212 protein-coding genes, 2 other RNA genes and 2 pseudogenes (2 of these 216 running past the window's edge) are annotated in these 225,691 nt (G+C 64.5%); 83 read left to right on the top strand and 133 right to left on the bottom strand.

All coding sequences use genetic code 11. The annotated features are described in order from the left end of the window. The 5 genes from JN280_RS19390 to JN280_RS19370 all read right to left on the bottom strand — a co-directional run. Positions 1 to 89: the beginning of a universal stress protein gene (locus tag JN280_RS19390; protein WP_202314383.1), read on the bottom strand. The gene continues 739 nt to the left of window position 1, outside the view; 89 of the gene's 828 nt are visible here — the first part of the coding sequence; its start codon is at positions 87 to 89; its stop codon lies off the left edge, out of view. Between the two features lie 65 nt (positions 90 to 154). Continuing rightward, complete coding sequence (locus tag JN280_RS19385; RefSeq protein ID WP_202314381.1) at positions 155 to 826, bottom strand: phosphoribosyltransferase; 672 nt, start codon at positions 824 to 826, stop codon at positions 155 to 157. Positions 827 to 830: 4 nt separating this feature from the next. After that, the gene (locus tag JN280_RS19380) at positions 831 to 1,256 is read right to left on the bottom strand and encodes a DUF2267 domain-containing protein (RefSeq protein WP_202314379.1); all 426 of its coding nucleotides are present in this window, start codon (positions 1,254 to 1,256) and stop codon (positions 831 to 833) included. Positions 1,257 to 1,365: 109 nt separating this feature from the next. Then, entirely contained in the window at positions 1,366 to 1,881 is a 516-nt protein-coding gene (locus JN280_RS19375; RefSeq protein ID WP_202314378.1) for an Hsp20/alpha crystallin family protein, read from the bottom strand. Positions 1,882 to 2,134: 253 nt separating this feature from the next. Then, positions 2,135 to 2,578, bottom strand: coding sequence for a DUF3775 domain-containing protein (locus JN280_RS19370; RefSeq protein ID WP_202314377.1), 444 nt, complete (start codon positions 2,576 to 2,578; stop codon positions 2,135 to 2,137). A gap of 443 nt (positions 2,579 to 3,021) precedes the next feature. Between JN280_RS19370 and JN280_RS19365 the strand changes: the two genes are divergently transcribed. After that, positions 3,022 to 4,038 carry a hypothetical protein gene (locus JN280_RS19365; RefSeq protein WP_202314376.1) on the top strand — a complete coding sequence of 339 codons (1,017 nt, stop codon included), beginning with the start codon at positions 3,022 to 3,024 and terminating at the stop codon, positions 4,036 to 4,038. Here JN280_RS19365 and JN280_RS19360 read toward each other — a convergent pair. Continuing rightward, positions 4,007 to 4,984, bottom strand: a complete 978-nt coding sequence (locus JN280_RS19360; protein WP_202314375.1) for a ribose-phosphate diphosphokinase — start codon at positions 4,982 to 4,984, stop codon at positions 4,007 to 4,009. The genes JN280_RS19365 and JN280_RS19360 overlap by 32 nt on opposite strands. Before the next feature lie 91 nt (positions 4,985 to 5,075). Beyond that, entirely contained in the window at positions 5,076 to 6,698 is a 1,623-nt protein-coding gene (gene groL, locus JN280_RS19355) for a chaperonin GroEL (protein ID WP_202314374.1), read from the bottom strand. Positions 6,699 to 7,210: 512 nt separating this feature from the next. On the opposite strand from groL, the gene JN280_RS19350 reads away from it, so the two are divergent. Together JN280_RS19350 and JN280_RS19345 are read left to right on the top strand one after the other, a co-directional pair. Then, positions 7,211 to 7,570, top strand: coding sequence for an SPW repeat domain-containing protein (locus tag JN280_RS19350; RefSeq protein WP_446720666.1), 360 nt, complete (start codon positions 7,211 to 7,213; stop codon positions 7,568 to 7,570). 104 nt (positions 7,571 to 7,674) lie between these two features. Beyond that, positions 7,675 to 7,923 (top strand): hypothetical protein, encoded by a 249-nt coding sequence (locus JN280_RS19345; protein ID WP_202314372.1) that lies wholly within the window; start codon positions 7,675 to 7,677, stop codon positions 7,921 to 7,923. A 373-nt stretch (positions 7,924 to 8,296) separates the two neighbouring features. On the opposite strand, the gene JN280_RS19340 is transcribed toward JN280_RS19345, so the two are convergent. Further along, positions 8,297 to 8,683: a phasin family protein gene (locus JN280_RS19340; protein ID WP_202314370.1), complete on the bottom strand. Its 387-nt coding sequence runs from the start codon at positions 8,681 to 8,683 to the stop codon at positions 8,297 to 8,299. Positions 8,684 to 8,905: 222 nt separating this feature from the next. Here JN280_RS19340 and JN280_RS40315 point away from each other — a divergent pair, with 222 nt between their 5' ends. The 4 genes from JN280_RS40315 to JN280_RS19320 all read left to right on the top strand — a co-directional run bounded on the left by JN280_RS40315 (position 8,906) and on the right by JN280_RS19320 (position 14,409). Continuing rightward, a complete protein-coding gene (locus JN280_RS40315) occupies positions 8,906 to 10,531 on the top strand; it encodes a GNAT family N-acetyltransferase (protein WP_446720832.1) in 1,626 nt (541 codons plus the stop codon). A 217-nt stretch (positions 10,532 to 10,748) separates the two neighbouring features. Further along, a complete protein-coding gene (locus JN280_RS19325) occupies positions 10,749 to 12,704 on the top strand; it encodes a cation-translocating P-type ATPase (protein WP_342216196.1) in 1,956 nt (651 codons plus the stop codon). Then, positions 12,701 to 13,402, top strand: coding sequence for a cation transporting ATPase C-terminal domain-containing protein (locus JN280_RS40120; RefSeq protein WP_342216195.1), 702 nt, complete (start codon positions 12,701 to 12,703; stop codon positions 13,400 to 13,402). Before JN280_RS19325 ends, JN280_RS40120 begins: the two co-directional genes overlap by 4 nt. Next, positions 13,399 to 14,409, top strand: coding sequence for a sodium:calcium antiporter (locus tag JN280_RS19320; protein WP_202314368.1), 1,011 nt, complete (start codon positions 13,399 to 13,401; stop codon positions 14,407 to 14,409). Before JN280_RS40120 ends, JN280_RS19320 begins: the two co-directional genes overlap by 4 nt. A gap of 57 nt (positions 14,410 to 14,466) precedes the next feature. On the opposite strand, the gene JN280_RS19315 is transcribed toward JN280_RS19320, so the two are convergent. The 3 genes from JN280_RS19315 to JN280_RS19305 form a co-directional block, all read right to left on the bottom strand. Next, complete coding sequence (locus JN280_RS19315; RefSeq protein WP_244743437.1) at positions 14,467 to 15,300, bottom strand: universal stress protein; 834 nt, start codon at positions 15,298 to 15,300, stop codon at positions 14,467 to 14,469. Positions 15,301 to 15,549: 249 nt separating this feature from the next. Beyond that, entirely contained in the window at positions 15,550 to 16,854 is a 1,305-nt protein-coding gene (locus tag JN280_RS19310) for an adenylate/guanylate cyclase domain-containing protein (RefSeq protein WP_244743435.1), read from the bottom strand. Beyond that, positions 16,851 to 17,201 (bottom strand): ArsR/SmtB family transcription factor, encoded by a 351-nt coding sequence (locus tag JN280_RS19305; protein WP_244743433.1) that lies wholly within the window; start codon positions 17,199 to 17,201, stop codon positions 16,851 to 16,853. The genes JN280_RS19310 and JN280_RS19305 overlap by 4 nt, the downstream gene beginning before the upstream one ends. A 99-nt stretch (positions 17,202 to 17,300) precedes the next feature. Between JN280_RS19305 and JN280_RS19300 the strand changes: the two genes are divergently transcribed. The 4 genes from JN280_RS19300 (at position 17,301) to JN280_RS19285 (ending at position 23,186) form a co-directional block, all read left to right on the top strand. After that, entirely contained in the window at positions 17,301 to 18,593 is a 1,293-nt protein-coding gene (locus JN280_RS19300) for an NAD(P)/FAD-dependent oxidoreductase (protein ID WP_202314364.1), read from the top strand. A gap of 30 nt (positions 18,594 to 18,623) precedes the next feature. Further along, positions 18,624 to 18,827, top strand: a complete 204-nt coding sequence (locus JN280_RS19295) for a YgaP family membrane protein (protein ID WP_202314362.1) — start codon at positions 18,624 to 18,626, stop codon at positions 18,825 to 18,827. Positions 18,828 to 18,906: 79 nt separating this feature from the next. Further along, the gene (locus JN280_RS19290; RefSeq protein WP_202314360.1) at positions 18,907 to 19,914 is read left to right on the top strand and encodes an efflux RND transporter periplasmic adaptor subunit; all 1,008 of its coding nucleotides are present in this window, start codon (positions 18,907 to 18,909) and stop codon (positions 19,912 to 19,914) included. Further along, entirely contained in the window at positions 19,911 to 23,186 is a 3,276-nt protein-coding gene (locus JN280_RS19285) for an efflux RND transporter permease subunit (protein ID WP_202314358.1), read from the top strand. Before JN280_RS19290 ends, JN280_RS19285 begins: the two co-directional genes overlap by 4 nt. Before the next feature lie 11 nt (positions 23,187 to 23,197). Here JN280_RS19285 and JN280_RS19280 read toward each other — a convergent pair whose 3' ends face one another. Then, a complete protein-coding gene (locus JN280_RS19280) occupies positions 23,198 to 23,521 on the bottom strand; it encodes a c-type cytochrome (protein ID WP_202314357.1) in 324 nt (107 codons plus the stop codon). A gap of 161 nt (positions 23,522 to 23,682) precedes the next feature. After that, on the bottom strand, positions 23,683 to 24,516 hold the full coding sequence (locus tag JN280_RS19275) for a universal stress protein (protein ID WP_202314356.1): 834 nt from the start codon (positions 24,514 to 24,516) through the stop codon (positions 23,683 to 23,685). A gap of 225 nt (positions 24,517 to 24,741) precedes the next feature. Here JN280_RS19275 and JN280_RS19270 point away from each other — a divergent pair, with 225 nt between their 5' ends. Then, entirely contained in the window at positions 24,742 to 25,197 is a 456-nt protein-coding gene (locus JN280_RS19270) for a pyridoxamine 5'-phosphate oxidase family protein (protein ID WP_202314891.1), read from the top strand. A gap of 90 nt (positions 25,198 to 25,287) precedes the next feature. Continuing rightward, complete coding sequence (locus JN280_RS19265) at positions 25,288 to 25,695, top strand: c-type cytochrome (RefSeq protein WP_342215843.1); 408 nt, start codon at positions 25,288 to 25,290, stop codon at positions 25,693 to 25,695. A gap of 107 nt (positions 25,696 to 25,802) precedes the next feature. Here JN280_RS19265 and JN280_RS19260 read toward each other — a convergent pair whose 3' ends face one another. After that, positions 25,803 to 26,597 (bottom strand): thymidylate synthase, encoded by a 795-nt coding sequence (locus JN280_RS19260; protein WP_202314355.1) that lies wholly within the window; start codon positions 26,595 to 26,597, stop codon positions 25,803 to 25,805. 149 nt (positions 26,598 to 26,746) lie between these two features. Here JN280_RS19260 and ssrA point away from each other — a divergent pair. Both ssrA and JN280_RS19250 read left to right on the top strand, forming a co-directional pair. Beyond that, positions 26,747 to 27,110, top strand: a transfer-messenger RNA (tmRNA) gene (ssrA, locus tag JN280_RS19255). Positions 27,111 to 27,336: 226 nt separating this feature from the next. Next, on the top strand, positions 27,337 to 27,945 hold the full coding sequence (locus JN280_RS19250) for an AAA family ATPase (RefSeq protein WP_202314354.1): 609 nt from the start codon (positions 27,337 to 27,339) through the stop codon (positions 27,943 to 27,945). A 175-nt stretch (positions 27,946 to 28,120) separates the two neighbouring features. Here JN280_RS19250 and JN280_RS19245 read toward each other — a convergent pair whose 3' ends face one another. Next, on the bottom strand, positions 28,121 to 29,326 hold the full coding sequence (locus tag JN280_RS19245; protein ID WP_202314353.1) for a multidrug effflux MFS transporter: 1,206 nt from the start codon (positions 29,324 to 29,326) through the stop codon (positions 28,121 to 28,123). Between the two features lie 173 nt (positions 29,327 to 29,499). Between JN280_RS19245 and JN280_RS19240 the strand changes: the two genes are divergently transcribed. Next, the gene (locus JN280_RS19240; RefSeq protein ID WP_202314352.1) at positions 29,500 to 30,183 is read left to right on the top strand and encodes a TetR/AcrR family transcriptional regulator; all 684 of its coding nucleotides are present in this window, start codon (positions 29,500 to 29,502) and stop codon (positions 30,181 to 30,183) included. Positions 30,184 to 30,228: 45 nt separating this feature from the next. Here JN280_RS19240 and JN280_RS19235 read toward each other — a convergent pair whose 3' ends face one another. The 11 genes from JN280_RS19235 to JN280_RS19190 all read right to left on the bottom strand — a co-directional run bounded on the left by JN280_RS19235 (position 30,229) and on the right by JN280_RS19190 (position 42,003). After that, positions 30,229 to 30,576, bottom strand: coding sequence for a hypothetical protein (locus JN280_RS19235; protein ID WP_202314351.1), 348 nt, complete (start codon positions 30,574 to 30,576; stop codon positions 30,229 to 30,231). Positions 30,577 to 30,607: 31 nt separating this feature from the next. Further along, complete coding sequence (locus tag JN280_RS19230; RefSeq protein ID WP_202314350.1) at positions 30,608 to 31,162, bottom strand: HdeD family acid-resistance protein; 555 nt, start codon at positions 31,160 to 31,162, stop codon at positions 30,608 to 30,610. A 56-nt stretch (positions 31,163 to 31,218) separates the two neighbouring features. Then, positions 31,219 to 34,362 (bottom strand): efflux RND transporter permease subunit, encoded by a 3,144-nt coding sequence (locus JN280_RS19225; protein WP_202314348.1) that lies wholly within the window; start codon positions 34,360 to 34,362, stop codon positions 31,219 to 31,221. Next, positions 34,359 to 35,516: an efflux RND transporter periplasmic adaptor subunit gene (locus JN280_RS19220; protein ID WP_244743431.1), complete on the bottom strand. Its 1,158-nt coding sequence runs from the start codon at positions 35,514 to 35,516 to the stop codon at positions 34,359 to 34,361. Before JN280_RS19220 ends, JN280_RS19225 begins: the two co-directional genes overlap by 4 nt. Positions 35,517 to 35,565: 49 nt before the next feature. Then, the gene (locus tag JN280_RS19215; RefSeq protein WP_202314346.1) at positions 35,566 to 36,162 is read right to left on the bottom strand and encodes an HdeD family acid-resistance protein; all 597 of its coding nucleotides are present in this window, start codon (positions 36,160 to 36,162) and stop codon (positions 35,566 to 35,568) included. Positions 36,163 to 36,201: 39 nt separating this feature from the next. Next, complete coding sequence (gene arcA / locus JN280_RS19210; RefSeq protein WP_202314344.1) at positions 36,202 to 37,449, bottom strand: arginine deiminase; 1,248 nt, start codon at positions 37,447 to 37,449, stop codon at positions 36,202 to 36,204. 97 nt (positions 37,450 to 37,546) lie between these two features. Continuing rightward, positions 37,547 to 39,031, bottom strand: a complete 1,485-nt coding sequence (locus JN280_RS19205) for a basic amino acid/polyamine antiporter (protein ID WP_202314342.1) — start codon at positions 39,029 to 39,031, stop codon at positions 37,547 to 37,549. After that, entirely contained in the window at positions 39,021 to 39,263 is a 243-nt protein-coding gene (locus JN280_RS19200) for a hypothetical protein (protein ID WP_202314340.1), read from the bottom strand. Before JN280_RS19200 ends, JN280_RS19205 begins: the two co-directional genes overlap by 11 nt. Before the next feature lie 351 nt (positions 39,264 to 39,614). Further along, positions 39,615 to 40,781, bottom strand: a complete 1,167-nt coding sequence (locus tag JN280_RS19195) for a helix-turn-helix domain-containing protein (protein ID WP_244743427.1) — start codon at positions 40,779 to 40,781, stop codon at positions 39,615 to 39,617. A gap of 491 nt (positions 40,782 to 41,272) precedes the next feature. After that, positions 41,273 to 41,653, bottom strand: a complete 381-nt coding sequence (locus JN280_RS40310; RefSeq protein WP_446720831.1) for a Kazal-type serine protease inhibitor domain-containing protein — start codon at positions 41,651 to 41,653, stop codon at positions 41,273 to 41,275. Between the two features lie 26 nt (positions 41,654 to 41,679). Then, positions 41,680 to 42,003, bottom strand: coding sequence for a hypothetical protein (locus JN280_RS19190; RefSeq protein ID WP_202314338.1), 324 nt, complete (start codon positions 42,001 to 42,003; stop codon positions 41,680 to 41,682). 507 nt (positions 42,004 to 42,510) lie between these two features. Between JN280_RS19190 and JN280_RS19185 the strand changes: the two genes are divergently transcribed. From JN280_RS19185 to JN280_RS19175, 3 genes are read left to right on the top strand one after another with little or no spacing between them, the layout of a single operon-like run. Beyond that, positions 42,511 to 43,062, top strand: coding sequence for an SspB family protein (locus JN280_RS19185; RefSeq protein ID WP_202314337.1), 552 nt, complete (start codon positions 42,511 to 42,513; stop codon positions 43,060 to 43,062). Between the two features lie 9 nt (positions 43,063 to 43,071). Next, complete coding sequence (locus JN280_RS19180) at positions 43,072 to 43,269, top strand: DUF4169 family protein (RefSeq protein ID WP_202314336.1); 198 nt, start codon at positions 43,072 to 43,074, stop codon at positions 43,267 to 43,269. A gap of 10 nt (positions 43,270 to 43,279) precedes the next feature. Next, a complete protein-coding gene (locus JN280_RS19175; RefSeq protein WP_202314335.1) occupies positions 43,280 to 43,498 on the top strand; it encodes a ribbon-helix-helix domain-containing protein in 219 nt (72 codons plus the stop codon). 523 nt (positions 43,499 to 44,021) lie between these two features. Here the strand turns inward: JN280_RS19175 and JN280_RS19170 are convergent. The 4 genes from JN280_RS19170 to JN280_RS19155 form a co-directional block, all read right to left on the bottom strand. After that, positions 44,022 to 47,921, bottom strand: coding sequence for an AsmA family protein (locus tag JN280_RS19170; RefSeq protein ID WP_202314334.1), 3,900 nt, complete (start codon positions 47,919 to 47,921; stop codon positions 44,022 to 44,024). Positions 47,922 to 48,420: 499 nt separating this feature from the next. Next, positions 48,421 to 48,942 carry a hypothetical protein gene (locus tag JN280_RS19165; protein ID WP_202314333.1) on the bottom strand — a complete coding sequence of 174 codons (522 nt, stop codon included), beginning with the start codon at positions 48,940 to 48,942 and terminating at the stop codon, positions 48,421 to 48,423. A gap of 516 nt (positions 48,943 to 49,458) precedes the next feature. Beyond that, positions 49,459 to 50,442, bottom strand: a complete 984-nt coding sequence (locus JN280_RS19160) for a methyltransferase (protein WP_202314332.1) — start codon at positions 50,440 to 50,442, stop codon at positions 49,459 to 49,461. Between the two features lie 313 nt (positions 50,443 to 50,755). Further along, a complete protein-coding gene (locus JN280_RS19155) occupies positions 50,756 to 52,171 on the bottom strand; it encodes an FAD-binding oxidoreductase (RefSeq protein ID WP_202314331.1) in 1,416 nt (471 codons plus the stop codon). Positions 52,172 to 52,464: 293 nt separating this feature from the next. Between JN280_RS19155 and JN280_RS19150 the strand changes: the two genes are divergently transcribed. Together JN280_RS19150 and JN280_RS19145 are read left to right on the top strand one after the other, a co-directional pair. Then, positions 52,465 to 52,950, top strand: coding sequence for a thioesterase family protein (locus JN280_RS19150; protein ID WP_202314329.1), 486 nt, complete (start codon positions 52,465 to 52,467; stop codon positions 52,948 to 52,950). Between the two features lie 228 nt (positions 52,951 to 53,178). After that, positions 53,179 to 53,379 (top strand): hypothetical protein, encoded by a 201-nt coding sequence (locus JN280_RS19145; protein ID WP_202314328.1) that lies wholly within the window; start codon positions 53,179 to 53,181, stop codon positions 53,377 to 53,379. Positions 53,380 to 53,401: 22 nt separating this feature from the next. Here JN280_RS19145 and JN280_RS19140 read toward each other — a convergent pair whose 3' ends face one another. Next, positions 53,402 to 53,884, bottom strand: a complete 483-nt coding sequence (locus tag JN280_RS19140) for an Lrp/AsnC family transcriptional regulator (protein ID WP_202314327.1) — start codon at positions 53,882 to 53,884, stop codon at positions 53,402 to 53,404. Between the two features lie 172 nt (positions 53,885 to 54,056). Between JN280_RS19140 and JN280_RS19135 the strand changes: the two genes are divergently transcribed. Next, complete coding sequence (locus JN280_RS19135) at positions 54,057 to 54,938, top strand: EamA family transporter (protein ID WP_202314326.1); 882 nt, start codon at positions 54,057 to 54,059, stop codon at positions 54,936 to 54,938. Positions 54,939 to 54,991: 53 nt separating this feature from the next. On the opposite strand, the gene JN280_RS19130 is transcribed toward JN280_RS19135, so the two are convergent. The 3 genes from JN280_RS19130 to JN280_RS19120 all read right to left on the bottom strand — a co-directional run bounded on the left by JN280_RS19130 (position 54,992) and on the right by JN280_RS19120 (position 56,744). Beyond that, the gene (locus tag JN280_RS19130) at positions 54,992 to 55,504 is read right to left on the bottom strand and encodes a hypothetical protein (protein WP_202314325.1); all 513 of its coding nucleotides are present in this window, start codon (positions 55,502 to 55,504) and stop codon (positions 54,992 to 54,994) included. Then, positions 55,505 to 56,377: a dienelactone hydrolase family protein gene (locus JN280_RS19125; RefSeq protein ID WP_244743425.1), complete on the bottom strand. Its 873-nt coding sequence runs from the start codon at positions 56,375 to 56,377 to the stop codon at positions 55,505 to 55,507. It abuts the gene before it with no gap. Between the two features lie 229 nt (positions 56,378 to 56,606). Next, on the bottom strand, positions 56,607 to 56,744 hold the full coding sequence (locus JN280_RS19120) for a hypothetical protein (protein ID WP_202314324.1): 138 nt from the start codon (positions 56,742 to 56,744) through the stop codon (positions 56,607 to 56,609). Between the two features lie 184 nt (positions 56,745 to 56,928). Here JN280_RS19120 and JN280_RS19115 point away from each other — a divergent pair, with 184 nt between their 5' ends. Further along, positions 56,929 to 57,276: a YciI family protein gene (locus JN280_RS19115; protein WP_202314323.1), complete on the top strand. Its 348-nt coding sequence runs from the start codon at positions 56,929 to 56,931 to the stop codon at positions 57,274 to 57,276. A gap of 28 nt (positions 57,277 to 57,304) precedes the next feature. Next, positions 57,305 to 58,543, top strand: a complete 1,239-nt coding sequence (locus JN280_RS19110) for an RNA polymerase sigma factor (protein ID WP_202314880.1) — start codon at positions 57,305 to 57,307, stop codon at positions 58,541 to 58,543. 47 nt (positions 58,544 to 58,590) lie between these two features. On the opposite strand, the gene JN280_RS19105 is transcribed toward JN280_RS19110, so the two are convergent. The 8 genes from JN280_RS19105 to JN280_RS19070 all read right to left on the bottom strand — a co-directional run bounded on the left by JN280_RS19105 (position 58,591) and on the right by JN280_RS19070 (position 65,338). Continuing rightward, positions 58,591 to 59,136, bottom strand: coding sequence for a flavin reductase family protein (locus JN280_RS19105; RefSeq protein WP_202314321.1), 546 nt, complete (start codon positions 59,134 to 59,136; stop codon positions 58,591 to 58,593). A gap of 2 nt (positions 59,137 to 59,138) precedes the next feature. Next, a complete protein-coding gene (locus JN280_RS19100) occupies positions 59,139 to 60,746 on the bottom strand; it encodes a 4-hydroxyphenylacetate 3-hydroxylase N-terminal domain-containing protein (RefSeq protein WP_244743423.1) in 1,608 nt (535 codons plus the stop codon). 96 nt (positions 60,747 to 60,842) lie between these two features. Beyond that, on the bottom strand, positions 60,843 to 61,181 hold the full coding sequence (locus JN280_RS19095) for an antibiotic biosynthesis monooxygenase family protein (RefSeq protein WP_202314319.1): 339 nt from the start codon (positions 61,179 to 61,181) through the stop codon (positions 60,843 to 60,845). Positions 61,182 to 61,278: 97 nt separating this feature from the next. Continuing rightward, positions 61,279 to 61,686: a RidA family protein gene (locus tag JN280_RS19090; protein ID WP_202314317.1), complete on the bottom strand. Its 408-nt coding sequence runs from the start codon at positions 61,684 to 61,686 to the stop codon at positions 61,279 to 61,281. Positions 61,687 to 61,728: 42 nt separating this feature from the next. Then, positions 61,729 to 63,171 carry an FAD-dependent oxidoreductase gene (locus JN280_RS19085; protein ID WP_202314315.1) on the bottom strand — a complete coding sequence of 481 codons (1,443 nt, stop codon included), beginning with the start codon at positions 63,169 to 63,171 and terminating at the stop codon, positions 61,729 to 61,731. Position 63,172: 1 nt separating this feature from the next. After that, positions 63,173 to 63,895 (bottom strand): alpha/beta fold hydrolase, encoded by a 723-nt coding sequence (locus tag JN280_RS19080; RefSeq protein WP_202314313.1) that lies wholly within the window; start codon positions 63,893 to 63,895, stop codon positions 63,173 to 63,175. 13 nt (positions 63,896 to 63,908) lie between these two features. After that, entirely contained in the window at positions 63,909 to 64,862 is a 954-nt protein-coding gene (locus tag JN280_RS19075; RefSeq protein ID WP_202314311.1) for a PDR/VanB family oxidoreductase, read from the bottom strand. Positions 64,863 to 64,867: 5 nt separating this feature from the next. After that, entirely contained in the window at positions 64,868 to 65,338 is a 471-nt protein-coding gene (locus JN280_RS19070; RefSeq protein WP_202314309.1) for an MOSC domain-containing protein, read from the bottom strand. A 248-nt stretch (positions 65,339 to 65,586) separates the two neighbouring features. On the opposite strand from JN280_RS19070, the gene JN280_RS19065 reads away from it, so the two are divergent. Further along, the gene (locus tag JN280_RS19065) at positions 65,587 to 66,165 is read left to right on the top strand and encodes a helix-turn-helix domain-containing protein (RefSeq protein WP_202314308.1); all 579 of its coding nucleotides are present in this window, start codon (positions 65,587 to 65,589) and stop codon (positions 66,163 to 66,165) included. A gap of 27 nt (positions 66,166 to 66,192) precedes the next feature. Here JN280_RS19065 and JN280_RS19060 read toward each other — a convergent pair whose 3' ends face one another. Beyond that, a complete protein-coding gene (locus JN280_RS19060; RefSeq protein WP_202314307.1) occupies positions 66,193 to 66,654 on the bottom strand; it encodes a MarR family winged helix-turn-helix transcriptional regulator in 462 nt (153 codons plus the stop codon). 66 nt (positions 66,655 to 66,720) lie between these two features. Between JN280_RS19060 and JN280_RS19055 the strand changes: the two genes are divergently transcribed. Then, on the top strand, positions 66,721 to 67,206 hold the full coding sequence (locus JN280_RS19055) for a hypothetical protein (protein ID WP_202314306.1): 486 nt from the start codon (positions 66,721 to 66,723) through the stop codon (positions 67,204 to 67,206). On the opposite strand, the gene JN280_RS19050 is transcribed toward JN280_RS19055, so the two are convergent. Then, positions 67,166 to 67,525, bottom strand: a complete 360-nt coding sequence (locus JN280_RS19050; RefSeq protein ID WP_202314305.1) for a hypothetical protein — start codon at positions 67,523 to 67,525, stop codon at positions 67,166 to 67,168. The two genes, JN280_RS19055 and JN280_RS19050, sit on opposite strands and share 41 nt — an antisense overlap. A 221-nt stretch (positions 67,526 to 67,746) precedes the next feature. Here JN280_RS19050 and JN280_RS19045 point away from each other — a divergent pair, with 221 nt between their 5' ends. Beyond that, the gene (locus tag JN280_RS19045; RefSeq protein ID WP_202314304.1) at positions 67,747 to 68,796 is read left to right on the top strand and encodes a phosphotransferase; all 1,050 of its coding nucleotides are present in this window, start codon (positions 67,747 to 67,749) and stop codon (positions 68,794 to 68,796) included. A gap of 57 nt (positions 68,797 to 68,853) precedes the next feature. On the opposite strand, the gene JN280_RS19040 is transcribed toward JN280_RS19045, so the two are convergent. From JN280_RS19040 to JN280_RS19030, 3 genes are all read right to left on the bottom strand, one after another. Continuing rightward, positions 68,854 to 69,270, bottom strand: coding sequence for a glyoxalase superfamily protein (locus JN280_RS19040; protein WP_446720830.1), 417 nt, complete (start codon positions 69,268 to 69,270; stop codon positions 68,854 to 68,856). A gap of 203 nt (positions 69,271 to 69,473) precedes the next feature. Then, a complete protein-coding gene (locus tag JN280_RS19035; protein ID WP_202314303.1) occupies positions 69,474 to 69,941 on the bottom strand; it encodes a MarR family winged helix-turn-helix transcriptional regulator in 468 nt (155 codons plus the stop codon). Then, on the bottom strand, positions 69,938 to 71,086 hold the full coding sequence (locus JN280_RS19030) for an Acg family FMN-binding oxidoreductase (protein WP_244743421.1): 1,149 nt from the start codon (positions 71,084 to 71,086) through the stop codon (positions 69,938 to 69,940). The genes JN280_RS19035 and JN280_RS19030 overlap by 4 nt, the downstream gene beginning before the upstream one ends. Before the next feature lie 219 nt (positions 71,087 to 71,305). Here JN280_RS19030 and JN280_RS19025 point away from each other — a divergent pair, with 219 nt between their 5' ends. From JN280_RS19025 to JN280_RS19010, 5 genes are all read left to right on the top strand, one after another. Next, entirely contained in the window at positions 71,306 to 74,128 is a 2,823-nt protein-coding gene (locus JN280_RS19025; RefSeq protein WP_202314301.1) for a UvrD-helicase domain-containing protein, read from the top strand. Between the two features lie 389 nt (positions 74,129 to 74,517). Further along, positions 74,518 to 75,105: a L,D-transpeptidase gene (locus tag JN280_RS19020; protein ID WP_202314299.1), complete on the top strand. Its 588-nt coding sequence runs from the start codon at positions 74,518 to 74,520 to the stop codon at positions 75,103 to 75,105. A 187-nt stretch (positions 75,106 to 75,292) separates the two neighbouring features. Further along, positions 75,293 to 75,424 carry an ABC transporter gene (locus tag JN280_RS39500; RefSeq protein WP_244743419.1) on the top strand — a complete coding sequence of 44 codons (132 nt, stop codon included), beginning with the start codon at positions 75,293 to 75,295 and terminating at the stop codon, positions 75,422 to 75,424. Positions 75,425 to 75,479: 55 nt separating this feature from the next. Then, positions 75,480 to 76,175 (top strand): hypothetical protein, encoded by a 696-nt coding sequence (locus JN280_RS19015; protein ID WP_202314297.1) that lies wholly within the window; start codon positions 75,480 to 75,482, stop codon positions 76,173 to 76,175. A 310-nt stretch (positions 76,176 to 76,485) separates the two neighbouring features. Beyond that, positions 76,486 to 77,349 (top strand): SDR family NAD(P)-dependent oxidoreductase, encoded by an 864-nt coding sequence (locus tag JN280_RS19010; RefSeq protein ID WP_202314295.1) that lies wholly within the window; start codon positions 76,486 to 76,488, stop codon positions 77,347 to 77,349. Between the two features lie 197 nt (positions 77,350 to 77,546). Here the strand turns inward: JN280_RS19010 and JN280_RS19005 are convergent, their stop codons facing one another. The 4 genes from JN280_RS19005 to JN280_RS18990 all read right to left on the bottom strand — a co-directional run bounded on the left by JN280_RS19005 (position 77,547) and on the right by JN280_RS18990 (position 80,662). After that, positions 77,547 to 78,182: an HdeD family acid-resistance protein gene (locus JN280_RS19005; RefSeq protein ID WP_202314293.1), complete on the bottom strand. Its 636-nt coding sequence runs from the start codon at positions 78,180 to 78,182 to the stop codon at positions 77,547 to 77,549. A gap of 429 nt (positions 78,183 to 78,611) precedes the next feature. Then, a complete protein-coding gene (locus tag JN280_RS19000; RefSeq protein ID WP_202314291.1) occupies positions 78,612 to 79,013 on the bottom strand; it encodes a low affinity iron permease family protein in 402 nt (133 codons plus the stop codon). Between the two features lie 124 nt (positions 79,014 to 79,137). Then, positions 79,138 to 79,773, bottom strand: coding sequence for a DapH/DapD/GlmU-related protein (locus JN280_RS18995; RefSeq protein ID WP_202314289.1), 636 nt, complete (start codon positions 79,771 to 79,773; stop codon positions 79,138 to 79,140). 403 nt (positions 79,774 to 80,176) lie between these two features. Continuing rightward, the gene (locus JN280_RS18990; protein WP_202314287.1) at positions 80,177 to 80,662 is read right to left on the bottom strand and encodes a CreA family protein; all 486 of its coding nucleotides are present in this window, start codon (positions 80,660 to 80,662) and stop codon (positions 80,177 to 80,179) included. A 129-nt stretch (positions 80,663 to 80,791) separates the two neighbouring features. Between JN280_RS18990 and JN280_RS18985 the strand changes: the two genes are divergently transcribed. From JN280_RS18985 to JN280_RS18970, 4 genes are read left to right on the top strand one after another with little or no spacing between them, the layout of a single operon-like run. Next, on the top strand, positions 80,792 to 80,953 hold the full coding sequence (locus tag JN280_RS18985; protein ID WP_202314286.1) for a hypothetical protein: 162 nt from the start codon (positions 80,792 to 80,794) through the stop codon (positions 80,951 to 80,953). Positions 80,954 to 80,986: 33 nt separating this feature from the next. Continuing rightward, a complete protein-coding gene (locus tag JN280_RS18980) occupies positions 80,987 to 81,568 on the top strand; it encodes an SCO family protein (RefSeq protein WP_202314285.1) in 582 nt (193 codons plus the stop codon). A 15-nt stretch (positions 81,569 to 81,583) separates the two neighbouring features. Further along, positions 81,584 to 82,702 (top strand): FAD-dependent oxidoreductase, encoded by a 1,119-nt coding sequence (locus tag JN280_RS18975; RefSeq protein ID WP_202314284.1) that lies wholly within the window; start codon positions 81,584 to 81,586, stop codon positions 82,700 to 82,702. 17 nt (positions 82,703 to 82,719) lie between these two features. Then, positions 82,720 to 83,580 carry a 50S ribosomal protein L11 methyltransferase gene (locus tag JN280_RS18970; protein WP_202314283.1) on the top strand — a complete coding sequence of 287 codons (861 nt, stop codon included), beginning with the start codon at positions 82,720 to 82,722 and terminating at the stop codon, positions 83,578 to 83,580. Between the two features lie 45 nt (positions 83,581 to 83,625). On the opposite strand, the gene JN280_RS18965 is transcribed toward JN280_RS18970, so the two are convergent. After that, on the bottom strand, positions 83,626 to 83,802 hold the full coding sequence (locus JN280_RS18965) for a hypothetical protein (protein ID WP_202314282.1): 177 nt from the start codon (positions 83,800 to 83,802) through the stop codon (positions 83,626 to 83,628). Positions 83,803 to 84,066: 264 nt separating this feature from the next. On the opposite strand from JN280_RS18965, the gene JN280_RS18960 reads away from it, so the two are divergent. Then, complete coding sequence (locus tag JN280_RS18960) at positions 84,067 to 85,899, top strand: aminopeptidase P family protein (protein WP_202314281.1); 1,833 nt, start codon at positions 84,067 to 84,069, stop codon at positions 85,897 to 85,899. Next, the gene (locus JN280_RS18955; RefSeq protein WP_202314280.1) at positions 85,896 to 86,126 is read left to right on the top strand and encodes a hypothetical protein; all 231 of its coding nucleotides are present in this window, start codon (positions 85,896 to 85,898) and stop codon (positions 86,124 to 86,126) included. The genes JN280_RS18960 and JN280_RS18955 overlap by 4 nt, the downstream gene beginning before the upstream one ends. Here JN280_RS18955 and JN280_RS18950 read toward each other — a convergent pair. The 12 genes from JN280_RS18950 to JN280_RS18895 form a co-directional block, all read right to left on the bottom strand. Next, entirely contained in the window at positions 86,107 to 89,067 is a 2,961-nt protein-coding gene (locus tag JN280_RS18950) for a hypothetical protein (protein ID WP_202314278.1), read from the bottom strand. The genes JN280_RS18955 and JN280_RS18950 overlap by 20 nt on opposite strands. Before the next feature lie 361 nt (positions 89,068 to 89,428). Next, entirely contained in the window at positions 89,429 to 89,728 is a 300-nt protein-coding gene (locus JN280_RS18945) for an AzlD family protein (RefSeq protein WP_202314276.1), read from the bottom strand. Beyond that, positions 89,725 to 90,474, bottom strand: a complete 750-nt coding sequence (locus tag JN280_RS18940; protein ID WP_202314275.1) for an AzlC family ABC transporter permease — start codon at positions 90,472 to 90,474, stop codon at positions 89,725 to 89,727. Before JN280_RS18940 ends, JN280_RS18945 begins: the two co-directional genes overlap by 4 nt. A gap of 110 nt (positions 90,475 to 90,584) precedes the next feature. Continuing rightward, complete coding sequence (locus tag JN280_RS18935; protein WP_202314274.1) at positions 90,585 to 91,328, bottom strand: AzlC family ABC transporter permease; 744 nt, start codon at positions 91,326 to 91,328, stop codon at positions 90,585 to 90,587. Positions 91,329 to 91,416: 88 nt separating this feature from the next. Then, on the bottom strand, positions 91,417 to 93,573 hold the full coding sequence (ligA, locus tag JN280_RS18930) for an NAD-dependent DNA ligase LigA (RefSeq protein ID WP_202314273.1): 2,157 nt from the start codon (positions 93,571 to 93,573) through the stop codon (positions 91,417 to 91,419). 89 nt (positions 93,574 to 93,662) lie between these two features. Next, positions 93,663 to 95,339: a DNA repair protein RecN gene (recN, locus tag JN280_RS18925; protein ID WP_202314272.1), complete on the bottom strand. Its 1,677-nt coding sequence runs from the start codon at positions 95,337 to 95,339 to the stop codon at positions 93,663 to 93,665. 18 nt (positions 95,340 to 95,357) lie between these two features. After that, positions 95,358 to 96,215, bottom strand: a complete 858-nt coding sequence (locus JN280_RS18920; RefSeq protein ID WP_202314271.1) for an outer membrane protein assembly factor BamD — start codon at positions 96,213 to 96,215, stop codon at positions 95,358 to 95,360. Between the two features lie 200 nt (positions 96,216 to 96,415). Next, entirely contained in the window at positions 96,416 to 97,345 is a 930-nt protein-coding gene (lpxC, locus tag JN280_RS18915; RefSeq protein ID WP_202314270.1) for a UDP-3-O-acyl-N-acetylglucosamine deacetylase, read from the bottom strand. Positions 97,346 to 97,627: 282 nt separating this feature from the next. Beyond that, complete coding sequence (ftsZ, locus tag JN280_RS18910) at positions 97,628 to 99,298, bottom strand: cell division protein FtsZ (protein ID WP_202314269.1); 1,671 nt, start codon at positions 99,296 to 99,298, stop codon at positions 97,628 to 97,630. 51 nt (positions 99,299 to 99,349) lie between these two features. Continuing rightward, positions 99,350 to 100,657 carry a cell division protein FtsA gene (gene ftsA, locus JN280_RS18905; RefSeq protein ID WP_202314268.1) on the bottom strand — a complete coding sequence of 436 codons (1,308 nt, stop codon included), beginning with the start codon at positions 100,655 to 100,657 and terminating at the stop codon, positions 99,350 to 99,352. Then, positions 100,654 to 101,592 (bottom strand): cell division protein FtsQ/DivIB, encoded by a 939-nt coding sequence (locus JN280_RS18900; protein ID WP_202314267.1) that lies wholly within the window; start codon positions 101,590 to 101,592, stop codon positions 100,654 to 100,656. The genes ftsA and JN280_RS18900 overlap by 4 nt, the downstream gene beginning before the upstream one ends. Beyond that, positions 101,580 to 102,506: a D-alanine--D-alanine ligase gene (locus JN280_RS18895; RefSeq protein WP_202314265.1), complete on the bottom strand. Its 927-nt coding sequence runs from the start codon at positions 102,504 to 102,506 to the stop codon at positions 101,580 to 101,582. Before JN280_RS18895 ends, JN280_RS18900 begins: the two co-directional genes overlap by 13 nt. Before the next feature lie 470 nt (positions 102,507 to 102,976). Between JN280_RS18895 and JN280_RS18890 the strand changes: the two genes are divergently transcribed. The 5 genes from JN280_RS18890 to JN280_RS18870 all read left to right on the top strand — a co-directional run bounded on the left by JN280_RS18890 (position 102,977) and on the right by JN280_RS18870 (position 109,258). Then, positions 102,977 to 103,348: an endonuclease domain-containing protein gene (locus JN280_RS18890; RefSeq protein ID WP_202314263.1), complete on the top strand. Its 372-nt coding sequence runs from the start codon at positions 102,977 to 102,979 to the stop codon at positions 103,346 to 103,348. A 653-nt stretch (positions 103,349 to 104,001) separates the two neighbouring features. Next, positions 104,002 to 105,432, top strand: a complete 1,431-nt coding sequence (locus tag JN280_RS18885; RefSeq protein WP_202314261.1) for an FGGY family carbohydrate kinase — start codon at positions 104,002 to 104,004, stop codon at positions 105,430 to 105,432. A 17-nt stretch (positions 105,433 to 105,449) separates the two neighbouring features. Beyond that, entirely contained in the window at positions 105,450 to 106,361 is a 912-nt protein-coding gene (locus JN280_RS18880) for a sugar ABC transporter substrate-binding protein (protein WP_202314259.1), read from the top strand. Between the two features lie 185 nt (positions 106,362 to 106,546). Next, positions 106,547 to 108,043: a sugar ABC transporter ATP-binding protein gene (locus JN280_RS18875; protein ID WP_202314258.1), complete on the top strand. Its 1,497-nt coding sequence runs from the start codon at positions 106,547 to 106,549 to the stop codon at positions 108,041 to 108,043. Positions 108,044 to 108,328: 285 nt separating this feature from the next. Continuing rightward, complete coding sequence (locus JN280_RS18870; RefSeq protein ID WP_202314257.1) at positions 108,329 to 109,258, top strand: ABC transporter permease; 930 nt, start codon at positions 108,329 to 108,331, stop codon at positions 109,256 to 109,258. Between the two features lie 239 nt (positions 109,259 to 109,497). Here JN280_RS18870 and JN280_RS18865 read toward each other — a convergent pair whose 3' ends face one another. Next, complete coding sequence (locus JN280_RS18865; protein ID WP_202314876.1) at positions 109,498 to 111,363, bottom strand: AI-2E family transporter; 1,866 nt, start codon at positions 111,361 to 111,363, stop codon at positions 109,498 to 109,500. A gap of 445 nt (positions 111,364 to 111,808) precedes the next feature. Beyond that, positions 111,809 to 112,561: an MBL fold metallo-hydrolase gene (locus tag JN280_RS18860; RefSeq protein WP_202314256.1), complete on the bottom strand. Its 753-nt coding sequence runs from the start codon at positions 112,559 to 112,561 to the stop codon at positions 111,809 to 111,811. Positions 112,562 to 113,043: 482 nt separating this feature from the next. Here JN280_RS18860 and JN280_RS18855 point away from each other — a divergent pair, with 482 nt between their 5' ends. Next, positions 113,044 to 114,420 (top strand): hypothetical protein, encoded by a 1,377-nt coding sequence (locus JN280_RS18855; protein WP_202314255.1) that lies wholly within the window; start codon positions 113,044 to 113,046, stop codon positions 114,418 to 114,420. 6 nt (positions 114,421 to 114,426) lie between these two features. On the opposite strand, the gene JN280_RS18850 is transcribed toward JN280_RS18855, so the two are convergent. The 20 genes from JN280_RS18850 to mraZ all read right to left on the bottom strand — a co-directional run bounded on the left by JN280_RS18850 (position 114,427) and on the right by mraZ (position 139,194). Next, entirely contained in the window at positions 114,427 to 114,693 is a 267-nt protein-coding gene (locus JN280_RS18850) for a hypothetical protein (protein WP_202314254.1), read from the bottom strand. A 221-nt stretch (positions 114,694 to 114,914) separates the two neighbouring features. Continuing rightward, positions 114,915 to 116,432: an ATP-binding protein gene (locus JN280_RS18845; protein ID WP_202314253.1), complete on the bottom strand. Its 1,518-nt coding sequence runs from the start codon at positions 116,430 to 116,432 to the stop codon at positions 114,915 to 114,917. Positions 116,433 to 116,443: 11 nt separating this feature from the next. After that, the gene (locus tag JN280_RS18840) at positions 116,444 to 118,060 is read right to left on the bottom strand and encodes a radical SAM protein (protein ID WP_202314252.1); all 1,617 of its coding nucleotides are present in this window, start codon (positions 118,058 to 118,060) and stop codon (positions 116,444 to 116,446) included. Next, positions 118,053 to 119,057, bottom strand: coding sequence for a DGQHR domain-containing protein (locus JN280_RS18835; protein WP_202314251.1), 1,005 nt, complete (start codon positions 119,055 to 119,057; stop codon positions 118,053 to 118,055). Before JN280_RS18835 ends, JN280_RS18840 begins: the two co-directional genes overlap by 8 nt. A gap of 100 nt (positions 119,058 to 119,157) precedes the next feature. Next, complete coding sequence (locus JN280_RS18830) at positions 119,158 to 120,171, bottom strand: ParB N-terminal domain-containing protein (protein WP_202314249.1); 1,014 nt, start codon at positions 120,169 to 120,171, stop codon at positions 119,158 to 119,160. 5 nt (positions 120,172 to 120,176) lie between these two features. Beyond that, on the bottom strand, positions 120,177 to 121,661 hold the full coding sequence (locus tag JN280_RS18825) for a DEAD/DEAH box helicase (RefSeq protein ID WP_244743415.1): 1,485 nt from the start codon (positions 121,659 to 121,661) through the stop codon (positions 120,177 to 120,179). A 394-nt stretch (positions 121,662 to 122,055) separates the two neighbouring features. After that, entirely contained in the window at positions 122,056 to 123,063 is a 1,008-nt protein-coding gene (locus JN280_RS18820) for a ParB N-terminal domain-containing protein (protein ID WP_202314247.1), read from the bottom strand. A gap of 104 nt (positions 123,064 to 123,167) precedes the next feature. Next, positions 123,168 to 123,827, bottom strand: a complete 660-nt coding sequence (locus JN280_RS18815; protein WP_202314245.1) for a hypothetical protein — start codon at positions 123,825 to 123,827, stop codon at positions 123,168 to 123,170. Positions 123,828 to 124,102: 275 nt separating this feature from the next. Further along, entirely contained in the window at positions 124,103 to 125,068 is a 966-nt protein-coding gene (gene murB / locus JN280_RS18810; protein WP_202314243.1) for a UDP-N-acetylmuramate dehydrogenase, read from the bottom strand. Continuing rightward, positions 125,065 to 126,462, bottom strand: a complete 1,398-nt coding sequence (gene murC, locus JN280_RS18805) for a UDP-N-acetylmuramate--L-alanine ligase (RefSeq protein WP_202314241.1) — start codon at positions 126,460 to 126,462, stop codon at positions 125,065 to 125,067. The genes murB and murC overlap by 4 nt, the downstream gene beginning before the upstream one ends. Next, complete coding sequence (murG, locus tag JN280_RS18800) at positions 126,459 to 127,586, bottom strand: undecaprenyldiphospho-muramoylpentapeptide beta-N-acetylglucosaminyltransferase (RefSeq protein ID WP_202314239.1); 1,128 nt, start codon at positions 127,584 to 127,586, stop codon at positions 126,459 to 126,461. Before murG ends, murC begins: the two co-directional genes overlap by 4 nt. A gap of 515 nt (positions 127,587 to 128,101) precedes the next feature. Beyond that, positions 128,102 to 129,259, bottom strand: coding sequence for a putative lipid II flippase FtsW (gene ftsW, locus JN280_RS18795; RefSeq protein ID WP_202314237.1), 1,158 nt, complete (start codon positions 129,257 to 129,259; stop codon positions 128,102 to 128,104). Between the two features lie 633 nt (positions 129,260 to 129,892). Then, on the bottom strand, positions 129,893 to 131,290 hold the full coding sequence (murD, locus tag JN280_RS18790; protein ID WP_202314234.1) for a UDP-N-acetylmuramoyl-L-alanine--D-glutamate ligase: 1,398 nt from the start codon (positions 131,288 to 131,290) through the stop codon (positions 129,893 to 129,895). A gap of 281 nt (positions 131,291 to 131,571) precedes the next feature. Beyond that, positions 131,572 to 132,654: a phospho-N-acetylmuramoyl-pentapeptide-transferase gene (mraY, locus tag JN280_RS18785; RefSeq protein ID WP_202314232.1), complete on the bottom strand. Its 1,083-nt coding sequence runs from the start codon at positions 132,652 to 132,654 to the stop codon at positions 131,572 to 131,574. A gap of 25 nt (positions 132,655 to 132,679) precedes the next feature. After that, positions 132,680 to 134,113 carry a UDP-N-acetylmuramoylalanyl-D-glutamyl-2,6-diaminopimelate--D-alanyl-D-alanine ligase gene (locus JN280_RS18780; RefSeq protein WP_202314230.1) on the bottom strand — a complete coding sequence of 478 codons (1,434 nt, stop codon included), beginning with the start codon at positions 134,111 to 134,113 and terminating at the stop codon, positions 132,680 to 132,682. Continuing rightward, positions 134,110 to 135,564 (bottom strand): UDP-N-acetylmuramoyl-L-alanyl-D-glutamate--2,6-diaminopimelate ligase, encoded by a 1,455-nt coding sequence (locus JN280_RS18775; protein WP_202314228.1) that lies wholly within the window; start codon positions 135,562 to 135,564, stop codon positions 134,110 to 134,112. The genes JN280_RS18780 and JN280_RS18775 overlap by 4 nt, the downstream gene beginning before the upstream one ends. 55 nt (positions 135,565 to 135,619) lie before the next feature. Continuing rightward, the gene (locus JN280_RS18770; protein WP_244743413.1) at positions 135,620 to 137,338 is read right to left on the bottom strand and encodes a peptidoglycan D,D-transpeptidase FtsI family protein; all 1,719 of its coding nucleotides are present in this window, start codon (positions 137,336 to 137,338) and stop codon (positions 135,620 to 135,622) included. Beyond that, a complete protein-coding gene (gene ftsL, locus JN280_RS18765) occupies positions 137,335 to 137,709 on the bottom strand; it encodes a cell division protein FtsL (protein WP_202314226.1) in 375 nt (124 codons plus the stop codon). Before ftsL ends, JN280_RS18770 begins: the two co-directional genes overlap by 4 nt. A 1-nt stretch (position 137,710) precedes the next feature. After that, positions 137,711 to 138,727 carry a 16S rRNA (cytosine(1402)-N(4))-methyltransferase RsmH gene (rsmH, locus tag JN280_RS18760; protein WP_202314224.1) on the bottom strand — a complete coding sequence of 339 codons (1,017 nt, stop codon included), beginning with the start codon at positions 138,725 to 138,727 and terminating at the stop codon, positions 137,711 to 137,713. Continuing rightward, positions 138,724 to 139,194 carry a division/cell wall cluster transcriptional repressor MraZ gene (mraZ, locus tag JN280_RS18755; protein ID WP_202314222.1) on the bottom strand — a complete coding sequence of 157 codons (471 nt, stop codon included), beginning with the start codon at positions 139,192 to 139,194 and terminating at the stop codon, positions 138,724 to 138,726. Before mraZ ends, rsmH begins: the two co-directional genes overlap by 4 nt. A 456-nt stretch (positions 139,195 to 139,650) precedes the next feature. Between mraZ and JN280_RS18750 the strand changes: the two genes are divergently transcribed. Then, positions 139,651 to 140,763, top strand: a complete 1,113-nt coding sequence (locus JN280_RS18750) for a cystathionine gamma-lyase (protein ID WP_202314220.1) — start codon at positions 139,651 to 139,653, stop codon at positions 140,761 to 140,763. A 12-nt stretch (positions 140,764 to 140,775) separates the two neighbouring features. On the opposite strand, the gene JN280_RS18745 is transcribed toward JN280_RS18750, so the two are convergent. The 9 genes from JN280_RS18745 to JN280_RS18705 all read right to left on the bottom strand — a co-directional run bounded on the left by JN280_RS18745 (position 140,776) and on the right by JN280_RS18705 (position 145,889). After that, positions 140,776 to 141,006, bottom strand: coding sequence for a type II toxin-antitoxin system RelE/ParE family toxin (locus JN280_RS18745; RefSeq protein WP_446720829.1), 231 nt, complete (start codon positions 141,004 to 141,006; stop codon positions 140,776 to 140,778). Continuing rightward, complete coding sequence (locus tag JN280_RS40305; RefSeq protein ID WP_202314873.1) at positions 141,003 to 141,089, bottom strand: type II toxin-antitoxin system RelE/ParE family toxin; 87 nt, start codon at positions 141,087 to 141,089, stop codon at positions 141,003 to 141,005. The genes JN280_RS18745 and JN280_RS40305 overlap by 4 nt, the downstream gene beginning before the upstream one ends. Further along, entirely contained in the window at positions 141,086 to 141,370 is a 285-nt protein-coding gene (locus tag JN280_RS18735; RefSeq protein WP_202314216.1) for a type II toxin-antitoxin system ParD family antitoxin, read from the bottom strand. The genes JN280_RS40305 and JN280_RS18735 overlap by 4 nt, the downstream gene beginning before the upstream one ends. Positions 141,371 to 141,502: 132 nt before the next feature. Beyond that, positions 141,503 to 141,948, bottom strand: an RNA gene (rnpB, locus tag JN280_RS18730) — RNase P RNA component class A. Between the two features lie 100 nt (positions 141,949 to 142,048). Beyond that, positions 142,049 to 142,927, bottom strand: coding sequence for a lytic transglycosylase domain-containing protein (locus JN280_RS18725; RefSeq protein ID WP_244743411.1), 879 nt, complete (start codon positions 142,925 to 142,927; stop codon positions 142,049 to 142,051). A gap of 455 nt (positions 142,928 to 143,382) precedes the next feature. After that, on the bottom strand, positions 143,383 to 144,147 hold the full coding sequence (locus JN280_RS18720) for an N-acetylmuramoyl-L-alanine amidase (protein ID WP_202314214.1): 765 nt from the start codon (positions 144,145 to 144,147) through the stop codon (positions 143,383 to 143,385). After that, entirely contained in the window at positions 144,144 to 144,863 is a 720-nt protein-coding gene (locus JN280_RS18715; RefSeq protein WP_202314871.1) for a J domain-containing protein, read from the bottom strand. Before JN280_RS18715 ends, JN280_RS18720 begins: the two co-directional genes overlap by 4 nt. A 212-nt stretch (positions 144,864 to 145,075) precedes the next feature. Next, positions 145,076 to 145,465 (bottom strand): hypothetical protein, encoded by a 390-nt coding sequence (locus tag JN280_RS18710; protein ID WP_202314212.1) that lies wholly within the window; start codon positions 145,463 to 145,465, stop codon positions 145,076 to 145,078. 226 nt (positions 145,466 to 145,691) lie between these two features. Then, positions 145,692 to 145,889, bottom strand: a complete 198-nt coding sequence (locus JN280_RS18705) for a hypothetical protein (protein WP_202314210.1) — start codon at positions 145,887 to 145,889, stop codon at positions 145,692 to 145,694. A gap of 184 nt (positions 145,890 to 146,073) precedes the next feature. Here JN280_RS18705 and JN280_RS18700 point away from each other — a divergent pair, with 184 nt between their 5' ends. Beyond that, positions 146,074 to 149,832 carry a hydantoinase B/oxoprolinase family protein gene (locus JN280_RS18700; protein WP_202314208.1) on the top strand — a complete coding sequence of 1,253 codons (3,759 nt, stop codon included), beginning with the start codon at positions 146,074 to 146,076 and terminating at the stop codon, positions 149,830 to 149,832. On the opposite strand, the gene JN280_RS18695 is transcribed toward JN280_RS18700, so the two are convergent. From JN280_RS18695 to JN280_RS18680, 4 genes are all read right to left on the bottom strand, one after another. Next, positions 149,789 to 150,154 (bottom strand): hypothetical protein, encoded by a 366-nt coding sequence (locus tag JN280_RS18695; RefSeq protein ID WP_244743410.1) that lies wholly within the window; start codon positions 150,152 to 150,154, stop codon positions 149,789 to 149,791. The genes JN280_RS18700 and JN280_RS18695 overlap by 44 nt on opposite strands. A 26-nt stretch (positions 150,155 to 150,180) precedes the next feature. Then, positions 150,181 to 150,450 (bottom strand): type II toxin-antitoxin system HicB family antitoxin, encoded by a 270-nt coding sequence (locus JN280_RS39495; protein WP_244743409.1) that lies wholly within the window; start codon positions 150,448 to 150,450, stop codon positions 150,181 to 150,183. 59 nt (positions 150,451 to 150,509) lie between these two features. After that, positions 150,510 to 150,764 (bottom strand): type II toxin-antitoxin system HicA family toxin, encoded by a 255-nt coding sequence (locus JN280_RS18685; RefSeq protein WP_202314206.1) that lies wholly within the window; start codon positions 150,762 to 150,764, stop codon positions 150,510 to 150,512. Positions 150,765 to 151,073: 309 nt separating this feature from the next. After that, a complete protein-coding gene (locus tag JN280_RS18680; protein ID WP_202314204.1) occupies positions 151,074 to 151,241 on the bottom strand; it encodes a helix-turn-helix transcriptional regulator in 168 nt (55 codons plus the stop codon). Between the two features lie 35 nt (positions 151,242 to 151,276). Here JN280_RS18680 and JN280_RS18675 point away from each other — a divergent pair. The 3 genes and pseudogenes from JN280_RS18675 to JN280_RS18665 all read left to right on the top strand — a co-directional run. Beyond that, a pseudogene (locus JN280_RS18675) lies at positions 151,277 to 151,381 on the top strand (conjugal transfer protein TraD); the annotation flags it as partial. A gap of 106 nt (positions 151,382 to 151,487) precedes the next feature. Beyond that, positions 151,488 to 152,750: a DUF3419 family protein gene (locus JN280_RS18670; protein WP_202314202.1), complete on the top strand. Its 1,263-nt coding sequence runs from the start codon at positions 151,488 to 151,490 to the stop codon at positions 152,748 to 152,750. Continuing rightward, on the top strand, positions 152,747 to 153,403 hold the full coding sequence (locus JN280_RS18665; protein WP_202314200.1) for a class I SAM-dependent methyltransferase: 657 nt from the start codon (positions 152,747 to 152,749) through the stop codon (positions 153,401 to 153,403). Before JN280_RS18670 ends, JN280_RS18665 begins: the two co-directional genes overlap by 4 nt. A gap of 37 nt (positions 153,404 to 153,440) precedes the next feature. Here the strand turns inward: JN280_RS18665 and JN280_RS18660 are convergent, their stop codons facing one another. Continuing rightward, a complete protein-coding gene (locus tag JN280_RS18660) occupies positions 153,441 to 154,826 on the bottom strand; it encodes a serine hydrolase domain-containing protein (RefSeq protein ID WP_202314198.1) in 1,386 nt (461 codons plus the stop codon). A gap of 353 nt (positions 154,827 to 155,179) precedes the next feature. On the opposite strand from JN280_RS18660, the gene JN280_RS18655 reads away from it, so the two are divergent. Next, on the top strand, positions 155,180 to 156,025 hold the full coding sequence (locus JN280_RS18655; protein ID WP_202314196.1) for a glycoside hydrolase family 25 protein: 846 nt from the start codon (positions 155,180 to 155,182) through the stop codon (positions 156,023 to 156,025). A 169-nt stretch (positions 156,026 to 156,194) separates the two neighbouring features. After that, complete coding sequence (locus JN280_RS18650; RefSeq protein ID WP_202314194.1) at positions 156,195 to 157,373, top strand: lytic murein transglycosylase; 1,179 nt, start codon at positions 156,195 to 156,197, stop codon at positions 157,371 to 157,373. A 125-nt stretch (positions 157,374 to 157,498) separates the two neighbouring features. On the opposite strand, the gene JN280_RS18645 is transcribed toward JN280_RS18650, so the two are convergent. Next, a complete protein-coding gene (locus JN280_RS18645) occupies positions 157,499 to 158,722 on the bottom strand; it encodes an alanine racemase (RefSeq protein WP_202314192.1) in 1,224 nt (407 codons plus the stop codon). A 190-nt stretch (positions 158,723 to 158,912) separates the two neighbouring features. Here JN280_RS18645 and JN280_RS18640 point away from each other — a divergent pair, with 190 nt between their 5' ends. After that, entirely contained in the window at positions 158,913 to 159,833 is a 921-nt protein-coding gene (locus tag JN280_RS18640; protein WP_244743407.1) for a DMT family transporter, read from the top strand. A gap of 485 nt (positions 159,834 to 160,318) precedes the next feature. Here JN280_RS18640 and metF read toward each other — a convergent pair whose 3' ends face one another. Both metF and JN280_RS18630 read right to left on the bottom strand, forming a co-directional pair. Then, positions 160,319 to 161,239 (bottom strand): methylenetetrahydrofolate reductase [NAD(P)H], encoded by a 921-nt coding sequence (gene metF, locus JN280_RS18635; protein WP_202314190.1) that lies wholly within the window; start codon positions 161,237 to 161,239, stop codon positions 160,319 to 160,321. Next, the gene (locus JN280_RS18630; protein WP_202314188.1) at positions 161,239 to 162,258 is read right to left on the bottom strand and encodes an ArsR/SmtB family transcription factor; all 1,020 of its coding nucleotides are present in this window, start codon (positions 162,256 to 162,258) and stop codon (positions 161,239 to 161,241) included. The genes metF and JN280_RS18630 overlap by 1 nt, the downstream gene beginning before the upstream one ends. 85 nt (positions 162,259 to 162,343) lie before the next feature. Between JN280_RS18630 and tsaA the strand changes: the two genes are divergently transcribed. Both tsaA and JN280_RS18620 read left to right on the top strand, forming a co-directional pair. Next, a complete protein-coding gene (tsaA, locus tag JN280_RS18625) occupies positions 162,344 to 162,886 on the top strand; it encodes a tRNA (N6-threonylcarbamoyladenosine(37)-N6)-methyltransferase TrmO (protein WP_244743405.1) in 543 nt (180 codons plus the stop codon). After that, positions 162,883 to 163,197, top strand: coding sequence for a DUF2293 domain-containing protein (locus JN280_RS18620; protein WP_202314186.1), 315 nt, complete (start codon positions 162,883 to 162,885; stop codon positions 163,195 to 163,197). The genes tsaA and JN280_RS18620 overlap by 4 nt, the downstream gene beginning before the upstream one ends. Before the next feature lie 615 nt (positions 163,198 to 163,812). On the opposite strand, the gene JN280_RS18615 is transcribed toward JN280_RS18620, so the two are convergent. The 6 genes from JN280_RS18615 to JN280_RS18590 all read right to left on the bottom strand — a co-directional run bounded on the left by JN280_RS18615 (position 163,813) and on the right by JN280_RS18590 (position 169,455). Further along, on the bottom strand, positions 163,813 to 164,427 hold the full coding sequence (locus JN280_RS18615) for an MOSC domain-containing protein (RefSeq protein ID WP_202314184.1): 615 nt from the start codon (positions 164,425 to 164,427) through the stop codon (positions 163,813 to 163,815). Between the two features lie 111 nt (positions 164,428 to 164,538). Continuing rightward, complete coding sequence (locus JN280_RS18610) at positions 164,539 to 165,660, bottom strand: beta-ketoacyl-ACP synthase III (protein ID WP_202314182.1); 1,122 nt, start codon at positions 165,658 to 165,660, stop codon at positions 164,539 to 164,541. Positions 165,661 to 165,787: 127 nt separating this feature from the next. Further along, on the bottom strand, positions 165,788 to 166,126 hold the full coding sequence (locus tag JN280_RS18605; RefSeq protein WP_202314180.1) for a hypothetical protein: 339 nt from the start codon (positions 166,124 to 166,126) through the stop codon (positions 165,788 to 165,790). 40 nt (positions 166,127 to 166,166) lie between these two features. After that, positions 166,167 to 166,955 carry a trans-aconitate 2-methyltransferase gene (tam, locus tag JN280_RS18600; protein ID WP_202314178.1) on the bottom strand — a complete coding sequence of 263 codons (789 nt, stop codon included), beginning with the start codon at positions 166,953 to 166,955 and terminating at the stop codon, positions 166,167 to 166,169. Positions 166,956 to 166,991: 36 nt separating this feature from the next. Next, on the bottom strand, positions 166,992 to 168,641 hold the full coding sequence (ettA, locus tag JN280_RS18595; protein WP_202314176.1) for an energy-dependent translational throttle protein EttA: 1,650 nt from the start codon (positions 168,639 to 168,641) through the stop codon (positions 166,992 to 166,994). A gap of 121 nt (positions 168,642 to 168,762) precedes the next feature. Then, positions 168,763 to 169,455 carry a DUF2461 domain-containing protein gene (locus JN280_RS18590; protein ID WP_202314175.1) on the bottom strand — a complete coding sequence of 231 codons (693 nt, stop codon included), beginning with the start codon at positions 169,453 to 169,455 and terminating at the stop codon, positions 168,763 to 168,765. A 157-nt stretch (positions 169,456 to 169,612) separates the two neighbouring features. Between JN280_RS18590 and JN280_RS18585 the strand changes: the two genes are divergently transcribed. From JN280_RS18585 to JN280_RS18545, 9 genes are all read left to right on the top strand, one after another. After that, positions 169,613 to 170,899 carry a GGDEF domain-containing protein gene (locus JN280_RS18585; protein ID WP_244743403.1) on the top strand — a complete coding sequence of 429 codons (1,287 nt, stop codon included), beginning with the start codon at positions 169,613 to 169,615 and terminating at the stop codon, positions 170,897 to 170,899. Between the two features lie 145 nt (positions 170,900 to 171,044). Continuing rightward, positions 171,045 to 171,977, top strand: coding sequence for an alpha/beta fold hydrolase (locus tag JN280_RS18580; RefSeq protein WP_202314174.1), 933 nt, complete (start codon positions 171,045 to 171,047; stop codon positions 171,975 to 171,977). Between the two features lie 223 nt (positions 171,978 to 172,200). Beyond that, positions 172,201 to 173,376 carry a CaiB/BaiF CoA transferase family protein gene (locus tag JN280_RS18575; RefSeq protein WP_202314173.1) on the top strand — a complete coding sequence of 392 codons (1,176 nt, stop codon included), beginning with the start codon at positions 172,201 to 172,203 and terminating at the stop codon, positions 173,374 to 173,376. Further along, positions 173,373 to 175,022: a thiamine pyrophosphate-binding protein gene (locus tag JN280_RS18570; protein ID WP_202314172.1), complete on the top strand. Its 1,650-nt coding sequence runs from the start codon at positions 173,373 to 173,375 to the stop codon at positions 175,020 to 175,022. Before JN280_RS18575 ends, JN280_RS18570 begins: the two co-directional genes overlap by 4 nt. Positions 175,023 to 175,119: 97 nt before the next feature. After that, positions 175,120 to 175,860, top strand: coding sequence for a glycosyltransferase family 2 protein (locus tag JN280_RS18565; protein WP_202314171.1), 741 nt, complete (start codon positions 175,120 to 175,122; stop codon positions 175,858 to 175,860). Then, entirely contained in the window at positions 175,857 to 176,189 is a 333-nt protein-coding gene (locus tag JN280_RS18560) for a lipid-A-disaccharide synthase N-terminal domain-containing protein (protein ID WP_446720736.1), read from the top strand. The genes JN280_RS18565 and JN280_RS18560 overlap by 4 nt, the downstream gene beginning before the upstream one ends. A 3-nt stretch (positions 176,190 to 176,192) precedes the next feature. Continuing rightward, positions 176,193 to 177,881 carry an ArnT family glycosyltransferase gene (locus JN280_RS18555; RefSeq protein ID WP_244743401.1) on the top strand — a complete coding sequence of 563 codons (1,689 nt, stop codon included), beginning with the start codon at positions 176,193 to 176,195 and terminating at the stop codon, positions 177,879 to 177,881. A gap of 31 nt (positions 177,882 to 177,912) precedes the next feature. After that, positions 177,913 to 178,875, top strand: coding sequence for an NAD-dependent epimerase/dehydratase family protein (locus tag JN280_RS18550; protein WP_202314170.1), 963 nt, complete (start codon positions 177,913 to 177,915; stop codon positions 178,873 to 178,875). Between the two features lie 386 nt (positions 178,876 to 179,261). After that, a complete protein-coding gene (locus JN280_RS18545; protein ID WP_244741793.1) occupies positions 179,262 to 180,482 on the top strand; it encodes an IS4 family transposase in 1,221 nt (406 codons plus the stop codon). Positions 180,483 to 180,730: 248 nt separating this feature from the next. Here the strand turns inward: JN280_RS18545 and JN280_RS18540 are convergent, their stop codons facing one another. The 4 genes from JN280_RS18540 to pcaC are packed head-to-tail and all read right to left on the bottom strand — an operon-like array spanning position 180,731 to position 183,606. After that, on the bottom strand, positions 180,731 to 181,801 hold the full coding sequence (locus JN280_RS18540; protein WP_202314169.1) for a 3-carboxy-cis,cis-muconate cycloisomerase: 1,071 nt from the start codon (positions 181,799 to 181,801) through the stop codon (positions 180,731 to 180,733). A 9-nt stretch (positions 181,802 to 181,810) separates the two neighbouring features. Continuing rightward, positions 181,811 to 182,425, bottom strand: coding sequence for a protocatechuate 3,4-dioxygenase subunit alpha (gene pcaG, locus JN280_RS18535; protein WP_202314168.1), 615 nt, complete (start codon positions 182,423 to 182,425; stop codon positions 181,811 to 181,813). Further along, the gene (gene pcaH / locus JN280_RS18530) at positions 182,425 to 183,165 is read right to left on the bottom strand and encodes a protocatechuate 3,4-dioxygenase subunit beta (protein ID WP_202314167.1); all 741 of its coding nucleotides are present in this window, start codon (positions 183,163 to 183,165) and stop codon (positions 182,425 to 182,427) included. Before pcaH ends, pcaG begins: the two co-directional genes overlap by 1 nt. 33 nt (positions 183,166 to 183,198) lie before the next feature. Further along, entirely contained in the window at positions 183,199 to 183,606 is a 408-nt protein-coding gene (gene pcaC / locus JN280_RS18525) for a 4-carboxymuconolactone decarboxylase (protein WP_202314165.1), read from the bottom strand. A gap of 102 nt (positions 183,607 to 183,708) precedes the next feature. Here pcaC and pcaQ point away from each other — a divergent pair, with 102 nt between their 5' ends. Beyond that, positions 183,709 to 184,632, top strand: a complete 924-nt coding sequence (gene pcaQ / locus JN280_RS18520) for a pca operon transcription factor PcaQ (protein ID WP_202314163.1) — start codon at positions 183,709 to 183,711, stop codon at positions 184,630 to 184,632. Here the strand turns inward: pcaQ and pobA are convergent. After that, positions 184,626 to 185,798 (bottom strand): 4-hydroxybenzoate 3-monooxygenase, encoded by a 1,173-nt coding sequence (pobA, locus tag JN280_RS18515; RefSeq protein ID WP_202314161.1) that lies wholly within the window; start codon positions 185,796 to 185,798, stop codon positions 184,626 to 184,628. The two genes, pcaQ and pobA, sit on opposite strands and share 7 nt — an antisense overlap. Positions 185,799 to 185,934: 136 nt before the next feature. Here pobA and JN280_RS18510 point away from each other — a divergent pair, with 136 nt between their 5' ends. Further along, positions 185,935 to 186,825, top strand: a complete 891-nt coding sequence (locus JN280_RS18510; RefSeq protein ID WP_202314159.1) for a helix-turn-helix domain-containing protein — start codon at positions 185,935 to 185,937, stop codon at positions 186,823 to 186,825. On the opposite strand, the gene JN280_RS18505 is transcribed toward JN280_RS18510, so the two are convergent. From JN280_RS18505 to JN280_RS18480, 6 genes are all read right to left on the bottom strand, one after another. Then, positions 186,818 to 187,261 carry a CHRD domain-containing protein gene (locus tag JN280_RS18505; protein WP_202314157.1) on the bottom strand — a complete coding sequence of 148 codons (444 nt, stop codon included), beginning with the start codon at positions 187,259 to 187,261 and terminating at the stop codon, positions 186,818 to 186,820. The two genes, JN280_RS18510 and JN280_RS18505, sit on opposite strands and share 8 nt — an antisense overlap. Positions 187,262 to 187,435: 174 nt before the next feature. Then, positions 187,436 to 188,425, bottom strand: coding sequence for an ABC transporter substrate-binding protein (locus JN280_RS18500; protein WP_202314154.1), 990 nt, complete (start codon positions 188,423 to 188,425; stop codon positions 187,436 to 187,438). 25 nt (positions 188,426 to 188,450) lie between these two features. Continuing rightward, the gene (locus tag JN280_RS18495; protein ID WP_202314152.1) at positions 188,451 to 189,314 is read right to left on the bottom strand and encodes an ABC transporter permease; all 864 of its coding nucleotides are present in this window, start codon (positions 189,312 to 189,314) and stop codon (positions 188,451 to 188,453) included. Continuing rightward, positions 189,311 to 190,240 (bottom strand): ABC transporter permease, encoded by a 930-nt coding sequence (locus JN280_RS18490; protein WP_202314150.1) that lies wholly within the window; start codon positions 190,238 to 190,240, stop codon positions 189,311 to 189,313. The genes JN280_RS18495 and JN280_RS18490 overlap by 4 nt, the downstream gene beginning before the upstream one ends. 5 nt (positions 190,241 to 190,245) lie before the next feature. After that, positions 190,246 to 190,872, bottom strand: a complete 627-nt coding sequence (locus JN280_RS18485) for an endonuclease domain-containing protein (RefSeq protein WP_244743399.1) — start codon at positions 190,870 to 190,872, stop codon at positions 190,246 to 190,248. Beyond that, a complete protein-coding gene (locus tag JN280_RS18480) occupies positions 190,872 to 191,696 on the bottom strand; it encodes an ABC transporter ATP-binding protein (protein WP_202314859.1) in 825 nt (274 codons plus the stop codon). The genes JN280_RS18485 and JN280_RS18480 overlap by 1 nt, the downstream gene beginning before the upstream one ends. Positions 191,697 to 191,775: 79 nt before the next feature. On the opposite strand from JN280_RS18480, the gene JN280_RS18475 reads away from it, so the two are divergent. Then, on the top strand, positions 191,776 to 192,186 hold the full coding sequence (locus JN280_RS18475) for a cupin domain-containing protein (RefSeq protein ID WP_202314146.1): 411 nt from the start codon (positions 191,776 to 191,778) through the stop codon (positions 192,184 to 192,186). 23 nt (positions 192,187 to 192,209) lie between these two features. Here JN280_RS18475 and JN280_RS18470 read toward each other — a convergent pair whose 3' ends face one another. The 4 genes from JN280_RS18470 to JN280_RS18455 all read right to left on the bottom strand — a co-directional run bounded on the left by JN280_RS18470 (position 192,210) and on the right by JN280_RS18455 (position 196,861). After that, the gene (locus JN280_RS18470) at positions 192,210 to 192,599 is read right to left on the bottom strand and encodes a hypothetical protein (protein WP_202314144.1); all 390 of its coding nucleotides are present in this window, start codon (positions 192,597 to 192,599) and stop codon (positions 192,210 to 192,212) included. Next, positions 192,600 to 194,051 (bottom strand): dihydropyrimidinase, encoded by a 1,452-nt coding sequence (hydA, locus tag JN280_RS18465; RefSeq protein ID WP_202314142.1) that lies wholly within the window; start codon positions 194,049 to 194,051, stop codon positions 192,600 to 192,602. Between the two features lie 63 nt (positions 194,052 to 194,114). Beyond that, entirely contained in the window at positions 194,115 to 195,365 is a 1,251-nt protein-coding gene (locus JN280_RS18460) for a Zn-dependent hydrolase (protein WP_202314140.1), read from the bottom strand. Between the two features lie 167 nt (positions 195,366 to 195,532). Further along, on the bottom strand, positions 195,533 to 196,861 hold the full coding sequence (locus JN280_RS18455; protein WP_202314138.1) for an aspartate aminotransferase family protein: 1,329 nt from the start codon (positions 196,859 to 196,861) through the stop codon (positions 195,533 to 195,535). A 239-nt stretch (positions 196,862 to 197,100) separates the two neighbouring features. On the opposite strand from JN280_RS18455, the gene JN280_RS18450 reads away from it, so the two are divergent. From JN280_RS18450 to JN280_RS18435, 4 genes are all read left to right on the top strand, one after another. Then, on the top strand, positions 197,101 to 197,736 hold the full coding sequence (locus JN280_RS18450) for a TetR family transcriptional regulator C-terminal domain-containing protein (protein WP_202314136.1): 636 nt from the start codon (positions 197,101 to 197,103) through the stop codon (positions 197,734 to 197,736). A gap of 257 nt (positions 197,737 to 197,993) precedes the next feature. Then, positions 197,994 to 198,335: a type II toxin-antitoxin system TacA family antitoxin gene (locus JN280_RS18445; RefSeq protein WP_202314134.1), complete on the top strand. Its 342-nt coding sequence runs from the start codon at positions 197,994 to 197,996 to the stop codon at positions 198,333 to 198,335. Next, on the top strand, positions 198,323 to 198,880 hold the full coding sequence (locus tag JN280_RS18440) for a GNAT family N-acetyltransferase (RefSeq protein WP_202314132.1): 558 nt from the start codon (positions 198,323 to 198,325) through the stop codon (positions 198,878 to 198,880). The genes JN280_RS18445 and JN280_RS18440 overlap by 13 nt, the downstream gene beginning before the upstream one ends. A gap of 106 nt (positions 198,881 to 198,986) precedes the next feature. Further along, positions 198,987 to 199,457, top strand: a complete 471-nt coding sequence (locus JN280_RS18435) for a nucleoside deaminase (protein ID WP_202314130.1) — start codon at positions 198,987 to 198,989, stop codon at positions 199,455 to 199,457. 117 nt (positions 199,458 to 199,574) lie between these two features. Here JN280_RS18435 and preA read toward each other — a convergent pair whose 3' ends face one another. The 4 genes from preA to JN280_RS18415 all read right to left on the bottom strand — a co-directional run bounded on the left by preA (position 199,575) and on the right by JN280_RS18415 (position 206,279). Next, positions 199,575 to 200,888: an NAD-dependent dihydropyrimidine dehydrogenase subunit PreA gene (gene preA, locus JN280_RS18430; protein WP_202314128.1), complete on the bottom strand. Its 1,314-nt coding sequence runs from the start codon at positions 200,886 to 200,888 to the stop codon at positions 199,575 to 199,577. Positions 200,889 to 200,890: 2 nt separating this feature from the next. Continuing rightward, entirely contained in the window at positions 200,891 to 202,255 is a 1,365-nt protein-coding gene (locus JN280_RS18425; protein ID WP_202314126.1) for an NAD(P)-dependent oxidoreductase, read from the bottom strand. A 514-nt stretch (positions 202,256 to 202,769) separates the two neighbouring features. Then, on the bottom strand, positions 202,770 to 204,362 hold the full coding sequence (locus tag JN280_RS18420; protein WP_446720848.1) for an arylsulfatase: 1,593 nt from the start codon (positions 204,360 to 204,362) through the stop codon (positions 202,770 to 202,772). Between the two features lie 384 nt (positions 204,363 to 204,746). Next, positions 204,747 to 206,279, bottom strand: a complete 1,533-nt coding sequence (locus JN280_RS18415) for a trimethylamine methyltransferase family protein (RefSeq protein ID WP_202314124.1) — start codon at positions 206,277 to 206,279, stop codon at positions 204,747 to 204,749. Positions 206,280 to 206,839: 560 nt separating this feature from the next. On the opposite strand from JN280_RS18415, the gene JN280_RS18410 reads away from it, so the two are divergent. From JN280_RS18410 to JN280_RS18400, 3 genes are all read left to right on the top strand, one after another. Further along, complete coding sequence (locus JN280_RS18410; protein WP_202314123.1) at positions 206,840 to 207,280, top strand: hypothetical protein; 441 nt, start codon at positions 206,840 to 206,842, stop codon at positions 207,278 to 207,280. A gap of 3 nt (positions 207,281 to 207,283) precedes the next feature. Continuing rightward, complete coding sequence (locus tag JN280_RS18405; protein ID WP_202314122.1) at positions 207,284 to 208,513, top strand: HlyD family secretion protein; 1,230 nt, start codon at positions 207,284 to 207,286, stop codon at positions 208,511 to 208,513. Between the two features lie 469 nt (positions 208,514 to 208,982). Further along, on the top strand, positions 208,983 to 209,570 hold the full coding sequence (locus tag JN280_RS18400) for a transglycosylase SLT domain-containing protein (RefSeq protein WP_202314121.1): 588 nt from the start codon (positions 208,983 to 208,985) through the stop codon (positions 209,568 to 209,570). A gap of 77 nt (positions 209,571 to 209,647) precedes the next feature. On the opposite strand, the gene JN280_RS18395 is transcribed toward JN280_RS18400, so the two are convergent. The 5 genes from JN280_RS18395 to JN280_RS18375 form a co-directional block, all read right to left on the bottom strand. Next, complete coding sequence (locus JN280_RS18395) at positions 209,648 to 210,910, bottom strand: alpha/beta hydrolase (RefSeq protein ID WP_202314858.1); 1,263 nt, start codon at positions 210,908 to 210,910, stop codon at positions 209,648 to 209,650. A 249-nt stretch (positions 210,911 to 211,159) separates the two neighbouring features. Beyond that, a complete protein-coding gene (locus JN280_RS18390; RefSeq protein ID WP_202314120.1) occupies positions 211,160 to 211,930 on the bottom strand; it encodes a hypothetical protein in 771 nt (256 codons plus the stop codon). A gap of 479 nt (positions 211,931 to 212,409) precedes the next feature. Next, complete coding sequence (locus JN280_RS18385) at positions 212,410 to 213,081, bottom strand: hypothetical protein (RefSeq protein WP_446720735.1); 672 nt, start codon at positions 213,079 to 213,081, stop codon at positions 212,410 to 212,412. 134 nt (positions 213,082 to 213,215) lie between these two features. Continuing rightward, on the bottom strand, positions 213,216 to 214,649 hold the full coding sequence (locus JN280_RS18380; RefSeq protein ID WP_202314119.1) for a DUF1254 domain-containing protein: 1,434 nt from the start codon (positions 214,647 to 214,649) through the stop codon (positions 213,216 to 213,218). Positions 214,650 to 214,875: 226 nt separating this feature from the next. Continuing rightward, positions 214,876 to 215,172, bottom strand: a complete 297-nt coding sequence (locus JN280_RS18375; protein ID WP_202314118.1) for a hypothetical protein — start codon at positions 215,170 to 215,172, stop codon at positions 214,876 to 214,878. A gap of 15 nt (positions 215,173 to 215,187) precedes the next feature. Between JN280_RS18375 and JN280_RS18370 the strand changes: the two genes are divergently transcribed. From JN280_RS18370 to JN280_RS18330, 10 genes and pseudogenes are all read left to right on the top strand, one after another. Continuing rightward, positions 215,188 to 217,038 (top strand): hypothetical protein, encoded by a 1,851-nt coding sequence (locus tag JN280_RS18370; RefSeq protein ID WP_244743397.1) that lies wholly within the window; start codon positions 215,188 to 215,190, stop codon positions 217,036 to 217,038. Positions 217,039 to 217,134: 96 nt separating this feature from the next. Then, entirely contained in the window at positions 217,135 to 217,656 is a 522-nt protein-coding gene (locus JN280_RS18365) for a hypothetical protein (protein ID WP_202314117.1), read from the top strand. 45 nt (positions 217,657 to 217,701) lie between these two features. Continuing rightward, positions 217,702 to 218,475 (top strand): transporter, encoded by a 774-nt coding sequence (locus JN280_RS18360; RefSeq protein ID WP_446720847.1) that lies wholly within the window; start codon positions 217,702 to 217,704, stop codon positions 218,473 to 218,475. Positions 218,476 to 218,536: 61 nt separating this feature from the next. After that, a pseudogene (locus JN280_RS39490) lies at positions 218,537 to 218,752 on the top strand (DUF1214 domain-containing protein); the annotation flags it as partial. An 83-nt stretch (positions 218,753 to 218,835) separates the two neighbouring features. Further along, positions 218,836 to 221,055, top strand: coding sequence for a DUF3604 domain-containing protein (locus JN280_RS18355; RefSeq protein ID WP_202314112.1), 2,220 nt, complete (start codon positions 218,836 to 218,838; stop codon positions 221,053 to 221,055). Positions 221,056 to 221,125: 70 nt separating this feature from the next. Further along, positions 221,126 to 222,322 carry a hypothetical protein gene (locus JN280_RS18350; RefSeq protein ID WP_202314111.1) on the top strand — a complete coding sequence of 399 codons (1,197 nt, stop codon included), beginning with the start codon at positions 221,126 to 221,128 and terminating at the stop codon, positions 222,320 to 222,322. A gap of 8 nt (positions 222,323 to 222,330) precedes the next feature. Then, the gene (locus tag JN280_RS18345; RefSeq protein ID WP_202314110.1) at positions 222,331 to 223,314 is read left to right on the top strand and encodes a peptidylprolyl isomerase; all 984 of its coding nucleotides are present in this window, start codon (positions 222,331 to 222,333) and stop codon (positions 223,312 to 223,314) included. A 119-nt stretch (positions 223,315 to 223,433) separates the two neighbouring features. After that, positions 223,434 to 224,441 carry a HupE/UreJ family protein gene (locus tag JN280_RS18340; RefSeq protein ID WP_446720846.1) on the top strand — a complete coding sequence of 336 codons (1,008 nt, stop codon included), beginning with the start codon at positions 223,434 to 223,436 and terminating at the stop codon, positions 224,439 to 224,441. A 166-nt stretch (positions 224,442 to 224,607) separates the two neighbouring features. After that, on the top strand, positions 224,608 to 225,153 hold the full coding sequence (locus tag JN280_RS18335) for a HupE/UreJ family protein (protein ID WP_202314854.1): 546 nt from the start codon (positions 224,608 to 224,610) through the stop codon (positions 225,151 to 225,153). Next, positions 225,153 to 225,691, top strand: the 5' portion of a protein-coding gene (locus JN280_RS18330) for a HupE/UreJ family protein (RefSeq protein WP_202314109.1). 67 nt of this gene lie beyond the right edge of the window; only the first 539 of its 606 coding nucleotides appear in the window; the start codon lies at positions 225,153 to 225,155; its stop codon lies off the right edge, out of view. The genes JN280_RS18335 and JN280_RS18330 overlap by 1 nt, the downstream gene beginning before the upstream one ends.

Raw genomic sequence — 225,691 nt, 5'->3', positions numbered from 1 at the left:
AATTTTCCTGCGAGTTCCCGGGCGAAGCTCAAGCGCGGTGTCGCTGGAGAATCCACGTCGAGCTGCACCATGATGGTGGTGATGGTCATTTCTCTTCTCCGTCAGGCTCGGACGACAGATCAGCATGGGTGCGGCATCTCGGCCTTGACCCGCGTCAAGCTTTCTTCGCGACCTCGTCGAGGTCCTTTTGTTGCCTTGCATCCCGCACCGCCGCGATCACCTGGTCGTCGGTGAGTTGGGGAAAGTGCTGGTAATGAAACCCAAGCGCACGGAAGTGTGCCGGCTGGCGCAGGCAAATGACCCTGTCGGCTTCGCGCGCGAGTTCGGCGATCGTGTCGGGAGGGGCCACCGGAAGCGCCACGACGATCTCGCGCGGCGATCGCCGCCGGAGCGCACGGATCGCCACTTTCATCGTGGTTCCCGTGGCGGCCCCGTCATCGACGAGAATGGCCGTCTTGCCCGAGACCGACTTTGCTTGCCGCCCGCTGCGATAGGTCAACCGGCGCCGCTCCAATTCGGGGCGCTCGCGGTTGACCAGAAGCCGAAGCTCGGAATCGTCCAGCCCGTATGCTTCGATGATCTCGCGATTGAGCACGATATCGGGTGGACTGCCGTCGACGATGGCCGCGACTGCCAGTTCGGAATTGTCGGGCGCACCCACCTTGCGCACGATGACAAGGTCGAGCGGCGCCTTCAGGGTCCGCGCCACCTCCGCCGCAACCGGCACACCGCCCCTTGGCAAGGCGAGCACGATAGGCTCAGCCAAGCCCAACCTTGCCACTTCGTTCGCCAGTTCGCGCCCGGCCTCCCGTCGATCGTGGAACATCGCGTCAATCCGCCGGCCACAGCTCACGCAGGGCTTTCTTCATCGAGTTCCTGACCTGCACGATTTCGCCATGCGAGACATGCCGATCGAGCAGTCGAAAGACTGCCGCGATGGCCATGTCCGGATCGTTCAACGGATCGCCCGAGAAGGCGTCCTGGATACGCGCAACGAAGTCGTCCTTGTGGCGCTGCCAGACAGGTGTCTCCGCCGGCTTCCACCCCTCGAAATAGATGCCCCTTATGAGTACGGGCAACTGGGCGGCGAGATCGGTCATTTCCTCCGGGGAGAGCCAGTCGCGCAGCGCATGAAGAACCGCGCGGAGAAGATGATATGCGTGTCGATCGTTGCAGTTCAGATCTTCGGCCAGTTCATTGACCCATTGCTGGGCCTGCTGCGATGCCTGGGTGAAGCCTGCGATTGAAGTGCCCATGGCAATTCTCCTCGGCATGGAGTTGGCTGTTCACCGGAGGGTTCATGTGGTTCCGGTTGACCTGCTCGTCGGTGCGTCGCCTGCCGACGCACCGACGAGGCGAGAGCGCTCAAGGGGCAGCCTTGACCGCGATCTTCTTTTCGGCCTTCTTCGCCTCGGCCGTCTTGGGCAGCTTCACGGTCAGCACGCCCTTTGCGAAGTTCGCCTCGATCCTGTCGGCGTCGATGCCTTCGGGCAATTGGAAGCTTCGCTGAAACGAACCGTAGCGCCGCTCGGACAGATAATAGTCCTTTTGCCTATCTTCCTTCTGCTCGCTCTTCTCGCCCTTGATCGTCAGCGTGTGGTTGGAGAGCTTGATCTCGACGTTCTTCTCGTCAAGCCCGGGAAGCTCCGCTGTGATCTCGTAGGCGTCGTCCCTCTCGACAAGGTCCATCGCCGGTGCGACCTGCCATGGCGCATGAGATATCCGGGGCCTGAAAACCCTGGAAGGAAGGCGCCAATCGAAGGGACGAAAATCGTCGAACAGGTGGTCGATTTCTCGACGGAGGCTGTCGAACGGATTCCAGTCTCCGGCTTCCGCCGGCGCGGAAGACTTCTTGACGGGCAATTTGCCAGCTTCGGCCATGATGCAACTCCTTGGCGTTGTTGAATGAAGCTTTCAGATGCCGCCGCCTCCGATCTTCCACCTTGAACCGGAGGCTGCCGGACCCGCTCGCCGGAAGTCACCGTTGATCCGGCGCTTCGCTTCGGCAAGATCGCGCCTTGAAACGGATCGTTGCACAGCCTGGCCTGATCCAACTCGATCCAGCGAGGACTTCAGAAAAGCCCTTTCGATGTCATCCGGCTTTGACGCGGATCAAACCGGGCGAATGTTCCGCTCAAAGATGCTTCCCTTCGTAGTCGGCACACGAAAGACCGAGGACGTCGAGACCGGCCAAGAGGTGATCGGACAGCAGCGGATTCCCGCAGAGATATTCGACCGTATGGTCGTTGTGGGCGTCGGCGGCCTGTTTTCGCACGATCGGCCATTCGGTTGCCCGATAGTCGTCCCGCCCGAGCCACATCAGCGTGACCAGATCGATCTGCTCGTCGACAGAGAGGTCGGATATGAGGGACGACAGTTCTTCCTGAACGGGGTCGTCATCATGATCCTGCAGCACGGCGACGTCGTGATCGTCTGTCGGATTAGACCCCGGATCCGGTTCGGTGACGGCCTCCTTCGCGTCGAACTCACGTGCTTTCATGACAATGAAGCACACCGTTTCGACCGGAATTGCCAGTTCCGGGACTCTGTTCTCCTCACTTCCGATTCCACGTTTCATTGGGATCCTTCCTTTCCATTCCTGTTCGTCGAAACCGGACGCTGGCTACGTCACGAAACCGGCCGACGCTCACGAGATCGGTCTTTTTTGCCGGGCGCAGCCACCGCCCCATGGGCGGCTTCGGAACCGATCCTGCAGGCACCCGGCAGCGCCCCATGGCGGCGCATATGCGGGTCAGGCTAGCCGACTATTGTCGGCCGTCTTTGACGCGTATCAAGGTGATGTCCGGTCGTTGGCTGAATTACTGTGGCGCGGTCGATTTCGAAGGGGCCGCTCCCGAGGAGCCAGCACCTATGCCATGCGACGCACCTGTCATGGGAAAGGCGATGGGCGTGCCGGCTTCCATCGCGTCCGGATCATCTTGTTGCTCGTCCCCTCAGGGGCAGCAGACATCTGCGGTTCCGGGCGATTCAGACCCAATAGCCGACGGCGGACGGATACCGATGATCGATCTGGCGGCAAAGGTGCGTTTTCTGAGCGAGCCCAAAGCATACCCACACGCGACGGCGAGCGTCGACGTGCGGGAAACGCACATGTCCTGGGTGTTCCTGACCGATGACCGCGTATACAAGCTCAAGAAGCCCGTCAAATATCCGTTCCTCGATTTCAGCACGCTCTGGCGCCGGCGCTTTTTCTGCGAGGAGGAATTGCGGCTGAACAGGAGGCTTGCCGGCAGCACCTATTGTTCGGTCGTCGCGCTGCGATGCGAAGGGCCGGACCGTCTCAACCTGACGGGGCAAGGCAGCGTCATCGACTGGCTCGTCGAGATGAAAAGGCTGCCGCAGGCCGACCTGCTGGACGCCAGGCTGCGCCAGGGAAACGTGACGGAGGCTGATGTCCGAAGGATCGGGCAACTGCTGGGCGACTTCTATTCGGCCTGCCCCCCTGAAATCGTGGACGGCCCCCTCTACGCAAAGCATCTGATCGAGGAGCAGGCCGTCAACCGCGCCATTCTGGGACGGCCGGAACTCGGCATGGCGAACGTCGCTCTGCCTGTGCTCGACAGGGTGGATCAGGCACTCGAAAGAGCTCTTCCACGGATCGAAAGGCGCATCTCAGAAGGGCGGATCGTCGAGGGGCACGGCGATCTTCGGCCTGAACATGTCTTCATCGGCGAGCCGATACAGATCATCGATGCCCTCGAATTCAGCCGCCCGATGCGGATCGTCGATCCCTATGATGAAATCAACTATCTCGGCCTGGAATGCGCAGTGCTGGGAGCTTTCTGGGTACGGCCGATCCTCCTCCACACGCTCGAGGCGCGGCTCGGCGGTCGACCGGACGATGAGACGCTTGCCGTCTACGGCGGCTTTCGCGCTCTGCTCAGGGCGCGACTCTGCATGGCGCATCTTCTCGACGCGCACGTAGCCACCCCCGGCAAGTGGAAGCCGCTCGCCCTCGCATATGTCGAGAGGGCCAAGGGCGAACTCAACTCTCCATGCCGACCAAGTCCGCGATAGACCGGGATCCATGGAGCCGCGCTATCGCCTCGGCGACCAACGCGCCGCAGGGCACAAGCTCGATCCTGCCTTGCCGGACGGCGGCTTCGTCCGATGCCGAAGCCAGGCTGTCCGTCACGACGACCTTGTCGATGGCGCCGTCGGCAAACAACGTCTCCGAACCCTTGCCGAACAGGCCGTGGGTGGCAACGGCGTACACCGCCTTCGCGCCGCGCTCACGGCATGCCCGGGCAGCCCTGAGCATCGTACCACCTGTGCTGATCATGTCGTCGACGAGGAAAACCACCTTGCCGTCCACATCGCCCGCGAACAGATCGCCCGTGACGACGCCACGGCTCCGATGCTTTTCCATGAAGCCGAAGCCGGTTGCGCTTCCTGAGGTCGCCTCATAGCTTTCCTTCAGCAACCCAGCGCGCTTCACCCCTCCCCCGTCGGGGGAAAAAATCACGACAGGAGCATCGCCTGCGAGCTCGCGAACGGCAGTACAGAAAGGCCTGCGCGCATCGAGATGAACCGTGCGGCACCGGAATGCGTTCTGAAAAGCCGCAAGGTTGTGCACTTCGAGGGTGACCAGACAATCCGTGCGCATGGCTTCGAACAATTGTGCCAAGTAGCGCATCGTTACCGGATCTCGCGACTTCGTCTGCCTGTCCTTGCGGGCGTAGGCGAGATAGGGCGCCACCGCGGTGACCCGCGCGGCTCCATTTTCGCGACACGTGGCTATGAAGAACAGAAGTTTCAGAAGCTTGTCGTTGGCCGACGCGTCGGCTCCGCCCGCAAGGCTGTGAAGGACATAAACGTCCTGGCCACGCACGCTGACCAAGGGCCGCGCCTTGTGCTCGCCGTCCTCGAAGTCGCGCTCCTCATGCGGATCGACGCCGACGCCCAGCGCCTGTGCGACCGAGAAGCCCAGGCGGTCCGTTCCCTTCAACGCAAAGAAACGCATGTTCGCCTCCGTATGGAAGGATGCCCACGAGCGTGGATCCCCGCGTCCGCCGACCGATCGGTCGCTATACGCCCGAGGCCCATGCCCTTGACTACATCGCCATCTCAGGCATGACCGGCTGCGCGGGCCGCTGCTCCGGTATCTCTGTCATGGTCGCCTCGGTCAGCAGCAGCGTGCTCGCCACCGACACCGCGTTTTCGAGCGCAATTCGAACGACCTTGGTTGGATCGATGATGCCGGCCTCGACCAGATCGACATATTGCTTGCGCCCTGCATCGAAACCGTAATTGTCCTTTCCTTCGAGCATTCTGGCGACCACCACTCCGCCGTCGACCGCCGAATTCTCCGCGATCTGGCGGACAGGCAGTTCAAGCGCGCGCTTCAGGATTTGCACGCCCGTCCGCTCGTCGCCTTCGCACATTTGCTCCTCCGCCTCCACGGGTCCGATGCAGCGCAGCAGCGCGAGCCCTCCGCCGGGCACGACGCCTTCCGCAACGGCCGCCTTGGAGGCGCTTATCGCGTCGTCGAGCGCTTCCTTCTTCGACTTCATTTCGGCTTCCGTCGGAGCGCCGACCTTGATGACGGCGACACCGCCGGACAGTTTCGCAAGCCTCTCCTGCAGCTTTTCGCGATCGTAATCGCTGGTCGTATCCTCGATCTCACGACGGATCTGCTCGATGCGGCCCTTGATCGCCTTGCTCTCCCCTCCGCCTCCGACGATGATCGTGCGGTCCTTGTCGGAAACGACCCTCTTGGCGCGGCCGAGTTGGTCGATGGCCACATTCTCCAGCTTGATGCCAAGCTCTTCGGAAATCACCTGCGACCCTGTCAGCACCGCTATGTCCTGAAGCATGGCCTTGCGACGGTCGCCGAAGCCCGGCGCCTTGACCGCGCAATTCTTCAGCGTGCCGCGGATGTGGTTCACGATGAGCGTGGCCAGTGCTTCGCCCTCCACGTCCTCCGCGACGACGAGCAGCGGCTGGCCGGATTTGGCGACGGCTTCCAGGAGCCTTATCAGGTCGTTGAGGGACAGGATCTTGCGGTCGACGATCAGTACCAGGGGATCTTCGAGCACCGCCTCCATCTTTTCCGCATCCGCCGCGAAATAGGGCGAGACGAAGCCGCGATCGAACTCCATGCCTTCCACGACGTCGAGAACTGTCTCCGTGGACTTCGATTCCTCGACGGTTATGACGCCCTCGCCGCCGACCTTCTCCATCGCCGCACCGACCAGTTCGCCGATCACAGTATCGTTATGCGCCGAGATCGTCGCGACCTGCTCCTTCTCTCGCCGCGTCTCGACCGGCTTGGATATCGCCTTCAATGCCTCGACAGCGCGTTTTGTCGCCCGGTCAAGGCCGCGCTTGATATCGATTGCGCTCGCGCCGGCAACGACATTGCGCACCCCATCGGCGAAGATCGCGTGAGCGAGAATTGTCGAAGTGCTGGTTCCGTCGCCGACCATCTCGCCGGTCTTTTCCGCGGCCTGCCTCAGCATGCGGGCTCCAAGGTTCTCCTCCGGATCCTTGAGGTCGAACTCCTTGGCGATGGTGACACCGTCGTTGCAGACGATCGGCGCTCCCCACTTCTTTTCGATGAGCACCGATTTCGAACGCGGACCTAGCGTCACGCGAACTGCGTCGGCAAGCTGCGTCGTGCCCCGCAGGATCTTCTCGCGAGCCTCGGAACGGAACAAGACCTGTTTGTGAGCCATGGCATGAGCCTCCTCGGTCAAGAGGCTCCTAGCGCAACCGAGCAACCGGTTTCCTTGATGCCGGTCAAATTGTCGGAGAGCGGGATCATGTCGGCGACCATGGGACGCAACGAGGCTTGGAGATTTCCCGCTGGTATTCGCTGCCTGAGGCTTCCAAATCGCTTTGACGACCTCCCGGCGCGGCTTCGACGCCGCATGGTCGAGGCGCGCCCTGCAGGCTGGAGCGTCCTGCAAGGCGCCAGGCCTTCCCCCTGCGGACGAAGACCAGACAGCCAGCCACCCCGCGGAGTAGACACCGAGGGTGACGACTGTGCCCCACAAGCCGATGTCTCGGCCAGTGCCATGGACCGCAATCGCATCCAAGGCCCGCCCCAGGATGCATCCCGCGCCATAGGCTTAACGAGTATTCAGTGCGTCTTCGGCGCTCACATTGACGCAGATCAAAGCAAGAAAAGCATCATCGGACACGATTACTTTCTACGAGAACCTGTCCACGAGAGGAGTGATCGAAGATGCACGATCAGCGCTGGCAGGATCGAATAATCCTCGTCGCGGGGTTGTGGTCGATCTCATCAAGCTGGCTGCTCGGGGCAGCCGTGCCGCATGGCGCTTCGGCGAACGCGATAACGTGGAATTTTCTGCTCGGCGGAGCGGCCGCTGTCACACTGAGCCTTGCGGCGTCGGCATCGTTTCAGGTTGGGCGGAAGTGGCGAACGTCATGCTTGGCGCATGGCTCATCGCATCACCATGGGGTCCTGGAGTTCGCAGCCGCTGATGTCGCCAACTGGAGCGCAGTCCTTTCAGGGGCTATGATCGCACTTCTTGCAGCGTGGCGGGCGCTGTGGGCTCTGGAGGAAGCAGGAAACATCTGAGTGCCTCGGAGGAACGTACTGCAGGCACCGTCGGGAACCACGTCATGCCGACCAGGATACGAATGTTGTACCCCGCTTGCGTTATCATGCCGGAAGGCGTCGAGATGCTGCGTCGTGTCTGCAACTCGCTTTGCGGAGACCAAGGCATTGAAGTGGATTCCGGCGAAGCTGCCAGGATCGCCCGGCATGCGATCAAGCTCTACGCGAACGGCCTGGCCGACGAGAGCGAACTGCTTCAGGCGATGAAGAACTGGTTGCGAGGCCGCACCAACCCCCTCCTGAGGCGCCCGGGCTCCACTTCTCACGCTTCGGCCTCGGTCGGCGTATGGTCGTCGCCGTCCGATGGCAGGTGACCAGTTGGGTCCGCTCGGGGATTGCAGCAGCGTCGGCTTCCGGGTGGTGTGCCCACCAGCCAAGGCGCACCCTCATCGGCCTGTCGAGGTCGCTCGATCACGGCCGCTTTGATGCTTGTTGGCCCGAACCTTGGGCGCGCGGCCAGCGAGCGGCCGTGGCTCGGGCGGAACAAATCGTTGACCCTGTCTTGATCAGGCTGACGCATCCACGTGAACTCAATCACCGGCGCGCCGCACCACGCCGCTTGGCGCCAAAGGGCACGAGCGACGCAGCCGCGCCTCCAACGGTCGATCTCATCGACCGCTGTTATGGTCCGATCCTCAAGATCAAAACCGACCTTCGCGGCCCCCGCCCGCAGGTTCGCCCGGAGTTTCAGGCAGCAACCGTCGCCGCGGCTCTGTCTTCCGCAGCACGCTCGGCTTCCTTGCTCACATCCTTGGCCGTTTCGGTGGCAAGCCTCGCGCCGATCGACGCGATCCTTCCAGCTTCGGCAGCATAGTCGGAGCTGGCGTTCTGCATGAAAGCAGCGACGATATCGACCGAGTCCTCGGACTTGGCGCTTCCGGCAAGGTCAGCCAGGAGTTTCACGTCCTCCTCATAGCGGCGCTTGAGGAAAGTGAGAGCCTCGATCTGATACTGCATTGCCGCCTTGAGGCCATGAAGCTGCAGGCGCACAGCCGCCTGATAGAATCTCTGCCCGCTCGTGACGAAAGGCAGTGCCGCAACGGGAACAGGCGGCTGATCGGATTTCCAAGGCATGGTAGCTCCTTTCTTTGACAGCGCGAAAGCGACCTCAAAACTCTAGCGGCGCGGCGTTCATGTACTTTGATCTGCATCAAGACATGTCGTCTTGCCCGACAGAGAGCGGCGGCGTCTTGATCTCTGCAGCGAAGCTTCGTCGCGATCATTGACCGACGTCAAAGCGGGGCTGGCGGCGGGAGCGCATGATGACCGCGATCCGCACCAGCAAGGAGACATGCGATGAAAGCTCTCGTCTATGGAGGCCCGGGCAAGAAGTCTCTCGAAGAGCGTCCCGTCCCTGAGATCGTCGCTCCGACCGACGCCCTCGTGAAGGTGACGAGGACCACCATCTGCGGCACCGATCTCCACATCCTGAAGGGCGATGTGCCGAGCTGCACCCCGGGTCGCGTCCTGGGCCATGAAGGCGTGGGCGTCGTGGAGGAGACAGGCGCCGGCGTGACCGAGTTCAAGAAGGGCGATCGTGTGCTGATCTCCTGCATATCGTCCTGCGGCAAATGCGAGCATTGCCGCAAGGGCATGTATTCGCATTGCTCGACCGGCGGCTGGATTCTCGGCAACACGATCGATGGAACCCAGGCGGAATTCGTCCGCATCCCGCATGCCGACACCAGTCTCTACCACATCCCGGACGGCGCCGACGAAGAAGCACTGGTCATGCTGAGCGACATCCTGCCGACCGGCTTCGAGTGCGGGGTGCTCAATGGCAGGGTGCAGCCTGGCGGCACGGTGGCTGTCGTCGGCTCCGGACCGATCGGTCTCGCGGCGCTTCTGACGGCACAGTTCTATTCTCCCTCCCAGATCATCATGATCGATCTCGATCAGAACCGCCTCGAAGTGGCGCGCCGTTTCGGCGCAACGGCGACGGTCAATGGTAGCGGAGACGACGCAGCGGACCAGGTGCTGGCGTTGACCGGCGGGCGCGGCGTCGATACCGCCATCGAAGCCGTCGGCATTCCGGCGACTTTCGAACTCTGCGAAGACATTGTCGCCCCGGGCGGCGTCATTGCCAATGTCGGCGTCCACGGCGTGAAGGCCGATCTCCATTTGGAGAAGCTCTGGTCGCACAATATCGGGATCACCACGCGTCTGGTCGATACCGTCAGTACGCCGATGTTGCTGAAGACCGTACAGTCCGGGAAGATCGATCCGAAAAAGCTGATCACGCACCGGTTCGCGCTCGATCGGATCGTCGACGCCTATGAAACGTTCGGGAGCGCAGCGAGCACTCACGCCCTGAAGGTCATCATCGAGACTCCAGCCGCGAATGGCCACGCCACGCGATCAGTCGGACAGGCCACAACCGGGAAGCCGGACAGTACCGTGGCAGCCGACAAATGGAGCTGCGATCTGGTGACCCGCTCCGGGCTTGTTCTTCACGTTCGCCCGGTTCGCGCCGACGACGAAGAGGCGCTTTCGGATTTCTTCACGCATGTGACGCCCCGGGACCTGCGCTTTCGTTTCCTTGGCGGCGTGAGGGAGGTCAGCCACGAGCGTCTCGTCGCCATGACCCACGTCGATCACCGGCTGACGGAGAATTTCCTCGCATGCGTCGATGGCGGAGAGACCATCGTTGCGACCGCGATGCTGGCCTGCGAGCCTACTTTCGAGAAGGGCGAGGTGGCGATCTCGGTCCGCTCCGACTACAAGCACAAGGGTGTCGCATGGGAGTTGCTCCGCCATCTCGCCCGTTATGCGGAGGCCCGAGGCCTCAAGGCACTTGAAGCCATTGAGAGCCGCGAGAACCATGAGGCCATCGAGCTTGAGCGCGAGCAGGGATTTGTCGCTGAATATTACCCCGACGACCCGACGCTCGTCCTGATCCGGAAGGAGTTTCACAGGAACTGACCCTGCCGGGCGCTGAGCCGGAGAATGCTGCGATGCTGACACATCGGGCTAAGGTCCAAAGGCGTCCGCGCACTGGACTACGCAACCGGGAACTGAACATAGGGCGGCGCACTCATCGATGCAGTTCGATTGCGTTGACCTGGGTGAGGTCCGCCCCGGTTACGGTGGGTGCGGCATGTAATCGGACCAACAGATTCCTGCAGAAGGCACCGCGCGCATGATGTTGCCGGAAACCCCGCACGCCTTGCCGGCGGCCGAGTTGCTTCGGCGGCTGCTTGTGTCCAGCGCCGATGGACTGTCGGACGACGAGATCTGCAAGCGGCGTAGGCGTTTTGGATCGAACACGATCTCCTCGCGGCGCGCCGCCAGTGTGATGCGCCTGCTGCTGCACCAGTTCACGAGTCCGGTCGTCTATCTCCTGGGTGGCGCGGCGGGGCTCGCCTTCTATTTCGGCGAATTGGAAGAAGGCGGCGCCATCGTCGTGGTACTCGCCATCAACGCCCTGATCGGCTTCGTGACCGAATTGAAGGCGGCACGGTCCATTGAGGCTTTGCGTGCGCTCGGCGCGCGCACCGCCCGCGTCCGACGGGAGGGGCGCGTTCGTCTCGTGCCGGCCGAGGACCTGGTTCCAGGCGACATCGCCATTTTGGACGCGGGCGACGCGGTGTCGGCCGACATGCGCCTGATCGAGTCCTCGCGTCTTTCGGCGGACGAGTCGACGCTGACCGGCGAGTCGGTCACCGTCGACAAACAGACGCACCCGGTCAGCGCGGACGCCCGTCTCAGCGATCGCGCGTCGATGCTGTTCAAGGGCACTTCCGTCACGCGCGGCAGCGGCATCGGCGTCGTCGTGGCGACCGGCCTCGCGACGGAACTTGGCCAGGTCACGCGGCTCGTCCTTGAAGCCGATCCGGGCAGCTCGCCGCTCGAACGCAAGCTCGCCCGCCTGTCGGCGCAGCTCGTCTGGGTGACGCTCGTCGTCGCGGCCGTGATCGGCACTATCGGTCTCGTGGGTGGTCAAGACCCTTTCCTCATGGTCGAGGCGGCTATTGCACTCGCCGTGGCAGCGATCCCCGAGGGGCTCCCGATCGTTGCGACGCTGGCGCTCGCCCGCGGGATGTGGCGCATGGCGCGGCAGAATGCGCTGATCGAGCGCTTGTCCGCAGTCGAGACGCTCGGGGCCACCACCGTGATTCTCACCGACAAGACCGGCACGCTGACCGAAAACCGGATGACTGTACGGCGGCTCTGCACTGCCTCCGGCGAGATCGAAGTGGAGACAAGGTCGCCGAAGGCCGGCGAGCATCCGCGGCTCGCGGACGACCGGCAGGCGGTCGTGTTGCTGCGCATCGCCGTCCTGTGCAGCGACGCCCATCTCGACCGCGCGGACGAAGATGGCAGTGGCGACCCGATGGAAATCGCGCTCTTGCGCGCCGGGCTGCACGCGGGCTTGAGACGGACAGCGCTGCTCCACGAGCATCGCATCACGCTCAAGCATGCCTTTGACCCCGCGACCAAGATGATGGCCACGGTGCATGAGAGCGGGAACGGCTTCCTGATCGCGGTGAAGGGAGCGCCGGAAGCAGTGCTTGCAGCCGCGACGCGGGTGATGGTCGAGCACGGCGCGGTGGCGCTCGATGACGCCATGCGAGCCGAGTGGCTCGCCCGCGCCGAGCACTTCGGCCATCATGGCCTGCGCGTGCTCGCCTGCGCAATGAGGTTGGACACGCAGGCAAACAGCGCGCCATACGAAGGGCTGGTCCTGATCGGCCTCATCGGCCTGGAGGATCCGGCGCGTGCCGACGTGCCACGCGCGATCCGGGATTGCCGCCGGGCGGGAATCCGCGTCGTGATGGTCACCGGCGACCATCCGGTGACGGCGCGGAGCATCGGTCGCGCCGTCGGACTGGGAGACAACGCTGCGAATGTCGTGGAGGGCGAGAAGATCGCGCATCTCGTCGAGGCCGGACAGCCCGCGCTGCGCGATGTCGGTATCTTCGCCCGGGTGAGCCCGGCCGAGAAGCTCGCGCTCGTCAGGGCCTATCAGGCCGCAGGCGAAATCGTCGCCATGACCGGGGACGGGTCAACGACGCACCGGCCTTGCGGCAGGCCGACATCGGCGTGGCAATGGGCCTGCGTGGCACCGATGTGGCGCGCGAAGCAGCCGCCATGATCCTGCTCGACGACGCATTTCCCACCATTGTCAGGGCGATCCGCGAAGGCCGCCTGATTTTCGGCAATATCCGCCGTTTTGTGGTCTACCTCTTGTCCTGCAATCTCAGCGAGGTGATGGTCGTCGGCTTGGCTGTGCTGTGGGCGCTCCCGCTGCCGCTTCTGCCGCTGCAGATTCTCTATCTCAATCTCGTTACCGACGTGTTCCCGGCCTTCGCGCTGGCGATGGGCGAAGGCGAAGCCGGCATCCTGGAGCGTTCGCCGCGCGATCCGAAAGAACCCATCCTCGGGCGTCGGCAATGGCTCACGATCATCCTGCATGGCGTCACACTGACCGTTGGCACGTTCGGGGCGCTGGCCGCGGCGCGCCTGCTTGACCTCGACGCGTCGCAGTCGGTGACGGTCACCTTCCTCACCCTCGCCTTCGCACAGCTCTGGCACGCGCTGAACATGCGCCACATGCGATCGGGGCTCATCGTCAACGAAGTCACGCGCAACGGCTGGCTATGGGGCGCGCTCGCGCTCTGCGCAGGGCTGCTCGCGACGCCGCCCTATCTGCCCCCTGCCGCGCAGCTGCTGCATCTTGCCCCGCTCACCGCCGACATGTGGTCGGTCGTTCTGGCATGCAGTCTGGCGCCGCTGGTCGTGGCGCAGGCAACCATGGCTGTCATCGGCCGCCGTCATAAGAGGCAGCGATGACTGCGACTTTTCTGCCTTGGCTGAAGTTTGCCGTGTGCGTAGTCCTGATCGGCCTTGCCGGCCCGGCGCTCATACGCAACGGAGACGTCATCGCGCGGCTGACCGGCCTGTCTCGATCATGGATCGGCCTTGTGCTGATCGCGACCGCAACGTCCTTGCCCGAACTGATCACAGGGGTGAGCGCCGTCATTGCCGTGGATGCACCCAACATCGCCGTCGGCGACGCGCTCGGCAGTTGCGTGTTCAACCTCATGATGCTGGTGCTCCTCGACATTCTGAGCCGCGAGGAGCCGATGTATCGCCGCATCGACCAGGGCCACATCCTGACGGCCGGCTTCGGAGTGATATTGATCGGCGCGGCCGGCGCTTTCCTGCTGCTCAGCCAGAATGCGCTCAGCTTCCAGTTCCTGCACGTCAGCGGCTATACCCCGTTCATCATCGTGATCTATCTCGTCGCGGTGCGCGCGGCCTTCGTCTATGAGCGCCGCACCCGGTCTCCATCGGCGCTCGCCAAGGCCGAAGGCAGCATTTCCCTGCGCAATGCGGCATTGGGCTACTTGGCTGCCGCGAGCGTGATCGTCGTCGCCGGCACCTGGCTCCCCTTCGTCGGGAGAGAAATTGCCGAGGTGATGGGCTGGAGGACGACCTTCGTCGGCACACTGCTGATTGCAGGAGCGACCTCGGTGCCGGAACTCGTGGTGACGGTGAGCGCGCTCAGGCTCGGCGCCGTCGACATGGCCATCGGCAGCCTGCTCGGCAGCAATTTGTTCGACATCCTCATCCTGGCGATCGATGATATCGCCTATGGCAAAGGTCCGTTGCTTCGCGCTGTCTCACCCGCGCACGCCATTACCGCATTTGCCGCAACGATCATGTCCGGCATCTTCATCGTCGCCATGCTCTTCAGGCCGGAGACGCGCCTTGGTGGGACGATCGGCTGGGTCAGCCTGTCGCTGCTCATCGTCTATCTGTTCAGCTCATATGCTATCTATCTGCTGGGACACTGAGCAAAGTATCGGTGCGGCGGCGCCGATCCATTGGCGCTGCCGTCGCCCGAGCGACCGTCAGTGATAGACGAACAGGGCGCAGGGTGGCTCCTCCAGCAATTGTGTGCTGGTCGAACCGAACAGACGCTCTCGCAGGCCGCGGTGCCCGTGAACGCCCATCACCAACGTGCCGACCTTGCGGTCGGCCGCCTCGATTCTCAGCACTTCGGCTGGATGCGCACGTGTGGCGATCGAGACAAGTTCGACGCTGCAGCCACGGCCACGCAGGTAGCGCTCCGCGCCGACGGGAATTCGCTCTGCCGCCGCCTTGTCGGCACCGATGGTAACGAGGTGCACACGATGCTGCGACCAGAGGCCGAGCAGCATGAAGAGCTGCACCGCACGCATCGCGGGCAGGCTCCCGTCGTAGGCGATCATGATGTCGCCATCGCCGCGGTCCTCGTCGCCACAGGCGATCAGCGGACGCGGCGTCATCCAGCTCAGCTTGGCGAGCATGTCAGGCAGACGCTCACGTATGCTGCCTCGAAATGCCGTATCATGGCCTGTCACCAGCAGATCGCTGCTTTCCGCGGCGATCTGAAGCGCGCCGAGCGGATCGCCATGGAAGTCCAGCCATTCGAAAGGCAGGTCGTTGGCCTTGCACTCCTTCTCGTAGACGTCGCGCAGCCGGGCACAGGTGTCCTTCGCCTGCGCTTTCAACGTCTCTTCCATCTGCATTCTGTAGGCCGTCGCGCCGATACGTCCGATCATCGGCGCCTCGATGAACGCCAGATCGATACCCGCGATCCCCGCCAGCTCCGCATGTTCCGCCCGCGCCAGGCGGAACGCGTATTGCCGCGCGGCGGCCGATGCGCTCGTTTCGCCAAGTAGGACCAGGATGCGCTTGAGCACGAGACCTCTCGAATACAAAGGTGAGAAGACTTTATCAGATGCCATTATCCTCAACTAGGAGGATTGCCGCTTGATCGAAATCAAGCCGTGCCAAGGCGGGGTCATGCGATTTGAGGTTGACCATGTCCTGGCGATGCGAGGCCGGCAGATCCTCCTGTAGCGCGAGAGATGCTGCCGCCTGTCACCTCTGCCCTCTCACGCGAGGCCGATTGGGATCGCCTGCGGTCCCTGCCGCGGCCGGCACGCCGTTCAGCCCTGCTTTCGGCGTTCGCGCAGCAGCCAGGTCACCATCGCGCCCTTGCCCTTGATGTCGAGGGGACCGACCTCGTCCAGAACGAACTTGTCCTCGAGCAGTTCGTAGCTTTCTCGCGACACCTGGATCTGGCCCTGCGGCGCGGTCGTTTCCATGCGGGAGGCCACGTTCACCGCGTCACCCCACAAGTCGTAGAACATCCTGCTCGTTCCGATCACGCCAGCCACTACAGGGCCTGACGCCATTCCAATGCGGATGGCCACCGGCTGACCTTGCGAGTCGGGCAGCGTCATGGCCATGTCGCGCATCGCGATCGCGAAATCCGCCAAAACTTCGGCATGATCCGGACGCGATCGCGGAACGCCGCTTACGACCATGTAGGCGTCGCCGCTGGTCTTGACCTTCTCGAGGCCATGGGAGGCAACAAGCCGGTCGAATTCACCGAACACGCGGCCGAGACACTCGGCGAGATGCTCGGGCGAAACCTCGCTCGCTCGCGCGGTGAAACCTGCCATATCGGCAAACAGGACCGACGCCTCATCATATCTGTCGACGAGAATGGCGCCGGGTGCGAGCTTCAGCCGCTCTGCGACGGACTCCGGAAGGACGCTGGTGAGCAGGGATTCGCTACGCTCGTATTCGCGCTCGGCTGCCGCCTCGGCGCGAGCCGCGTCGCGGATTGCGTAGAGGACTATCGCAAACAGGATCGCCGAGCTGCCGACGACATTGGCCACAAGGCTGATCGATGTATGCTCTGTCGAACGAATTCCGGGGTCGGCCGGCACAAACAATTCGAGAACAATGATGAGCACGGCCGCCAGTACCGTCAGCGCTGCGCTGATCGCCAGATGATCGAGGCCCAGGATCAGGACCATGATCGCCGCCGCGACCAGATATTGCATCGGCATCCCGGTATCGGTGCCGACCATGCTGCAGATCGTGAAGATGATTGCGTAGCCGACGACCGCAAAGGCCAACGGCCCGACGAGCGGGCCAAAGCGATGCAACAGCGGTATCAGCGCCAACAAGGCCGCCGCGATCACATAGGCCATGCCGACCTTCCAGGTTCCCGCCGATGCAGCGAGAAATTCGCCCGCCGCGAAGCCGGCCATCAACGTCGCGGCCATCCATGTTGCGATGTTGAGGACGCGAAGCCGCCGCGCGACCTTGGGAGGGAAGCCGCTGGTGCCGTAACCTATTCCCGGCATATATCGCAGCGGGAACCGGCGTCGCCCGAGCGCTGACCGGGCCGGACGGGGAGGATCGGCAACGCCGGCGCCGCGGCCGTCTTGCGCCATCATCGATCTCGCCCTGGCTTGGGCGGGCAGAAGGCAGAATGCAGCGCTTCGACGACGGTCAGCACCTCCGGCCGGGTGATACGATAGAAGACGGCCGTACCCTCCCGCCGCGCCTCGACCAGCCCGTCGGCGCGCAAGCGCATCAATTGCTGCGACATCGGCACCTGCTCGATGTCCAGTTCCTGACGCAGCTCGCCGACCGATTTCTCTTCCCGGCCGAGAGCGCAAAGCACCAGCAGCCGCTGCGGATGCGAGAGGCTGCGCAGCAGTTCGGCAGCCTTTCCTGAAGCCGGGATCATTTCTTTTACATTCATGTTCTTGAATTTATAATCTTTGAATGTTAGATGCAAGGGCGAGATGGCGGCCGACCGGCAGCTGGTTGCGCCAGATCAAAGCCGAAGAGCCGCCGGACAGGCATTCTATCCGCAATGCCAAAGGAGGAAACGCCCATGTCGCATGTCGTCGTTCTTGGTGCCGGCCTTGGCGGCACGATCATGGCCTTCGAAATGAAAGAGAAGTTGCGCCGCGAGGACCAACTGACGGTCGTCAATCTCGGGACGGTCTATTCGTTCGTCCCGTCCAACCCTTGGGTGGCCGTCGGATGGCGAGAACGCGAGAACGTCACGGTCGATCTCAGCGCGGTACTCGCCGGCCGCGGCATCGGGTTCAGACCCGAAGGCGCGCGGCGCGTCCATCCGAAGGAGAACCGCATCGAGCTGAACGGCGGCTCCTTCCTCGACTACGATTACCTCATCATTGCCACCGGACCCGATCTTGCCTTCGACGAAGTCCCCGGCCTTGGGCCTGATGGCTTCACCCAGTCCATCTGTCAGATCGACCACGCCATCGCAGCGAAAGCGAGTTTCGACGCGCTGGTCCAAAAGCCCGGTCCCGTCGTCGTCGGCGCGATCCAGGGCGCCTCGTGCTTCGGCCCCGCCTATGAGTTCGCCTTCATCCTCGATACGGCGCTTCGCCGCGCCAGGAAGCGCGACCAGGTGCCAATGACCTTCGTCACGCCGGAGCCCTATATCGGGCACCTGGGACTGGACGGAGTGGGCGACACCAAAGGCCTGCTCGAGAGCGCCATGCGCGAGCGGCACATCAATTGGATCACCAACGCCAGGGTCACCAGGGTCGACGCCGGCAAGATGTTCGCCGAGGAGGTCGGCGATGACGGCTCGCTCAAGACCAGCCACGAGTTGCCCTTCGCCTATTCCATGATGCTGCCGGCATTCCGCGGGGTTCCTGCCGTTGCCGGGGTCGAGGGCCTGACCAATCCGCGCGGGTTCATCGCAATCAACAAGCATCAGCGCAATCCCGCCTTCCCGAACGTGTTCGCGATCGGCGTCTGTGTTGCCATCCCGCCGGTCGGCAAGACGCCGTTGCCGGTCGGCGTGCCGAAGACCGGTCTCATGATCGAATCCATGGTGACGGCGGTGGCGGCGAACATCGGCGCACTGCTCAGGGGAGCCGAGCCGAACGCGGTCGCGACCTGGAACGCCGTCTGCCTGGCGGATTTCGGCGACGAGGGAATTGCCTTCGTCGCGCAGCCGCAGATCCCTCCCCGCAACGTCAACTGGTCGTCGCGCGGCAAGTGGGTGCATGCCGCCAAGGTCGGCTTCGAAAGGTACTTCCTCCACAAGGTCCGGCAGGGCAAGGCCGAGACCTTCTATGAAAGGCTGATGCTGGATGTGCTCGGCATCAGGAAACTCAAGGACATCCACCCGGAACCGGCCGAATAGCCGGCAAAACGTCTCGAAAGGAGTACAACAATGACAATCGATCGTGCCGTACTGATGTTTGCGGGCCTCGTCGTCCTGGTCTCGCTGGCGCTCGGATACTACGTTTCCCCGTACTGGTTCCTGCTGACAGCCTTTGCCGGGCTGAACATGATCCAGGCATCGATGACGGGCTTCTGCCCCGCAGCCCTGATGTTCAAGAAACTCGGCTGCAAGTCCGGCGTCGCATTCGAATGACCGGCACCAACCAACACTGACCCTAAACGAAACGACCGGGCCGACCTCGGCCCGGCGCGGCCCTTCACGAGCAGCATTCATGTCGCAGTCGAGATCATTGATTTCAGCAGCAATACTGGCCGCCGCCAGCATCGGCCTTGCGCCGGCTTCGGCTGCGGAATTCGTCGTCAGGACGACGACGGTCACGGAGATGAAAGCCGTCTTCGGTCAGGTCGAGAGCAGAACGGTCGTGCCGGCGCGTGCGCGCATCGGCGGCACCATCCGGGAGATCCGGGTCAGTGAGGGCGACGAGGTCAGGGAAGGCGATGTCATCGCCGTCGTGGTCGACGACAAGATCGCGCTGGAACTGCAGGCTGCCGAAGCTCAGATCAAGGCGTTGCAATCCCAGCTCGAGAACGCGAAGACCGAAGTCTCCCGTGTCGAGCGACTGGTCTCCCAGGGCATTGCCACGCAAAGCAGCCGCGACGCGGTGCAGATGCAGATGGAGGTCGTGACGAACCAGGTTGCGGCCGCGGAGGCGACCAGGGCGGTGATCGAGCAGCGCGCCCGCGAAGGCGAAACCCTCGCGCCAGCCTCGGGCCGCGTGCTCACCGTGCCCGTCACGCCCGGGTCTGTCATCCTGGCAGGCGAGGAGATCGCGCGGATCGCGACCGGCCCGTACTATCTGCGCCTGTCGCTGCCCGAGCGCCATGCCGCGGAGATCGTCGAGGGCGATACGGTCCTCGTCAGCGAACGCAGCGTGGCAAAGGCCGCCGATGCGCCTGCGGCGCCACGCCCGGGCAGGGTCGCGAAAGTCTATCCCGAGATCGCCAGCGGCCGCGTGATTGCCGATGTCGAGGTGGCCGGCATCGGCAGCTATTTCGTCAACGAGCGCACGCTCGTCTCGATCCCGGTCGGCAAGCGCTCCGTGCTGGCCGTGCCGCCGCAGGCGGTAAGGACGGTGCATGGCGTCGACTATATCCGCATAGCGACGGCTGGCGGTGAGATGGATGTCGCCGTCGTGCTCGGCGAAACCTTCGCTTCCGACGGGACCATGGTGGAGATCCTGAGCGGCCTGCGTGACGGCGACAAGGTCATCCTGCCATGAAGCTCGGAATGGCCGGCGCACTGACGCGCACCTTCATCGCATCGCCGCTTACGCCGCTCTTCCTGCTCGCCGCGCTCGCCCTGGGCCTCGTGGCTCTGCTTACGCTGCCGCGCGAAGAGGAGCCCCAAATCTCGGTTCCGATGGTCGACATCCACGTCAGCGCCGATGGTCTCAAGGCCGAGGATGCGGTCAAGCTCGTCACCGAGCCGCTCGAGACGATCATCAAGAGCATCGACGGCGTCGAGCATGTCTATTCGCAGACGCAGGACGACGGCGCCGTTGTCACGGCGCGCTTCGAGGTCGGGACGAGCGCGGACGCCGCGATCCTGAGGGTCCACGACAAGGTGCGCGCCAACATGGACCGCATCCCCGTCGGCGTTCCCGAGCCGCTGATCGTCGGCCGCGGCATTGACGATGTCGCGATCGTGGTGCTGACGCTGTCGCCGGCTCCGGGCGCCGCTGCGCGGTGGACGGCCAACGACCTGACAAGGCTCGCGCGCGAGCTTCAGGTCGAGGTGTCCAAGCTGCCTGATATCGGCCTGACCTACATCGTCGGCGAGCAGCCGGAGGAGATCCGGGTCGAGCCCGATCCGGAGCGGCTTTCGCTCTATGGCATCACGCTTCAGCAGCTGTCTTCGAAGATCGAGGGCGCCAACAGGTCGTTCCAGATCGGTCTGGTCCGGGAAAATGCGGAGCAGCGGACGGCCGTCGCAGGGCAGACACTGCAGACGCTGACCGAAATCAGCAACCTCCTCCTGACCGCAAGGGACGGGCGGCCCGTCTATGTGCGCGATGTGGCGAAGGTGATCCTCGCCACGGAGCCGATCGAAACCCGCGTCACGGAAGTCCGCAGGACCGGGGAGGCACTTGAACGCGTTCCCGCCGTCTCGCTGGCGATCGCCAAGCGACCCGGGACCAACGCCGTCGTCATCGCCGAGAGCATCATCCACCGCATCGAGCAGGTGCGCGGGCAGATCTTTCCCGAGGACGTCGAGATGTCGGTAACGCGCGACTACGGCGAGACCGCCAACGAGAAGGCGAACGAGCTGCTTTTCCACCTCGGCCTTGCAACCGTCTCGATCGTCGTCCTGGTCGCCTTCGCCATCGGCTGGCGCGATGCGCTGGTCGTTGCGGTCGTCATCCCGACGACCATCCTGCTCACGCTCTTTGCCGCGCGCGTCATGGGCTACACGCTCAATCGCGTGAGCCTGTTCGCCCTGATCTTCTCGATCGGCATCCTCGTCGACGATGCAATCGTCGTAATCGAGAACATCGCCCGCCATTGGGCGATGCGTGACGGCCGTTCGCGCGCGAGCGCGGCCGTCGAAGCAGTTGCAGAGGTCGGCAATCCGACGATCGTGGCAACGCTGACGGTCGTGGCCGCCCTTCTTCCGATGCTGTTCGTCTCGGGCATGATGGGCCCGTATATGAGCCCGATCCCGGCGAATGCCTCCGCGGCGATGCTGTTTTCCTTCTTCGTCGCCGTCATTCTTACGCCGTGGCTAATGATGAAGTTCGGCCGACGGGAAGCTTCGGCGCACGGCCATGGCGATGCGCGCGGCGGCTGGCTCGGACGCGCCTACGTCGCCGTCGCCCGCCCGATCCTCAAATCGAAAGCAAGGGCCTGGGGCTTCCTGCTGATCGTCGGCGTGGCGACGATCGCTTCACTGGCGCTTTTCTACACCAAGGACGTGACGGTCAAGCTGCTGCCCTTCGACAACAAGGCAGAGCTTCAGGTCGTCGTGGATCTGCCGGAGGGATCGTCCGTCGAGGCAACCGATCGCGCCCTGCAGTCGATAGTCGACCGGCTTGCGCCGGTTCCGGAAGTCGTCTCGTTCCAGACCTACGCAGGCACGGCCTCGCCGTTCAACTTCAACGGCCTGGTCCGTCACTATTATCTGCGCAATTCGCCTGACGTCGGCGACGTGCAGGTTAACCTGTTGCCGAAAGGCGGGCGCGACCGCAACAGCCACGACATTGCACTCGATATCCGCGCGCGCTTGAAGGGCCTCGACCTTCCGGTTGGAACTGCGCTCAAGGTGGTCGAACCGCCACCCGGGCCGCCTGTCCTGGGAACGCTGCTCGCCGAGGTCTACGGGCCCGATCCGGAGACCCGCCGGGCGGTGGCGGCAGAGGTGCGCAAGACGTTCGAGAGCGTACCCTTCATCGTCGATGTCGACGACACGTTCGGTAGTCCGGCCGAGCGCGTGCGCCTGGCCATCGACCAGGACAATCTGGAATATTACCGCGTCGAGCAGTCCGATCTCTACGACACGCTCGGCGCACTCTATGGCGGCGTCAGGGTGGGCTACTCGCACCGCGGCGGCGGCCGCCAGCCGATCCCGATCCGCATCGCGCTCGGCAAAAGCGAGAAGGTCGTGGACGAGCGGACGCTTGCGACACCCGTTCCCGCCAATGCCCTGCCCGGAGGACGCGACGTGGTCGAGCTCGGCGACGTGGTCAACGTCTCGCGCGAACCGGCCTCCTTTCCCATCTTCCGGCATAACGGCCGTCCGGCCGAGATGGTAATGGCCGAGCTTGCAGGCGCGTTCGAGGCCCCGATCTACGGCATGCTTGCGGTGACCGACGCGATCGACAAAGCGGATTGGGGGGCTGTGCCGAAGCCGGCGATCGCGCTGCACGGGCAGCCCGAGGATGAGTCGCAGCCGACGCTGCTGTGGGACGGCGAATGGGAAGTCACCTGGGTGACGTTCCGCGACATGGGAGCCGCTTTCATGGTCGCCATCCTCGGCATCTATGTGCTGGTCGTGGCGCAGTTCCGCTCCTTCAGGCTGCCGCTCGTCATCCTGACACCGATCCCGCTCACCTTCATCGGAATCATGCTCGGACACTGGCTGTTCGGCGCGCCGTTCACCGCCACCTCGATGATCGGCTTCATCGCACTCGCCGGCATCATTGTGCGCAATTCGATCCTGCTCGTCGATTTCATCCGGCACGCGGCGCGCCCGGACCAGCCACTGATCGACGTCCTGCTCGAAGCGGGAGCAATCAGGTTCAAGCCCATCCTCCTCACCGCGATTGCCGCCATGATCGGTGCAGCCGTGATCCTCACGGACCCGATCTTCCAGGGGCTGGCCATTTCACTGCTGTTCGGGCTTGCCTCCTCGACCGCGCTGACCGTGCTGGTCATCCCGGCGATCTACGTCGTCCTGCGAGGCGGGCGCCAGGACAGCGGCGAGATGAAGACGACGAAGCATGCGACACCGCCTTCATCCGGGCACGTGGCGCAATCCGAATTCGAGCCGGCCTGACGGAAACGCGCTCATCGGGTCTGAAGGCTCCCGATATAGGCGATGATGGCCTCGATTTGCGCTGGCGTGGCGATGAACTCCGGCATATCCGGATGTCCGGTCGATATGCCTTCCCCCAGTGCTTCTTCCAGCGCTCCGAGCGGATAGCGCCCGGACAAGGTGCGAAAAGCCGGAGCGGCCGCGTGCCGGCTGGCATCGGCCGTGCCCACGGCATGGCATCGGGCGCAATTGGCTTCGACCAGAGCCCTGCCATAGGCGATGCTTTCCTGCTCCGCAGCCGCGGCCGAACCCGCTGCAAAGACTGTGAGCACCAATGCCTTGAAGAAACTCATCATTCTCTTTCCTTCGCTTGAGGCATCGCTGTCCAGGTGAACGAGCCGATGGAGTAAGGGTGCGGCCATCCTATCGGCCCCTCGTACCCGATCTCGGAAGCGCGATACGTAGACAAGGGGGGATGTAGCGCGCCCTTTGCGAATGAACGCACGGCGTTCGAGGACTACCGCGCCATCAGGATCGGCATGGGCGTATCCTGAAGCATCGATCTGGTCACGCCTCCGAACACACGCTCCCGAAGACGCGAATGGCCGTAGCCACCCATGACCAGGAGTTCGGCAGAGGTGTCGACCGCGTGTCGACGCAGCACCTCTTCAACCTTCTGCCCCATGCTTGGAATACGGTCCACGACGACCTTCACTCCGTGGCGGATCAGGAATGCCGCGATGTCACCTCCCGGCTCTCCTCCGCCACGTTCCTCTGTCACGGGATCGACCATGACGACATGGACCTGCTGCGCGCCCTCGAGAATTCCGATCGCCTCATGAACGGCACGAGACGCCTCGAGGCTGGAATTCCAGGCCACGACGACCCGTTTCGGCCGAAGCGTGGGGCGGGACCCCGAGGGCGCCAGGAGCAACGGGCGCCCGGACGAAAACAAGACACCCTCGATCACCTTTGACTTGAGCAGGTCTCCGGCAAGCAGCTCCGGCCCCGCAACGACCAGATCCGCAGAGAGGGCGCTTCTTCCGATCGCCTCATCGGCAAAGGTGACTTCCGAATATTTGCTCTCCATGTCCGCCGAGGGGACATTGTCGGCGCGAAAGCTTCGTACGGCTGAGAGGCGCTCGTCGAGCCGGACTGTGTCGGCCCGGCGCTCCTCGAGCCAGGCGTCGGACACCATCGCTGCGTATTCGCCAATTGGCGGGGGAGCTGCGAGACCGATGATCAGAAATGAGAGATGGGCATCGACCTGCCGGCACAGTTCGGCGGCGACGATGAGGTCGGCCTCGCCATGGTTGACGCCTGTAACACTCAGGATGACCTTGAAAGTCATGACACTTGCCCCTGACCGATTGACGGAAGCTTCCTGGACTTGTCGCAGCTGGGCCCGGCGATCTCCTTGCGCTGAATCAAAAAGGGCGCCGGCACCACCCGAAGATTCCTGCGGCCACCTCTTTCTTCGGCGCGATGCGCGCCATGCGTCATGAGTTTGATGACGATCAATTCGTACCGCCTCGGAAAAGCGCAGACTGTTCCAAGGTCGGGAAAGGACAGGTCCGTGTGGATTCGCTCTCTCAGCACGCCTGAATGCATCTGCCTGCTGGCCGCAAATCGATTTGCTCATATCGCATGTGCAAAGGACGACTTGCCGTATGTCGTTCCGCTCTACTACGCCTACGCCGATGACCACATCTATGCATTCTCCGCGCCGGGCAAGAAGATGGAAATCATGCGAGCCAATCCGCAGGTCTCGATACTGGTGGAAGAGAGAGGCCGCGGGCGTGAGTGGCAGCGCGTGATCGCTGATGGCCGCTTCGAGGAATTGCCGGATCGGATCGGCCACAAGAGGGAGCGCGACTATGCGTGGTCACTCTTGAGCCAACATGCAGACTGGTGGGAATCCGGCGCCCTGAAACCCATCCCGTCTGCTTCGGGCTTTCCCGAGATCTTCTTTCGCATCCGGGTCACCCATCTCTCGGGGCGTAGGGCGAAAGACGAGGCGACGGGTGAGTAGGAAATTCGCCGCAAGCCGATTGACCCGTCGAAGCAGGCGGCCCGGGCGTCCCCTGTTCTGGTTCGAAGTTATCGAGCGAGGAGGTTACCCATGAAGATGCGACGTGTTCTGGCTACGATTGCTGTGCTTTCTCTCGCGCAGAACCGTGTTCTGGCGCAGGAGATGAGCTATGGCGAGACGGAGTTTCTGGCCTCCTGCGCCGTGTGCCACGGCGAAGACGGCAAGGGGCACGGACCGCTCGCGCCCGAACTGGTGAGGCAGCCTGCCGATCTCACCCGCCTGAGCGATCGCAACGGCGGGGATTTTCCTTACAATCGTGTCTTTGCCGTGATTGACGGCCGATACACCGTTCCCGGTCACGGCAATCGAGAAATGCCGGTCTGGGGTCGGCAATTTCTCGAGCAGGATGTCAAGATGTACGGTCCGAGCGGTGGAGAGATCCTGACAACCGAACGAATTCATGAGCTTACCGGATACGTCCAGTCGATCCAGCGCTGATAGAGGCGAGTTTGCCCGAAGCGGCGATTTGCGGCCGGCTCGGATGGATCTGGATGACCGTATCCTTGAACGGAACACGTCGTCCACGCCGATGCCCGCCGGCTGCGTCACACCGCGATCGGCGCTCGGATAGTGGCATCGGCGATGTAGTCGTCCAGCCGGAAATCCTCGAACCGGAACGCAAAGAGGTCGGTCACTTCCGGATTGATCCACATCGTCGGCAGCGACTTGGGTTCACGTCTCAGTTGCTCCCGAGCCTGGTCGAAATGATTGTGGTAGATATGGGCATCACCCAGCGTATGGACGAAGTCTCCCGCCTTCAGCCCTGTCACCTGCGCCACCATCATCGTGAGCAGGGCATAAGAGGCGATGTTGAACGGCACGCCGAGGAAAATGTCGGCCGAGCGCTGGTACAGTTGGCAGGAGAGCCTGCCGTCGGCGACATAGAACTGAAACAGGCAATGGCACGGCGGCAGAGCCATCGCGTCGACCTCGGCGGGATTCCAGGCCGAGACGATGAGACGCCGTGAATCCGGATTCCGGCGTATCTGATTGATCAGGTTCGCCATCTGATCGATGGCGCGGCCGTCGGGTGCGGGCCATGACCGCCACTGGGCGCCGTAGACGGGTCCGAGATCGCCGTTCTCGTCGGCCCATTCGTCCCAGATGGTGACGCCGTTGTCGTTGAGATATTTGATGTTGGTGTCGCCCGCCAGGAACCATAGCAGTTCATGGATGATCGACTTCAGATGCAGCTTCTTGGTGGTCGTCACCGGGAATCCGCGCCCGATGTCGAAGCGCATCTGGTAACCGAACACCGAACGTGTACCTGTGCCGGTGCGGTCGCTTCGGTCGACTCCATCGTCGAGGACATGCCTCAGGAGGTCAAGATATTGGCGCATGGGCTTTCGATCGACTCGGGGAACTCTATCAATCTTACCGGAGGCAAGGTCCGAGGGCGAGGCCGAACCGGCGGCTGTGGCGGCGCCTTCGTTACAATCGCCTTGGCATCGGCCGCGCCTTGTCGTCATCGGTGAATCGAACCATTTCCGGGCTTTCAATTTCCGCCCGTCCTTCCTATATTCGATCTGTCAGCTTGACTGACTATGGCGATAAACGGCCGATGAAATAAGCCATTCGGACCCGGGGGCGGTACCCGGCGCCTCCACCAAAAACCGCCGATCCCTATGGAAGGGCGGCTTTTGCTGGGGGCGAAACAGGATCGACGAGGGTGTAAAGATCGGACTTTTGCCCGGCATTGTACCACCGTTATCGGGCTAATCTTATAGTTGCCAACGACAACTATGCTGAGGCACGTCTCGCTGCTTAATGCGGCGCGATAGTCTCGAATCAAGCCCTGCGGGTTAGCACCTTCAGGCGGGGTCCGGAGGCACCTGGCAACAGAAGCCTCCACTTCCCCCCTTTCCGACATCCCTTTTTTCCGACATCGCTCCGCACGCGCGAAAGCATGTCTCCCGAAAGTGTTGAGCGGTTTCGCGGAAAAGACATGCGACAAATCAAGAACCTCCGACGTGTCGCGTGAACCTTTTTTGACGCGACACGCTGGAGCCGAAGATACCGCTCGCGCGCACCTATGGCGTGTCCGTATGGCTATCCCCATTCATGCGAGGTGTCCGAGGCATGACTGCCCATTTCAATCGCTTTTTTGTGCTGACCGGCGGACCCGGTTCCGGGAAGAGCACGTCGCTCGCAGGTCTCGTCGCAGCCGGCCATTCCGGTTCGGTCGAGGCCGGGCGCGGCGTCATCCAGGACCAGGCGACCATCGACGGTCCGGCCCTCCCCTGGAACGATCCAGCCCTGTTCTCCGAACTGATGCTGTCCTGGGAAATGCGTTCCTATCACATGGCCGAGGCCGGGCCGGGCATCACATTCTTCGACCGCGGCATCCCCGACATCATCGGCTATCTCAGGCTGTGCGGCCTGCCGGTGCCGGCCCATGTCGCGCGCGCTGCGGAAACCTTCCGCTACAACCGCAAGGTCTTTGTCTTTCCGCCCTGGCCCGAGATCTTCGTCCAGGACCGCGAGCGCAAGCAGACGCTCGACGAAGCCGAACGGACTTTCCATGCCGTCGCCGGCGCCTATGCCGCTTGCGGCTACGAACTGGTCGAGGTGCCTCGCCTATCCGTCGAGGAACGGGTGCGTTTCATCATGGCTGCGGCGGAACCGGACCCATCGGCAGCGGCCGGCGATCTCATCGATGGCGAGGTCGTTCTGAAATACGACCTCTGAACCAAGGGCTGCACTGGCACCGCCACGTGAAGCCCGCTTCCGGTCTTGGGCTGGCCGACCGATCGACGTCTTGCTCCAGAAGCGCCGCGTATCCGGATGGACACGCGGCGCTTCTTGTCTGGTGCCGGACGTTTCCCCTACGCGGCGCCGGGACGCTGCGCGGTCTGCCGGATGATCACTCGGCCGGCGCGGCGGCCACGGCACGGCCGCGCCCCAGCGTCGCCTGGGTCAGGCCGAAGGCGATTGATGCGCAGGCCGCGATGCCGACAATCATCGGCAGCGACGTTCCATCGAAGAACAGTCCGACGATCGCCATCGCCACGGCGCCGGTGGCGAACTGCAGCGTGCCCATCAGTGCGGAAGCCGTGCCGGCGATCGCGCCATGCTCTTCGAGCGCCAGCACGGCGGTTGTCGGGATCACCAGGCCGAGGAAGCCGTAACCCACGAACAGCATAACGGCCATGACGTCGAGACGGTCGATGCCGGAGACGGTCAGACCGAGCAAGGTCAGCATCACGATCGTGTATCCGCAGACTGCTACACGCACCACGCGCCGCAGCCCGAAGCGATCGGCGAGCATGCCGGTCAGCTGCGACATGCCGATGAAGGCCACCGCGTTGATCGAGAAGGCGACGCTGTACTCCGACGGCGTCAGGCCGTAGCGCTCGATCAGGATGAAGGACGAGCTTGCCAGATAGACGAAGAAACTGGCGATGCCGAAGGCGCCGATGAAGGTGAGACCGAGGAAGTTGCGGTCCGTCATGAGGAAGCGGTAGCCGGCGAGCGCGCCGCCGATGCTGCTTTCGACACGGGCTTCGGCCGGGCGCGTCTCCTGGAGCGTGGTGGCGAGCATGACGATCGCGACCAGCGCGGCGCCCGTCACGAACCAGAAGACGGCGCGCCAGCCGAAGGCCTCGATGACCAGGCTGCCGCCGAGCGGCGCCAGGATCGGCGACACGCTGAACACCAGCATCAGCAGCGACATCAGCCTCGCCGCTTCGTTGCCGGTGTGCAGGTCGCGCACGATGGCGCGCGGGACGACCATGCCCGCGGCCGCCCCCAGACCCTGGACGAAACGCGCGGCGATCAGCCATTCGATGGTCGGCGCGAACGCCGAGCCGATGCCGCCCACGGCGAAGAGCACGAGGCTGAAATAGAGCGGCGCCTTGCGACCGAGCATGTCGGAGAGCGGCCCGACCAGGATCTGTGCCGCTCCCATCGACAGGAAGAAGGCGAGAAGGCTCAGTTGCACCGCGCTGGTGCTGGCGCCGAGATCCTGGCCGATGGACGGGAGGGCCGGGAGATACATGTCGATGGCAAAGGGTCCGATCGCGGACAAAAGGCCGAGCACAACCGCCAGGCGGAGGAATCTGGGTGACATGACTTGTTTCTTTCGGGTCGAATAGCCAGGTGAGGCGTCGGCGGGATGAACCGCCCGCTGGAAGCGACGCTCCGCGAACCCACCCGTTCCTCCGGCCGGACGATTTGGTAGAGCGACGTCAATATTTTTAGACAGTCTTGTCCAAATCGTCAATCACAGCTATATAAATTTTCATGACAGCTGCCATCGCTCCTGACATTTCCGCGCCCCGCAGCCATTCCGCGAAACGCTTGTCGATCATCGAGGCGGCCGCCCGCGTCTTCTGTCAGGAGGGCTTCAGCGGATCCAACATCGACCTCATCGCGGCCGAAGCCGGCGTGTCGCGCCAGACCGTGTACAACCATCATGGCGACAAGGAAAAACTCTTCGTCGCGGTGGTGCGCGAGATCACGGAGCGGGCCAATGCGGGCTTCTTCGAGACCTTGTCGACCTTTCCGGACCACCCCTCGGACCTGCATGCCGAACTGACGGCCTTCGCCGTTCGCATCAACAAGAACTGCCTCTGCAACGACGACGGCAAGTTCCTTCGCAAGCTGTTGCAAGGCGAAGCCGCCGGTCACCCCGAACTCTTCACGACATGGCGCGAGAACGGCCCTGCCAAGCTGCAGGCGGCACTCGCCGCGCGTTTTGCCCGCCTCGCGCTCACCGGCCATCTCGACATCGACGACCCCGATCTCGCGGCGCGCCAGTTCCTGGCGCTTGGCCATGCCGACCTGCAGATGTCTATGATGCTCGGCATCGCGCCGACCGACGAAGAACACCTCAAGGCCGCCACGAATGCCGTGACCACTTTTCTGCGCGCCTTCGGCCGCAAGCCCGCGCCGACGGGAGCCAGGCCGGCTCTCGGCTCAAGATGAGCTGCGAGCAGCCTACCTGAAGATGAAGACTCGGCTGGGAAGTTTTCACGTCACGAGCATCCCCTCGTCGCGTTGCAGATCGCGACCATCGTTCCGACAATGCTCGCCAGGGCCCAGTTCGAATTGTGGCAAATAGCGTGATGGTTTCGTCAGCCTCCACCTCATCCAGTCCATCACCAGCAGCTGTATCTTGCCGTTGCTGGCCGGCGCGTCGCTGAAGATCTCGCTTTCGCCGCCATCCTCGCCGTGGACTTCTGGAACTGTCTCTAGCGTTTGGCGGGCGGCTTCATCGGCGTGCCGATCCTCATTGCCTTCATGGTCTACTGCGCACGGGAGCCTTCGGCTGGCGGCGCGGCTGTCCGCAGGCGCCGCCTTGAAGACCGACGGCAGCACCGATTTGCCTGCCCCCTGACCGGGCCGGACGCTACGCGGTTTGCGTGGAAGGCGACCAGGCGTGGATCAGCCAGGCCAACCCGTGGGAAACAAGATCGACCCCGAGCAGGAGCCCGAGCACCCAGACGCTGGTCGCCGGCCATCCTGTGACGACGATGATGCCGGCCAGAATGCCGAACATTCCTGAAACGAGCATCAGCCAGCCGCCCTCGCTCCAGTGCCTGAAGGCGACGACTATCCGCACGATGCCCGACGCCAGGAACACCAGCCCGAGGGCAAAGGTGAGGATCAAGGCACCCGATATGGGCTGTCTCACCACCATCCACCCGAAGATGACGTAGAGAACTCCTAGCACGAGCTGCCAAATGAAACCGCCCCACCCCTTGGTCCAGAACGCATGGACGATTTCGAATGCGCCGACGACGATCGCCGTGAATCCGATGAACAGCGTGCTGACCAGCGTCGCGAACGCGATGTCGCCGAGCACGACTATGCCCCCCAGGAGCAGAACGATCCCGAGCAGGACGCGAAGCCAGGTGGGCGGCTCGTGGAGAGCCGCGGACGTTCCAGAATCGTAGGTGGTCATGTCTTGCTCCTCGCGGTTGAAATCTGGATCTTGCTCCGGCCGCCAAGGTGCGGCGGTTACGTCATCGGCGGCTCCAGTTCGGCTTGCGATCGTCGCGTCGCCCATTCCACGACGCGCTCGATGACGGCGAACAAGGTCGGGATGATGAACAGGCCGATTGTCGTGGCCCCAACCATGCCGCCGAAGATGGCGACGCCCACCGACCGACCGGCGCCGGCTCCGGCGCCGGTCGCAACAGCGAGCGGCAGGATGCCGAAGATGAAGGACACCGCCGTCATCATCACGGCGCGGAAGCGCTGTTCGGCGCCGAGCCGTGCCGCCTCGGCGATCGATCGCCCCTCCTCGTGGCGTTCCTTGGCGAATTCGACGATCAGGATGGCGTTCTTCGAGGCGAGCCCGATCAGCAGCACGATGGCGATCTGGGCGTAGAGGCTGTTCTGCAGACCGAAGAGCATGAGCGCCGCCGTCGCGCCCAACAGGGCAGCGCCGAGCGACAGGATGACGGCGATCGGCAGCGTCCAGCTTTCGTACAGCGCCACCAGGAACAGATAGGCGAACAGAAAGGCCAGTCCGAAGATGATCGGCTCCTGCCCCCTGCCGCGCCGTTCCTGGAACGACAGGCCGGACCATTCGTAGCCGAAGCCGGTCGGCAGCGCCTCTGCGGCCACGCGCTCTATCGCGTCCATGGCCGCTCCCGAGCTGCCGCCCGGCGCGGCCTGCCCGTTGATCTGGGCGGCGACCGATAGGTTGTAGCGGGAGATGATGAAGGGGGCGAGAACGACGCTCGTCGACAGGACGGTCCTCAGGGGCACCATCGCGCCCGTGCGGCTGCGTACATGCAGATTGAGGATGTCCTCCGCATCGGCGCGATGCTCGGCGTCGGCTTGAAGGTTGACCTGGAAGACCCTGCCCTGCAGCGTGAAATCGTTGACGTAGCGGGAGCCGAAGCTGGCGCCGATCGTCGAATAGATGTCGGCGACGCTTACCCCAAGCGCCTCGGCGCGCGTGCGGTCGACATCGACATAGATCTGCGGCACATCGGCGCTGAAGGTCGTCGCCACGCCGCCGATCTCCGGCTGCTGGTTCACCTCCGAGACGAAGGCGCGCACCACCTGCGCGATCTCTTCGGGCCGTTGCCCCTGCAGCGCCTGCAGCCGCAGGTCGAGTCCACCCACCGCGCCGATGCCGGAAATGGCCGGCGGCGCAAAGACCGAGACATTGGCGCCCGGGATGGTGGAGAACTGCGCCCTCAGCTTTGCAAGGATGGCGTTGAGCTGCAACTCGGGAGTCGCGCGCTGGTCCCAGGGATCCAGCGCCGCTACCACCATCGCGCCGTTTGGAGTGGAGGTTCCCTGCAGGATGCTGAAACCGGCGATGGAGATGACGTTCTCGACTCCCTCCGTCTCCGACAGCGCATGCTCGACCTCGTTGACGATCGCCCGCGTGCGATCGAGCGAGGCGGCGTCGGGAAGCTGGATGTCGAGGAACAGCGCGCCTTGGTCTTCGTCGGGGAGAAAGGTAGACGGCAGGCGCGCGAACAGCAGGAAGGCGCCGAGGAAGCAGGCAGCGAGCGCAGCGAGAGGTATGTACCACACTCGCACAAGGAACGCGACCACGCGGCCGTAGCCGTCGCGCGTCGCATTGAGAGCGCGCGTGAACCAGGCGAGCGGACCGCGCCGGTACCCGCCCAGTCCTGGCTTCAGCAGGATCGCGCTAAGCGCCGGACTGAGCGTCAGTGCGACGATGGACGAGAGGACCAGCGCTGCCGAGAGCGTGACCGCGAACTGGCGATAGAGTTGGCCGTTTATACCGGGCAGGAACGCCGTCGGCGTCACGACGGCCAGCAGCACCAGCGTCGTCGAAACGATCGGACCCGTGATCTGCCCCATTGCCCTGCGCGTGGCGGTCGCCGTGTCGATCCCGGGATTGTCCTCGATCACGTGCCTGACGTTCTCTACGACGAGGATCGCGTCGTCGACCACCAATCCGATCGCCAGCACCAGCGCCAGCAGCGAGATCGTGTTGATCGAGTAGCCGAACACCAGCAGGACCGCCATCGTGCCGAGCATCGAGACCGGCATGGCCAGCGCCGAAACCAGCATGGATCGCCAGTCCTGCAGGAACAGGAAGGTGATCGCGAGCACGATGAGGAAGGCCTCGACGAGGATGCGGACGATCAGCCCGAGGCTCGCCCGCACGAAACGCGTCGCGTCGTAGACGACCTGGTATTGGAGGCCGGGCGGGAATCTGGCCGACAGGCGCTGCAGTTCTGCCTGCACCGCATTCGCGGTCTGGATGGCATTGGCCCCTGGTGCCTGGTTTATCTGCAGCATCGCAGCATCGTGTCCGCCGAAGCGCGCGCTGGAGGCATAGTTCCGCGCGCCAAGCTCGATGCGGCCGACGTTGCGCAGCCGCACGATCGCGCCAGCCTCGCCTGTGCGGATGACGATGTCGCCGAATTGCTCCGCGGTTAGGAGCCTGCCCTGAGCCACGAGCGTGAATTGCAGTTTGGTGCCTTCCTGTGCCGGCGGTGCGCCGGCCTGGCCGAGCGATGCCTGTATGTTCTGTTGCTGGATGGCGCTCGCTATGTCGTCTGCCGTGATGCCCAGTGCATCCATGCGTGTCGGATCAAGCCAGACGCGCATGGAATACTCGGACGCCCCCACCACCGACGCCTGGCCGACGCCGGCAACGCGCGAGAGGGCATCGACGATTGTCGTGGCGGTGAAGTTGGTGATCTCGAGCGCGTCGAGCTTGTCGTCGGGGGAGTAGAAGGCGATGCCGAGCACGAAATCGGGCGACCGCGATCGCACCGATACGCCTTGCTGGGTGACCGCAGCCGGCAACTGCGCGATCGCCAGTTGCGCCCTGTTCTGCACGCTGACCTGCGCAATGTCCGGATCCGTGCCGACCTCGAAGGTCACGGACAGCGAGTATTGCCCGGCGTTCGAGCTGGTCGACGACATGTACATCATATTGTCGACGCCGTTGATTGCCGTCTCCAGGGGCCCGCCGACGACGTCGGCAATCACATCCGCGCTTGCGCCGGGATAGGTGGCCGAGACCGTGACGGTCGGCGGGGTGATCTGCGGGTACTGCTGTACCGGCAGACCGAAGATGGCGATCGCGCCGGCGATCGAGATGACAATCGACACGACGATCGCCAGCCGGGTGCGGGTAATGAAGAGATCGGAGATCATGTGCCGCCGCCGACGGGCTGGCCCTCGCTGGGCTGCACCGTCATGCCGTCGGCCAAGCGCTGAATTCCCTGGACGACCACCTGCTCGCCGCCGTCGAGGCCTGTGGTGACCGCCCAGCCGTTGCCGACGCGCGCTCCCGTGGCAATGCGCTGTTGCGAAACGGTGTTGTCCTTGGTCAGCAGATAGACGAAACGCCCGTCGCGATCCTGCAGCACCGCCGTCTGCGGCACAACGGGCATGCTGGGCGCATCCTTCTCCCCGACGAACAGGGTGACGAATTGTCCCGGGATGAGGATGCGATTGGGGTTGGGGAATACGGCCCGGGCCGCGACGGTTCCCGTCTGTGGATCGACCTCGTGTTCGACGAATTCGATGCGGCCGGGCTGATCGTAGTCCGTCCCATTCGCAAGCCGCAGCGAAAGCTTGAGCACGTCCGGATCGAAAGTGGTGCCGCCGGCCTCCTCTTGCCGAACCGTCACGAGCAGACCCTCGGTCATGGCGAAGGCGACGCGGATCGGGTCGAGGCTGACGATGCGTGCCAGCGAACCGGAATCCGGTCGGACCAGGTTGCCCACGGTGAAGGTCGCGCGACCGATGCTGCCGGAGATCGGCGCTGCGATGCGGGCATATGACAGGTTGAGCTCGGCGGTGTTCAGCGTCGCCTCGGCAACCTCTACATCCGCCGCCGCGACATCGAATGCCGCCTGGGAATCGTCGAGCACTGCCTGTGAGACCGTGTTGCGGGCGAACAGATCCCGATTGCGCATCAAGGTCCGTTCGGCCGACTTCCGCGTGGCCTCGGCGCGCGCCACTTGCGCCCGTGCCGAGGCGACCAGCGCGTCGAGTTCGTTCGGCTCGATCTCGAACAGCGTGTCCCCGGCCTTGACCTCCTGCCCGTCCTGGAAGGCCACCCTCTGCAAGAAGCCGGTGACGCGCGCCCTGATGTCCACGGTCTCGATCGCCTCGACCCGGCCGGTGAACCGCGCGGGACTGTTGACCTGCTGCATTTCGACCTTCTCGACGATGACCGCCGGAGGCGGACCAGCCTGCCCCGCGCCCAGTTGCTGGGCGAGTGAGATCGAGACAATGCAAGCGGCCGCGACAGCTGCGAGGCAGGCCATCGCCAGGCGCATGCGAGAAGCTCGCCTGATCATCGCCGCACTCCGATAGAGCCATATGGCGGCGGCCTGTCGCGCAATGTCTTCATGGCCGTGCCTTGCGCATGGTGAGAGCAATGGCGACGTAGGCGCCGCCGGCGACAAGGAGCGAAATGCCGGCGATCGTACCTGGCGTGTAGATGCTGGTGTGGGGCAGCTTCAGGGCGAGCGCTGCGCTCGCCGCCAGTGCAACCAGACCCGAGATGGCGAACCAGTGCCAGCCGTCCTGGTTGCGTACGACCACCGCGAGCGCGATCTGCAGAATGCCCTGGACCAGAAATACCAGGGCGATCAGGAGAGTGATTGCGAGTGCGCCTTTCAGAGGGTTGAAGAAGATCAGGATGCCGCCGACGACCTCAACCACGCCGGTCAGCTCCTGCCAGACGAAGCCGCTCCATTCCTTGACCTGCAATGACTTGACCATCTTGACGACGCCCGCGAGGGCAAGGACCGCGCCGAGCACCACGCTCGCCGCCAATGTCGAGATCGCGGGAAGCGCGACGGCCAGTGCCCCTGCCACGATCAGAACGATGCCCAAGGAGAGGAACAGTCGCCACCGCGAATGCAGGGATTGTGCCCGACGCTCGTAGTCGACGCCTTCAATGGAAGCCTCACTCACTGGCCCGGTGGGAACTCGTGGCATGGGCGGCGCCTTTTCCTCGGATCGTCGTGGTCCGCGCCCCTAGTAGTCGACCGCATCGCGGATGATCGGACAGGTCATGCAGTGGCCGCCGCCGCGCCCGCGTCCGAGTTCCGCTCCGGTAATGGTAATCACTTCGATACCGGCCTTGCGCAGCAACGTGTTGGTGTAGGTGTTGCGGTCATATGCAAGCACGACGCCGGGTGAGAGGCAGACGAGGTTGGCGCCGCTGTCCCATTGCGTGCGCTCGCGCACGTAAGCGTTGCCGCCGGTCTCGACCACCCGCATCTCCTTGAGGCCGAGCGCGTCGCGTACCGTTTCGACGAAGGAGCGACTGTCCTTGTGCAGTTCGATCGAGCCCGGCTTGTCACCCGGCCGGTAGGAGAACGCCTCGATGCTGTTGACGATGTCGGGATAGATCAGCACGCAGTCGCGGTCCGCGAAGGTGAACACTGTGTCGAGATGCATCGCCGCGCGCAGCTTCGGCATCGCGGCGACGATGACCCGATCCGCCGCGCCTTTCTCGAAGAGGGTTGCGGCGAGTTGGCTGATCGCCTGCCGCGACGTGCGCTCGCTCATGCCGATCAGCACATTGCCTTTGCCGATCGGCATGACGTCGCCGCCTTCGAGCGTGGCAAGGCCCCAGTCCTTTGCAGGATCGCCCCACCAGACGTTGACCTTGCCGGCGAAATCGGGATGGAACTTGTAGATGGCGGTGGCGAGGATCGTCTCCTCGTGCCGCGCCGGCCAGTAGAGCGGGTTGAGCGTAACGCCGCCATAGATCCAGCAAGTGGTGTCACGCGTATAGATCGTATTGGGCAGCGGCGGCAGAAGATATTCGGCCACGCCAGCGGCGTCACGGATCAGTTCCAGCATCTCGCCGCCGATATGCTCTGGGAATTCATGGGTCGACAGCCCACCCAGCAGGGTCTCGGCGAGCTCGCGGTTGGACAGGCCTTCGAGATAGCTGCGGATTTCGTTGACGAGTTCCAACCCGACCTGGTTCGGCACAACCTGATTGTCGAGTATCCATTGCTTCGCCTCTGGTACGGCCACGGTCTCGGCAAGCAGGTTGTGCATCTCCACCACTTCGACGCCGCGGTCACGCATCTTGGTCATGAAGTCGAAGTGGTCGCGCTTGGCGACATCGACCCACAGCACGTCGTCGAACAGAAGCGCGTCGCAATTGGTCGGCGTGAGCCGCTGATGTGCGCGGCCCGGCGCGCAGACCATGACCTTGCGCAGCTGGCCGACCTCGGAATGAACGCCGAATTCGGTTTCTGTGGCCATCGTCGATACCTCCTAGGTCGGGTGTGAACTCACAATTCGCCGGGCACAACGCAGATCGATCGCCTGGCGCATACGGAAAGTGCCGCGATGATGGCCATCAGATCTGCACCACGCCTGTGGCGAGCAACACGATCCCGATCACCGCAAAAGCCAGGACGAGCAAGAAGGTGACGAGCCCCGCCGTGGTGAACACCTGCGCCTTCTGTTCCCGCCTCGCGATGAAGTAGAGTACCGTCGCCGGCGCCAGCAGGATGCAGGCAAGGAAGACGAACGTGTATCCGGCGGCCCATATGAGGAACAGCGTGTAGACCGTTGAGACGACTGCGATCGCCAGCTCTCGCGTCCGGATGCCCGACGACGTGTTCGTGTATCCGTCCCGCTGCCATGCGATCTTGACCGCGTAAGCACTGGCAAGCGCGAACGGCGCGAGCGAAAGCGCGGCGGTCAGGTCGAGGGTGAAGTCGAGGGCGTTTTCCGCGAACTGCACGGCAAAAAGGATCGCGGACACCAGGACCGACGTCCAGAAAACGGCGTGCTCGGGAACTTCCTGACTGTTGAGCTTGGCAAAGTAGCCGGGCAAGTCGTCGTCCTTCGCCGCTGCGTACACGACATCGGCCGCCAGGAGTTGCCAGGCCAGGTAGGCGCCGAGTACCGACACGATGAGCCCGACGCGGATGAACGCCCCGCCCCATGGCCCAACCGCGGACTCGAGGACCCCGCCGACGGACGGCTGTGACAGCGCCGCGATCTCCGCCTTCGGAAGGATGCCGTATGAGAGGATGGAGATGGACGCGAAAAGAGCGAGCACCCCCAGGAACCCCAGCACAGTCGCGGTGCCGACGTCCTCGCGCCGCTGGGCGTATCGCGAGTAGACGCTCGCGCCCTCGATGCCCAGGAACACGAACACCGTGATGAGCATCGTGCCCTGCACCTGCAGGAACAGCGATTCTCCGCCGGGCAGGTCGTAGCCACCGGTGAGGTTGCCGACGAAAACCTCGCCATTGAAGAAGAAGATCACGAGCACGAGGAAGAGTGCAAGAGGAACAAGCTTCGCGACTGTTACTATGTAGTTGATCCACGCGGCTTCCTTGACGCCGCGGCGGATGAAGAAGTAGTACCCCCAGACCGCAGCCACGGAAACGAAGAAAGCCGGCCAGGTGTCGCCCGTTCCGAACACCTCCGCGAGCTGGGGAAACAGCTGCGAAATGGTGGTCATTATCAGCACCCAGTAGAAGGCGTTCCCTGCGCATGCGGAGGCCCAGAAACCGATGGCGGAGAGGAAACCCGGATAGATGCCGAACCCGGCGCGCGCATAGACGTAGACCCCGTTGTCGAGATCGGGCTTGCGGACTGCGAGCGTTTGGAAGACGAACGCGAGTGCCAGCATGCCAGTGCCGGCGATCGCCCACGCGATGAGAGCGCCATAGACCCCGGTCTGGGTCGCGAAACGCGCCGGGAGCTGAAACACGCCGGCGCCGACCATCGAACCAACGACCATCGCGGCCAGCGCCGGAAGGCTCAGCTTGTCCTCGCCGCCTTGGGCTGTCGCAGCGGGCGAGCCGTGGGCTGTGTCAGTGGCCATCGATCGGTTCTCCCAATGTTGGATTTCCCAGGCACGAATACAGTTGGGACAAGACGCTGGGCTCGATGTCGCGATGCTCCCGGGCAGGCAACCGGAAGACCCGTTTCAGCATGGAGAAGCCGCCGCTGGCGATGCACCAGGCGATTGTGGAGCGGAACCGGCCGATCGCGAGGCCGAAAGGATGGGGTAGTGCAAATTTGCCGGCGCCCGCCATGGAGCCGACAACCATCATGGAGAAACGGAGAAGTTTCTGCTCGCTTTGGGTCGTCATCGCGCCGACCCAGCTTGAGTCATCATGTCATAGCTCCACGAAGTAAGGCTTCCGTGACAACAGCTTACCTCGCGACGTATGGCTTGATCTTGCCGTTTTAGTCCGCCGCACCGAGGCACCTTATGCCGATGCTCGGGAAAAGAAATTAGCACTGAATCCCGACGCTTTGCGCTGCGTCTCTATTTGGGGTCGAGTCCCCTCTGGCGCCGGGCGCTGGACCGCCTTCCATGCCGCAACTCGACCCGCACAGGTTGTGCACCCTGTGCCGAACCTGCGCTTACAGCAAGCGCATGGGTGTCGGCATTGCGAGCTTCACGCTTGCAGCCGGCGCAACAGAACTCCCAGCCGGTCGACTGGCGCAACGCGCTCCAGATCGGAAGCGGATCTGTTCGACGGGTTCCTCTTGCCGGTCGCCCGCACGTCCCGGGGGCTGTACCCAAACTCACGCCTGAAAGCCCGGCTGAATTCTGCAGAGTCCGTGAAGCCGCGCTCCTCGGCAATATCGAGGATACGCCGAGTGTCCCCGGGATCCGCAAGCGCAGCATGGGCGTCGAGCAACCGGCGGCGCTGGATATAGTGCACGACCCCGCCATAAGGCTCGAACAGGCGATAGAGGCGCGAACGGGATATGCCCAATTCGCGCTGCACGCTGGCTACGTCGAGATCGCCAGAGACCATGTTGGCTTGCACGAAGCGACGCGCACGGTCGAGAAGCACATTGGCGATCGTGTCGTCAGCTTCAGCAAGATGATCGGCGGACGGTGCAGTGCAGGCGAGGATCATCGCCCTCGTCGCGGTTATCAGCCTGGGCACGTCCCGAACATCCAGTGACGGAAGACAGCGGGCGATTTGGCCCATGTAGCCGGCGAGAAGCCGGGCCATCGCATCGTCGCGTGCCGCGAACTCGGCTGCTTCCAGCAGGTGGGTCATGCCGCGGAAGAAATCGCGCGGCACGAGCAACTGCAGCACTTCGCTGTCGGTGATACGCCCTTCGAAAACCTTCCCGAGCGGGTGTATCTGAAGCGATCCGGGATGCCCGTCGAATGTTTGCAAAGGGGTGATCGTTCTTGAACTGCCTTTCAGCAGCAGGCTGATCACCCAATGATCGATCGGGTCACGACGTTCGCGTCGCGCCAAGCTCGCGAACCCCAAGGCATCAGTCCTGACACGCGAGAACGCCAGACTGCCGAGGTCCCAGAGCAACTGGTCCCCGGCAAAGGCGACGTCGAGACCGTCCGGTTGAACAAGATCAATCATAGGTGCGTAGCTGGCCCGCCAAGCCATGAACCGTTCCTCGGCAGGAAGGTCCAGTGTCGTGAATTCGAAGGCGGACACCGGACGCGCCTTGGGAACCGGCGGCATGGTTACCCGGTTTGCTACCCGCCTGGCCTCAGGGTCCACCTTGGCCGAGAACAGCGCCCCGGCCGAGTCAGCCTTCACTGCGGCGTTGCCGCTCGACGACAGCCCACGTAGCGACATCTGCTCCTCGCAAGACAGAGTCGCCCCCCGCATCCATCTTGGTTTCTATAAAATATAGGCAGATATATTCAAGCCCTCGCGTCGCTGCTTGAAATCCGAACACTTCGCATGAGCGATTTCTTAATGATGCTGGCAGTTTCCGGCGCTGGTGCTGCCGACGCTTGCGAACGAATTGCTTATGCCGGATGCCCGGCACGAGCGAGAGCTCGCCGTCAATTGTGCCATGGCTCTGTTGCTGGTCTTCGCCGTCTCGACACAAGTGTTGTCGCGCAGCGCAAGATTCCGTCGGGAGCGTCGGCGCCGTCCCTGTTTGGTCGATAGGGCTGGTATGGCGAGGCGCCTCACGTTGACCGCCGTGGCGGTCGTCCCCACGCTATCGGTTCGGGTGGTGACCTGGTCTGCGTGGACGGGCGGGCCCACATTGTCGACGGTGCCGTGCCGATTGAACTCGCTGTCCTCGTTGCGGTCGCAGTAAGCTTCCGGTGGTTTGGTCAGCGGCAGCGCCCCGGATGCATTGGACGGAACCCCCTCGCATTCGCCAGGCACGCATTATCGAAAGTGAGCGAAAGGTTGGCGCGCCGCGCGCAGACAGGCGCGAATTCGCGAGGACAGGCGGCTGGGCGGCCGGCAATCGGCGGCGGGCCTGCACGGCACTGTCCCCGATACACGACCTCGAAGCCCGACGTCCGGGCCAGGCAGGCATTTGTGAAAGTCCGCCGCTGTCCGCCGCGCCGGGCACAGACCGGAGCGAACTCACGTGTGCAGACCGGCGAACGCGCAGGAACCGGACGCTGATCCACGACGACCGTACATGCCGTCGCTGCTGCGACAACGACCAGGAGAGCGAGGAACAAATATGCGCCGGTCGGCATTGCGTCACTCCTGCCCCCGGAGTTTGCTATCGGCCTCTCACGATGGCCTTGACGAAACCCGCCAGCAGGATCAGGAAAAGGCCTCCGAAAAATCCGGCCACTCCGGCTCCGATCAGCACAGCGGGCGTCAACCCGTTTGCAGGGTGGCCGATGAGGCGCCCGACGCCGGGAATGCGCGGGGAAGGCCACACAAAGAGCAGGCCGCCAATGCCGCCGATCGCACCATCGGCCACCCAGCCCCAGCTGAAGCCGCGGACCCGACGGCCCAGCGCGATTCCGGCGGCAGCGCCGCAAAGGAATTCGATGACCAGCAGAATACCGCCCGCTAGCCCTGGCATGGTCGCCAACATTGCACACGGTCTCCTGAACTCTTTGGTCCGGACTTCTTCAGCTTTGGCTTCGGTCGGATAGACGATGACAAGGACATGAACACCACCCTGTCGGGGCCCGCCGTCGACAATGTGCCCGCCTGTCGGACGCGGTTACTCTATCCTTCAACCAGTCGGATGAAATTAGCTCAGAATCCTGCTGGTGTGCTCCGTGTCTCTTTCGGGAAAATGACGAACTGCCCTCTACCCAGCCGGTAAGGTCGCAGGTGTGGTGAGGCAACCGGTCGGGGTCGATCCTGACGGCGCAATGCTTGTTTCGGCCAGCCAAGCGGATTTCGGAAAACTGTCCCGCGGTTTTCCGACAAGAAGCCTGCGGCAAGGGAAGAGCCCAGCCATGTGAAGCGTGGGCGAAGCCACGCAAGCGCGCTTGGAGGCTTACCTCCGAGAAAGCTCACGCTATATCCGGTTTACGGCGGCCTTGCGCTTGATTACACCTAGGCTGTTCGATTCAGGGAAACCGGGTCACCCATGGCCGAAGACCACATCCGCTACGACATTCTCGCCCAGGAGGCTCTGCGCGGCGTCATGCGCAAGGTTCTGGCCGAAGTGGCGCGCACCGGCCTCCCCGGCAACCATCATTTCTTCATCACCTTCCTGACCGGCGCTCCTGGCGTGCGCATCTCGACGCGCCTGCGCGAACGCTACCCCGAGCAGATGACCATTGTGCTCCAGTTCCAGTACTGGGACCTGAAGGTCACCGACACGGGCTTCGAAGTCGGCCTGTCCTTCTCCGACATTCCGGAGAAGCTGGAGATTCCCTTCTCGGCGGTGCGCGGCTTCTACGATCCTTCCGTGAACTTCGAACTCGAATTCGACGTCAAGCCGGAGGCCGTTGCCGAGGCCCCGACCGAGCCGCCGGCGGCGCTGAAGAAATCCGAACCGGCCAAGGCTCCGGCGTCGACCTCGAAGAAGGGCGAGCAGCGCAAGAAAGACGACAGCAAGCAGGCCGAAAAAGAGCCGGCTGACACGGCGACCAAGGGTGCCGACGTCGTCTCGCTCGACGCTTTCCGGAAGAAGTAGCGGGCCCCGATGGCCGAGATCGTCAATCTTCGCATGGCGCGCAAGAGGAAGACGCGCGACGAGAAGGAACGGCTCGCGCAACAGAACCGTCAGCTGCATGGACGCTCGAAAGCCGAGAAGCTGCGGTCCGAAACGGAAGCCGGGAGATCGTCCGCTTTCCTCGACGGTCATCGTCTCGCGCGCAAGGACGAAGACACGCACGGGTGAGTGACGCCGCATGAGCCTCGTCAAGAAGCGCTCGGTGACGATCCGCGGCCATCGCACGAGCTATTCGCTCGAACGGCCCTTCCATGAGGACCTCGTTTCCATCGCCGCCGAACGGGGCGTGACGCTGGCCGCCCTCGTCGCCGAGGTCGACGCCGCCCGCCCCCGCGACGCCAATCTGTCCTCGATGCTGCGCATCCACGTCCTGGAATGGGCGAAACGCGCGAAGTGATCTCACTCGCCGACAGCCGCCTCGCCGGTCGGAAAGCCTTTTGATTGCAGTTGGATAAGGGGTTCGGCCACGCGCGAACCGCCCCTCATCCGCCTGCCCGTCCTCCGCAGCAGCTGCGGAGGGTGGACCGCCACCTTCTCCCCGTAAACGGCTACGGCATGCACATATTCCCTGCGGGCCAAGACGTTGCTTACGGCCACCGGGTCGCCTGCTTGCCCGTGCCTTGTGGCCCTTGCACCCGGGTGACCCCTCATCCGACCTCGCTTCGCGAGGCCACCTTCTCCCACAAGGGGAGAAGGTCGGAGCCTGGCTTTGTCGGCTCTGCAAATCGTCAACGTCGACGATTGGCCGGAGCGCTCCTGCAAGCCTTGCCTTCTCCCCTTGTGGGAGAAGGTGGCCTCGCGAAGCGAGGTCGGATGAGGGGCATTTCGCGGCGTTGCCGAATCCCTTATCCGACTGAAGCAAAACAGATTTCGGCGCTACTTTCATGGCAGGGCGGCGCAACGACCGCAGGAAGGGCCTCTCATTCCGCGCCCTGCAGCGAGCGCAGGAAATCGTCGATCGAGGACGGGTTGATACGACCGGCCCCGCCACCGTCCTCGATAGCCGGCAGGGGTGCCCGCTCGATCTCCGGCTTTTTCGCCTCGGCCTCGTGCTGCGCCCGCTCCTGCTCGGCCATCCTTATGGCCTCCGCGGCCCTTTCCTCGAAGGCCTTCTGGCGTGCAACTTCATCGGCGCGGGCCTTGGCTTCGGCCGCAGCCTTCGCCTCGGCGTCCGCTCTTGCCCTGGCTTCCGCTTCCGCCTTCCGGCGGGCCTCTTCTTCCGCCTTCCGGCGCGCCTCCTCCTCGGCCCGCTTGCGTGCCTCTTCCTCCGCTCGCCGCTTTTCCTCGACGAGACGGTCGCGCTCGGACTGTAGCGCGGCGTAGTAACGGACTTCCCGACGCAGCCTCTGGCGCTCGAGCAACTGGGCTTGCATGGCCTCGACGCGGGCCTGCTCGATCTCCAGCGCGCGCTGCGTCAGGAACTGTGTGAGGGGGGTCAGATCCAGGCGCCCTTGCGCTGTCTGGAGGGGCCCTTCGATCGCATAGCCGACGACCGGCTCGGATCCCGCCAGGGCCTCATCCCCCGGCGCATAGGCGATCTGCCCCGTCGCCGAAACGGTACCGGTATTGGCGTCGGCCTTGAGCTCTGCCGTGAGGGACACGCCCTGCCCGGCGAGCGTCAATGGCGGCGCCCGCAGGATACCGCTGGCCACGGTGAAGGCGATCTCACCGCCGTCCGCCTGGAAGGTGCCGTCTCCAACGATATCAGGCGCGAAGGCGGCGATGTCGGTCGCGCCGATTTCGCGGCCGACCGCGTCGGCCGCGCGGATGAGAGCCGCAAACGCATTAGGATTGACGCCTGGAACGGTCGTGCCGCCGAACGTCACGGTGCCCGAACCGGAGAGCGCCGCGACCATGGCCTCGACGGACTTGCCGCTGGCCGACAAGGTGGCTGTGACATCACCTTTGCCGGCAAGGCCACTGCCGTCGAGCAGCGCGGCGAGATCGGCGCCGGTCAGCTTCATCTGCCCCGAAAACAGGGCGGTGCCGCCATTGTTCTTCAGTTCGCCAAGGCCGCTGAGCACGCCGCCATAGGCCTTGGCGTCGAAATTGGAGACATGCAGGCCTTCCATGTCGAGCCGCGCCGTGGCCGACACATCCGCGGCCGTGCCGAACATTCCGGCCGAGACCGACCCGGCCTTGATGTCGAGCTCGGCGGTGAAGGGCGTCGCCACCTTGTTGCGGAACGCCACGTCGGGCCAGGCGCCGCCGGCACCCTGGATGGACGCCTCGCCGAGCACCGTCGCCACAGCCGGCCACAGGTCGAGGACCTCGGCGGACACCGTGCCGGTGAGATGCGGAACGCCGTCCCTGACGGCCGCGGCGACATCGCCGGAAAGGCGACCCTCGCCCACCGTCCCGCTCAAGCCGGACATGCGCAAGGTGCCGTCGCCGAAGGACGCCTTCGCGGCCAGTTCGACGGGCAGGCCCAGCCCCATGCCGGGCAGCATCATGCCGCTCGTCATCAGCCAGGGCTCGATATCGGTGGCCTCCAGTGTGACGTCGCCCGCCCCCTTCATCTGGCCCTCGGCCATGCGCAGACTGCCGTTGAAGGCGGCCGACATATCCGTGGCCGCGAAATCGAAAGACGTCTCCAGTCCTTTCTCCAGCGTACCCTTGGCGGTGAGCGTGGCTTCGCCGCCGCCGACGGCGCCGAGCGGCAATACGGGCAGGCCGTGGAGCGCCATCAGGGCTTCCGCATTGTCGTTCCTGGCCGAGAAGGAGATCGACAGCGGAGCGGCCGGGTCGATGTCGAGCGCCGTGCCGCCGGCGAGCATCCCCGAAGCGGCGAGGGAAAACGTGCTGCCGCCGGCATCTCCGTTGGCGCTGACGGCGAAGCCTGAAGTCCCGTCGCCATTGGGCGCGGCGGTTCCCACAAGGTCGATCTGCGTATCCTCCAACAGCCCAGGATAGGCGGCCGCGCGCTCGGCCAGAGCGGAGAACAGGAGATTGCCGGGATACTGGCCCGAGACGAGCTTCAAGAGCGGCGTGAGGTCTACGGCGACGATCGACGCGTCGAGCCGGCCGGAAGGATTGCTCGCGATATCCCGCAGCGTACCGGTGGCGCTTACCGTGGAACCCTCCAGCCCGCCGATCGACAGCCTGTCGATCTCGAGCTGCTCGCCGCGCAGGCGCAGTGCGGCATCCACCGTCTCTGCCGTCAATCCACCGGCGGAGACTGGGCCGGCCTTGATCGCCAGGTCGAGATTGCGCGCGGCGAGTTCGGTCAGGCCCCTGCCGCTGACGAACAGCGAGGCGAAGGCGGTCATGCCGTCTATGTCGAGCGCGTCTCCTTCGAGCTTCAGCGCCATCGACGGCTCGGCATCCTGAGGCTGCCGGCTGTCGACCTCGCCGCGAAACCTGGCCTTGCCGAGGATGAGCTCGAGGTCGTGGAAAGCCTGTCGTTCGCGGGTGAGATCGACGCTCGCCTTGAAGCCTGCCGCCGGCAGGCGGCGGATCGCCTCGTCGACGTCGCGCGACAGCCAGGCGGCGAAGCCCGAGGGCTGACCGACGGCGAGCAGCAGCGAGCCCTGGAAGCCGAAATCCTTCGGCGTGCGCAGGAGCCCGCTGGCCTCCAGCGTCGTGCGGCCCGGAAGCGCGGCCGACAGTGCCTTGATGTTCCAGCCCTCGGAAGCCGGTTCGGCCGCGATCCTCACATCGCGGACTGTCGTATCGCCCGCCACGACCGCCGGCAGCGCCAAGTCCACCGTGCCCGGAATGCCCGGCCTCGGCAGGCCCGCCAGCATGCGCTCCAATCCGGCCAGTCGCGTCGCCAGCGTGGCGCCGCTCGCCTTGCCGGGCTCGGCGACCGTTTCGTCGAAGCGGACCTGCGCGCCATGCGCCTCGATCTCGAAATGCGGCGCGGTGCCGAGATCGACCAGACCGGTTCCATCCGCCGTATAGGGATTGTCCAGCGGGCCGGTCTCGAATCGGAACTGCTCGACATCCAGCCGCTGATGGTCGACTGCGAATTTGCCGCTCAGCCGGTAAGGCGGCGGCTCGCGCCCCGATGTCTCCTGCTGTTTGAAGCTCGCGCCATCCGTGCCGCGTAATTGCGTCGTCGCGGCGTCGCCACGTGAATCGACCTTGGCATCGACCTTGAAGGCGCCGGCATAAAGAGCCGCGCCATCCTCCAGCCTGACGTCGCCGTCCATCTCCACCGCCAGCGGATAGATGGCCGGATCGGCGCGGACGCGCAGGCGCATGGCCCTGGTCTCATCGAGCTTGCCCGTGGAGATCTCAACTCTCGTCTCCATGCCGTCGAGCCGCAGCGAGCCTGCGGCCCGCCATGGGCCGGCAAGCGATCGGGCCGAGATGACGGTGTTGATGTCGGACAGCACATGGTCGCGGCCGCCGGCCGCATGCCGGAGCGTTACTTCGCCCTCGGTGACAGTCAGCTTCTCCACCGCGATCTGCCCGGGATCGAAGGGCGAGGACGGCCGCATCGCCCAGTCGACGACGCCGTCGGCGCCGATGCCGATGGTGGCCTTTGGCCGCACCAGGCGCATGTCGAAGATCAGGAACTCGCCGCGCATCAAGGGGGCGAGTTCGGCATCCATGGAGAAGGTCTCGACCGTCATGGCGGGCGTGCCGTCGGGCCCCCCGGCTACCGACACATCGGAAAAGGTCACCGACGGAAACGGCAGCAGGCGAGCCTTGGCCGCACCTTCGACCGTTACCTTGCGGCCGAGGATCGCGCTCGCCTCACGCTCGAAGCTCGACCGGTACGACGTCCAGTCGATGAGATACGGCCCCACCAGCGCCGCTGTCAGCGCCAGCACGATCAATCCACCGACGAGCACAAAAAGCCGTGCCAGCACCCTACTCTCGCAATCGCTTGCCACTTGGAACGAACATGCCGTTCGCGTTCCTACACTCTATCCGCTTCGCCATGTCCATAAAGTGGCAATTGCGCGCATTCCAGACGATCGAGGTGCTTCAGCTCGACTATCCAATCCAGGGAAATACCGGAAAACAACCGCTTCGCACTGCATCGCCCCTCACCGTCCTGCCGGGCCCGGTCCCCGCTGCTTCGCAGCGTCCCGTCTTTCGCTGGCCTTTGATCGTGCCACAGGAACGATGAATCCGCTCCGCGAACCGGCTCCTCACCTCCGTAAGCGGGGAGATAGCCAATCGGGTCTGCGGCAGAGTTCAAGCGCCACATTCGCCAATCGCCGAGGTTTTCCGATTGGCGAAATCAGAGCGGCCGGCCTCTCTCTCCCCGCGTGCGGGGAGAGATGTCCGGCAGGACAGTGAGGGGCAGCACCGCACCTCCTACGCCAGCTCTACGGTCGAAACGATTCGACACCGCCTAAGCCATCAGCGGGCGTCGCGTTTCGCCTGAGCCACCTGCGCGGCCTTGCGTTGCCGACCCCGCTCCATCGGCCGGATCAGGCTGGCGGCTTTTTCGTTGGCGGCCGCCCGCATGCCCCGATGGGCATGACGGGTGTTGAACTCCGGGCCACGCTGCGGCGCCTTGGCCTTGACGGCGAGCGCCTTGTGCGCATTGTCGACCAGCGCCATGCTCGCGGCGAGCTGGCGCCGCCGCCCGGCCTCTGCGTTGAGGCGCCGCACGGCCATGGCAAGAACGGAGAGCTTCGCTTGCGAGCCCGCATCCGACCTGGAAGCCGCCGCGCCCTTCGGCCCGCTCTTGCCGCGCATTTCGCGCCGGCGCCGATGCGCCTCCGACTGCGCCTTGTCGCGCCGTTCGCGCACCAGCTTCACCAGATCGGCAAGTTCGGCGTCCGAAAGCGCCTGGACTGCCGGCTGATGCGACTTATCGACCAGCTCTCGCTCTCCCGCATCCAGCGCGCGGGCCTCCTCCTTGCGGGACATCGCCATGCCGTTTCCTCCTCCAGCCCACCCGACCTGGCAGTCGCGCGCGACTCTCAGGCCAAAAAAAGCCTGGGTCAAGGCGGCGGCGCCCGGCCCAGGGCCGCGACGGGCCAGTGGTGAAAACGTGGCGCCTGGTGACGGTCAGACTCCTGCATTTGGCGGGAAGCTGCTCTTCGTCTCATCCATGGGAACTACCATGGAGCGCCACGCGTGGTGGCTGCCCTACCGATCGCCGAATGAAGTGTTGGGCCAAGCGGATGGTCAGCGTTCAAGTTGGATCGGCTTGAAAGCTGACCAGCGCGTTCGCAAATCGGCATGTCAGGGTCGGCTCCAATCGAAGACCGCACGCCTCAACCATTCGTCGGGAAAGAATGTTGCTCGCCGATACGAGCTCATAGATATGGCTCGCTCCGCGTTGACCGGACAAGCGAACGCTCTCGGCGCTGAAGGTTGCAAGGCTGCCCGGACAGGGCCGGGGCGCCTCGGAGAACCCTTCGTCCGAAACCAACCACTCAGCCACGATCAGCCCGTGAGGCGTGCACGAAACAACGTGCAGCCGTCCAGGCGCGACCTGGTGATATCCCGGAATCCAGCCTGGGTCATCCACGCGCGATATTGACCTTCAGTGTACGACTCGCCGTGGCGATAGAGGTTCAAGAAGGTGAGATTCAGAAAGACACCCTCAGGCGGGCCCAGGCGATCGTCATCGACGACACCCGATCCCGCAATTGCGATCTCGCCTCCGGGTGTGAGGCAACGCGCCGCGTTCAAGATCGACCTGCGCGCCTGATCCGGCGAAAGGACCTGGACGACGGCCTTCAGGATCGCCAGATCGTGCCGACCGATCGATGGCGCGACAGTTATGTCCCCCTCTTCGACAACCACGTCGTCGGCACCGTATTCTGACAGGATAGCTGGCGCGACCGCTGCGACCGCCGGGAGTTCCATCAGCGTCGCCGCGATCTGCGGCCGCCGTTCGCGAAGTCCGACGAGAATGGTCCCGGGGCCCCCACCGATGTCGATCACCGAACCGATCGCCGAGAGGTCTATCTCCCGGGCCAGATGTCGGCCGAAAGTCACCCCGCCCGGTGCGAGCATGCGGCTGAAGGCCGCCGCGGACTCGGGCCCCGCCTCGGAAAAGTCGTGCAGCGCAGCCGGCCGGTTCTGTCGCAGCGACTCAGCGGTCAGCAGATCGGCTCCCCAGAGCTCGCGCAGGAGCGCATGATCGCCGCCGCGATAGGTCGGCTTGGACGCGTCGAGGAAGGCCGACGCTTCGGCTCCGTTGCGAAATTGACCATCCTTGACTTCGAGGAGACCGATGCTGGCGAGCGCGTAGAGGAGTCGCGACAGACGATCGGGCTCGACTTTGAGCGCGGCCCCAAGGCTGTCCGCAGTCACTGTGCTGCCGCCGATCCGGGTGAAGATGCCAAGGTCCACCCCGGCGCGAAGCGCCAAAGCGGAGGGCACCGCTGCGATCAGGTTGTCGATCCGATTGGAATCCACCATGTCACATCTGCCCTTCAGCGATCCAGGACCGACTTGAAGCAGTTCGGGATCGGAGTGTCGTCATGGCGCGATCCTACTGCAGTGAGATGGCCGGAGCCCTACAGATACAGCCCGGCTTGGCTGTAACAGATAGCTCCGCAGCGCATCTGTATCACATCGGATGGTATCGCGTGTGGCTGTGCGGGGAGGCGCAAAGCGGTCAACCGTGACCCTGCGCGCTTGTTTCGCGCCAGCGCATCCTTTCAAATTCTCCTCTCCGGTCCCGCGACGGGGCGGACCCTGGCTGCGCGAACCAGGCATCGGGTTTCCACCACTATGCCGGCATGGGCAGGATCTTCCCCGGGTTCATGATGCCGTCGGGATCGAGGGCCAGCTTGACGGCGCGCATGACCTCGACGGCCGCGCCATGCTCGCGCTCGAGAAAGGCCATCTTGCCCTGGCCGATCCCGTGCTCGCCGGTGCAGGTTCCATCCATGCCGATCGCACGCAGGTTGAGCCGCGCCACGAACTCCTCGGCCCGCGCGATCTCGCGCGGATCATTGACGTCCATGAGCACGAGCACGTGGAAGTTGCCGTCGCCGACATGACCGACGATCGGGGCGACCAGGCCCGTGGCGGCGATGTCGGCTTCCGTCTCGGCGATGCACTCGGCAAGCCGCGAGATCGGAACGCAGACATCGGTCGACAGGCCCTTGGCGCCCGGCCGCAATGTCTGCGACGCCCAATAGGCGTCGTGCCGCGCCTTCCACAGTTTTGCCCTCTCTTCCGCCACCGTCGTCCACAGGAACGGGCCGCCGCCATGCTCGGCGGCGATCTCGCCGAAACTCTCGGCCTGCTCCTTCACCCCGGCCTCGCTGCCGTGGAACTCCACGAACAGGCAGGGGCTCTCGGGATAGTCGAGCTTGGAATAGGTCTTCATCGCCCTCATCTGCAAGGCATTGACCAGTTCGATGCGCGCCACCGGTATGCCCATCTGGATGGTCATGATCACCGCATTGCAGGCGGCCTCGACGCTGGGAAAGGGACAGACGCCGCCGGAGATCGCCTGCGGAATGCCGTAGAGCTTCAAGGTCAGCGTGGTGATGACGCCGAGCGTGCCTTCCGAACCGACCAGAAGGCGCGTCAGATCGTAGCCGGCCGAGGATTTGCGGGCACGCCGGCCCGTGGCGATCTCGCTGCCGCCGGCCATAACAGCGGTCAGGGCCAGCACGTTTTCGCGCATCGTCCCATAGCGTACCGCATTGGTGCCCGAGGCCCGCGTGGCCGCCATGCCGCCAAGCGTAGCATTCGCGCCGGGATCGATCGGGAAGAACAGGCCGGTGTCGCGCAGATGCTGGTTCAGCGCCTCGCGTGTCACACCTGCCTCGACCGTGCAGTCGAGATCCTCGGCATTGACCGACAGGATACGGTTCAGCCCCGACAAGTCGATCGAGATGCCGCCGCCCGGTGCATTCACATGTCCCTCGAGCGAGGTGCCGACGCCGAACGGGATCACCGGCACGCGGTGGGCGGCGCAGATGCGAACGACCTCCTGCACCTCGCCGGCCGATTGCGCGAAGGCGACCCCGTCAGGCGCCTGCGTCGGTATGTAGGTCGTCGTGTGGCCATGCTGCTCGCGCATGGCCTGCCCGGTCTGGAAGCGCTCGCCGAGCCGCTGCTTGAGGATACCGAGCACGGCCGCAATGCCCTCCTCGTTGCGCGCGACAGCCCTGAGGTCGCTGAGAGCCATGGTTTCCTCCGCGTTTGGACCAGTGGCGGTCCTTATGAAGCTGTATTGACCCGGTTACCGCATCGGCCCGGGAATCGGAATCGATTTTCGCCGGGTTCGAGGCGTAGCGCATCCGCCGGAAGATCGTACTCGATTTTCCGAAAGCGCGATGTGCAGATTTGACAGAGCGTCCTTCGTGCGTCCGAAAGGACGCGCTGCGCTCCAGGTGTGCTAGAGCGTGTTTTGCGCTTCAGGAATCGCGCGGCACTCTGTAGCCCGCTCAAGTTCATCTGCACCATGCCGAGAGGAATTTCATGACCCAGCCCGCCCCTTTCGTTTCCCGTGTCATGGAGGTCGAGAAGGACTGGATCGACTACAACGGCCATATGAACATGGCCTATTACAATGTGCTGTTCGACCGTTGCTCGGACGAAGCCTTCGACGCGATGGGCCTCGGCGCGGACTATGCGCGGGACCGCAAGCTGACCATCTACACGGCCGAGGTCCATGTCTGCTACGTTCAGGAACTGCATCTGGCCGACAGGGTGACCGTCACCTGGCAATTGCTCGACCATGACGAGAAAAGGCTGCGTGCCTACCAGGAAATCCGCCATGTCGACGGCTGGCTTGCCGCGACCTCCGAAACGCTGTCGCTACATATCGACATGGCAGGCCCCAAGGTCGCGCCCTTCCCCGCCGACATCCAGCCGAGGGTCGAGGCGATGCGCGCCGCCCATGCCGGCTTGCCGATGCCGGAACGGGCCGGCCGCTCGATCGCGATCAAGCGCAGGACCGCCTAGGCATGCCCCCCGAAAGGGTTTAGCGGTTCCGCGCAAAAAAGAGATGCGCTACCCAGGAACCTACGACCTTCGCGTGGAACCCTCCTTCACGCGACACTCTGCGAGTATCTGCCCTCAAGCAAAGTGTGGAGCGGCCACGCCGCGCGGGTACTTGATCGTGACAGCGATCGCGGGACAAGATCGGACCATCAGTTCACTGCGGGCATCGGGGCGCCGGGGTGAGGAACCGTGACGACGACAGACATTCATGCGACCGCCGAGAAGCTGGCCGCGGATCCTCGACTGACCGACGATGACCTGCGGCACACGCTGCAGAACATCGATGGCGAGATCTCGCGTATCGTCTCCGTCAGAAAGCCGATCCCCATCGACATCCTGCGCTGGCGCCGTGTCGTCAAGCACGCCCGATCGAAGCGCCTGGGAATGTGATTCGAAGGCGTCGGGCGTGATCTCATCGATCGGGGTCCTCCCCGATATCTGGCAGGCGCGGCGGGACGGGTGACGATTGCACGATGGCCGTGTTGGTCATCGCATAAGGGATGATCCGGTCGATTACCGCTTCCAGATCGCCGACGGAACGCACATGGACGCGGGCGACGAAACAGTCCTCGCCGGTCACGCGATCGCAGCTTACCACCTGCGGAATGGCCTTGATGATCTCGCTCACCCGGGCCAACTCGCCCGGGACCGGCCGGATCCTCAGCCATGCCGACAGCCGCAGGCCGAAGGCCGCCGGATCGATCCGGATCGTGTAGCCCTCGATCGTCCCATTGTCCTGGAGCCGCCTGATCCGCTCCGAAACGCTGGGGGCCGACATGCCCACGGCCCGCGCGATCTCGGCGACGCTCGTTCGGGCATCGTCGGCCAGGATTCGCAGGATACGCGTATCGACCCCGTCGTGACCGGTATTTTCGCTTCGAAGGCGATTTGCCATTTCGACCTCCGTATCGACGCCAACATCAGTTTTTCACCATAGCATTATCCATATAATTCGAGCAAACAGCCTGCGATACTTGGGTTCAGGAATACAACAGGAATGCCCGTTTCTCGAACAGCAGGCAGTTGGCAATCCGCTCCGCCGCGGACACTGCCTCGTGGAGGCTCCCATGCAGGCAGCAACCGGCACCGCTTCGCGCCTGGCGCAATCCGTTCCGCCGCAGCTCTGGTTCGGCATCAGCGCCGTCTTCCACTATCTGGGCCCCGCCTTCGCGGTGCTCCTCTTCCCGTCCATCGGCGTGCTGGGCGTCGCCTGGCTGCGCATCGCGACGGCAGCAGCCGCCTTCGCCCCCTTCACCCGGCCGTGGCGGACATTCGCCGTGGCCGACATTGAGACGCGACTGCTGCTCGTCGCCTTCGGCGCCTGCCTTGCCCTGATGAACTGCTCCTTCTATCTCGCCCTCGAACGCCTGCCGATGTCCCTGGTCGCCGCGATCGAATTCGTCGGCACGATCGCGCTGGCCCTGGCCGGGCTGCGCACAGGGCGCAACCTCCTTGCGCTCGTCATGGCCGTTGTCGGCACCTTCTGCCTGTTGGACCCGCAATGGGCGAGCGATCCGGCCGGCTTGTTCTGGGCATTGCTGAACGGCGTGCTGTTCGTGGGTTATGTCGTGCTCGGCCACCGCCTTGCCCACCGGGGCGCGGGCGGCGGCATTGCCGGGCTCGGGGCGGCGATGGCCATCGCCTTGCTGTTCGTCCTGCCTTTCGGCCTGCGCGAGGCGACCACCGCCCTCACCTCGCCGATCCTGCTCGGTGCGGCGATCGGCGTCGGCATCTGCTCGTCGGTCATCCCCTACATCTGCGACCAGATGGCCATGGCCCGGCTGCCGCGTGCGAGTTTTGCGCTGATGCTGGCGCTGTTGCCGCTCAGCGCCACATTGATCGGCATCATTGTCCTGCGGCAGTTTCCCGACATGCGCGACGTGCTCGGCATTGCGCTGGTGGTCTCGGGCGTTGCCCTGCACAGGCCGCCGCCCGACCCGCCCGGCTGAAGCAACGGGCCGTCGCGAGACGCGGCGCAGCCGGCATGATCAAGTCGCGAGACTCAGCTTGTTGCTCTCCGCCAGACGGTCACGACGCCATCCGCGAGGCCGGTGACCGGATCGCTCTCGGGCAGGCCGACCCTCCCGATCTCGGCGGCGATCCGCTTGTCGTCCAGTTCTCCGGACCTTACGATGTTGCCCTGCTGTCCCGGCGGATAACCACCCGCCATCAGGAAATCGTCCGTGGCCTGGATCTTCCTGTGGCCGACCCCGGCGGGAACCACCGCCACATCGCCCCGCTCGACGTCGATCACGATCCCTGCATCGCCGCCAAAACCGATGCGCGCCCGACCGCCGACACAGCCCAGCACTTCATGGCCGTGCGTATGGAAATGCCAGAAGGGGTAGACCGTATAGACCCATGTGCCGCTCCAGCCGTTGCGGCGGTAGAGGGCGCATGCCGGCCCCCCTTCGCGCGCCGCGCCGGGCAGGCGGTCCTTCCATATCACAAGCGGCAACGAGCTGTTCGGTATGCCGCCGTCCGCTTCGAACACACGTATCAACGATGGCGCCATCTATGCCAGCTTCTCCTTGAAGAAGGCGATCGTGCGGCTCCAGGCGAGATCGGCCGCCTCTTCATTGTAGCGCGCTTCGGATGTCTCGTTGTTGAAGGCGTGCTGGACGCCCTCATACATGAAGATCTGATACTCCTTGCCTTCGGCATCCAGTTCCTTCCGGAAGTCGGGGATGCCGGCATTGATGCGCTCGTCCAGCCCGGCATAGTGCAGGAGAAGAGGCGCGCTGATCCTGGCGATCTCGGCAGCGTCTTTCGGCTGCATTCCGTAATAGGCGACGGCCGCATCGAGATCGGGGGCTGCAACGGCCAGCGCATTCACCGTGCCGCCGCCCCAGCAGAAGCCGACCGCGCCGACCTTGCCGTTCGAGGCGGCATCGCCCTTCAGGAAAGCGACGGTGGCGACGCCGTCCGCGACGACCCGGGCCATATCGAGCTGATTGAAGAGGTCGCGCGCCTTGTCGTCGTCGGCGGGCGTGCCGCCCAGCGGCGACATGAAGTCGGGTGCGAGCACGAGGAACCCTTCGAGCGCGATGCGTCGCGCGACGTCGCGAATGTGGGGATTGAGGCCGCGATTCTCATGCACCACGATGACGGCGGGCAGCTTTCCGGCCGCATCGGCCTGCCGCACCAGATAGCCTTTCATCTCGCCGGAACTACCGGGATAGGTGACGTCTTCGCCTTTGAGACGATTGTCGTCCTCCGCCACCATGGCCGCATGCGCCGGATCTGCGGCGAGCAGCGGCGCGATTGCTGCCGCCGCCGCGGCGGAGCCGGCAAGCTTGGTCAGCGTTTCCATGAAACGGCGGCGGTCGAGAGTCACATGGGTGAATTCGTCATAGGCGTCGATCATCGCCTGGGTGATGATTGGCATGGCGTTCCCTTTCCGCACTTGAAGACCGGAAAGTTAGAGCCCTCGCCTCACCCATCCAATCAAGCCTTGGTGAAGGCCGGCGCCGACCGATGGCCCCGCCGGACCGTAGCTCGGGGAACCGCTATCGCGCAGATAGGCTGCGCCTCGGCAGGTTCTGGGGAAATGCAATCCTCGTCAAAGGTCCTGAGCGCCCCAAAATCGCAGGACGCCTCATAATGGATGGAGCGCCCTAAGCCGAGGCTGCCTCCAGGGCAGCGACCACAAAGGCGATCAACAGCAATGCAAGGACCAGCAACGAGGCGCTCTGCCCGGCCTGCAACCGAAAACCATTGCCGCTCAGATGAGCCGCCAATACCAGCATGTCCATTGCACTCTCCCGTGGACGCGTTGTTTCGTGCCTTGGTCGATCCGGCAGCCGGGCAATCGACATCAGGGCGACGGAATTTTCGTCGTGCTCTCTCGTCGGGAATTTTTTCCCGGCGCTTGTCGAATCCGGGCTTCCACGCACGACCATCAGCGTCGACAATCCCGCGGAGCCATAGGAGCGCGAAATGAAATATCTCTGCCTTGTCTATTTCGAAGCGAAGGATCTTCAGGCGCTAAGCCCGAGCGAGGATGCCACGCTCACGCGCGACTCGCTGGCCTATGACCAGGAACTCGACAAGGCCGGCCACCTCATCCTCGCCCATGCGCTCGAGCCGGTCTCCACGGCGACCACGGTGCGGGTCCGCGACGGCAGGATGTCGACGACGGACGGCCCCTTCGCCGAAACCAAGGAGATCCTGGGCGGCTTCATCCTGATCGAAGCGAAAGACCTCGACCAGGCAATCCACATCGCCGCCGGAATACCGCTGGCCAAGCTCGGCAGCATCGAGGTACGGCCAATCATGGATCTCTGAGGGCGCGATGGAGCCCCCCGCCGAACCGATGCGCGAGACCATCGAGGCCGTGTATCGCTCGGAATCACGGCGCGTGCTCGCGACCTTGATCCGTCTCCTCGGCGATTTCGATCTCGCCGAGGAGGCCCTGCATGACGCCTTCGTTGCGGCGGCAAGGCAATGGCCGCGCGACGGCCTTCCCGGCAATCCGTGCAGCTGGCTGATCTCGGCGGGCAGGTTCGGCGCGATCGACCGCCTGCGCCGGCGCAGCCGTTTCGACGCCTCGCTGACCGAACTCGCCCTGCGCCTGGAACAGGACATGGCCGCGTCTCCGGACGAGCAGGAAGACATAGAGGACGACCGGCTGAGGCTGATCTTCACCTGCTGCCACCCCGCGATCGGGCCGGATGCCCAGGTCGCGCTGACGCTGCGCGAAATCTGCGGCCTCACGACGGAAGAGATCGCCCGGGCGTTCCTCGCCACGCCCCCGGCGATCGCCCAGCGCATCGTGCGGGCGAAGGCCAAGATCCGCGACGCCCGCATTCCCTATGAGGTGCCGGATCGCAACGAGCTGCCAGGCCGGCTGGAGACCGTGCTGCACGTCGTCTATCTCGTCTTCAACGAAGGCTATTCGGCGTCGTCGGGCGAAATCCTGACCCGCCATGACCTCAGCGACGAGGCGATCCGCCTCGGGCGGCTTGTCGTGGAGGTTCTGCCCGAACCGGAGGCGATCGGACTGCTCGCCCTGATGCTGCTTCACGAATCGCGGCGCGCAGCCCGCACGTCGCCGTCCGGTGAGATCGTTCTCTTCGCCGACCAGGACCGCTCGCTCTGGAACAAGGGCCAGATCGCCGAAGGCACACGGCTGGCGGAGCGGACGCTGTCCTTGGGACGTTTCGGTCCCTACTGCATCCAGGCGGCGATCGCCGCAAAGCACGCCAGCGCGATCCATGCAGATGCGACCGACTGGCACGCGATCGCAAGCCTCTACGACCTTTTGCTCAAGGCCGAACCGTCGCCGGTCGTCGAGCTCAACCGTGCCGTGGCGGTCGCCATGCGCGACGGGCCAGAGGCCGGCATCGCCCTCATCGACGCCATCCTGGCGCGCGGCGATCTCGATCGGTACCACCTGGCCCATTCCGCGAGAGCCGACCTCTTGAGGCGCCTCGGCCGCAATGATGAAGCACGAACGGCCTATGAGCGGGCCTTGTCGCTCGCGACCCAGGAACCGGAACGACGCTTCCTGCGGAAGAGGATCGAGGAAACGAGCGGCGCACAGCAAAGCTGACGGTCTCTTCCCCTGTTCGCTATCGGCTACTCGCTATTCGCTTGGTTTCACCAAAACTCCGGCACCGTGATCGCCTGGTCCTGCTTGCTGTGCAGCAGCGAGGCGAACCGGCTCTGGTGATAAAGCAAGGGCTGGCCGAATTTGCCGGCGTCGATGTGGAAGAGTTGGCCGACGAAGAGCGTGTGATCGCCGCATTCGTGCTCGGCCACGACATCGGCGGCCATATGCGCCAGCGCGTCCCGCAGCATGGGCAGGCCGTGGATCCAGCCCAGATCGATGATGGCCCTCGGGCTGGGACGGCCCGAGAAATGGATGGCCACCTCGCTCTGGTGATGGGCCAGCACATTGACCACGAAGCGTCGCGTTTCGCTGATGAGCCCATGCATGCGGGCGCGCTTGGCGATGGAGACGACACAGAGCGGCGGCTCGAGCGAGCCGGACATGAAGGCGTTGGCCGTCATGCCGCGCATCTCGCCGGCGTGGATCGTCGATATGACGGCAACGCCGGTGGCGAACTGGCCCATGACCCGTCGGAATTCGAGCGGGTCGATGTGGACCGGAACCTGCTGGGGTTCGTCGCCCTCGACGCTCATCGTCACTTGGCGCCCTGGCGAACGTGATAGCTCAGTTCACCGGGATCGGTGAGATCGGGAACGCGCCAGCCGTCGAGGTCGTATTCGGCCATGCATTGCTCGGCGAAGCCCCGGAACCTGTCGGCATTGCCAGACGCCTGGGCCCCGAAGAGGCAATAGCGGCGGATCTCCTCGGTCGAGCCGCTGTAGTTGATCTCGTAGAGCTCGTGACGGCCGCCGAATTCCGTCGACAGCGTGTCCCACAGGAGCTTCATCAGCTTCACCCGATCTTCGGCCTTGTAGCCGTTCGAGCCGCGCAGGTAGCGGTCGAGATAGGGTCGAAGCTCCGGGTTCTTGAAATCGAGCGCGTGGCTGTTGAGATAGATCAGCCCGGAAGCGACCGTCTGCTCGATGATGTACTTTATCTTCGAATAGACGATCGTCGCGATGACCTGATAGGCGTTGCCGGCGTCCATGTTTGGCAGGATGTAGTCGCCGATCCAGGGTCTGGGATCGCGCACCATGGCATCCGAGAGCGACCAGAACAGATTGCGCCAGGCGATCACCTCTCCGACATTGGCCTGGACGCCGCGATAGTCCTTGGTGCCGGCCGCCTCGACCGCCTTGAGCAGCAGGCCGGAGATGAAGTCGAGCTTGACGGCCAGCCGGGTGCAGCCATGCACCACGAAGCGCGGCAGGAAGCCGGTCCTCGGGAAGAAATTGTTGGCCTTCTCGATATCGCCGAAAACGAAGACGTTCTCCCAGGGGACCAGCACCTTGTCCATGATGAACACGGCATCGTTCTCGTCGAGCCGGCTGGACAGGGGATAGTCGAACGGGCTGCCCATCACGGTGGACGTCATCTCGTAGGAGGTCCGACAGATGAACTTCACCCCGGGCGCGTTGGTCGGCACCATGAAGACCAGCGCGTAATCCTTGTCCTGCAGCGGGATCAGCCCGTGATGGGCCACGAAGGTGTAGTTGGAAAGCACCGAGTTGGTCGCCACGACCTTCGCGCCGGAGACGATGATGCCGGCGTCGGTCTCGTTCTCCACATGCGCGCAGACATCGGCCACCTCGTTGGGCGGCCGGTCGCGGTCGACGGGCGGATGGATGATGGCGTGGTTGATGTATGGCACCCGCTCCTGGCAGAAGCGGTACCAGTTGCGGGCATTGTCCTGATAGGGATCGTAGAATTCGGCATTGGCGCCGAGCGTGGCGAGGAACGAGGCCTTGTAGTCGGGCGCGCGGCCGAGCCAGCCATAGGTGAGCTTCGCCCATTCGGCGATGGCGCTGCGCCCCTGCAGCAGCTCCGCTGCCGTCTTCGGCGCCTTGAAATAGGCATGGGTCATGCCGCCATTGCCGGTATCGGTCGGCAGCAGGATCTTGTCCTTCACCTTCTCGTCGCCAAGCGCGTCATAGAGCCTGGCCACCATGCGCGCCGTGTTGCGGAACGCCGGATGCGTGGTGACGTCCTTGACCCGCTCGCCATAGATATAGACTTCGCGGCCGTCACGCAGTTCTTCGAGATATTCCGCCCCGCTCATCGGCGAGAGGCCCTGGAGGCGGCCGGTCGTCTTGGGATGGGCCGCGAAGGCTTCGGCGTCGTCACGATTGCGTGGGGTATCCATTCGATCCTCCCTGCAATTCGATCGCCGGATCGATGTCCGACCCGCAGAGAGTACGAAGTCCGCTTTCCGCTGACAAGCGTGTGCCAGAGGCTGCGCTTACTGTCCGGTCTGGCCGTGACTGGTCAGGATGCGCAGGATCTGGACCTCCTTCGGGAGCTCGATCAGGAACTCGGCGTCGCGCGGCAGATGATGGATTTCTGTCGGATCACCGCCGGTGAAGCGCGCCATGGCCTCGACGCTTTCCCAATAGGAAATGGTGACGAACTCGCTTTCGTCGGCGCGATCCTCGCGGAAGTTCTGGACGCCGAGCGCCTTCTCCATCAGCGGCGTGATGCCGGTCTCCCGGAGATGGGGCTCATAGGCGTCGGCCATCTCGCGCCTCGTGCGGCCGCGCCAGATGCGGGCGATAGTCGGCTTCGGGCTGTCGTCGTGCATTGCGGCCTCCTTCCGGTGCAACCCCGTCGAATGTGGGCCGGTCGGCAGGGCCGTCAATGCCTATGACACCGGCGCGGGGAAGCCTCCTGACAGAACGCTATTGCGACAGCACGACGATGGCGTCGATCTCCACCAGCCAGTCGGGCAGACCAAGACACGCCACCCCGATATAGGTGCTCGCACAGAGCGGCCAGTCTTCGCCGAAAATGTCGCGGCCGGCGCCGAAGATGTCCTCGATCCGTGCCGGCGAGTGGTCCACGACATGGATCCGCATCTGCAATATGTCGGCAGGCGTGGCTCCGATCGCCTCCAACGCATGACGTATGTTGAGGAAGCACTGGCGCGCCTGCCCTGCATGGCTGCCCTGAGCGACCAGGGCGCCTTCGCTGTCGATCGCAACCTGGCCGGAGATCGCAGCGAAACGCGCGCCGGCAGGCGACACTGCAATCTGGGAGTAGAGATCCATGACGGGCGGCGCCATGGTGGAAGGGTTGAAACGCTGCATGAGGATTCCTTTCCTCTTGAAACTTCTTTGGAATTGTTCGTCTCAGGCCGCCGAGGCGAGATAGCCGTCGGGACGGATCAGCATGGCCGAGTAGCCCGCGAACAACTCATCCTTGGCGGACGCGCGAAGACCACGGACGTCCTGCTCGCCGAGCCAGTCTTGACGCGGTGCGGCCGCTCCCTCCGCCAGTGACAGATGCAGCCATTTGCCGTCGGCCAAGAAGCTGTGCAGTCCGGCCAGTTCTCCTTCATTGGTCGTCAACTCGACATCGGGAACGCGACTCCCGGGGTACAGCCGCCCGTCCGTCTCGATCCGTCCCACAGCCTCGTCGTAGGCGACGTCGAAGCCGGAGAGTTCTCCGGCAAGGAGTCGGTTCACGGCCGGTATCTTGAGCAGCCCCTCCATGGTGGAACGCAGTGCCTGACCGGAAGGGCTGAAGGCGCTCACCAGGGCTGTCTGGGAGAGCGTGTTGGCGTAAAGCCGCTCGCCGATCGGGCGCCGTTCGCCCTCATAACTGTCGAGCAGGCCTTCGGGGGCTGCGCCCTTGACGACGGCCGCAAGCTTCCAGCCCAGATTCATGGCATCCTGGATGCCGACATTCATGCCCTGGCCGCCTGCGGGCATGTGGATGTGAGCGGCATCGCCGGCCAGCAACACCCTGCCCTTGCGATAGGTCCGCGCCAGCCGTGTCTCGTCGGTGAAGCGGGACAGCCATATGGCATCGGCCGCGCCAAAGTCGCTTCCCAAAATCTTGCGAGCCGAGGCCGACAATTCGTCGAGAGTCAACGGCTCCTTCTGCGCGACCGCGCTTCTGTCGGGGTCGAGAAGGACGATGCGGTGATGGACCCCGTCACCGAGCGGCGCAATCATGGCGCAGCCGTGCGGATTGACCGATGAGATGACCGGTTTCGGCAAGGCCTCGCCGAGCACCACATCGCCGAGGACGAGCGTCTGAGTGGCCGGATAGCCTTCGAATGGAATGCCGGTCTCCCGCCGCACGATGCTACGCGCGCCATCCGCGCCGACGACGTAGGATGCCGAAAGCCTGATGCTGCCTTCCTTTCCCTCGGCGGATACGACCACATCTGCCCCGGCGTCCTCGAGACCCACGGCCGTCCAACCGCGCATGATATGGACACCAAGCTCGCGCGCCCGCTCCTCGAGCATGGCCTCGGTGGTGACTTGGGGGATGAACAGGGTGAAAGGATAGCGGCTGCGGAACGGCGAGAAATCGAGCCTGGTGTCGAGAACGCCATAATGTCCCGTTGGAATGGGCCTGCCGGAGCCGAGGAACCGCGCCTCCAGCCCCCGCAGCGCGAACACTTCCAGGGTCCGCCCATGAATAGTCAGGGCTCGCGATTGGCGCGCCGGCTCGTCACGTCGGTCGAGCAGAGCCACGTCTACGCCGGCAAGCTTCAATTCGCATGCGAGCCAGAGCCCGACAGGGCCCGCACCCACGATGACGACATCATGTTCGTTCTTCATGTCACCCTTCCATTGTCGTGATGTCTTCGATCCCGCGTGCGAGTTCGCCGGGCTGCGTGAACATGACCATGTGGCCAGTCTCGATATCGCCACGGCGCCAGCCCTCCCGCTCAGCCTTGTCCGCCGTCGCCGCGAAGATCGGAAAGTCCGTGCATCTGATGTAGTGCCGGTCGATCGCCGCCAGCCGCGCCATGTCCTCACGGAACGGCGTGGAATGGGTCCGGATCGGCATGGGGCGGCTCCTGGCGTCGTGACGCCTCGCCTGCGGTCCGTCCGGCAGGCCGATGGCGGAAGCCGGCAAGGGCATCATCTGCCAGGGTGCCGTCGGGTTGAGCAGCGGTTCGGTGATGGCGCTGATTTCGGGATGCAGGTCGAAGATGGAGCGTCCTGTCTCGGCAAGAAAGCCGTCGACAATGACGAGAGATCGGATCCTTTCCGGGATACGACAGGCGACCGCGCTGGCGACGAGCCCGCCATAGCTGTGCCCGACGAGAACGATGTTGGAGGCATCGGCGAATTCGATCGTCTGGACGATGTCCTCTGCATGGAGTTCATGATCGATGCCCTCATGGATCAGATGCGCGCGATCGCCGAGGCCCGTAAGCGTGGGCGCCAGGATGCGCCTGCCTGCGCCGGTCAGGCTTGCGACGACCTCGTCCCAGACCCATCCCCCTCCCCAGGAACCGTGGACGAGCACGATTGTCGTGTCGGATTTCCCTGTCATTTTCTTCCCCTCCTCAAAGATCCAGCACCAGCGTCGCGCTTGAACATCCCGAAACGCAGGGCGTCAGGAATTGCAGCCGTTCGGCAGTCTTCATGACTAGGTCACGATGAACCGGCACGCCGTCCAGGAACCGTGTCCTGCAATCGAGGCATACGCCGGCCTCGCAGGACGCGGGCATCTCGATGCCGGCTCGCCGCAACGCATCCAGCATGGTCTGCCCCTCGGGAACCTCTATCCTTCGACCGGTTCTGGCGAGTTCGAGCGAATAGGCGGCGCCTGTTGTCGCATCGGTCGGACCGAAGCGCTCGACATGGAGCCTGTCCTGCGGCAGCAAGGCCCCGGCGGTCTCCTGAACCGCATGGATGAGGGATATGGGACCACAACAATAGACGTGAGCTTCCGGCGCAGCCGCGTTCAGGACGTCGGGCAGATCGATCCGGTCCGGATCCCTTTCCCGGCTGAAATAGTGCGTCAGCCTTCCGCTTTCCGCGAGGGGCTGGAGCTGCTTCAGGAAAGGCGTGTTCGCCCTGGACCGCGAGGAGAAATGCAACTCGAAGTCGCCTCCAGCCCGTTCGATCTCGGGGATCATCGACAGGAAAGGCGTAATGCCGATACCTCCGGCAATCATCACATGCCTTCGGGTTGCGGCGAGCCCGAAATGATTGCGCGGCAGCGAGACCGGCAGAATGGTTCCCACCGCGACGTCGCGATGAAGGCACAAAGAGCCCCCGCGCCCGCCATCCTCGCGCCGCACGGCGATCCGGTAGCGATCGGCCTCGGCAGGGTCGCCGACGAGCGAATACTGGCGTACCGCCCCATTCGGCAGATGGACGTCGATATGGGAACCCGCAGTGAAGGGCGGCAGCCTCCACCCGTCAGGATCGGACAGCTCGATCGCGACGACATCGTCACAGACCGCTTCCATGCCGACGACCTTGGTCGTGACCCTGTGGATCAGCTTGGTCACCGCGCTCACACCGGCATGATGGCATCGCCCAGGCGAACGCGACCGCCTTGGAGAATGCGCGCGTGCAGGCCCGAACGATTGAGCAGGAGCGTGAAAATCTCCTGCCCCGCTATCTGCTCGATATGACGGCACGGCGTGCTCAGCCTGGTTCCTTCCAGGACCGCACCACCGATCCTGAACCTGCGACCGACCAGGTGGTTGAGGGGGACATCGCGCGTCGTCACGTTGCGGCGATGGTCGGCGGCGCCGAGCGTCACCTGATGGTCGCGTAGGAGTGCTTCCAGCGTTTCGGCCTCGAAAAGCGTCACCTGCCGCCCCTCTTCCGGACGGTCGGAATAGAAGCCTTCTCCTGTCGCGTAACGATCGCCTTCCACGCCCTTGCCCGCGATCAGCAACAGCTCCCCCGCCGCCTTCATCGGAAGGAAGGAGCGCGGCGCAAGATGAAGGGCATCCACATGCCCCGACCAGACCGTCATCGCGATTGCCCTCCTCTCGTGCCGACATCCAAGGCCGACTTCAGTCCGGCCCGTTGCCGCCGGTCACCGTCAAGACAACTTAGTTGTCCAATGGGCAACTTCGTAGCAAGACACGATCGAACACGCAAGTCCTCTGCCGGCAAATCTCGTTTGAACCTTTGCTTTCGATGCCGCGTCGACGGTCGCGGCTGAAACTGCTATCTCTGCCTGTGCCCCAAGGGACAACAGCGACAACAGAGCTATTCGAATTGAACAAGCAGGAAGCTACCCGAACCGAGGAGACCGTCGGCTACGGTTTCCAGGCGCGCGCCTTGCGCATCAGCCGGAACATCACGCTAGATCAGTTGGCGGCGCAGACCGGGTTGAGCAAGGGGCACCTCTCGCGATTCGAGCGGGGTCAGAAATCGCTCTCGGTCGCGGCCCTGATCAGGCTGGCGGCCGCCCTCGACACGTCAGTGTCGTCGCTTCTGGGCGAGACCCTGGACGAGGAGGCACTCCACGTGGTGCGGCGTCAGGACCGGAAAATGCACACGGCTCCGGCCGAAGACGGCGGCTATCTCTACGCCATGCTGAGCCGTCCCTCGGAAAATCGCGCAGTGAGTGCATTCCTGGTCGAGGTCGCCGCCGAGGCGGAACGTCCGAGTGAAGCCAATCATTCGGGAGAGGAGATCTTTTTGGTGCTCAGCGGCGAGGTGGAGATCCGCGTCGCGGATCGCACTGTAATTCTCGGCGAGGGGGACTATCTCCAATTCCCTGGCCGTCTCACCCATGTCATCAAGGGTCGGGAAGCCTTAAGCCGCGTGTTCGTCGTCGTGATCGGCGGTTGAAAGGCTGCCGCGGCAGCCTTTTTCTGATCACCCCGAGGGCCGTCGCTCCGCCCGTTCGCCCCGTGCCTGCATGCGCGTGATCACCCGGCGCATCATGTCGAGAAACTGCTCACGCTCGGCCTGTGTCAGGTCACCGAGCGCCGCCGCGTTCTGTGCGCGCGCCGCCGCTATCGCCTCGGCCTCGATCCGGCGCGCCTTCGGCGTCAGGCGAATGAGCTTCATGCGGGCATCCCCCTGATGCGGCGCGCGGGTGATCAGCCCGTCGCGCTCCATGCGCGCCAGCGTGTTGGCGATCGTTGCCTGCTCGACATCCAGCCGCTCGACGAGGTCGCGCTGGCTCAACCCGTCCTCGCGCCAGAGTTCGATCAGCAGCATGAACTGCGCGGGCGCCAAGCCGAGAGGCCTGATCCGATCCTGCAGCCCGAGTGCGAACAGCCGCGCCATGTGGTTGGCGAGATACCCCGCCGATCCGCTCTTTTCGAAAACCATGCGTCACCTTGATTTAAATAGCATACTATGCAATAGTATATAGCATGCTATTGAATGGAGCTTGCCATGAAACTGCACCATCTCCATGCCTTGGCGGGCATGCTCGCCTTCTTCCTGATCGCAACTTTCTGGCTGGGAACGGCCGCGACCGAACTCTCGGGCTCGACCGCGGCAATCGCCTGGGTCAAGTCCGCCATCCTGTCGGGCATGGTCGTCCTCATCCCGGCCCTTGTCGCGACCGGCGCCAGCGGTTTTTCGCTCGGTCGCGGCATGCGCCTTCCCGCGGTCGTCGCCAAGAAACGGCGCATGCCGTTCATAGCAGGCAATGGCCTCCTGATCCTGCTGCCGTCGGCCATCTTCCTTGCAACCAAGGCGGAAGCCGGCGCCTTCGATACGGCCTTCTATCTCGTTCAGGGACTGGAGCTCGTCGCCGGCGCGACCAATCTCGTTCTGATCGGGTTGAACATCCGTGACGGCTTGGCGATCTCCCGCCGCCGCCACGCCTCTGCGCCTAGATCGAAAGCCGCCGTTCGGTCATCGATTTCAGGCTGAAGAAAGCCAGTGCCAGCGCTGCGATCACGTGCCACAGAACCCGCGCATCGAGCATGTTGCCGATCGCGGCGCCGAAGCCCAGCACCAGCCCCGCCCAGGCGAGGCTGGCCACGAGGCAGATCAACGCCAGCACGCGGTCGCCGCGCCGCTCGCGGCGCAACAGATTGAGCACGGCGATCAGCGCAGCAGCCAGGCTTCCCGACAGCGACCAGACGAAAATCTCGGTGCCGGGCTGATAGCCGGTTATCGTTCCGTAGCCATGGAGCACAGCCCCTATCAGCAGCAGGAGCGCAAAGATCCCGTCCAATGCCTTCGCCATTGTCGTCTCACCTTCACAACCGCATATCCTAGCCGCCGCCTGGAAAGGGTGACAACGCCGTCCGGCCGTGCCAATAGAGCGCCGCGCGCGCCTTGAGCTGCATGGACGATGCGCATCGTGCTCGCGGAATCGATGCCGATTTCGAGCCGATGCGATAGCATGCATGGCGGTCGCTGTCGGATTTTCCGGACGCGTCGCCTGACGATACCAGAAGGAACCATATGCCGGAATTCGTGACCGAAACCGTCCTGAAGCGGGATCTCTTTTCGGAGACTCGCAAGGGGCACTTTGCCGGCGCTGCGCAGGAGAAGATCATCCGGCGCGTGGTGACGGCGGCCCCCTTCTGGTCGCGGCCTCTCGGCTGGGTGCTGGCGCGCCGCGAGATCGCCGCGCTGCGTGCCGTAAAGGGCGTCATCGGCACGCCGCAGATCATCTCGGTCGACAAGGACGGCCTGTTCCGCCACTGGAGCGAAGGCACGCCTTTGCATCTCGGCCGTCCGAAGGACGCTGCCTGGTATCGTGACGCGCACCGGCTGCTGCGCGCGCTGCGGCGCCAGGGCATTACCCACAACGACCTCGCCAAGCCGCAGAACTGGCTGATGACGCCGGAGGGGCTTGCTGCCGTGATCGATTTCCAGCTCGCTTCGCGGCATCGCCGGCGCGGCCCGCTCTATCGCATCATGGCCTATGAGGACTTCCGGCATCTGCTGAAGCAGAAGCGGGCCTTTGCACCGCATCTTCTTTCGCCCACGGGCGCCCGGCTTCTCGCGCGGCGCTCCCTGCCCTCGCGCATCTGGATGGCGACAGGCAAGAAGGTCTACAACCTGGTCACGCGCGGCCTCTTCCGCTGGTCGGACGGCGAAGGCACCCATGACCGCATCGAGCATGAAGGGCCGGAGATCGTGGAGGCCCTGCTTGCGCATCCGGGCGTCGGCGACGTTGCGCTCGCCACCTTCCCGCTGCCCAAGAAAGGCGTCGGCATCTATGCCTTCGCCGAGGCGAAGGAGGGCATGCCGCTTTCGGCGCTGGACGGTATCGGCCTCGACACCTCCGCGCGCCCCGACCATCTCCAGCCGGTCGCCCGCCTGCCGCGCGCGACCGACGGGGCGATCCGGCTGGACATCCTGCAGCTGATCGCCATGAACCAGATGACCGAGCTCGACTCGCTGGTTGCCGGGAATGACGAGCTAAGCGGGATCGCCCATGCAATTGCCGCCCGCCGGCTCAACTTTTCCGATCGCCGCATCGCGAAGGCCGAGCCGAAAAACTGACTGCGCCGCCGCATCGGCACGAGATCCGGCGCGATGTTCGGGAAGTGCGACGATGGACTATGCCCCGTCGGCGACCTCCAGGAACCTGATCCTGTTCCCGAAAGGGTCGATGACCTGGCATTCGAGGCCCCATTCCTGCCGTTCGAGGCCCGGCCGGTTGTAGCGGTAGTTCTTGGCGACGAGCCCCTTCTGCAATGCCTCGTCGAAGATGCGGAAGATCGGCGCCGGCGGCTCGAACCGCACCGGTTCCGCAGGCGCGCGGAGCGCATCCGCTCCGATCTTCGCCGACAGTATGTTCCAGCTGTCCAGGCCGAACTGGCGGGCGACGATCTCCAGAGCCTCGCTATGCTGGATATCGTGCCCCCTTGCGGCAAGTGCGTCGCGCATGGCTTTCGCCATGGCTTTTGCATCACGGAATGTGCGCATGACAATGGTTCCTTCGTTGCGGCGAAGCATGCCTGTCAGTGCCCGCATTGCTGAAGCCTTCGCCGTTCGAAAGAAGCCGGACGACAGGACGTCGATGCATTCGCCATGCCCCTTGCGGGACGCGGGCTGCCGGCTGCATCGGGCCGATGGCGAGACTACAGTGCCTGCCTGGAAACCGGAAGGGACTTCGGCAGCCCCCGCGTCGGTCCTTCGGGTCAGGGCCACGGCACCCCGTCGGGCTGCGACGGCCCTCAGCGGTCGGAAGGACGATCCCGCCTCCGGTCGAGAAACCTGCGCACCGTCTCCAGTGGGGGGATCGCTTCGGTCAGCAGCTCCGCCGACACGCCTTCGACAAGCGCCGCGAGTTCCGGCGCCAGAGCGGCGATGGCCCTGTCCCGCGCGGCAAGTCCCTCGGCGGTGAGGGATACGAGCTTCGAGCGGCCATCCCTGTCGTCAGGGCGGACCGCGACGAAGTTCTTGCGGATGAGATGGCCGAGCGTATTGGTCATCGCACCCTTGGTTAGCTGCATCGCATTGGCCAGGCGCAGCGGCGTCCACTCGCCGCCGAGCCGCGCAAGATGATTGAGCACCACGAATTGCGGCATGGTCATGCCTTCAGGCATGGCCTTTTCGAAGGCTGTGCCGGCAAGCTGCGCGATGATGCCGATCTCGGTCAGGAAACGGAAAGCCTCTTCGAGTGCTCCGCCCTTTTCGGTCATGCGCTCCTGATCCGTGTATCGAGCGGCCAGCGCGGCGCGGCCTTGACATCGGGACCATAACCGAGGCGAACGAACATTTGCAGCGTCTCGGCTTCGGCAATCCCCAGTTCGTCGCGCAATCGCAAGAAATTGGGCCGCATCTCGGAATATTCCTGGAGCGCCTGGCTGAACGGCTGCATCGCGATGCCCAGCCCCGTCGCGGCGAGATTGAGCCTGACATAATCGCGGCCGGCTGCAATCTGGTCGGCCCTGCCGTTGCCGGGAGTGGCCTGCCAGAGAAAGGCCATGGCGCTGTCGAAATTCGGCTTCAACACCGTCTCCTGCTGCTGCGAGACGCTCGACGAGGGATCGAGCATCGCTTCGCGCGACAGCATGCCGGCGATGGCGAGCCCCTCGAGCAGCGGCCCCGACAAGTCGATCCCGTCCGGATTGGCTTCGATCTCGGCCCGCCCGATCCGCATGATGTCGACGCTTTCCTTCAGCGTATGCGGCGTGGCAAGTTCGACCTGCATCGCGGCCCAGGCCATGTCCCGCAGCGTTTGCACCTTCGCCGGCTCGTGGGCATGGGCGACACGCCCGCTGCGCGCCGCCCCGGCAATCGCAGCGAGCGTTTCGGCCGGCACCGGCCGTGACATGTCGTACGCTTCCTTGTTGGACCGCCTGGCCGTGACGTGCCGGAAAAGCGGATCGCCTTCGATCGAGGCATCCTTAACGAACGCAATCCGGGCGACCGGCCGCGCATCGAGCCGCGGCTGCGGCTCGCCGTCGGGGAAAAGCGTGACGTCGGTGCGGTGGCCGGTTTGCGCCGCCGCCATCGCCAGGAGTTCGATGAAGGCTCCAAGGCCTATGGTGATCTGCCGGTCGAACGGATCGGTAAACGGCAGCCTTCGGTCCAGTTCGCAATAGAGCGTGACCTGGCCCGGCGAGCCGAGATCCGCCAGCCACGGCTGCCGGTTGTGCGGATTGGGCGCCAAGAGAGCGTAGGATAACGCATGACGGCGCGGATCGCTTTCACCGCGCCCGGCCGCTTCCCAGGGAATCCTTGCTTTCTTCGGGTCTCGCGTCGCCGCCCAGAGACCTCCCCCGGCCGCCGCGAGCACAATGCCGCCGCCAACCAGTTTCAAGATGTTTCGCCGCGTCGCCATGTCATCCTCCATATAGTTTAACATTCAACCATATAGTTCAACGTTAAATCATATTCAAGGGCGGCGTCGCGAGCATGTGCCGCGGGGCGGTTCGTGGGCGTTCGCTACGGCGCGGTCGCTGTTCGTGGCCCGCGCCATTGGCCCCGAAAGCTGGCCGTCCTGTCAGGGACAGGCTTCAGGCTGCTGGCCTTTCCCGGCCGAATCACTACATTCGGGGGCATGTCAGGCTTTCCGGACGATCTGCCCTTCTTCGACGAGGAGGCACCTCCGCCGCGCGGCGAACCTTCGCACGCGCCCGCGCCACCACGCCCGCAGGGAAGCGGCATCGCCGCCCGCGCAATGGCCGCCCGTCAAGGCGGCATGCCGGACTATCTGAAAGGCCTCAATCCGGAGCAGCGGCTGGCCGTCGAGACGACCGAAGGGCCGGTTCTCGTTTTGGCCGGCGCCGGCACGGGCAAGACGCGGGTGCTCACCACCCGCATCGCCCACATCCTCGCCACCGGCAAGGCCTTTCCCTCGCAGATCCTGGCCGTCACCTTCACCAACAAGGCCGCCCGCGAGATGAAGGAGCGGATAGGCCTGCTGGTCGGCACGGCCATCGAAGGCATGCCCTGGCTGGGCACCTTCCACTCGATCGGCGTGAAGCTCTTGCGCCGCCATGCCGAGCTTGCCGGCCTGCGCTCGGACTTCACCATCCTCGACACCGACGACCAGATCCGGCTGATGAAGCAGTTGATCCAGGCCGAAGGCCTCGATGACAAGCGCTGGCCGGCGCGCACCTTCGCCCAGATGGTCGACGGCTGGAAGAACAAGGGCTACGGACCGGCCGACATTCCCGAAGGCGACGCCAGGGCCTTCGCCAACGGCAAGGGGCGCGAGCTCTTCAAGGCCTATCAGGACCGCCTGCAGACGCTGAACGCCTGCGACTTCGGCGACCTCCTGTGCCACCCGATCCGCGTCTTCCGCCAGCACCCCGACGTGCTGAAGGAGTACCATAGAAAGTTCCGCTACATCCTGGTCGACGAGTATCAGGACACCAACACGGCGCAATATATGTGGCTCCGGCTCCTGGCGCAGCGTCCCGGAACCCAGCGCAGCCGTGCAAGCCCTGAACAAGCGGCCGGGCCAGCGCCGTCAGGCGCGGAACGGCTCGTGAGCGAAACCCACTCCGCCGCAGGCCGAGCAGCGGCCAACGGGCCGCCCGAGCTCATGCGAGGCCCCCGCGGAGGGCCAGCGCCGTCAGGCGCGGAACGGCCCGTGAGCGAAACCCACTCCGCCGCAGGCCGAGCAGCGGCCAACGGGCCGCCCGAGCTCATGCGAGGCCCCGGCGGAGGGCCAGCGCCGTCAGGCGCGGAACGGCCCGTGAGCGAAAACAAGATCAACATCTGCTGCGTCGGCGACGACGATCAGTCCATCTATGGCTGGCGCGGCGCCGAGGTCGACAACATACTGCGTTTCGAGAAGGATTTCCCGGGCGCCACCGTCATCCGGCTGGAGCGCAATTACCGCTCGACCGCCCATATCCTCGGGGCCGCTTCCCATCTCATCGCCCACAATGAAGGCCGTCTCGGCAAGACGCTCTTCACCGAGCGCGCCGACCCCGACGACGCCAGGGTGGTGGTCCACGCCGCCTGGGATTCGGAAGAAGAGGCCCGCGCCGTGGGTGAGGAGATCGAACGTCTCCAGCGCGACGAGCACCCGTTGAACGACATGGCGATCCTGGTGCGCGCCTCCTTCCAGATGCGCGAGTTCGAGGACCGTTTCGTGACGCTCGGCCTCAACTACCGCGTGATCGGCGGCCCGCGCTTCTACGAGCGGCTGGAGATCCGCGATGCGATGGCCTTCTTCCGGGTGGTCGCACAGCCGGCTGATGATCTCGCCTTCGAGCGTATCGTCAACGTGCCGAAACGTGGCCTGGGCGAAGCGACCATCCGCCAGATCCACGACACCGCCCGCATGCTCGGCGTGCCGATGCTGGAGGCCGCGGGGAAGCTTGCCGAAAGCGACGAGCTGAAGCCGAAGCCGCGCGCGGCGCTGCGTGAGGTCGCCGCGAACTTCGCCCGCTGGCGCGACCGGCTCGACACCACCCCGCATACCGAGCTCGCCGAGACGATCCTGGAGGAGTCCGGCTACACCGACATGTGGAAGAACGACCGCTCGGCGGAGGCCCCAGGCCGGCTGGAGAACCTCAAGGAGCTCATCCGCTCCATGGAGGAATATGAATCGCTGCGCTCCTTCCTGGAGCATGTGGCACTGGTCATGGACGCCGAGCAGAACGAGGAACTCGACGCCGTCTCCATCATGACGCTCCATTCGGCCAAGGGTCTCGAATTCGAGACGGTCTTCCTTCCCGGCTGGGAGGAAGGGCTCTTCCCGCATCAGCGGGCGCTCGACGAGGGCGGCCGCTCGGGGCTGGAGGAAGAACGTCGGCTGGCCTATGTCGGCGTCACCCGCGCCAAGAAGAACCTGCATATCTGGTTTGTCTCCAACCGCCGCATCCACGGGCTCTGGCAATCGACCATCCCATCGCGCTTCCTCGACGAATTGCCGGAAGCCCATGTCGAAGTGGCCGAGACCGGAAGCTCCTATGGGGGCTACGGTATCGGTTATGGAGACGGCGGGCGCCATGGCGGCGGCCGGCAGAACCCCTATGGCGCATCGCGCTTCGACAATGTCGGCGGCGGCGCCTTCTCGAACAGCTATGCGACCCCGGGCTGGCAGCGCGCCCAGCAGAACCGCACCGAGGCGACCGACCGCAACTGGGGCACGCGCTCCGGCCATCAGGTCGAGCGCATCGGCTATGGCGAGGTCGATTCCGGCTACGGCGCCGGCCGCGGCTCGGTGAAGGGCCGCACCATCGAGGGCGAGTTGGTGGCGAAATCGGTCGCCGACACCCCCTCCCCGTTCAAGGTCGGCGACCGCGTCTTCCACCAGAAGTTCGGCAATGGCAACGTCGCTTCGATCGACGGCAACAAGCTCACCATCGACTTCGACAAGGCCGGCCAGAAGAAAGTGCTCGACGGGTTTGTGAAGGGGGTTTGACCAGTTTCCGACGGCGACGTACCGCGCCCGCCGATCCTCGGAACGGCGGGTGCTCGTTGAGCCGGAACCCTGCTGCGCTACGGCCGACCTACATGCTCGGTGGGACACGACCCTCCATGGTCGGCGGCGTATCCGCTCACACACGACGTCAGGAATGGCGATACTGAGGAGGCACCCAGGTGCCGGAGTCGACCCGATGAATCGGTTCCATCGGTGGCTATTGGCGGCTGATTTCGCGACATTGCCGTAGGACTCGGCAATCACCGGGTCAGTCCAGGCGAGTGACGTGCGAACACACGAAGCGGCTTGATTCTCAGGGACTTGGCCCGCGGGCTTTCGAATGTTAAGAAGAAGAACCTTTATGCTGGCTGACTTCTGGGCAGGCAGGCATGAGCAATGGCAAGATCACGCGCCGCGGGCTGATTCTCACCGGCCTGGCCCTGATGATGGGTGGCTGCACGGTATTGCAGCAGGCGCCATTGCTGTCCGCATACGCACCAAAACGCGGACCGGATCCTCGCTACCGCAGGCGGCGCGTGCCCTATTCGGGAAGCGAGCCGGCCGGAACGATCGTGATCGACACGTCGGAATACTACCTCTACCACGTTGAGGGGCGCGGATCGGCGACACGCTACGGAGTAGGCGTCGGCGAGCAAGGCCGTACCCTCAAGGGCACCGCATCCATCGGGCGCAAGGCGGAGTGGCCCTCCTGGACGCCAACCGCCAATATGATGAGGCGAAAGCCGCGCCTGGTGAAATATGCGGGCGGCGTACCCGGCGGCCTGAACAACCCGCTCGGCGCTCGCGCCCTTTATCTTTATCGCGGCGGCCGCGACACCATGTTCCGGCTGCACGGCACGAACGAACCATGGACAATTGGCCACGCGGTGTCGAGCGGCTGCGTCCGCTTGACGAATGACGACATCGTTCACCTCTACGGCCGCACGCCGGTGGGCACGAGAGTGTTGATAATTTAGGGGGGCATTGTATTCGCCGCGGCGGCGGCCGGTGCGCATCAGGCGCATCGCCGCCGATATGTAGTATTGCCGAAATATTTCTGGAATTAACCATGTTTTATATATAATTTGCCTTCGGAGCGTTTCGCGCTATTGTAGAATCGCAGCTTCGATAATCTGTTTCACCATCAGGGGAAAGGATTGCGCGATGATTAGAATTCTGGTCGCTGTATTTACCTCGGTAGCCGTCGCCAGCCTTGGAGGTTGCGCGGGAATCGGCAAGGGCAAAGGGAAGGCCCCGCCGCCCGTCGCAGCGCCGGCAGAGCCCGTGATCAAGTAGGATCGATCTTCGGCCGGCACGACGGAGGGCCGTGGCTGATGCCTGACCACGATTTGTGTTCCTCGCAGTTCAGAAATCGGAGTTCAGAGATGGGGTAACGGTGGCAAGTTGTCGTCTGTTCTTGACGGCTTTGTTCTCGCTGGCAATCGGCGCGTGCCAGATGGGCGGGGGGTCAGCCTCGGCGACGCCAGGTCTGTCCGACCGCGGCGCGAAAACATTGCTGCGGCCAGAAAGCGGGCCGCGGCATCAACTCGTGGCTGCTTCGTCCAAAGGCAAGGGCAATCGCTACTTCATCGAGTTCCGCTCTCGATATGCCCTCAGCTATGGCCATTCCTATGTGGTGTTCGGCCGAATGAGCCCTTCCGGCAAGATGATCAATCCGGAAGTCGCCGGGCTCCATCCCGCCTCGGATAGCGTGATCCCCTATATGCTGGGTCACATCATCCCCGTTCCGGCCGAAACCGGCTGGAGCGACGGCGATCTGGAAGACGAATACAGGTCGGCATACTGGCGTGTCATGTTGACCGAGCGCGAATACAATACTGCGGTCGCAAAGATCCGAAAGATCCAGGGGCGGTCGCACTTCTGGCACGCGGGAGTCTACAACTGCAACGCTTTCGTTGCGAGTATCGCACGCTCCATGGGGTATAAGACACCCAGCATCTATCTCATGCCACAAGACTTCATGACGAAGCTTCGCAAGATGAATGGCGGGCCGAATGCGATTGGCACCACCGGCCCGCCAGGCTAAGCATGCCTTCCGAAAGTGCAGCGGTTGCGGGAAACGGCATGCGCTAATCAGGAACCTGGAACGTCGCGCGAATTTTTCTTCGCGCGACGTTCTGCATTCGATAAAATCGACCGATTGAGCGCGCGACCGGGCGCAGCCTGTTGGCGCCAAGTCGAGCAGCCCGGAGGGGCCACGCCGGCGATTGAGGTAAGGTGGATGCCTCAGCACCCATGCCCGCTGGTACAACCTGTAGACCGTCCCATCCTCTTAAAGCACCGGTCGCCACCAGCCGCCACAATCGCTATATCAGGGGCAAGCTGGAGGCTTTGAAATGACCCCGGAATCTGCCATCCCTGCCCTCGCCTATGGCAATGTCGCCGTGATCACCGGCGCGGCGAGCGGCATCGGCTTTGCCGTGGCCCGCAAATTCGCGAGCATGGGCTTGCGTGTCGTCATAGCAGACCGGGAAAGCCCGGTTCTTCACAGCGCTTTGGCGGAATTGGTGGCAATAGCTTTGGGCGGCCCCGAGGACGTCATCGCAATACCTTGCGACGTCTCCAGGCCCGAGGATCTCGATCGCCTCGCCGACCAGGCGAATACCCAGTTCGGCGACGTCTCCTTCGTGATGAACAATGCCGGTGTCGGCAGCAATCCCGGCAAGCCCTGGGAGAACCTCGAGGACTGGAAGGCACTGGTCGAGATCAATTTCTGGGGCGTCGTCCACGGCGTGCAGGCCTTCGCGCCCGGCATGCTGTCAAGCGGCAAGCCCGGCCTCATCGTCAACACCGGCTCGAAGCAGGGAATAACCACGCCGCCGGGCAATCTCGCCTACAACGTCTCGAAATCGGCGGTGCGGACCTACACGGAAGGCCTCGCCCATGCATTGCGCAACGAGCCAGGCTCGAAGGTCGCCGCACACCTTCTGATCCCCGGCTTCACCTTCACCGGCATGACCACGGGCGCTAGACAAAAGCCGGCCGGGGCGTGGACGCCCGATCAGGTTGTGAGTTTCATGCTGACGAGCCTCGCCCGCAACGACTTCTACATATTGTGCCCCGACAACGAAACCGACCGCTCAACCGACGAGCGGCGCATGGCCTGGGCGATCGGCGACATCATCGAGAACCGTCCCGCGCTGTCACGCTGGCATCCGGATTACAGCCAGGCTTTCGCTGACTATCTGAAGAAGAAATAGCCGACGGAGCAGAAGGTCGGCTGACTATCGGCGCCTCCAAAGCACGATCACAGTGGGCCGATGCCCGGGTAAGCTGGGCACCGCCTTCCTTGACAAACCGCCTGGCCGATCGAACCCCGTCGAGCTGCGCGCCTCTCCTGCCGAATCGCCTCGCCTCGAGGAAACGGGGTGGGTTTCACATCCGGTCGGATATGGCTCTAGCTCCTTGGTGCTTCCTGTGCGCCTTTGACCCCCAGCGCGATCGCAATCAACGCAGCACCTTCCATGATCAGTTCGATCGCGACGAAGAGACCAATGACCCAGCCCCATGACCGGACCCACTCCAGTTGGCCTTCTGGCGTGGCGAGTGCTTCCGCGCCCGGCGGGACAACCGTTCCATAGATCACGAAGCCGAGAACGATGGAGACCAACCCCGACAACAAGACCGCAATCCACGCGCTTCCGTGCCCACGAACCTGAAACGCCATCACGATACGAATGATGCCTGTTACGACCAGTGAAACGGCAAGGAAAAGTGTCAGCCAGAATGCGGAAGCGACCGGCGTGACGATCAGCAGGATGCCAGCCGCCACGTAGATGATTCCGATGATCACGTGCCACGCGACACTCTTCCATTCCCTGTGATGGAACCCGTCCAGCACCTGCGCAATCCCGCCAATGATCGCGAAAGCACCCAGCCAGAACATTGCCACAAGGGTCAGCTGGTAGGTCATGCCAAGCCCGATGACACCCAGCACTACCATGAGAATGCCAAGGGCCAGCAACCAGCCCCATCTTACGCCCATGTCAGCCAACCTGTTGCCTGTGGCCCCAGCCATTGGATTTGTCGCCATGACGAACCTCCTCTCTCAATTGTCGCTGGTATGAAGACTCTGCAGTCCCCCGACTTCAAGACTTCGATCGGGGATAATGATTACTGTGATGCCTTCTTTGCAATAGCCGAAATGTGTGACAGCGCACTCGCCGCATGTGCGCTGTCACTCGGAGCGAAGCGGTTGATCGAATTCGTCGCCACACCTTGAACGGTGGAATGCCCCTCGTTCGCCTTGTCGGGAGACATGCGACTTCCTGCGCCGACTGGCTGCCAAAACCTGCTTGAAGGGTCTGCGCATGCCACCGGATGTTCCACGCCCGTTGGCGCGGAAACCAAGCGGCCACGATGGGCCGCGCCGGCGACCGAGGGCGGGCGGATGCGGCAGCAGCATCGAACTCATTGCATGCGTCAGCGTCCACGCTCGGTGGATGTGCGAAGCGCTTTGGTATTACGCCTTTTCCGACTGCCTGGCCTGTTTCTTCTTCCGTTCGTCATGCCGGCGAGCCGCATCTTCGCATTTCTTGCGAAACGCCTCGACTTCGCTCTCGGTCAAATGCTCGATGCCGATGAACTGATCGTGGCCCCTGCCCACCCTGATCAGTTCGTCCAGCTTGGCCTGGATGGCCGCGCCGTCGCGATTCTGGGTGTTCTGGATGAGGAACACCATCAGGAAGGTCACGATCGTCGTCCCGGTGTTGATGATCAACTGCCAGGTATCCGAGAAGTCGAACAGCGGCCCGGTGACGGCCCATATGGCGACGATGCCGCAGCACAGGACGAAGGTCGTCGGCATGCCCGCGGCATGTGCGACCCGGTTCGCTGCCTTGGTGAAGATCGCTTCCGCAGACATGGCCGACCTCGCCACCCTCGAGGATTGCCGCCGAGGACATGGTTGAAACCGTGCCGGAAACGCAGTTGCGGTCTCGCGGGTTCCGCAGGGACGCTCCTCCCGCGAAACCGTCGGTATCCGAACGTCAGCCGTCGCGGCCCTCCCAACGGTCGAGGAAATCCTCGATCGCCAGGTTCTGCATGTCGGGAATGGCTTCGAAAAGCCGTTCGGACGGCCAGTCCCACCAGGCGAGCCGATCGATCCGGGCGGCGACCTCGGGGTCGAAACGAAGCCGCAAGCGTTGCGCCGGCATGCCAGCCACGATCTCATAGGCACCGACGTCGCGCGTGACGACCGCATTCGCGCCGATGACGGCCCCGTTGGCGATTGTAACGCCGGGCAGGATCACCGCGCCATGGCCGATCCAGACGTCATGGCCGATCAAGACCTTCTTCGCCCGCCGCCTGTCCCGAAATCCCTGATCGACGCCGAGAAAGCGGAAATATTCATTGGGGCGGTAGCTCAGCTTGTGAGTGGTCAGCCGTTCCAGCGGATGCTCCAGCGCGTTGATGCGGCTGTTCGCGGCAATGGAGCAGAACTTGCCGATCGTCGTGTAGATAGCCTCGGCATGCCGCTCGAAATAGCTGTAGTCGCCGACCGACACCTCGCGCAGCACAACGCGCTCGCCGATCGCCGAATAGCGGCCGAGCCGGCAGGATTTCAGCTCGGCGGTCGGGTGGATGCGCGGTTCCGGATCGGTGAAGCGGAGATCGGCGGTCATGGCGGCGCTTTACGCCGGCCGCGACGCCGCCGCAAGCTTAGGAGACATCGGAAAATAATCGCTTCGCTTTGCGCCCCTCACTGTCCTGCCGGACGACCGGCCGGGTCCCCGCTGCTTCGCAGCGTCCCGGCGTTCGCTGGCCTTTCATCGTGCCACTGGCACGATGAATTCGCTCCGCGAACCGGGTGCTCACCCCCGCAAGCGGGGAGAGAGCCGATCGTGTCTACGTTTTTGCCAATCGCCGAGGTTTCCGATTGGCGAAATCCGAGCGCCCGGCCTCTCTCTCCCCGCTCGCGGGGAGAGATGTCCGGCAGGACAGTGAGGGGCAAGCCAGGGGCGGCAGCACCGCACCGCCTTCGCCAGATTTTTGGTCGAAGCAATTCGGTTAATTTTAGACGCCGCCTTACTTGGGCTTGCCCTTCGCCCAGACGACCTGCTGGCCGTAGAGCGGCACGGTCGACATCGACATCTTGGCCGAGCCGTCCTGCACCTGGCGGGAATGCGCCAGGTAAATCAGCGTGTCGTTGGTCTTGTCGTATATGCGGTTCACCACCTGCTTTTTCCAGATCAGGCTGATGCCCTGCTTGAACACTTCCTCGCCCTCTTCGCCGAGCGCGATGTCGTGGATGGTGATCGGTCCGGTCTGCCGGCATGAGATCGCGGTGTCGGACGGATCCTCGAACCAGTTGCCCTTCTGCAGCCGGTCGATCACGCCGCGATCGAAATAGGAGACATGGCATGTGACGCCATCGACGCCGGGGTCCTTGATCGCCTCGACGATTATGTCGTTGCCGAGCCAGTCGACGCCCACCTCGCCGACCTGCTGGGCCGCGGCAGGCCAGGCGGCGGCCGCGCAGCCGACGAGAAAGCCAAGGGCAATACGGCGCATCCATATCTCCTTCGGGATGATTCTGCCCTCTCACTTGGGGCGAGCTTCTATCCCTTGCAAGCAGGGTGGCATATTCCAGCGTCAAGTTGGCATCTTTTGCAGGCAGGCCTGCCGCGCTATCTTGTTGGCATGAAGGCACAGGCCCGCATAACCACGCTGTCGCTGACGAAGATCGGTCTCGGTCTCGCCGTGCTCGCGGCCGTTTCTGGGGTCGCATTCGCCTCCTGGCTCGACAAGGGCGCGGCGATGTTCATGGCCATGGCAGAGGCCGGGCTGGCCTGGTGCTTCTGACGACCTGACCGCCCACAGCCTGGAACCCTTTTCATGATGCGCTTTATCCTCGTCGGAATTCTCGTTGTGATGGCGGCCGTTGTCGGCCTCATGACCTTCCAGTGGTACCGGGTCCAGCACTCCGGCGAGGCCTTCGGCGCCCCCTTTACGCTGGTCGATCAGAGCGGGCAGCCGATCACCGAGGCGGCCCTCCGTGGCGGCCAGCCTTCCGCCGTCTTCTTCGGCTTTACCCATTGCCCTGAAGTGTGCCCGACTACGCTGTTCGAACTCGACGGCTGGCTGAAGAAGCTCGGCGACGACGGCAAGGACATCCGCGCTTACTTCGTTTCGGTCGACCCGGAGCGCGACACGCCCGAAATCATGAATGCTTATGTCGGCAACGTCTCCGACCGGATCGTCGGCATCACGGGATCACCCGACGAGATCGCAGCCATGACCAAGTCCTTCGGCATCTACTCCCGCAAGGTGGAGACGGAGGGCGGAGACTATACGATGGATCACACGGCGTCCGTGCTGCTGCTGGGCCGCACAGGAGATTTCTTCGGCACCATTGCCTATGGCGAAAGTGCCGACGCCGCCATCGCCAAGCTCAGGCGGCTGGCCAAGGAAGGCTGAGCCCGGAAGACGTCGGTGGCGAACAGGGAGCGCAGGATCCTGATCGTCGGAGCCGGTCCGGTCGGACTGGCGGCGGCGATCGAATTCACGCGTCGCGGCTATCGCCCCCGTATCGTCGACATGGCGCCCGGCCCGCCGCCCATCGCCGAAAGCCGCGCTTTGGCGATCAATGTCCGAAGCCTGGACCTGCTCGAGCCGGCGGGCGTCACCGCGCGCATTCTGGCGGAAGCCGTGCAGGTCAGAGAGATGCGCATGTTCGCGAATGAACGCGCGCTGCTGACGGTCGACACTACGCAGGTCAATGGCAGGTTTCAGGGCATGCACGTCCTGCCTCAAGGTCGCACCCAGCGTATCCTCCTCGAGCAGTTCTCCCAATTCGGCATGAAGCCCGAATGGAGCACGGCTTTTCAGGGCCTGTCGGGCCAGGGCGATAACCGGAAGGCGCTGCTGAAATTGTCCGACGGGGCGGGCGTGGAGGTGGGTTTCGACATGCTCGTGGGCGCGGACGGCGCCCATTCGCTGGTCCGCAAGGCAGCGGGCCTGGAGTTTCCGGGCAATGCCCTCGCCGAAACCTTCCACCTCGTCGACTATCGCTACGCGAACGAAATCGACACTTCCTTCATAGAGGCGCATTTCTATGGTCCGGGCGTCATGGGCAGGTTGCCCGTCGATAGCAGAACGCTGCGGTTCGTCTCGACGCTAGCCGACTTCCGCGATCGCATCCATCACCCGGCACGGATCGAGGAGATTCCGTGGGAGGCGGAGTTCCGCGTGTCCTTCCGCCATGTCGACCCGATGGCGCGCGCCGGTGTCTTCCTGTGCGGCGATGCCGCCCATATCCATTCGCCGATCGGCGGGCGCGGCATGAATCTCGGCTTCGAAGACGCCTGCTGGCTGGCCTGGCTGGTTTCGGAGGGGCGTGAGGCCGAATATTCCGACCTCAGGCTGCCGGCCGTTCGGCGTGTCCTTGCGGAGACCCGTCGCAACACGGGAATGGCATTGATGCGCAATCCTGTTGCGCTCGCCGCCAGGAACGTGTTGATGCCGATGCTGGGGGGCCTGCCGTGGCTGCGCCGCCAAGGCGTGCGTGGCGCGCTTGGCCTCGATACGCCATCCCCGCCCTGGCTCGCCTGATCCGGAAACCGATATTCATGCCGCAAACCCGCCTTCACATCGCCTCCAGCCGCGCCGAAGCGGATCGCATCTATGCAGCCCTGGAAGCAGCCTTCGAGGAGGACGGCTATCCCCTCGCCCTGGTCGAGATCGACGAGGCCGAGGATGTGCACGAAGTCTCGCTCTACACCGACGGCGATGCCGACGAGGTCGAGGCGCGCATGCGCACGGCCGTGGGGGATGTCGCATTTGCGCGCGAGACGCTGGCCGACATCGACTGGGTCGCACGTTCGCTCGAGGGACTGAAGCCGGTTCGGGCTGGACGCTTCTTCGTCCACGGCGCGCATGACCGTTCCCGACGCCGGATCGGCGACCTGGCGATCGAGATCGAGGCGGGACTCGCTTTCGGCACCGGCCATCACGGCACGACGTCTGGCTGCCTCGACATGATCACCACGGTCGTACGGCGCGAGAGACCGCGCAACGCGCTCGATCTCGGCACGGGCAGCGCCGTGCTCGCGATCGCGCTGGCAAAGCTCTCGCACATTCCCATCCTGGCGACCGACATCGACCCGGTGGCGACAAGGGTTGCCGCCGAAAATATCAGGCTGAACGGCGTCTCCGCCCTTGTTGAAACCGCGACCGCGACCGGCTTCCACCACCCGATCTTTGCCCGCCGAGCGCCTTTTGATCTGATCGTCGCCAACATACTGGCACGGCCGCTGATGCGGCTGGCACCCGAAATGGCAGCCCATACAGCGCCGGGCGGCGCGCTGATTCTCTCCGGCATATTGGAGCGGCAGCGCGACGCCGTGCTCGCCGCCTATTGCGGACAGAAGTTCCGGCATGTGCGCACCCTGCCCCGCGAGGGCTGGGTGACGCTGCATCTCAAACGCTGACAGCCGGATCAGCTGCCGAAATCGGACCCGACGCTCCGGCCGATCTTAGTACACCAGCGAATGCGGACGCTTGCGCAGTTCGGCGCGGCTGTAGCCGTGGGCCTTCAGCGTCTCGTCGTCGAGCATCAGAAGGGCGCCTGCGACATAGCGGTCGGCCTGCTTCTCGCGGGCGGCGATGAAGGCGGAAAAGGCACTACGGAAGAAGCTTTTCGAGGTGGTCATGGTTCTGTTTCCCTGGCGAGTGACCCACTCCTCCACAACCAGAAGCTAGGCGTCCTTCCCCCGTCGGAGAAGGTCGGAAGTCGCATGGCACCCATTCGTTTTTGCGTGTGCGAAGACGATATGCTGCAATGCAAAATCAACACTGTCCTCCCGTGACCGTAATGGCTGGACCCCATAGCGCGGCGTTGCCAGTCCGCTTCACGCCGGCTACCGTTGGTCGGGAAAGTCGCCGATAGATTGGCCTTGGGAATGCGTGGCAAAAAGATGTTCCAAAGTTTCGAGTCCGAGAGTGATCCGTCCAAGGGTGCGGAACATATTGCCCTGTTGCGGAAATGGCTGAACGAGAGGGGCCTTACCGGTTTTGTGGTGCCACGCGCCGACGAGTACCAGGGAGAATATGTTCCACCGCGCTCGGAACGGTTGCGCTGGCTGACCGGTTTTGCCGGCTCCGCCGGTGTGGTGCTGGTGCTGATGGACCGCGCCCTCATCTTCGTCGACGGGCGCTATACGCTGCAGGTCCGCGACCAGGTCGATACGGCAGTGTTCACGCCGGTGAATCTGGTTGAAACGCCGCCGGATGCCTGGGTCAAGGCCAATCTCGGCAAGGGGGCGAGGATCGGCTTCGATCCCTGGCTGCACACGATTTCCGAGGCGCACGACTGGCGCGCCGCCGCCGAAAAGAGCGGCGCGGAGATGGTGGCGGTCGAAAAGAACCCTATCGATGAACTCTGGGCCGACCAGCCGGCGGCACCGCTTCGGCCGGTCGAGATCCAGCCGATCGAATTCGCCGGCGAGCTGGCAAAGGACAAGCTGGCGCGTCTCGCGGGCGTGCTCGCCAGGGAGGGCGCGACCCATTGCGTGCTCACCGACCCGTCCTCGCTCGCCTGGGCCTTCAACATCCGCGGCAGCGACGTGCCGCACACACCCCTGGCGCTGGGTTTCGCGGTGATTGCGGCGGAAGGGCCGCATCTCCTCTTCATGGACAAGCGCAAGCTGCCGATCGAACCGGAAGCCTATCTGACCCAGCTTGCCGATCTGCGCGCACCCGGGACCCTGGAGGCCGAGATTGCCGCGCTTGCCGCAAAGGGCGCCAGGATCGCGCTCGATCCGAAGCTTGCGGCCGAGCGCCTGCGTACTCTCGTGGAGGAAAACGGCGGCAAGGTTCTGCAACTGGCCGACCCGGCTCGCCTGCCGCGCGCCACGAAGAACGAGGCGGAGATCGCCGGCACCCGCGCGGCGCACCGTCGCGACGGCGCGGCGGTGGTGAAGTTCCTGGCCTGGCTCGATGCGCAGCCGACCGGATCGGTCGACGAGATCACCGCCGTGACCAGGCTGGAGGAAGCCCGCCGGCAGACCGGCGAAGAGACGCAGCGCCCGTTGCGCGACGTCTCCTTCGACACCATCTCGGGCGCCGGCCCCAATGGCGCGATCATCCACTACTGTGTCTCGCACGCGACCAACCGCAAGCTCGGCGACGGCGAACTGTTCCTTCTGGATTCGGGCGCCCAGTATCAGGATGGCACCACCGACATCACGCGCACCGTGGCGATCGGCCGGCCGACCGACGAGATGCGCGAGCGCGCCACCATCGTGCTGAAAGGCATGATCGGCATTTCGATGCTGCGCTATCCCAAGGGCACGCGTGGCTGCGACATCGATGTCGTCGCCAGGATCGCACACTGGAAAGCAGGGGTCGACTATGCTCATGGCACGGGCCACGGCGTCGGCTCCTATCTATCGGTGCATGAGGGACCGCAGCGCATCGCCAAGGCGGGCACCGAAAAGCTGCTCGAAGGCATGATCCTGTCGAACGAGCCTGGCTATTACAAGGCAGGCGCCTACGGCATCCGCATGGAGAATCTCATCCTGGTCACGCCGGCGGAACCCATCGAAGGCGGCGACATCGCCATGTACGGCTTCGAGACCCTGACACTGGCGCCTTTCGATCGCCGGCTGATCGTGGCGGCCCTGCTCAGTTCCGAGGAACGCGCGTGGCTCGATGCCTATCATGCCCGCGTTCTGGCCGAGATCGGTCCAATGGTCGGCGGCGATGTGCTGAAATGGCTGGAAGCCGCCACCGCCCCGATCGATCAATGAGGCGCATCTATGCGTTCCGCAATCGCTTCCTGTTTGCGGTGAATGCGATCATCATCGCGAGCAACTCATACCCGACGATCGACAAGATCGACCGTTGGACCGTGGCTGCATGGCCCAAGCGCCCCCGATGCGCCGCGCCGGCAATTGAGGTCGCATCGATGCGTCGGCATGCGCCGCCTGGACGCCTCGGCATCCAGACCAGTTGCATTACTCGACATTGGCCGTGATGCCGGTGGCCGGCGAGGTGGCATCCTCTGCCTCCGGCGGGGAAAAACGGAAATACTTCTCTTCGGCAACGGCATTGAGGAGAAACAGGTTGGCCACAGCCGGCGACATCCGCATATCGGGGAAATAGGTCGTGAAGAGGCTAAGCGCCTCACTCCGATGAGAGAAGAATTCGAAGACCCGGCGCTGCACGAACTGCACGAGGTCGGGATCGGCCTTGCTGATCAGCAGGGCATAAGGTTCATACGTTACGTAGGGGTGCTCCTTTTCGATTTCCGACGTCGGGCAACCGTGCTGTTGTGTCCAGGCGGCCAGCTTGCTGAGGACTATCTCGCGGTCGCCGAAATAGGCGAACTGGTAGCCGAGCGGCGACTGTGACTTCCTGCAGAACGTCTTCATCAGCTCGGAGTGACTTTCCATGACGCAGAACCGATACTTCGGCCCAGAGCCGGGTTCCACCCCTTCCGGTGGCGTGCCGTCAGGCCCCGGGCAGTCGAGCGTCTTCTTCGCCGGGGCGTTGCAGTCCTGATCCTTTCCTCCGTCGCGCCTGACGCCGAACAGGTCGATCTGGCAAGCCCACCGCGCCACCACGGAAGCCGTCGTATCGGCGACATAGGCAAGATAGGCGTCGCTCCCTGTCTGGCGGGTCCGCCTGAGGAGATAGGTGACCCCTGAGGCAAAGACGATCGGTGAAAAGATCCCATTCGCGCGCGTGTCGGGGTCGGAGAACCGCAAGGTCACGGGATCGCAGAAGATGTCGACCTTCTGATCGTCGTCCGCGAGATTCGGATCGTAGGGTCGGTCGTCCTTCGATATGCGAAGCCGGTCGAACCGGTCCCGTGCGTCGACAGGGACAGACACGACGGTGTAGTCGCTGCCCTCGAATATCTTGTAGCAAAGCTGGGCCATATACCCCTTGAACTGCCCGTCCCCGTTGACACCAAGACGATAGGAGAACGGCTCGGCGTCGGTGCGAAAGCCGGCCACGATCACCTTCCTGCCTTCCGGGGCCTGCGCATCCACCGGCTGCGCAAAGGCCGAAGAACCGAAAACCATCATCAGGGCGATCACGGCCAGGCCGCTGGCCGTCAGACCGGGCACGACGCTTGGCGTCGGCACCGTCTCGTCCTTGCCGCCGGACCGTGCCGGCCGCACAAAGACGCCGGCGGCGAGCAACGCGATGACAACGTAGACAATCAGGTCGGTGGCATTGTAGTGCCGGAAACAGCCCGCGGGGCTGGTCACCAGGTCGAGCAGAAACACAGTGTCTTCGGAGCAGGCGACAGGCGACCAATACGCCAGGTGCGCGGCCATCCAGGCCAGGACCAGCACTGCGCTGATCACACCGAAGAGCAGGGTCGGCACCTCCCGGTTCCTCGCATTAGCCGCCACACTGTCGGCCGCGCAGACGACGACCAGTGTAAAGAACGCCGCCGCGCCCGCCTGTGAGAGAAAATAGGCTATGGCCGGCTGCTTGCCGCCGAACAGCAATTCGCGGAAATGGGCGGGGTTCTCCGCGATCACCGCCATCCATAGAAGAGTGAGCAGGCTCAGCCCCACCAGGGCGACGAAAGCCGCGAGCACCACGACCGCCAGCACTCGTCGCATCAATTGACCCGACATGCGCGCCAGCCGGATAGGCTGCCAGTCATCCTTGGACTGAAGATAGTGTCTCCAGAAGAACACCGCGAGCAAAGGCAGCCAGAAGATTGCCGCGATCCGCAGCGTCTCCAGCCCCGCCGTGACGAGAACCGTCAGAACCGTCCGATCTACCGCCGTCAGCAGCGAGTGCAGTCCGGCCGCCGTGACCGCGGCATAGATGAGGAATACCGGAAACAGCAGCATCAGGACGCCGACATCGGGCCCAGGAGGTGCCTTTTCATCCGGAAAAGTCCGCTGCATCACCGCGCTGAAATCACGGTCCCGGATGTTCTGATAGGCTTTGTCTCTTTCAGCGTAGATCGTGAAGATCGCGGCGAACTCGTCCCTGAGCCGTTCCATTTGCTGGATCGTCGCCGTCAGCTTCGTCTCCAAACGACGCTGGTGCTTGCCAAGCGAAACGTCCTCCCGCTCCGTTTTTTCCCGCTCACGGGCGTGTCCGGCCTTGTCGTAATCGGTCTCCAGTATTTCACTGAAGTCCTGCAAGGCGACCTCAGCCTCCGCTATCACCTCCACTTCGAGGCGTTTCAGGTCCTCCCGGACGCTTCCGGCCGGCCAGGCTTTCTCATCCCGGATCAGCTTCAGAAGAAGCTCGAGTTCTTCATGGATCACCATGACGCGCCTGACCAGGTCGGTCGCTTCGATGTGTCGCTCCGCCCAGGCGGGCAGTCGCGCCGCCTCGGCCGAGACGCGTGCCGAGACCATGCTCTCCAGCTTGGCGAGCAGGCTGCGCGTATTGTCCCTGATCTTCACCGGGATGCCGACCCATTGATGCGCCTTCTGCCTCAGCCAGGTCTCGACGATCTCCAGTGGCCTGATAAGCGGCGCAAATCCCGCAAGTGCCAGCGCGAGCGTCAGAGGCCATTGTTCGCTGCGAAGCGCTGCGTTGTCCACTTCGACCTGGAGCCCCGCCATGGGTATCGATCCCACGGCCCTGAGAATCAGCCCGCCGAAGAACGTCATGGCGAAATAGGCCGCGATCAGCGTGCCCGCGTAGTAGGCATAGGCCCGTCGCATCGGACCGGGGCCACGCAATTGCGGCGGCGCCAGTTCGCGAAGCACCCGGTAGTCGAAAGACGATGGGTCAAAGGTCCGCTGCCGGAAGCGCTGCCTGGCGAAGAACGCGATGACACAGACCCCGAAAACGAAGGCCAGTATGAAACCCCATTCGAGCCGGATGCCCATGAACGGCAGGAGAGGCCGTTGCTCGGGCCTGAGCAGGTCGAAGTTCCACAGCGTCGTTGGAACCCCGTTGGGCCAGACGTTCTTGAAGGCTCCTTCCATTGCATCCTCCCGCGGCGGAGTGCAAAGGCCTCAGTCGCTCAGCATTTCTGGACCTTTGGATCACAAGGGCCGGCTGAATATGCCGGCGCAGTACCACCAACATGGGACGCCAAGGAAACGAGTATCAACGCAAGCAGCAAGGACGCACGCATGGCTCAAACCCCAGAACTACCCGTTCAACAACAATATCACAAAATTCGAATCCTTGCCAGCATCCGGCCTTTAAAGGCAGGCCCGCGGTGCTGAACTTGAATTTAGATGAAAATTTTACCTTTTGGACGGTCCGGATTCTATCGGATTTCTTTCTGAATTTCCGATAGCAGCCCCTGGGAACCGGCTCTCGACAGCCGGCAACCCAGGCTCAGGGCAGGAAATGCCTGAGCGCGATCAGAACCGCGGCGCCGGTCAGGAACATCGGCATCATGCCGGCCCAGACCAGCGAGACGGCGCCGGCGACGACGAGCGCGATGATCTCCGCAGGGCCACCCTCCACGGCGGCGGGTGCCACCAGCGTCGTCAGCACGGCCGCGGGGACCGCGTTCAACGCCGCCTCGACGCGTGGATGGACGCGTTCGAAACGCGACAGCACCAGATGCCCGCCGGCCCGCGTGAGATAAGTGAGCACCGCGCCCGCCAGAATGATCCATACGGTGGTGCTCATAGGCTGGACTCCATGTCGCCGTCCGGTTTCGGCATGGGCTTGTCGAGAGGCGCCATGATCGCGGCAAGCACGATGCCCGCCGCCGCGCCGATCGAGACGTGCCAGGGCGACCCGACCAGCTTGTGGGCGAGGACCGAGGCGATGCCGCTCACGACCACGATCGGCAACCAGAGCGGTCGTTTGCGGAACCCCATGACGATGCCCAGGAAGTAGATCGGCAGCAGGAAGTCGATACCGAACGCATGGGCATCGGGAAGCAGCCGCCCAAAGACCGCGCCGAGGGCCGATTCCACCACCCAGAAGAAGTAGAGCGGCAGAGCCATGCCCATGTACCAGGTGAAGCCGGCGACCTCGCCTTTCTCGCCCTTGCGCTCGGCTTCTGCATATTGCGGATCCGTCAGGAAAAAGAAGCCGATCGCCTTCTGAAAGGAGCTCCAATGCGCGATCCGCCGCCCAATCCCCGCCGAATAGAGCACATGCCTGAAATTGACGGCGAAGATCGAGAACACAACCAGCCATGCGGGGATATTCTGGCCGAACAGCTCGATGCCGACCATCTGGCTGGCGCCGCCGAAGATCGTCGCGCTCATCATGGTCGCCTCGACGACCGTCAGGCCGTTGTCGACGGCAAGCGCGCCATAAAGGACGGCAAAAGGCGCAGAAGCGATGACAACAGGCATTCCGAGCTTGGCGCCGTCCCAGAATTCACTCGTGCCGGACCGTGTCCGGATTGCTTCGACAGTCATCGGTTTTCCCTGAAGAGGCCGACTGATTAGGCCGCGTGGTTCTTGCTGTCACATGATTTCGCTTGAGCCAGGGATCGCGCCCTCTCGGCTCCCGCGTTGACGATTGTCCGTCATGCGTCGGACCTCGCTTCCGTTCCCTCGATTACAGATTTTGCGAGGGGCATGGCCGCAGCGAGCAGGATACCGGCCAGCGCGCCGATCGAAACATGCCATGGCGAGCCGACGATCCGGTAGGCGACGACAGAGGCGACCGCGCTCGCCAGCACCACGGGCAGCCATAGCGTCCGCTTGCGAAACCCCATGACGAGCCCGAGGAAATAGATGGGAAGCAGGAAGTCGAGGCCGAGCGCATGGCTGTCGGCGATAAGACCGCCGAAATAGGCTCCTGCTCCGGTTTCGGCGACCCAGAACAGCCACCATGGGACGCCAATGCCGAGATACCATGCAAAGCTCAGTCGCTTGTCATTTCCAAGGCGGCGTTCGGCCTCGGCGAATTGCGGATCCGTGAGGAGGAAGAAGGCGATCGCTTTCTCTACCAGAGGCCAATCGCGGATCTGCCGGCCGAAAGCGGCGGAATAGAGCACATGCCTGAAGTTGACGGCAAATATGGAGAGCACGACCAGCCAGGGCGCGACCTTCTGGCCGAACAGGTCGATGCCCACCATCTGGCTGGCGCCGCCGTAGACGAGCGCGCTCATCAGCATGGCTTCGGCCGCGGAGAAGCCATTGTCGACGGCCAGCGCGCCGAACAGCAGCCCGAAAGGGGCCACAGCGACAATGATGGGAACGCCTGCGCGGGCGCCGGCCAGGAACTCGCTCCTGAGGGCTTCCATTCGGAGTGTCGATTTCAGCATGATGTATCCGGGAAAGACTAGGTGGACCCGCCTGCCCTGTCACACGAATTCCCTTGAGGATGCTATCAGCAAAAATGATCGGCCCTGTTCAGAGGCTTGGTCCCACTCTCTCGAACCACTGGTTTTCGTCGATCACTTCGATGCCTAGTTCCGTCGCCTGCTTGAGCTTGGAACCGGCGCCCGGGCCGGCCACGACGAGGTCGGTCTTTTTCGACACCGATCCGGCGACCTTGGCGCCCAGCCGCTCCGCCATGGCCTTGGCCTCGTCGCGCGACATGCGCTCCAGCGCGCCGGTGAAGACAACCGTCTTGCCGCTGACAGGTGAAGACACATCACCGACGCGCTCCTCGTCGAGCACCGTCACCTCGGCCAGCAGCGCGTCGACTGCGTCAAGATTATGCTGCTCGCCGAAGAACTCGACGACGGCCTCGGCCACGGTCGCCCCGATACCGTTGACCCCGTTGATCTCCTGCCAGGCGACGTTGCCCTTGTCGCCTTTCTCCACCGGGATCTCGGCCGACTTGCCGGCTTCGACCAGTGCGGCGAAACTCACGAAATGACGCGCAAGCCGCTTGGCGTTGGTCTCGCCGATGTGACGGATGCCGAGCGCGTAGAGGAAACGCGAGAACTCGATGTTACGGCGCTCGTCGATCGCCGCGAACAGCTTGCGCACCGAGACGGTGCCGAAACCGTCGACATTTTCGAGCTTGGTCAGCGAATTTTCCTGCCGCGCCTTCAGGGTGAAGATGTCGGCGGGGGCGCGAACCGATAGCGCCGGATCCTCGGAACTGAAGAAGAACTCGATCTGCTTTTCGCCGAGCCCCTCGATGTCGAAGGCGTTGCGCGACACGAAATGTCTGAGCCGCTCGACGGCCTGGGCCGGGCAGATCAGGCCGCCCGTGCAGCGCCGCACCGCCTCGCCGTCTTCACGCACCGCATGGCTGTCGCAGGCCGGACAACGGTCGGGAAAGACATAGGGCCGGGATTCGGCTGGCCGCTTTTCCGGGACGATGTCGAGAATCTGCGGAATGACGTCGCCGGCCCGCTGGACGATCACGGTGTCGCCGACGCGGATATCGCGTCCCTCGCGGATCGGCAGGCCGTTATTGCCGATGCCCCTTATATAGTCCTCATTGTGCAGCGTCGCGTTGGTGACGACCACACCGCCGACGGTCACCGGTTCCAGCCGTGCCACCGGCGTCAGGGCTCCGGTGCGGCCGACCTGGATGTCTATGCCGGTGAGCACCGTCATGGCCTTCTCGGCAGCGAATTTGTGCGCCGTCGCCCAGCGCGGGCTGCGTGAGCGGAATCCGAGCCGCTCCTGCAGGTCGAGCCGGTCGACCTTGTAGACGACGCCGTCGATGTCGTAAGGGATCTCGGCGCGCTCGGCCTCGATGGCGTGGTAGCGGGCAAGGAGCTCTTCGACCGACCCGCAACGGGCCATCCTGTCGTTGATGCGGAACCCCCAGTCGCCGAAGCGACTGACCACGTCATACTGGGTCTTGCCCAGGGGCTCGCTCGTCTCGCCCCAGGCATAGGCGAAAAAGCGCAACGGTCTCGACCTGGTGATCTCGGGATCGAGCTGGCGCAGGCTTCCGGCGGCCGAGTTGCGCGGATTGGCGAAGACGCGGCCGGTCTCGGCCATGCGCTGGTTGAGTTCCATGAAGTCGTCGCGACGCATATAGACCTCGCCCCGCACCTCGACGACATCGGGGGCGTCGGACGGCAGGCGCTCGGGAATCTCCTTGATGGTGCGGATGTTGGCGGTGACGTTTTCACCTGTCGTGCCGTCGCCGCGCGTCGCCGCCGTCACCAGCCGGCCGCGCTCGTAGCGCAGCGACATCGACAGGCCGTCGATCTTGGGCTCGGCGGTGAAGACCAGCTCGTGGTCGGGAGGATAGGCGAGAAAGCGCCGCACGCTGGCGACGAAATCGCGCACATCGTCATCGGAGAAGACGTTGTCCAGCGACAGCATCGGCCGCGCATGCACGACCTGGCTGAAGGTCGCCGCCGGTGCGGCTCCCACCTTCTGCGACGGCGAATCGCCACGCACCAGTACGGGAAAGCGCGCTTCGATTTCCGCATTGCGAATCCGCAGCGCATCATAGTCGGCGTCGGAGATCACCGGGGCGTCTTCGCGGTGGTAGTGCCGATCATGTTCGGCGATCTCGGCGGCGAGTCGGGCGAGTTCTTCGGCCGCCTCTTCGGGCGTGAGTTGATCGACGGGCTTCAGCGCGAGGCTCATAGGGCGAATCCGGAAATGGCGGTCGTCGGAACGGACTATGATCGCCGGTCGCGACAGGATTCAAGAGGCGGCGAGATAGCTCCTGCCACTCACTCGGCGGCAGCCGTGTTCTCGCGCAGCAGGCGGTCGGCGGCGGCACGCGCTTCGTCGGTGATGGTGGCGCCGGCCAGCATGCGCGCGATCTCCTCCTGGCGGGCGCCGCGGTCCATCTCGGCCACCCCGGTCGCTACCTTGTCGGCGCCACCTGACTTCGAGATCAGGTAGTGCGTATGGGCACGGGCCGCGACCTGCGGCGCATGGGTGACCGACAGCACCTGGACGCGTTGCGACAGCCTGGCGAGGCGCTGGCCGATGGCATCCGCGACGGCGCCGCCGACGCCAGTGTCGATCTCGTCGAAGACCAGCGTCGGGGCGGAGCCGCGATCGGCGAGCGCCACCTTCAGCGCCAGAAGGAAACGCGAGAGCTCGCCGCCGGAAGCGACCTTCATCATCGGACCGGGCCGCGTGCCGGGATTTGTCCGCACCCAGAACTCGATCTGGTCGATCCCCTCCTCCGCGCGGTTCTCGGCATCGCTGGTGAATTCGACGATGAACTCCGCGCGTTCGAGCTTCAGGGCGGGAAGCTCCGCCATCACGGCGCGCGCCAGCACCACCGCCGCGGCCTTGCGCTTCTCGGAGAGACGCGCGGCGAGTTCGTCATAGACGTCGCGCGCAGTGGCGGCCTGCTTCTCCATGACATGCAGCCGCTCTTCGCCCGCATCGAGATCGGCAAGGTCGGCGGCCATGGTGTCGCGCAACCGCGCCAGATTGTCGACCGGCACGGAGTGCTTGCGCGCTGCCGCGCGCAGCGCGAACAGCCGCTCCTCGGTCCGCTCGAGCTTCTGCGGGTCGTACTCGGTGGCGCGCAGCGCGGCGGCCACGCTCGACTGCGCGGCATCGAGGGCGATCAGCGCATCGTCGAGGGCCTTGAGCGCATCGTCGAGCAGCCCCGGCGCCTCGCCGGCCTTGCGCTGCAGGCGCCGCATGAGGCTGGCGAGCAGCGGCGACGGCGCCGACGACCCGGACAAGACCTCATTGGCGTCGTTGATGTCGGCAGCGATCTTTTCCGCCCGCATCATGGCGGCGCGGCTCTCGGCAAGTTCGGTCTCTTCGCCCGGCTGCGGATCGAGCTTCGACAGTTCGGCGAGCGAGGCACGCAGATAGTCGGCCTCGCGCGCCGCCGCCTCGACCCTGGCGCGGTGCTTCTTCAGCTCCTGCTCGGCCGAACGCCAGCTCCGCCAGGCTTCCGCCGTGATCGCGGCATCGCCGGCATGGCCGCCGAAGGCATCGAGCAATTCGCGATGCGCCCCGGCGTCGACCAGGGCGCGGTCGTCGTGCTGGCCGTGGATCTCGACCAGGGCCCGGCCGACATCGCGCATCAGCGAGACGCTCGATGCCTGGTCATTGACGAAGACACGGGTGCGGCCGTCCGACGTCTGCACCCGGCGCAGGATGATGTCGCCGTCGTCGTCGATCGCGTTCTGAGACAGCAGGCTGCGCGCCGGATGGTTGCGCGGCACATCGAACACCGCCGTCACCTGGCCCTGCGTGGCGCCGTGGCGCACCAGCGAGGCATCGCCGCGGGCGCCGAGCGCCAGCGACAGCGAATCGAGGAGGATCGACTTGCCGGCGCCCGTCTCGCCGGTCAACACCGAAAGGCCGGCGGAAAAATCGATATCCAGCCGTTCGATCAGGACGATATCGCGGATCGACAGATGCGCCAGCATCGACGAGGTCGAATCAGGTCACGTGCCGAGGATCAGCGACCCGGCCTTGGATATCCACGAGCCCGCATTCTCACGCGGCTCCAGGCCGCCGCTCTGCAGGAGCTTGTAGGAATCGGCGTACCACTGGCTGTCCGGGAAGTTATGGCCGAGCACGGCGGCGGCGGTCTGCGCCTCCGAAGTCAGGCCCATGGCGTAGTAGGCTTCGGTCAGGCGCGCCAGCGCCTCCTCGACATGGCGTGTGTTCGGGTACTGCTCGACCACGTAGCGGAAGCGCTTGATCGAGGCGAGATATTCGCGGCGCTCCAGATAGTAGCGCCCGATCTGCATCTCCTTGCCGGCGAGCTGGTCGCGGGCGAAGCGGATCTTGGCCTTGGCGTCGTCGACATATTCGGATTCGGGCCAGCGGTTGACGACCTCTTCCATCGCCTCGATGGCGCGGCGCGACTCTTTCTGGTCCTGGGTGACGTCGCGAATCTGACGGAAGTAGGAAAGCCCGACGATGTACTGCGCATAGGCAGCGTCCGGGGTCGACGGATAGAGCTGGACGTAACGCTTGCCGGCGTTGATCGCCTCGTCATAATTGCCCTGCCGGTACTCGGCGAAAGCGCCCATCACCATCGATTTGCGGGCGAATTCCGAATAGGGGTGCTGACGGTCGACCGCGTCGAACTTCTTCGTGGCTTCCTTCAGACGCCCGGCTTCGAGATTGGCGAGGCCCTGGTTGTAGAGCGCGTCAGCCGGCTCGGTCCGCTCGACATAAGTGGCCAGATCGATGTCCGGTTCGCTCATGCAGCCCGCGGAGAAAAGCGGCAGCACGAGCACCGGCAGCGCACGCAGCGCCCACCGACGCGACTTGGCGGCATTGGCAAAAAACATAGTCGGTTTCCGCCCCTCCGGCGTCATCGAAAATCGCTAGCGTGTGGCAGCCATTAATCATACCCACCACGGCACGGCAACGCTATCAGCCCGCAATGGCGCTATTTTGTGGCGATGGCCGCCACATTCGTCACAAGCCTCGCAAAGTCGCGGCATTGTTGCCGGAACGACACGGGCCACGGGGCCCGTCACATCGCGAATCAGTGCGACGACGGCAGATGCGCCGATGCGCCGAGCCGCGAGCGCTCGCGCCCGGAACCTTCCACGATCTGATACGCCGAATGATCGGCCAGCAGCCGGCGCAGCGCCGTCGCGTTCAGCTTGTGGCCGCCGCGATAGGAGCGGAAGCAGCCGATGAAGCGGGAGCCAGCGAGCGCCAGATCGCCGACGGCGTCAAGCGTCTTGTGGCGCACGAACTCGTCGGGATAACGCAGGCCTTCCATGTTGATGACGCGGTGATCGTCGCCGATGACCACGGAATTCTCGAGCGACGAGCCGAGCGCGTAGCCTGCGGCCCACAGCCGCTCGACATCCTTCATGAAGCCGAAGGTGCGCGCGCGAGCGATCTCGCGGCGGAAGGTCTCTGCATCGAGATCGATCGCCAGTGCCTGGCGCCCGATCGCCGGGGTCTCGAAATCGATCTCCACCTCGAATCGCGTGCCCTCATAGGGCCGGAACTCTGCCCAGGAGCCGCCATTGTCGAGACGGACCGGCTTGAGGATGCGGATATAACGGCGCTTGGCCGAAAGCCGCTCGATCCCGGCCTGTTCCAAGGCGTCAACGAAGAGGGCCGCGCTGCCGTCGAGGATCGGCACCTCGCGCCCGTCTATGTCGATCGCCACATTGTCGATGCCGAGGCCGAGCAGCGTCGCCATCAGATGCTCGACGGTCGCCACATGGGCGCCTGCGAGATCGCCGAGCACGGTGGCGAGATCGGTCGCTGCGACTTCCGCGATCAGCGCACGGATGTCGACGGCACCGTTCGGACCCTGGCAGTGGAAGACGATACCGGTATCGGCGTCGGCCGGGCTGAAATGGATCGAGACGGACTTGCCGCTATGGACGCCTATGCCCGAGAGGGACACACGCGATTTGATCGTAGTCTGATGGTCGTACAAGTCGGCCCCCATTGCCCGTCCGGCTGAAACCCGGATCGTCGGGCGACGTCGGCTGTCAGGCTTTGATGTCTGCCGGCAGGACCTCTTCCCCAATACCCGCCACCGGCATTTTTACTTTCGTGCGGAAGATAGTCGCCGCCCGGAACCCCGCCAAATCACGGTTTCTTACTCCTTGTTACGGCGGCAACAACAGGCCGGAACGGGTCAAGCCGATGTTTTTTCTGGATTTTCAAAAGAACACGGGCGGACGCCGATGCACCCGCCCGTTAATCGTCATGGCCGTTCTGTGACCGTTCAGTTCGCTTGCCGGCGCAGGAAGGCCGGGATCTCGAGCTGATCGTCCTCCTGGGCCGCGCGCGGCTGAGGGGTGAGTCGCCCGTGCTCGTCGAGCTGGCCGCGGCGCGGCGCATAGATCTGCGCGTCCTGCGGGGCGAGACGGCGGGCCTCCGGAGCCGGCTGGCGCAGCTTCGGCTCGCGCGGCTGGGCGGGCTGCAGGCGGGCAGGCTCCTCCTCGCGGCGGGTGAGGCCGTTGGTGAGACGCTTCAGCAGCCCCATCGGACCGCGATCCTCCGGCTCGGCCGGCCGCGGTGCCTGGGCGGCCGCGACCTCGGCCTTCACCATCGGCGGGAAGTCCTCGACGCGCGGCATGCGGGGCGCGGGCGCCGGCGCGGGAGCTTCGCGCTGCTGCATGACCGGAGCCGGCTGAGCCGGAGCGGGCTGCGGCTGCACATGCTGGACCGGGGCGGCGGGCGCCTGGAACAGCTTGCTCTGCGGACGGAAGTCGTCGGCCGGCTGCGGCGCGACGCGCGGCTGGGCCATCTCGGCGGCGTTGGTTTCGGCCATGCGGATCGCCTCGGCGACCGGATCGGCGGCGCGTGGCTCCATGCGGGCTTCCTGGACGATCGGCTGCTGCGCCGGGCGCGGATCGGCGGGACGCTGCTGCTGTGTCGGCTTCGGCTGCTGACGGATCTGGATCGGCTGCGGCACGATATCGGCCAGCGCCTTGTCGATGCCGGTGGCGACGACCGAGACGCGGATCACGCCGTCGAGTTCCTCGTCGAAGGTGGCGCCGAGGATGATGTTGGCGTCCTGGTCGACCTCCTCGCGGATGCGGGTCGCGGCCTCGTCCACCTCGAACAGGGTCAGGTCACGGCCGCCGGTGATCGAGATCAGCAGGCCCTTGGCGCCCTTCATCGAGGTCTCGTCGAGCAGCGGATTGGCGATCGCCGCTTCGGCGGCGGCCATGGCGCGGCCCTCGCCCGAGGCTTCGCCGGTGCCCATCATCGCCTTGCCCATCTCGCGCATCACCGAACGGACGTCGGCGAAGTCGAGGTTGATGAGGCCTTCCTTGACCATCAGGTCGGTGATGCAGGCGACGCCCGAATAGAGCACCTGGTCGGCCATGGCGAAGGCGTCGGCGAAGGTGGTCTTGTCGTTGGCGATGCGGAAGAGGTTCTGGTTAGGGATGACGATCAGCGTGTCGACCGCCTTCATTAGTTCCTCGATGCCGGCATCAGCCGTCTTCATGCGGCGCTGGCCTTCGAAGTGGAAGGGCTTGGTGACCACGCCGACGGTGAGGATGCCTTTCTCGCGCGCCGCGCGGGCCACGACCGGTGCAGCACCCGTGCCGGTGCCGCCGCCCATGCCCGCGGTGACGAAGCACATATGGGTGTTGGACAGGTGGTCCATGATCTCGTCGATGCATTCCTCGGCAGCCGCGCGGCCGACCTCGGGCTGGGAGCCCGCGCCGAGACCTTCGGTGACATGCGCGCCGAGCTGGATCAGACGCTCGGCCTTCGACATGGTGAGGGCCTGAGCATCGGTATTGGCCACCACGAACTCGACGCCACGCAGCCCCGCCGTGATCATGTTGTTCACGGCATTGCCCCCGCCGCCGCCGACACCGAACACGGTGATGCGCGGCTTGAGCTCGGTGATATCCGGCTTCTGCAGATTGATCGTCATTGTCCTCGTCCTTTGCCTTTCCCTGCCGCTGCGCCGCTGCGGCCGCCTAATCTAGAAACTGTCCTTGAACCACTGACTCACGCGCTGGAACCGTCCCCCGGTGCCCGTCATGCGCATCCGGAAACCACCCTTGGCCTGGTTGGTCTCGAACGCAGCGACCTGCGGATAGATGAGCAGTCCCACGACCGCCGAGAATGCCGGCCCTTTGGCCGCCTCGGGCAGTCCGGCCACGCCGAGCGGCCGGCCGATACGAACGTTGCGGCCGAGGATGCGGCGCGCCGCCTCCGGCAGGCCGGCGAGTTGCGCGGCACCGCCCGTCAGCACGACACGGCGGCCGACCGCGCTGCCGAAGCCGGATGCCGCCAGCCTGTCGCGAACGATCTCGAGCGTCTCTTCGGTTCGGGCGCGGATGATGCGCGTCATGACCGAACGCGGTATCTGCAGCGGCACATCGGCATCCTCGCCGATCGGCTGCACGGTAACGACGTCGCGGTCGTCGGCGCTGCCGGGCAGGGCCGAGCCGTGCATGACCTTCAGCCGCTCGGCATCCTCCAGCCGGGTCGACAGGCCGCGCGCCAGGTCCATGGTCACATGGCTGCCGCCGAGCGGGACGGAATCGGCATGCACGAACTTGCCGTCGGAGAAGACCGACATGGTGGTGGTGCCGCCGCCCATGTCGATGCAGGCAGCGCCCATTTCGAGCTCGTCGTCGATCAGCGAGGCGAGGCCCGACGCATAGGGCGTGGCGACCAGCCGCTCGACCGACAGATGCGAGCGGTTGACGCAGAGCTCCAGGTTGCGCAGCGGCGCGGCGTCGGCGGTGAGCACATGCATGTCGACGCCGAGCGTGTCGCCGATCATGCCGCTCGGATCGCGCACGCCGCGCTCGCCGTCGAGCGAGAAGCCGGTGGCCAGCGAATGGACGACGTCGCGCTCGGATTTCAGCGCCTGCCTGGCGCCGGCGCCGAGCACGCGGGCAATGTCGCCGGCATCGGCCTCATGGCCGCCGAGATTGATGGTGGCCGAGAAGGTCTCGCTCTTCATGCGGCCGGCGGTGAGATTGACGATGAGCGAATCGACCGTGAGCCCGGCCATGCGCTCCGCCGCGTCGACCGCCAGCCGGATCGCCTGCTCGGCGCGGTCGAGTTCGATGATCACGCCGGATTTCACGCCCTGCGACTTCTGGTGGCCGATGCCGATGACCTGGGCGCGATGCGTGCGCCCCTTGAGCACCTGGCTGCCGTCCTGCGGCTTGAGCCTGGCGACGACGCAGCACACCTTGCTCGACCCGACATCGAGCACGGTGACCACGCCGGAGCGGCGCGAGGCATTGTTGGCCGTACCGCCGAGCCAGCTCATATCCTCTTCTCCGACCTGGCCTTGCGCCCCTTCGTCATGGCGGCGACCGCTTCGGCCCGGCGCTCGGCGGCTTCGGGCGTGAGCTGGACGACGACGCGATCGGAGAAGCGCAGGTCGACCGCGGCGATGTCGCGCGACAACAGCGCGTTGTCGCGATCCATGGCCAGAAGCTCGTTGATCGCCTCGTCCTCGCCATGCTCGGGCAGCTTCACGGTGACGCCGTTCTCGAGCCTGAGATCCCAGCGCCGCTCGGCGACGCGGATATAGCCCTTCACGCGCGCCGCGAGTTCGGGATAGGCCTTCACCTTCTTGACGAATTCCTGGCCGGCCTCGGCCGCGCCCTGCCCGATCACCAGCGGCAGCGCCATGTGGCGGCCGCCGTTGAAAGGCGCGATCACCCGGCCCGACGCCTCGACGACCGCAAGCTCGCGGCCATGCTGCCAGATGGCGAAAGGCTTGCGCTCCTCGATCTGAACTTCGAGCGCATTCGGATAGACCTTGCGCACCGAGGCGACCTCGACCCAGGGCAGCGAGGCGACCCGCGCCCGCGCCGCCTCGGCGTCGAAGCCGATCAACGAAGTCCAGCCGTCGAGCTCCAGCCGCTCGAGGATGTCGATCTCGGAGGTCTCGCGATGGCCGGTCACGCGCACCTGGTCGACGGCGAAGCCGGTGCGGGCCGTGACCGACTGCACCAGCTCGGGCATGCGGCCGCCCATATAGGCGCCGTAGAGCCCCGTCGCGGCGAAGAAGGCGGCGGTCATGATTGTGGCGGAGTAGCGCGGCGGCGTGATGTCGCCCTCGGTCAGGCGCGCGAAAAGGCGGGCCGGCCGGCGCAACAGCCGCGGCAGCACGTAACCTTCCGCCGAATAGGAGAAACCGAACAGGCCGGAGCGCGTGCCGCCCGCCCGATTCCGTCCTGACCTCAACGCAGACAAGAAGCGTCCTCCACCATCCAACTCAAAAGCTCGCCAAACGAATGTCCCGCCTGCTCGGCGATTTCAGGCACCAGCGACGTGGGCGTCATTCCCGGCTGCGTGTTGACCTCCAGCCAGATGAGCTCGCCATTCTCCGAATGACGGTCGTCGTAGCGGAAGTCCGACCGGGAGACGCCCCGGCAACCGATCGCTTGGTGTGCCTTGAGCGCCAGTGTCTGTATTTTTTGGTAAATATTCGGTGAAACTTTTGCGGGGCATTCGTGTTTTGATCCGCCCGCGACATATTTCGAGTCGTAATCGTAGAAGGAATGCCCCACCGGAACGATCTCGGTGACACCGAGCGCGACATCGCCCATCACCGCGCAGGTCAGTTCGCGGCCCGCCACGAACCGCTCCACCATAACGGTCGCCCCGTGACGCCAATCCGGCGAGGAGACGATCTGCGGCGGATGCGACTGATCCTCCTTGACGATGACGACGCCGAAGCTCGACCCCTCATTGACCGGCTTCACCACGTAAGGCGGCCTCATCGGGTGTTTACCCGATATCGAGAACCGGTCGACGACAACAGATTCGGCAACCGGAATGCCGGCGGCCTTCGCGACCTTCTTGGCTTGCTCCTTGTCCATGGCAAGCGCCGAGGCGAGCACGCCGGAATGCGTGTAGGGAATGGCGAGATATTCGAGGACGCCCTGGATCGTGCCGTCCTCGCCGAACGGACCATGCAGGGCATTGAAGGCGACGTCGGGCTTGAGCTCAGACAGGATCCGACCGACATCACGATCGACATCGACACGCGTGACCCGATAGCCCTCGGCCTCGAGCGCATCGGCGCAGGCCTTGCCCGAGGAAAGCGACACAGGCCGCTCGGAGGAAAATCCCCCCATCAGCACGGCCACGTGTTTCTTGTTCATGCCCCGTCATCCCCTGCGGCACGCTTCACCACGGTTTCCATGGATTGAGTCCGAGTCCTCCGGTGACCACCCCTCGCCGGACTGGACGCGGCCGCCGCGTCGAAACGACTCAAATCAGGAAACGCTGAAGTCCAAGGAATCAGAGACTGGATTCGCTGGCAAGCCTTTATGATTCCGCGTGATTCACTTTTTGGGTTTATTTGGACAAAGAGTGACCGGTGGGCGTGGGAGCACCCCTCATCCGACCGCGCTTCGCGCGGCCACCTTCTCCCACCACAAGGGGAGAAGGCCGGAGCCTGGCATTGCCGCCTCCGAAGAACCGGCCACGTCGGCGATCGGCGGAAGCGTTGCATCGCGCTCTCGCTTCTTCGGCGAGCCCGGGAAAGGCTCCAAGCAGTCGAATCGTAGACGGCGTTCGAACCAACGATTACAAACATGACCGTCATCCAGGTGCCGGCCATTCTCTCGCCATGCCGCATCAGCCCGTATCATCGAGAAATCGCCGCTTTGCGAGAGCCATGCGGCGCGCGCCGACCGATGCGGAGGAGAAGCTCTGGGCTGAATTGCGCGACCGGCGGCTCGACCGGATCAAGTTTCGCAGGCAGTTGCCTATCGGGAACTACATCGCCGACTTCGTCTGCCTCGACGCGAAACTCCTCATCGAGATCGACGGCAGCCAGCATGGGGAGTCGCAATACGACCGGGTGCGGGACGCCGAATTGAAGTCCAGAGGCTTTCGCGTGCTCCGCTTCTGGAACGATGACGTGCTGCGCGACCTGGATGCTGTTTGCGACACGATCATTGCTTATGTGCGGGACCAGAGCCTCGAGCCTTGGCGGTGAGATGCTGCGCGGCAACGCGAAGGTCAGCCCGCGGCCGACCCCTCATCCGACCTCGCTTCGCGAGGCCACCTTCTCCCACAAGGGGAGAAGGCTGGAGCCTGGCTTTGCCGTCGCTGCAAATCGCCAACGTTCGTGATTGGCCGAGATGTTGCCGCAGGCGCTCCCTTCTCCCACAAGGGGAGAAGGCCGGAGCGTGGCTTTGCCGTCGCTGCAAATCGCCAACGTTCGTGATTGGCCGAGATGTTGCCGCAGGCGCTCCCTTCTCCCACAAGGGGAGAAGGCCGGAGCCTGGCTTTGCCGTCGCTGCAAATCGCCAACGTTCGTGATTGGCCGAGATGTTGCCGCAGGCGTTCCCTTCTCCCGCAAGGGGAGAAGGCCGGAGCCTGGCTTTGCCGGCTCTGCAAATCATCGACGTTTCCGATTGGCCGGGGCCTTGCTGCAGGCGTTCCCTTCTCTCCTTGTGGGAGAAGGTGGCCTCGCCCGCGAGGGCGAGGTCGGATGAGGGGTAATTTTGAAGTGCGCCAGCCCTCGGAGATATCCGCTTTGCGAACAACCAGTCCGTTTCGCGAAGCAAAATGGCCGTGCGGCGCGGCGGCGATTGACAAGGCGGCGCGGCTGCGGGATTCGGCAGCTTGGTGAGGAAAGATCTGCTGTTGGACGACCATCTTCTCATACTCGATGTCGGCTCCTCGGCCCTGAAGGCGGTGATGTTCGACCGGTCCGGCGCCGTCGTGGCGGCGGGTTCGGCGGCGATCGCGACGCGCGGGGCCGGCCGCTCGGTGGAGCAGGATGTCGGGGACTGGTGGCAGGCGGCGCGGTCGGCGCTGGATGCCCTGCCGGCGCGCGAAACCATCGGCGCGGTGGCGCTCACCGGCTCCATGCAGAACCTCATCGCACTGGCCGAGGACGGAACGCCGGCCGGTCCGGCCATCCTTTACTCCGACCGCCGGCTCGATGCGGACGAGGTGGCGGCGCTGGGCGCCAAGTTGCCGGCCGACTATGCGGCCCGCACCGGCAACAAGCTCGACCCCGCGCACACGATCCTGAAGCTTTTGCGGCTCGACCGCTACCTGCCTGGATCTGCCGGCAGCGAGCGTCTCCTGTTCGGCGCCAAGGATGCGGTGATCCAGCGCATGACGGGGCGTTTCGTCGTCGACCCGACCACGGCGACGACGACGGGGCTCTTCAATATCCGCGACGGCGGCTGGGATGCGGATCTCGTCGCGGCCTCCGGCGTCGCGGCCGAACGCCTGCCCGACATCCTGCCGGCCAATGCCGTGGCCGGGGAGCTCGGCGCGGCGGCCGCGGCGGAGCTCGGACTGCGCGCCGGCATCCCCGTCTATAACGGCGCGGGCGACGGGGCCGCCGCGACCTGGGGCGCCTTCGCCGACCGGCCAGCTTCGGCCTATGTCTATCTCGGCACCACCGGCTGGGTGGCGGCGACAATGGCGCTCCGGGAAGCGAACCCGCCGCGCGACATCTACACGCTGGCCGACCCCATCCACGCCGACCGCGCCATTCTGATCTCGCCCTTCCTCAATGCCGGCTCCGCGCTCGAATGGCTTTCAGGCGTGACGGCGCTGCCGGTCGAGACGCTGCTGGAGCAGGCGGAGACGGAACATTCCGCACCGCTGTTCCTGCCCTATCTCGCCGGCGAGCGCGCGCCCTTCGACGACCAGGCGGTGCGCGGCGCCTTTCTCGGCCTCGACCGCAACCACCGGCCCGGCGCGTTGTGTCGCTCGGTGCTGGAAGGCATCGCCTTTGCCGTGCGCCACAATCTGGAGATGGCCGGCCTGCCGCCCTCGCCGCTGACCGTGATCGGCGGGGGCGCCAAGAGCCCGCTCTTGCGCCAGATGCTGGCCGACAGCCTCAGCCGCGCCGTGAGCTGGCCGCCGGCGAGCCGCGAAGTGCCGGCGCTCGGCGTCTATCGTATGGTGGCGCCGGAGCTCGGCTTCGCGCCGGTGGAACAGCATCTCGAGGCCGAGACGATCACGCCCCACCACGCCGAGCGCGCCGAGCGGCGCTACCGGGCCTATCTCGACGCCGCGGAATTCGCCCGCGGCCTCTCGCAGGCGCTCTCATGACATCTGGAGGAGAAGAAATGACAAAGACAATTCTGGCCGGCCTCGTCGCTACTCTCTTGACTACAGTAGCCCATGCCGAGGACGTGGCGGTGCTGACCCCCTATATCAGCTCGGTCGCCACCAACGAGATGGTCGAGACCTTCAAGACCGATGCCGAGGCCAAGGGCTGGTCGGTCAATGTGGTCGACACGCGCGGCGACTTCCAGCAGCTCGCCAGCCGTGTCGAGGACGTAACCAATGCCGGCGTCAAGGCGATCGTGCTGGTGAGCGTCGACCCCAACCAGATCGCCGACCAGGTGGCCGCGGCGGCTGAGAAGAAGATCCCGGTCTTCGCGCTGGACGGGGCGCTGGCTCCCGGGGTGACCGCCAACATCACCACCGACAATTTCGCGCTGGGCACAATCCTTTCCGACTATCTGTTCAAGCAGCTCGGCAACAAGGGCAACATCGTGAAATTCTTCCATTCGGCGCATCCCGGCGTGCGCCAGCGGGAGCTCGCGCTCGACAAGGCGCTGGCCGTCAGCCCCGACATCAAGGTGATCGCCGAGCATTATGTGCAGGTGCCCGGCCCGATCGACAATGCGCGGCTCGCCATGGAGACCTTCATCCGCCAGCATGGCGACCAGATCGACGGCGTGTGGGCCGCCTGGGACGAGCCGGCGATCGGCGCCCTGCTCGCCCAGCAGAGCGATGCGCCCGACGCCAAGATGGTGATCGCAGGCATCGACGGGAACCCGCAGGCGGTCGACCTGATCAAGCAGTGCAGCAACCTCGTCGCCACCGTGCGCCAGGATTTTCCGGGCATTGCGCGGGCGGCGGTGACGGAGATCGGCAATGTGATCGACGGCAAGCCGGTGAGCAAGCAGGAGATCTTTGTGGAGGCGACGGTGATCGATCGGAAGAGTCTTGGGGTGACTTGCGGGCAGTAGGTTGGAGGTGTTGAAGGTGAGCGCGACGTCCTCTCCCCCCTTGAGGGGGAGATGGGGGCAAAGCCCCCAGAGGGGGTTCGTGCGGCAGTGCTCGACCTCCAAACCAACGTCGAGCACTGCCGCAGCACCCCCCTCTGGCCGCTTTGCGGCCATCTCCCCCTCAAGGGGGGAGAGGGCGTTGTGCCATGCTCGACATCCGTGACCTCTCCAAGAGTTTCGGCGGCGTGGCCGCGCTGGACGGCGTTGCGCTGTCGGTCGCGGCGGGGCGGGTGCATGCGCTGCTCGGCGAGAACGGGGCCGGCAAGTCGACGCTGCTCAAATGCCTGTCGGGCGCGTTGAGGCCCGATCGCGGCGAGATGCGGCTCTCGGGCGAGAGCTTCGAACCGGCGAGCCCGCGCGATGCGGAAGCCGCCGGCCTGCGCTTCGTGCACCAGGAGCTGAATCTCGTGCCCGGCTTCACGGCTTACGAGAATGCCTTTGTCGGACGGCGCTACCCCAGGCGGTTCGGGCTGATCGACCGCAGGGCGATGCGGGCCCGGATGCGCGCGGTGCGCGACCGGCTCGGCCTCGACCTGCCGCTCGACGTGCCGGTGCGGCGGCTTTCGCTCAGCCAGCGCCAGCTGGTCGAGATCCTGCGTGCGCTGATGGACGACGCCAGGCTGCTGGTGCTCGACGAGCCGACGGCTTCGCTGAGCGAGGCGGAAGCCGCGACGCTGCGCGGCGTGGTGCGCAGCCTCGCCAAAGCGGGCTGTGCGGTCGTCTTCGTCTCGCACCGCATGGACGAGGTGTTCGAGCTGGCCGAGGATTTCACCGTGCTCAGGAACGGCCGGACCGTCGGCCAGGGCCGGCTCGCCGACACCGACCGCGACGGCATCGTGGCGATGATGGCGGGATCCGCCCTTTCGCATGAGCGCCCGGCGACGCCGCCCGCCGCGAGCGGGCCGGCCGTGCTGCGGCTCGACGGTTTCGCCGCCGGTCCGGGCCGCAGACGGATCGACCTCGGCGTCTCGGCCGGCGAGATCGTCGGGCTCTACGGCATCATCGGCGCCGGCCGTTCGAGCCTGCTGAAATCGATCTGGGGCGCCAGCCCCGAGGCGGTCGGCTCGATCACGCTCGCCGGCAAGCGGCTGCCGCCTTCCGGCATCGCCGAACGCATCGCGGCCGGCGTCGCCTTCGCCCCGGAGGATAGGCGCAGCACCGGGCTGATCATGGCCCATTCGGTGCTGGACAATGCGGTGCTGCCCAACCTTGCCAGCCATCGCGCCGTGCATTCGCTGCCCGTGCTTTCCCCGGGCTCGATGCGTCGCGGCGCCGAGGCGATGCTGGCGGCGACGGGGGTGAAATTCGGCCGGCTGTCGGACCGCATCGCCACGCTTTCCGGCGGCAACCAGCAGAAGGTGCTGATCGGCCGCTGGCTTTCCGACACGACGCGGCTGCTGCTGCTGGACGAACCGACGCGCGGGGTCGACGTGCGTTCCAAGGCGGAGATCCATGCGCTCTGCCGGGGGCTCGCCGCGAGAGGCACGCCGGTCGTTTTCGCCACTTCGGATATCGAGGAGCTGTTCATGCTGGCCGGCCGTATCGTGGTGCTGGCGCATGGGGCGGTGGTGCTGGATGCCCCTGCCGAGACGCTCGGCCGGCAGGACGTGCTGGCGGCGACGTTCAGCGAGGCGGGCGGGTGATGGGGATGCGGTTTGTGGCTGCCGGGATCGGGCGTCGGCGCCTGGGGCACCCCTCATCCGACTTCGCTTCGCGAAGCCACCTTCTCCCACAAGGGGAGAAGGGAAGGCTGCCGCAGCGTTTCTGCCAAACGTCAACGTTGGTGATTTGCAGGGCCGCCGAAGCCAGGCTCCTCCTTCTCCCCTTGTGGGAGAAGGTGGCCGCGCGAAGCGTGGTCGGATGAGGGGTACTTTCAGCAGCGCTTCCACAATGCATACACATCCAACCCACCCGGGAGGAAAACCAGCTTGGCCCTGACGACACGTTTCGGAACGCTTTTCGGGCTGATTGCGATCGTGGCGCTGTTTTCGGCGCTGTCGCCGGCGGGGTTTGCGCAATATTCCAACCTCATCAACATCACCCAGCAGATGTCGCTGCTGGCGATCGTGGCGCTGGGGGCGACCTATGTGATGGCGCTGGCGGAGTTCGATCTTTCGGTGGGCGCGGTGGTTTCCTGGGCCGGCATATTGGCGGTGACCCTGTTCGGCGCCGGCTGGGGCCTGCCGGCGACCGTCATCGTCACGCTTGCCTCCTCCTTTCTCATCGGCGGCGTGAGCGGCTTCATGGTGGCGCGCTTCCGCATGCCGAGCTTCATCGTGACGCTGGCCGTCGGCACCATCGTCGGCGGCGCCACCTTCTGGCTGAGCAACGGCGCGACCTTGTTCTCCGGCATCCCCGTGCCTTTCCGCGATCTCGGCCGCGGCTCGCTCGCCGGCATTCCGGTGCTGACGCTGTGGGCGCTGGCGATGGCGGCGCTTACCGTCTTCGTGCTCGACCATACCGAGCTCGGCCGGCGCATCCATGCGATCGGCGGCAACCGCGAGGCGGCGCGGCTGACCGGCGTGCCCATCATCCCCAACACGGCATGGGCCTTCGCGCTCTGCACGCTGTTCGCCGGGATCGCCGGGCTGCTGCTGACGGCGCGGCTGGGCAGCGCGCATCCGACCGGTGGCACCGGTTTTCTCTTGCAGGCCTATGCGGCGGCGTTCCTGGGCATGACGGCGTTTCGGAATGGGGAGGCAAACGCGCTGGGGACGGTGCTGGGTGCTGCGATCATCGCCGTGGCGGCGAACGGGCTGACGATCCTCGGGGTGCCGAATTATCTGCAGGATATCTTCACGGGGATGATCATCATCGCGGCGGTGCTGGTGCGGAATGTGGGGCGGGGTGGGGAGTGATATTCTCGCGGTAGTCGGTTAGCTCGGCGCGCTGCAGACCCCTCATCCGACCTCGCTTCGCGAGGCCACCTTCTGCCACAAGGGGAGAAGGGAACGCCCTGCGGGAACGCTTCCGCCAGTCGTCAACGTTGGCGATTTACAGAAGCGACAATGCCAAGCTCCGACCTTCTCCCCTTGTGGGAGAAGGTGGCCTCGCCCGCGAGGGCGAGGTCGGATGAGGGGTAACTTCCGCCCCACCCTCACCCTTCCGCCGCCGCCTTGGCCTTCTTCCGCGCCGGTGCCCGGCGGCGGGCGCGGGTGGGGAGCTTCAGGGGGACGGCGGGGGTGTCGGAGAGGGCGCCGGTGACGGCGTCGAGCATGCCTTGGGCGACGAAGTCGGCGTTGATGACGCCGGCCATTTCGACCAGCGCCTTGTTGTCGGAAGTACCGGCGTCGGACCAGTAGACGATGCCGACGCGCAGGCCGCGCCTTGCGCGTTTCAGGCGGCGCACGAGGAAGCGGGCGTGGTTCATGGAATCCATGTTGAGGAAGCCGATGACGATGGTGTCGACCTCCTTCAGGTCGAGGCTGCGGATGTTGCCCGGCTCGATCTCGGCGAAGCTCAGCCGCGACACGGTCGCGCCCTGCACTTCGAGCACCTGCGCCAGCATGGCGGCAGCGGCGTCGTCGAGCTCGCCGCGGCCGCCGGCGCAGCACACCGTCATGCCGGTGCCGTCGGGCAACTCCGCCTCCTCGGCAAGCCCGTTGTCCTCGTCGTCGGCCTCCTCCTCGTCGGCCTCTTCGCGGACGATGTCTTCGAGATTGGCGACCATGGTGAGCGCGCTCGACGCCATGCGCCGCCGCTCGGCCTCGGTCATCACCCCCCTCGCCCGGTCGTGCTCGCCGAGCAGCAGCGCGGGCACCGCCACGGTGCGGTAGAAATCGACGAGATAGCCTTCCTCCAGGAAATCCTCGGCATGGTCGGTGGCCTCGTCGGGGTCGCCGGCGAGCAGGCGCTGGTAGAGGCGCGCATGGGGCTCCAGCACCGGCTCGTTGCCGAACAGCACGTCGAGGAACTCGAACTGCGGCACATGCCTGCCCAGCACCACGAGGCAGACGGTGAGCGGCGTCGACAGCACCAGCCCGAGCGGCCCCCACAGCCAGGTCCAGAAGATGGCGGCGACGATGATGGCGAGCGGCGAGAGACCGGTGCGCGAGCCGTAGACATAGGGCTCGACGACATTGTTGATGACGAGTTCCATGACGATGAAGAGTGCGGCCGTCCACAGCACCAGCGACCAGCCCGGCGCCACGGCCACCGCCAGGAACAGCGGCAGCAGCATGGCGATGACGGGGCCGATGAAGGGCACGAAACGCAGCACCAGCGCCAGCAGCCCCCAGAGCGGCGCGTTGGGAATGCCGAGCAGCCAGAGCCCGATGGCGACGGGGATGGCATAGGCGGTGTTCACGAGGAGCTGCGCCAGGAGATATTGCCCGACCCGGCCTCCGGCATCCTCCAGCGCCTGGGTGGTTCGGTGGAGGTCGCCATAACCGACCAGCCGGATGAAGCGGTCGCGCAGGTCCTCCCGTTCGAGCAGCATGAAGATGACGACGACGATGATGAGGCCGGTGGTGGCGAGCGGCCCGAAGAGTGGGGTGAGCATGCTGAGCAGCACGTCGAGCGGCTTCTGGCGCGAGACGATCTCGACCGGCAGCGGCTCGCGCTCGGCCTCGCCGGTCGCGGCGGGCTGCTCCTCGGCCTCGATCTCCCGGCCGACACGCTCGATGACGCCGGTGAGCCTGTCGACGATGCCGCCCGAGGCGCCGGTATCCTTGAGCGTGCGGACCTTGGTGAGGATGTTGGACTGGTAGAGCGTGATGTTGTGCGCGAGCTCGGTGACCTGCACGGCCAGCACGAAGCTGAACAGCGCCACCGCCGCGAAGGCCGAAAAGACGCTGGCGACGACGGCGGCGATGCGGGGGATGCCGAACCGTCTCAGCCAGGCGACGACGGGCGCCAGCGCGAAGGTGAGCAGCAGCGCGACGGCGAGCGGCAGGAAGACTTCCCGGCCGAAATAGAGCGCGGCGATGACGGCGGCCGTTGCCGCGATGGTGGGCAGCGACATGCGCGTGGGCGGCGCTGCCAGAACATCGGCGAAAGGCGGGTCAGTGTCGCGACGATCGGCCACCTAGCTTGTCTCCGGCATCGGCGGGATTTGATCGTTCGGCTTTGTCGGGCACAAGGGGAAAAACCTCTCCATCCGCGCCTTCAACTCGCGCCGTGGGGACAAGTTCCGCACCGTCTTCGCCGTCGCGCGCCGCCTGCCGCCTGCGTTGACGTGAACAGCCTCCGCCCAGGCTCACGGAGCGGAGCACGCAAGCCCCTCCCGCGAAGCGGAATCTACAACCATGACGCGATCAGGCGCCGCAAGATCGCCGCGGGGCACGAAACCCCCTCGTCCTGTAAAGAACTGGATTTTTGCAGGACGAAGCCTGTTCCCGCCGCAGCCCGGAAATACAACCTATGGGAGCATTTCGCCCTCTGCAGCCAGGGCTTGGCGACGGCACCGCCTATGGCCGGCGAAGCTCCAGCGTTTCGCCGTCGGCCGGGATCAGCAGCTTCGAGGCTGGAACGCCCCTCGCCTCGGCGGCCCGGCGCAGATCGTCCCTCGTGACGGTGGCATGGTCGAGCGCCTCCATATGGGTGGCGACGACGGTTCCGCCAAAGCTCTCGCAGACCGCGACCGTCTGATCGGCATCCATGACGATGAGATCGCCGTTCCAGCGGGCGCCGCAGGAATGGGTGACGACGATATCGGGTTTCGTATCGCGGATGGTCTTTTCGACGGGCGGATAAAGCACGGTGTCGCCGGCCCAATAGACGGAGGGCTCGCCCTCGGCCTCGAGGCTGAAGCCGATGACCGGCCCCATGAGCTCGACCACCGGCCCGAGGCCGTGGCTGCCGTCGCGGCGCGTCAGCGTGATGCCGTTCCATTCGGCGCGGTCGGTGAGCGGCGTGACATCGGTGAACCCCGCCTCGCGGATCTTGCCCTTGTCGCCCGGCTGGCAGAAGAGCGGCAGGTGTTTCGGCACGCGCTCTTTGGCGACCGCGTCGAAATGATCCTGGTGCAGATGCGAGACGACAACCAGCTCGACGCCCTCGAGGATCTCGTCGATGCCGACCGGCAGCTCGACCATCGGGTTGGGCGAGCGGCCGGTAAAGGACGGCAGGCTGTGCTTTGGCGCAAGATAGGGATCGATCAGGATAGTGCGGCCGGCATAATCGAGCTTGAGAGTCGCGTTGCGGAAGAGCTGGAGTTTCATGGGAGTATCCGGAGATTTTGTCTGGGGAGATCGGAAGCGATCGTCACGGCAAATTCAAGCACCGATTACCTATAGGCGTCCCGCCTCGATGAGAGCGGAAGGCACGGACTTCGAAGCATGGGATGAGACGTCAGAAAATCGGATGAAAATGAGGGGACGTCAATGCGATCGAAGGTGGGTTATGAAGAAGTGATCGGTCGCCACGGGGTAGACGTATTCCATTCGGAAAGGCGCAGGGTAACAAACACGAGTCGGCCGCCATTGAATGCCTGGACTGTACACCGCGAATTCTCACCATAGGAGCATGTATTTAGATGAAACTAAGCTGGTCGGACGCAACCGCCCCCCAATGGAACCGCGCCGCTTCAACGTTGAGAGCAGCTAGTTCAGCTGCTAACACTGCCCACTAGACGTTCCGATTCAACCACTGATACCTGTGGGTATCAGATCCAAAGAAGTGCGCCGACAAGGGAGCGCGGCCAATGACGAAGACATTTTTCGACGGACGCAAAGTCTTCGATGCAGAAGATCTCCGCGGACCACGAGTCTATTCGACCGACCTTGCACCAAGTCTCTACAACGATGAAGATAGCATTCTCGTGACAGCCCGCGCATTGAAGATCAAGATTATTGCAAAGGGGCTTGTAACGTTAAACTGTGCTCACCTTGTCTCGCCATTGGCTGTTCGTTTATTTGAAAAGCATCCAGACCTATTTAAGGGTGAGGCTATTCTGCCTGCGTTCCGAACGGATAAGTCCGCATTGGCAGACTACGTCGAGGATATTGAGAGCTTTGAAAAAGCTGGGATCGGAAAGTCCCAGCTCGAGGAACATATCGCCCGGGTAGGAGAAGGCGTCCGCCGCGTCATGCCTTGGGAGCTAGCCGATGTTGGTGACCGTTTTCGAGAACTCATCGTGACAGGCCTTTCGAACGAGAGGTCTACTATCTCGCAAGAGCTGGACCGCCAGCATGGATATTCCCAGGGCGAAAGGGATCGCCTTGCTAAAGAGATAGCTGGCTTGAATTTTGGGGCTTCCGTCCACCTCAGAGATTATATTGCGCAGCTATCACCAGGCGTAAGGGCGCCCCTCAACCGTTTCAGCACTGCCTGTTACCATATGGTTGGCACCAGCGTAGTTCGGTGCGAAACAGGTATGGACCTCAATCCACTTTCTCACTTCAAAATGGAGGATGTTCTTCTCGCGGGACAGAGAGAGGAGCCCGAAAGCCTAACGGAGGAGGCGGTATTCCTGGATCTCTTCCTGGCGACTGCCTTGGACACTGTTCAATCCGCCGCATTCCCATCGCAGATCATTGATTCGCTCTCATTCGAGCATGCACATGCGCTAAGCAAAGCGCTCCGAGAAATCGGTTTCCAAGAAAAATACGACCAGATCATTCAGAGCTACCTGGATACCGCGGCGAAGACTGATAAGCGCGAAGCCCTTGAGAGTATTGATCCGGTTGCCATCAGCACCGCGGCATCGGAACTTGCCAGAGCTTTTGAGGTGGCAATCGTAGCAGAACTTCCGAACTATATGACTAAGGAAGCAACTGACGCAAAAGGCGAACTCTACCGGGCAGGAACCGATCTCGGGCGAGACCTCTTAGGGTTCGTTCCTTTCGTCGGGCAGGTCGTCTCGACGGCAGGGATACTAGTCAGCGGCTACAAACTGACGTCTGCGGCCGCAAGCGTGTATGATGCGAAAACTGCGCTCGCGGAGGCGCACACGCGAAGGAACCAAAGAATCCGTGCTGCCATCGACGGGTTGAAGGTTGGGGCGAGCAAAAAGGCCGAGCTACTCAGCGGCGTGGCTGCACTTTCTGACGTCCACACAGCCACAATTTCGAGGGCCTAACGCTGTTCAGTCATACCCCCGCTGCGCGAATGGAGGTACCTGATCCGTCAAGCCGAGCGTTAGAGTGGCCCACGCGACGAACTGGTTATAGTAGGCCGCCACCTCGCCGGAATCGATTTGCTCGTCTTTGGTTTCGTCTATCGGAGACAAGCCACATTCGATCTCGAAGCGGCGCCTGAACGAAGGCGATCGCCAGGCGCGATCCACAGCGACCCGCCAACTGCCGTTGAACGCCGGTCGCGACTTCTTGGTCTCATCGCTGCGTACGTGCATTCGACAACTCCGTTCCTGTTTTGATCTAAGGAAACAGGAGCCTTTTGTCAATCTTCCTCATGCCACCTTTCTCAGAGCGCGTGTACTCCTCACAGTGATCATGTGTATCTCGTCCGGTCGAGCGCCGCTGCGGCGCGCGATGACTCTACCGCCGAGTTTGGGCGACAGCGGTCGGACGACTTTTTGAAATCGGTGCTGAAATCGCGGACACTAGTCCCTGACTACGCTAACCGCTGAATAATCCTGTCCACTAGTGACTTTGCTGCGACTCTGTTTGCTGAGCACTCATAGATCAGGTTGAACATTTGTCGGTACGCCTCGCGCTTATCCTCCGCGATCATATCCAGCGGATCTATCGTGGCGCTACCACCGACCCGAGCGAGTTCAGCCTCGACGAGGGCGACCGTCGCTGACATCTCATCATGGAGACCCTCATCGATAGCGTCCGCATCCATTGCCTTGCGCATCCGGCCAATCGCTTGGCCCACGCGGCCTATTTCGGCGGCCCGTGCTCGGTCGGACGTGGCGCCCTGTTCGATGATCGCCAACCGCTCGGCTGCATCCTTCCTTGCGAGCTCGAATGCGCGCAACTTCGAACGAAGCATCGAACTTGTGCGGCAGCGTCGAGCGACATCGCGCCCGATCGGGGAGAGTTGATTCACGAGGTTCGCGTAGTGGGCGTTCGTCTCGAATTGATCTCGACGGCCATTGGGTACGATGCGCCGATCGAATATGTGCACCTCGCCGACCGCCCAGGAGTTGAACCTGCTTTCCGGGAAGATCTGCTCGAGGATCGTATGGTCCCCGACCTGAATGTTGCCCACCCGGACGCGCACGCCCTTGACTAGCGCTGAAGCGGGGATCGCCCCCTTGTAGTCGTGGTGTGCGAACCAGCCGAGCCCAGCGAGGCCGCCGTGCATACCGGGCAACTCGATCAGGGTGAGTTCGCCAATCTCGGTGGCACTCGCGCCAAGGTTGACCACGTCGCGATGCGGGCGAGTGATTGGCGCTCCTCCATCGATCGTCACCTCCAGCTCGCCAAGCGGCCCGGCAGCGCGCAGTGCATCCGCAATCGCGGCAGCGTGACGGAACTCGCTGGCGAACGGCACTGGTGCAACCTGCGCGAGGTAGGACTCGACGGCGTCGGGCGCGAGGAGACGGTCGCCGCGCTGGCGCACGATCCGTCCGATTTCGACCTCGAAAAAGCGGCTCGGCTCGTCACGGGCGGGCACCGCCCGAACGTCGACGACCGCCGCCACGACGGCCGCGAGATCACCTGAATCAGAGTCGGCAAGCGCAGCACGCAGGCGACGGCCGTCCCAGGTCACCTCCGTGACGACGTCCTCGCCCTGCGCGCGACTGCGGAACGACAGATACTGGGCGTAGCCGAGCGCGGCAAGGCGACCCACGCCGCGGAAGCCTCGCGCTTCGGTGCCGCGTTTGCTGCTGCCGCCAAGAGCAAGCAGGCGGTCAACGACCTCAGCTCGCGGGATCGCAACGCCATTGTCGCGGATTCGGACAATACGCGAGCCCTGGTCCAGGGTGATCTCGACGCGGCCGGGCTCATCGTTGGCGAGCAGTCCTCGACGCCGCGCGTCGTCGATCGAGTCCGCCGCATTCTGGAGATACTCGCGATATGCCGTCAGCGGCTCCACGTACATCGCGGACGAGACGAGTTCGAGGAGATCCTTGCCCACACGGATATCGTGGGCGGTCGGGTTTTCGCTATTGTGGGCCATGTCACGTATTCTCAGGCGGCGACCGAGGGCAAGACGACGTCGAAAGCCTCGGAAGTATCTTCATAGTCGAGGCCTGCATCCTCGACGCGCTCGTCCTCGGCCAGTCCACGGTTGACCTCCTCGGCGGCGGACGCGCGCTTGCTCTGCCAGACCGCGACCCACTCCTCCTTCGGCCGCGGCACGTAGAATGGAAGGATATCTCGTAGCGCGCCCGAATCCACGTCGTCGCGCAGAGTGCGGAAATGCCTCGGGTCGCACGAGGAGAGGAGCGCGAGCAACTCGGCTCGGTCGGTTTCGGTCAAGCGATCGTACGCCCGCTGATACTCGTCAAACTCGGCGCGACCCGGACCGCTCTCGTACCAGTCGCGATTGAAAATTATGTCGTGCGGCATCGACAAGATGCGCTCGTAGTGGGCGAAAGTGTCGCCGAACGCGCGCTTGAAAAATTGGGGTTCGCCGCTGACGACGCCATGCGTCGCCTGTAATATGATCTGCATCGAGCGCAGTTGGAAACGCGTCCACCTCTCGCCGATGTGCCCACGGTCGGGCCGGTCGGTGGGCTGAAAGCGCATTGGGAATGACCAGATGCGGACGCCTAGCTCTTCGTTCAGCGCAACGTTGAGGCGCATCCGCTCGAATAGGTCCTCCGGACCGTCATGGAAGTTGTAGAGCATATAGTTCGAGAGCTCGTAGAGCCCAAACTCGTGCGCGTACCTAACCGCCTGCTCGTACGGCTTGCGGAGGCCGAGGTGGTCGAAGGCGATGCGGAGTGGCCTGAGCGCAATCGAGGAGAGCTCGCGCAGATACATCGGATCCTTGCACAGGATTCTAGCGTCGACGCCCTGGTTGAAGTCGACGCGTCGCTGCACGGGCACCCGCTGCCCGGGGCGAAGAAGCTTTGCGCCTGGGGTGAAACCCAAGTCGCGAATCTCCGCTATGATCTCCTTGAAACGCAGCGAGGCGACCACGTTGTTGTCCATGAGGATCAGATCCTTGCGGGGACCGTAGAGCTCGTCGATCGCTTGGACGACGTCGGTGAGTGAGTCGGTATCGCGCTGCATTCCCTCGAGCTTGGGCACACCGCAGAAGTGGCACTTCCGAATGCAGCCGCGCGAGGTGTATGCGAAGTAGGCATCACGAACGGGGTAGCGGTAGTCGACTTGGTCAAGGATCGAGTAGTCGGGGATCAGGTCCTCGATAGGCCTGCCCAAGACGTCGTCTGAATAGAGCTCTTCGGCGAAGTCGTCGAGCTGTAGCGCCTTCGCCGGAGGCTCGGTCAGGAGCCCCTTGATGAAGCGGATGCCATGCCAGCGCCGCTCGTCCAGGAACCGCTGATGCATCAGTGAGGCGGCAATACCTCCGACGAAAACCTTATCGGCCTGCCCGTTGGCTACTTGGAGCGCGAAGTCGATCGTCTCGGCGATCTTGGGATACTCGAACGAGAACAGGGTCGTGACGTAGATGCGGTCCCACGCCTCGTTCATCACAGACTGGTCGCGCCCCTTGATGAAGCGCACACGGTCTCGCTTGCCGCGAGGGCCGTGATACTGCGCGATCTTCATAAGTCCGAGCGGCGGATACTTGTTCTTGTAGTCCGGCTCCACGAGCAGGATGTTGCGATCAGCCATGGGCCACCTTCAGGTGAGGACGCCGCCGGAGCTGGCGCAGGATGTCGGCGGCTCGGCGGGCACCACCTTCGCCGCCGAGCCCAGCGAGCGGGCCATCGCTGCTCCAGTCAAATGCGAGATCGCCCATGATCGACGCGAAGTAGGCAGCATCACAGCGCGCCCCTGCCGGCGCCTCGAGCACCGCGTCGGCGGCGACTTCGGTCAGCGCGTAGACGCCGATACCTTTCGTGACAAGGCTCTTGCGCGGCTTCGAGAACGCCTCAGGCATGACGAGCGCCACAGCACACCAGAAGTCATGGGCAACGCGGGCAACTTCTTCGGCGGAACGCGGCCGAAGGCGCCTAAAGAGGATGCGACATGCCTTCTGCATCGTACGCAGCGAGGCGCGACGCTCGAGTCCAGAGACTTGGCTGCCGCCAAGGTCGAGCCGATTGTACCATGGCGAGGTCGGCTCGTTCTTGAGATGCAGCGCCACCAGGAGCTCGGGACGCTCGCTAGCCAGATCGGCGCAAAGCTGCGCATCATGGAAGTCGAGCAGGCTATTGGAGAGTCCCTTCGCCTTCCCGTTGATGATGCCGAAGATCTCCATCTCCTCGCGCTCGGAGAGTCCGATGAATGCCATGAAGGGCAGCTGAACATCGAGATCGGACAAGTGGCCGAGACGGTGCTGGCAATCAACCTGCGCCAGCGGTCGCGCCCTAAGACTTAGGTGTAACGTTGCCGCACCATCACGACCCTCAAGCCGCCAGCCGTCGCGGTCGTGGCCGCGGAGGTTGAAGGTGAGCGGGATCGTGGAACTGCCAGGCTCCTGAACGTAGCGCCTGAAGTCGAGGCTGTGCCGGGAGTTGAGTCGGCGCTGGTAGCCCCGCCCAGAGGCCTCGTCGAGAACGTCAGCAAAGCTGCACGCGTGCAGCACACGCGCGGAGGCAAAACCTAGCAACACAGGCCTGTCGAGCGATCGTCCGCGAATGCACGGCAGCGTCGTCATGTGATTCATCAGCACTCCCATGCTGCCGAATCTGCAGCGTAGGAATGCAAATAGCAATAATTTGGTCTGCTGTCGATCCCACTTGGCGCTCGGTTCGTCGCATTTGCTGTCAGTCGATCTCGAGCTTCTTCTTTTCTACCAACTCCTTAAGTTTCTTAGATTTCTTCTCAATTTCCTTCAGCTCGTACTGTATGCCGTCGCGGATTACCTTAGGCGCCTCGAGTATGTCGTCCTCGGTCGTGCTCTCGACAAGCCACTTGCGAAAACGCCTCAGACGATTGAGAGCATGATGCTCGCCGCCGGCGGTCACGGCGTGCTCATGCGCCTCTGCGAAGTCGTACTGGCCGGTCATGTAACGTCTGAGTATCTTGGGCTGGCCCGAGCAGATGACCGGCAGCTTGTCCCGCAGGTCCATAGCCTTGCCCATGCGTCCAGACTGGATTTCGCCGACGATGAACTGGTCAAATCCAGCGACCTCCTCGCGGGCCTTCTTGATTTTACGAGACTTAAGAAATTCGTCGTAATAGCTCCAGTGCGCCGGGTCCTGATCCCCGCTCTCGATCATGAACTCGTAGACTGCGATAAGGTGCTTCGCCTCCTCGCGGGTGATGCCCAGCTCTGGCGCAGCGACCTGCAGGTCGATGTTTTGCTGATTGAAGCGCCGATAGATGAAGCCGGCCTTCTCGTAGGGCGCCCAGTCCTTCTTCCCTTTCACGTGGTACTGGGCGAGCAGCGCGAAGACGAGATGCTCCTCGATGTCGTCGGGAAGAAGCATGCAGGTCGCCTTCGCCCATTTGATCGGGTCCTCCGTCGCAAGATGGCGATACGCCGCGAGACGACTGTTCCCCTCAAGTACGACCATGTCACCCAGTCGCACGATTAGCGGGTCGATAAGGCCACCGTTGGAGCGGATGTCTTGCACGAGCTGTCGGACATGCTCCAGACCCTGCAGACGCTCAAGGATTTCAGTCTGCGACGGCTTCTTGCCGTCGGCGTAAACGATCGAGTAGATGCGAGGGTTCTCGGGATAGAAGTTCAACTCCTTCACCGGAATGTCGCGCGTGACGGTCGGCACTTCCTTCCCGCGCAATCGCATCATCCCAGCGTAGCCATCCGTTCTCATCAACACTATCCCCCCAATACCTGCTGCACGATCCGGCCGAAGTCATAATCAGCCGCGGACTCGTACTCCCATTGATCAACGTCGGATTGCACAAGCTGCGCGGCCAGCCGCTTTGCGCTAAGCAGCGCGTCGACCCAATCATCGATCGTGCCCTCACTGACGAGGTTCCAGACGTAACAGGTACGCTGCTGCGAGATGCGGTGAATACGGTCCTGCGCCTGCAAATAGTCGTCGAGACTGAACCCGCGGTCGTAGAATACGGCGTGGTTTGCTACGGTAAGTGTCAGGCCTTCCTTGGCCGAGCCTGGTGTAGCGATCAGAACACGGCACGAGGGGTCCGTTTTAAAGCGTCCGACTGCCTCGTTGCGGCCCTCAATGTCGACCTTACCATGAACCTTGACTGGCGAGTAACGCTCAAGTTGGCGCTCGAGCCAGTCGGCGTTATCTATGAAGTTCGTCCAGACGATAGCCTTACCATCGTCGGCGCTGGTCGCTTCAGCGAGCAGTTGATCGAGCACAGGAAGCTTGCCAGGTGTTTCTCCATATGACTCATCGATCAGCCGCGGATTAGAAGCGACCTGGACAAGTCGGAGGAGTCGCTTAAGGATAGATTCTGCGTCGTCCTCGATGAGACGGCCGCCTACCACCACTTCGGTGCGGAGCGACCGCGCAATCTCGTCGTAGATCTCGCGCTGGCGAGGTGCGAGCTCGACGGGCACGTTCTTGATGACCTTCTCAGGCAGCTCGATCCCCGCGCTCGCCTTTGTCTCGCGCACTGAGAATGGCGCTATCCGCCCAAACACGCCGCTGGCTGCTCGCTCGAACGATTTCCGCTTGCCATCGTCCGCCCAGAGGTCGTTCGTTAGGTCAAGGTCCGCCTTGAACGCCTCGAAATCCATGCCGAGGGCCCCTCCACGGTCGAGGAAGTAGATCTGAGACCAGATATCGTATGGCCGGTTAGCCACGGGCGTACCTGTCATGATGACCCGCCTGACGAATGATGGGCCAAGACGATGCAGCACCTTCGAAATTTCGGTTTCGGGATTCTTGATCTTGTGGGCCTCGTCGAGGATCACGCCCACGCGGCGGGTGCGCAGATAGAGCGCGAGCCGCCGCTCCTCGGTTTTCAGCACTTCGTAGTGCGCGAGGAGGACGGGAGAGGACGAATTTAGCGCAAAGAAGTTTGACGAGTGGTTCTGGTCAAGGATCAGGGGGCGAAGGTGCCAGTGGAGACGCATCTCCTCGGACCAGTTAGCGATCAGACCGCGTTTCGTAACGAACAGGATTGCGTCGACAACGTCCGCCTTCAACCATTCTAGCGCGAGATCGATGCCAATCTTGGTCTTGCCGAGCCCCTGTTCGTGGAAGAGCGCGGCGTACTCCATGCCCTTTACAGCCTCGACCGCCTGCAGCTGGTATGTGAATCCGCTGTGGACGGCCGCAAGATTCAGGCGCTCGTTTCGCCTCATACGGAGTCTGCCGTCAGACAAGCGTGACCACCTCCGTAGCCACCCCAGCATGCCGCTCCAACCGCAGGCGTGATAGCAGTTGGCGCCCGCGCGCCACTGATAGCGGCGGGACGCAGAGGTAAAACCAGCCCGATGGCTGAAGCGATAGATGGTCGAGAAACGCAACGATTTGCGCGTGCGACCTTGAGCGCTCAAGGTCTGGCGCCGTCTTTGCCTCGCCAAGGACCTCAAATGTAGCAGGCAGGTCGGACGCGAATAGGTCGGGACAGTACCCGTTGACGCGATGCGGCCTGTCCCTGCCGTAGCGATCGTGGTCCACTAACATCAACAATCCGCGCTCAGTCGCGTGGCGCTCGCGCACCTGTCGCTCGAGACGTTCAACGAGCCGGATATGGAGTGTTGATTCACCAGACACCTATTTGTCGAGTTCTGCGAGGAAAGTGGTTAGGGATTCCTGCGCATCGATCAGGTAGCGCAGCATGTCGTCATCGGGATCTGCTCGCAGCCGCTGTATTTCAGCCCAGGGAAGACTCTCGATCTTCTCGGTCAACACACGAGCTAGCTGCGCCACGCTCGCCTCCCGTAGCGTCGAGTTCACCTCGGGCTTCTCGAGCACGTCAAGCGCAGCCTTGAGCCCCTTCTTCACGAAGACCTCTCTTGCTTTCTTGTCGCCCAACACCCGAGGCAGCTGGCGGACGCCCGCAAGCCCCTTGATTCGCTCGTCCTTGATCCACTTCGCGAAATCGTCGAGCGTGAAACCGGACTTAAGGATGGCGGTCCGGACCTTGTTGCTCTGAAGCTCGACGAAGCCGCTGAATCTCTGCGTGAGGTAGGGCTCCTCAGGCTCGTGCAGTTTGCGGAAGTGGTTCTCCATGTCGGCGTAGGCATTGATCGAGCGCTGCACATCGCGCCGGTCACCACCGCACAAATCCACCAGGCGATCCAGCGGCATCATGTGCTTGTAGTGCAGCTCCCACTGGTACTTGGCCTTCGAGTAGGCGTCCCAGGCGCGAGGTCCTACCAAGTGGGCCTGCAGCCGTATCGCATCAACCTCGAAACCCTCAAGGTTCTCGTGGACAATGGCCGGGATGCGGGACCAGTCACCTTCCACGCCATTGCTCTTGAAGTCGCGATAGATCCATAGACGTGTGTTGCCTTCGATGCACACTAAGCGGCCGTCGGCAAGTCGGTTGACGATAATCGGCTGCATGATCCCCTTGTTCGCAAGGATCGAGTTACGCAGCTTCTCCGGCGAAGTCGCGCCCATGCCGTCCTCACTAGTGTCGGCCGCTACGTCCAAGGCCAACGCGACGCGGTCGTCTGTGAGTTCGCCCTCGTAGTCCTCTAGGAACCGCCGGATGCGCGGGTTTTCGCGGTCCAATTCAACCAGATTTACCGGCAGATTCTGTTGCTTACCTTCCATTTCGCTCCCCAGGCCTACACTAAAGTTAGCGTTCCCTTTCGATTAGACGAACGGTGGCCCGGCGAGATTGTAACTGTCAAGCGACGGCACGGTGCGGTGGCACGTCAAAAGCGTCGTGGACGCCTGCGTGTCGGCGCGATTGTGAAGGACAGGGCCCGGTGGACGGTTAGGTCGGCCAACAATTTCGCTAGACGCATGCGCTTGCCGGGACCCTCGGGTACAGCCCATAGGGGGTCACCTTCATTACACGCTAAGACTTGGCCGAAAGTGTCGCCGACATTTCTTGGCGACAGTTGCTCCGGCTGCATGTGCGGAAGATCCACAACATCGCGCGCTCTGACCACCTCGATCCCGTCAGGCCCATAGAGCCAGACGTACGACCATGGTGAAATCTCTAGCATCCCTTCGCATTGCCTCCGAAGATCATTCCTGTCCTTCGTAGGCCTTCCCAACGCCTTCCATTTTGATTGGACGAAGAACCCTTTTGAAAATCCATTTGTTTCGAGAACATTAACGCCGACGTACAGGTCGACACCCGTTTTGTGTTCCAGGGCGCCGGCACCTTTGTCGGGGAACTCTTGCGTGGTAATCGATACCCAATCCCCGAGAACGTCCAAGCCGTTCAACTGGCTGCGCTCTAACCCCTCGGCGAGACGAGACGTCAACTGGTGCTCTTGCGTCAGCGCTCCAAAGTGATCCTTTGACAATGCGTCAGCGGTACTTCGCAATGCGGCTGCGATCATGTCGCGTGCAAGCTTGTCCAACTCTGTCCCCCAACTCGTTGGTTAGGAGATATCCACTTACGGTTGCGGTCGGTCAAGTGTTGTAGCGACCGACTGGTCCTGTGGTTGAAGGAGTTGAAAAAGACGCATGTCAGCTATGCAGAAGTCAGTTCCAGTGGAAACGCTGGCTCAGAAGTCGACGATGGTAGATCGTTTTGACGTTCACCGCGTCCAGCCTAATGGTGATTCGAAACCAGAAAACACCTTCAGCTCACAGCTACTGCGCTCCGAACACGAATCCTTTTGGCCGATGCCCCCTACAACAACTGCCCCAAAAACTCCTGCACCTCGTGCCCCGGCTTGAACTGGCCGATGCGCTTGATCTCCCAGTGCAGGCGGATGCCTGAATTCTCCAGCACCCGCGCCCGCACGGTTTCGCCCAGGAATTCTAAGTCGTAGCCGGTGGCGTTGCCGGTGTTGATCATGAAGTTGCAGTGCATGGGCGACATCTGGGCGCCGCCGATCATCAGGCCGCGGCAGCCGGCCTTGTCGATCTCCTTCCAGGCCGAGCTGCCCTCGGGGTTCTTGAAGGTGGAGCCGCCGGTCTTTTCGCGGATGGGCTGCACCGTCTCGCGGTGGTGCTGCACGGCATCCATGGCCGCCTTGATCGCGTCCTTGTCTTCCCTGTAGCCCTCGAAGACCGCCGAGGTGAAGATGAGCCCGGCAGGCGCGGCCGTATGGCGGTAGGCGTAGCCCATGTCGGCATTGGAGAGGGTGTGGAGATTGCCCGTGCGGTCGAGCGCGCGCACCGCGACCACGCGCTCGCGCGTCTCGACGCCATTGGCGCCGGCATTCATGCGCAGGGCGCCGCCGATGCCGCCGGGAATGCCGTGGTAGAAATGGAAGCCGCCGATGCCGGCCTCGTGGGCGAGCGCGGCGACGCGCTTGTCGGGCGTCGCCGCCCCTGCCCTGATGCGGGTCTCGGAGATCGCCTCGGCCTCGCCGAAGCCTTTGGCCGAGAGGCGGATGACGAAGCCGGGAATGCCGCCCTCGCGCACCAGGAGGTTGGAGCCGATGCCGACCGTGGTGAGCGGGATCTCTTCCGGCACGGCGCGCAGGAAGGAAGCAAGATCCTCCTCGTCGGCCGGCTGGAACAGGACCTCGGCCCGGCCGCCGGCGCGGAACCAGGTGATCTTCTCCATCTCGGCATTGGGCGTGAGGCGGCCGCGGATGCCGGAGAGCTTGTCGCCCAGCCTTGCAAGAAGCTCTTCGCCGCGCGTCATGACTCGAGTTCCCTGGGGAGCGCATAGGCCCATTGGGTGATGTTGCCGGCGCCGAGGAAGACGACGAAATCGCCTGATTTGGCGAGGTTGCGGACGATCGGAGCGATCGCCGCGGGGCCTTCGAGATAACGCGCGTCGCGATGGCCGCCGGCGCGGATGCGCGCGACCAGCGCTTCGGAAGTGACGCCCTCGATCGGGTCCTCGCCGGCCGCATAGACCGGCGCGACCATGACGGTGTCGGCATCGTTGAAGCAGGCAGCGAAATCGCCGAAGAGATCGTTAAGGCGCGAGTAGCGGTGCGGCTGGGCAATGGCGATGACGCGGCCTTTGGCGGAATCGCGCGCCGCCTTCAGCACCGCCTTGATCTCGACGGGATGGTGGCCGTAGTCGTCGAAGATCTCGACGCCGTTCCAGGAGCCGGTGTGGGTGAAGCGCCGCTTGACGCCGCCGAAGGCGCCGAGACCCCGCTTGATCGCCTCGTCCGATATGCCGAGCTCATGGGCGACCGCGATCGCCGCCGTGGCGTTGGAGACGTTGTGGCGGCCGGGCATGGGGAGCCTGAGATCGCGGATCGCGGCCTGGGCGCCGGTCTTGCGGTCGCGGAAGACGACGTCGAACAGGGAGGCGGCGCCGTCGAAGCGGTGGTTCTCGAAACGCACATCGGCCTGGGCGTTCTCGCCATAGGTGATGACGCGGCGGTCCTCGATGCGCGACACAAGCGCCTGGACTTCCGGATGGTCGGTGCACATGACGCCGAAGCCGTAGAAGGGCACGTTCTCGACGAAATCGCGGAAGGCCTCGCGGACATTGTCGAAAGAGCCGTAGTGGTCGAGATGCTCGGGGTCGATATTGGTGACGACGGCGATATCGGCCGGCAGCTTGAGGAAGGTGCCGTCGCTCTCGTCGGCCTCCACCACCATCCATTCGCCGTCGCCCATGCGCGCATTGGTGCCATAGGCGTTGATGATGCCGCCATTGACGACGGTCGGGTCGAGGCCGCCGGCATCGAACAGGGTCGCCACCATGGAGGTGGTGGTGGTCTTGCCGTGGGTGCCGCCGATGGCGACGGCGTTGCGGAAGCGCATCAGTTCGGCCAGCATCTCGGCGCGGCGCACGACGGGCAGCAGCTTTTCGCGCGCGGCGGCGAGCTCGGGATTGGTCTTCCTGATGGCGGTCGAGACCACCACCACCTCGGCATCGCCGAGATTTTCGGGCCTGTGGCCGACGAAACATTCGATGCCCTTGTCGCGCAGGCGCTGGACATTGGCGCTCTCGGCCTGGTCGGAGCCCTGGACCTTATAGCCCAGATTGTGCAGCACCTCGGCGATACCGCTCATGCCGATGCCGCCGATGCCGATGAAGTGGACGAGGCCGATGGTCTGCGGCATCTTCATGTCCGCACCCCCTTCTTGAATTCTTCCATGGTCTGACCAGAGGCAATAGCCTCTGCGAGGTCGGCGAGCAACCGGGTCGCGCCCGGCTTGCCGGCCGAGCAGGCGGCGGCGGCCATGGTGGAGAGGCGCTCGGGTGCGGCCATCAGGCCGCCGATGAGGGCGGCGAGGCGTTCGGTGTCGAGGGTCGGCTGCTGATGCACTTCCGCGCCGCCAGCCGCGGCGAGGGTGGCGGCATTGGCGGCCTGATCGTGGTCGAGCGCATGGGGATAAGGCACGAGCAGCGCGGGGCGGCCGATGACGGCGATCTCGGAGACGGTCGAGGCGCCGGAGCGCGAGACGACGAGATGGGCGGCGGCGATGCGCTCGGCCATGTCGCGGAAGAAGGGGGAGATTTCGGCGCAGATGCCGAGTTCGGCATAGGCGTTGCGTACCTTGGCTTCGTCCTCGGAGCGGGCCTGCTGGGTGACGACCAGGCGGCGGCGGTCGGATTCGGGCAAGGCGGCGATGGCCGGCGGGATGGCGTCGGAGAAGAACTGGGCGCCCTGACTGCCGCCGAAGACGAGCAGGCGGAAGGGGTCGGTCGTTGCGGGGGCTGCGTAAGGGGTTTTGGAGGCTTCGATGACGGCGGGGCGGACGGGATTGCCGGTTACCACCGTCTTGGCGGCATAGGGGCCGGAGGCATCGGAGAGGAAGCCGCCGGCGATGGCTTTCACCTTGGCGGCGAGCGCCTTGTTGGCGCGGCCCATGACGGCGTTCTGCTCATGCAGCATGGAAGGCACGCCGCGGCGCGTGGCGGCGTAAAGCGGCGGCAGCGTCGGATAGCCGCCGAAGCCGATGACGGCGGCGGGTTTTATCCTGGCGATGAGGCCGGAGGCCTGGCGCACGCCGCGCCAGATGATCCAGAAGGCCTTGATGACGGCGATGGGGTTCTTCGCGCCGATGGTCGAGGAGGCGATCGGGTGGACGGCATCGGCCGGGAATGTGCCGGCGTAGCGGCCGGCGCGGTCGTCGGTGGCCAGATGCACCGACCAGCCGCGCGCGGCAAGCTCATGCGCCAGCGCCTCGGCCGGAAAGACATGGCCGCCGGTACCGCCGGCGGCGAGCAGGATGGTGCCCTTGGTCATCAGGGGGCCTTGGGGGTGCTGGTGGCTGGGAGGGTGGCGGGATGGGAGCGTGGGTTACCCCTCGAGCCTCGCTTCGCGAGGTTACCCCTCATCCGACCTCGCTTCGCGAGGCCACCTTCTCCCACAAGGGGAGAAGGGGGGAGCTTGGCATGTGCGGCTATGCAAGTCGCCGACGTCGACGATTGGCGGAAGCGCTGCTGCAGGCTCCCCCTTCTCCCCTTGTGGGAGAAGGTGGCCTCGCGAAGCGAGGTCGGATGAGGGGTACTTTCAGCCTCGGCCCTGCCCGTTATCCGTCCGCGCGGAGCGCAGCCACCACGGGTCCCCACCCGTCCTTCGGCCCCCACAAGGGGAGAAGGGGGAGCCAAGTTTCGGCGGCCTTGCAAATCGCAGACGTTGGTGATCTGCCGGGACGGCAATGCAAATCTCCCCCTTCTCCCCTTGTGGGAGAAGGTGGCCGCGCGAAGCGCGGTCGGATGAGGGGTAACCTGGATCAACGTCTGCAACCAGAAACACCCCTACTCCGCCGCCACGGCGCGGGCGGCGCGGCGGGCGAAGGCGAGCTGGGTGCGTTTTTCGGGGCGCTTGCGGGTGAGCGCGAGCACCATGCCCATGGCGATGGCGATGGCGATGAGGGAGGAGCCGCCATAGGAGATGAAGGGCAGCGTCATGCCCTTGGCCGGCATCAGCTGCAGGTTCACGCCCATGTTGATGACGGACTGGAAGCCGAAATTGACCACCAGGCCGGCGACCGCGTAGCGGGTGAAATCGTCATGTTCCTTCAACGCCGTGTTCAGCCCGCGCAGCACGACGAAGGCGAAGAGGCCCATGATGAGGAAGCAGAGCACGATGCCGAACTCCTCGCCGGCGACGGCGAAGACGAAGTCGGCATGGCTGTCGGGGATGATGCGCTTGACGGTGCCCTCGCCAGGGCCGACGCCGAACCAGCCGCCATTGATGACCGCCTCGCGGCCCATGTCGACCTGGAAAGTGTCGCCCTCGCCGGTGATGAAGCGGTCGATGCGGCCGGCGACATGCGGGAACATCGTATAGGCGGCGAAGCCGCCGGCCACACCCAGGCTGCCGAGCACGATGATCCAGAGCCAGGGCAGGCCGGCCATGAAGAACATGACGCCCCAGGTGCCGAGCACCAGCAGCGTCTGGCCGAAATCGGGCTGGGCGACGAGAAGGGCCAGCACCAGGCCGAGCAGGATCATGGCGAAGAGGTTGCCGGGGATGTCGGGCTGGCGCTGATGCTCGGCGAAGAGCCAGGCGCAGATGATGACGAAGGCGGGCTTCAGGAATTCCGAGGGCTGGACGGAGAGGCCGGCGATCGACACCCAGCGGCGGGCGCCCTTCACCTCGACGCCGATATAGAGCACGGCGACCATGAGGAGGAGCGATATGCCGAGCATGACGATGGCCAGCCGTCGGATCTGGCGGGCGTCGAGGAAGGAGACCGACAGCAGCGCGAAGAGCGCCGGGACCATGAAGACGATCTGGCGCGTGGCGAAATGGAAGCTGCCGAGGCCGATGCGCTCGGCCACCGCCGGGCTCGCGGCGAAGGAGAGCACGATGCCCAGCCCCATCAGCGACAGGAAGGCGGCGAGGAACCAGCGGTCGATCGTCCACCACCAGGTGGCGACCGGGCTGCGGTCGAGACGGCTAGCCTGCATGTGCCATGCTCCATGGGGCTGGGGTGGTGGATGAGGCTGCGGAAGGGTACCCCTCATCCGACCTCGCTTCGCGAGGCCACATTCTCCCACAAGGGGAGAAGGGAGAGCCGGCAGCGGCGTTGCGGCCAATCGTTGACGTCGGGTGATTGGCGGGGCCAGGAAAGAAGGGCTGCACGGTAGCTGCGGCAAGACGGCGACGCGAGAGACTTGCGGAGCCGTACCCCTCATCCGACCTCGCCCTAGCGGGCGAGGCCACCTTCTCCCACAAGGGGAGAAGGGAAGGCCCTGCAACAGCGCTTCGGCCACACACCGACGTCGGGTGATTGGCAGAGCCGGGAAAGAAGGGCTGCACGGTAGCCGCGGCAAGACGGCGACGCGAGAGACTTGCGGAGGCGCACCCCTCATCCGGCCTCGCCCTGGCGGGCGCGGCCACCTTCTCCCACAAGGGGAGAAGGGAACGCATTGCAGCAGCGTTTCCGCCAGTCGTCATCGTTGGTGACTTGCAGGACCGCCAAAGCCAGGCGCCTGCCTTCTCCCCTTGTGGGAGAAGGTGGCCGCGCGAAGCGCGGTCGGATGAGGGGTGCGTCTCCGCAATCGGCGACCGCGGCGATGCGGGGTAAGTGGCGGGACGCACTAGCCGGCTCCTCCGATGGGTTTGACCCCTTCGATAGCAAACACGGCTTGCCTGAAGGCTTCGCCGCGGATCTCGAAATTCTTGAACTGGTCGAAGCTGGCGCAGGCGGGGGAGAGCAGCACCACGGCTTCGCCGCTCTCGTCGAGGGCTGCCTCGCGGGCGGCGTGGTCGACCGCGGCGGCGAGCGTGCCGGAGATCTCGTAGGGCACCGCCTCGCCGAGCGTGGCGGAGAAGGCGGGCGCGGCTTCGCCGATCAGATAGGCCTTGGCGATGCGCGGGAAGAAGGAGCGCAGGGGCTCGATGCCGCCTTCCTTGGGCAGGCCGCCGGCGATCCAGTAGATGCGCGGGAAGCTCGACAAAGCCGGTGCGGCGGCATCGGCGTTGGTGGCCTTGGAATCGTTGACGAAGAGCACGTTGCCCTTGCGGCCGACCTGCTCCATGCGGTGCTCGAGGCCCGGGAAGCTTTCGAGCCCCGACTGGATCTCGCCGAGCTCCAGCCCGACCTTCAGGCAGGCCGCGACCGCGGCGAGCGCGTTCTGCGCATTGTGCTGGCCGCGCAGCGAGCCGATGCCTTCGAGGAAACCGATGCGCTCGTAGCGGCCGTGCACGGCCTCCATCAGATTGGTGCCGTCGGCGAAATAGCCGTCGGTCAGCGGCAGGCGCTTGGAGATGCGAACAACCTCCTTGCCGGCGCGTTCGAGCCGGTCGGCGATCTGCGCGCAATAGATGTCGTCGACGCCGACGATTGCCGCGTCGCTGCCGGCCACCAGCCGCTCCTTGATGGAAGCGTAGTGCTGCATGGTGCCGTGGCGGTCGAGATGGTCCGGCGTGAGGTTGAGCAGGATGCCGGCGGTCGGGTTGACCGAGGGCGAAAGTTCGATCTGGTAGGAGGAGCACTCCACCACATAGAAGCGGTCCGCCTCGGGCGGATCGAGCGTCATCACGGCGCGGCCGATATTGCCGCCCATCTGGGTGTCGCGGCCGGCGGAGCGCAGGATATGGGCGGCAAGCGCGGTGGTGGTGGACTTGCCGTTGGTGCCGGTGACGGCGATGAAGGGTGCGGCCGGCGCGCGCGCCATGCGCTCGCGGGCGAAAAGCTCGACATCCCCGATGATCTCGACGCCGGCACCGCGCGCGAGCTCGACCGTCCAGTGCGGCTTGGGATGGGTGAGCGGCACGCCCGGCGACAGAACGAAGGAGGCGAAACGGGACCAGTCGGCGCCGCGCAAATCGGCGACGCCGATGCCGGCATCGGCGGCCCTGGCCACACTTTCGGGATTGTCGTCCCAGGCGAGCACGTCGGCGCCGCCCTCCTTCAGCGCGAGCGCGGTGGCGATGCCCGAGCCGCCGAGCCCGAAGAGGGCGACCCGTCTTCCTTTCAGAGTCTCAGCCCACATTTCTCACACTCGATGTAGCCTGCGTTGCTCTTTCGGCGAGGGAGATACGGCGTCGGACGGCGACGAAGCGTATAGCGACATACGGTCGAGCCGTCCGACGCCGTAGATGCCCGCCGAAAGGCAACCCGAAGGGCCGGTTGAAGAAGCCGACAGGATGCGTCGCCGCGCTTGCGCGATGGCCCGCATCGCGTCTGCGCGCGGCTCCTGCCCCGTCGGCTTCTTGAACCGGCGCAGGCCACATCGAGTGTGAGAAATGCGGGCTATCCGGGATCATCCGCCCCTCAGCGCAGCTTGAGCGTGGACAGCCCGATCAGGGCGAGGATGACGGCCACGATCCAGAAGCGGATCACGACCTGGCTCTCCGTCCAGCCGAGTTTTTCGAAATGGTGATGGATCGGCGCCATGAGGAACACGCGCTTGCCGGTCATCTTGAAGACGGCCACCTGGATGATCACCGACAGCGCCTCCATCACGAACAGGCCGCCGACGATCGCCATGACGATCTCGTGCTTGGCGGCAACCGCGACGGTGCCGATCAACCCGCCGAGCGCCAGCGAACCCGTGTCGCCCATGAATATAGCGGCCGGCGGGGCGTTGAACCACAAAAAGCCGAGGCCGGCGCCGATGACGGCGCCGAGCACCACTGCAAGCTCGCCGGTGCCGGGAACGAAGTGGATCTGCAGATATTCGGCGAAGACCGCGTTGCCCGAGAGATAGGCGATGACGCCGAAGGAGGCCGCCGCGATCATGATCGGGACGATGGCGAGGCCGTCGAGGCCGTCGGTGAGGTTGACCGCATTGCCGGCCCCGACCACCACGAAGGCGGCGAAGGGCACGAAGAACCAGCCGAGATTGATCAGGAAATCCTTGAAGAAAGGAAAGGTGAGCGAGGAGGAGAAGGGCTCCTGGCCGGCCTGCATGATGGCCCAGGCGGCGATGCCGGCGATGACGAATTCGATGCCGAGCCGCGCCTTGCCCGACAGGCCGAGATGCGACTGCTTGGTGACCTTGAGATAGTCGTCATAGAGCCCGATCGCGCCGAAGCCGAGGGTGACGAGCAGCACCACCCAGACATATACGCTGGAGAGGTTCGTCCACAGGAGCGAGGAGCCGATGATGCCGGATAGAATCATCAGGCCGCCCATGGTGGGCGTGCCGGCCTTCTTGAAATGGGTCTGCGGGCCGTCGGCGCGGATCGGCTGGCCCTTGCCCTGGCGGATGCGCAGCGAATTGATGATGGCAGGCCCGAAGATGAAGACGATGAGCGCCGAGGTGATCAGCGCGCCGCCGGTGCGGAAGGTGATGTAGCGGAAGACGTTGAAGGCGGAGACATGGTCCGCGAAGGCGACGAGCAGCGTCAGCATATGGTGTTTGTCCCCTCGCGCGCGGTCATGCCGGCGTCGACTGCCCGGACGCGGCCGGGAATTTGGTGATGAGCGCATCGACCAGCTTCGAGAAGCCGATGCCCTTCGACGATTTGACCATGACCGTGTCGCCGGGCTTCAGCGCCTCGATCAGCACCGGCTTCAATTCCTCGGCCCCTGCCCGGTATTCGGCCCGGTATTTCTCCGGCAGGGCTCCGGCGAGCGCCTTCATCTCGGGTCCGGCGAGGAAGACCAGGTCGGTGCTGGTTTCGCCAAGCACGTCGGCCAGCGCGGTGTGCAGCTTCGCCGAATGGGCGCCGAGTTCCAGCATGTCGCCGAGGACCGCGATACGACGGCCCTCGCCCTGCACCGGGGTCGCGTCGAGCAGCGCGATCGCGGCGCGCATCGAGGCCGGATTGGCGTTGTAGCTCTCGTCGATGAGGACGATGTCGCCCTCGGGGTGGTGGAGCAGATGGCGCCGGCCGCGGCCGCTCTCGGCCTTCAGGTCGGCGAGCGCGGCGGTGATCGCCGCAAGGTCGGCGCCTGCCAGATACGAAGCGCCGAGCACGGCCAGCGCGTTCTGCACCATATGGCGGCCGGGCACGCCGACGGTTGCGGCCAGTTCCTCGGCGCCGATGCGCACCGATATGGTCGAGCTCTCCGCATGCAGCTTGCAGGCGAGCAGGCGGATATCGGCCCTGGCGTTCTCGCCGAAGCTTACGATCTTCTCGACGCCCCGGGCGCGGGCGAGCTTCGCCAGCAGCTTGAAGCGGCTGTCGTCGCGGTTGAGCAGCGCGACGCCGCCCGGTTCCAGCCCTTCGAAGATCTCGGCCTTGGCCTCGGCGATCTCGTCGAGGCCGGAGAAATGGCCGAGATGGGCGGCCGCGATCAGCGTGACGACGGCGATATCGGGCCGGACGAGCTTCGCCAGGGGCCGGATCTCGCCGGGATGGTTCATGCCGATCTCGAAGACCGCGTAATCGCAATCCTGCGGCAATCTTGCCAGCGTCAGCGGGACGCCCCAGTGGTTGTTGAAGGACTTGTCGGACGCATGCACCTTGCCGACGGCCGAGAGCACGTGGCGCAGCGCCTCCTTGGTGCTGGTCTTGCCGGCCGATCCGGTGACGGCGATGATCTTTGCCCGGGAGCGCTCGCGCGCTGCGGCACCCGTCTTTTCGAGCGCGGTGAGAACGTCGGGCACCACGATCATCGGCGCGGTCAGCCGGCCGAGCGCCGGCAGCTTTGCTTCGGCGACGACCAGCACGCCCGCGCCCGCCTTGACGGCGGCGGTGGCATAGTCGTGGCCGTCGAGCGTCTCGCCCTTGATGGCGAAGAAGGCGTCGCCCGGCTGCAAGGTGCGCGTATCGATGGAAATGCCGCCGATGCCTGCCGGCATCTGGCCGACCGGCCGGCCGCCGGTGGCGGCGAGAAAGGCCTGTCCGGTCCACAGATGGGTCACGATGCGCGCTCCCGAAGTGCTGCCCGCACCTCCTCATGATCGGAGAAGGGGAAGGTCTCGGCGCCGATCGTCTGGCCTTCCTCGTGGCCCTTGCCGGCGACGACGAGCGTGTCGCCCGCATGGAGCATGGCCACCGCCTTGCGGATCGCCTCGCGGCGGTCGGCGATCTCGACGGCGCCGGGGGCGGCGGCAAGGATCGCGGCGCGGATCTCGGCGGGAACCTCCGAGCGCGGATTGTCGTCGGTGACGATCGTCACGTCGGCGAGCCGGGTGGCGATCTCGCCCATGATCGGCCGCTTGCCGCGGTCGCGGTCGCCGCCGCAGCCGAAGACGACGACGACGCGGCCGGTGGTGAAGGGCCGCACGGCGGCAAGCACATTCTCCAGCGCGTCGGGCTTGTGCGCATAGTCGACATAGACCGGGGCGCCCTCTTCAGTGGTGCCGACCAGTTCCAGCCGACCCGAGGCGCCCTTCAGCTTCTCCAGTGCCGCCAGCGCCTTGCCCGTCTCCGTGCCGGTCGCGATGGCGAGGCCGGCCGCGACCAGCGCATTGGCGATCTGGAAATCGCCGGCGAGCGGCAGGTCGACCTCATGGATGACGCCGCCCGCCTCGACCTCGGCGCGCTGGCGGAAGCGCTCGTGCTCGACCCGCTTCAGCTGCAGGAAGTCGCCATGGCGGCCGACGGTGAGCACGTCGAGGCCGGCGGCGCGAGCCGCGGCAATCGTCGGGGCCGACCAGGGATCGTCGGCGAAGATAACGGCCGGCGCGCCCTTCGGCAGCAGCGCCTCGAACAGCCGGAGCTTGGCCTTGTGGTAGTGCTCGACCGTCGGATGATAGTCCATATGGTCGCGGCCGAGATTGGTGAAGGCGCCGGCGGCGAGCCTGACGCCGTCGAGGCGGTGCTGGTCGAGGCCGTGGCTGGAGGCTTCCATCACCGCATGGGTGACGCCGGCCTCGGCGAGTTCCTTCAAGAGCCTGTGGAGGCCGACCGGATCGGGCGTGGTGAGGGCGCCGTAATCGTTGCGGCCGGGCGCGATGACGCCTGTCGTGCCGATGCTGGCGGCGGCGTGCCCCGCCTGCTCCCAGACCTGCCTGACGAAGGAGGCGACCGAGGTCTTGCCGCTGGTGCCGGTGACGGCGACCATGGTTTCAGGCTGCCGGCCGAAGAAACGGGCGGCGGCGAGCGCCAGCGCCAGGCGCGGGTCGTCGACCTCGATGAGCGGAACGGAGGGCTTGTGGCGGACGGCGCCTTTCGCCGCCACGATCGCCGCGGCGCCGCGCCTTTCGGCATCTTCGGCGAAGCTCGCGCCGTCGGCCCTGGTGCCGGGAACGGCGACGAACAGCGTGCCCTTGCCGACCTCGCGGGAGTCCGACGAAACGCCAGTGATCTCTATGCCGCCGGCGGCGCCTCCGTCAGCAGGCAGTATACCGGCAAATTGGTGTAGTTCCATCGAGTTCCAGTCGTCTAGCCAGGGGCAGCCCCGCCGCGCGCCTTGCGGGAATCACTCAGTACGAAACGAGCAACGGCTTACTTTCTTGGCCAAATTCAGGCTTCACGCCAAGCATCGGCGCAGAGCGGCGAATAATATTGGCAACGATCGGCGCGGCATTCATGCCTGCCGTGGCCGGCATTCCGGGCTTCTCCGGCTTCGGTTCGTCGATGACGCTGAGCACGATATATTGCGGATCGTCCATCGGGAACGCGGCGACAAAGGCGTTGAAGCGGACCGTCGACGAATAGCGGCCATTCACAACCTTTTCCGCGGTACCCGTCTTACCCCCGACGCGATAGCCCGGCACGGTTGCGCGCTTGCCGGAGCCGCCAGGAGCCGTCGCGTTCAGCAGATAGAGATACCGCATGTCCGCCGACGTCTTGTCATCCACCACCTTGGTCGCGCCGGCTATTGCCTCTTCGGCCGTCCTTGGCAGGAAAGTCGGATTCATCAGGTAGCCGCCGTTCATCAGTGCGGCCGCACCGACGGCGGTCTGCATCGGCGTGGTCGAGAAACCATGTCCGAACGCCGCCGTGATCGAATGCACCTTCTTCCAGACCTTGGGCTCCGTCGGCTTCGCAACCTCCGGCAGTTCGGTCTTCATGCGGTCAAGCAAACCCATGCGGTGCAGGAATTCCCGATGCCCCTCGATGCCGACGACGTCGGCCTCGCGCGCCGATCCGATGTTGGAGGAATAGATGAACACCTCGGGCACGGTGAGCACCCTGCCCTTGCCGTGGAAGTCGCGGATCGTCTGGCGGCCGATGGTGATGGGCCGCGTCGCGTCGAAGCGGCTTTCGAGCGTGACCTTGCCGGAATCGAGCGCCATGGCGGTGGTGAAGCTCTTGATGGTCGAGCCCATCTCGTAGAGGCCGGCCGACATGCGGTTCAGGCGATCCTTCTCATGGGCGTTGTAGGGGTTGTTGGGGTCGTAGTCCGGCACCGAGGCCATGGCCACGACTTCACCGGTCTTGACGTTAAGGACCACCGCACCGGCCGCGATCGAATGGTATTTCTCCATGGCGCGGCTGACCTCGTCATGGACGATATGCTGCACGCGGATGTCGACCGACAGCTTCACCGGCTGCAGGTCCGACGCAACCGCGAGGCCGGAAGCCTGGAGGTCGGCCAGGCCCTGGTCGTCGATATATTTCTCCAGGCCGGAAATGCCCTGGTTGTCGATATTGGTGAGGCCGAGGATGTGCGAGGCGGTGGCGCCGCCCGGATAGAAGCGGCGCTTCTCTGTGCGGAAGCCGATGCCGGGGATGCCGAGCTGCATGATATCGTTCTGCTGCTTCGGCGTGAGCTGGCGCTTCAGCCAGACGAAGCCGGTGCCGCTCTTCAGCTTGTGATAGGTCTGCTCGACCTCGATGTCGGGCAGCACGGTCGACAGCTTCTCGATCACCTCGTCGGCATCGACGATGCGGCGCGGCTCGGCGAAGAGCGAGGCTGTCTTGATGTCGGTGGCCAGCACCTCGCCGTTGCGGTCGACGATGTCGGGCCGCGAGGCGGTGACGCGCGAGCCAGGGCCGCCGCTACCCTCGGGATCCTGCAGGCCGAGATAGACCAGCCTGCCGCCGATGGCGCCGTAGAGCGAGAAGAACACGGCCATGGTCATCAGCACGCGGTTGCGCGTGCGCCCGCCGGTCGCCTTGCGGGCGCCTTCGACCACGATCGAGGCGGACTTGTCCTCGCTAACCGCAGACCCCCGTTTCCAAGGCATCAGTTTCATTGGACGATGCCTCCGGTGACGGTGCGGTCCTGGCCGCTGTCGGCCATGCCGCCGAGACGCTGGCTGGACAGGTCCTCGATCTCCACCGGCTTGGCCGGCAGGTCTTCCAGCCCGACGATCTGATGCGCTTCGACCGGCTGCAAGGCGAGTTCGCCCTGGTAGAGCTCGGACAGCCGCTGCAGGCGAGCGGGCTGGGTGAGCAGGCTCCAGTCGGCCTTGAGCAGGTCGATCGTGTCCTCCTCATAGCGGATCTGCCGCTCGAGGCGTTTCACCTCCGACAGCCAGCTCTCGGCCTGATGCTTGGTGTTGTAGGTGAAGGCCGCGGCCGAGACCATAACGGCGATGAGCACGATGTCGCTGGTGCGGAACATTTCACCTTTCCCCTGGCATGCGGATCTCGGGCAGATTGGGCAGGCCGAAATCGGAAAGATCGGCGGCGCGGGCCGGTGCGGCGCTGCGAACGGCCGAGCGCAGCCGCGCCGAGCGGGCGCGCGGATTGGCGGCCACTTCCGCCTCGGAGGGAACGACCGGCTTGCGGGCTTTCTCGAAGGTCGGCACCACGGCTTGCGTCTCCGGCAGGTAACGCGAGCCGGCGGGGCTGCTCGAACGATCGGCGAGGAAGCGCTTGACGATGCGGTCTTCCAGCGAATGGAAGGTGACGACGGCCAGCCGCCCGCCGGGCTTCAGCGCGCGCTCGGCCGCGAGCAGCGCCCGCGCCAGCTCGCCGAGCTCGTCATTGACGAAGATGCGCAGCGCCTGGAAGACGCGTGTGGCGGGATGGATCTTGTCCTTGGGATTGCGGCCGATGAAGGTCTCGATCGCGTCGGCAAGCTCCAGCGTGCGGGCGAAGGGTTTCGTCTCGCGCCTTTTCTCGATCATGCGGGCGATGCGCCCGGCATGCCGCTCCTCGCCGAGGAAACCGAAGATGCGGGCGAGGTCGCCCGCCTTGAAGCGGTTGACCACGTCGGCAGCGCTCGGGCCCGCCTGGGCCATGCGCATGTCGAGCGGCCCGTCGGCGCGAAAGGAAAAGCCGCGCTCGGCCTGGTCGAGCTGCATGGAAGAGACGCCGATGTCGAGCACGACGCCGTCGACGGCCTCGACGTGCTGGTCGAGCTCCGAGAACGGCGCCTCGACGAGCCGCAGCTTACCGCCGGCTTCGGCCTCCAGGGCGCGGCCGGTCGCGACGGCGTCGGGGTCGCGGTCGATCGCGACGACACCGGCGCCGCGGGCGATGAGCGCCCTGGTGTAGCCGCCGGCGCCGAAAGTGCCGTCGACGATGACGGCGCCGTCGACCGGCTCAAGCGCGGCGACCACTTCGTCGAGCAGGACCGGAATGTGGCGAGCCGGTCCGCCGGCGGCATCGGGATCCGAGCCGTGACCCGCCATCATTCCGCCGCCCCCGCCTGACGCGACCGGGTTGCGGCCGCCTGGCGCAGCGACAGCAGCCTGGCGCGCACCTCCTTCGAATGCGCCCTCAGCCGCGCCGGCTCCCAGATCTGGAAGAAATGGCCGCGGCCGACGAAGGCCACCTCCGTCGTGATGCCGGTGTGGTCGCGCAGGAATTCGCTCACGCCGATCCGGCCGTCCTGGTCGAGTTTCAGGAAGGTCCCGTCCCCGTGACAGAAGAAGGACATGTCGTCCGCCGTCTGCAGGAAGGGATCCTCCAGCGCGATGCGCGCCTCGTAGCGGTCGAGCAGGTCGAGGCCGCCGACATCGAGCGCCGGCACCTCCAGCGCGCGCAATGCATAGAGCTCCTGATAGCCGCGCTTCTGCAGCACGGAACGGAAATGCGCCGGCACGGAGACCCGCCCCTTGGCGTCGATCCTGTTCACAGCATTGGACAGAAATCGGTCCATCACCCGATGCAGCCGCTCTCGCAGCCGCGCCCCTCGTATCAAGGCCTTCCGCGCCGCCCCGGCGCGGTCCCTTCAGCCAGCAAAATCCTCCGTGCCGGGGATAAGCAGCCATATGCCGGACAGCCGCCGCGGCTGCCGGTCTGGCGAACGCTTCACCCCTTACCGAAACGAAGTCTTGAATGGGTTCATGGGATATCATGGGGTGATATGGGCGTCAACGGGAACAAGCTACACGGACTGGCCGGAGGCAGCTATTGCGGGCCGCTTCCCGGGTAATCGGCATTTATCGGCCATTAAGCCTAACAGATGGTTTATGAGGGCTTTTTTCGGCTACGGCCGGCGGGTGGCGCTCCGCCATGATCAGGCGGGGAGCGTGCTTGCCGAAATCGATTTCGGATTTCGGGCCGATGCGCTAGACCGGCCCCGACATCCCCCTGCCCATCGAAAGCCCTGCCCATGTCCGATACCAACCAGTCCCGCGCGGCCAGCCTCGCCCATCTGAGGGGCGAGACCCTGGCCAAGGGCGAGCCCGTGGCGCTGCCGCTGACCATGGCCTCGATGTTCCATCTGCCCGGCGACCCCGCAGGGTTCAGCCAGTACGGCCGCTTCAACAACCCGACCTGGGATGCGGTGGAGAAGATGCTCGGCCATCTCGAAGGCGCGACCGCGCTCGGCTTTCCCTCAGGGATGGCCGCGACTTCGGCGGTGTTCTTCGCACTTCTGAAGAGCGGCGACAGGATCCTGCTGCCGAGCGACGGCTATTACACGACACGCATGCTGGCCGAGCGTTTCCTGAAGCCGCTCGGCATCGGCGCCGACACGCGGCCGACCTCGTCCTTCCTCGAGGGCAGCTTCGCCGGCTACCGGCTGGTCTTCGTCGAGACGCCGGCCAATCCGAGCCTCGACATCTGCGACATGGCGGCGGTCGCCGCGGCCGCCCATGCCGAAGGTGCGATCGTGGTGGCCGACAACACGACGATGACGCCCTACGGCCAGCGGCCGCTCGACCTCGGCGCCGACATCGTCGTGGCGGCGGACACCAAGGCGCCGAATGGACATTCCGACGCGCTGTTCGGCCACGTCGCCAGCCGCGACGACAAGATCGTGGCGGCGGTGGCGGACTGGCGCAAGCTGGCGGGCGGCATTCCCGGCCCGTTCGAGGCCTGGCTGGTCCATCGCGGCCTCGAAACGCTGGAGCTGCGTTTCGACAGAATGTGCGGCTCGGCCGAGATTTTGGCGCGCCGTCTGGCCGGCCACAAGGTGGTGCGGTCGGTGCGTTTTCCCGGGCTGGAGACGGACCCGTCGCACAATCTGGCGCGGGCCCAGATGGAGCGCTTCGGCTTCCTGATCGGCCTGACGCTGGGAACGGAGGCGAAGGCCGAGGCCTTCATCGATGGCTGCGCGCTGATCCAGCCGGCAACCTCCTTCGGCGGCGTGCATACGTCGGCCGAGCGCCGCGCGCGCTGGGGCGACGCCGTCGCGCCGGGATTCGTCAGGCTTTCGGTGGGATGCGAGCCGGTCGAGGAACTGTGGAAAGCAATCGAGGCGTCGCTCGACGGGCTGGGCTGAGGCTCGATCGGCTCAGGTCAGGGCATCCTCGCCCGACAGGTCAAAGTCTTCGGCGGCAATGTCGCGCCGGCCGTGCATGACGCGCAGAATGACGACCGTCCGGTCGTCCACGTGATAGAAGGTGACGTATTGGCCGACGACCAGATGACGGAGATTCGGCAGCACGTCGTCTCTTGTCGAGCCGGAGAAAGGCTGCGTCGCGAGCAGTTCGAGCCGCCGCGTGACATCCATGATCAACTTCACGGAAGCGCGGGATTGAATTCGGCGATGTAGTCCGCGATCGCCTCCAGATCCGCTTCCGCCTGCGGAGAAAACCGATAGCTCACTGCCCCTTCGACCGCGCTGCCCGCGCCTCATATTTTGCGCGCAGACGCACCATGACCATCGGTCCGTCGTTGGACGGCCCGCTGTCGATCCCTTCCTGGATGAGCGCCCGCAATTCCTCCAGCGTATAGCCGAACAGGTCGCGCCGTTCCTTCCAGTCGCGCAAGGCCTCGCGGATGACCTCGCTGGCCGAGGCATATTCGCCGGCGGCCACGGCCGCATCAACCGCCGTGGCAAGTTCGGGCGAAAGGGTGATGCTGCGCTTGTCGACATTGGCGGTCATGGCGATCTCCTTTGCGGCGATGGTACGATTTAATCGCACCAAACGCAACGGCCAAGAACCTGCGAGGCTGCAGCCTCCCAGGATCAAGTGCCGCGCGAACAGACGCCCGCAACTTGCTGAACAGGAGAAAAAAGTGCCAGCCGGCCTGTAAGCCGGGTTCTGTATGGCCCCGGCACCTTGCGGCACCGGAACGTGGCGGCCATTCATCTTGTGCGCATGTCGCCATGCGCCTCACGCAACCCACCCGGATGGCAGGCAGGAAACCGCCCCGAGGGTCGCCCCTCACGCCATCCCTATTCGGTTTTGCTCCCGGTGGGGTTTGCCGTGCCGCTCCTGTTGCCAGTCGCGCGGTGGGCTCTTACCCCACCCTTTCACCCTTGCCCCGCCGATGCTCCGGCTCGCCCGGCGCCGGAAAATCAGCGCTGAGCCGGAAGATGGGCGGGGCGGTTTGCTTTCTGTGGCACTTTCCCTGGGGTCGCCCCCGCCGGATGTTATCCGGCACCGTGTTTCCATGGAGCCCGGACTTTCCTCACCTGATACCTTTCGGCGATTGCAGGTGCGGCCGCCCGGCCAGCTGGCGCCCCGTATAAAGGGGTTCGCCGGGAAAAATGCAAATGAAAAGCCGGGAGGACGCCGCAAAATCCCCGCTTCGCGGATATTCGGGCACGCCCTGCGCGATCAGCTTCCGCCGAGCTGGCGCTTCACTTTCGAGCAATAGGCGGCCGATACCGGGTTCATCCGCTTGGCGGCGTGGCCGGCATTGTATTTCAGAATGGTCTGGCAGGTCGCGCCGCCGCCGAGTTCATGCGCCATTCCCAGATATTTCATGCCGTATTTGATGTTGGTCTCGGGATTGAAGAGATCCTTGACCGAACCGCTGTAGCCCATCATGCGCGCCGTCGCCGGCTTGATCTGCATCAGCCCGACCTCGCCAGCGCTGCCGCGGGCGTCGACGCGGTAGTTGCTTTCGACGGTGATCACCGCATGGGCAAGCGACACCGGCACCCCGTAGGAGGAAGCGTAGCGGCTGATGATGGCGTGAAACGGCCCATCGGCGGCGGCCGGCTTGCCGGCGTCCTTTTTTGAGCCTGCGGCAAGGGCGGCCGCGATCTTCTGCCTGTCCTGATTGTCTGCCGGAGCGTTCAGGCCGGCATCCTTTTTCGGCCGCGCGGCGGAAGCGGTCGCGCTCGCCCGCCTGGTCTCCTTGCGGGCGGGCGCGGCGGCCGCGACCTTCTTTGTCGGCTTGCGGGCGCTTTCCTGCTTGCTGGCCTGCTTGCTGGCCTGCTTGCGGGCCGTCGCCTTCGGGTCCGGCTTGACCCGCCCCGCGATCGAGCCCGTTTTCATCTTGTCGACCTCCTCGTCGAGGCCCGCAACCGGCGCGACGGGATAGGTGTGGAACTCCCGACCGATACTGACTGTTATGGTCTTCTTCGAGCTGTCCTTCGGCTTCGGCTTGGCGGCTTCCGGCCGGGCAAGGGTCGGTGCCTCCTGCGCATCGGCAGCAAACGTCATCATGCCGGCAGCGAAGGCTGCCGCGGCAACAGTCAGGTTTCTCATAAAAGTTTCGGTCTCTGTCTGGCTCCGCCGATCGTCCGGCGGATGGTTGATCTTGAGGCCCGCCCGTCAGGACCGGCCTTTCTTTTCCCCCGGACGACACACAAATTCGATCCGGCACAGACTGCCTGTCGCAATCGAAATAGGGTCAACAATGGCAGGAAAAGTCACTTTGGGTGACAGGTTGTAACCTTGGTCGGATTCGCGCCTTTCCAGAGGAGAACCTCGACAAAAAGCTTACGTTAGGTAATCCGAATAGGGGATAGCAGGCCTCGGCAATAGCCACCGATCGTTAGATCTATGACATCGGCCCAATGATCTAAATCAATCCGGGGAAACGCGATGCGTAGCTTTGGGTGCGCGGCCTTCTACTGTCGGATGGATCGACATTGTCGTCGGAAGGCATGGTTGGCTTCGAAGCAGCCGGCTCCATGACGCGTCCAAAGGACGCACTGCCCCTATGCAAGCGATCCCGGCAGCGAAGCCAGCAGGCGATGCAGGGTCTCGACCGTCGAGCGATCGGCTACGCCGTCGATCCGCGCGGGACGAAAATGACGCTGGAACGCCTCGACCACCGTCTTCGTCAACGTATCGAACTCGCCCGAGATCCCGATGCCATAGCCGTAGAGCGCCAGCATGGACTGCAGCGCCTCGACCGGCTCGCCACGATCGCCTGACGTCAGGAACCGGCCGCCGCCGATCGGCGCGGGCTCGACCAGATGGCCGACACCGGCTGCGAACAGGGTCGGCCAGGGGAACTTCTCGCCGGGATCGATCTTGCGGCCGGGTGACACGTCGGAATGGGCAAGCACCCGTTCAGGCCTGATGTCGTGGCGATCGATGATGCCGCGGCAAAGGTCGATGACGCTGGCGATCTGGCAGTCGGGGAAATCGGGATACCCGAAGGCATGGCCCGGATTGACGATCTCGATGCCGATCGAACTGGAATTGATGTCGGCGCGGCCACGCCACGACGCCTTGCCCGCATGCCACGCACGGTCGCTCTCGCGCACCATCTGCACGATGTGACCGTCCTCCTCGACGAGGTAATGAGCGGAGACGTCGCTGACGGGATCGCACAGCCAGGCGACGGCGGAATCGCCTGTCTGCATGCCGGTATAGTGGAGAAGGATGATGTCGGGCCGGACGCAGTCGCGACGCGGGCCGAAATTCGGCGATACCCTGACTTCGGCCCGATCGTGGTCCGGAAGGAATCCGGTCATACGTGCCTCAGCCCCTTCTCGATCAGTTCGTAGGCGGCGTTGATGGCGGCGATGCGCGTCGTGGCGATGGCGACGAATTCCTGCGGCAGGCCGCGCGCGATCAGCCGGTCGGGGTGGTTCTCCGCGACCAGCTTGCGGTAGCGCTTGCGCACCTCGTCGAAAGGCTGCCCGCGCTCGACCCCCAGCACGACATAGGGATCGGCGTCGCCGAGTTCGACATGGCGGGCGAGGATGGCCTGATATCGCGCTTCGTCGATCTGGAAGATCTGCGCGATGCGATGCAGGAAGCGCCCTTCCCGCTCGTGCAGTACCCCGTCGGCCTTGGCGATGAAGAACAGTCCGTCGAGGATGTCGGTCAGCATGCCGCAGTTCGGGCGGCCGGAGCCGCAAAGGCCGGCAATGCGCTCGGCATAGGACTCGAAGCCGGCGACATCCTGCTTGGCCAGGTCGAAGAGACGGGCCACATTGCGGGCCTCCTCTGCCGGCATGGTGAATATCTTGCGGAATGCGTGCACTTCGTCCTGGGTGACGATGCCGTCGGCCTTGGCCATCTTGGCCGACAGCGCGATCATGGCCACCGAAAAGGCCACCTTGCGGCGCAGTTCGGGGTCGCCGACGAAAATGGTGCGCAAGGCGTCGACCACATCCGCCGCGCCCGACCGGGTCGAGGACGAAATGCGTGTCACGAACTCGCCGAGGCGGAACCAGATCGACATGGCGGCTTCATAAGGCCTTAAGCCGGAAATGGCGAGGCGGTTCATCGCCGCGGCGAAGGGTTTTCCGGCTTTGTCCCGCGGCATCCGCCGATCCGTGCCGGCGAACGGTCAGGACGGCGAGCCGAGACCGGGCCGCCCGGCGGTCGGCCGGGCGCAATTTCCCGGCCGAAGCCCCCGAGAAATGCCGGGGGCCGCTCCGGCGGCGCAGCCGGCTACTGGACGCCGAGCGCCTGCCTGGCGGCTGCCTCGGCCTGATCGCCGATCTGCTTGATCAAGTCCTCGCTCTGGCCGGCGGCCTTGGCGGCGGCTTCGGCATTGGCGCGGGACGCAGCGATCGCCTGCTGTTTCTGCTCGTCCGTCATCGTGGCCGCCTGCTCCTGCAGCGCCTTCTGCGCGTCCTGCAAGACCTGGTCGGCACCCGGCGCCGGTTTGGTCGCCTGGTCGGTCGTCGTGGTCGTCGACGGCGCCGATTCGGCCGGAGCCGTCGCAGCGGGCTGCTCGCTCTTGACCGGAGCGCTTTCGCTCTTCTGCTCGCTCTCGCCGCAGGCGGCCAGCGCCAGCATGGACAAGCCAGCCAGCGGGATAAGAAGCAACTTTTTCATGGGTCCCTCGTCTTGCCTCCAAAAACCCCCGCCGTTCGCCGCTACATAGGCCAATTACGGCAAAGTTGCGTCGGCAAGGCGACATACCCCATGGTTGTCGAAGCAGGAAGAGGAGCGGCCGGCATCTCTACCGACCGCCCCGCCAGCGGAAACGTCTTGGGATCTAGATCGGCAGGCGCGCCGACGAAATCGGCGCGGCCGCCTTGTTTGTCGGGCCGATGCCCGGTCAGTTCGCCGGGGCAGGCTCGGCCGGCGCCGGATTCTCCGCAGGTGCGGGCTCCGTCGGGGCAGCGGCGGGAGGCGTGGCCTGCTCTTCGGCCGGCGGCGTGGTGCTCTGGGTGGTGGTGGTGTCGGTATTGTCGCTGCATGCCGCCACCGCAAGCAGGCCGGCCGCGCAAATCGAACCGAGGACAAGTTTTCTCATGCTTCTCTCCTTTGGGAACGACACCCGGTCGACCGGGCGGTTCGGGTGTGAAATGCATGTCCCCGCTTTTCGGTTGCGTCACTTACGCTAACCGGAATTAACATTCTGTCATAAGGGTTTGGCTCCCCGCCGGACTTATCCTATAGGCTTGAGCCGGCATGTCTCTCGGGAAGGAGGACCGACGGTGAAATCCGCGAAATGGGACTTCTGGATCGACCGTGGCGGGACCTTCACCGATGTCATCGGGCGAGATCCCGAGGGCCGGCTCCATCCGCGAAAGCTGCTGTCGGAGAATCCCGAAGCCTATCGCGATGCCGCGATCCAGGGCATTCGCGATCTGCTCGGCCTGGCACCCGGCGAGCCGGTCCCGCCGCGGCGCGTCGGCGAGGTCAAGATGGGCACCACGGTCGCCACCAATGCGCTTTTGGAACGCAAGGGCGACCGGGTGCTGCTGCTCGTCAGCAGAGGTTTCCGCGATGCCCTGCGCATCGCCTATCAGGCCCGACCCGACATCTTCGCCAAGGAGATCGTGCTGCCCGAGCAACTCTACGAGCGTGTGGTCGAGGTCGACGAGCGGGTGCGCGCCGACGGCTGCGTGGAGCGGCTGCTCGACATCGCCGCGTTGCAGCCGGCACTGGAGGCGGCGACGACCGACGGCATCGAAGCCGTCGCCATCGTCTTCATGCATTCCTGGAAATATCCCGAACATGAACAGGCCGTGGCGAGGGCCTGCCGCAAGATGGGCTTCGCCCAGGTCTCGGTCAGCCACGAAGTCTCGCCGCTGGTGAAGCTGGTCGGCCGCGGCGACACCACCGTCGTCGACGCCTATCTGTCCCCGATCCTGTCGCGCTATGTGCGAGAGGTGACGGGGGAATTGGGAGTTGTCCCACCCCCTGAAGGGGAGATCGCTGCGAGGCAGCTGGAGGGCGAAGGCGGAGACGGCGTCGGGCGCAAGAGCATGTCGAGCACTGCCGGGCTGACCCCACCCGGCGGCTTCGCCGCCACCCTCCCCTCAAGGGGGAGGGAGGCGCCTCGCCTGATGTTCATGATGTCTTCAGGCGGCCTGACCGCGGCCGGCATGATCCAGGGCAAGGACGCGCTTCTGTCCGGGCCGGCCGGCGGCGTGGTCGGCATGGTCGAGACCGCAAGGCTCGCCGGCTTCGGCAAGGTGATCGGCTTCGACATGGGCGGCACCTCGACCGATGTCGCCCATTACGACGGCGACTATGAGCGCGCCTTCGACACCGAGGTCGCGGGCGTGCGCGTGCGGGCGCCGATGATGCGCATCCACACCGTGGCGGCCGGCGGCGGCTCGATACTCCATTTCGAGGCCGGCCGCTTCCGCGTCGGCCCGGATTCTGCCGGCGCCAATCCCGGTCCTGCCTGCTACCGACGCGGCGGCCCGCTCGCCGTCACGGACGCCAATGTCATGCTGGGCAAGCTGCAGCCGGATTTCTTCCCCTCGATCTTCGGCCCCGCGCAGGACCAGCCGCTCGACGACGCCGTGGTGCGCCAGACATTCGAGGAGCTCGCCCGCGAGATCGGCGACGGCCGCAGTCCTGAAGCCGTCGCGGAAGGGTTCGTGACGATCGCGGTCGAGAACATGGCCAATGCCGTCAAGAAGATCTCCGTGCAGCGCGGCTACGACGTGACCGAATATCTGCTCAACTGCTTCGGCGGCGCCGGCGGCCAGCATGCCTGTCTCGTCGCCGACGCGCTCGGCATGGAGGCCGTGCTCATCCATCCCTTCTCCGGCCTGCTTTCGGCTTACGGCATCGGGCTCGCCGCCGTCTTCGCCTCGCGCCAGCAGGCCCTGCTGAAGCCGCTCGACGAAAGCTCGCTCGAGGCCATCGACGAGCTCGTCGGGACGTTGCGGCAGGGGGTCTTCGACGACCTGGCAAGCCAGGGCATCGATGCTGCCGATATCGCCTGGCGGCCGGTGCTGCACATCCGCTACGACGGGACGGACACCGCACTGCCGGTCGATTTCAAGGACGCCACGATCGCCGATGCCCGCCTCGCCTTCGAGGCCGCCCACCGCGCCCAGTTCGGCTTCGTCTACGACGGCAAGCCGATGGTGGTCGAGGCGATCGGCGTCGAGGGGGTGGACCGGCGCGAGACCGGACGCGACGAGCGCGACTTGCCGACGAGCGAAGAGCGGCCCGAGCCGGCCGAAACCCGGAAGCTGTTCTGCGACGGCGGCTGGCACGAGGCCGGCATCTTCCACCGCGCCGCCTTGAGACCCGGACAGAAGCTCGCCGGACCGGGGCTGGTGATCGAGGCGCATCAGACGATCGTCGTCGAGCCGGGCTGGCAGGCAGAGATCACCGCCAAGGACCATGTGCTGATGCGGCGGATCGAAGCCAGGCGCAACCGGGCGGCCCTCGGCACCGACGCCGACCCCGTGATGCTGGAGGTTTTCAACAACCTCTTCATGTCGATCGCCGAGCAGATGGGCGTGACGCTGCAGAACACGGCCTATTCGGTCAACATCAAGGAGCGCCTGGATTTCTCCTGCGCCGTGTTCGACCGCAACGGCGCTCTTGTCGCCAATGCCCCGCATATGCCGGTGCATCTGGGCTCGATGGACCGTTCCGTCGAGACGATCATCCGATTGAACGCGGGCGGCATCAGCCCCGGCGACGTCTTTGCCCTCAATGCGCCCTACAATGGCGGAACTCATCTGCCCGACATCACGGTGGTGACGCCGGTCTTCGACGATGCCGGCACGAATGTGCTGTTCTACACGGCCTCGCGCGGACATCATGCCGATATCGGCGGCACCGCACCGGGCTCGATGACGCCGCTCGCGACCACGGTCGACGAGGAAGGCGTGCTGTTCGACAATTTCCGGCTGGTCGAGCGCGGTCGCTTCCGCGAAGCCGAACTCGAAGCACTGCTCACCGATCATCGCTATCCCGCCCGCAATCCCCGCCAGAACGTCGCCGACCTCAAGGCGCAGATCGCAGCCAACGAGAAAGGCGCGGCCGAGTTGAGGAAGATGGTGGCGCATTTCGGCCTCGACACGGTCGAGGCCTATATGAGCCATGTCCAGGACAATGCGGCCGAAAGCGTCCGGCGCGTTCTCGAACGCCTGCCCGACAGGTCCCGCTACGAATATCCGACCGATACCGGCCAGGTGATCAAGGTCGAGATCACGGTCGACCGGGACAGGCGCGAGGCGACGGTCGACTTCACGGGCACCTCGCAGGTCGAGAAGAACAACTTCAATGCGCCCGAACCGGTCGCCCGCGCAGCCGTGCTTTATGCCTTCCGGGTCATGGTCGAGGGCCAGATACCCATGAATGCCGGCTGCCTGCGGCCTATCCGGATCGTGATCCCCGAAGGCTGCATGCTGAAGCCGGCCTATCCGGCCGCGGTGGTGGCGGGCAATGTCGAGACCTCGCAGCACGTGACCAATGCGCTGTTCGGCGCGATGGGGGCGCTGGCCAATGCGCAGGGCACGATGAACAACCTGACCTTCGGCAACGACAGATACCAGTATTACGAGACCATCTGCTCCGGCTCGCCCGCCGGCCGCATGAATGACGGGCGCGGCTTCGCCGGCACATCCGGTGTCCACACCCACATGACCAATTCACGGCTGACCGATCCGGAAATCCTGGAACTGCGTTTCCCCGTGCTGCTCGAGGATTTTTATATCCGCGCCGGCTCCGGCGGCAAGGGTCGGTGGGACGCGGGCGACGGCACCCGCCGCACGATCCGCTTCCTGGAAAGGATGGAATGCGCGATCCTGTCGTCGCACCGATCGCACCCGCCGCGCGGACTGGACGGCGGCGGCGACGGCGAAACAGGCTCGACCGAGGTCCGCCGCAAGGACGGTTCGGTCGAAAGGCTGAGGGCCTGCGACCAGACCGTGCTGGAGGCGGGCGAGGCCGTCATCGTGACGACACCGACGGCCGGAGGTTTCGGCAAGAAGTAGCCCGCCACTTCAGTCCCTGAGTGGGCTCCGAGTTTACGCCGCCGTTCGCCACCTCGAACTGGGCGATGGTGTCCTGAAGCTGGCGGTCGAGAACGACGCGATCCGTCACCACGACCGCAGTGCGAAAATCGGTTGGTCGGACGGATCGTGCAGAGTCACCAACCGATGCGCCGTCGCGGGCATGGGCAAGCATCTTCAGAACGGCGTCGATCTGATGGGAACGCGGGAAGATCAGCGCTCCCTTGCCGTTGGTGCTGTCGAGGTGGAGAAATCGCCCGATGATATCGAGAAGGATATCGCGGGAGAAATCGCCAGTCCTCATGGTGCGCCCCAGGGGCAGTGTTCTCGTTATTCAGCGGCTTCCCTGATCGCCCTCACGATCCATTCATTCAGGCTCTTGCCCGCCGCCGCCGCCGCAATGACTGCCGCGGCATGATCGTCAGGATCGAGGCGGACATTGAACCTTCCGGAGAATTTCCGGCGCGGTTCGATTCCCTTTTCCCGGCACATTTCGAGATAGACGGTCAATGACTTACTGCCTTCCTCGATCAGAGCGTGGACGCTTTCAGCATAAAAGTCGGCACCGCCATTCAGGCCGACAAACTCGCCGCGCAGCATCTGAATCTCGGGGTCAAAGGCGATAACCGCCTTTTCGCCATTGATTTCGATTACGTTGTTCATGGCCTTACTCCGTGTTCGTCCAGCCACTTCCGAATGCTGGCGACCGCGCCTTTATCCGTATCCGGCGAAGGATGGGGGCGGTGGAAGACGCGCACTTCGCCAAACAGGAAGACACCTATGCGCGATCCCTCCCGCTCGCTGACTTCTGCTCCGAGGGCGACAAACAGCGCCTCGATATCGGTCCAGCGAATAGCTCCGCTGACGGGCCGAGCGAAGATGGATTCGAGCGTGGCCCTGTGACGCTTTTTCATCGAAATCCAGTATCATCATATAGTACCATTTCCAAGGGCGAATTCTAGCCTCGACGCGGAGCCACCCAGGAGTTTGGTCCCAACAATTCATCGAACAGGTCGCCAAACTATTGCTCGAGCACCCCGGCTTCCGTGACCGGAACGGGATAGGGTCAGTCATCGGTGACGGTCCATGTGGAGAGGTCGTGCTTGGGCGAGCGGCCAATCGGGACATGGTATCCCAACAGTTCTTCAAGTTGCTCCGATGCGGTCGGCGGCCTGATGCGGCGGGCGCGAGGCGCTGCACCCGCTCCGTCGTCGTCAGCGCGATCAGACGTCATCGAAGTCGAACTCGGTCTTCGGACGCCATCCGACAGGGTTGGCGACCCATGGGTTGATGTCGGATTCTTTCCATCCCGTGCCGTTGGTGCTGATTTTGAGCTGGGCCGGGAACGTGCCCTCCGCGATCTTGCGGTAGATGGTGAAGCGGGAGAGCATGGCAGGTCGAGCGCAGCAGGCGCACGCGGCATCCGATCGAACTCGGCGGCCTCGTCGTCAAGGCAGAGGTCGTGGACCTAACCGGCGACGACCGCGCGATCATCTACGGTGCCCTGCTCTGGATGGCCGACAAGCTCCGAAGAACACCACTATCGGTCGCGGCCCGGTGGCCGACAGGGCCTGTCACGCGCCTGTCATGGCCCCGCGATACCCGCTTGCGCCAACGCAACAGGGGAATCGCTTCCAATGACCGACCTCTCCGGGGATATCGGCCTAGAGCAAGGGCGACTGCGCAAGAACCGCCGGCTCGGCAAGGCGATCTACCAGAATCGGGCCCTGTCCAAGGATGGCCTGTCGGAACGCCTCTTCGCCTTGCTGTTCTCCGGCCTCGTCTACCCCCAGATCTGGGAAGACCCCGACGTCGACATGGAAGCGATGCAACTGGCGGAAGGCCACCGCATCGTCACGATCGCGTCGGGCGGCTGCAACGTGCTCGCCTATCTTACCCGGTCGCCGGCGCAGATCGACGCGGTGGACCTGAACACGGCCCATGTGGCGCTGAACCGGATGAAGCTGACGGCAGTGCGCCACCTGCCCGCCCACGCCGACCTTTTCCGCTTCTTCGGCGAGGCGGGACACCCGGCCAACACGGCCGCCTATGACCGTTTCGTCGCGCCGCATCTCGATGCGCGTTCGCGGGCCTATTGGGAGCGCCGCAACTGGCTCGGCAAGCGGCGCATCACCGTGTTCCGCAAGAATTTCTACCGGACCGGCCTGCTCGGCCTGTTCATCGCCCTCGGCCACAGGGTGGCGAAGCTGCATGGCGTCGATCCCGCGGCCATCATGGAGGCGCGGTCGCTGCACGACCAGCGGCGCTTCTTCGAAGAGGAACTGAAGCCGATCTTCCGCAAGCCGCTGCTGCGTCGCGCGACATCGCTGAAGGCATCGCTGTTCGGCCTCGGCATTCCGCCGGCACAATACGATTCCCTCATCACATCGGGCGACGGCACCATGGCCAGCGTGCTTTCGGCCCGCCTGGAAAAGCTCGCCTGCCATTTTCCGCTGCGCGAGAACTACTTCGCCTGGCAGGCTTTCGCGCGCCGTTACCCGAAGCCGGGAGAAGCCGCCCTGCCCGCCTATCTCGAGCAGGGCAACCACGCCGTCATCAAGCGCAACGCCGACCGTGTCGCCATTCACAATGTAAACTTCACCGAACTCCTGAGCCGCAAGCCTGCCGGTTCCGTCAACCGCTACGTGCTGCTCGACGCCCAGGACTGGATGAACGATGCGCAGCTCAACGCACTGTGGACCGAGATCACCCGCACCGCCGCCCCCGGCGCGCGCGTCATCTTCCGGACCGCCGCGGAGCCGTCGCTGCTGCCCGGGCGGGTCTCGGAAAGCATCCTCGGCCGTTGGCGCTACGAGGAAGAGCAGTCACGGGAACTGGCAGCGCGCGACCGCTCGGCCATCTATGGCGGCTTCCATCTCTATGTGCTGAAAGACCAATGACCGCTGCCGGAAGCCACGCCGCGCTCATGGACGGCGTCTATCGCCGCCAGCGCCATATCTACGACGCCACCCGCAAATACTACCTTCTGGGTCGCGACAGCATGATCGCCGGGCTAAGGGCGCCCGACGGCGGCACCGTACTGGAACTCGGCTGCGGCACTGGTCGCAATCTCGTTCTCGCCGCACGCCGTTACCCCAAAGCGCGTTTCTTCGGGCTGGACATCTCCACAGCCATGCTCGAAACGGCAGCCCGCGCCGTCGCGCAGGACGGCGCCGGCCCGCGTGTGAAGCTCGCCCAGGGCGACGCCACCGCCTTCAATGCGCAGGCCCTGTTCGGTGAAGCCGGCTTCGACCGCGTCTTCGTCTCCTATTCGCTATCCATGATCCCCGGCTGGGAAAAAACGATCGCCGCAGCGCTGGCCGTGCTGAAGCCCGGCGGATCGCTCCATATCGTCGACTTCGGCCGGCAGGAGCGCCTGCCGGCCTGGTTCAAGCGCCTGCTGCGCGCCTGGCTCGCCAAATTCCACGTCACACCGCGTGACGCGATGGCCGAAGTCCTGGAATCGGAATCCCGGAAAGCGCACGCAAGCCTTTCATTTCGCTCGCTATTCCGGGGCTACGCAGTCCACGCCGTCGTGACGCGACCGGCCTGAGTCTCGCGGCATTGCGGGCCTGGCGCCATGGCGCCGCCTATTGGACGGCCTTCACCAAGGCCGCGACAAGCGCCTGCGCCTTGTATCCGAGCTTCGAAGGCGTCAGCCCGAGCCGCACCACGACCAGCTTCCGCGACGGAATGACGGCGACCGACTGGCCGTCATGGCCGAGGAACCAGTAGGCATCGGACGGAAGGTCGAAGCCCTTGTCGGGGTTCTCGCCGGCAGGAGTGCCGGCATCCGACCCGTGAAGCCAGACCTGGCCACGCCCATATTCGCCCTTCGAGGCTGGCACCGCCTCGCGCATCCAGGATACGAAGCCCGGCGGAAGGATCTCCGTGCCGTTCCAGACGCCGTCCTGCAGCATGAACTGGCCGAAACGCGCCCAATCGCGCGCGGTGGCGTAGAGATAGGACGAGCCGACGAAAGTGCCGCGCGCATCGGTCTCCAGCACGGCGCTGGACATACCGATCGGATCGAACAGCGCCTGCTTCGGCCAGGCCAGCGCCTTGTCCGGCTCGCCCAGCGCGTTCTGCCAGATCCTGGAGAGCATCACCGTGGTGCCGCTCGAATAGCTCCATACCTTGGCGACATCGCCGTCGAGCGGCTTGGCGGAAGCGAAACCGGCCATGTCGGGCTCCAAATAGAGCATCCGGGTGACGTCGGCGACGTCGCCATAGTCCTCATTGAAGGCAAGCCCGCTCGACATCGCCATCAGGTCGGCGAGGCTGATCGCGGCGCGGCCATCCGCCTTCCAGTCCGGAAAGAGGTCCTTGTGCTCGACGGAGATCATCCCGGCCTTGACCAGCGTGCCGACGACCGCGGCCGTCACCGATTTGGTCATCGACCAGCCGAGCAGCGGCGTCTTCGTTGAAAAACCCTCGCCGTAACGCTCGCCGACGATGCGTCCGTTATAGACCACGACCACCGCGCGCATGCCGGCACCGGTCAGGGCCGGATCGTCAAGCACCGTGGCGATATCAGGGTCCTGTGACGGCTCGACGGCGTCGCCCTCCGGCCAGATGCCCGCGCTCTCCGGCAGGGCGTCGCCGAGCGAAGGCGGAACCGGCACGGCGGCGAGGTCGCCATCCGGCACGTCGGTACAGCCAAAACCGTCGCGTGCCACCGCCACGGCCCTGCCGAAGACGCCGAACAGGCCGGCGGTCACCGTCCTGGCATCGGCATCCACCGAGACGCGCATGAACCTGAGGATGGGATGGCCGGGCGCCTGCACGTCGAGCGCCAGGACCTGCCCCGCATCGCGGCCGACGATGAAGACGTTGGAACAGACGATCTTGGCCGAGTATCCGGACGCGACGCGGATCAGGGCGGGCGGCGCGAAATAGAGCCAACCGGCCAGGACGGCCAGGACGACGACCACGAGCACGACCAGCCATTTGACGATTTTCAACGCGATCCGCACCTTCCCCTCCTCGTGCTTCGCATTTCGGCCATGGATTTGCCGCGATTTGTCGGGCAAGGTTTATCACCTTTCGAGGGTGATCAACCGAAAATCAACCTTGATGGTTGATGAAGGGGGACTGCCGGTTCGCAGCGTGGGGCTGCGGGCCGTTCCAGTTCAGAACTGACCCGAGCTCGGCCGGCGCCATCGCCGGTGGAATGCGAGTGCCGCGCGTCCCGCATGACGACCGAGTCCGGCCCTACAGCATGTCGCGCGAAAAAGGCTTCACGCGACATGATGTAGTTCCTGATTTTGCGCATGTCTTATCCCGAAGCCGCCGCACACTTTCGGGAGACATGCATTAAGGAGCAGCGATGCGTCGTCTCGCCGTCTTGATCTCGAGTGCGCTGGCCTTGATGGCGCCGCTCGCCGCCTGCACCGCGATCGACTACGATCTGGTTCCCTCGGCCAGCGTCAAGACGACCACCGAAAGCCTATCGCGAACGTCGTCGGCCGGCATGGTCGCGGTGCGCGCCCCGCGCTTCGACGACAACGATCCGCACGACTGGAATGGCCGCACGCCCTGGCACTACGAGGTGCATGGCACCGACGTCTCCAAATACCAGCGATCCGTCGACTGGGGGCTGGCCCGGAAGAGCGGCGTCTCCTTCGCCTTCATCAAGGCGACCGAGGGCGGCGACCGTCTCGACGACAAGTTCGCCGACCACTGGAACGGCGCCAGGCTCGCGGGCGTCCCTCGTGCCGCATATCATTTCTTCTATTTCTGCCGGCCCGCCGCGGAGCAAGCCGCCTGGTTCATCCGCAATGTGCCGCGCGACCGCTCCGCGATGCCGCCTGTCCTCGACATGGAGTGGAATCCCGACTCGCCGACCTGCAAGCTGCGTCCCGATGCGGCGACGGTGCGCCGCGAGATGCGGGTGTTCCTCACTGCGGTGGAGAAGCACTACGGCAAGAAGCCGATCATCTATACCTCGATCGACTTCTTCGACGACAACGGCCTCGCCGCGTTCCGCGACTACCCTTACTGGCTCCGTTCCGTCGCGGGCCATCCCACCGAACGATACGGAAGCCATCCCTTCTCGTTCTGGCAATATACCGGAACAGGCGTCATCCCCGGCATCAAGGGCAATGCCGACATCAATGTCTTCAACGGCAATGTCGCCGCCTGGAGGAAATGGCTGAAGGCCCACGCGTCGTGAGGGGCACGTCGCCGATCAGCTTTTCGTGATCGGCATTCGGCGCCTTGCGGCGTTACGGCTTTTTGCAACGTCAGGGGATTGTGCTACGGCCCGCCCCAATTTGGATGTTTTGCCTGCTTTTGGCCATGTCATTGCGGCAGGAGCGGCGCAGTCAAATCGGAGAGAGCAGATGGTCCTGCCGAGAACGTTGTTTGCGGCCCTTGCCGCCTTTTGTGTGTCTGCGCCTGCGTTGGCGCAGGAATGCGGTGGCGATTTCGAAGCCTGGAAATCGGCGGTGGCCGAGCAGGCGCGCCAGGCCGGCGTCGGCGAACTCGGCCTTTCGGCCCTCGCCAATGCCAGGATCGATCCCGAAGTGCTGAAGCGCGACCGCGCCCAGGGTGTCTTCTCGCAGACTTTCGCCGAATTCTCCGGGCGTATGATCAACAGCTACCGGCTGAAGAACGGCGCTGCCAACCTGAAGAAATATGCCGACATATTCGCCCGGGCCGAGCAGGAATTCGGCGTGCCCGGCGCAGTGACGACCGCCTTCTGGGCGCTGGAGACGGATTTCGGCGCGGTGCAGGGCGATTTCGGCACGCTGAACGCGCTGGTCACGCTGGCTCACGACTGCCGTCGCCCGCAGCTTTTCCAGCCGCAGGTGGTGCCGCTCCTCACCCTGATCGATCGCGGCATCCTCCCCGCCGACACCAAGGGAGCCTGGGCCGGCGAGATCGGCCAGACGCAGATCCTGCCTTCCGACTATCTGGCGCGCGGCGTCGATGGTGACGGGGACGGCAAGGTGGATTTGCGCGGCAGCGCGCCCGACGTGATCATGACGACCGCCAACAAGCTTCTGCATCGCGGGTGGAAGCGCGGCGAGCCCTGGCTCCAGGAGGTCCGCGTGCCCGACGAGATGCCCTGGGAAGAAACCGGCCGCACCAACAAGCTGCCGCTGTCGCAATGGGCGAGTTGGGGCGTCACCAATCCGGACGGCAGCGCGCTCGAGGACGAGGGCCTCAAGGCCGGCCTCGTGCTGCCGATGGGACGCAAGGGCCCTGCCTTCCTTACCTACGACAACTACGACATCTATCTCGAGTGGAACCAGTCCTTCACCTACACCCTGACCGCGGCTCACCTCGCCTCGCGGCTCGCCGGCGCCCCGGCCTTCGACCGCCGCAATCCCGAGGAAGGCCTGCCGCCCGAGGCCATGAAGGTGCTGCAGCGCAAACTCGAGGACAAGGGCTACGATGTCGGCAAGGTCGACGGCATCCTGGGCATCAACACCCGCGAGGCCGTAAGGCAGGAACAGATGCGCCTCGGCTTCCCGGTCGACGGCTGGCCGACGCCGGCGCTGTTGGCGAATATATGAAGGAAGCGAATAGCGAGTAGCCAATAGCGAATAGGGGAAAGAAGAGGCGGAAAGGTTTTGCCGCAGGGCAATACCTTGATTTATCTCGCTATTCGCTATTCGCTACTCGCTATTCGCTCCTTCCCTCATTCCGCCGCCATCGTCTCCAAACTGGCAAACCCCTGCGGCGCCTCGCCCTCCTCGAACGGCGTGGTGACCTCGACGAAAGTGTCGGGGTAGAAGCCGTTGAAACGCGTCCTGAGCGACAGCGAATAGGCTCCGATGTGGCCGATCTCGATCCAGTCTCCGGTGTCGACCGTCTCCGGCAGCCAGAACGGCCGTGACAAGATGTCGACGGAATCGCAGGTGGCACCGCAGACCTTGAACGGGACGATGGACTTCTCGTTCCCGTTGCGGGAGCGGATGGCCGGGTCGGGGATGAAGCGCGCCGGAAGCGTCAGCTTGCCAGTCCAACTGTCGGACAGCGACGCCCAGATGCCGTCATTGATGTAGAGCCGGCGCCCCTTCCTCAGCAGCACGCGCACGATGAGCGAGAAGGCCCGCGCCACGATCACACGGCCGGGCTCGGCGACCAGCGGGATGTCATCGAACTGGTATTCCCTGAGGTCGCCGCGCAGCCGCGACATGATCTGGCCGAGCGAAGGCATATCCGGCTTGCGGCTGTTGGGATCACGGCCGTATGCGGCGGGAAAGCCGCCGCCGACGTCGAGGCCGGCCAGCGGAAAGCCGACACGGTTGCGAACCCAGTCGGCCGAGGCCAGCGCGCGCTCATAGGTATCAGGGTCCTCGATCTGGCTGCCGACATGGAAGCACAGCCCGACCTTGTAGCCGGTCTTCTCCAGCCTCCGGGCGAGCTCGACCGCATAGGCCGGCCCTGCCCCGAATTTCTTGGAAAGCTCGTAGGCCGCCGACCCCTTGGTCTGGATGCGGACGAACACGGTCAGCGCCCCGGGATCGATATCGAGCGCACGCACGACCCTCGTGAGCTTGGTGATCTCGTCCTCGTGGTCGATCGAAATGACACGAATTCCGTATTTCTCGAGCGCCAGACGGATGTCGGACTGCGCCTTGACCGGATGCATGTAGAGCATCTCCGCATCGGACGAGACCGCGCGCACGGCCGCGAACTCGCCCGGCGACGCGACGTCGAAAGCGGTCACGCCGGCCTCGACCAGCGCCTTCAGGACGATCTGCTCGCCATTGGTCTTCACGGCATAGGCGGTCTTCCCCGGGAACATGTCCATGAAGTTGCGTGCATCGGCCTTCAGCACCTCGGGCCGGAAGCAGTAGACCGGATCGTCCGGGCGCAGGGCGAGCGCGGCATCCCGCGCATTCTCGAATTGCTGCATCGGCACTCCTCGCATGGCCGCTGATAAATAGAGCAACCCGATCGCCAAGGAAACGAATTCCCGTAGGGCAGCCCTTTGCCGGTTTTGCATGTGTTGAAGCAAGGCATTGTGACAGATGGCGGAAATCGGGTGGCCGCTTGCTGGCACGCATCATAGGGCTGGTGTTCAATGCCCTATCGGGAGAGCGTCGATGTCCGCAGTCCAGACCAGCCGGCCGGTTTCCAGGACGATGTCGTCCAGGGACTGGACGATGCTGCTGCTCCTCGGCGCGATCTGGGGCGGCTCCTTCTTCTTCGCCCGCATCGCGGTCGCCGAGATCAACCCGCTGACGCTGGTGCTGTTCAGGGTGGCGATCGCGGCCGCCGCGCTCCACGTCTATCTCGCCGCGCGCGGTATCTCCTTCCGATCGGCCTTCCCGCTTGCCGGTGGCTTCGTGCTGCTCGCCACGCTCAACAATGTGATCCCCTTCTCGCTGATCTTCGCCGGCCAGACGGAGCTCGGAGCCGGGCTCGCCTCGGTGCTCAACGCGACCACGCCCTTCTGGACCGCGCTCATCGCCCATATGCTCACGGTCGACGAGAAACTCACCTGGAACAAGATCGCCGGCATCATGCTCGGTATCGCGGGCACGGCCGTGATGATCGGTCCGGGCCTTCTTGCCGGGCTCGGCGGCCCAGTCTGGGCGAAATTCGCGCTGGTCGGCGCCTCGCTCTCCTATGCGCTTGCGTTGATGGTCGCCAGGCGGTTCAAGGGCGTGCCGCCTGCGGTCGTCGCCACCGCCCAACTGACGGCCTCGACCGCCATCATGATCCCGGTCGTTTTGCTGGTGAACGGGCCCGACGGCCTGTTCGCGGCCAGCGCCCATGTCTGGGCCGCGGTCTTCGCGCTCGCCCTGCTTTCCACGGCTTTCGCCTATATCCTCTATTTCAACCTGGTCGCTTCGGCCGGCGCGACCAATGCATCGCTGGTCACGCTGATCGTTCCGGCCAGTGCCATCCTGCTCGGCGCCGTGTTCCTCGGCGAGCGTCTCGAAGCCTTCGAACTGGCCGGCATCGTTCTGATCGGCCTCGGCCTCGTGACCATCGATGGGAGGCTACTGCCGAAGCGGTAGGCCTATCTCCGGACGGCGGATCGGCCCGACAGAGCCTCGTGGAAAAATTTTCCCCAAATGCCCTGAAATCACCATTTTCACGAGCGATAACAACGATTAATAGCCGCAGCGAGGTCGGAATTTCCACATTCCTGCCGCATTGCAGCACATTTTTCGCTTGCCTGTTGCACAAAGTCCCCTAGATTCCGCCTCGTACTTCTGTTGAGGAGGCTATGGCATGGGACTGACACGGCCAATCAATGCACTGATGATTTGTGCTGCGTTCGCTTTTATCGGGGCCCTGATAATGGGCGTATTACCGTAAAGCCTGACAACCTCTCGCAGGAAACCCAATCAAAGGGCCGGACGAAAGTCCGGCCCTTTCACTTACCAATGAGCCTCAGTCGCCGGCGCGGCCCATCCGGGCCGCTTGGCTTTCGCGCCAACGGGCGCGGCGCGCAGTCGCGCGCTCCAATGGTCGATCTTATCGACCATTGGTACTCAAGTCAGGCGGCGGCCGGCGCGGCCCGCTTCACGGCCAGATCCCCGCGGATACCGATCATGTGGCAGATCGCGAAGGCGAGATCGGCACGGTTCATCGTGTAGAAATGGAAATCGGTGACGCCGCGCTCGACCAGGTCGAGCACCTGCTCGGCGGCGACGGCAGCGGCGACAAGGGCATGTGTCTGCGGGTCCTTGTCCAGCCCATCGAAGCGCTCGGCCAGCCAATCCGGAACATGCGCGCCGCAGCGTGAGGAGAAGTTGGCGACCTGGCCGAAATTGTGCACCGGCAGGATGCCGGGCACGATCGGGATGTAGATGCCGGCGCGGCGCGCCCGCTCGACGTAACGCTCATAAAGATCATTGTCGAAGAAGAACTGGGTGATGGCACGCGTCGCGCCATTGTCCACCTTGCGCTTCAGCATCTCGATGTCGGTGGCGAAGTCGGGGCTTTCCGGATGCTTCTCCGGATAGGCCGAGACCGAAATGTCGAAATCATCGACCCGCTTCAGCGCAGCGACCAGTTCCGCGCCATTGGCATAACCGCCCGGATAGGGCCGGTAGGCCGCACCCACGCCTTCGGACGGGTCGCCGCGCAGGGCGACGAAACGCTTCACCCCCATCGCCGCGAACTCGCCGATGACTCCGTCGACCGCATCTTGGTCGGCATCGACACAGGTCAGATGCGCGGCCGGCAGCAGGCCGGTTTCGTTGAGGATGCGCCGGACCGTCCGGATCGTACGCTCGCGCGTCGAGCCGCCTGCGCCATAGGTCACCGACACGAAATGCGGGTTCAGCGGCGCCAGCCTGGTCACGGTATCCCAGAGCCGGGCCTCCATCTCGTCGCTCTTCGGCGGGAAGAACTCGAACGACACCCGGATCTTGCCGCCGATATCAGGACGGCGGGAGAAACGGAACTGGTTCATCAGGCGGTTTCCTTTTCCGGCTGGGTTTTGGCGGCGGGATCGGCGATCAGCATGCGGCGGTCGCGACCGAGCCACAGCTTGACGGTCAGCTTGGCGTCGGTGCCGTCATGCGGCACGAAGTCCTGGGTCTCCTCGAGCTCGAGCCCGGCTTCGGCGAACCATTCCGCGATCTGCCTGTCGGAGAAGCCCAGCCGCTGATGGGCGTGCTCGTCGCGCAGGAATTCCAGCGCATGCGGCGCGAAATCGACGATGACGAGACGGCCGGCGGGCCTGAGCAGCTTCGCCGCCTCGCGGATGGCCTGTTGGGGGTCGTCCAGATAATGCAGCACCTGATGCATGGTGACGAGGTCATAGGCGTCACGCTCCACCGGGGGCGCGTAGATGTCGCCATGGCGCACCTGGGCATTGGCGACGCCGCCCTTGTCGAGATTGGCGCGGGCGACGGCCAGCATCTCGCGCGACAGGTCGATGCCGACGCCGCGCCGGTAGAGCGGCGCGAACAGCTCCAGCAGGCGCCCAGTGCCGGTGCCGAGATCGAGCATCGCCTGGAAGGGCTGCTTGCCGACGAGCTTCTTCAGCGCCGCCTCCACCGCGCCATCGGGCGCATGGAGCGAGCGTATCTCGTCCCAGCTCGCCGCATTGGCGCTGAAATATTCCGCGGCGCGCTCCTGGCGCCGGCGCTTCACCGCCGACAGGCGCTCCAGATCGCGCGCGACCTGCGGGTCGCCGTTATCGACGCGCGACACGACGCCGTTTACGAAGTCACGTGCCAGTTCCGTATCGGAGAGGCGGAAGAACGCCCACGAGCCCTCCTGGTAGCGGCCGATCAGGCCGGCTTCGAGCAGGAGCTTCAGGTGGCGCGACACACGCGGCTGCGACTGGCTGAGGATGTCGGTGAGGTCCGACACGGTGAGGTCGCCGCGCGACAGGAGCACGAGAATCCGCAGGCGGCTGGATTCGGCCGCCGCCTTCAATATATCAACCATGGTGTCGAGCGCGACTTGCTGGACTGGGGCCATGCTAAGCTCCAAGAAAGATATAAACATATCTTTATGTGCAATCCGGGCGTTTGGCAACATGAAGATGTCGCTGGCGGACAAGAAAATGGCGCTACCTTATCACGAGCAGACCTTCGGCCCCCGCGAGGGCGAGGTGCCGCTGGCCGAGGATCCGGCGGCGATGGCGGGGGACGGCCATGTCGTCTTCATCGGGAAGATCCGCTCGCCCTGGCGGACGCGGGAGGAATGTCCCAAGAACATGGCCGCGGCGCGCAGCACCGGACAGGCGGCCAGGGTCGAGATCGACGCCCCCTTCCGGCCCGGGCTGGAAGGTCTCGACCGGGCCAGCCATGTGGTCATCCTCTCCTGGCTGCACCACGGCCCGCGAAACCTGATCGTGCAGAAGCCGCGCCACGCCGCTGCGGCCAGCGGCGTCTTCGCGCTGCGCTCGCCGGCGCGACCGAACCCGGTCGGCCTGCACATCGCCCGCCTGCTGTCGATCGACGTGGCCACCGGCGTTATCGAGATCGACGCGATCGATGTGCTCGACGCAACGCCGGTGATCGACCTGAAGCCCTATCTGCCCTCGATCGACGCTTTTCCCGGGGCGACTCGCGCCGAGGCGACACGGAGAAGCGCCGGCGAATGACCGCTCCGACCAACCGCCGCCGCGCCATCGACAAGGCGCTGACAGCGCTGCTTCCGATGGCGCCCTATGCCGATACCGAGAAGATCCGCGGCGAGGCGGGCGCCAAGCACATGAAGACGCTGCCGGCGTCGATCGCGGTCTGGCTGGCGACCGTCGCCCATATCCGCCACGCCCATACCGACTACGAGAAGCTGCTGGCCGAAGGCTACGATCGCGATTCCGCGCGTTTTTTCGTCGTCGACCAGATCAACGACTGGCTGACCCGATGGCGCGCGACACGGCTGCTCGATCCCGACGACGAGGATATCTGAGGGTCCTTCGAGGCCCGCTTGCTCGAACCTCAGGATGAGGGAGGTCGGCGCTACCAACCGGACTCAGGCTCGTTCGAGGGAAGACGATGCTTGTCGCGAGGCTCGCTTCGGCCGCACTCTTGGGGATAGGAAGGTTGGGCACTGCGTCCCTATTGCGAAAGTAGCGCCGAAAGCCGTTTTGCTTCAGTCGGGTAAGGGATTCGGCGACGCCGCGAAAGGCCCCTCATCCGGCTGCCGCCGGACGCCATTCTGGATGAAAGTACCGCGTGTCTTCGTACCCCTCTCTGTCCTGCCGGACATCTCCCCCACAAGGGGGGGGAGACCGGCCGGCCGCTTGGATTTCGCCAATCGTCAACGTCGCAAGACGAGTGCCATCATCGATGACAGCCAGTCTCCCCCTTGTGGGGGAGATGTCCGGCAGGACAGAGAGGGGTATCTGGCCAAGCCGTATCCGACTGAAATCAAAAAGCTTTCCGCCCTACTTTCATGGCAGGGGCGTTTCACAGAGGTCGACGAAATCCGTTCGCTGCGATCAGACGCACACTTTCAATCCCGATGGCGCTCGCGCTGGGCGGTGTCTCATCTCGAGGCGCTGATGCAGCGAGCCTCGAAGGGCTACCCCCGATAGGTCCACTGCTCCGGAATACGCACCGACATTTCCTCGCCGTCGGCGATGCGGCCGGGCTTCTCGACCCAGGCGACGAGGCCGCGCAGGCGTTTCGCCGCTTTCGGGAAAAGCAGCGCGCCGGCTTCGATGTCGGCCATGCCGGCGTGCTCGGCGACCGAACGTCCGGCGACGCGGCACGGCCCGTTCTGCGCATCGACCTTCAGCGTCACGCCGCCCTTGAAGAACATCATCGTGCCCGAAGGCAGCATCGACAGGCGGGGGATCCCATCGACGACGAGATTGGCGCCGATCCATTCGGGACGAATGCCGGCGATACCCATGCGTTCGGCGACAAGCGCCAGTTCGTCGGCGGCCACGATCGAGAGCTGCCTTTCGTTGCGCATCTCCGTGCCGCGCGGATACCAGGGTTCGCGCCCGCCCGAGCGCCTGGTATGGCCGGCATGGAAATCGCCCTCGATGCCTTCGAAGCCGAGGTCAAGCTGATCGACCGCGCGCGTCTCGAAATGATCTTCGGGCGCGATGAAGACGCCGGCGACCCTGGCGGAGAGCTTGCGGGCCGGCAGTATTTCCGGGTCGTCCTGGCGGATGGGCAGATCGAGCATGATGGTTCCTTTCAACTCGCCGCAAGATGGCGAGGAACGGCGAGCCGGTCCATCCAAAACGCCTGAACCACCCATGCGCACCGCTGATGGATAAGAGCGCCTTCGCCTGCGTCACATCATCCTGAGCAGCGCGCTGCCGATCGAATAGCCCGCGCCAAAGGCGCAGAGCAGCCCGTAGTCGCCCGGCTTCATATCCCTGTGGTTTTCCTCGAGCGCAATCACCGCCCCGGCCGCGGCGGTGTTGCCCAGGCGCTCCAGCACCATTGGCGCGCGGTCGTGGCCGACCTCGTGGCCGAAAGCCAGCTTGAGGATCATGGCGTTCATGCGGGCATTGGCCTGATGCAGCCAGAAGCGGCGCACGTCGTGCGGCGTGAGGCCATGATCGGCCAGGAAGCCCACGATAAAGCGGTGGCCGGCCACGGTGACTTCCTTGAACACCTTGTTGCCGACCTGCTTGATCATATTGCCTTCCATCTGGACGGCGGACGTGTCGTCCTGGCCATCGCGCAGCAGAAAGCCGAAATTGGTGCGGATGTTGTTGGAGAACTGCGTCCAGCCGCGCGTGTCGAGCACCTCGAAGCGCCCGGGCCTGGTCTCGTCGTCGCCGATCGGCTCCAGGATGACGGCAGTCGAAGCGTCGCCGAAGATGAAATGGGTCTGGCGGTCGCGGAAGTTGAGATGGCCGGTGATGATCTCGGGCGTCACCACCATCACCCGCTTCTGCGCGCCGGTGCGCACCAGGTTGTAGGCGACATGCAGGCCGGCCGCCGCGGACGAGCAGCCGAGCCCCATGTCGAAAGCGGCTCCGGGAATGCCGAGCGCGTTCTGGATCTCGATTGATATCGCCGGATAGGGCCGCTGATGGTGCGAGGCCGCGCAGATCACCATGTCGATGTCGCCGGGTTCCAGCCCGGCATCATCGAGCGCGCGGCGCGCCGAGGCGACGCCGAACTCCGCCATGACCGAGAGCTGGTCGTCGTCCCGCGACGGGATGCGCGGCGCCATCCGGTCGGGATCGAGAATGCCGTCGGCCACCAGGACGTGGCGTTTCTTCACGCCGGACGCATATTCGATGAAGGCCGTGTCGGACTTTTGCAGCAAAGGCTCGCCCGCGGCCTCACGCCTGGGATTCTCCTTGTCCACCCAGGCGTTGAAGCTCTCGACCAATTGCTCGTTGGTGATCGAGGCCTCGGGAATGACCACGCCGATGCCGCTGATGATGACACGCTTCATACATCCGTCCAGTCCGCGCATCGCTGACGGCGAAGCGCAACATCATGCCCTGTCGGGCTTTTTGCACTGCAGCGGGTTTATGCCAATTTTTCGCCGCTGCAAAGACGCCCCAAGACAAGGCGCGAGGTCACCAGGCGCAGATTCTTGTGCCAGTCCCGGGATTGTTCCAGCAGGCGCCGTCGTCGCGGCTGCCCACATATTTGCCCGGCAATGCGACGCTGCCGCCGCCGAAATCCGCATAGCCGAAGGCGAATCCGGGCTGATCCATCTCGAGCGTGTAGGTGGGATGGCCCGGCGCACGGATGCGGAAGCTTCCGGCGCGATCCAGGCTGCGGAAATCGCAATTGAAATAGCCGTCGTCGGTGGTGAAGCAGCGGGCGGGCTTGGCCGACGCCGCCGAGGCTCCCATCAGAATCACCGCCGCGGCCATCGCCGCTGCCCGGCACGCCCCGGTCCGAGGATACATATGCCCGCCCCTTCCCCTCGCCCGAACCGGGCGTTCCTGTCTACGCTTTCGTCGCGACGATGAACAGGCGGGGGAATCGCAGGAGCACTTTTCCGTCCGCCGCCGGCGGATAGGCTTCCGCGATGCGGGCCTGATAGGCGGCGAGAAAGGTTGCCTGCTCGTCCGGATCGAGCGGGTCGAGGAACGGCTTCAGGCCCGTCGACTTCACCCATTCGACGATGGCCGCGGCGTCGGCCAGCGGATGGTTGTAGATCGTGTGCCAGATATCGAGCCGCCCCGACAATCCTGAAAGAAGGTCGTAGTAGCGGCCGACCGGCGGCAGCGGATCGCGTGCCGCGCCTGCCATCCTGGCGGCGAAGGGCATGGAAGCGGCCGTCTCGCGCATCAGCCGATGCGTGGGTTCGGTCAGATTGTCCGGCATCTGCACCGCCAGCGCGCCACCAGGCGCCAGGAAATCCGTCAGCCGGGCGAGCAGCGCCGGATGCTCCGGCAGCCACTGGAACACCGCATTGGCGAAGATGACGTCGAGCGGCCCGGCCGGTCGCCATGAGGCCGCATCCGCCAGTTCGAACGACACGCAGGGCAGCCGCCGGCGCGCCTTCTCGATCATGTCGGGCGAGGTATCGATCCCGGACAGCTCGGCATCGGGCCAGCGCGCGGCGAGGAGCTCGGTCGAATTGCCGGGGCCGCAGCCGATATCGACGACGCGGCGGGGATTTTCGTGCGGTATCCGCGCGAGCAGATCCCGCGCCGGGCGCGTGCGCTCGTCCTCGAATTTGAGGTAGAGCGCGGCCGACCAGTCGGGGCGCTTCGGGGCCGGGTCCGTCATCTCACTACCTCCCCGGCCCTCGCCGAAATCAGCGCCTCAGCGCGTCAGCCTCTTATATGTCATCCGATGCGGGTTGACGCTCTCGGGCCCGAGGCGCCGGATCTTGTCCTGCTCGTAGTCCTCGAAGTTGCCCTCGAACCACTCGACATGGCTGTCGCCCTCGAAGGCAAGGATGTGGGTGGCCAGGCGGTCCAGGAACATGCGGTCGTGCGAGATGATGACCGCGCAGCCGGCGAAATTCTCCAGCGCATCCTCCAGCGCGCTCAGCGTCTCGGTGTCGAGATCATTGGTCGGCTCGTCGAGCAGGAGAACGTTGCCGCCTGTGCGCAGCATCTTGGCGAGGTGCACGCGGTTGCGCTGGCCGCCCGACAGGTTGCCGACCTTCTGCTGCTGGTCGCCGCCGCGGAAGTTGAAGGACGAGCAATAGGCGCGGGTGTTGGCGTCGTGCTTGCCGAGCTTGACGACTTCCGCGCCGCCCGAGATTTCCTCCCAGACGGTCTTGTTGGGGTCGAGCGCGTCGCGGCTCTGGTCGACATAACCGAGCTTCACGGTCTCGCCTACCCGGATGGAGCCGTTCTCCGGCTTCTCCTGCCCGGTGATCATCTTGAACAGCGTCGTCTTGCCGGCGCCGTTCGGGCCGATCACGCCGACGATGCCGCCGGGCGGCAGCTTGAAGCTCAGATCCTCGACCAGCAGGCGGTCGCCGAATCCCTTGGTGAGGCCCTCGACCTCGATGACGACATTGCCCAGCCGCTCGCCATGCGGGATGACGATCTGGGTGTCCGTCGGCCGGCGGCGATCGGCCGCCTCCAGCAGATCCTCGAACGCCTTGATGCGGGCCTTGGACTTGGACTGGCGCGCCTTGGGGCTGGACGCGATCCACTCGCGCTCGCGGGAAATCGCCTTCTGGCGCGCATCGTCCTCGCGGCCTTCCTGGCGCAGGCGCTTGGCCTTGGCGTCGAGATAGGCTGTGTAGTTGCCCTCATAGGGAATGCCGCGGCCGCGGTCGAGTTCCAGGATCCAGCCGGTGACGTTGTCGAGGAAGTAGCGGTCGTGGGTGATGATCAGCACGGCGCCGGGATACTGGCGCAGGTGCTTTTCCAGCCAGGCCGTCGTCTCGGCGTCGAGATGGTTGGTGGGTTCGTCGAGGAGCAGGAGGTTCGGCTCCTCCAGCAGCAGCCGGCAAAGCGCCACGCGCCGCCGCTCGCCGCCCGAGAGGTTGGCGACGCCGGCATCCCTGGGCGGACAGCCGAGCGCTTCCATCGCCATCTCGACCTGCTGCTCGAGATCCCAAAGGTTGAGCCGGTCCATGTCGTCCTGGAGATGGGCCGCCTCTTCCGCCGTCTCGTCGGAATAGTTCATCATCAGTTCGTTGTAGCGCTCGATGATGGCCGTCTTCCTTGCCACGCCCTGCATGACGTTGCCGAACACATCGAGCGTCGGATCGAGGATCGGCTCCTGGGGCAGATAGCCGACGGTCGCCCCTTCGGCGAGCCAGGCTTCGCCCGTGAATTCCCTGTCGAGCCCGGCCATGATCTTGAGCACGGTCGACTTGCCGGCGCCGTTCGGGCCGAGGATGCCGATCTTGGCGTCGGGATAAAAGGAAAGATGGACATTCTCCAGCACCTTCTTGGTGCCATAGGCCTTGCTGAGGCCCGACATGTGATAAATGAACTGGCGTGCCACGCGCGCTTTTCCTGTCGGTTGCTGTCGGAAGTTGGCCGCTATGTAGGCGATGCGGCCGCGAACGGCAATCCGGATTGTTGAACGGGGCCGGCAGCATCGGTTGCCCGCAATGTTCGCAAGCTCACTCCACCACCTCGTCCAGCAGCCATTGCCCGATCGGCCAGGTCGCGGAAAAATGCTTCAAAGCAAGCTCCGCAAACCCCGCCGTCGTCGCTTCCGCGGCGGGCAATTCCAGTCCGGCGTGCAGGCCCTCATGGAGAAAGAACCGCGCCCTTTCATGCGTGGCGTCGTAACCGCGCGGCACGCTCTTCCTGCTCGCCTCGCCGATGTCGTAAGGCCCGGCCGCCGTGACTTTCTCGATCGCCGCCACGAGCGCTCGCCCTGACGACTCGGCAAGCACCGCCTGGCGGAAGCACTCCAGCATCGCCCCCTCGAACATATGCATGCCGCTGCCGAGAAAGACCGTTTGCGGCGTCAGCCTGAGATAGAAGCCTGGACAATCCCAGCCCTTCTTCCCGCCATGCCAGAACCAGATGTCGAGGTGGTTCTTGTAGGGCCGCTTGTCCCTGGAAAAACGTATGTCGCGGTTGATGCGCGAAAGCGAGCCGTTGACCCTGGCTTCATACTGCACGCCCGGCGAGATCGCCCTCAGCCTCGGCCCCACCGCCTCGACGAAGTCGCGCCCTGCCGCGACATAGGAGGCTTCATAGAGATCGCGGTTCGTCTCGAACCATTGCTTGTCGTTGTTGCGGTCGATGCCGGCAAGAAATCTCAGCGTCTCCGCCGGAAATGCTGAAAAACGGTCGCCGCCCATGAGCGTGTTTCCTTCTTTGGCGCTTGCCGATCCTATCAGCATAGGTCGACAACGGGCGACCCCGACCCGATCGCCGAGGCCGGGTGCAGGCGAAACCGACGATTAACCCTTTCACGTCAAACCTGATGGATCGGAAACATGTCGGGGGACACGGGGCTTGACGAACAGTCTCCTGCTGATTGCGGAAGCGATCCTCTATTTCAGCCTGATGGTCATGCTGTTCCGCCTCAGGGGCCGGATCGGCATCGGCGTCTTCATGTGCGCGCTCGGCGTGATGCACTTCCTGGAGACCTATCTGGCCAGCGTATTCTACGTCGCGCTGCCCTTCGGCATGCTGTCACCGGGGTCGACGGTGATGTTCTCCGGCAAGCTGGCGATGCTGCTCCTGCTCTACATCAAGGAAGACGCGACCACGGTACGCCAGCCGATCTACGGCCTGCTGCTGGGCAATGCGCTGATGATCGGGCTGGTGCTGCTGCTGCGCCTGCACGAACTGGCGCCGCTGCCGGACGGGCGGGTTCCCGACATAGGCTTCGTCGACCAGATGGGCTGGCTGATGGTCTGGGGCACGACGCTGCTCTTCGTCGACGCCATTTTGATGATCCTGCTCTACGAGAGGCTCGGCCGCAAGCTGCGCGGATCGCCCCTGGCGCGCGTCGCGATCGCGCTCTGCTGCGTGCTGACCTTCGACCAGCTCGGTTTCTTCACCGCGCTGCATTTCGTGACGGGCGCTCCGCTCGAGGTCCTGGTCGGCGGATGGATCGCCAAGATGGCCGCCAGCCTGATCTTCAGCGTCATGCTTTTCGCCTATCTCAGATGGTTCGAGAAAGACGAAGCGTCGGCGCCGCGCGGCCTCGCCGACATTTTCCAGGCGCTCACCTATCGCGAACGCTACGAGGCGCTGGTCGAGCATGTCGGCCGCGACGGCCTGACCGGGCTCCTGCATCGCGGCCGGTTCGAGAGCGACGGCGAGCAGGCGGTGGCCGCCAGCCTGCGGACCGGCAGGCCCCTGAGCCTGGTGCTCATCGACGTCGACCACTTCAAGTCGATCAACGACCGGTTCGGCCATGCCGAGGGCGACCGGGTGCTGCGGTCGATGGCCATGCTGCTGGTCGGGCTGGCAGACGCAGGCGACCGGGTCTTCCGGATCGGCGGCGAGGAATTCGCCATATTGTGCCGCGGCCCGCACAGTCTCGCGCGGCTGCTTGGCGAGAACATCCGACAGGCGATGAAGGATCTTCCCACCGCCGACGGTGTCCTGCTTTCCGTCAGCGGCGGCGTCGCCACGGTCGACGGTTCAACGCGTAGCCTGTCCGATCTCTTCGAACTCGCAGACCGGCAGCTCTATGCGGCGAAATCAGGCGGCCGCGACCGCATGGTCGGCGATGGAGCCCTTCATGTCGTCGAGCGGATGGGTTCGCGACCGGCGAAGACAGGACGCTAAAGCGCGTCGCGATCTTATGCATGTCCTTGTCCCGAAACCGGTTCCCGCTTTCGGGAGACATGCTTTGAGCGCATCTTGACGCCGACGGCCGGACGCGGAACAGTCCGTCCGGGGCGGAACAGGCCGCCCGCGGGGGGAGACATTCATGGGCTTCAGCGGAAAGCGCCTGCTCGCGTCGCCGACCGGCGCGTCGCTCAACCTATACACCCGCTACGCCGAGGAACCGCCGCGCGCGGCGATCCAGGTCAACCACGGGCTTGCCGAGCATGCGGCGCGCTATGCGCGCTTCGCGGACAGGATGGCTGGACGCGGCTATCACGTCTATGCGCATGACCATCGCGGGCACGGAGAAACGGGAGCGGGCGACGCGCCGCTCGGCCGTTTCGCCGGGGCCGGCGGGGTCGCCAAGGTGATCGCCGACGTCGGCGCCGTGCACGACCTGATCGCATCCGAGCATCCCGGCCTTCCCGTCATCGTCTTCGGCCATTCCATGGGCGGCCTGATCGCGCTCAATTTCGTGCTTCGCCATACGGCCCGCGCCCATGCCGCCGCCATCTGGAACGCCAATTTCTCTGCCGGAGCGCTCGGCCGCCTGGCACAGGCGCTGCTCGCCTGGGAAACTCTCCGTCTCGGCTCGGACGTGCCGTCCCGCCTGTTGCCGAAACTCACCTTCCAGGACTGGGCCGGGAAGGTCCCGGGCCGGCGGACGGAATTCGACTGGCTGTCGCGCGATCCGGCCGAGGTCGACGCCTATGTCGCCGACCCGCTCTGCGGCTGGGACGCATCGGTCTCGATGTGGCGCGACGTCTTCGGGCTGGTCTTCCACTGCGCCGACGACCGCAGCTTCTCCGGCGTCGCGAAGGCCTTTCCGTTCAACCTGGTGGGCGGCGAGAATGACCCGGCCACGAATGGCGGCAAGGCCGTCGAACAGCTCGCCCGGCGTTTGCAGCGGATGGGTTTTTCGAATCTGAGAACAAAGGTTTATCCGGAAACCCGGCACGAATCCCTGAACGAGGTGAACCGGGACATGATCACCGATGCCTTCGCCGATTGGGCGGACGAGGTGACGAAGCGCTGAGGGGGCATATGACGGGCCCCAATCGCCGGCGCGGCCCTTCCGGGCCGCCTGGCTTTCGCGCCAACGGGCGTGGGCCACGCAGTCGCGCGCTCCAGCGGTCGATTTCGTCGACCGCTGGTACCAGAAGCCGAGGATCCGCAGGCCTGGTCCACGCCATTTGCGGTGACAGCCAGCCGCGCTTTCTGCTAGTCACGGCGAGTTTTTGAGAAGCTCGGGCGAGATCATGGCTGAACCCCCCTTGAAAGGCATCCGCGTCATCGAACTGGCCCGCATCCTGGCCGGGCCCTGGGCGGGGCAGCTTCTGGCCGATCTCGGTTGCGACGTCATCAAGGTCGAGAACCCGGAAGGCGGCGACGACACCCGCAAATGGGGACCGCCCTTCGTCAGGAGCCACGACGGCGAGAACCTTTCGGCGGCCTATTATCATTCCTGCAACCGGGGCAAGCGCTCGATCGCCATCGACTTCTCGACCCCCGAGGGCGCCGAGACGGTGCGCAGGCTGGTGGCGACAGCCGACGTGCTCATCGAGAACTTCAAGGTGGGCGGGCTCAGGAAATACGGGCTCGACTATGCCAGCCTGAAGGCCGTCAACCCCCGCCTCGTCTATTGCTCCGTCACCGGCTTCGGCCAGGACGGGCCCTATGCGCCCCGCGCCGGCTATGACTTCATCATCCAGGGCATGGCCGGCATGATGTCGATCACGGGCGAGCCGGGCCGCGAGCCGCAGAAGGCCGGCGTCGCGATCTCGGACATCTTCACCGGCCTCTATTCCGTCATCGCCATCCAGGCCGCGCTGCGCCACGCCGAGCACACCGGCCAGGGCCAGCATATCGACATGGCGCTGCTCGACACGCAGATGTCCGTGCTCGGCAACCAGAACCTCAACTATCTGGTATCCGGCGTGTCGCCGGTGCAGATGGGCAACGCCCACATGAACATCGCGCCCTATGAGGTGCTGCCGGTAAAGGACGGCCACATCATCCTGGCGGTCGGCAATGACGGGCAGTTCCAGCGCTTCTGCCAGATCGTCGGCCTGACCGGCCTTCCCGACGACCCCGACTTCGCGACCAATCCCGCCCGCGTCAGCAACCGTGCGCGGCTGCGCGAGCGCATCATCGCCAGCCTGGAACGGCTCGAGCGCGCTCCGTTGCTCGCCGAACTCGAAAAGGCCGGCGTTCCCGCAAGCCCGATCAATACGATCGGCCAGGCTTTCGCCGACCCGCACGCGATCGCGCGCGGCATACGCCTCGACCTCGACGACGGCCACGGCAACAAGCTGCCTTCGGTGCGCGCGCCGATGGTGATGTCCGAGACCCCCCTGGTTTACGAGCGGCCCTCGCCGCGGCTTGGCGAGCACACGGCCGAAATCCTTGCCGAACTGGAGAAAACCGGATCATGAAGACCGGCGGACAGCTCATCGTCCAAGCGCTCGAGGCCAACGGCGTCGACCGCATCTATTGCGTGCCGGGCGAAAGCTATCTCGCCGTGCTCGACGCTTTGCACGACTCGAGGATCAAGACCATCGTCTGCCGCCAGGAAGGGGGTGCGGCGATGATGGCCGACTGCCACGGCAAACTGACAGGCCGGCCCGGCATCTGCTTCGTCACGCGCGGCCCCGGCGCCACCAACGCCTCGGCCGGCATCCATATCGCGATGCAGGATTCCACCCCGCTGATCATGTTCATCGGCCAGGTGGCGAGCCACGCCAGGGAGCGCGAGGCTTTCCAGGAGGTCGATTACCGGGCCTTTTTCGGCGACATCGCCAAATGGGCGACCGAAATCGACGACGCGGCCCGCATTCCCGAGATCGTGACCCGCGCCTTCGCGGTCGCGACATCGGGGCGGCCCGGCCCGGTCGTCATCTCGCTGCCCGAGGACATGCTGACCGCACTCGCCGATGCGCCCGACGCGCTGCCTTTCACGCCGGTCGAGACATCGCCGGGCGAGGCGGAGATGGCGAGGCTGGAAGAACTGCTCGCCAAGGCGAAGCGGCCCATCGCCATCCTCGGCGGCAGCCGCTGGAGCGCCGCTTCCGTCGCCGCCTTCCGCGAAGCTGCCGAGCGCTGGACGCTGCCTGTCGGCTGCTCGTTCCGGCGCCAGATGCTGTTCGACCATCTCCATCCGAACTATGCCGGCGACATCGGCATCGGCCCCAATCCGAAGCTTGCCAACTACGTCAAGCAGGCCGACCTGGTGCTCCTGGTCGGCGGGCGTTTCGGCGAGATGCCGTCGTCCGACTACAGCCTGCTGAAGAGCCCCTACCCCGACCAGACGCTGGTGCATGTCCACGCCGATTCCGACGAACTCGGCCGCGTCTATCGCCCTTCCCTGGCGATCAACGCCTCGCCGGAAGCGTTCGCCCATGCCTTCGCGCGGACGCGGCCCGGCAGCCGGCCGGCCTGGTCGGACGAGACCGCCCGGCTCCATGCCGCCTATCTCGAATGGTCGACGCCGCCAGAGACCGGCCCGGGCCCCGTGCAGATGGGGCCGATCATGAGCTATCTGGAGACCGTGCTTCCCGATGACGCCATCATCGCCAACGGCGCCGGCAACTACGCGACCTGGATCCACCGCTTCCATCGCTTCCGACGCTTCGGCACGCAGGCCGCGCCGACCTCCGGCTCGATGGGCTACGGCACGCCGGGAGCGGTCGCGGCCAAGGACCTCTTCCCCGACCGCCAGGTGATCGCCTTCGCCGGCGACGGCTGCTTCCTGATGAACGGCCAGGAGTTTGCGACGGCCGTGCAATACGACCTCGCAATCGTCGTGATCGTCGTCAACAACGGCATCTATGGCACGATCCGCATGCATCAGGAGCGCGAATATCCAGGCCGGGTGGTCGCCACCGACCTGAAGAACCCCGACTTCGCCGCCCTTGCCCGCGCCTATGGCGGACATGGCGAGACGGTGGACAAGACCGCCGATTTCGCGCCGGCCTTCGAACGGGCGCGGGCCAGCGGCAGGCCGGCGATCGTCGAGATCAGGCTCGATCCGGAGGCGATCACCCCGACGCGCACGCTCACCGACATCAGGGAGAAGCGCTGACGTAACCGTTATCCTCAGGGCCTAGCGAGATGAGCACCGGCGGTAGCCTCACCGGAACTTCAGTGTTATGGAGGCCGCGATCGTCAGGAACCACCCTATGAACGCAGCGACTACGCCTGCCATCTCCATCGTCATCCCCTGCAAGAACGAAGCCGCCAACCTGTCCTTTCTCCTGGACGAGGTGGATGCGGCCCTTGCCGGGCGCGACTTCGAGGTGGTCGTGGTGGACGACGGCTCGACCGACGGCACCGGCGAAGCCCTGAAGAAGCGCGTCGAGGCGGGTGCGGCGCATCTCAGGCACATCCGCCACGATCGCTCGGCCGGCCAGAGCGCGGCCGTTCGGTCGGGCGTCTTCGCCGCGCGCGGCGCGATCGTCGTGACCATGGACGGCGACGGGCAGAACGACCCCGTCTACCTGCCGAAGCTCGCCGATGCATTGAAGGTCGCGGGTCCATCCGCCGGCATTGCAGCCGGTCAGCGGCTTAAGCGCACCGACACCAAGCTGAAGCAGTTCTCCTCGCGCTTCGCCAACAATCTGCGCGAGGCGATCCTGCGCGACGGCACCCGCGATTCCGGTTGCGGGCTGAAGGCGGTGCATACCGACCTCTTCCGCCAGTTGCCCTATTTCGACGGCTGGCACCGCTATCTGCCGGCGCTTGTCCTGCGCGAGGGATACGGCGTCGTTCACATCGACGTGGTGGACCGCCAGCGCCGTCACGGCAAATCCAACTACGGCATCCTCGATCGGGGTCTGCGCGGCGCGCTCGACCTGTTCGGCGTCTGGTGGCTGCGCCGTCGCCGCAAGGTCGTGCCGACCGCAACGGAGATCCGGCCATGATGGATACGGCCACCCACCTTCTGACCTGGCTGCACACCGTCTTCATCGAGCAGTTCGACGCCTGGGTGCTGCTCGGTTTCCTGGCGCAGGGCATGTTCACCATGCGCTTCGTGGTGCAGTGGATCGCCTCGGAGCGCGCCAAGCGTTCGGTCGTGCCGATCGCCTTCTGGTTCTTCTCGCTGGGCGGCGGCTTCCTGCTGTTCATCTACGCGGTCAGCCGCCAGGATCCGGTGTTCATCGCCGGGCAAGGGCTCGGCCTGTTCGTCTATATCCGCAATCTCTGGCTGATCGCCAACGAGCATCGCTCGGCGATGACGAAGACGGACTGACCCTTGGCGGCGGGCGCGATCGACCACGGGGCAGCCTCCGGCAAGGGCCGGCTTTCGGCCCTGCTTTGCCTGCTGCTCGCGGTATTCTGCCTGTTCGCCTTCGTGCCCGGTATCGCGGCGCTGCCGCCGACCGACCGCGACGAATCGCGCTTCATCCAGTCGTCGAAACAGATGGTCGAAAGCGGCGACTTCGTCGACATCCGCCTGCAGGACGAGCCGCGCTACAAGAAACCGGCCGGTATCTACTGGCTGCAATCGGCCGCCGTGCTCGCCAGCGGCCGGGGCGCGGATGCGCCGGTCTGGGTCTACCGCATTGTGTCGGTCGCCGGCGCGACGCTTTCCGTCCTGGCGCTGGCCTGGCTCGGCGCGCGCATGTTCGGCAATTCGGCCGGACTGATCGCCGGCTTCGGGCTCGCCGGCCTGCTGATGCTCGCCTTCGAGGCGCGCATCGCCAAGACCGACGCGACCCTTCTGGCGGCGGTGCTTTTCGCCCAAGGCGCGCTCGCCCATCTCTATCTCTGCCATAAGGAGGGCCGCACATCGGGCGTGGCCGCCTGGGTGTTCTGGATCGCGCAAGGCGCCGGCATCCTGATCAAGGGGCCGATCGCTCCGGCGATCAGCGCGCTGACGGTCGCGGCGGTCGTCATCCTAGACAAGGACCGTGCCTGGTTGAAAACGCTGAGGGCGGGCCCGGGCGTGCTGATCGCCCTGCTGGTCGCCGCTCCCTGGCTCGGCCTCATCACCTGGAAGAGCGGCGCCGCCTTCTGGCAGGAGGCAATCGGCCGCGACTTCCTGGGCAAGATCGGCTCGGGCCAGGAATCGCACGGCGCCCCGCCCGGCTATTATTTCCTGCTGTTCTCGCTCACCTTCTGGCCCTTCGCCGTTCCGGCGGTCAATGGCGGCCTCAATGCGCTCAACCGCTTCCGCACCGATCCGCGCCTGCTCTTCTGCCTCGCCTGGTACCTGCCTTATTGGATCGTGGTCGAGGTCATGCCCACCAAGCTGCCGCACTATATGCTGCCTGCCTACCCGGCGCTGCTCCTGCTGATGGCCTGGGCGCTGACCGACGGCAGCGCGACGCCGGCTACCCTGCGACGGTGGCAGCTCTGGCTATACCGCGCCACGGTCTTCGGCGCGGTGCTCGTCACTTTGCTGCTGGCGGCGGTGGCCGTCGCGGCCGTGCCTTACGTGGTTGGCACGATCTCGTGGTGGGGAATCCTTGCCGCACTTCTCATCCTCGTCACCGGCTGGCTCGCCTCCGGCATCCGACCGGCTCTTCCGCCGCTGCAGCGCACGGTTCTGGCGGCTGCCGGTGCAGCCGTCTCCATGGGCCTGCTCGCCGGCCTCGTCGCGCCGGCGCTGAAGCCGATCTGGCTGAGCCCCGAGATCGCCACGCAATTCAAGGCGGTGAAGCCCTGTCCAGACTCGCGCCTGATCTCGGCCGGCTATCACGAGCCGAGCCTTGTCTTCCTGGCAGGCACCCGGACGATGCTCACCGACGGCGCCACCGCAGCGGCCGAGCTCGGCAAGGACGCCTGCGCCGTTGCGCTCATCGCCGACGACCAGCTCGAAGCTTTCGACGGCGCGTTGGCGGAAGGCATATCGAGCATCGAGGAGCTTGGCCGCGTGGAGGGAGTGAACTATTCCAAGGGCCACGAACGCATCCTGACCTTCTTCGGCAAGGCCCGCTAGAGCCAGTCAAAAGCCGCGATACGAGATGCCAATGAAAGTCCTGCTCACCGGCGCCGCCGGCTTCATCGGTTACCACACCGCCCGCCGGCTTCTCGAACGCGGCGACAGCGTGGTCGGCCTCGACAATGTCAACGACTATTATGCAATCGGCCTGAAGCAGGCGCGGCTGGCCGCGCTCGAACCATTTTCGGGCTTCCGTTTCGCGCGGGCCGACATCGCCGATCCCGCCGCCCTGGCAGCCCACGCCGAGGGCAACTTCGACGCGATCATCCACCTCGCGGCGCAGGCTGGCGTCCGGTATTCCGTCGAGAACCCTTACGCTTATGTCCACTCCAACGTGACCGGCCAGGTGGCGATCTTCGAGCTGGCGGCCAAGCTCGGCGGTCTGCCCGTCGTCTATGCCAGCTCGTCCTCGGTCTACGGCGCCAACGAAAAAGTGCCGTTCTCGGAGAGCGACCGCACCGACCATCCTGTATCGGTCTATGCCGCGACCAAGCGCGCCGGCGAGTTGCTCGCCCATGCCTACCGGGAAACGCGAGGGATTGCCGCCACGGGCCTGCGCTTCTTCACGGTCTATGGGCGTTACGGCCGGCCCGACATGGCGCCCTGGCTGTTCACCGAGGCGATCCTCAAGGGCGAGACGATCTCGGTCTTCAACAATGGCGAAATGGAGCGCGACTTCACCCATGTCTCCGACATCGCCGCCGGCGTCGTCGCGGCCGCCGACCGGATCGTTGCGAACCCAGCCGAAACGGCGCTGGTCTACAATCTCGGCAACAACAACCCGGTGAAGCTGATGGAATTCATCGCCGCGATCGAGCGCGCCGCGGGCCGCAAGGCCAGGATGGAGATGAAGCCGAAACCGGCCGGCGACGTGCTGCGCACCTATGCCGACATCGCGCTCGCCGAACGCGACCTCGGCTTCCGGCCTGTCACGAGGCTGGACGAAGGCATCGCCGATTTCGTCGAGTGGTTCCGGGGGTATAACGGCTGAGGGTGCCGGATGTTGGAGGATTGCGGCTGGCCCCTCCCATGAAAGTAGCGTTGAGATCCGTTTGTTTCAGTCAGATAAGATAACGGCCACGCCGGGCTGAGCCCCTGCCATAAAAATAGGGCCGAAATCCTTTTGATTGCAGTCGGATTTGGCTTAGCCAGATACCCCTCTCTGTCCACCTGATATCTCCCCCACAAGGCTACGACATTCACACATCGTGGGGGGCGAGTTGCGGTGTCGGCGAAAGTCTGACTCCCTGTTGCTGTGATTCGGCTGATGGAGAGGCAGATGGACCTTGGTTTTGGGGAGTTCGGAGACGCTCGCCTGAAAGATGCGGGGTTTTTTTGCATGAGCGGCTGGTGTCGGCGGGTGGCTGGGGGAGCAGCGTGCGCGCGCTGGGCGGCGGCCGCTCCGGCGAGATGCGGATCACGCGCTTTCTGCACAACCCGAAGGTGACGGTCGGCGCGATGCTGGAGACGGCCTCGGCCCGCACGTGCTTGCAAGTTGGTGGCCGTCATGTGCTGGCGATCCAGGACACGACGTCTGTTCGGGTGGACGAAAAAGGCATCGGCCTGTCCGTGCACCCGCTGATTGCCGCGGATGCGACCAGCGGCTTTGTGTTGGGCCTTGTCGATGCGTTCTTTCTGGATCGCCGCGGTGGTGTGAAGGCGACGCGCACCAAACGGGACTTCGCGGACAAGGACAGCCGGCGCTGGCTCGACGGCGCCGAAAGCGCGCGCCGGCTGTGGGACGCCGGCGCGACCTGCGTGACGGTCGTCGAGGACCGCGAGGGGGACATTTACGAGTGCTTCGCCTTCAAGCCGGACCATGTCGAGAAGCTGGTACGGGCCGCGCAGGACCGGCTTCTGGCCGACGAGACCCATCTGTTTGCCGCCGCAGAGAGCTGGCCCGAAGCCGGGCAGATGACGGTCGCGTTGCCGGCCATTCCGGGCCGCAAGGCCCGCACGGCCACTCTCGGCGTGCGCTTCGGCCGTGTCGAGATCGCAAGGCCCAGGAACCGCAAAGCCCAGGCGGGAACCCGGGTGCTGCCGAAGACCGTCACGCTCAGCATGGTCGATGCCCGCGAAATCGATCCGCCGCACGGCCAGGAGCCGGCGCATTGGCGGCTGCTCACAACACATCAGGTCACCGATCTGGCCGATGCACGGCGCATCATCGGCTTTTATCGTCTGCGCTGGACCATCGAGCAGCTGTTTCGGACCACCAAGACAAAGGGCTTTGACATCGAGGCGCTTCGCCAGCAGGAGGGCGGGCCGCTGGAAAAGCTCGTAACAGCAACCCTCATCGCCGCCGTCACGGTGATGCAACTCGTTGCCGAGCGCGACGGCAAGCTCGAGCGGCCGCTCAGCGACGCCTTCGATCCCGACGACCAACCGGTGCTCGAACGCGTCAGCCACAGCCTTGAGGGAAAGACCCAGAAGCAGAAAAACCCCCATCCCAAAGGCACATTGGCCTTCGCTGCCTGGGTCTTCGCACGGCTCGGTGGATGGACCGGATATTACGGAAAGCCCGGCCCCATCGTCATGCTCAGAGGCCTCACCAAATTCCACGCAATCAAGCATGGCTGGACCCTCCGAGATGTGTGAATCTCGTAGCCCACAAGGGGGGAGACTGGCTGTCATCGATGACGGCACTCGCCCTGCAACGTCGACGATTGGCGAAATCCAAGCGGCCGGCCAGTCTCCCCCTTGTGGGGGAGATATCAGGTGGACAGAGAGGGGAGCGAAGACACGCGGCACTTTCATCCAAGATGGCGCCCGACGCCGGCCGGTAGTCTCATCCGGCTGCCGCCACCTTCTCCCAAAGGTTGCGACCCCGGCCTCAGCCGCTCCGCTCAGCGCTTGCCTTTGTCGGCGACGAACTCGATCGACGGAAGGAGCGCGGCAGCCGTGCGGAGCGCCGCGCCTGTTGCCACCACCATCTGCGGCAGAAGCATCCATTCCAGCGTCCAGGCCGCGCCCGACCGCTCGTTCTCATGGACCAGCGACTGGTGCATGCCAGAGACCAGCGTGGCGTTGAACCGCGCCAGCGCGACCAGCACCTCGGCGCCGACGGGATTGACCTTGTGCGGCATCGCCGACGAGCCGCCGCCCGAGGCGAGCCTGATCTGGCCGACCTCGCTTTGCGCCATCAGCGCGATGTCCTGCCCCATCTTGCCGAGGCTGCCGGAGAGAAGCGACAGGAAGGAAGCGAGTTCGGCAAATCCGTCGCGCTCGGAATGACGCGCCCTCGACAGGGCACGAAGGCCGAGCCACACGGCCACCTCCTCGGCGACCTCCGCTCCCTTGTCTCCGAGTTTTTCCAGCGTTCCGGCGGCGCCACCAAAATGCAGTACGCCGACCTGGTCGCGTATCGCGACGAGCCGGCTGCGGTGGCGGACCAGCGGATCGCGCCAGCTCTCGATCATGCGCGATGCCGTCACCGGGATCGCAGCCTGCATGCGGGTATGAGCCATGACAGGCACCTTGCCCTGCCTGTCATCCAGCCCGGCCAAGGCCTCGATCAGCCCGTCGATCCTGTCGGCAAGAATGTCGAGAGCGGGCAGCAGCCGCAGCACGAGACCGGTATCGATCGCATCCTGGCTGGTGGCGCCGAAATGCACATGTGCCCCGTGCGGCTGCCCGACCGCCTGTCGCAATTGTCGAACCAGTTCGGGTACGACGACGCCGTCACGCGCGGTCTCTTCCGCCAGCCTGGGGAGATCAGGCTCGAAGGCGACCAGCGCATCGGCGATCGCCCTGCCCGCGGCAACCGGAATGACACCCTCGGCTGCCTCGCCCTCCGCCAGCGCCGTCTCGAAACGCACCAGCGCCGCGATCTCCGCCTCGATAGAAAACTGCCTGGCGACCTCATCGTCACCGAGAAGGCCGGACAGGAAGGGATGCTCGAACGGAGTAATTGCCATCAGAATCCGTCAGATATCGAAAAAGACCGTTTCCTTGTCGCCCTGGAGATGGATGTCGAAGACATAGGCGTCGTCCTTCAGCGGCGCGATCAGGGTCGGCACGCGCACCTTGTGCTCGATGCGCTGCAGCACCGGATCCTCGGCATTGGCCTTCTCCTCGTCGCCGAAATACATGCGGGTATGGAGGCCGAGATTGATGCCGCGCGCCACGATCCAGAAGGTGACATGCGGGGCCATAGGCCGGCCGTCGCGGAAGGGCACCCGGCCGGGCTTGATCGTCTTGAACACGAACTCGCCGGTGTCCATGTCGGAGGCGCAACGCCCCCAACCGGTGAAGTTCGGATCCGCCGTGCCGCGCATCTCGGATGGGCTGTTGTAGAGCCCGTCGGCATCGGCCTGCCAGATCTCGATCAGCGAATCCTTCAGCGGCGTGCCGGAGCCGTCGATGACACGCGACCGGATGGTGATCCGCTCGCCCTTGGTCTTGTCGTTGACGAGGCTGGCGCCGAGATCGGCGTCGTAGACGCCACCAATGCCACAGAAATTCGGGGTGAGCCCGATATGGACATAGGGTCCGGCCGTCTGGGATGCCGTTTCCTTGAGGCGGTTGAGCGATTGCACCATCAGTTCCCCTCCAGCCGGTTCTCGAACAGCGTCGAACGGCGGCCGCGCAGCACGATATCGAACTTGTAGGCCCGCGCATCCATGGGAATGGTCGCTTCCATGTCGAGCGGCGCGATCAGCGCCTCGATAGCCTCGCGGCTCGGTATGGTGCGCACGATCGGGCACTTCCAGATCAGCGGGTCGCCCTCGAAATACATCTGCGTGATCAGCCGCTGCGCGAAACCGTGGCCGAAGATCGAGAAATGGATATGGGCCGGGCGCCAGTCGTTGACGCCGTTCGGCCAGGGATAGGGGCCGGGCTTGATGGTGCGGAACGTGTATGAGCCGTCCTCGCCGGTTATGGTGCGGCCGCAGCCACCGAAATTGGGGTCGAGCGGCGCGAAATACTGGTCCTTCTTGTGGCGGTAGCGCCCGCCGGCATTGGCCTGCCAGAATTCGAGGAGCGCGCCCGGCACGCCCTTGCCGCGCTCGTCCAGAACCCGGCCGTAGACGATGATGCGTTCGCCGATGGCGCTTTCGCCCGGCCTGGCGAAATTGTGGATCAGATCGTCGTCCAGTTCGCCCAGCATATTGTGGCCGAAGACCGGGCCGGTGATCTCGCTGATCGTGTTGTCGAGCGAGAGCAGCGCCTTTTGCGGAGAGCGCAGGACGGAGGTCTTGTACCATGGCGTATAGGCCGGCGGATGCCAGTCGCGGTCGCGCTGGAAGAAGGAACCCGTTTCGGGCCGCTGGTTGGACATGATTTCCCTCCCGTCAGCTACTCGACGTCGATCTCAACGACCGCCGGCACTCTCGTCCGCCACCTCGGCGAGCGCCTGCCTGGCGACCTTTATCGCATGATTGGCCGCCGGCACACCGGCATAGATTGCCACATGAAGCAGCGCCTCGCGAATATCATCCGGCGTCGCACCGGTATTGGCGGTCGCCCGCACATGCATCGCCACCTCGTCATGGTGGCCGAGTGCCGCCAGAAGCGCGATCGTCACCATCGAGCGCTCGCGTTTGGTCCAGTTGGGCCGAGACCAGACATGGCCCCATGCCGCCTCGGTGATCAGATCCTGGAAAGGCTCGTCGAACGCGGTCTTCGCGGCCTGCGCCCTATCGACGTGGGCCGCACCCAGAACCGCCCGGCGGGTCTCCATCCCCTCGCGGTAGCGTTCCGATTTTCCTGCCTCGTCCATCCGTCTTCTCCTCGTCGTGCAGCCGAGTGAAACACGCTGCATCAGTTAAGAAAAATACTGTTTTTCGCGATATTCATAATCATTGTGGTATGATTTTCCGTCATGCAAATCAAAATTCGTCATATCTCGACCTTCCTCGAAGTGGCGCGCACCGTCAGTGTCGGCAAGGCGGCGGCAGTGCTCAACGTGTCGCAGCCGGCGGTCACCCGTACGATCCGGGAGCTGGAAGAGGCGCTCGGCTCCGCGCTGGTCGAGCCCGACGGCCGCGGCATAAGGCTGACCGCGGCCGGCGAGGAGTTCCGTCGGCACGCCGGCCTCGGCATGGCGGCCCTGCGCCAGGGCGTCGATACGCTGAGACGGGGCGCGGCCAGCCTTTCCCCGCCCTTGCGGGTCGGCGCCTTGCCGACGGTGTCGGCCCGCATCATGCCGAAGGCGGCCCGCAGGTTCCTCGAACAGTCGCCGGACGGGCGGCTGAAGATCGTCACCGGCGAGAACGCCGTGCTGCTCCAGCAACTGGCCGGCGGCGAGCTCGACCTCGTCGTCGGCCGGCTGGCCGCGCCGGAAAGCATGATCGGCCTCACCTTCGAGCATCTCTACTCCGAGCAGGTGCTGTTCGTCGTGCGGCCCGGTCATCCATTGCTGGCACGCGACCCGTTCGACCTCGCGAAGCTTTCGCGTTTCACCGTGCTGATGCCGACGGCGGCTTCCGTCATCCGACCCTTCGTCGACCGCTTCCTGATAGCCCACGGCCTGCCCGAGGCAGGCGCGCGGATCGAAAGCGTCTCGGATTCCTTCGGCCGCGCCTTCGTGCGCGAGAGCGACGCGGTGTGGATCATCTCCGAAGGGGTGGTTGCCAACGATGTCGCGGCCGGACATCTCGCCGTGCTGCCCATCGACACCTCGGAGACGCGTGGCGCCGTCGGCCTCACGATGCGCGCCGATGCCGAGCGCCCCTTGCCGCTGGCGATGCTGATCAAGGCGATCCGGGCGGCCTGTCCTCCCACAGGACCGGCGGGCGTTCAGTAGGGCAGGCCCACATAATTCTCCGCGAGCGCCGTCGATGCGGCGCGCGAATGGAAGAGGTAGTCGAGCTCGGCCTCCTGGATCTTCTGGCCGAAGGCGCCGGTCTCAGGGAATTTGTGCAGCGTGCTCGTCATCCACCAGGAAAAGCGCTCCGCCTTCCAGACGCGCGCCAAAGCCTTCTGCGAATAGGCGTCCATGCCGGCGGACGAACGATCTGCATAGAACTCGCGCAGGCCGTCGAAGAGGTAACGCACGTCGCTGGCCGCCAGGTTGAGACCCTTGGCGCCGGTCGGCGGCACGATATGGCCGGCATCACCCACCAGGAACAGGCGCCCGAAGCGCAGCGGCTCGGCGACGAAGGAGCGCAGCGGCGCGATCGACTTCTCGATCGACGGGCCCGTCGTCATCTGCTCGGCCGTCGCGGCCGGCAGCCGCGCCCTGATCTCGTCCCAGAAACGGTCGTCGGACCAATCGTCCACCTTGTCGTCGAGCGAGCATTGCACATAGTAGCGGCTGCGCGTGTGGGAACGCATGGAGCAGAGCGCGAAGCCGCGCGGATGGTTGGCATAGATCAGCTCTTCGCCGACCGGCGGCACCTCGGCGATGATGCCCAGCCAGCCGAACGGATAGGCACGCTCGTAGAGTTTGATTGCCGTCTCCGGCACCGATTTGCGCGAAATCCCGTGATAGCCGTCGCAGCCGGCGATGAAGTCGCAGTCTATGCGGAACGTCGCCCCGTCCTTCTTGTAGGTCACATAGGGCCGTTCGCTGTCGAAACCGTGCGGGGCGACATCGGCCGCTTCATAAACCGTCGCGCCGCCGGTGGCCGCGCGCTTGTCCATCAGGTCGTGGGTTACCTCGGTCTGGCCGTAGATCATGACGCGCTTGCCGCCGGTCAGCCCGAACAGGTCGACCCGGTGGCGGCGGCCGTCGAAGGCCATGTCGAAACCGTCATGCGGCAGGCCCTCGCGACGCATTCGCTCGCCGGCGCCGGCCTCGTCGAGCATGGCGGTCGTGCCTTCCTCGAGCACGCCGGCGCGGATGCGCGCGAGAACATGCTCCTGTGACGAACGCTCCAGGATAATGTTGTCGATGCCGTCATTGGTAAGCAGTTGGCCGAGCAGCAGCCCCGACGGACCGGAGCCTATGATGACGACCTGAGTGCGCATTTTATCCTCCCGGCGAGCAGTCTTGTGCGCCAAGCGGCGCTTCATCCGGCCTCAGGATGCGCTTCCACCGCCGTGCCGCCAATAGACATTCCCGGCACTCTCTTGCACAATCCGATCATCGAACCGGACCAGGCCCTTGAGAAGCAGCATCCCGACATTCCGCCTCTACGGCGAATCCCGCAACGAAACCGCCGGTCTGTGGCTGCACTGCGAGACGATTCCGGAGAGAAGCCGGCTGCATGGCTGGGAGATCCGTCCTCACCGCCATGAGACCTTCTTCCAGGTTTTGCACATTTCGAGCGGCTCGGGCGAAGCCTTGGTCAATGGCCGCTACCGGCCGTTCGAGCATTCCACGGCGATCTTCGTCCCGCCCGGGGAGGTGCACGGCTTCCGTTTCTCGAGGGACATCGAGGGTTTTGTCCTCACCGCGCTGAGCGACCGCCTGACGGCACCGATGCGCTCCAGCACCGCGATCACGGCTTTCGCGGACAAGGCGCGCCTCATCCGGCTCGCCTCCGATGCGGCACCAGCCCGCGACGTCGTCGACACCATCGCACGCATCCACGCCGAGCTCGACGGCCATCGGGCCGGCCGCATGGTGCTGCTCGAGGCACTGGTCGCCGGGCTGATCGTAGCGCTCATGCGGGCCGACGGGCCGGCACTGGCGCGCGAACATCCCAACGAACGCGACGCCAGCCGGATCGCCGCGCTCTATGATCTCGTCGCCGCGCATTTCCGCGAGCGTCGCCCGGTGAGCTTTTATGCCGCGGAGCTCGGCCTGTCGGAGGCTCATCTCAACCGCATCTGCCGGGCCGGAACCGGCGGCAGCGTGCAGGCGCTCGTCAATGCACGCCTTGTCGAGGCCGCGACCCGCGACCTGATCTTCACGCCGACACCGGTGCAGGGCATCGCCTACAGCCTCGGCTTCTCGGACCCGGCCTATTTCAACCGCTTCTTCCGCAAGCAGACCGGCAGGACGCCCGGAGCGCTCCGTGCGTCGGAGCGCCCTGCCCTGGCTGCTACATAGCTTTCTCGACCTGTCCGCGGATTTCGCCGCCCTGGTGCGCGGCAGTATGGATGTTGAGGTAGTATCTTCCGGCCAGCAGATCGGCCGCCTGCGCATCGGTCAGCGTCGCCTCGCCCTTGATCGGGCTGGCGAGATCGCCCTGCAGCGGGACGGCGACATCGGCATTCGCGCCCTTGTCGGCCGGTCCATGGAAATGCGCGGCCGCCGCCGGGCCGCTCAGGCCCGAATAATCGACCGTCCAGTCGAGCTTCTTCGTCTCCGTGTCGAACGTCAGTTCGGCCATGCCCTTGCCGTCGGTCTCAACGGGAGGCGACTCCTGGGCGCCGTCGAGCATCGCGGCGAGCTTGACGCTTTCCGCCAGGAGCGGCGACGAAACGAGCAGCAGGGCCGAGACGGCCATGCCGGCCACCACGGGCATGCGAGAGAAGGGATGCATGAGATCCTCCACGATTGCGCCGGAAACCTCCGGCCGGGCGCGGCAAGACGCCGCTACCATGCAACGAACGGCTGAGCATCCGAAATGTTTCCTGTATCCGCTCCAACGCGAAAGGGGCGGTCGCCCGCCCCTTCCCTTGCGCTTCGGTTTCGGATCGCGTCCGACGCGTTGCGGCTACTTCAGCGCCTTGTCGGTGACCTCATACGTGAAGGCGCCTTCCGGCTCCTTGCTGATGACAGGATCCGAGCCGCCCTTCAGCAGGGTGGCGACGGTGCGCTTGTAGTCGGCGTCGTCGAGCGCGCCGTTCGACCCGGCGGTCAGCTTGGCGATCTCACCCATCATGCGCTTCTGGTGCTCTTCCGTCTGGGCGCCGGTCGCGTCGTTGTCGAGCACGATCATGGCCGCTTCGTCCGGGTTCTGCTCCGCATATTTCCAGCCCTTCATCGAGGCGCGGACGAAGCGCACCATCTTGTCGACGAAGGCAGGGTCCTTGAGCTTGTCCTCCAGAACATAGATGCCGTCTTCGAGGGTCGCGACGCCCTGGTCCTCATACTTGAAGGTGATGAGGTCCTCCGGCTTGATGCCGGCATCGATGACCTGCCAGTACTCGTTATAGGTCATGGTCGAGATGCAGTCGGCCTGCTTCTGCAGCAGCGGGTCGACGTTGAAGCCCTGCTTCAGCACGGTCACGCCGTCGGGACCGCCGTCGGTCTTGATGCCGAGCGTGCTCATCCAGGACAGGAACGGATATTCGTTGCCGAAGAACCAGACGCCCAGCGTCTTGCCCTTGAAGTCCTCGGGCTTGGTGATGCCTGTGTCCTTGCGGCAGGTGAGCATCATGCCCGAGGACTTGAACGGCTGGGCGATGTTGACGAGCGGCACGCCCTTTTCGCGGGTGGCGAGCGCCGAGGGCATCCAGTCGATGATGACATCGGCGCCACCGCCGGCCAGCACCTGGGGCGGAGCGATGTCGGGGCCGCCCGGCTTGATTTCGACGTCGAGATTCTCCTCCTCGTAGAACCCCTTCTCCTGGGCGACGTAGTAGCCGGCGAACTGGGCCTGCGTGACCCATTTCAGCTGCAGCGTGACCTTGTCGGCCGCAAGCGCCTGGATCGCCGCGAGCGACATCGCGCCGGCCAGCAGTGAGACGATCATTTTCTTCATTCTTCCCGTTCCCTCTGAAGTTCGCCTATCCACCACGGACAGACGGATGCCAGAACGTCGCCGCCCGTTCGATCAGGGCGACCACGCCATAGAAGACAGAACCCGCAAGTGCTGCAACCGCGATTTCCGCCCACACCATGTCGATATTCATCCTGCCCACTTCCGTCGAGATGCGGAAGCCCATGCCGACGATCGGGGTGCCGAAGAACTCGGCGACGATGGCGCCGATAAGGGCGAGCGTCGAATTGATCTTCAGGGCGTTGAAGATGAAGGGGGCTGCGGCCGGCAGCCGCAGTTTGACGAGGGTCTGCCAGTAGCCGGCGGCGTAGGTGCGCATGAGATCGCGCTCCATGGCGCTTGCCGCGGCAAGCCCCTGCACCGTGTTGACCAGCATGGGGAAGAAGGTCATCACCACGACGACGGCCGCCTTGGACGGCCAGTCGAAGCCGAACCACATGACGAGGATCGGCGCGATGCCGATGACGGGCAGCGCCGACACGAAATTGCCGAGCGGCAGCAGGCCGCGCTGCAGGAAGGGCGAGCGGTCGATCAGGATCGCCACGATGAAACCGGAGCCGCAGCCCAGCACATAGCCGATCAGCACCGCCTTGAGGAATGTCTGGCGGAAATCGGCGGCCAGCACCGGAAGCGAGGTGAGGATGCGTTGCCAGATCATCGAGGGCGGCGGCAGGAGCACCGAAGGGATGTTGAAACCCCGCACGATGCCCTCCCACAGCACCAGGATGGTGACGCCGAAGAGAAGCGGCACGGCAAGCCGCGTCGCCCGCGCGACGAGGCGGTTTTGCGGCTCGAGCCGGACCAGCCATTCATTGACCGCCCAGGCGGCGATCCAGAAAGCCAGCGCGCCGAAGACGATTTCGGTTCTCATGCCATGCCCATGCGCTTGAGGACCAGCCGGTGCAGCAGGCCGACGATCGACACCAGTACCGCCGCGATCGCCGCGGCGGCGAAAAGCGCGGCCCAGATCTGCACCGTCTGCCCATAGTAGGAGCCGGCGAGCAGCCGCGCACCGAGCCCCGCGACCGCACCGGTCGGCAGTTCGCCGACAATGGCGCCAACGAGGCTGATCGCCACCGCGACCTTCATCGAGGTGAAGAGGTATGGCATGGAACTCGGCCAGCGCAGTTTCCAGAAGGTCTGGCTGCGGCTGGCACTATAGGTGTGCATCAGGTCGAGTTGGATCGGCTCGGGGCTGCGCAGCCCCTTCACCATTCCGACGACGACGGGGAAGAAGGACAGATAGGTCGAGATCAGCGCCTTGGGCACAAGGCCCGAAAGGCCGATGGCGTTCAGCACCACGATGATCATCGGCGCGATCGCAAGGATCGGAATGGTCTGGCTGGCGATGATCCAGGGCATCACCGACCGGTCCATCGCCCGGTTATGCACGATGAAGACCGCAAGCACGATGCCGAGCAGGGTGCCCATGGCGAAACCGAGCAAGGTGGAGGAGAGCGTCACCCAGCCGTGATAGACGAGGCTGCGCTTGGAAGTCGGCGCGGTCTGAACAGTGGTCTTCCAAAGCTCCTCGACCACCTGCAGCGGCGACGGCAGCACCGGCCGATCCTGGTGCAGCGTGTCGCGCACCAGCCCGGCCATGGTCCATTGCGTGCCGTCTTTCTGGTAGACGTCGAGCTGCCAGGGCGCGTTGAGATAGACGGCGAAGCCGTACCAGAGCACCACCAGCGCCGCGACGACGATGAGCACGGGGCCGGTGTGGCCGGCAAGAATGCGCGACGCCAGCGATGGGGTGCGGGCATCGGCAGATGCTGAGACGTCTGAGATCGTCACCATCCCCCTCACCCGACCTCCGCGGAGCCTGTCCTCGGGCTTGCCGGAGGCAAGACCCGTGGGCTCCGGCCACCCTCTCCCCGCTGGGGAGAGGAAGGAGTTTCGTTCTGCTGCGTCTCCGGATTGGCGCGTGCAGCTTTTGTGTGCTGTCGAGGGCGACCGGCTTGGGCCTCCTCTCCCCTCGGGGAGAGGGTGGCCGGAGCCCACGGGTCTTGCCTCCGGCAAGCCCGAGGACAGGCTCCGCGGAGGTCGGGTGAGGGGGACCGCGCAAGCCGATCCTCCAATGCGGCAAGTATTGTATCCAGCACCGCTCTCTGTTCGCGAAGGACCTCGTGATTCCAGAATCGCAGAACGGAATAGCCGTGAGCGTTCAGGAATCGTGTCCGGATATCGTCGCGAGCCGACTCGGAATGCTGTCCGCCGTCGAGTTCGATCACCAACAGCCTCTCGCGGCACACGAAATCGACGAAATACCGTCCGATCGGGATCTGCCGCGAAAACTTGTATCCGTTCAGTCTTCGACTTCGCAACTCGCCCCAGAGCCGATATTCCGGCTCGGTATCGTCCTGGCGCAATTGTCGGGCGCGTACGGTTGCACCATCTCGCCTCTTGGTAACATGGTCGGCCACGGGCATCATTCCTCGTACGAATGCCCCGCTCTCAGCCCGTCGCGCACGCGGGCTGCGATCGCCAGGAATTCCGGCGTCTCGCGGATGTCGAGCGGGCGTTCGGGCGGCAGCGTCGATTCGATGACGTCGGTGACCCGGCCCGGCCGCGGGGACATCACCACGATGCGCGTCGACAGATAGACCGCTTCGGGGATGGAGTGGGTCACGAAGCAGATCGTCTTGTTCGTGCGGGCCCAGAGCGCCAGCAGGTGCTCGTTCAGATGGTCGCGCACGATCTCGTCGAGCGCGCCGAAGGGTTCGTCCATCAGAAGCAGGTCGGCGTCGAATGCCAGCGCCCGCGCGATCGAGGCGCGCTGCTGCATGCCGCCGGAAAGCTGCCAGGGATATTTGTTCTCGAAGCCGGCCAGATTGACCATTTCCAGCGTGCTCTTGATGCGGGCCTTCTGCTCCACCCGGGGGATGCCCATGATCTCGAGCGGCAGGGCGACGTTGCGCTCGATGGTGCGCCATGGATAAAGCGCGGCCGCCTGGAACACATAACCATAGGCCCGCCTCTCGCGCGCCTGTTCGGGCGACATGCCGTTCACCGAGATCGTGCCCGATGTCGGCTTCTCCAGATCCGCGATCACCCGCAGGAAGGTGGTCTTGCCGCAGCCCGACGGGCCGATGAAGGAAACGAATTCGCCCTTGCGGATCGTCAGATCGACGTCCGCCAGGGCCTGGACCGGCCCGTCGCTGGTCCTGAACGTCAGGCCGAGCCCGCGGGCGGCGACCACATCCGGGCCGTTGCCGGTGGCTGTCCCGGACTGGGGCTTCGTCCTGCCCGCCATTGCGGTATCGCTATTGGGCATGTCGGTGCTTCCGGTTATTGTGCGGTCCTTGCGGAACCGGGATCAGGGATGAACTGATATGTCCTCCACCGCCAAGCCGAGCTGCAGCGTCGTTCGCGCGCGCCACAGCTATGACGGCAAGCAGGGGCTCAGCTACTTCGAAGGCATCGCGACCGAGACGGTCGGCTCCACCGGCCTTTGCATGCATGTCGTGACGATTCCTCCCGGCGCCCGGGCCAAGGCGCATCTGCACGAAGCCCATGAATCGGCAGTCTATGTGCTCTCCGGCGAAGCCCGCACCTGGTATGGCGAGCGGCTGGAGCAGTTTGCGGACATGAAGGCCGGCGACATGATGTATATTCCAGCCGGCGTGCCGCATCTGCCTGCGAACCTTTCCGACGCGCCCTGCACGGCCGTCATCGCCCGCACCGACCCGCGCGAGCAGGAAAGCGTGGTGCTGCTGCCCGAACTCGACGCCTTGGCGCGGTAGACGAACCATTCGGAACCGATCGTTCAGGAGCATGGCTTCACCTCGCCCCACAGACCGCCGTTGCCGTCGGAGATGGTCAATGCCGACGGATCATCCGCGCTGGGACCGACACTGAGCATGCGCACAACCTTACCCTCGTGCCCTTCCTCGTCGCAGAGGCCTGTCAGCACGCGCGATCCGTCCTTCGCGGGAAGCGACTGCACGAACTCGCAGGAACTGGCATAGGCGTCGATGCCGTCGGGCCGCAACAGCAGGAAGTCGTCGGTGTCGACCTGCTCGCCGCGCCCGACCTTGCAGCCGTTCTCGTTGCCATAGGGCATCTTTGCGATGTCCAGCCCCTGTGCCACCGACGCGGCGACAATCCCTGCGTTGAGGCACGCCGCCGCGATCGCCGCGAAAGCTGCCGCCCGCATTCAAACCCCCGTTGCGGGAATGCCTGTCCGTTCGACCTTGCGCGGCGCCACGAGTTCCTTCCAGGTCGACAGCGCCCGGTTCACCGCGCCATGCGGCTCACGCGCGACGAATTCGCCATGACCGGGTCTGGTCTTCACAGCGGCCTCCTCGATCGCGAGTTCGCCGCGCGAGAACACGAAGCGCGGCAGGCCGGTCACCTCGAAGCCCTCGAAGACATTGTAATCGATGACAGACTGCTGCTTCCCGGCCGAGATCGTCTTCTTGCGCTTCGGGTCCCAGACGATGAGATCAGCGTCGGCGCCTTCGACGATCGCTCCCTTCCTCGGATACATGTTGAGGATCTTGGCGATGTTGGTCGACGTGACCGCGACGAACTCGTTCATGGTCAGGCGGCCGGTATTGACGCCCCTTGTCCACAGCACCGGCAGCCGGTCCTCCAGCCCGCCCGTGCCGTTGGGGATCTTGGTGAAGTCACCGACGCCGAAGCGCTTCTGCTCGGTGGTGAAGGCGCAATGATCGGTGGCGACGACCTGGAGCGACCCGGCCTGCAGGCCGGCCCACAGCGAATCCTGATGCAGCCTGTTGCGGAAGGGCGGGCTCATCACGCGCCGCGCCGCATGGTCCCAGTCCTTGTTGAAATATTCGGTCTCGTCGAGGGTAAGGTGCTGGACCAGCGGCTCGCCAAAGACGCGCATGCCCTTCTGGCGGGCCCGGCGGATCGCTTCATGCGACTGCTCGCAGGAGACATGCACGACATAAAGCGGCGCGCCCGCCATGTCGGCGATCATGATGGCGCGGTTGGTCGCCTCGCCCTCCACCTCCGGCGGACGCGAATAGGCATGCGCCTCGGGCCCGTTATTGCCTTCGGCCAGCAGCTTCTGCTGGAGCTGGGCGACGACGTCGCCGTTCTCGGCATGGACGAGCGGCAGGGCGCCGAGGGCCGCGCACCGCTGGAACGACGAATACATCTCGTCGTCATTAACCATCAGCGCGCCCTTGTAGGCCATGAAATGCTTGAACGAGGTGATGCCCTTGTCGACGACGTCGGCCATCTCGTTGAACACCTGCTCGCCCCACCAGGTGATCGCCATGTGGAAGGAGTAGTCGCAGGACGCCTTCGACGTCTTGTTGTCCCACATTGTGAGTGCCTCGAGCAGCGACTGGCCGGGCGACGGCAGGCAGAAGTCGACGACCATGGTCGTGCCGCCCGACAGCGCCGCACGGGTGCCGCTTTCGAAATCGTCGGCCGAATAGGTGCCCATGAAGGGCATTTCGAGATGGGTGTGGGGGTCGATGCCCCCCGGCATCACATAGCAGCCGGTAGCGTCGAACTCATGGTCGGCATGCAGATCGTGGCCGATGCCGACGATCTTGCCGTGCTGGATGAGCACGTCGGCCTTCCACGTCCGGTCGGCGGTGACGATGGTGCCGTTCCTGATGACTTTGGTCATTTATTCGTTCCCTTGTTTCGTCGCGATTTTGGCTTCGCGTTGAATTGGTTCGGTGGCTTCGGATCACTCCACGATTTCGGCTGTCTCCACCACGGCATGGAACAGGACGTCGGCGCCGGCGGCCGCCCATTCCTTGGAAATCTCCTCGGCCTCGTTGTGCGACAAGCCGTCGACGCAAGGGCACATGATCATCGACGTCGGCGCGACGCGGTTGACCCAGCAGGCGTCGTGGCCGGCACCGGCGATGATGTCGCGATGCGAATAGCCGAGCCTAATGGCCGCGTCGCGGACCGCCTTCACGCAATCCTTGTCGAAGGTGACGGGGTCGAAATGGCCGACCTGTTCGATCTCATACTCGATGTCGAGCGCCTCGCAGATCGTGTCGACGCCTTCGCGGATGCGGGCATCCATCGCGTCGAGCACTTCCTTCTCCGGCGACCGGACGTCGATGGTGAAGACCGTCTTTCCCGCGATGATGTTGCGCGAGTTGGGATAGACCTCCATATGGCCGATCGCGCCGACCGCATCGGGCTGGTAGTCCATCGCGACCTCGTGCACGAGTTCGGTGACGCGGGCCATGCCCAGTCCGGCGTTGCGCCGCTTCGGCATCGGCGTCGAGCCGGTATGGCTCTCCTTACCGGTCAGCGTGACCTGCAGCCATTTGAGGCCCTGGCCATGGGTGACGACGCCGATGTCGATGCCCTCGTCCTCGAGGATCGGGCCCTGCTCGATATGCAGTTCGAAATAGGCCTTCATCTTGCGGGCGCCAACCGGCTCGTCGCCCTTCCAGCCGATACGCACGAGCTCGTCGCCAAAGCGCTTGCCCTTGGCGTCCTTACGGTCATAGGCCCAGTCGAGTTCGTGGATGCCGGCGAAGACGCCTGAGGCCAGCATGGGCGGCGCGAAGCGGGTGCCTTCCTCGTTCGTCCAGTTGGTGACCACGATCGGGTGCTTTGTCCGGATGCCGAGATCGTTGAGCGAGCGGACGACCTCCAGCCCACCCAGCACACCCAGCACGCCGTCATATTTGCCGCCGGTCGGCTGCGTATCGAGATGGCTTCCGACGTAGACCGGCAAGGCCTCCGGATCGGTACCTTCCCGGCGCGCGAACATGGTGCCCATCTGGTCGACGCCCATCTCGAGGCCCGCCGCCTCGCACCATTTCCTGAAGAGGCTGCGGCCCTCGCCGTCCTCGTCGGTCAATGTCTGGCGATTGTTGCCGCCGGCAACGCCGGGGCCGATCTTCGCCATTTCCATCAGCGAATCCCACAAACGGTCTGAATTGATTCGCAGATTCTTGCCGGGGGCGGTCATGTGCAGTCCTCTCATTCAATGTCCATGCGGGATGCCGGCGGTTCCCGACGCCGTCATCCCGTTCGAGCCGAAGCCCTGTCGCATCCCGCCGAGGATCGCGCGATCCAAGCTCGATGCGTCGTTTCAAAATCCTAGGCGTCTCTACGCCCGAGGGGACGCATGACGCCCTATTCGATCAGCCTCAGCACCTCGCGCACATGGTCGATCAGTTCGTTGATCTGGCCCTTGGTGATGATCAGCGGCGGCGACAGCGCGATGATGTCGCCGGTGGTGCGGATCAGCGCGCCGCGCTCGAAGGCCTTCACGAAGGCGGAGAAGGCACGCTTGGTCGGCTGGCCGGCGATCGGCTGCAGCTCGATCGCGCCGATCAGGCCGATGTTCCTGATGTCGATGACATGCGGCTCGCCCTTCAGCGAATGCAGCGCCTCTTCCCAATAGGGCGCGAGTTCCGCGCCGCGTGTGAGCAGCCCTTCTTCCTTGTAGGTGTCGAGCGTGCCGAGCGCCGCCGCGCAGGCGATCGGATTGCCCGAATAGGTGTAGCCGTGGAAGAACTCGATCAGATGTTCCGGCCCGTTCATGAAGGCGTCGTGGATCTCCTTCTTCACGAAGACTGCGCCCATCGGGATGACGCCGTTGGAGACGCCCTTGGCGGTGGTGATGATGTCGGGGGTGACGCCGAAATAGTCGGCCGCGAACGGCGTGCCGAGACGGCCGAAGCCGGTGATGACTTCGTCGAAGATCAAGAGGATGCCGTGCTTGTCGCAGATCTCCCGCAGCCGCTTGAGATAGCCCTTCGGCGGGATGAGCACACCGGTCGAACCGGCCACCGGCTCGACGATGACGGCCGCGACGGTCGAGGCGTCGTGCAACGCGATGATACGCTCCAGATCGTTGGCGAGTTCGACGCCGTGCTCAGGCTCGCCACGGGTGTAGGCGTTCTTCTCGGGCAGGTGGGTGTGGGGCAGATGGTCGACGCCGGTGAGCAGCGTGCCGAACATCTTGCGGTTGCTGACGATGCCGCCGACGGAAATGCCGCCGAAATTGACGCCGTGATAACCGCGCTCGCGGCCGATCAGGCGGAAACGCGAGCCGTCGCCCTTCGCGCGATGATAGGCGATCGCCATCTTGAGCGCGGTGTCGACCGATTCGGAGCCGGAATTGGTGAAGAAGACGTGGTCCATGCCGGCGGGCGCGACGTCGACAAGGCGATTCGCCAGCTCGAATACGATCGGATGGCCCATCTGGAAGGCCGGCGCGTAATCGAGTTCACCGGCCTGGTTGCGGATCGCCTCGGTGATCCTGGGCCGGCAATGGCCGGCATTGACGCACCAAAGACCGGCCGTGCCGTCGAGGATCTGGCGGCCGTCGCTGGCCGTGTAGTGCATGTCCTTGGCACCGACCAGCATGCGCGGCGCCTGCTTGAATTGCCTGTTTGCCGTGAAGGGCATCCAGAATGCACTGAGATCGTTCGGCGTGACTGTCAGCCGGTTGGACATGACCAAGCTTTCCTTTCGGTTCTCTCGTTTCGGTGCGGCCAACGCTTGGTCTTCGGCGCAGTTTCTGCTACGCAATTTTTGACCGGTTGGACAAAGGTTAACACCGCTGCATGGGCGGTCAAGGGAATAGTACCGGAAATGCCGGATAGAAGGCGCGCTCCACAGTCGGCGAGAAACTGGTCCAGTGCATTGGGCCACAGAACCCCGGCAAGACACGGCGCCACGAGAGAGAGGTGACGATGGACGCCCCCACACCGCGGCGCCGGACCCGCATCCAGCAGGAGAAGCGGGAACTGATCCTGGAGGCAGCGCTCGAGGTGTTTTCCGCGCATGGCTTCCGCGGCGCCACGATCGACCAGATCGCCGACGCGGCCGGCATGTCGAAGCCCAACCTGCTCTACTATTTCCGCAATAAGGAAGACATCCACGAGACGCTGCTCGAGCGCCTGCTCGAGACGTGGCTGGCGCCGCTGCGCGAGCTCGACGATATCGGCGACCCGATGACGGAGCTCAGGAGCTACATCCGCCGCAAGCTGGAGATGGCCCGCGACTTTCCGCGCGAAAGCCGGCTGTTCGCCAACGAGATCATCCAGGGCGCCCCGCGCATCGGGCCGATGCTGGAAGGCGAGTTGCGCAGCCTTGTCGACGAGAAGGCCGAGGTGATCAAGGGGTGGATGCGGGCCGGCAAGATCGCACGCACCGATCCCTGGCATCTCATCTTCTCGATCTGGGCAACGACCCAGCATTATGCCGATTTCGACACCCAGGTGCGCGCCGTGCTCGGCCCCGACCGCGGCGGCGACGGCCGCTTCGAGGACGCCGCACGATTTCTGGAGCAGCTTTTCGTCGAGGGCCTCAAGCCGAAGGCGAACTGACCGTCGCGCCGGTGGTCCCTTTTCGGCGCGCTTCTAAGCAGACATTCCTTGGCAAGCCAACGAATGGTCTGCTTAGGCCTTTGTTTTGTCGCAGATTCTTGTCGGAAAACCGTGGGACACTTTTCCGGAATCTGCTTAGGCCGTGAATTCCCCAAGTGAAGCCGGCCGTCGGCATTCCAATCAACGAGGCGATGGATCGCGGACCTCGCTCCACGGTCGTATTGACATTGTAGATACGTCTGATCATATTGCAGCGCATGTCAAAAGTTCGCGCATCAACCTCGCAAAGGCATGGAACTGCGACCATTGCGGTTGCGGAGCGGACATCGGCTGCCGACACGAAAGGCAGCATCAACCTTCGGATCGAGGCTGCCACCCGCCAACTCATCGACGATGCGGCGGCGGTGCTGGGCAAGACGCGCACCGAATTCATGATCGAAAGCGCCCGACGGCAGGCCATCGACGTGCTGCTCGACCAGCGACTGTTCATGCTGGACTCCGATCGCTACGACGCTTTCATGCACGCCCTCGACAATCCCCCGGCACCGGGACCGAAACTACAGTCGCTGCTGCGCCGGGTTCCGGCATGGCAGAACTAGCGCCGGAACGCCTCGAAGCTGGTCTTTCGCCTCCCGTTCCTCTTACCGACGACCACGATCTTTCGAGTTTCGATTGCGGCGAACCGGCGCTGAACGACTGGCTGCGCCTCCGGGCCTCGAAGAATGAAAGTCGGTTCCCGCGCACCTATGTCGTTTGCGAAAGCAATCGGGTTGTCGCCTGTTTCTGCATCTCGGCCGCGGCGGTGGAGCGCGCGGCGGCACCCGGCAAGGTGCGGCACAACGCGCCGGATACGATGCCTGTCTCGGTGATCGGGCGATTGGCGGTGAGCCGCAGCCATGCGGGCAAGGGCCTCGGCGCGGACCTGCTTTCCGACGCGCTGCGCCGGATCGCGCTGGCGTCGCAGATCATGGGTATCGGAGCGGTTCTGGTCCATGCCAAGGACGATGCGGCGAAGCGCTTCTATCTACGCTGCGCGGAGTTCATCGAATATCCCGAAGACAGTCGCACACTGTTCCTGCCTATCGAAACGGTGGTTGCGGCCTTCGGCCAGGCTCAGGACTCATTGATTGGAGCCGGAAGATGACCGTTGCGGCGATGCAGATCGCCGATCTTCAATCTGATTTGCAGCCCCTTGGAAATCCCTCCGATTCAAGACAAGATCATCCCGTTCCAGCTTTGGGGAGACTCCGATGGAAGGCCACGAGCCGTTCTTACGCGAGGCGATCGCGCTCTCGAAATCCGCAATGGAACGCGGCGACGAACCGTTTGGCTCGGTGCTGGTGAAGGACGGCGAAGTGATCCTGCGCGCCGAAAACAGCGTCTTCACCGGCCACGATATGACGAACCACGCCGAGATGAACCTGATCAAACTGGCGGCGCAGCACTACGACCCTGCTTTTCTCGCTGACTGCACGCTCTACACAAGCACGGAGCCGTGCGCGATGTGCTCCGGGGCGATTTACTGGTCGGGCATCGGGCGTATGGTGTTTGCGTGCTCCGAAGCGCGGCTTGGCGAGATCGCCGGGATCGGGTTGAACGTGCCGAGCCGGGCGGTGTTGCAAACCGGCGCGCGCATCGTCACTGTGGTTGGCCCGAACCTCGAAGACGAAGCGGCCGAAGTACATCAGGAATTCTGGCCGAAGCATCTGGGCAAGGCTTAGCCCGGAGTCGAGAGACGCCATGGGTGAAGCCGAGCGATCGGCATAGAGGCGTGGAGATTGTCTCCATGCCCCTATTTCACGTCAACACGCTCGGCCCCAGGCTGGCACCTTGCTTCCCTACTCGGCCGCCACCTTCGCCATCGGGTTGTTGGGGTGCGTGGTCCAGTTGGCGTAGACCGACGAGACCTGCTGGCCCGTGCGCTTGTCGAGCGCGCCGGCAGCGAGCGGCTCCATGGTGATGCAGCCTTCCACCGGGCAGACATTGACGCAGAGATTGCAGCCGACGCACTCTTCCTCGATCACCTCGAAATGGCGCTGGCCATTGACGAGGCTGGTGATCGCCTGGTGGGACGTGTCCTCGCAGGCGATGTGGCAGCGGCCGCATTTGATGCAGGCGTCCTGGTCGATGCGCGCCTTGGCGACATAGTTGAGGTTGAGATACTGCCAGTCGGATACGTTGGGCGTTGCGCGGCCGACGACGTCGTCGAGCGAGGCATGGCCCTTGGCGTCCATCCAGTTCTTCAGCCCCTCGATCATCTCCTCGACGATCTTGAAGCCGTAGGTCATGGCCGCGGTGCAGACCTGCACATTGCCGGCGCCGAGCGCCAGGAACTCGGCCGCGTCGCGCCATGTGGTGACGCCGCCGATGCCCGAGATCGGCAGGCCGCGGGTTTCGGGATCGCGCGCGATCTCGGCGACCATGTTGAGCGCGATCGGCTTCACGGCCGGTCCGCAATAGCCGCCATGGCTGCCCTTGCCGTCGATCGACGGCTCCGGCGAGAAGGTGTCGAGATCGACCGCGGTGATGGAGTTGATCGTGTTGATCAGCGACACCGCGTCGGTGCCGCCGGCCTTTGCGGCCCGTGCCGGACGCCGGATATCGGTGATGTTCGGCGTCAGCTTGGTGATGACGGGCATGCGGGTGTTGGCCTTGCACCAGCGCACCACCATCTCGATATATTCCGGCACCTGGCCGACCGCCGAGCCCATGCCGCGCTCCGACATGCCGTGCGGACAGCCGAAATTGAGCTCGATTCCGTCGGCTTCGGTCTCTTCTACGACCGGCAGGATCGCCTTCCAGCTTTCCTCCACGCAGGGCACCATGAGCGAGACGACGAGCGCGCGGTCCGGCCAGTCCTTCTTGACCTGCTTGATCTCGCGCAGATTGGTCTGCAACTCGCGGTCGGTGATGAGCTCTATGTTGTTGAGGCCGAGCAGGCGGCGGTCGGCGCCCCAGATCGCGCCGTAGCGCGGACCGTTGACGTTGACGACAGGCGGCCCCTCCTCGCCAAGTGTCTTCCAGACCACGCCGCCCCAGCCCGCCTTGAAGGCGCGCACGACGTTGTAGGCCTTGTCGGTGGGCGGCGCAGACGCCAGCCAGAAGGGGTTCGGAGACTTGATGCCGACGAAGTTGTTGCGGATATCAGCCATGATCATGCCCTCCCGTTCGCGGTGAGCGCGCGGTGGATGGATTCGGCCGCGTCGCGTCCCTGCGCGACCGCCGAGACGGTCAGGTCGTCGCCGCCGACGATGCAGTCGCCGCCGGCCCAGACCTTGGCCAGCGAGGTGCGCCCCTCCTCGTCGACCTTGATGCGGCCGCCTTCGAGCCCGATGCTGGCGCCGCTGCCGTTCAGCGCCGCCGGCTCGAAGCTCTGGCCGATCGCCTTGAACACCTGATCGGCCAGCAGCGTGACCGTCTCGCCGGTGCCGCCGAGCTTGCCGTCCTTCAGGGCAGTATATTCGAGCTCGATTGCCGCGACCTTGCCACCTTCCGAAACCACCCGCTTCGGCTGCAGCCAGTGCCGGATGCCGACGCCGTTGGCGGCGGCCAGGTCCTGCTCGAATTCCGAGGCGTTCATATGTTCCTTGCCGCGGCGGTAGCAGATCGTCACCTCCTCGGCGCCGAGCAGCTTGGACTGCACGGCCGCATCAATCGCGGTCATGCCGCCGCCGATCACCACCACGCGGCGGCCGACCGGCAGGCTGCCCAGATCCGCGGCCTGGCGCAGCTCGGCGATGAACTCGACGGCATTCTCGACGCCTTCGGCATCCTCGCCCTCTGCGCGCAGCGCGTTGACCCCTGCGAGGCCGATCCCAAGGAACACCGCGTCGAAAGCGGCCGTCAGCTCGGAAAGGTGGATGTCGCGGCCGAGCGCCCTGCCATGCTCGATCTCGATGCCGCCGATCGCCGTGACATAGTCGACCTCGGCCTGCGCAAAGTCGTCGGTGCTCTTGTAGGCGGCGATGCCGTATTCGTTGAGGCCGCCGGATTTTGGCCGCGACTCGAAGATGGTGACCTCGTGCCCGTAGCGCGCCAGGCGGTGCGCGGCGGCGAGGCCCGCCGGCCCGGCGCCGACAATTGCGACCTTGCGTCCGGTCGCCGCGGCCCGTTCGTAGAACTGCTTGTGCTGCCGCATCGCCGTATCGGTGGCGTAGCGCTGCAGGCGGCCGATCTGCACCGGCTTGCCCTCCGCCGTCTCGCGAACGCAGACTTCCTCGCACAAGGTCTCGGTCGGGCAGACGCGGGCGCACATGCCGCCGAGGATGTTCTGGTCGAAGATGGTCTTGGCCGAGCCGATCGGGTTGCCGGTCGCGATCTGCCGGATGAACATCGGGATATCGATCGATGTCGGGCAGGCCTGCATGCAGGGCGCATCGTAGCAGAAATAGCAGCGATCCGCCTCGACCAGCGCCTCGTGAGCGTCGAGCGGCGGGTGCAGGTCGGAGAAGTTGTCGGCGTATTGGGCCGGCGCCAGCCGTCCCGCCGCAATGCCGTGTTTGAAGAGTCCTTCCGCCATTGTCGGTATTCCCCATTTATCGGTTTTGACGCGAGGTTAGCACGTTCTGTTTTTTTATCAATCGGTCAAATTTCTTCGGAGCGAGATAAGTGACGGAAAATACTTGATTATTCAGATCATGTTTTGCCCGCGAGGTGGCATCGGAAGGTGGAGACCTATCGGGGATCCTGCGGCGGCATGGCCGATTTCCGGCGCGATTTCAGCGGATTATCGGCAAACTCCGAATCGTCTCGACAGCATTTGACAGCAGCTCGTGGAAGCGATTGGCGGCGCCTCGCCGGGCAGTTCGCCCCACTGGCACTGCCCCGTACGACGAGGCCGACGCCGGCGAATCCCGACGCGGACTGGTGGGAAACACATGGCGCACGATCGGGAAGACCCAGCCGCTGCCGGATGGGTCTTTTGCCTGACGCGGAATTCAGTTCATCGCCGCAAGGGCAATGTCGATATCAGGCGTGACGAAGCGGTCACCCCGCGACAAGAATGCGCACAGCGACATTGCCAGGCCGGCGGCCTATCGCGGCGCGAGCCTCTCAAGGTCACTGAGCCGCTTGAGCGCGGCCTGCTGCTGCAGCCAGCCGTAATTTATGCCGCCTGCGTTCAGAGAGCTTCCCGTCTGGAACGGATACTGATCGAAGTCCTGGAAGAACTCCTTGATCTTGCCTTGTATGGGCACCAGCAGCCATATGTTCCGAGCCAGGAAGTCGAGGGCGCCGCCGCCCTCTTCGAGACCACGCTCGTAGGGGTCCATCCGCAGGTTGGTGATCAATGCCCAGCTCGGCACCTCGCGCGTCGCCGTCGCGATATTGCCATGGCTCGCGGTCGCAAAGCTCAGCTTCCAATCGTTCCAGCGTATCGCGTTCAGATTGCCGCCCTGGTCGAAATAGTAGACTGCGTCGCGCGGAGGCTGCTCGGCCTCTCCCTTCAGGAGCCCGGTGAGATCGAAGCCGTCGAGATGCACCTTGAAGCTCTTTGTCCCCGCCTGGAAGCCCTGCTTCATCTGCTCCTTGATGTCGGGAATGCCGGCTGCCGCCGCGAACGTCGGCAGCCAGTCCATGAGTGTCACAGGTTCGTTGATCTGCGTGCCCGGTTTCACCACGCCCGGCCAGCGCACCATCATGGGAATACGCATGCCGCCTTCCCATGTCGTTCCCTTTTCGCTGCGGAACGGGGTCATTGCACCGTCCGGCCAGAGCGCGATCTCGGCCCCGTTGTCCGTCGTGTAGATCACGATCGTATCCTCGGCGATGCCGAGATCATCGAGTTTCTTCAGGAGTTGCCCCACATGCCCATCGTGTTCGGCCATGCCGTCGGCGTGGATGCCCATGCCCGTCTTGCCCATTGAATCCGGCTTCAAATGGGTGAACACGTGCATGCGGGTTGAGTTGAACCAGACGAAAAAGGGCTTCTCGGCCTGGTGCTGGCGATCGATGAAATCCACGGCAGCGGCCAGGAACTCCTCGTCGACCGTCTCCATGCGTTTCGTGTTGAGCGGTCCAGTATCCTCGATCTGGCCGTCCGCACTGGATTTGATGACACCGCGCGGGCCAAATTTCTCACGAAACTCTGGGTCCTTGGGATAAAAATAGCCCTCCGGCTCCTCCTCCGCGTTGAGGTGATAAAGGTTTCCGAAGAACTCGTCGAAGCCGTGATTGGTCGGCAGGTGTTCGTCGCGATCGCCCAGGTGGTTCTTGCCGAATTGTCCGGTTGCGTATCCCTTGGTCTTCAGGACGTCGGCGATGGTGGGCATCCAGTCCTGAATGCCGTGCGGATCGCCGGGCATACCGATCGTGAGCAGTCCGGTACGGAAAGGCTCCTGTCCCAGGATGAAGGAAGCCCGCCCGGCAGTGCAACTTTGCTGTCCGTAGGAATCGGTGAAGATCGCACCTTCGGCAGCGATGCGATCGATATTGGGCGTGCGGTAGCCCATCAAACCCATGGTGTAGGCGCTGATCTGCGGAATGCCTATGTCGTCGCCGAAGATCACCAGGATGTTGGGCATCTTGCCGCTGGGGGCGGCAGCCTGCTGCTGGGCACGCGCCCTGTCGACCGCCGTGGTCGACGCCACAAGCGAGGCCGCCGCGAGCGCGGTGCCCCCGAGCAACATGCTCCGGCGGTTCAGTTCGAGCTGAGCCGTCTCCTGCTCGCCGGCGGGAATTTCGGGATGACTAAGCTGGTTCATCGCTTGCTCCTTCAGGTGCGCATGTTTGCTGGTCATCGTGCCCGCACGTCGAAGAGCTCGCGCGGCAATTGAGGAAGTCTGCGCGCCGATTGTCATGGTTTGGGACGGCCCTATCAAGTTGGCCCAAGGGTCAACATGAAGCGAATGATGAAGCCCGTCCGAAACTGTATGGGGACGAGCAGCGGGGTGTTTCAGCCGCAACGGGTTCCTCTTGCTATGACCGCGGCGATCCCAGTTCTTTCAACCGTTCGGCGGCAAGACGGATCATCTCGCGCCTATCGGATCAACTTGATGGGACACGATCGGCCGTCACGGCTCCCCTGCCCCGATCTCATCCCTGCGGCGCGCGACATAGGCTTCGAGCGCCTCGCGGATGGCGGGGTCCATCGGCGGCTGCCGGTATTCTTCGAGCGCCTTCTTCCAGAGGCCGGTGGCGCGAGCCGTGGCATCGAGCGCGCCCGCCTCGGTCCAGGCTTCGTGATTCTGCCAGTTGGAAAGCAGCGGGCGGTAGAAGGCGTCGGCGTAACGGGAGAGCGTATGCGCGTCGCCGAAGAAGTGCCCGCCCGGCGGCACGCGGGCGAGCGCATCGAGCGCCAGTTCGTTTTCGTCGACCGCGATCGGTTGGAGAAATTCCATCATGTGCTGGATCATCTCCACGTCGATGACGAGCTTCTCGAAGGAGGCCGTCAGCCCGCCCTCCTGCCAGCCGGCGGCGTGATAGACGATATTGCCGTGGCCGAGGACGGCTCCCCAAAACGCCATCATCGTCTCGTAAGCGCCCTGTGCGTCGGCTGCGTTGGAAGCCGAGCCCGGCGTCGTGCGATAGGGCAGCCGGTAGCGGCGCGCGAGCTGGCCGGATGCGACGTTGGCCTTGGCGTTCTCCGGCGTGCCGAAAGCCGGCGCGCCGGTGCGCATGTCGACATTGGACGTGAAGGCGCCGTAGATGACAGGAGCGCCGCGGCGGACAAGCTGGGTGAGCACGATGCCGAACAACGCCTCGGCATTCTGCTGGGTGAGCGCGCCGGCGAGCGTCACCGGGCTCATCGCCCCCATCAGCGTGAAGGGCGTCACGCAGACCGGCTGGCCGGCCTCGCTCATCGCCATCAAGCCGTCGAGCATCGCCTCGTCGAAGCGGCGCGGCGAATTGACCGAGATGATGGTGGCCACCGCCGGATCATCGCGCAAAGCCTCCGGTTCGAGCCCGCGGGCGATCGCCGCCATATGGATGCCGTCGCGGGCCCTGCCCGCGCCGATCGCCGAGACGTGGAACGCCTTGTCGGTGAGCGTCAGGTTGGAAAGATAGGTGTCGAGATGGCGCGTATTGGCCGGCAGTTCGACCGGCGCGCAGACCTGGTTGCCGAGCATGGTGATGCAGTTGAAATGCTGGGCGAGCCGGACGAGGTCGTCATAGTCGCGCTTGTTGCCGGAGCGGCGGCCGCGCTCGCGGTCGTGCACATTGGGCGGACCGGCGACCAGCGTGAAATTGACGACGTCGCCGCCGACATGGACGGCATGCGCCGGATTGCGCGGGGTGAGCGTGAAGCTTTGCGGCGCCGACGCCAGCGCCTCGGCGGCAAGACCCCGATCGAGCCGCACCACCCGCGACGACCGGTCGACATCGGCCCCGGCCTTGGCCAGGCGGTCAAGCGCCGATGCGTTCATCACCTCGATGCCGAGATCCTCCAGGATATGAAGCGATGCGAGATGGATGGCCTCGACCTGGTCGTCGGAGAGCAGCGCCATCGGCGGGTAGGGATTGCGCACGATCCGCGGCGGCAGCTGCGGGATCGTTTCCCCCGCCCTCCTTTGCATACGCTCGGCGCTGCGTCTGCTGCGGTCCATGCCGGCATCGAAGCACCGCAGTCGTCCGTGCGTTGTCGGAATTTCGTCACCACAAGCGCTTTATTTCAGCTCAAACGCCAGACGGACATGGAATGATCCCGATCGCCAGCCCGATGCATGACGCGCAAGGGTACCGACTTGCCGCCGCCAAGGGTTTTCGAGCAGCCCTGCCGGCATGGTCGCTGCGCCAATGCAGGCTTCTTCGCCATCGGAGAATCCGTACAGCCCCCAATCCTCGGGAAGCAGGACTCCGCTGTGGGACAAGTCGGGCCTTCCCTTGACAACGTCCCCACCACCGCACCAACCTGACAAAGTTGAAGTTGGGAGTTTCCGAGTGGCGCGCAAGCTGAAATCGCCGATGCCTGGGAGGCTGCCCCGAAAAAAACTGACGCTTCCGACCTCCTGGCCAGCAGCCGGAGATGGCGAGACCGCAAGTCCAGCCATCGTCGCCGCGCCATCGTCGGCCGAGGCCAGGGGCTCGTCATGACAATCAGACGTATGCGCGGCGGGCTGCGGGGTAACCTGCCACCGCGGTTCTCCGACCGGAAGGATGCCGCCTGATGGAACACGAAGCAGCGATCAACCCCGCGGCGCCCCACCACCTGCCGTTCTTCATCGCGGCACCCGGGCAGGCCGACGTGCTTTTCGTGGCGACGGGCATCGCGGTGCTGCTCGCCGTGGTCGGTATCGGCATCTTCTACTTCAAGCTCCATGCGCTTCCCGAGCAGATGGCGCATCGCGGCCAGAAGGTGCAGTTCGAGATCGTCGCGGTGCTGGCGCTCATCGCGCTCTTCACCCACAACCATGCGTTCTGGATCGCCGCACTGCTGCTCGCCCTCGTCCCGCTGCCTGATTTTTCGACCCCGCTGAACTCGATGGCCCAGTCGCTGGGGCGGATGGCCGGGCGCCGCGAGCCTGACGCGCCGGCGCAAGCCGACGAACCCGCCGTTCCGGCGGCCGCAGCGGCCGAGCCACTGCCGCTCGAGCAGAAGAGGGCCTGAGCCATGCTGGAACTGTTCCTCTGTTCGATACTGACGATCCTGCCGGACTTCCTCTACCGCCGCTTCGTGCAGGGCAAGCGGCTCGGCCGCGAGATCACCTTGTTCTCCGTCTGGTATGAACTGCGCTGGGGGATCACCCTTTGCCTGATCCTGACCGTCAGCCTGATCACCACGATCTTCTACTTCCATCCCTCCACCAAGGCCGCCACCTCCATCTTCCGCACCGTCACCATCCTGCCGGAGACCAACGGCCGCGTGGCGGAAACCTTTGTCGAGATCAATCAGAAGGTGGCAAAGGACCAGCCCCTCTTCCGGCTGGACAGCACCGCGCAGGAGGCGGCCGTCGAGACCGCCAAGCGCCGGATCGCCGAGATCGACGCCACCATGGTCGTCGCCCGGTCGCAGCTCAAGGAAGCGGACGGCCGGATCGCCCAGGCGCGCGGGGTTCTGCGGCAGGCGCAGGACGAGTACGATACCCGCGCCGAACTGTTCCGGCGCAATCCCAACGCCATCCCCGAGCGCGAAGTCGAGCAGGCGCTGGTCAGGGTCGACACCCAGCAGGGCGTGGTGGACGCGGCAATGGCTTCCCGCGAGGCCATCGTGTCGCAGATCGACTTCCAGCTCCCCGCCCAGAAGGCCAGCGCCGAGGCCGCGCTGCACCAGGCGCGGGTCGACCTCGAAAAGACCCTCGTCGTCGCCGGCACCGACGGCATTGTCCAGCAGTTCGCGCTCAGGCCGGGCGATGTCGTCAACCCGATGCTCCGGCCCGCCGGCATCCTGGTGCCCGAGCGCAAGGTCACCGGCCTCATCGCCGGTTTCGGGCAGATCGAGGCGCAGGTGATAAGGCCCGGGATGGTCGGCGAGGTCGCCTGCATCGCCAAGCCCTGGACCATTGTCCCGATGGTGGTGACGGAGGTTCAGCACGTCATCGCCAGCGGCCAGATCCGTCCGACCGATCAGCTCGTCGACGTCGGGCAAATGGCGCGCCCCGGAACGATCACCGTCATCATGCAGCCGCTTTTTGCGGGCCAGCTCGACGATCTGCCCCAGGGCAGCAGCTGCATCGCCAACGCCTATACCAGCAACCACGACGCGCTGCAGGACCCCGACATCGGCGCCTTCCGCGCCTTCGTGCTCCACGCGATCGACGCCACCGGCGTGGTGCATGCGATGATCCTGCGGATGCAGGCGCTGCTTCTGCCGATCCAGACTCTGGTCCTGGGCGGGCACTGATCGCAGCAACAGGGGCATCCTGTCGGAACGGACGCGCATCGGCTGGCAAAGAAGCGATTGCGCTGCACGCTCATTCGCCGGGACGGGCTCGCGTCGAAATCACCATCCGCGCGAATGCGCCCGTGCAGGGCGCACGCACAAAAGGCCCACCCCTTTCAGGATGGGCCTGTTGCCTGAGGCGGAACTCAATACATGGCCGCGTTGCCACTCTCGCCGACAGGGATGAACAGAGCGTTACCGCACGGGGCCGAATTGGAAGGAAACGGCAATTTTCGCCAACGTCCAGGCGAGACGGGGCAGTTGATGGAGGGCGAGGCCCGGCTGGACACCCAGGCCGCCCGGATGTCACCTGCCGCCCCTTCCGCTTCCACCGTCCTTCCACCCCTCCCACCGCGGCGGGAGGCGTGGGGCCGAATCGTTAACGGATGTCTAAAGACTCCCTTTAAGTTTTTCGCCTAGACCTCGCCCAATGCGTGGGGCGAGTTTTAGTAAAATTGTACCGGTCATATCACTGCTTGCGCTGTCGGCCTGCGCAACGCCGCCGCGCCACATCAACGACATCTGCGCCGTTTTCGACCAGCGCGACGGCTGGTTCGACAACTGGCAGCGGGCGGCCAAGCGCGCCGAACGCAAATATGGCATCCCCACCCATGTGCTGATGGCGACGGTGCGCAAGGAATCGGGCTTCAAGGCCAACGCCCGGCCGCCACGCACGAAGCTCTTCGGCTTTATTCCCTGGAAACGCCAGTCGAGCGCCTACGGCTACTCGCAGGCCCTGAACGGCACCTGGGCGCAGTACAAGCGCGAGACAGGCAGTTTCGCCGCGCGCCGCAACGACTTTGGCGACGCCGTGGATTTCGTCGGCTGGTACCATTCCAAGACCGTCGACGCCTACGGCGTATCGCGCAACGACACCTATCGGCTCTATCTCGCCTACTATTCCGGATGGGGCGCCTACAAGCGCGGCAAATGGGACGCCGGCGTGCAGCGCTACGCACGCGACACCGAAAAAATGGCGCAGCGCTACGCCACACAACTGCGCCGCTGCGGCTCCTGAAGAAGTTTGGCCGGAACGGAACCGGCGGAGCGAAGCTGGAGGTCAGCCGCGTGGGCGGCCTTACGGCTGCTGCCTGATCACTTGCCTGCTTCGGTGCCTGGCGACGCGAGGCTCTCCCCCGTCGCAGGTCCGACCAGCGCCTCGACGTGACGGGCGTAGTTTTGCCTGGTGTTCTGATCGACGATTGCCGCCGGAGCGGCGACAACCAGGCCCGCGGCGGTTCCGACCGTATGTGCAGCCCCCGCGGTCGCAGACACGATCGTGTCCCCGAGCCCCAGCCGATTGTCGGTCAATGTCTGGCCGGTCGAGAGGCGGGTACCGATCAGTTGGACGATCTCGGGCGACTCCGCGAACTTGCTGTGATGCAGATCGTCGCCCGCCTTGATTTTTGTGAGGTCCAGGACCGTAATGTCGTTCGCTGCGAGTTCTTCCCTGTACGGCGGCTGTTCCGGATCGACAGCTCCCAACCTGGAGACATTGCCCCAGACGCGCCGGGAAACGGCCAATGCGCGATCGTCACGCGACACAAAGAGCGTGAAATGAGGTCGCCGCTCGCCCATGTCGGCAATCTGTGAACGAAAGACGTCGACGTCCACGTCAGGCGCCGCCAGCATGACATTCTTGAATTTGGCCGGCAGCCCGTCGTTGCGGATGGCCATCTGGCGCAAGGATTCGAGCGCAAGCCAGTTGCCCATGGAATGGGCGAGGATCGAGACCTCTTTTACCTCCGGATCGCGTGCCAGATACTGGAACAGCTGCTCGACCGCATTGCGGGTGTAGTTCGTGCTTTCGCGGTCATAGCCGTAGGCGAGCAGGCTGCCGCGCGATGGCCATGTCGCGAGCACGGGGACGGTGCGCGCATTCGAATCGTGAACGATCTGAGCGAAGCGAAAGACGGCATCCTCGAACTGGTTGTTGAATCCATGGATGAAGACGAGAACGCTGCGATCCGGGCTCTTGTGCACGGCGGCGTTCAGCCACTTCTCGGCCGTCTCCCGATTGATCTGCTCGGCTTTGACCGCCGCAAAATCCGTCGCCGGGTTCGGCGGAAGCCGGCGCGGCCAGGCGACCTCACCGACCTTGCGAACGCTGCTGGGAGGAATCGATACGGTGATCTCGGCAAAGGCCGGTTCGAGCGCACGCTCGCCGCTGAACATTTCGCCGGGGTTTTCGGAACGATCGCGCATGGTCGTGACAAGCATCTCGACCTGGCTGGCCGACGGCGAAGCCGCCACGGGTTGCAGCACGCCTGTCGGGCGGCTGGCGCACGCCGCCAGCAGGGCAGTGGACAAGGCTGCAATCGCCAGCGCGCCGAACACGCCTCGCCGAAAATGACCCATTGTCGGGCGGACGGCTGAATTGCACTCCATATGGACACACGCCCTTTCCCGAAATACGCGCACGTCCCCCTGTACACGGAACGGTCGTAGGAACGCCAATGCCCCGATTCTGAATTTCGCGATACCGACCTCGGAGCGAATTTCAGAACAAAAGGGGCATCGGCAAACTATCGATTCCAAGTGTCAGTTTGATTTCGAAGTTCGCCTCCGAGCTCGATATCAAATCATGCGAACTTCGAAATCACGACACTAGAAGTTGATCGTCAGTCCTGCGATCGGGCCCTGCTCCACCGCGTCGAACAGGAAGTCGTCGCTGCTGTAGTTCACGCCCAGCGCACGGTAGCCGAGGGTCGCCGAGAACCTCTCGTTGATGTTGTAGCCTATCGCCGCCGCGACATCCCAGTCGATATCGGCACCGCCGGCGCCGACCAGCCCCCAGCCCGTGGCATAGAATTTGGGGGTGAAGGCGTAGTTGCCGCGAATACCGACCAGCCCGTCGACCCAGGTCGCCCCGTCGCTGCGCGTCACCCCGTCGAGGAATGCGCCGCTGAACGAGATATCGGTGTCGACCGACCAGACCCGCATGCCGGCGACGACATCCAGCCGGCCCGTCGGACCTTCCAGCACGGAATAGCCCGCGCCGGCCAGCCCCGCGAAAGTCGAGGCCTCCACATTGACGCTGGTCGCCAGGATGCCGCGCGGCGTCGCACGGCCGGAGGAAAGCTGCGTGTAGATCAGATCGCCGAACAGGCTGAATCGCCCCTTGCGTGCCTCACCCATCAGCATCGCGGCAAAATCAAGATTGTCGAGGATGTCGCTGAAGCTCGCGTTCATGTCGACGACAGGCAGACCGAACTGGGAGGTCTCGCCGGAGAGACCCGCTGCCCAGAAATAGGGCGTGACCGAAAATGTCCATCCGCTCTCGGCAGCGGGCGGCGTTTCGGGGGTCAAATCAGCGCCAGCCGCCGGGATCGCCCAGAGAAAACCACAGACAAGGAAGGCCTTTTTCAGACTCTTCATAACAATTCCTTCTCAAGAAAATCATGAATCACGTCATCATTAGATCTAATACATAACTATCGCAATTTCATCACAAACTCCGTCAATCCCTGCCAACAGCATGATGGTCATATTCGTTGAGCGCAATCCTGACTTCGCGTCCGAGCGTGATAAGCGCGACCGATAGCAGAAGAAGGGAAAGCGTGAACAGCCCGAAACGAAACTCGCGACCACACCAAGTAGGAAGAACGGGGCGATCGCGTATGAGATCACCTGAGAAATCTGGTCGGGGGACGGAGCACTGAACCGGTCATTCAGCACGGCGGGTGACTACTTCCGTTGCAAAAGGGCCTAGAGCATTTCCGCTTTTCTCCGAATCGCGGAAATGCTCTATCTTCTTGTTTCTACGCAATTCCGGACGCAAGACTGCTTCACACTTTTGCTGGAATTGCTCTAGCTTTTTCCGCCTTGCGCACCGCACTATCCCCTGAACCTGGGCCTCAGTAGCAGGGCGGATACGGGTAGAAGCCGCACGCGGGCCGCACGTAGGGATGATAGTACGGGTGATAGTAGTAGGGAGCCGCCACCGCAGCGGCGCCGGCAGCCGCACCGGCGTACCAGGCTCCGCGATATGCCGCCCGTCGTGCCGCTCCGGCGAAGGAAAGCGGTGTGAAGGGCATGCCGATGATGTCGATGAACGTCGAGGCAGGACCATCGCCGCCGTCAAGGCTCCCCTCCAGAACGTCGACGTCGAAAGTCAGCGTCTCGCCCTCCAGTTTCGGTGTCTTGAGCGTGACGACGGCGTCCAGGACGGAACTGCCGTCCTTGCTGAGAACCGACACGGTCGCGTTCGGAGGGTCCTTGGCAAAGCTGTCGCTGCCGACAGCCCACTCCTCGAGGAGATGGGCCGTAAGCACATGGCCCGCGGCGCGCACCGGACGGTCGGCGAACATGATGGAATTCGGCGACACGCCCGACAGAACGAGCTTGCCGCCGGCAAGACTCGCTCCCTTGGAGTTGAGCACGATCAGGGCCGGCTCGATCTTGGGTTTCGCGGCGCCGATCGATTTCGTCGCAGGGGCAGAAATAGCGTCCTGCGCGAGTGCGGTGCCGCCCGATAACGCGATTCCGGCAACCGCCGTCACCGCGAGCATCATGGTTCTGATTGCCATGGGTCTGTTCTCCTTCAATTGAATGGGCGGCACTTCTTCACTCCTCTGACGAGAGCGCCACGCGTCGATCAGGCGCGTGGCACCCTCTGATCTCGGCATCAGCAAGGTGCCGCAAAAGCAAGCCTATGCCGGGATCAGTCGGCTACCTCCACCGGCGGGATCGTCCAGGTTCCGTCGATGATCGATGGATCGTTCTCGTTCGGCCAGTACAATCTCATCATGAGGAAGAACTTGCCCGCCGGCGCGGGCAGCCAGTTCGCTTCCTTGTCGGCGCCCGGAGACACGTTCTGCAGATAGAGATCCAGCGATCCGTCGGCGTTGTATTTCAGATCCTGACGAGGGCTGATCGAGTAGCGGTTGATGGGGTTCGCAACGAAGAAGAAGTTTTCGTCATACATGGTGATGGACCAGAAGCCCGAGACCGGCGGCGTCTGGCCTTTCGGGAAATGGATGACGTAGTTCCTCCGGCCGTCATAGGAGCGGCGATGGGCATCCTTCTCCGACGTCGGATAGACCGCATCCTGAGGGCGGTTGGCGCCGAGCCCGATGGCAGTTATCAGAGCCCGCATGAGATAGTCGGTTCCGTACAGCCCTGTCTTCGTCGTGAAGGCCCAGCCGTTGATATCCTTCACCTGGCTGTTGATCTTGAACTGCAGCATGATCCGGTCGAAGCCGATCGTCGGCACACGTTTGTGGAAGTCGGCCCTCAGCTTGCTGGCGTCGAAATCCTGGCCCGCGACAAGCCCGATCCGCGCGAAGCGCTCCAGCGCGGGTGCGTCCGCGTCGGACGGCGGATTTGCCTTCATCAGTTCGGCAAGGAGCGTGAAATATTCGACCGCGTCCATCCGATTGACCTGGTCGCGCACGGCGGTCTTCATGTCGATCGACGGATCGACCTTGCCGGGCGGAGGCGTGTAGTCCTTGCCGTAGGCACTGAGCGGCACCAGCTTGAACTCGTCCTGAAGGGCATGCACCGCCGCGTAATCTTCGGGCGTACCCGTGCAGTAGATGCGGCCCAGCAACCAGACAATGTTGGTCGGAGATTCGTATCGGGTCACGCCTTCAGGGAGCGTTCCGGTCCAGCCGGGGCCCGTGATGGCATAGGTCTGGGCGCCGGTTCCCGTCGTGCGCTTGCCCGGCACCTGGAAGACATTCGTCCATCCATCGAGCATCGGCAGAAGGAAATACCGCCCTTTCATATCAGGCACGCTGAGCACATAGGGCTCCTTGCCGACATCGAAAAAGGCGGTCGTGTAGAGCGTGTCGGCATTCGGCGCCGTCACGTCCCTGAACGAAGCGTCGGGATATTGGCGCAACTTGATGATATGCCCCATCGGGGCGCGGGTACCGACAGCCTCGGCGACATTCGTCATGACGCGGCGGGTCATCTCCATCGTCACCAGCGGATAGCCATAGATATATGCGTCGGTGGCTATCCAGAATTCTTCCAGGTCCTCGCCGATATGCAGGGCTCCATCGCCCAAGTCCGCACGCGCAAGGGAAATCGACGACGCGCTGGCAAGCAAGCTCAGGCCAGCAAAAGTCAGAGTTCGACGGGTAATGTTCATCTTTGATCTCCGGGAGGGAAACACCGGTTGCACCCTGCTGTGCCGGGGACCACCTGAGGAGGTATCTTACCGTACGTTACATGAAATAAGCGTGCCCAGGATAGCCCCGGCATGACCCGCAAAAGCCCGCCCCCAGGGCGATCATCCGCCTGCAAGGGCAGCAGGTTTCGGCATAGCAGCCGGTTGCACAGCCGAGGCCTGCAGCAAGCAGCCGGAGCAATCGGCGTCATCGAGGGGGAACGATATGTGATCGGGTGACCGCCTGCTGCTCCTGCAGAGCAGCATCAACCTCGCGCGCCAATCGCTCCACCAGGTCCTGCCACTCGGCCTTCCTCGCAGCACGGATCGGCAACGGCAACTGGTCGACCCTGGAAAGCGCAGCCTCCGCTTCCGCCAGTTCCTCGCACATGTCCCGGAAATTCTGATCCGCCACGATCATTCGGCGGATGGTCAGCTCAAGTTCAGGAAACCGGCGAAGTGCCGCCGACAAGGCTGCCCGACTGCTTTCCGGTACAATCTTCATCTCGCGATCCGTTGATTGACCATTAAAATCGCGGACACTTGCAGGGGCCAGCAACGATATGTAATTTACATGGACAATCATGTAACTTATGAAGAAATGCGGATTCGATCCGCGAGCATGGCAGACGGGGGAAGTCTTGTGATCCGCGCGGAAACTACCCCCGGAGGAGAAAGCGACGTATCGGTCGAGAACTGTCGCGAGCAACTCGAACGTATCCTGAACAGCGCAGAGTTTGACGCGACCGATCGCGAACGTCGGTTTCTCACCTATGTCGTCGATGAAACCCTGGCGGGACGCAGCAGCCGCATCAAGGCCTATTCGATTGCAGTCGAAGTGTTTGGCCGCGACGCTTCCTTCGACCCGCAGGCGGACCCGATCGTCCGTGTCGAAGCCGGCCACCTCCGCAGGGCGATCGAACGATATTATCTGACCGCGGGGCAGGCTGATCCCATACTCATCACCATTCCGAAGGGCGGCTACGTCCCGAATTTCTCGCTGCGTTCGATTCCCGATCCCGTCGCCGAAGAGCCGGCCGCGACGCCCGCTCGCGCACAGATGGAGCGGCGGTGGCGAGACCATCCGTCGATTGCCCTGGCCGCAGCGATATTCGTCGCGGCCGCGATCGTGCTGGCCTGGCTGGGTTATTCGTCCCGGCTCGGTCCAAGCAAGCCGGAAGTCCCGCGGTTGCTGGTGGAGTGGTTCGACGATCTGACCGGAACGGATGAGTCCGCCGCCCTTGCCCGCGGGCTCACGCAAGAGGTCATCAGCCACCTCTCCAAGTTCAAGGACATCGTCGTTGTCCAGTCGCCGGCCTCGGCGACGCTGCCGCAGGTACGATATGTGCTTGCGGGAAGCGTGGACCTGTCTGCCGATAGGTTCCGTTTTCGGGTCCGCATGCTCAACAGAGCGGACGGCTCCGTGCTTTGGGCGCAAAGCTACGACGGAGCGACAACGGTACCCGGTCTTCTGAAAGCCCAGGCCGACGTCGCCCAGAACGTGGCAACGAGCCTGGCGCAGTCCTATGGCGTCATCTTTCAGGCGGACGCCCGGCTCGTCGTCCCCAACCCTCCTGACAACTGGGCCGCATATTCCTGCACGCTTTCCTACTATGCCTACCGGGCCAACTTCGATCCGGCGGCTCGTTCATCGGTGCGCTCCTGTCTCGAGAAGGCAGTCGAGCGCTTTCCCAACTACGCGACGGGCTGGGCGCTTCTATCGCAGACATACATCGACGATGTCCGGTTCCGTTATCCGTTCGATCCCGCCTGGTCGCCGGCGTCACTGGATCGGGCGCTTGCCGCCGCCCGGCGGGCCGTGGAGCTGGAACCGCTCAGTATCCGGGGTCTGCAGGCGCAGATGTTCGCACTCTATTTCAGAAGGGAGTTCGATGCGGCGCGCCGCATAGGCAGCCGCGCTATGGCGATCAACCCGAACGACACCGAACTCATGGGCGAGTACGGCTATCGGCTGGCATTGTCTGGAAACTGGAACGAAGGGTGCGCACTGGTCGCAGAGGCGCGTGAGCGCAATCCAGGGCCTCTTTCGTATTATGAGGTTGGACTGGCCCTTTGCTCGTATTTCAGCGGCGACCACCAGCAGGCCGCAGTGTGGATCAGGAAAGCAGACGTTTCAGGCAACGCACTCTATCACGCGATTGCAGCTGCGATATTTGCGGAAGGAGGTCTCAAGGCCGACGCCGAACGCGAACGGGCCTGGCTCGTTGAGCATGAGCCCGATCTGGTGAGGAATCTCGCCGAAGAGACTTCGTTACGGTTTGCCCGGTCTGAAGATGTCGAGATGTTTCTCGGATCTCTGAAGAAGGCAGGGCTGGAATTCCCCGGCGTAGTCTCCGCAATCGCACATTGATACAGCGCCGATTGGCTCTGTGGGATACAGTTATTTACCTTCACAACAGAGGGGACGACGGGTCATCTGAACCACAACCAGCAATCGGAGAGAGAGATGACGACCAGACGACACCTCCTGCTGGCGGCCATGGCCGCCACCGCGGCGGCAACGGTCAGGCCGAGCCAGGCCGAGGCGGCCGATGACATGGCCGACTTCCTGTTCGTCCAGACGGCGGACGCAATGACATTCGACAAGGCGTCGAGCAAGCTGACGCTGAAGGATGTGGGCGCGACGACGCTGTTCTTCTCCGATCGCCCTGACCGCATTGCCGGAAACATGGATACGGCAGCGTTCATCCCGTTCTGGAGCACGGGCAAGGACAGCTTCCTTTCCGACCCGCCGAATGCCGACCTGTCGATCCTCGAAGGCAGCGAACTCACACAGGTCGTCGTCGTACTCGAGAACCCGGAGTTGAGCGGCAACGATCTGACCTACACGGTAAAGGTTGTCGGCGGCGAGATGCCCGAGATGGGCTCCGAGGTATCCGTCTTCATCGACATCATCGGCATGCCACGGACACCGCTGTCCTATGCTGGCGTGGCACGGCGCGGCTACCGCCGGGCATTCCTGTACTAGGAGAAAACGAAGGAGCGTCAATCCGTGCGAGTGCCAAGCCTCCTCATTCCCGCCCTGCTTGTTTGCACCACCGCTTCGGCGCAAGACGATGCTCAGGACCTTGCCAAGAAACTGTCCAACCCGGTCGCCTCGCTGATCAGTGTACCGTTCCAGTTCAACTACGACAGTGGCTACGGGCCGAACGACGGCGACAAAGCCTACGTCAATGTGCAGCCTGTCGTCCCGATCACGCTCAATGACGAGTGGAACCTTATTTCCCGGACCATCCTGCCGATCGCCTGGCAGAACGACATAGCAGGACCGTCCGGCGACCAATTCGGGCTCGGCGACACCACCCAGAGCCTGTTCTTGTCGCCTGCCAAACCGACCGAGTACGGCATCATCTGGGGTGCCGGTCCGGTCATCCTGTTGCCTACCGCAACCGACGATCTGCTCGGAGGTGGAAAATGGGGCGCGGGGCCGACGGCGGTCGTCCTTACCCAGCGTGGGCCATGGACCGTTGGCGCGCTCGCAAACCACATCTGGTCATTCGCCGGCGACGACGATCGCAGCGCTATCAACTCCACCTTCCTGCAGCCCTTCGTCGCATACTCGACCAAGGACGCCTGGACTTTCACGCTCAACACCGAGAGCACCTACGACTGGGAAACGGACCAATGGTCGGTTCCGATCAACTTCCAGGTGGCGAAGCTTGTCAAGATCGAGAAGCAGCCAGTCAGCCTGTTCGCCGGACTTCGCTACTGGGCCGAGAGCCCCGAAGGCGGGCCTGACGGCATTGGTGTGCGGGCAGGCGTCACGCTGCTGTTCCCGAAGAGATGAGACGAGAGGAACGGGCCATGAAGCCAATCCATTGCCTTCTCGCCACGTTGATGACGATGTTAGCCAGAGTTATCCGTCACCCGCCGCCGAGTCCGATGCCGATGGTTCGACCACGGTCTGGTTCGCGCCTGAGCAGCCATGGGGCGTCCCGCGCGGCAACTGGATCCAGACCGACCCGAAGTAGGGCAGGTTCACGATCCTGCGACTCTACAGCCCGCTCGAGCCCTTCTTCGCCAAGGAATGGCGGCCGAGCGAGATTGAACTGGTCAGGCGGTAACTAGATCCGCCAGCTTGGACTTGCGATCGATGAGAACACCAAAGGAGGTACCAACCATGCATAGGTTGCGCGGAAAAACTGCGTTGCTTGCTTCCGTTGCCACCCTGCTTGTTCTGGGCTCCGCCCACGCCCAGGAGAGGCAGGCATATTTTGGCGAGACCCATGTCCATACGAGCTGGTCGTTCGACGCCTATATCTTCGGCAATACACTTACCGGTCCAGCGGACGCTTTAGCCTACGCCAAGGGGCAGCCGATCAAGCATCCGCTCGGCTACGACATCAAGATCGAGACGCCGCTGGACTGGATGGGTGTGACCGACCATTCCGAATATGTCGGTACGGTACGCCTTGCCAACGAGCCGGGCTCCGCAATCGCCAAGCTGCCGATCGCCCAGAAGCTCATCGTCCGCAAGCCGGAGGACGTCCAGCGCATCTATCTCTGGCTCGGCTCGACCATCACCGAGAACAAACCGATCAAGGAATTGATCTCTCCAGAGGTGGCCGGAACCGTCTGGAAGGAGAACGTCGCCATAGCGGACAAGGCCAACGAGCCGGGCAAGTTCACGGCGTTCTGCTCGTACGAATGGACCTCGACGCCGAACAACCGGAACATGCACCGGAATATCTTCTTCCGCGACTGCGCCAAGGTCCCGGAATTGCCGTACAGCTCCATCGATTCCGACAAACCATCGGATCTGTGGGCCTGGATGGACCAGCAACGCGAAGCCGGCAACGAGCTGCTTGCCATCTCGCATAATGCCAATCTGTCGGACGGACACATGTTCCCGACCGATATCGACGAGAAGGGGCGTCCGATCGACGCGGCTTGGGCGGCGTCGCGCGACCGCAACGAACGACTGACGGAAGTCAAGCAGATCAAGGGTGCCTCCGAAACGCACCCGACGCTTTCACCGAACGACGAATTCGCCAATTTCGAGATCCTCACCTACCTGCTTGGTGATCCGGCAGGGCGGTTCCCGCATGTTGCGGGCAGCTATGTCAGGCAGGCGCTGAAGGACGGCCTGTCGATGGCCGAGGCGCGTGGCTACAACCCCTACAAAATGGGCTTCGTCGGCGGTTCCGACTCTCACAACACAGGCGTTCCGTATCGTCAGACGAACTTCTTCGGCGGCCACGGCAAGGCCGACGGCGATGTGAAGCAACGGATGTCGGGTTTTGTATTCGCCGGGCTCGACGTCCGGCTCGAAAACCCGGCCGGCCTGACCGGAGTGTGGGCCGACGAGAATACGCGCGAATCCCTGTTCGACGCGATGCAGCGCAAGGAAACCTTCGCCACCAGCGGCCCGCGCATCAAGCTCCGCTTCTTCGGCGGGCCCGACTGGGCCAACGTCGCCAACGAAGCGGATTGGGTCAAGACGGCCTATGCGGGAGGCGTGCCGATGGGCAGCGACCTTGCGCCGCTGCCCGGCGGTCGGGCGCCGTCCTTCATTGCCTGGGCTGTCAAGGACCCGACCTCGGGCAATCTCGACCGCATCCAGATCGTGAAGGGCTGGACGAAGCACGGCCAGAGCTTCGAGAAGGTCTTCGATGTCGCCTGGGCGGGCAATCGCACGCCCGACCCCTTCAGCGGGCAGGTCCCGCCGATCGGATCGACCGTCAACCTGGTCAACGCGACCTATACCAACACCATCGGCGCGGTTGAGCTTAAAGGCGTCTGGACCGATCCCGAGTTCGATCCGAGCCTGGACGCATTCTACTATGTCAGGGCTCTCGAAATCCCGACCCCGCGCTGGACGACCATCCAGGCCGCGGAGCTGGGCGTCGCGCCGCCCGACAATGTGGCGGCGACGATCCAGGAGCGGGCATGGAGTTCGCCGATCTGGTACGCGCCGACCAGGGAGATACGCGAGGCGGCGGCCAAGGGCATGACCGTGGCCGACCTCAGGCAGCAGGGTGCCACGGCTCTCGACGATGCAGCCTTGAAAGACCTTATCGTCGGCAAGACCACCTGGGTAAGAAACACCCCGACAGGCGAGGTCTTCAGCATCTCCTGGACCACGTCGGGCCAACGGCTCATCAACAATGTGGGCGGATCGCTGCCTCAGCCGAGCGAAGTCGGCGACGTTCTGCATGGCGGCCTGCTGGGCAGCGGAACCGCTTACGAGATCAAGGACGGCGCCATCGTGACCACCATCGACAACACGCCGTACGAGGTGAGGGTCTACAAGCACGGCGACAAATACGTTGCCGCTCGCAGCAACGAGTTCGGCTTTGCCAACTACGAGGTGGTGGCGATGCCGCAGGTTCTCGACCCGCTGGATCAGCAGAAGTCGCCGTTCTGAGGCACCACGAAAGCCGGCCGCCGGAAGAAACTATCCGGCGGCCGGGCTGGTTCCTGATGGAGGGAGACCAATGTCGGCGAGATTGCCGTTCTGGGCAGCGTGGTCGCGGCTGATGGTTGGCATTGCGTTGCTGCTTGCTCTTGGCAGCCAGGCCCATGCCTGTCGCGTGTGCCTATCGGGCATCACGATCACGCCGGGACAGAGGCTGGACTCGGCCGCGGACGCCGTGCTCGCCGTTCCGCTGGCCAATGAAGGGCAGTTCCGTGTCATCGAGGTGATCAAGGGACATGCGACAACGGACGAGACGATAGCGCAGCCCGGCCTGTCGGCTACGAAGGCCGAGCCGACGATGTCCCTGGACGGACCGGTGCTTCGCCAGGAGCCCTCATCGGTATCCAGCGGGAAACCGTTGCTGCTCGTCCGGGACAAACTGTCTGAAGAATGGGCCAGCATCGGTGCGATCGACGCTGACCATGCTGATTGGCTCCGACAGTTTGTCGCCACCAACCGCGGTGGGAAGAGCCGCCCGACGAAAAACTGGCAGCAAATTGCATCAATGGGGTCGTATCTCACGGATGCCGAATGGGGTGAGCGTCTCGCCGTCGTCGCGCCCTATCTCGAAGATACCGACGCACTGGCCGCTGAGATCGCATATGGCGAACTCTCGAGGGCCCCCTATGCTGCCATCCGGACGCTCGAGCCTCGGCTCGACGCCACGAAAATAGCAACGTGGATCGTGGATCCCCGACTGGCTTCCAGGCTTCCGGCATACACGCTGCTGATCGGCATTGCCGGTGGCCCCGATGACGCCAACGCACTCGAGCAGCGCATCGCCGCGGCTCGGAGTGCGCGGGATGCTACGAACCTCGCGGCCATGTTGGCGGCGGATATCGAATTGCGCGGGCCGAGCCGGATCGAATGGCTCGAGCAGACATACTTTGCCGACCGCACGCGAACGCTGCCGGAGATCGAGGCCGCCCTGCTGGCGCTCAGCGTCCATGGGCAAGCGGACGCTTCCGTGCCGCGGGGAAGGGTCGTGGAGGCTTATCGCCAGTTCATTCGGGTGCGAAGACCAATGGCAGGCTTTGTGGCCATGGAACTGGCCGACTGGGAGGCATGGGAGGCTACCGCCGACTATGTCGAAATTATCCGCTCCAAGGGGGTGAAAGACCCGGCAGGAGAGTTCGCTATCCTCCACTATCTCCGTCAAAGCCCGGCAACGACGGCGGAAGCCGCGTCGCTGCCGTCCACCAGTCAACCGGAATAGGTGCACGCATGAGGCTGCTTCCGATCACGCCGAAAATCGGCCCGGAACGTGCGGGGGAAGCTGTCGCCGTGTCCAGCAGGTGGCAACGGCTCCTGCATGAACCGCTCGTCCACTTTCTCGTGGTGGGCGCCGTCCTGTTCGGTGCCTATCAATTCACCAACGACGAGCCGGACACAGCAGCCGATCCGCAGAAAATCGTGCTGACCGAGGACGATATCCGCCAGCTCGCCGTGAGTTGGCTGGCGCAGGGGCGGCCAGCCCCCACAATGGACCAGTTGCGCAGCCTCGTGGATCAGAAGGTTACCGAAGAGATCCTGTTCCGCGAAGCGGTGGCCATGGGCCTCGACCGGGACGATCAGATCATCAAGAGACGGCTTGCGCAGAAGATGGATTTCGTGGCGGCGGACCTGGCGGCAATCGACGAGCCGACCAAGGCCGAACTCGCGGACTGGTTTTCGAAGAACTCGGAACGCTTTGCGCTGCCTCCGCATCTGAATTTCCGGCACATATATTTCTCGCCGGACAAGCACGGCGGCGGTGCGCGTGAAGCGGCGGCAGCGGCACTCGGTCTCGTCGCCGGCAAACTTCCGGATTCGCCCGAGGTCGCTTCGAGTGGCGACCCGTTCATGTTCAGGACCTACTATGGGGACAGCACCCCTGAGCAGGTCGCGAAGGAGTTCGGCCCCGCCTTTGCCGAGGCGCTCTTCCAGCTCGAGGCGAAAACATGGCAGGGGCCGGTCCAATCCGGCTATGGCTGGCATCTGGTGTGGATCGATTCCGTGGAGCCCGGTCGCGTTCCGGCTTTCGAAGAGGTCGAGATCAACGTCAAGTCCGCCTGGCTCGACGATCGCTATCGCGAGGTCAAGCGGGCGGCGCTCGAGGAGATGCGGTCACGTTACGAAGTGATCGTTCCGCGTCTCGAGGACACAGACCTGCTGAATCTGCCCGGGCCAAAGGCTGCGAGCGCCCCGGCAGAAGCCCTCTCGCAATGACCACGCAGCGGATGGGCACGCACATAGGGCATTTCCGCTTTCCTCCGAGTCGCGGAAATGCTCTATGTTATTGTTTTTACGCAATTCCGGACGCAAAAGCGCTGCGCACTTTTGCTGGAATTGCTCTAAGCTGGCGCTTCCTGATTGGCGCCCTTGTCTGGACCATCAGCCTCGTTGCGACCGCAGCCGCACACGAGATACGTCCGGCTTACCTGCAAATCGACCAGACGGGGGCCCAGCACTATAATGTGCTTTGGCGCACGCCTCTGCTTTCAGGCGCGCGCCTGCCGGTCGCCCTGCAGTTTCCCGGTGATGTGCGCAATTTCAGGGAACCCGCCGAACGGCAGTTTCCGGACTCTCTTGTCGAGCGCCGTATTATCGAGACCTCCGACGGCCTGGCCGGCAAGCGTATCGAATTCAGGGGCCTGCAGGCGACGATCACGGACGTCATCGTTCGCGTCAAGATGCTCGACGGTTCGGTGACCACCACGCTCGTGCATCCCTCGCAGCCCTGGATCGACATCGAGATCGCAGCCGGGGCCCTTCAGGTCGCAAAGACTTTCGTGATGCAGGGCATCGACCACATCCTGTTCGGTTTCGACCATTTGCTGTTCGTGCTTGCACTGCTCCTGATCGCTCGCGACCTGCGCGCCCTGTTCTTCACGGTGACGGCCTTCACGCTGGCGCACTCGATCACCCTGTCGCTGGCCACCCTGGGGTTCGTCAACGTTCCGATGCCGCCGGTCGAGGCGGCGATCGCGCTCAGCATTCTTTTGCTTGCCGGCGAGATCCTTCGCATCCGGAATGGTCGCCCCAGCCTCACCGCGCAGCGTCCATGGGTGGTCGCCTTCGCTTTCGGGCTGCTTCACGGCCTCGGCTTTGCCGGTGCGCTCTCCCAACTGTCGCTTCCGCCGGGAGACATCCCGCTGGCGCTCCTGTTTTTCAACATCGGCGTCGAGATCGGCCAGTTGCTGTTCATTGCGGTGATCCTGGCGGTCGTGGCGTCGGCCAGGGTTCTCAGGTTCCCGCCCCTGCTCGGCCGCTCCGCATTCGCGATCACGACCTACGCGATCGGAATTGTCGCATCGTTCTGGTTCATCGAGCGTGTAGCGGGGTTCCTGGCCTGACTGACCAACATTTGCCGCCCGGAGCTTTGCTGCAACCACTTTCAATGGGATTCCGGGTGCCTGCCCCGTTTTCGGCGGCGGAAACCCGGATCGCAAAAGGGAGGAATTCGAGTTGAAAATCGGTATCAACCGGGCATTGGCCCCCCTTTGCGGCTTGGCGGCGCTCATGATGACAGGCCCCGTATTGGCCCACACGGAGACGGGACATGCGAGCGGATTCCTCAGCGGTTTTTTCCATCCGCTCTTCGGGCCCGATCATGTCGTCGCCATGGTCGCGGTCGGGCTTTGGGGAGCTTTTCTTCGAGCGCCGGCAATCTGGCTCCTGCCGATCGTCTTCCCCCTGGTGATGGCCTTGGGCGGCGCACTCGGGATAGCGCAGATCGAAGTGCCTGCCGTGGAAACCGGGATCGCACTCTCCGCGGTGATACTCGGGCTATGTGTGGTCTTTGCGTTCAAGCCGCCGCTTTGGGTGGCGGCGATCATCGTCGGTGCGTTCGCGATATTCCACGGGCACGCGCATGGGGCCGAGATGCCCGATGCTGCGGATGCAATGTCCTACGCGCTCGGCTTCGTGATCGCCACCGGCTTGCTTCACCTGTGCGGCATTGCTTTCGGTGCGCTGGCGCGGTGGCCTTCGGGGACCGTTCTCGTGCGAAGCGCAGGCGGACTGATCGCCGTGGCGGGCGGCGCGTTTCTGAGCGGCGGCGTGTGATGAAGCGAAGCGCTGCCGCTTGGCTTTGCGCAATCGCGATCCTATCTGCAACGACACCGGTGCGCGCCCATGCGCCTTTGGACGGGGTCGGTGATTTCTACGCCGGCCTGCTTCACCCGATCATCGTGCCGACGGAACTGCTCGCGATCGCGGCGATCGGACTGTTGCTCGGCTTCTGCGGCTTCAAGCATTGCCACTACGGCATACCGGCGCTGTGCGGCGGGCTCATTCTGGGCCTCGCCATGGGTTTCATCGATGTAGCCGAGGGAGCAGGTAGCGGCCTTCTGGTTGGCATAGCGCTTGTTGCGGCGGCGACGGTGACGGCGGGCATCGGCTTGCCCGTGGCCGTGGCAGCGGTGCTCGCGCTTGTCGGCGGATTTGCAGTCGGACTGGACGCGCAGCCGGAGACGCAATCGTTTCCCATGGCGTTCCTCACCGGCACCGCGACGGTTTTGAGCGGAACGGTCGTGGGGCTGGTCGTAGCTGCCGTCGTTCTCAGCCGGGATAAGTTCTGGCAGGAGGTGGCAGTGCGCGTGGC

It is taken from the genome of Mesorhizobium sp. L-8-10 (genome assembly GCF_016756635.1).
In the GTDB taxonomy this organism is placed as follows: Bacteria; Pseudomonadota; Alphaproteobacteria; order Rhizobiales; family Rhizobiaceae.
This window is presented reverse-complemented; position numbering and strand designations above follow the sequence as displayed.

What these genes read in the sequence shown, in the direction of transcription:
- JN280_RS18385 (WP_446720735.1), bottom strand. Translation starts at nt 213,081, where the DNA reads ATGGCAATCAGAACCATGATGCTCGCGGTGACGGCGGTTGCCGGAATC.
- JN280_RS18410 (WP_202314123.1), top strand. Translation starts at nt 206,840, where the DNA reads ATGGAACACGAAGCAGCGATCAACCCCGCGGCGCCCCACCACCTGCCG.
- murB (WP_202314243.1), bottom strand. Translation starts at nt 125,068, where the DNA reads ATGACGCGCGGCGAAGAGCTTCTTGCAAGGCTGGGCGACAAGCTCTCC.
- ftsL (WP_202314226.1), bottom strand. Translation starts at nt 137,709, where the DNA reads ATGTTCCGCACCAGCGACATCGTGCTCATCGCCGTTATGGTCTCGGCC.
- JN280_RS18840 (WP_202314252.1), bottom strand. Translation starts at nt 118,060, where the DNA reads ATGGCTGATCGCAACATCCTGCTCGTGGAGCCGGACTACAAGAACAAG.
- JN280_RS19385 (WP_202314381.1), bottom strand. Translation starts at nt 826, where the DNA reads ATGTTCCACGATCGACGGGAGGCCGGGCGCGAACTGGCGAACGAAGTG.
- JN280_RS18350 (WP_202314111.1), top strand. Translation starts at nt 221,126, where the DNA reads ATGTCGGCGAGATTGCCGTTCTGGGCAGCGTGGTCGCGGCTGATGGTT.
- JN280_RS19120 (WP_202314324.1), bottom strand. Translation starts at nt 56,744, where the DNA reads ATGGACATGCTGGTATTGGCGGCTCATCTGAGCGGCAATGGTTTTCGG.
- JN280_RS19215 (WP_202314346.1), bottom strand. Translation starts at nt 36,162, where the DNA reads ATGCCACGAGTTCCCACCGGGCCAGTGAGTGAGGCTTCCATTGAAGGC.
- JN280_RS19180 (WP_202314336.1), top strand. Translation starts at nt 43,072, where the DNA reads ATGGCCGAGATCGTCAATCTTCGCATGGCGCGCAAGAGGAAGACGCGC.
- JN280_RS19375 (WP_202314378.1), bottom strand. Translation starts at nt 1,881, where the DNA reads ATGGCCGAAGCTGGCAAATTGCCCGTCAAGAAGTCTTCCGCGCCGGCG.
- JN280_RS19240 (WP_202314352.1), top strand. Translation starts at nt 29,500, where the DNA reads ATGACAGCTGCCATCGCTCCTGACATTTCCGCGCCCCGCAGCCATTCC.
- JN280_RS18390 (WP_202314120.1), bottom strand. Translation starts at nt 211,930, where the DNA reads ATGAAGAGTCTGAAAAAGGCCTTCCTTGTCTGTGGTTTTCTCTGGGCG.
- JN280_RS18725 (WP_244743411.1), bottom strand. Translation starts at nt 142,927, where the DNA reads ATGAGAAACCTGACTGTTGCCGCGGCAGCCTTCGCTGCCGGCATGATG.
- JN280_RS19195 (WP_244743427.1), bottom strand. Translation starts at nt 40,781, where the DNA reads ATGTCGCTACGTGGGCTGTCGTCGAGCGGCAACGCCGCAGTGAAGGCT.
- JN280_RS18335 (WP_202314854.1), top strand. Translation starts at nt 224,608, where the DNA reads ATGATGACAGGCCCCGTATTGGCCCACACGGAGACGGGACATGCGAGC.
- JN280_RS19005 (WP_202314293.1), bottom strand. Translation starts at nt 78,182, where the DNA reads ATGGCGACAAATCCAATGGCTGGGGCCACAGGCAACAGGTTGGCTGAC.
- JN280_RS18450 (WP_202314136.1), top strand. Translation starts at nt 197,101, where the DNA reads ATGGACGCCCCCACACCGCGGCGCCGGACCCGCATCCAGCAGGAGAAG.
- JN280_RS19200 (WP_202314340.1), bottom strand. Translation starts at nt 39,263, where the DNA reads ATGATGGTTGTCGGCTCCATGGCGGGCGCCGGCAAATTTGCACTACCC.
- groL (WP_202314374.1), bottom strand. Translation starts at nt 6,698, where the DNA reads ATGGCTCACAAACAGGTCTTGTTCCGTTCCGAGGCTCGCGAGAAGATC.
- JN280_RS18735 (WP_202314216.1), bottom strand. Translation starts at nt 141,370, where the DNA reads ATGACCGCCAATGTCGACAAGCGCAGCATCACCCTTTCGCCCGAACTT.
- JN280_RS19205 (WP_202314342.1), bottom strand. Translation starts at nt 39,031, where the DNA reads ATGGCCACTGACACAGCCCACGGCTCGCCCGCTGCGACAGCCCAAGGC.
- JN280_RS18995 (WP_202314289.1), bottom strand. Translation starts at nt 79,773, where the DNA reads ATGACCGCCGATCTCCGCTTCACCGATCCGGAACCGCGCATCCACCCG.
- JN280_RS18750 (WP_202314220.1), top strand. Translation starts at nt 139,651, where the DNA reads ATGTCCGATACCAACCAGTCCCGCGCGGCCAGCCTCGCCCATCTGAGG.
- JN280_RS18620 (WP_202314186.1), top strand. Translation starts at nt 162,883, where the DNA reads ATGACCGCTCCGACCAACCGCCGCCGCGCCATCGACAAGGCGCTGACA.
- JN280_RS18570 (WP_202314172.1), top strand. Translation starts at nt 173,373, where the DNA reads ATGAAGACCGGCGGACAGCTCATCGTCCAAGCGCTCGAGGCCAACGGC.
- JN280_RS19100 (WP_244743423.1), bottom strand. Translation starts at nt 60,746, where the DNA reads ATGGATACCCCACGCAATCGTGACGACGCCGAAGCCTTCGCGGCCCAT.
- JN280_RS18485 (WP_244743399.1), bottom strand. Translation starts at nt 190,872, where the DNA reads ATGCCCGTGGCCGACCATGTTACCAAGAGGCGAGATGGTGCAACCGTA.
- mraY (WP_202314232.1), bottom strand. Translation starts at nt 132,654, where the DNA reads ATGCTGACGCTGCTCGTCGCCTTCGCGGACCATGTCTCCGCCTTCAAC.
- JN280_RS19275 (WP_202314356.1), bottom strand. Translation starts at nt 24,516, where the DNA reads ATGACTTTCAAGGTCATCCTGAGTGTTACAGGCGTCAACCATGGCGAG.
- JN280_RS18610 (WP_202314182.1), bottom strand. Translation starts at nt 165,660, where the DNA reads ATGAAGCGTGTCATCATCAGCGGCATCGGCGTGGTCATTCCCGAGGCC.
- JN280_RS19380 (WP_202314379.1), bottom strand. Translation starts at nt 1,256, where the DNA reads ATGGGCACTTCAATCGCAGGCTTCACCCAGGCATCGCAGCAGGCCCAG.
- JN280_RS19095 (WP_202314319.1), bottom strand. Translation starts at nt 61,181, where the DNA reads ATGCACGACGACAGCCCGAAGCCGACTATCGCCCGCATCTGGCGCGGC.
- JN280_RS18420 (WP_446720848.1), bottom strand. Translation starts at nt 204,362, where the DNA reads ATGTTGCTCGGGGGCACCGCGCTCGCGGCGGCCTCGCTTGTGGCGTCG.
- JN280_RS18685 (WP_202314206.1), bottom strand. Translation starts at nt 150,764, where the DNA reads ATGAAAAAGCGTCACAGGGCCACGCTCGAATCCATCTTCGCTCGGCCC.
- pcaH (WP_202314167.1), bottom strand. Translation starts at nt 183,165, where the DNA reads ATGTCCAACCAGCGGCCCGAAACGGGTTCCTTCTTCCAGCGCGACCGC.
- JN280_RS19250 (WP_202314354.1), top strand. Translation starts at nt 27,337, where the DNA reads ATGACTGCCCATTTCAATCGCTTTTTTGTGCTGACCGGCGGACCCGGT.
- JN280_RS18575 (WP_202314173.1), top strand. Translation starts at nt 172,201, where the DNA reads ATGGCTGAACCCCCCTTGAAAGGCATCCGCGTCATCGAACTGGCCCGC.
- JN280_RS18605 (WP_202314180.1), bottom strand. Translation starts at nt 166,126, where the DNA reads ATGTATCCTCGGACCGGGGCGTGCCGGGCAGCGGCGATGGCCGCGGCG.
- JN280_RS19345 (WP_202314372.1), top strand. Translation starts at nt 7,675, where the DNA reads ATGCTGCGTCGTGTCTGCAACTCGCTTTGCGGAGACCAAGGCATTGAA.
- JN280_RS18960 (WP_202314281.1), top strand. Translation starts at nt 84,067, where the DNA reads ATGTTCCAAAGTTTCGAGTCCGAGAGTGATCCGTCCAAGGGTGCGGAA.
- JN280_RS18490 (WP_202314150.1), bottom strand. Translation starts at nt 190,240, where the DNA reads ATGGTGACGATCTCAGACGTCTCAGCATCTGCCGATGCCCGCACCCCA.
- JN280_RS18705 (WP_202314210.1), bottom strand. Translation starts at nt 145,889, where the DNA reads ATGAGAAAACTTGTCCTCGGTTCGATTTGCGCGGCCGGCCTGCTTGCG.
- JN280_RS18500 (WP_202314154.1), bottom strand. Translation starts at nt 188,425, where the DNA reads ATGAAGAAAATGATCGTCTCACTGCTGGCCGGCGCGATGTCGCTCGCG.
- JN280_RS40315 (WP_446720832.1), top strand. Translation starts at nt 8,906, where the DNA reads ATGAAAGCTCTCGTCTATGGAGGCCCGGGCAAGAAGTCTCTCGAAGAG.
- tsaA (WP_244743405.1), top strand. Translation starts at nt 162,344, where the DNA reads ATGGCGCTACCTTATCACGAGCAGACCTTCGGCCCCCGCGAGGGCGAG.
- tam (WP_202314178.1), bottom strand. Translation starts at nt 166,955, where the DNA reads ATGACGGACCCGGCCCCGAAGCGCCCCGACTGGTCGGCCGCGCTCTAC.
- JN280_RS19310 (WP_244743435.1), bottom strand. Translation starts at nt 16,854, where the DNA reads ATGATGGCGCAAGACGGCCGCGGCGCCGGCGTTGCCGATCCTCCCCGT.
- JN280_RS18920 (WP_202314271.1), bottom strand. Translation starts at nt 96,215, where the DNA reads ATGTTTTTTGCCAATGCCGCCAAGTCGCGTCGGTGGGCGCTGCGTGCG.
- JN280_RS18955 (WP_202314280.1), top strand. Translation starts at nt 85,896, where the DNA reads ATGAGGCGCATCTATGCGTTCCGCAATCGCTTCCTGTTTGCGGTGAAT.
- JN280_RS18395 (WP_202314858.1), bottom strand. Translation starts at nt 210,910, where the DNA reads ATGGGTCATTTTCGGCGAGGCGTGTTCGGCGCGCTGGCGATTGCAGCC.
- JN280_RS18950 (WP_202314278.1), bottom strand. Translation starts at nt 89,067, where the DNA reads ATGGAAGGAGCCTTCAAGAACGTCTGGCCCAACGGGGTTCCAACGACG.
- JN280_RS19045 (WP_202314304.1), top strand. Translation starts at nt 67,747, where the DNA reads ATGCCGGAATTCGTGACCGAAACCGTCCTGAAGCGGGATCTCTTTTCG.
- JN280_RS19035 (WP_202314303.1), bottom strand. Translation starts at nt 69,941, where the DNA reads ATGACCGAAAAGGGCGGAGCACTCGAAGAGGCTTTCCGTTTCCTGACC.
- JN280_RS18940 (WP_202314275.1), bottom strand. Translation starts at nt 90,474, where the DNA reads ATGACTGTCGAAGCAATCCGGACACGGTCCGGCACGAGTGAATTCTGG.
- JN280_RS19025 (WP_202314301.1), top strand. Translation starts at nt 71,306, where the DNA reads ATGTCAGGCTTTCCGGACGATCTGCCCTTCTTCGACGAGGAGGCACCT.
- JN280_RS19220 (WP_244743431.1), bottom strand. Translation starts at nt 35,516, where the DNA reads ATGATCAGGCGAGCTTCTCGCATGCGCCTGGCGATGGCCTGCCTCGCA.
- JN280_RS18615 (WP_202314184.1), bottom strand. Translation starts at nt 164,427, where the DNA reads ATGCTCGATCTGCCCATCCGCCAGGACGACCCGGAAATACTGCCGGCC.
- JN280_RS39495 (WP_244743409.1), bottom strand. Translation starts at nt 150,450, where the DNA reads ATGCTGCGCGGCGAGTTTGTCGGCCTGAATGGCGGTGCCGACTTTTAT.
- JN280_RS19165 (WP_202314333.1), bottom strand. Translation starts at nt 48,942, where the DNA reads ATGGCGATGTCCCGCAAGGAGGAGGCCCGCGCGCTGGATGCGGGAGAG.
- JN280_RS19300 (WP_202314364.1), top strand. Translation starts at nt 17,301, where the DNA reads ATGTCGCATGTCGTCGTTCTTGGTGCCGGCCTTGGCGGCACGATCATG.
- JN280_RS19225 (WP_202314348.1), bottom strand. Translation starts at nt 34,362, where the DNA reads ATGATCTCCGATCTCTTCATTACCCGCACCCGGCTGGCGATCGTCGTG.
- pcaG (WP_202314168.1), bottom strand. Translation starts at nt 182,425, where the DNA reads ATGGTGCAATCGCTCAACCGCCTCAAGGAAACGGCATCCCAGACGGCC.
- JN280_RS18565 (WP_202314171.1), top strand. Translation starts at nt 175,120, where the DNA reads ATGAACGCAGCGACTACGCCTGCCATCTCCATCGTCATCCCCTGCAAG.
- JN280_RS19105 (WP_202314321.1), bottom strand. Translation starts at nt 59,136, where the DNA reads ATGAGCGTCGAGGGCGACGAACCCCAGCAGGTTCCGGTCCACATCGAC.
- JN280_RS18470 (WP_202314144.1), bottom strand. Translation starts at nt 192,599, where the DNA reads ATGCGGGCGGCAGCTTTCGCGGCGATCGCGGCGGCGTGCCTCAACGCA.
- JN280_RS18670 (WP_202314202.1), top strand. Translation starts at nt 151,488, where the DNA reads ATGACCGACCTCTCCGGGGATATCGGCCTAGAGCAAGGGCGACTGCGC.
- JN280_RS18455 (WP_202314138.1), bottom strand. Translation starts at nt 196,861, where the DNA reads ATGTCCAACCGGCTGACAGTCACGCCGAACGATCTCAGTGCATTCTGG.
- JN280_RS18820 (WP_202314247.1), bottom strand. Translation starts at nt 123,063, where the DNA reads ATGGAAGGTAAGCAACAGAATCTGCCGGTAAATCTGGTTGAATTGGAC.
- JN280_RS18775 (WP_202314228.1), bottom strand. Translation starts at nt 135,564, where the DNA reads ATGGAACTACACCAATTTGCCGGTATACTGCCTGCTGACGGAGGCGCC.
- JN280_RS19360 (WP_202314375.1), bottom strand. Translation starts at nt 4,984, where the DNA reads ATGCGTTTCTTTGCGTTGAAGGGAACGGACCGCCTGGGCTTCTCGGTC.
- JN280_RS18415 (WP_202314124.1), bottom strand. Translation starts at nt 206,279, where the DNA reads ATGGACCGCAGCAGACGCAGCGCCGAGCGTATGCAAAGGAGGGCGGGG.
- JN280_RS19030 (WP_244743421.1), bottom strand. Translation starts at nt 71,086, where the DNA reads ATGGCGACGCGGCGAAACATCTTGAAACTGGTTGGCGGCGGCATTGTG.
- JN280_RS19130 (WP_202314325.1), bottom strand. Translation starts at nt 55,504, where the DNA reads ATGGCGCCATCGTTGATACGTGTGTTCGAAGCGGACGGCGGCATACCG.
- JN280_RS19185 (WP_202314337.1), top strand. Translation starts at nt 42,511, where the DNA reads ATGGCCGAAGACCACATCCGCTACGACATTCTCGCCCAGGAGGCTCTG.
- JN280_RS18400 (WP_202314121.1), top strand. Translation starts at nt 208,983, where the DNA reads ATGCGTGGGGCGAGTTTTAGTAAAATTGTACCGGTCATATCACTGCTT.
- JN280_RS18830 (WP_202314249.1), bottom strand. Translation starts at nt 120,171, where the DNA reads ATGAGAACGGATGGCTACGCTGGGATGATGCGATTGCGCGGGAAGGAA.
- JN280_RS19230 (WP_202314350.1), bottom strand. Translation starts at nt 31,162, where the DNA reads ATGACCACCTACGATTCTGGAACGTCCGCGGCTCTCCACGAGCCGCCC.
- ftsA (WP_202314268.1), bottom strand. Translation starts at nt 100,657, where the DNA reads ATGAGCTGGCTCGGCGGTACGGCCAACAATGCCTCGCGCCGCTCCGGC.
- JN280_RS18890 (WP_202314263.1), top strand. Translation starts at nt 102,977, where the DNA reads ATGCCGCATCAGCCCGTATCATCGAGAAATCGCCGCTTTGCGAGAGCC.
- JN280_RS18425 (WP_202314126.1), bottom strand. Translation starts at nt 202,255, where the DNA reads ATGGCGGAAGGACTCTTCAAACACGGCATTGCGGCGGGACGGCTGGCG.
- JN280_RS18655 (WP_202314196.1), top strand. Translation starts at nt 155,180, where the DNA reads ATGCGTCGTCTCGCCGTCTTGATCTCGAGTGCGCTGGCCTTGATGGCG.
- JN280_RS18460 (WP_202314140.1), bottom strand. Translation starts at nt 195,365, where the DNA reads ATGACCGCCCCCGGCAAGAATCTGCGAATCAATTCAGACCGTTTGTGG.
- JN280_RS19055 (WP_202314306.1), top strand. Translation starts at nt 66,721, where the DNA reads ATGAAACTGCACCATCTCCATGCCTTGGCGGGCATGCTCGCCTTCTTC.
- pcaQ (WP_202314163.1), top strand. Translation starts at nt 183,709, where the DNA reads ATGCAAATCAAAATTCGTCATATCTCGACCTTCCTCGAAGTGGCGCGC.
- JN280_RS18695 (WP_244743410.1), bottom strand. Translation starts at nt 150,154, where the DNA reads ATGAGGACTGGCGATTTCTCCCGCGATATCCTTCTCGATATCATCGGG.
- JN280_RS19090 (WP_202314317.1), bottom strand. Translation starts at nt 61,686, where the DNA reads ATGCAGCGTTTCAACCCTTCCACCATGGCGCCGCCCGTCATGGATCTC.
- JN280_RS19190 (WP_202314338.1), bottom strand. Translation starts at nt 42,003, where the DNA reads ATGTTGGCGACCATGCCAGGGCTAGCGGGCGGTATTCTGCTGGTCATC.
- JN280_RS19135 (WP_202314326.1), top strand. Translation starts at nt 54,057, where the DNA reads ATGCAGGCAGCAACCGGCACCGCTTCGCGCCTGGCGCAATCCGTTCCG.
- JN280_RS19060 (WP_202314307.1), bottom strand. Translation starts at nt 66,654, where the DNA reads ATGGTTTTCGAAAAGAGCGGATCGGCGGGGTATCTCGCCAACCACATG.
- JN280_RS19320 (WP_202314368.1), top strand. Translation starts at nt 13,399, where the DNA reads ATGACTGCGACTTTTCTGCCTTGGCTGAAGTTTGCCGTGTGCGTAGTC.
- hydA (WP_202314142.1), bottom strand. Translation starts at nt 194,051, where the DNA reads ATGACCAAAGTCATCAGGAACGGCACCATCGTCACCGCCGACCGGACG.
- JN280_RS18640 (WP_244743407.1), top strand. Translation starts at nt 158,913, where the DNA reads ATGTCCGCAGTCCAGACCAGCCGGCCGGTTTCCAGGACGATGTCGTCC.
- JN280_RS19175 (WP_202314335.1), top strand. Translation starts at nt 43,280, where the DNA reads ATGAGCCTCGTCAAGAAGCGCTCGGTGACGATCCGCGGCCATCGCACG.
- JN280_RS18435 (WP_202314130.1), top strand. Translation starts at nt 198,987, where the DNA reads ATGGAAGGCCACGAGCCGTTCTTACGCGAGGCGATCGCGCTCTCGAAA.
- JN280_RS18860 (WP_202314256.1), bottom strand. Translation starts at nt 112,561, where the DNA reads ATGAAACTCCAGCTCTTCCGCAACGCGACTCTCAAGCTCGATTATGCC.
- rsmH (WP_202314224.1), bottom strand. Translation starts at nt 138,727, where the DNA reads ATGATGGCGGGTCACGGCTCGGATCCCGATGCCGCCGGCGGACCGGCT.
- JN280_RS18720 (WP_202314214.1), bottom strand. Translation starts at nt 144,147, where the DNA reads ATGACCGGATTCCTTCCGGACCACGATCGGGCCGAAGTCAGGGTATCG.
- JN280_RS18715 (WP_202314871.1), bottom strand. Translation starts at nt 144,863, where the DNA reads ATGTCGATCTGGTTCCGCCTCGGCGAGTTCGTGACACGCATTTCGTCC.
- arcA (WP_202314344.1), bottom strand. Translation starts at nt 37,449, where the DNA reads ATGGCCACAGAAACCGAATTCGGCGTTCATTCCGAGGTCGGCCAGCTG.
- JN280_RS19080 (WP_202314313.1), bottom strand. Translation starts at nt 63,895, where the DNA reads ATGACAGGGAAATCCGACACGACAATCGTGCTCGTCCACGGTTCCTGG.
- preA (WP_202314128.1), bottom strand. Translation starts at nt 200,888, where the DNA reads ATGGCTGATATCCGCAACAACTTCGTCGGCATCAAGTCTCCGAACCCC.
- JN280_RS18855 (WP_202314255.1), top strand. Translation starts at nt 113,044, where the DNA reads ATGACGAAGACATTTTTCGACGGACGCAAAGTCTTCGATGCAGAAGAT.
- JN280_RS19280 (WP_202314357.1), bottom strand. Translation starts at nt 23,521, where the DNA reads ATGATGAGTTTCTTCAAGGCATTGGTGCTCACAGTCTTTGCAGCGGGT.
- JN280_RS19115 (WP_202314323.1), top strand. Translation starts at nt 56,929, where the DNA reads ATGAAATATCTCTGCCTTGTCTATTTCGAAGCGAAGGATCTTCAGGCG.
- JN280_RS18865 (WP_202314876.1), bottom strand. Translation starts at nt 111,363, where the DNA reads ATGTCGCTGCCCACCATCGCGGCAACGGCCGCCGTCATCGCCGCGCTC.
- JN280_RS18345 (WP_202314110.1), top strand. Translation starts at nt 222,331, where the DNA reads ATGAGGCTGCTTCCGATCACGCCGAAAATCGGCCCGGAACGTGCGGGG.
- lpxC (WP_202314270.1), bottom strand. Translation starts at nt 97,345, where the DNA reads ATGGGGGCCGACTTGTACGACCATCAGACTACGATCAAATCGCGTGTG.
- murG (WP_202314239.1), bottom strand. Translation starts at nt 127,586, where the DNA reads ATGACCAAGGGCACCATCCTGCTCGCCGCCGGCGGTACCGGCGGCCAT.
- JN280_RS19295 (WP_202314362.1), top strand. Translation starts at nt 18,624, where the DNA reads ATGACAATCGATCGTGCCGTACTGATGTTTGCGGGCCTCGTCGTCCTG.
- JN280_RS18375 (WP_202314118.1), bottom strand. Translation starts at nt 215,172, where the DNA reads ATGAAGATTGTACCGGAAAGCAGTCGGGCAGCCTTGTCGGCGGCACTT.
- JN280_RS18505 (WP_202314157.1), bottom strand. Translation starts at nt 187,261, where the DNA reads ATGCATCCCTTCTCTCGCATGCCCGTGGTGGCCGGCATGGCCGTCTCG.
- JN280_RS18665 (WP_202314200.1), top strand. Translation starts at nt 152,747, where the DNA reads ATGACCGCTGCCGGAAGCCACGCCGCGCTCATGGACGGCGTCTATCGC.
- JN280_RS18970 (WP_202314283.1), top strand. Translation starts at nt 82,720, where the DNA reads ATGCCGCAAACCCGCCTTCACATCGCCTCCAGCCGCGCCGAAGCGGAT.
- JN280_RS19160 (WP_202314332.1), bottom strand. Translation starts at nt 50,442, where the DNA reads ATGGTGGATTCCAATCGGATCGACAACCTGATCGCAGCGGTGCCCTCC.
- recN (WP_202314272.1), bottom strand. Translation starts at nt 95,339, where the DNA reads ATGCTGGCGCATCTGTCGATCCGCGATATCGTCCTGATCGAACGGCTG.
- JN280_RS19340 (WP_202314370.1), bottom strand. Translation starts at nt 8,683, where the DNA reads ATGCCTTGGAAATCCGATCAGCCGCCTGTTCCCGTTGCGGCACTGCCT.
- JN280_RS18445 (WP_202314134.1), top strand. Translation starts at nt 197,994, where the DNA reads ATGTCAAAAGTTCGCGCATCAACCTCGCAAAGGCATGGAACTGCGACC.
- JN280_RS19000 (WP_202314291.1), bottom strand. Translation starts at nt 79,013, where the DNA reads ATGTCTGCGGAAGCGATCTTCACCAAGGCAGCGAACCGGGTCGCACAT.
- JN280_RS19285 (WP_202314358.1), top strand. Translation starts at nt 19,911, where the DNA reads ATGAAGCTCGGAATGGCCGGCGCACTGACGCGCACCTTCATCGCATCG.
- pcaC (WP_202314165.1), bottom strand. Translation starts at nt 183,606, where the DNA reads ATGGACGAGGCAGGAAAATCGGAACGCTACCGCGAGGGGATGGAGACC.
- JN280_RS19070 (WP_202314309.1), bottom strand. Translation starts at nt 65,338, where the DNA reads ATGACGGTCTGGTCGGGGCATGTGGATGCCCTTCATCTTGCGCCGCGC.
- metF (WP_202314190.1), bottom strand. Translation starts at nt 161,239, where the DNA reads ATGAACCAGTTCCGTTTCTCCCGCCGTCCTGATATCGGCGGCAAGATC.
- JN280_RS18405 (WP_202314122.1), top strand. Translation starts at nt 207,284, where the DNA reads ATGCTGGAACTGTTCCTCTGTTCGATACTGACGATCCTGCCGGACTTC.
- JN280_RS19010 (WP_202314295.1), top strand. Translation starts at nt 76,486, where the DNA reads ATGACCCCGGAATCTGCCATCCCTGCCCTCGCCTATGGCAATGTCGCC.
- JN280_RS18440 (WP_202314132.1), top strand. Translation starts at nt 198,323, where the DNA reads ATGGCAGAACTAGCGCCGGAACGCCTCGAAGCTGGTCTTTCGCCTCCC.
- murC (WP_202314241.1), bottom strand. Translation starts at nt 126,462, where the DNA reads ATGAAGATGCCGCAGACCATCGGCCTCGTCCACTTCATCGGCATCGGC.
- JN280_RS18365 (WP_202314117.1), top strand. Translation starts at nt 217,135, where the DNA reads ATGACGACCAGACGACACCTCCTGCTGGCGGCCATGGCCGCCACCGCG.
- ligA (WP_202314273.1), bottom strand. Translation starts at nt 93,573, where the DNA reads ATGAGCCTCGCGCTGAAGCCCGTCGATCAACTCACGCCCGAAGAGGCG.
- JN280_RS19020 (WP_202314299.1), top strand. Translation starts at nt 74,518, where the DNA reads ATGAGCAATGGCAAGATCACGCGCCGCGGGCTGATTCTCACCGGCCTG.
- JN280_RS18540 (WP_202314169.1), bottom strand. Translation starts at nt 181,801, where the DNA reads ATGGCAATTACTCCGTTCGAGCATCCCTTCCTGTCCGGCCTTCTCGGT.
- JN280_RS18945 (WP_202314276.1), bottom strand. Translation starts at nt 89,728, where the DNA reads ATGAGCACCACCGTATGGATCATTCTGGCGGGCGCGGTGCTCACTTAT.
- pobA (WP_202314161.1), bottom strand. Translation starts at nt 185,798, where the DNA reads ATGCGCACTCAGGTCGTCATCATAGGCTCCGGTCCGTCGGGGCTGCTG.
- JN280_RS18850 (WP_202314254.1), bottom strand. Translation starts at nt 114,693, where the DNA reads ATGCACGTACGCAGCGATGAGACCAAGAAGTCGCGACCGGCGTTCAAC.
- JN280_RS19265 (WP_342215843.1), top strand. Translation starts at nt 25,288, where the DNA reads ATGAAGATGCGACGTGTTCTGGCTACGATTGCTGTGCTTTCTCTCGCG.
- JN280_RS18630 (WP_202314188.1), bottom strand. Translation starts at nt 162,258, where the DNA reads ATGGCCCCAGTCCAGCAAGTCGCGCTCGACACCATGGTTGATATATTG.
- JN280_RS18480 (WP_202314859.1), bottom strand. Translation starts at nt 191,696, where the DNA reads ATGGCGGGCAGGACGAAGCCCCAGTCCGGGACAGCCACCGGCAACGGC.
- JN280_RS18710 (WP_202314212.1), bottom strand. Translation starts at nt 145,465, where the DNA reads ATGAAAAAGTTGCTTCTTATCCCGCTGGCTGGCTTGTCCATGCTGGCG.
- JN280_RS18550 (WP_202314170.1), top strand. Translation starts at nt 177,913, where the DNA reads ATGAAAGTCCTGCTCACCGGCGCCGCCGGCTTCATCGGTTACCACACC.
- JN280_RS18560 (WP_446720736.1), top strand. Translation starts at nt 175,857, where the DNA reads ATGATGGATACGGCCACCCACCTTCTGACCTGGCTGCACACCGTCTTC.
- JN280_RS18835 (WP_202314251.1), bottom strand. Translation starts at nt 119,057, where the DNA reads ATGAATCACATGACGACGCTGCCGTGCATTCGCGGACGATCGCTCGAC.
- JN280_RS40310 (WP_446720831.1), bottom strand. Translation starts at nt 41,653, where the DNA reads ATGCCGACCGGCGCATATTTGTTCCTCGCTCTCCTGGTCGTTGTCGCA.
- JN280_RS19110 (WP_202314880.1), top strand. Translation starts at nt 57,305, where the DNA reads ATGCGCGAGACCATCGAGGCCGTGTATCGCTCGGAATCACGGCGCGTG.
- JN280_RS19125 (WP_244743425.1), bottom strand. Translation starts at nt 56,377, where the DNA reads ATGCCAATCATCACCCAGGCGATGATCGACGCCTATGACGAATTCACC.
- JN280_RS19370 (WP_202314377.1), bottom strand. Translation starts at nt 2,578, where the DNA reads ATGAAACGTGGAATCGGAAGTGAGGAGAACAGAGTCCCGGAACTGGCA.
- JN280_RS18965 (WP_202314282.1), bottom strand. Translation starts at nt 83,802, where the DNA reads ATGACCACCTCGAAAAGCTTCTTCCGTAGTGCCTTTTCCGCCTTCATC.
- JN280_RS18475 (WP_202314146.1), top strand. Translation starts at nt 191,776, where the DNA reads ATGTCCTCCACCGCCAAGCCGAGCTGCAGCGTCGTTCGCGCGCGCCAC.
- JN280_RS19350 (WP_446720666.1), top strand. Translation starts at nt 7,211, where the DNA reads ATGCACGATCAGCGCTGGCAGGATCGAATAATCCTCGTCGCGGGGTTG.
- JN280_RS18680 (WP_202314204.1), bottom strand. Translation starts at nt 151,241, where the DNA reads ATGCTCTCCCGCTTCACCATCTACCGCAAGATCGCGGAGGGCACGTTC.
- JN280_RS19085 (WP_202314315.1), bottom strand. Translation starts at nt 63,171, where the DNA reads ATGAAGAACGAACATGATGTCGTCATCGTGGGTGCGGGCCCTGTCGGG.
- ftsW (WP_202314237.1), bottom strand. Translation starts at nt 129,259, where the DNA reads ATGCAGGCTAGCCGTCTCGACCGCAGCCCGGTCGCCACCTGGTGGTGG.
- JN280_RS18895 (WP_202314265.1), bottom strand. Translation starts at nt 102,506, where the DNA reads ATGAACAAGAAACACGTGGCCGTGCTGATGGGGGGATTTTCCTCCGAG.
- JN280_RS19290 (WP_202314360.1), top strand. Translation starts at nt 18,907, where the DNA reads ATGTCGCAGTCGAGATCATTGATTTCAGCAGCAATACTGGCCGCCGCC.
- JN280_RS18770 (WP_244743413.1), bottom strand. Translation starts at nt 137,338, where the DNA reads ATGAAACTGATGCCTTGGAAACGGGGGTCTGCGGTTAGCGAGGACAAG.
- JN280_RS18875 (WP_202314258.1), top strand. Translation starts at nt 106,547, where the DNA reads ATGCTCGACATCCGTGACCTCTCCAAGAGTTTCGGCGGCGTGGCCGCG.
- JN280_RS18935 (WP_202314274.1), bottom strand. Translation starts at nt 91,328, where the DNA reads ATGCTGAAATCGACACTCCGAATGGAAGCCCTCAGGAGCGAGTTCCTG.
- JN280_RS19040 (WP_446720830.1), bottom strand. Translation starts at nt 69,270, where the DNA reads ATGCGGGCACTGACAGGCATGCTTCGCCGCAACGAAGGAACCATTGTC.
- JN280_RS19150 (WP_202314329.1), top strand. Translation starts at nt 52,465, where the DNA reads ATGACCCAGCCCGCCCCTTTCGTTTCCCGTGTCATGGAGGTCGAGAAG.
- JN280_RS40120 (WP_342216195.1), top strand. Translation starts at nt 12,701, where the DNA reads ATGATCCTGCTCGACGACGCATTTCCCACCATTGTCAGGGCGATCCGC.
- JN280_RS19140 (WP_202314327.1), bottom strand. Translation starts at nt 53,884, where the DNA reads ATGGCAAATCGCCTTCGAAGCGAAAATACCGGTCACGACGGGGTCGAT.
- JN280_RS18495 (WP_202314152.1), bottom strand. Translation starts at nt 189,314, where the DNA reads ATGAGAACCGAAATCGTCTTCGGCGCGCTGGCTTTCTGGATCGCCGCC.
- JN280_RS19260 (WP_202314355.1), bottom strand. Translation starts at nt 26,597, where the DNA reads ATGCGCCAATATCTTGACCTCCTGAGGCATGTCCTCGACGATGGAGTC.
- JN280_RS18980 (WP_202314285.1), top strand. Translation starts at nt 80,987, where the DNA reads ATGATGCGCTTTATCCTCGTCGGAATTCTCGTTGTGATGGCGGCCGTT.
- JN280_RS18845 (WP_202314253.1), bottom strand. Translation starts at nt 116,432, where the DNA reads ATGGCCCACAATAGCGAAAACCCGACCGCCCACGATATCCGTGTGGGC.
- JN280_RS19245 (WP_202314353.1), bottom strand. Translation starts at nt 29,326, where the DNA reads ATGTCACCCAGATTCCTCCGCCTGGCGGTTGTGCTCGGCCTTTTGTCC.
- JN280_RS18590 (WP_202314175.1), bottom strand. Translation starts at nt 169,455, where the DNA reads ATGGGCGGCGACCGTTTTTCAGCATTTCCGGCGGAGACGCTGAGATTT.
- JN280_RS18380 (WP_202314119.1), bottom strand. Translation starts at nt 214,649, where the DNA reads ATGAACATTACCCGTCGAACTCTGACTTTTGCTGGCCTGAGCTTGCTT.
- JN280_RS39500 (WP_244743419.1), top strand. Translation starts at nt 75,293, where the DNA reads ATGATTAGAATTCTGGTCGCTGTATTTACCTCGGTAGCCGTCGCCAGC.
- JN280_RS19365 (WP_202314376.1), top strand. Translation starts at nt 3,022, where the DNA reads ATGATCGATCTGGCGGCAAAGGTGCGTTTTCTGAGCGAGCCCAAAGCA.
- ftsZ (WP_202314269.1), bottom strand. Translation starts at nt 99,298, where the DNA reads ATGACGATCAATCTGCAGAAGCCGGATATCACCGAGCTCAAGCCGCGC.
- JN280_RS18990 (WP_202314287.1), bottom strand. Translation starts at nt 80,662, where the DNA reads ATGCGCCGTATTGCCCTTGGCTTTCTCGTCGGCTGCGCGGCCGCCGCC.
- JN280_RS19155 (WP_202314331.1), bottom strand. Translation starts at nt 52,171, where the DNA reads ATGGCTCTCAGCGACCTCAGGGCTGTCGCGCGCAACGAGGAGGGCATT.
- murD (WP_202314234.1), bottom strand. Translation starts at nt 131,290, where the DNA reads ATGTGGGCTGAGACTCTGAAAGGAAGACGGGTCGCCCTCTTCGGGCTC.
- JN280_RS18580 (WP_202314174.1), top strand. Translation starts at nt 171,045, where the DNA reads ATGGGCTTCAGCGGAAAGCGCCTGCTCGCGTCGCCGACCGGCGCGTCG.
- JN280_RS18985 (WP_202314286.1), top strand. Translation starts at nt 80,792, where the DNA reads ATGAAGGCACAGGCCCGCATAACCACGCTGTCGCTGACGAAGATCGGT.
- mraZ (WP_202314222.1), bottom strand. Translation starts at nt 139,194, where the DNA reads ATGGACCGATTTCTGTCCAATGCTGTGAACAGGATCGACGCCAAGGGG.
- JN280_RS19050 (WP_202314305.1), bottom strand. Translation starts at nt 67,525, where the DNA reads ATGGCGAAGGCATTGGACGGGATCTTTGCGCTCCTGCTGCTGATAGGG.
- JN280_RS18880 (WP_202314259.1), top strand. Translation starts at nt 105,450, where the DNA reads ATGACAAAGACAATTCTGGCCGGCCTCGTCGCTACTCTCTTGACTACA.
- JN280_RS19325 (WP_342216196.1), top strand. Translation starts at nt 10,749, where the DNA reads ATGATGTTGCCGGAAACCCCGCACGCCTTGCCGGCGGCCGAGTTGCTT.
- JN280_RS18645 (WP_202314192.1), bottom strand. Translation starts at nt 158,722, where the DNA reads ATGCAGCAATTCGAGAATGCGCGGGATGCCGCGCTCGCCCTGCGCCCG.
- JN280_RS18650 (WP_202314194.1), top strand. Translation starts at nt 156,195, where the DNA reads ATGGTCCTGCCGAGAACGTTGTTTGCGGCCCTTGCCGCCTTTTGTGTG.